The sequence below is a fragment of the Denitrobaculum tricleocarpae genome (genome assembly GCF_007004665.1).
GTDB classification, from domain to species: domain Bacteria; phylum Pseudomonadota; class Alphaproteobacteria; order Kiloniellales; family Kiloniellaceae; genus Denitrobaculum; species Denitrobaculum tricleocarpae.
Window position 1 is genome coordinate 284,694 of record NZ_ML660056.1, and the last position, 207,582, is coordinate 492,275.

Annotated in this window: 194 protein-coding genes and 6 tRNA genes (1 of these 200 cut by a window edge); 83 read left to right on the forward strand and 117 right to left on the reverse strand. The window is 58.4% G+C overall.

From position 1 onward, the window contains the following. The 10 genes from FKG95_RS16160 to FKG95_RS16205 all read left to right on the forward strand — a co-directional run. Positions 1 to 1,212: the 3' portion of a sensor histidine kinase NtrY-like gene (locus FKG95_RS16160; protein WP_246116803.1), read on the forward strand. 1,179 nt of this gene lie to the left of the window's left edge; only the last 1,212 of its 2,391 coding nucleotides appear in the window; its start codon lies off the left edge, out of view; it ends in the stop codon at positions 1,210 to 1,212. 146 nt (positions 1,213 to 1,358) lie between these two features. Then, entirely contained in the window at positions 1,359 to 2,747 is a 1,389-nt protein-coding gene (ntrX, locus tag FKG95_RS16165) for a nitrogen assimilation response regulator NtrX (RefSeq protein ID WP_142897420.1), read from the forward strand. Between the two features lie 89 nt (positions 2,748 to 2,836). Further along, a complete protein-coding gene (gene trkA / locus FKG95_RS16170; protein ID WP_142897421.1) occupies positions 2,837 to 4,213 on the forward strand; it encodes a Trk system potassium transporter TrkA in 1,377 nt (458 codons plus the stop codon). Positions 4,214 to 4,297: 84 nt separating this feature from the next. Continuing rightward, entirely contained in the window at positions 4,298 to 5,164 is an 867-nt protein-coding gene (gene dat / locus FKG95_RS16175; RefSeq protein WP_142897422.1) for a D-amino-acid transaminase, read from the forward strand. Beyond that, the gene (locus tag FKG95_RS16180) at positions 5,161 to 5,826 is read left to right on the forward strand and encodes an HAD family hydrolase (protein WP_142897423.1); all 666 of its coding nucleotides are present in this window, start codon (positions 5,161 to 5,163) and stop codon (positions 5,824 to 5,826) included. The genes dat and FKG95_RS16180 overlap by 4 nt, the downstream gene beginning before the upstream one ends. A 118-nt stretch (positions 5,827 to 5,944) precedes the next feature. After that, positions 5,945 to 6,199: an RNA chaperone Hfq gene (gene hfq, locus FKG95_RS16185; protein ID WP_142897424.1), complete on the forward strand. Its 255-nt coding sequence runs from the start codon at positions 5,945 to 5,947 to the stop codon at positions 6,197 to 6,199. 53 nt (positions 6,200 to 6,252) lie between these two features. Continuing rightward, a complete protein-coding gene (gene hflX, locus FKG95_RS16190; protein ID WP_142897425.1) occupies positions 6,253 to 7,593 on the forward strand; it encodes a GTPase HflX in 1,341 nt (446 codons plus the stop codon). Positions 7,594 to 7,803: 210 nt separating this feature from the next. Continuing rightward, positions 7,804 to 8,091 carry a co-chaperone GroES gene (gene groES, locus FKG95_RS16195; protein ID WP_142897426.1) on the forward strand — a complete coding sequence of 96 codons (288 nt, stop codon included), beginning with the start codon at positions 7,804 to 7,806 and terminating at the stop codon, positions 8,089 to 8,091. 14 nt (positions 8,092 to 8,105) lie between these two features. Beyond that, positions 8,106 to 9,761: a chaperonin GroEL gene (groL, locus tag FKG95_RS16200; RefSeq protein WP_142897427.1), complete on the forward strand. Its 1,656-nt coding sequence runs from the start codon at positions 8,106 to 8,108 to the stop codon at positions 9,759 to 9,761. Between the two features lie 191 nt (positions 9,762 to 9,952). After that, positions 9,953 to 10,756, forward strand: coding sequence for an inositol monophosphatase family protein (locus tag FKG95_RS16205; RefSeq protein ID WP_246116804.1), 804 nt, complete (start codon positions 9,953 to 9,955; stop codon positions 10,754 to 10,756). Between the two features lie 23 nt (positions 10,757 to 10,779). Here FKG95_RS16205 and FKG95_RS16210 read toward each other — a convergent pair whose 3' ends face one another. Then, complete coding sequence (locus FKG95_RS16210) at positions 10,780 to 13,065, reverse strand: hypothetical protein (RefSeq protein ID WP_142897428.1); 2,286 nt, start codon at positions 13,063 to 13,065, stop codon at positions 10,780 to 10,782. A 568-nt stretch (positions 13,066 to 13,633) separates the two neighbouring features. On the opposite strand from FKG95_RS16210, the gene FKG95_RS16215 reads away from it, so the two are divergent. Together FKG95_RS16215 and FKG95_RS16220 are read left to right on the forward strand one after the other, a co-directional pair. Beyond that, a complete protein-coding gene (locus FKG95_RS16215) occupies positions 13,634 to 14,698 on the forward strand; it encodes an ATP-binding protein (protein WP_142897429.1) in 1,065 nt (354 codons plus the stop codon). 3 nt (positions 14,699 to 14,701) lie between these two features. Beyond that, positions 14,702 to 16,021 (forward strand): DUF2201 family putative metallopeptidase, encoded by a 1,320-nt coding sequence (locus tag FKG95_RS16220; protein ID WP_142897430.1) that lies wholly within the window; start codon positions 14,702 to 14,704, stop codon positions 16,019 to 16,021. A gap of 76 nt (positions 16,022 to 16,097) precedes the next feature. On the opposite strand, the gene FKG95_RS16225 is transcribed toward FKG95_RS16220, so the two are convergent. From FKG95_RS16225 to FKG95_RS16240, 4 genes are all read right to left on the reverse strand, one after another. Beyond that, positions 16,098 to 16,790, reverse strand: a complete 693-nt coding sequence (locus FKG95_RS16225; protein ID WP_142897431.1) for an aspartate/glutamate racemase family protein — start codon at positions 16,788 to 16,790, stop codon at positions 16,098 to 16,100. A gap of 44 nt (positions 16,791 to 16,834) precedes the next feature. Then, positions 16,835 to 17,665 (reverse strand): nucleoside triphosphate pyrophosphohydrolase, encoded by an 831-nt coding sequence (gene mazG / locus FKG95_RS16230; protein WP_142897432.1) that lies wholly within the window; start codon positions 17,663 to 17,665, stop codon positions 16,835 to 16,837. 287 nt (positions 17,666 to 17,952) lie between these two features. Then, complete coding sequence (locus FKG95_RS16235; RefSeq protein ID WP_142897433.1) at positions 17,953 to 18,360, reverse strand: helix-turn-helix domain-containing protein; 408 nt, start codon at positions 18,358 to 18,360, stop codon at positions 17,953 to 17,955. A 262-nt stretch (positions 18,361 to 18,622) separates the two neighbouring features. Next, positions 18,623 to 18,934: a helix-turn-helix domain-containing protein gene (locus tag FKG95_RS16240; protein WP_142897434.1), complete on the reverse strand. Its 312-nt coding sequence runs from the start codon at positions 18,932 to 18,934 to the stop codon at positions 18,623 to 18,625. Positions 18,935 to 19,174: 240 nt separating this feature from the next. On the opposite strand from FKG95_RS16240, the gene FKG95_RS16245 reads away from it, so the two are divergent. Continuing rightward, positions 19,175 to 19,462 (forward strand): hypothetical protein, encoded by a 288-nt coding sequence (locus tag FKG95_RS16245; protein WP_142897435.1) that lies wholly within the window; start codon positions 19,175 to 19,177, stop codon positions 19,460 to 19,462. A 99-nt stretch (positions 19,463 to 19,561) separates the two neighbouring features. Next, on the forward strand, positions 19,562 to 19,765 hold the full coding sequence (locus tag FKG95_RS16250; RefSeq protein WP_142897436.1) for a hypothetical protein: 204 nt from the start codon (positions 19,562 to 19,564) through the stop codon (positions 19,763 to 19,765). Between the two features lie 140 nt (positions 19,766 to 19,905). Here FKG95_RS16250 and FKG95_RS16255 read toward each other — a convergent pair whose 3' ends face one another. Continuing rightward, on the reverse strand, positions 19,906 to 20,430 hold the full coding sequence (locus FKG95_RS16255) for a GNAT family N-acetyltransferase (protein WP_218940222.1): 525 nt from the start codon (positions 20,428 to 20,430) through the stop codon (positions 19,906 to 19,908). A gap of 510 nt (positions 20,431 to 20,940) precedes the next feature. Here FKG95_RS16255 and FKG95_RS16260 point away from each other — a divergent pair. Then, positions 20,941 to 21,294, forward strand: coding sequence for a DUF3088 domain-containing protein (locus FKG95_RS16260; protein ID WP_246116805.1), 354 nt, complete (start codon positions 20,941 to 20,943; stop codon positions 21,292 to 21,294). A gap of 244 nt (positions 21,295 to 21,538) precedes the next feature. On the opposite strand, the gene FKG95_RS16265 is transcribed toward FKG95_RS16260, so the two are convergent. Then, entirely contained in the window at positions 21,539 to 22,174 is a 636-nt protein-coding gene (locus tag FKG95_RS16265; RefSeq protein WP_179954123.1) for a PAS domain-containing protein, read from the reverse strand. A 742-nt stretch (positions 22,175 to 22,916) separates the two neighbouring features. Between FKG95_RS16265 and FKG95_RS16270 the strand changes: the two genes are divergently transcribed. Continuing rightward, complete coding sequence (locus tag FKG95_RS16270) at positions 22,917 to 24,836, forward strand: ABC transporter substrate-binding protein (RefSeq protein WP_142897439.1); 1,920 nt, start codon at positions 22,917 to 22,919, stop codon at positions 24,834 to 24,836. A 108-nt stretch (positions 24,837 to 24,944) separates the two neighbouring features. Here the strand turns inward: FKG95_RS16270 and FKG95_RS16275 are convergent, their stop codons facing one another. The 11 genes from FKG95_RS16275 to FKG95_RS16325 all read right to left on the reverse strand — a co-directional run bounded on the left by FKG95_RS16275 (position 24,945) and on the right by FKG95_RS16325 (position 35,383). Continuing rightward, positions 24,945 to 25,184, reverse strand: a complete 240-nt coding sequence (locus tag FKG95_RS16275) for a TM2 domain-containing protein (RefSeq protein ID WP_142897440.1) — start codon at positions 25,182 to 25,184, stop codon at positions 24,945 to 24,947. Positions 25,185 to 25,203: 19 nt separating this feature from the next. Beyond that, entirely contained in the window at positions 25,204 to 25,485 is a 282-nt protein-coding gene (locus tag FKG95_RS16280) for a TM2 domain-containing protein (RefSeq protein ID WP_142897441.1), read from the reverse strand. 162 nt (positions 25,486 to 25,647) lie between these two features. After that, a complete protein-coding gene (locus FKG95_RS16285) occupies positions 25,648 to 26,424 on the reverse strand; it encodes an MBL fold metallo-hydrolase (protein ID WP_142897442.1) in 777 nt (258 codons plus the stop codon). Further along, positions 26,421 to 27,230, reverse strand: a complete 810-nt coding sequence (locus tag FKG95_RS16290; protein ID WP_142897443.1) for a TatD family hydrolase — start codon at positions 27,228 to 27,230, stop codon at positions 26,421 to 26,423. The genes FKG95_RS16285 and FKG95_RS16290 overlap by 4 nt, the downstream gene beginning before the upstream one ends. A 19-nt stretch (positions 27,231 to 27,249) precedes the next feature. Next, on the reverse strand, positions 27,250 to 28,809 hold the full coding sequence (gene metG, locus FKG95_RS16295) for a methionine--tRNA ligase (RefSeq protein ID WP_142897444.1): 1,560 nt from the start codon (positions 28,807 to 28,809) through the stop codon (positions 27,250 to 27,252). A 114-nt stretch (positions 28,810 to 28,923) separates the two neighbouring features. Continuing rightward, complete coding sequence (locus tag FKG95_RS16300; RefSeq protein ID WP_142897445.1) at positions 28,924 to 30,018, reverse strand: DNA polymerase III subunit delta'; 1,095 nt, start codon at positions 30,016 to 30,018, stop codon at positions 28,924 to 28,926. Continuing rightward, on the reverse strand, positions 30,018 to 30,656 hold the full coding sequence (gene tmk / locus FKG95_RS16305; protein WP_142897446.1) for a dTMP kinase: 639 nt from the start codon (positions 30,654 to 30,656) through the stop codon (positions 30,018 to 30,020). Before tmk ends, FKG95_RS16300 begins: the two co-directional genes overlap by 1 nt. Positions 30,657 to 30,830: 174 nt before the next feature. Next, the gene (locus tag FKG95_RS16310; protein WP_246116806.1) at positions 30,831 to 32,081 is read right to left on the reverse strand and encodes a D-alanyl-D-alanine carboxypeptidase family protein; all 1,251 of its coding nucleotides are present in this window, start codon (positions 32,079 to 32,081) and stop codon (positions 30,831 to 30,833) included. A 142-nt stretch (positions 32,082 to 32,223) separates the two neighbouring features. Further along, entirely contained in the window at positions 32,224 to 33,225 is a 1,002-nt protein-coding gene (locus FKG95_RS16315; protein ID WP_142897447.1) for a septal ring lytic transglycosylase RlpA family protein, read from the reverse strand. A gap of 144 nt (positions 33,226 to 33,369) precedes the next feature. Beyond that, positions 33,370 to 34,599, reverse strand: a complete 1,230-nt coding sequence (locus FKG95_RS16320; RefSeq protein ID WP_179954124.1) for a lytic murein transglycosylase — start codon at positions 34,597 to 34,599, stop codon at positions 33,370 to 33,372. Positions 34,600 to 34,903: 304 nt separating this feature from the next. Continuing rightward, on the reverse strand, positions 34,904 to 35,383 hold the full coding sequence (locus tag FKG95_RS16325) for a hypothetical protein (protein WP_142897449.1): 480 nt from the start codon (positions 35,381 to 35,383) through the stop codon (positions 34,904 to 34,906). Between the two features lie 181 nt (positions 35,384 to 35,564). Between FKG95_RS16325 and FKG95_RS16330 the strand changes: the two genes are divergently transcribed. The 5 genes from FKG95_RS16330 (at position 35,565) to FKG95_RS29700 (ending at position 39,037) form a co-directional block, all read left to right on the forward strand. After that, a complete protein-coding gene (locus tag FKG95_RS16330) occupies positions 35,565 to 35,975 on the forward strand; it encodes a hypothetical protein (protein ID WP_142897450.1) in 411 nt (136 codons plus the stop codon). A gap of 198 nt (positions 35,976 to 36,173) precedes the next feature. Next, positions 36,174 to 36,662 (forward strand): FliM/FliN family flagellar motor switch protein, encoded by a 489-nt coding sequence (locus tag FKG95_RS16335; protein ID WP_218940224.1) that lies wholly within the window; start codon positions 36,174 to 36,176, stop codon positions 36,660 to 36,662. 270 nt (positions 36,663 to 36,932) lie between these two features. Continuing rightward, on the forward strand, positions 36,933 to 37,997 hold the full coding sequence (locus tag FKG95_RS16340; protein ID WP_142897451.1) for a type III polyketide synthase: 1,065 nt from the start codon (positions 36,933 to 36,935) through the stop codon (positions 37,995 to 37,997). Then, complete coding sequence (locus FKG95_RS16345; RefSeq protein ID WP_142897452.1) at positions 37,994 to 38,512, forward strand: isoprenylcysteine carboxyl methyltransferase family protein; 519 nt, start codon at positions 37,994 to 37,996, stop codon at positions 38,510 to 38,512. The genes FKG95_RS16340 and FKG95_RS16345 overlap by 4 nt, the downstream gene beginning before the upstream one ends. 372 nt (positions 38,513 to 38,884) lie before the next feature. Then, entirely contained in the window at positions 38,885 to 39,037 is a 153-nt protein-coding gene (locus tag FKG95_RS29700; protein ID WP_179954125.1) for a hypothetical protein, read from the forward strand. A gap of 250 nt (positions 39,038 to 39,287) precedes the next feature. Here the strand turns inward: FKG95_RS29700 and FKG95_RS16350 are convergent. Next, positions 39,288 to 39,377: transfer RNA gene (locus FKG95_RS16350), tRNA-Ser, on the reverse strand. 307 nt (positions 39,378 to 39,684) lie between these two features. Here FKG95_RS16350 and FKG95_RS16355 point away from each other — a divergent pair. Beyond that, positions 39,685 to 39,939: a hypothetical protein gene (locus FKG95_RS16355; RefSeq protein ID WP_142897453.1), complete on the forward strand. Its 255-nt coding sequence runs from the start codon at positions 39,685 to 39,687 to the stop codon at positions 39,937 to 39,939. A gap of 311 nt (positions 39,940 to 40,250) precedes the next feature. Next, complete coding sequence (locus tag FKG95_RS16360; protein WP_142897454.1) at positions 40,251 to 42,458, forward strand: tetratricopeptide repeat protein; 2,208 nt, start codon at positions 40,251 to 40,253, stop codon at positions 42,456 to 42,458. Positions 42,459 to 42,606: 148 nt separating this feature from the next. On the opposite strand, the gene FKG95_RS16365 is transcribed toward FKG95_RS16360, so the two are convergent. The 3 genes from FKG95_RS16365 to FKG95_RS16370 form a co-directional block, all read right to left on the reverse strand. After that, the gene (locus tag FKG95_RS16365; protein WP_142897455.1) at positions 42,607 to 43,506 is read right to left on the reverse strand and encodes a hypothetical protein; all 900 of its coding nucleotides are present in this window, start codon (positions 43,504 to 43,506) and stop codon (positions 42,607 to 42,609) included. Positions 43,507 to 44,384: 878 nt separating this feature from the next. Beyond that, positions 44,385 to 44,519 carry a hypothetical protein gene (locus tag FKG95_RS30350; protein WP_281281470.1) on the reverse strand — a complete coding sequence of 45 codons (135 nt, stop codon included), beginning with the start codon at positions 44,517 to 44,519 and terminating at the stop codon, positions 44,385 to 44,387. Between the two features lie 168 nt (positions 44,520 to 44,687). After that, the gene (locus FKG95_RS16370; protein ID WP_142897456.1) at positions 44,688 to 45,734 is read right to left on the reverse strand and encodes a hypothetical protein; all 1,047 of its coding nucleotides are present in this window, start codon (positions 45,732 to 45,734) and stop codon (positions 44,688 to 44,690) included. Positions 45,735 to 46,029: 295 nt separating this feature from the next. Between FKG95_RS16370 and FKG95_RS16375 the strand changes: the two genes are divergently transcribed. Then, positions 46,030 to 47,268 carry an MFS transporter gene (locus FKG95_RS16375; protein ID WP_142897457.1) on the forward strand — a complete coding sequence of 413 codons (1,239 nt, stop codon included), beginning with the start codon at positions 46,030 to 46,032 and terminating at the stop codon, positions 47,266 to 47,268. Between the two features lie 191 nt (positions 47,269 to 47,459). Next, positions 47,460 to 48,269 carry a sterol desaturase family protein gene (locus FKG95_RS16380; protein ID WP_218940225.1) on the forward strand — a complete coding sequence of 270 codons (810 nt, stop codon included), beginning with the start codon at positions 47,460 to 47,462 and terminating at the stop codon, positions 48,267 to 48,269. Positions 48,270 to 48,350: 81 nt separating this feature from the next. Here the strand turns inward: FKG95_RS16380 and FKG95_RS16385 are convergent, their stop codons facing one another. The 5 genes from FKG95_RS16385 to FKG95_RS16405 form a co-directional block, all read right to left on the reverse strand. Continuing rightward, the gene (locus FKG95_RS16385; RefSeq protein WP_142897459.1) at positions 48,351 to 48,938 is read right to left on the reverse strand and encodes a PAS domain-containing protein; all 588 of its coding nucleotides are present in this window, start codon (positions 48,936 to 48,938) and stop codon (positions 48,351 to 48,353) included. Positions 48,939 to 49,205: 267 nt separating this feature from the next. Continuing rightward, positions 49,206 to 50,681 (reverse strand): phosphotransferase family protein, encoded by a 1,476-nt coding sequence (locus FKG95_RS16390; RefSeq protein ID WP_142897460.1) that lies wholly within the window; start codon positions 50,679 to 50,681, stop codon positions 49,206 to 49,208. Then, positions 50,666 to 51,862, reverse strand: a complete 1,197-nt coding sequence (locus tag FKG95_RS16395) for an acyl-CoA dehydrogenase family protein (RefSeq protein ID WP_142897461.1) — start codon at positions 51,860 to 51,862, stop codon at positions 50,666 to 50,668. The genes FKG95_RS16390 and FKG95_RS16395 overlap by 16 nt, the downstream gene beginning before the upstream one ends. A gap of 68 nt (positions 51,863 to 51,930) precedes the next feature. Continuing rightward, positions 51,931 to 52,695, reverse strand: coding sequence for an SDR family NAD(P)-dependent oxidoreductase (locus FKG95_RS16400; protein WP_142897462.1), 765 nt, complete (start codon positions 52,693 to 52,695; stop codon positions 51,931 to 51,933). After that, the gene (locus FKG95_RS16405; protein WP_142897463.1) at positions 52,692 to 54,380 is read right to left on the reverse strand and encodes an acyl-CoA synthetase; all 1,689 of its coding nucleotides are present in this window, start codon (positions 54,378 to 54,380) and stop codon (positions 52,692 to 52,694) included. The genes FKG95_RS16400 and FKG95_RS16405 overlap by 4 nt, the downstream gene beginning before the upstream one ends. Positions 54,381 to 54,639: 259 nt before the next feature. Here FKG95_RS16405 and FKG95_RS16410 point away from each other — a divergent pair, with 259 nt between their 5' ends. Further along, positions 54,640 to 55,281, forward strand: a complete 642-nt coding sequence (locus tag FKG95_RS16410; protein ID WP_142897464.1) for a DsbA family oxidoreductase — start codon at positions 54,640 to 54,642, stop codon at positions 55,279 to 55,281. Positions 55,282 to 55,292: 11 nt separating this feature from the next. Here FKG95_RS16410 and FKG95_RS16415 read toward each other — a convergent pair whose 3' ends face one another. Further along, a complete protein-coding gene (locus FKG95_RS16415; RefSeq protein WP_142897465.1) occupies positions 55,293 to 56,180 on the reverse strand; it encodes a LysR family transcriptional regulator in 888 nt (295 codons plus the stop codon). A gap of 107 nt (positions 56,181 to 56,287) precedes the next feature. On the opposite strand from FKG95_RS16415, the gene FKG95_RS16420 reads away from it, so the two are divergent. Continuing rightward, positions 56,288 to 56,713, forward strand: a complete 426-nt coding sequence (locus tag FKG95_RS16420) for a tautomerase family protein (RefSeq protein ID WP_179954126.1) — start codon at positions 56,288 to 56,290, stop codon at positions 56,711 to 56,713. A gap of 24 nt (positions 56,714 to 56,737) precedes the next feature. On the opposite strand, the gene mfd is transcribed toward FKG95_RS16420, so the two are convergent. The 3 genes from mfd to FKG95_RS16435 all read right to left on the reverse strand — a co-directional run bounded on the left by mfd (position 56,738) and on the right by FKG95_RS16435 (position 61,695). Then, positions 56,738 to 60,256 carry a transcription-repair coupling factor gene (gene mfd / locus FKG95_RS16425; RefSeq protein ID WP_425456761.1) on the reverse strand — a complete coding sequence of 1,173 codons (3,519 nt, stop codon included), beginning with the start codon at positions 60,254 to 60,256 and terminating at the stop codon, positions 56,738 to 56,740. Then, a complete protein-coding gene (locus FKG95_RS16430; protein ID WP_142897467.1) occupies positions 60,253 to 60,525 on the reverse strand; it encodes an FAD assembly factor SdhE in 273 nt (90 codons plus the stop codon). The genes mfd and FKG95_RS16430 overlap by 4 nt, the downstream gene beginning before the upstream one ends. 114 nt (positions 60,526 to 60,639) lie before the next feature. Beyond that, on the reverse strand, positions 60,640 to 61,695 hold the full coding sequence (locus FKG95_RS16435; protein ID WP_142897468.1) for a response regulator: 1,056 nt from the start codon (positions 61,693 to 61,695) through the stop codon (positions 60,640 to 60,642). Positions 61,696 to 61,896: 201 nt separating this feature from the next. Here FKG95_RS16435 and recG point away from each other — a divergent pair, with 201 nt between their 5' ends. Beyond that, positions 61,897 to 63,990: an ATP-dependent DNA helicase RecG gene (recG, locus tag FKG95_RS16440; RefSeq protein ID WP_142897469.1), complete on the forward strand. Its 2,094-nt coding sequence runs from the start codon at positions 61,897 to 61,899 to the stop codon at positions 63,988 to 63,990. Here recG and FKG95_RS16445 read toward each other — a convergent pair. The 4 genes from FKG95_RS16445 to FKG95_RS16465 form a co-directional block, all read right to left on the reverse strand. Then, positions 63,987 to 64,409, reverse strand: a complete 423-nt coding sequence (locus tag FKG95_RS16445; RefSeq protein ID WP_142897470.1) for a RidA family protein — start codon at positions 64,407 to 64,409, stop codon at positions 63,987 to 63,989. The genes recG and FKG95_RS16445 overlap by 4 nt on opposite strands. A 147-nt stretch (positions 64,410 to 64,556) precedes the next feature. Further along, positions 64,557 to 66,032, reverse strand: coding sequence for a DUF502 domain-containing protein (locus FKG95_RS30200; RefSeq protein WP_246116807.1), 1,476 nt, complete (start codon positions 66,030 to 66,032; stop codon positions 64,557 to 64,559). 362 nt (positions 66,033 to 66,394) lie between these two features. Further along, positions 66,395 to 66,481 (reverse strand) — tRNA-Leu (locus FKG95_RS16460). A 77-nt stretch (positions 66,482 to 66,558) separates the two neighbouring features. Then, positions 66,559 to 66,645: transfer RNA gene (locus FKG95_RS16465), tRNA-Leu, on the reverse strand. A gap of 352 nt (positions 66,646 to 66,997) precedes the next feature. Here FKG95_RS16465 and FKG95_RS16470 point away from each other — a divergent pair. Then, positions 66,998 to 67,360: a TraR/DksA family transcriptional regulator gene (locus tag FKG95_RS16470; RefSeq protein WP_246116808.1), complete on the forward strand. Its 363-nt coding sequence runs from the start codon at positions 66,998 to 67,000 to the stop codon at positions 67,358 to 67,360. A gap of 116 nt (positions 67,361 to 67,476) precedes the next feature. Here FKG95_RS16470 and FKG95_RS16475 read toward each other — a convergent pair whose 3' ends face one another. Next, entirely contained in the window at positions 67,477 to 67,695 is a 219-nt protein-coding gene (locus tag FKG95_RS16475; RefSeq protein WP_142897471.1) for a DUF3126 family protein, read from the reverse strand. Between the two features lie 1,003 nt (positions 67,696 to 68,698). Here FKG95_RS16475 and FKG95_RS16480 point away from each other — a divergent pair. Beyond that, positions 68,699 to 69,745 (forward strand): Gfo/Idh/MocA family protein, encoded by a 1,047-nt coding sequence (locus FKG95_RS16480; protein WP_142897472.1) that lies wholly within the window; start codon positions 68,699 to 68,701, stop codon positions 69,743 to 69,745. 40 nt (positions 69,746 to 69,785) lie between these two features. Here FKG95_RS16480 and FKG95_RS16485 read toward each other — a convergent pair whose 3' ends face one another. Together FKG95_RS16485 and FKG95_RS16490 are read right to left on the reverse strand one after the other, a co-directional pair. Continuing rightward, positions 69,786 to 70,196 carry a VOC family protein gene (locus FKG95_RS16485; RefSeq protein WP_142897473.1) on the reverse strand — a complete coding sequence of 137 codons (411 nt, stop codon included), beginning with the start codon at positions 70,194 to 70,196 and terminating at the stop codon, positions 69,786 to 69,788. A 22-nt stretch (positions 70,197 to 70,218) separates the two neighbouring features. Beyond that, positions 70,219 to 70,992 (reverse strand): 5'-methylthioadenosine/adenosylhomocysteine nucleosidase, encoded by a 774-nt coding sequence (locus FKG95_RS16490; protein WP_142897474.1) that lies wholly within the window; start codon positions 70,990 to 70,992, stop codon positions 70,219 to 70,221. A 192-nt stretch (positions 70,993 to 71,184) separates the two neighbouring features. Between FKG95_RS16490 and FKG95_RS16495 the strand changes: the two genes are divergently transcribed. Then, complete coding sequence (locus tag FKG95_RS16495; RefSeq protein ID WP_142897475.1) at positions 71,185 to 72,030, forward strand: AAA family ATPase; 846 nt, start codon at positions 71,185 to 71,187, stop codon at positions 72,028 to 72,030. Positions 72,031 to 72,073: 43 nt separating this feature from the next. Then, positions 72,074 to 73,258 (forward strand): vWA domain-containing protein, encoded by a 1,185-nt coding sequence (locus FKG95_RS16500; RefSeq protein WP_142897476.1) that lies wholly within the window; start codon positions 72,074 to 72,076, stop codon positions 73,256 to 73,258. Positions 73,259 to 73,334: 76 nt separating this feature from the next. Here FKG95_RS16500 and FKG95_RS16505 read toward each other — a convergent pair whose 3' ends face one another. The 3 genes from FKG95_RS16505 to FKG95_RS16515 all read right to left on the reverse strand — a co-directional run bounded on the left by FKG95_RS16505 (position 73,335) and on the right by FKG95_RS16515 (position 76,428). After that, complete coding sequence (locus FKG95_RS16505; RefSeq protein WP_142897477.1) at positions 73,335 to 74,141, reverse strand: hypothetical protein; 807 nt, start codon at positions 74,139 to 74,141, stop codon at positions 73,335 to 73,337. 436 nt (positions 74,142 to 74,577) lie between these two features. Beyond that, complete coding sequence (locus FKG95_RS16510; protein WP_142897478.1) at positions 74,578 to 75,303, reverse strand: PEP-CTERM sorting domain-containing protein; 726 nt, start codon at positions 75,301 to 75,303, stop codon at positions 74,578 to 74,580. A gap of 117 nt (positions 75,304 to 75,420) precedes the next feature. Then, the gene (locus FKG95_RS16515) at positions 75,421 to 76,428 is read right to left on the reverse strand and encodes a hypothetical protein (protein WP_142897479.1); all 1,008 of its coding nucleotides are present in this window, start codon (positions 76,426 to 76,428) and stop codon (positions 75,421 to 75,423) included. 539 nt (positions 76,429 to 76,967) lie between these two features. On the opposite strand from FKG95_RS16515, the gene FKG95_RS16520 reads away from it, so the two are divergent. Then, entirely contained in the window at positions 76,968 to 78,725 is a 1,758-nt protein-coding gene (locus FKG95_RS16520; protein WP_179954127.1) for a helix-turn-helix domain-containing protein, read from the forward strand. Positions 78,726 to 78,744: 19 nt separating this feature from the next. On the opposite strand, the gene FKG95_RS16525 is transcribed toward FKG95_RS16520, so the two are convergent. The 5 genes from FKG95_RS16525 to FKG95_RS16545 form a co-directional block, all read right to left on the reverse strand. Further along, on the reverse strand, positions 78,745 to 79,251 hold the full coding sequence (locus tag FKG95_RS16525; RefSeq protein WP_179954128.1) for a GNAT family N-acetyltransferase: 507 nt from the start codon (positions 79,249 to 79,251) through the stop codon (positions 78,745 to 78,747). Beyond that, positions 79,244 to 79,861, reverse strand: coding sequence for a hypothetical protein (locus FKG95_RS16530; protein ID WP_142897482.1), 618 nt, complete (start codon positions 79,859 to 79,861; stop codon positions 79,244 to 79,246). Before FKG95_RS16530 ends, FKG95_RS16525 begins: the two co-directional genes overlap by 8 nt. Positions 79,862 to 79,935: 74 nt before the next feature. After that, positions 79,936 to 80,400, reverse strand: a complete 465-nt coding sequence (locus tag FKG95_RS16535) for a PilZ domain-containing protein (RefSeq protein WP_142897483.1) — start codon at positions 80,398 to 80,400, stop codon at positions 79,936 to 79,938. A 150-nt stretch (positions 80,401 to 80,550) separates the two neighbouring features. Continuing rightward, entirely contained in the window at positions 80,551 to 81,114 is a 564-nt protein-coding gene (locus FKG95_RS16540) for a hypothetical protein (RefSeq protein ID WP_142897484.1), read from the reverse strand. 60 nt (positions 81,115 to 81,174) lie between these two features. Next, complete coding sequence (locus FKG95_RS16545) at positions 81,175 to 81,759, reverse strand: DUF1499 domain-containing protein (RefSeq protein WP_142897485.1); 585 nt, start codon at positions 81,757 to 81,759, stop codon at positions 81,175 to 81,177. Between the two features lie 442 nt (positions 81,760 to 82,201). On the opposite strand from FKG95_RS16545, the gene FKG95_RS16550 reads away from it, so the two are divergent. Beyond that, a complete protein-coding gene (locus FKG95_RS16550; protein WP_142897486.1) occupies positions 82,202 to 82,969 on the forward strand; it encodes a retropepsin-like aspartic protease family protein in 768 nt (255 codons plus the stop codon). 57 nt (positions 82,970 to 83,026) lie between these two features. Here the strand turns inward: FKG95_RS16550 and FKG95_RS16555 are convergent, their stop codons facing one another. From FKG95_RS16555 to FKG95_RS16580, 6 genes are read right to left on the reverse strand one after another with little or no spacing between them, the layout of a single operon-like run. Further along, positions 83,027 to 83,836, reverse strand: a complete 810-nt coding sequence (locus FKG95_RS16555) for a phosphodiesterase (RefSeq protein ID WP_142897487.1) — start codon at positions 83,834 to 83,836, stop codon at positions 83,027 to 83,029. Further along, positions 83,833 to 84,867 carry an ABC transporter ATP-binding protein gene (locus FKG95_RS16560; RefSeq protein ID WP_142897488.1) on the reverse strand — a complete coding sequence of 345 codons (1,035 nt, stop codon included), beginning with the start codon at positions 84,865 to 84,867 and terminating at the stop codon, positions 83,833 to 83,835. Before FKG95_RS16560 ends, FKG95_RS16555 begins: the two co-directional genes overlap by 4 nt. Then, a complete protein-coding gene (locus tag FKG95_RS16565; RefSeq protein WP_142897489.1) occupies positions 84,864 to 85,655 on the reverse strand; it encodes an ABC transporter permease in 792 nt (263 codons plus the stop codon). Before FKG95_RS16565 ends, FKG95_RS16560 begins: the two co-directional genes overlap by 4 nt. Positions 85,656 to 85,661: 6 nt before the next feature. Beyond that, on the reverse strand, positions 85,662 to 86,465 hold the full coding sequence (locus FKG95_RS16570; RefSeq protein WP_142897490.1) for an ABC transporter permease: 804 nt from the start codon (positions 86,463 to 86,465) through the stop codon (positions 85,662 to 85,664). A 54-nt stretch (positions 86,466 to 86,519) separates the two neighbouring features. Next, complete coding sequence (locus FKG95_RS16575; RefSeq protein ID WP_142897491.1) at positions 86,520 to 87,536, reverse strand: ABC transporter substrate-binding protein; 1,017 nt, start codon at positions 87,534 to 87,536, stop codon at positions 86,520 to 86,522. Between the two features lie 4 nt (positions 87,537 to 87,540). Continuing rightward, positions 87,541 to 88,641: a LacI family DNA-binding transcriptional regulator gene (locus FKG95_RS16580; RefSeq protein ID WP_142897492.1), complete on the reverse strand. Its 1,101-nt coding sequence runs from the start codon at positions 88,639 to 88,641 to the stop codon at positions 87,541 to 87,543. Between the two features lie 164 nt (positions 88,642 to 88,805). Between FKG95_RS16580 and FKG95_RS16585 the strand changes: the two genes are divergently transcribed. The 8 genes from FKG95_RS16585 to FKG95_RS16620 all read left to right on the forward strand — a co-directional run bounded on the left by FKG95_RS16585 (position 88,806) and on the right by FKG95_RS16620 (position 95,212). After that, positions 88,806 to 89,105: a ribbon-helix-helix domain-containing protein gene (locus tag FKG95_RS16585; RefSeq protein WP_142897493.1), complete on the forward strand. Its 300-nt coding sequence runs from the start codon at positions 88,806 to 88,808 to the stop codon at positions 89,103 to 89,105. Between the two features lie 171 nt (positions 89,106 to 89,276). Further along, positions 89,277 to 89,672: a VOC family protein gene (locus FKG95_RS16590; RefSeq protein WP_142897494.1), complete on the forward strand. Its 396-nt coding sequence runs from the start codon at positions 89,277 to 89,279 to the stop codon at positions 89,670 to 89,672. A gap of 95 nt (positions 89,673 to 89,767) precedes the next feature. After that, positions 89,768 to 90,316, forward strand: a complete 549-nt coding sequence (locus tag FKG95_RS16595; RefSeq protein WP_142897495.1) for a twin-arginine translocation signal domain-containing protein — start codon at positions 89,768 to 89,770, stop codon at positions 90,314 to 90,316. 36 nt (positions 90,317 to 90,352) lie between these two features. Next, positions 90,353 to 91,924: a GMC family oxidoreductase gene (locus tag FKG95_RS16600; protein ID WP_142897496.1), complete on the forward strand. Its 1,572-nt coding sequence runs from the start codon at positions 90,353 to 90,355 to the stop codon at positions 91,922 to 91,924. A 553-nt stretch (positions 91,925 to 92,477) separates the two neighbouring features. Beyond that, a complete protein-coding gene (locus tag FKG95_RS16605) occupies positions 92,478 to 93,590 on the forward strand; it encodes an arylsulfotransferase family protein (RefSeq protein WP_179954130.1) in 1,113 nt (370 codons plus the stop codon). Beyond that, positions 93,578 to 93,802 carry a hypothetical protein gene (locus FKG95_RS16610; protein ID WP_142897498.1) on the forward strand — a complete coding sequence of 75 codons (225 nt, stop codon included), beginning with the start codon at positions 93,578 to 93,580 and terminating at the stop codon, positions 93,800 to 93,802. Before FKG95_RS16605 ends, FKG95_RS16610 begins: the two co-directional genes overlap by 13 nt. Then, positions 93,799 to 94,176: a hypothetical protein gene (locus FKG95_RS16615; protein WP_142897499.1), complete on the forward strand. Its 378-nt coding sequence runs from the start codon at positions 93,799 to 93,801 to the stop codon at positions 94,174 to 94,176. Before FKG95_RS16610 ends, FKG95_RS16615 begins: the two co-directional genes overlap by 4 nt. Beyond that, the gene (locus FKG95_RS16620; RefSeq protein ID WP_142897500.1) at positions 94,166 to 95,212 is read left to right on the forward strand and encodes a sulfotransferase; all 1,047 of its coding nucleotides are present in this window, start codon (positions 94,166 to 94,168) and stop codon (positions 95,210 to 95,212) included. Before FKG95_RS16615 ends, FKG95_RS16620 begins: the two co-directional genes overlap by 11 nt. A gap of 82 nt (positions 95,213 to 95,294) precedes the next feature. Here the strand turns inward: FKG95_RS16620 and FKG95_RS16625 are convergent. The 3 genes from FKG95_RS16625 to gyrA all read right to left on the reverse strand — a co-directional run bounded on the left by FKG95_RS16625 (position 95,295) and on the right by gyrA (position 99,229). Beyond that, positions 95,295 to 95,370, reverse strand: a tRNA-Lys gene (locus FKG95_RS16625). Between the two features lie 313 nt (positions 95,371 to 95,683). Beyond that, entirely contained in the window at positions 95,684 to 96,196 is a 513-nt protein-coding gene (gene coaD / locus FKG95_RS16630) for a pantetheine-phosphate adenylyltransferase (protein ID WP_142897501.1), read from the reverse strand. 168 nt (positions 96,197 to 96,364) lie between these two features. Further along, the gene (gene gyrA / locus FKG95_RS16635; RefSeq protein ID WP_281281473.1) at positions 96,365 to 99,229 is read right to left on the reverse strand and encodes a DNA gyrase subunit A; all 2,865 of its coding nucleotides are present in this window, start codon (positions 99,227 to 99,229) and stop codon (positions 96,365 to 96,367) included. A 582-nt stretch (positions 99,230 to 99,811) separates the two neighbouring features. On the opposite strand from gyrA, the gene FKG95_RS16640 reads away from it, so the two are divergent. Then, positions 99,812 to 100,924, forward strand: a complete 1,113-nt coding sequence (locus tag FKG95_RS16640; RefSeq protein ID WP_179954131.1) for an ABC transporter substrate-binding protein — start codon at positions 99,812 to 99,814, stop codon at positions 100,922 to 100,924. 3 nt (positions 100,925 to 100,927) lie between these two features. Beyond that, entirely contained in the window at positions 100,928 to 103,567 is a 2,640-nt protein-coding gene (locus tag FKG95_RS16645; protein WP_142897503.1) for a hybrid sensor histidine kinase/response regulator, read from the forward strand. 25 nt (positions 103,568 to 103,592) lie between these two features. Here FKG95_RS16645 and FKG95_RS16650 read toward each other — a convergent pair whose 3' ends face one another. Together FKG95_RS16650 and ssb are read right to left on the reverse strand one after the other, a co-directional pair. Next, positions 103,593 to 104,042 carry a GNAT family N-acetyltransferase gene (locus tag FKG95_RS16650; RefSeq protein WP_218940226.1) on the reverse strand — a complete coding sequence of 150 codons (450 nt, stop codon included), beginning with the start codon at positions 104,040 to 104,042 and terminating at the stop codon, positions 103,593 to 103,595. Between the two features lie 83 nt (positions 104,043 to 104,125). Beyond that, on the reverse strand, positions 104,126 to 104,656 hold the full coding sequence (gene ssb / locus FKG95_RS16655) for a single-stranded DNA-binding protein (protein WP_142897504.1): 531 nt from the start codon (positions 104,654 to 104,656) through the stop codon (positions 104,126 to 104,128). A 247-nt stretch (positions 104,657 to 104,903) separates the two neighbouring features. On the opposite strand from ssb, the gene uvrA reads away from it, so the two are divergent. The 4 genes from uvrA to trmFO all read left to right on the forward strand — a co-directional run bounded on the left by uvrA (position 104,904) and on the right by trmFO (position 110,855). Beyond that, a complete protein-coding gene (gene uvrA, locus FKG95_RS16660) occupies positions 104,904 to 107,774 on the forward strand; it encodes an excinuclease ABC subunit UvrA (protein WP_142897505.1) in 2,871 nt (956 codons plus the stop codon). Beyond that, entirely contained in the window at positions 107,771 to 108,274 is a 504-nt protein-coding gene (locus FKG95_RS16665) for a GNAT family N-acetyltransferase (RefSeq protein WP_142897506.1), read from the forward strand. Before uvrA ends, FKG95_RS16665 begins: the two co-directional genes overlap by 4 nt. A gap of 151 nt (positions 108,275 to 108,425) precedes the next feature. After that, positions 108,426 to 109,418, forward strand: coding sequence for a TAXI family TRAP transporter solute-binding subunit (locus FKG95_RS16670; RefSeq protein ID WP_142897507.1), 993 nt, complete (start codon positions 108,426 to 108,428; stop codon positions 109,416 to 109,418). A gap of 63 nt (positions 109,419 to 109,481) precedes the next feature. Continuing rightward, on the forward strand, positions 109,482 to 110,855 hold the full coding sequence (gene trmFO / locus FKG95_RS16675) for a methylenetetrahydrofolate--tRNA-(uracil(54)-C(5))-methyltransferase (FADH(2)-oxidizing) TrmFO (protein ID WP_142897508.1): 1,374 nt from the start codon (positions 109,482 to 109,484) through the stop codon (positions 110,853 to 110,855). 299 nt (positions 110,856 to 111,154) lie between these two features. Here the strand turns inward: trmFO and FKG95_RS16680 are convergent, their stop codons facing one another. Continuing rightward, a complete protein-coding gene (locus tag FKG95_RS16680; RefSeq protein ID WP_142897509.1) occupies positions 111,155 to 112,000 on the reverse strand; it encodes a phytoene/squalene synthase family protein in 846 nt (281 codons plus the stop codon). A 239-nt stretch (positions 112,001 to 112,239) separates the two neighbouring features. Between FKG95_RS16680 and FKG95_RS16685 the strand changes: the two genes are divergently transcribed. Together FKG95_RS16685 and FKG95_RS16690 are read left to right on the forward strand one after the other, a co-directional pair. Next, a complete protein-coding gene (locus tag FKG95_RS16685; protein ID WP_142897510.1) occupies positions 112,240 to 112,839 on the forward strand; it encodes a superoxide dismutase in 600 nt (199 codons plus the stop codon). 264 nt (positions 112,840 to 113,103) lie between these two features. Beyond that, positions 113,104 to 113,610: an OmpA family protein gene (locus FKG95_RS16690; RefSeq protein WP_142897511.1), complete on the forward strand. Its 507-nt coding sequence runs from the start codon at positions 113,104 to 113,106 to the stop codon at positions 113,608 to 113,610. A gap of 105 nt (positions 113,611 to 113,715) precedes the next feature. Here FKG95_RS16690 and FKG95_RS16695 read toward each other — a convergent pair whose 3' ends face one another. The 4 genes from FKG95_RS16695 to yajC are packed head-to-tail and all read right to left on the reverse strand — an operon-like array spanning position 113,716 to position 117,116. Continuing rightward, positions 113,716 to 114,090 (reverse strand): Mth938-like domain-containing protein, encoded by a 375-nt coding sequence (locus FKG95_RS16695; protein WP_142897512.1) that lies wholly within the window; start codon positions 114,088 to 114,090, stop codon positions 113,716 to 113,718. A gap of 44 nt (positions 114,091 to 114,134) precedes the next feature. After that, positions 114,135 to 115,085 carry a protein translocase subunit SecF gene (gene secF, locus FKG95_RS16700; protein ID WP_142897513.1) on the reverse strand — a complete coding sequence of 317 codons (951 nt, stop codon included), beginning with the start codon at positions 115,083 to 115,085 and terminating at the stop codon, positions 114,135 to 114,137. A gap of 10 nt (positions 115,086 to 115,095) precedes the next feature. Next, positions 115,096 to 116,673 carry a protein translocase subunit SecD gene (secD, locus tag FKG95_RS16705; protein ID WP_142897514.1) on the reverse strand — a complete coding sequence of 526 codons (1,578 nt, stop codon included), beginning with the start codon at positions 116,671 to 116,673 and terminating at the stop codon, positions 115,096 to 115,098. A gap of 26 nt (positions 116,674 to 116,699) precedes the next feature. After that, positions 116,700 to 117,116, reverse strand: coding sequence for a preprotein translocase subunit YajC (gene yajC / locus FKG95_RS16710; RefSeq protein ID WP_142897515.1), 417 nt, complete (start codon positions 117,114 to 117,116; stop codon positions 116,700 to 116,702). 341 nt (positions 117,117 to 117,457) lie between these two features. On the opposite strand from yajC, the gene FKG95_RS16715 reads away from it, so the two are divergent. Next, positions 117,458 to 118,345, forward strand: a complete 888-nt coding sequence (locus FKG95_RS16715; protein WP_142897516.1) for an ATP-binding protein — start codon at positions 117,458 to 117,460, stop codon at positions 118,343 to 118,345. 83 nt (positions 118,346 to 118,428) lie between these two features. Here FKG95_RS16715 and FKG95_RS16720 read toward each other — a convergent pair whose 3' ends face one another. The 15 genes from FKG95_RS16720 to FKG95_RS16795 all read right to left on the reverse strand — a co-directional run bounded on the left by FKG95_RS16720 (position 118,429) and on the right by FKG95_RS16795 (position 133,310). After that, positions 118,429 to 119,781 carry a LysM peptidoglycan-binding domain-containing M23 family metallopeptidase gene (locus FKG95_RS16720; RefSeq protein ID WP_142897517.1) on the reverse strand — a complete coding sequence of 451 codons (1,353 nt, stop codon included), beginning with the start codon at positions 119,779 to 119,781 and terminating at the stop codon, positions 118,429 to 118,431. Beyond that, the gene (locus tag FKG95_RS16725) at positions 119,778 to 120,455 is read right to left on the reverse strand and encodes a protein-L-isoaspartate(D-aspartate) O-methyltransferase (RefSeq protein ID WP_142897518.1); all 678 of its coding nucleotides are present in this window, start codon (positions 120,453 to 120,455) and stop codon (positions 119,778 to 119,780) included. The genes FKG95_RS16720 and FKG95_RS16725 overlap by 4 nt, the downstream gene beginning before the upstream one ends. Next, the gene (gene surE, locus FKG95_RS16730; protein WP_142897519.1) at positions 120,452 to 121,234 is read right to left on the reverse strand and encodes a 5'/3'-nucleotidase SurE; all 783 of its coding nucleotides are present in this window, start codon (positions 121,232 to 121,234) and stop codon (positions 120,452 to 120,454) included. Before surE ends, FKG95_RS16725 begins: the two co-directional genes overlap by 4 nt. Beyond that, entirely contained in the window at positions 121,227 to 122,504 is a 1,278-nt protein-coding gene (gene serS, locus FKG95_RS16735; RefSeq protein WP_142897520.1) for a serine--tRNA ligase, read from the reverse strand. The genes surE and serS overlap by 8 nt, the downstream gene beginning before the upstream one ends. A gap of 142 nt (positions 122,505 to 122,646) precedes the next feature. After that, positions 122,647 to 123,456, reverse strand: coding sequence for a twin-arginine translocase subunit TatC (tatC, locus tag FKG95_RS16740; RefSeq protein WP_342779246.1), 810 nt, complete (start codon positions 123,454 to 123,456; stop codon positions 122,647 to 122,649). A 2-nt stretch (positions 123,457 to 123,458) separates the two neighbouring features. Then, complete coding sequence (gene tatB / locus FKG95_RS16745) at positions 123,459 to 123,968, reverse strand: Sec-independent protein translocase protein TatB (protein ID WP_142897521.1); 510 nt, start codon at positions 123,966 to 123,968, stop codon at positions 123,459 to 123,461. A gap of 59 nt (positions 123,969 to 124,027) precedes the next feature. After that, positions 124,028 to 124,270: a twin-arginine translocase TatA/TatE family subunit gene (locus tag FKG95_RS16750; protein WP_142897522.1), complete on the reverse strand. Its 243-nt coding sequence runs from the start codon at positions 124,268 to 124,270 to the stop codon at positions 124,028 to 124,030. Positions 124,271 to 124,365: 95 nt separating this feature from the next. Further along, positions 124,366 to 125,484 carry an ABC transporter ATP-binding protein gene (locus FKG95_RS16755; protein ID WP_142897523.1) on the reverse strand — a complete coding sequence of 373 codons (1,119 nt, stop codon included), beginning with the start codon at positions 125,482 to 125,484 and terminating at the stop codon, positions 124,366 to 124,368. Positions 125,485 to 125,672: 188 nt separating this feature from the next. After that, positions 125,673 to 126,521 carry an SMC-Scp complex subunit ScpB gene (gene scpB / locus FKG95_RS30385; RefSeq protein ID WP_142897524.1) on the reverse strand — a complete coding sequence of 283 codons (849 nt, stop codon included), beginning with the start codon at positions 126,519 to 126,521 and terminating at the stop codon, positions 125,673 to 125,675. Next, positions 126,518 to 127,336 carry a segregation and condensation protein A gene (locus tag FKG95_RS16765; protein WP_246116809.1) on the reverse strand — a complete coding sequence of 273 codons (819 nt, stop codon included), beginning with the start codon at positions 127,334 to 127,336 and terminating at the stop codon, positions 126,518 to 126,520. The genes scpB and FKG95_RS16765 overlap by 4 nt, the downstream gene beginning before the upstream one ends. A 48-nt stretch (positions 127,337 to 127,384) precedes the next feature. Continuing rightward, positions 127,385 to 128,068, reverse strand: coding sequence for a site-2 protease family protein (locus FKG95_RS29705; RefSeq protein ID WP_342779248.1), 684 nt, complete (start codon positions 128,066 to 128,068; stop codon positions 127,385 to 127,387). Positions 128,069 to 128,142: 74 nt separating this feature from the next. Further along, positions 128,143 to 129,171, reverse strand: a complete 1,029-nt coding sequence (nagZ, locus tag FKG95_RS16780; RefSeq protein WP_142897527.1) for a beta-N-acetylhexosaminidase — start codon at positions 129,169 to 129,171, stop codon at positions 128,143 to 128,145. 5 nt (positions 129,172 to 129,176) lie between these two features. Further along, entirely contained in the window at positions 129,177 to 130,238 is a 1,062-nt protein-coding gene (locus FKG95_RS16785; RefSeq protein WP_142897528.1) for an SPOR domain-containing protein, read from the reverse strand. A gap of 86 nt (positions 130,239 to 130,324) precedes the next feature. Further along, positions 130,325 to 132,079, reverse strand: a complete 1,755-nt coding sequence (gene argS, locus FKG95_RS16790; protein WP_142897529.1) for an arginine--tRNA ligase — start codon at positions 132,077 to 132,079, stop codon at positions 130,325 to 130,327. A 37-nt stretch (positions 132,080 to 132,116) separates the two neighbouring features. Then, positions 132,117 to 133,310 (reverse strand): deoxyguanosinetriphosphate triphosphohydrolase, encoded by a 1,194-nt coding sequence (locus FKG95_RS16795; RefSeq protein WP_142897530.1) that lies wholly within the window; start codon positions 133,308 to 133,310, stop codon positions 132,117 to 132,119. Positions 133,311 to 133,523: 213 nt separating this feature from the next. Here FKG95_RS16795 and erpA point away from each other — a divergent pair, with 213 nt between their 5' ends. From erpA to FKG95_RS16810, 3 genes are all read left to right on the forward strand, one after another. After that, positions 133,524 to 133,880, forward strand: a complete 357-nt coding sequence (gene erpA / locus FKG95_RS16800) for an iron-sulfur cluster insertion protein ErpA (RefSeq protein WP_142897531.1) — start codon at positions 133,524 to 133,526, stop codon at positions 133,878 to 133,880. Positions 133,881 to 134,000: 120 nt separating this feature from the next. Next, entirely contained in the window at positions 134,001 to 134,774 is a 774-nt protein-coding gene (gene xth, locus FKG95_RS16805; protein WP_142897532.1) for an exodeoxyribonuclease III, read from the forward strand. 54 nt (positions 134,775 to 134,828) lie between these two features. After that, the gene (locus FKG95_RS16810) at positions 134,829 to 135,602 is read left to right on the forward strand and encodes a rhomboid family intramembrane serine protease (protein ID WP_179954132.1); all 774 of its coding nucleotides are present in this window, start codon (positions 134,829 to 134,831) and stop codon (positions 135,600 to 135,602) included. Here FKG95_RS16810 and FKG95_RS16815 read toward each other — a convergent pair. Next, positions 135,599 to 135,958, reverse strand: a complete 360-nt coding sequence (locus FKG95_RS16815) for a hypothetical protein (protein ID WP_142897534.1) — start codon at positions 135,956 to 135,958, stop codon at positions 135,599 to 135,601. The two genes, FKG95_RS16810 and FKG95_RS16815, sit on opposite strands and share 4 nt — an antisense overlap. Before the next feature lie 256 nt (positions 135,959 to 136,214). Between FKG95_RS16815 and FKG95_RS16820 the strand changes: the two genes are divergently transcribed. Further along, positions 136,215 to 137,000 (forward strand): protein phosphatase CheZ, encoded by a 786-nt coding sequence (locus FKG95_RS16820; protein ID WP_142897535.1) that lies wholly within the window; start codon positions 136,215 to 136,217, stop codon positions 136,998 to 137,000. Between the two features lie 104 nt (positions 137,001 to 137,104). On the opposite strand, the gene ilvD is transcribed toward FKG95_RS16820, so the two are convergent. The 9 genes from ilvD to FKG95_RS16865 form a co-directional block, all read right to left on the reverse strand. After that, complete coding sequence (ilvD, locus tag FKG95_RS16825; RefSeq protein WP_142897536.1) at positions 137,105 to 138,838, reverse strand: dihydroxy-acid dehydratase; 1,734 nt, start codon at positions 138,836 to 138,838, stop codon at positions 137,105 to 137,107. Positions 138,839 to 139,110: 272 nt separating this feature from the next. Beyond that, on the reverse strand, positions 139,111 to 139,560 hold the full coding sequence (locus FKG95_RS16830) for a hypothetical protein (protein WP_142897537.1): 450 nt from the start codon (positions 139,558 to 139,560) through the stop codon (positions 139,111 to 139,113). A gap of 23 nt (positions 139,561 to 139,583) precedes the next feature. Continuing rightward, on the reverse strand, positions 139,584 to 140,033 hold the full coding sequence (locus FKG95_RS16835; RefSeq protein ID WP_142897538.1) for a hypothetical protein: 450 nt from the start codon (positions 140,031 to 140,033) through the stop codon (positions 139,584 to 139,586). Positions 140,034 to 140,070: 37 nt separating this feature from the next. After that, entirely contained in the window at positions 140,071 to 140,517 is a 447-nt protein-coding gene (locus FKG95_RS16840; protein ID WP_142897539.1) for a hypothetical protein, read from the reverse strand. A gap of 168 nt (positions 140,518 to 140,685) precedes the next feature. Further along, complete coding sequence (locus tag FKG95_RS16845; RefSeq protein WP_142897540.1) at positions 140,686 to 141,477, reverse strand: dimethylarginine dimethylaminohydrolase family protein; 792 nt, start codon at positions 141,475 to 141,477, stop codon at positions 140,686 to 140,688. A gap of 36 nt (positions 141,478 to 141,513) precedes the next feature. Continuing rightward, positions 141,514 to 144,162 carry a valine--tRNA ligase gene (locus tag FKG95_RS16850; protein WP_142897541.1) on the reverse strand — a complete coding sequence of 883 codons (2,649 nt, stop codon included), beginning with the start codon at positions 144,160 to 144,162 and terminating at the stop codon, positions 141,514 to 141,516. 127 nt (positions 144,163 to 144,289) lie between these two features. Then, positions 144,290 to 144,979, reverse strand: a complete 690-nt coding sequence (locus FKG95_RS16855; protein WP_142897542.1) for a DUF2497 domain-containing protein — start codon at positions 144,977 to 144,979, stop codon at positions 144,290 to 144,292. A 106-nt stretch (positions 144,980 to 145,085) separates the two neighbouring features. Continuing rightward, positions 145,086 to 146,483 carry a TolC family outer membrane protein gene (locus tag FKG95_RS16860; RefSeq protein ID WP_246116812.1) on the reverse strand — a complete coding sequence of 466 codons (1,398 nt, stop codon included), beginning with the start codon at positions 146,481 to 146,483 and terminating at the stop codon, positions 145,086 to 145,088. Between the two features lie 85 nt (positions 146,484 to 146,568). After that, entirely contained in the window at positions 146,569 to 147,225 is a 657-nt protein-coding gene (locus tag FKG95_RS16865; RefSeq protein WP_142897543.1) for a protein-L-isoaspartate O-methyltransferase family protein, read from the reverse strand. Positions 147,226 to 147,487: 262 nt separating this feature from the next. Between FKG95_RS16865 and FKG95_RS16870 the strand changes: the two genes are divergently transcribed. The 3 genes from FKG95_RS16870 (at position 147,488) to FKG95_RS16880 (ending at position 148,243) form a co-directional block, all read left to right on the forward strand. Then, a tRNA-Cys gene (locus FKG95_RS16870) sits at positions 147,488 to 147,561 on the forward strand. A 247-nt stretch (positions 147,562 to 147,808) separates the two neighbouring features. Beyond that, positions 147,809 to 147,991, forward strand: coding sequence for a hypothetical protein (locus FKG95_RS16875; protein ID WP_142897544.1), 183 nt, complete (start codon positions 147,809 to 147,811; stop codon positions 147,989 to 147,991). A 176-nt stretch (positions 147,992 to 148,167) separates the two neighbouring features. Continuing rightward, positions 148,168 to 148,243: transfer RNA gene (locus FKG95_RS16880), tRNA-Asn, on the forward strand. 41 nt (positions 148,244 to 148,284) lie between these two features. Here the strand turns inward: FKG95_RS16880 and FKG95_RS16885 are convergent. From FKG95_RS16885 to FKG95_RS16910, 6 genes are all read right to left on the reverse strand, one after another. Continuing rightward, positions 148,285 to 150,261 (reverse strand): AAA family ATPase, encoded by a 1,977-nt coding sequence (locus tag FKG95_RS16885; protein ID WP_142897545.1) that lies wholly within the window; start codon positions 150,259 to 150,261, stop codon positions 148,285 to 148,287. Positions 150,262 to 150,317: 56 nt separating this feature from the next. Then, positions 150,318 to 151,421, reverse strand: a complete 1,104-nt coding sequence (locus FKG95_RS16890) for a TAXI family TRAP transporter solute-binding subunit (protein ID WP_142897546.1) — start codon at positions 151,419 to 151,421, stop codon at positions 150,318 to 150,320. Positions 151,422 to 151,474: 53 nt separating this feature from the next. Beyond that, positions 151,475 to 153,679, reverse strand: a complete 2,205-nt coding sequence (locus FKG95_RS16895) for an SEL1-like repeat protein (protein ID WP_179954133.1) — start codon at positions 153,677 to 153,679, stop codon at positions 151,475 to 151,477. 254 nt (positions 153,680 to 153,933) lie between these two features. Continuing rightward, positions 153,934 to 155,103 (reverse strand): mandelate racemase/muconate lactonizing enzyme family protein, encoded by a 1,170-nt coding sequence (locus tag FKG95_RS16900; protein ID WP_142897548.1) that lies wholly within the window; start codon positions 155,101 to 155,103, stop codon positions 153,934 to 153,936. An 82-nt stretch (positions 155,104 to 155,185) separates the two neighbouring features. After that, positions 155,186 to 156,214 (reverse strand): TRAP transporter substrate-binding protein, encoded by a 1,029-nt coding sequence (locus FKG95_RS16905; RefSeq protein ID WP_142897549.1) that lies wholly within the window; start codon positions 156,212 to 156,214, stop codon positions 155,186 to 155,188. Between the two features lie 249 nt (positions 156,215 to 156,463). Next, positions 156,464 to 157,210, reverse strand: a complete 747-nt coding sequence (locus tag FKG95_RS16910; protein ID WP_142897550.1) for a FadR/GntR family transcriptional regulator — start codon at positions 157,208 to 157,210, stop codon at positions 156,464 to 156,466. Between the two features lie 312 nt (positions 157,211 to 157,522). Between FKG95_RS16910 and FKG95_RS16915 the strand changes: the two genes are divergently transcribed. Further along, the gene (locus FKG95_RS16915; protein WP_142897551.1) at positions 157,523 to 158,782 is read left to right on the forward strand and encodes a GAF domain-containing sensor histidine kinase; all 1,260 of its coding nucleotides are present in this window, start codon (positions 157,523 to 157,525) and stop codon (positions 158,780 to 158,782) included. A 32-nt stretch (positions 158,783 to 158,814) separates the two neighbouring features. Here the strand turns inward: FKG95_RS16915 and FKG95_RS16920 are convergent, their stop codons facing one another. Next, complete coding sequence (locus tag FKG95_RS16920) at positions 158,815 to 161,799, reverse strand: serine/threonine protein kinase (protein WP_142897552.1); 2,985 nt, start codon at positions 161,797 to 161,799, stop codon at positions 158,815 to 158,817. Positions 161,800 to 161,838: 39 nt separating this feature from the next. Then, the gene (locus tag FKG95_RS16925) at positions 161,839 to 162,615 is read right to left on the reverse strand and encodes a PP2C family protein-serine/threonine phosphatase (protein ID WP_142897553.1); all 777 of its coding nucleotides are present in this window, start codon (positions 162,613 to 162,615) and stop codon (positions 161,839 to 161,841) included. A gap of 128 nt (positions 162,616 to 162,743) precedes the next feature. On the opposite strand from FKG95_RS16925, the gene FKG95_RS16930 reads away from it, so the two are divergent. Together FKG95_RS16930 and FKG95_RS30355 are read left to right on the forward strand one after the other, a co-directional pair. Further along, positions 162,744 to 163,091 carry a hypothetical protein gene (locus tag FKG95_RS16930; RefSeq protein WP_142897554.1) on the forward strand — a complete coding sequence of 116 codons (348 nt, stop codon included), beginning with the start codon at positions 162,744 to 162,746 and terminating at the stop codon, positions 163,089 to 163,091. 451 nt (positions 163,092 to 163,542) lie between these two features. Continuing rightward, positions 163,543 to 163,710, forward strand: coding sequence for a Flp family type IVb pilin (locus FKG95_RS30355; protein WP_142897555.1), 168 nt, complete (start codon positions 163,543 to 163,545; stop codon positions 163,708 to 163,710). Between the two features lie 333 nt (positions 163,711 to 164,043). Here the strand turns inward: FKG95_RS30355 and FKG95_RS16940 are convergent, their stop codons facing one another. From FKG95_RS16940 to FKG95_RS16970, 7 genes are all read right to left on the reverse strand, one after another. Further along, on the reverse strand, positions 164,044 to 166,164 hold the full coding sequence (locus FKG95_RS16940) for a dipeptide ABC transporter ATP-binding protein (protein ID WP_142897556.1): 2,121 nt from the start codon (positions 166,162 to 166,164) through the stop codon (positions 164,044 to 164,046). 10 nt (positions 166,165 to 166,174) lie between these two features. Further along, positions 166,175 to 167,062, reverse strand: coding sequence for an ABC transporter permease (locus FKG95_RS16945; RefSeq protein WP_142897557.1), 888 nt, complete (start codon positions 167,060 to 167,062; stop codon positions 166,175 to 166,177). Positions 167,063 to 167,071: 9 nt separating this feature from the next. Beyond that, entirely contained in the window at positions 167,072 to 168,004 is a 933-nt protein-coding gene (locus FKG95_RS16950) for an ABC transporter permease (RefSeq protein WP_142897558.1), read from the reverse strand. A gap of 105 nt (positions 168,005 to 168,109) precedes the next feature. Next, positions 168,110 to 169,825, reverse strand: a complete 1,716-nt coding sequence (locus tag FKG95_RS16955) for an ABC transporter substrate-binding protein (RefSeq protein WP_142897559.1) — start codon at positions 169,823 to 169,825, stop codon at positions 168,110 to 168,112. 395 nt (positions 169,826 to 170,220) lie between these two features. Further along, positions 170,221 to 171,444 (reverse strand): bifunctional alpha/beta hydrolase/OsmC family protein, encoded by a 1,224-nt coding sequence (locus FKG95_RS16960; protein ID WP_142897560.1) that lies wholly within the window; start codon positions 171,442 to 171,444, stop codon positions 170,221 to 170,223. Between the two features lie 114 nt (positions 171,445 to 171,558). After that, the gene (locus tag FKG95_RS16965) at positions 171,559 to 172,032 is read right to left on the reverse strand and encodes a GNAT family N-acetyltransferase (protein WP_142897561.1); all 474 of its coding nucleotides are present in this window, start codon (positions 172,030 to 172,032) and stop codon (positions 171,559 to 171,561) included. A gap of 17 nt (positions 172,033 to 172,049) precedes the next feature. After that, positions 172,050 to 172,751, reverse strand: a complete 702-nt coding sequence (locus FKG95_RS16970) for a phytanoyl-CoA dioxygenase family protein (RefSeq protein ID WP_179954134.1) — start codon at positions 172,749 to 172,751, stop codon at positions 172,050 to 172,052. A 153-nt stretch (positions 172,752 to 172,904) separates the two neighbouring features. Here FKG95_RS16970 and FKG95_RS16975 point away from each other — a divergent pair, with 153 nt between their 5' ends. The 5 genes from FKG95_RS16975 to FKG95_RS16995 all read left to right on the forward strand — a co-directional run bounded on the left by FKG95_RS16975 (position 172,905) and on the right by FKG95_RS16995 (position 177,374). Then, positions 172,905 to 173,525: an NUDIX domain-containing protein gene (locus FKG95_RS16975; protein WP_142897563.1), complete on the forward strand. Its 621-nt coding sequence runs from the start codon at positions 172,905 to 172,907 to the stop codon at positions 173,523 to 173,525. 112 nt (positions 173,526 to 173,637) lie between these two features. Beyond that, positions 173,638 to 174,645, forward strand: coding sequence for a cysteine synthase A (locus FKG95_RS16980; protein ID WP_142897564.1), 1,008 nt, complete (start codon positions 173,638 to 173,640; stop codon positions 174,643 to 174,645). A 79-nt stretch (positions 174,646 to 174,724) separates the two neighbouring features. Continuing rightward, complete coding sequence (locus tag FKG95_RS16985) at positions 174,725 to 175,432, forward strand: alanyl-tRNA editing protein (protein WP_142897565.1); 708 nt, start codon at positions 174,725 to 174,727, stop codon at positions 175,430 to 175,432. Positions 175,433 to 175,479: 47 nt separating this feature from the next. Beyond that, complete coding sequence (gene sseA / locus FKG95_RS16990) at positions 175,480 to 176,331, forward strand: 3-mercaptopyruvate sulfurtransferase (RefSeq protein WP_142897566.1); 852 nt, start codon at positions 175,480 to 175,482, stop codon at positions 176,329 to 176,331. 38 nt (positions 176,332 to 176,369) lie between these two features. Then, positions 176,370 to 177,374 carry a GNAT family acetyltransferase gene (locus FKG95_RS16995; RefSeq protein ID WP_142897567.1) on the forward strand — a complete coding sequence of 335 codons (1,005 nt, stop codon included), beginning with the start codon at positions 176,370 to 176,372 and terminating at the stop codon, positions 177,372 to 177,374. A gap of 74 nt (positions 177,375 to 177,448) precedes the next feature. On the opposite strand, the gene FKG95_RS17000 is transcribed toward FKG95_RS16995, so the two are convergent. Further along, complete coding sequence (locus FKG95_RS17000) at positions 177,449 to 177,988, reverse strand: cysteine hydrolase family protein (RefSeq protein ID WP_142897568.1); 540 nt, start codon at positions 177,986 to 177,988, stop codon at positions 177,449 to 177,451. Positions 177,989 to 178,072: 84 nt separating this feature from the next. On the opposite strand from FKG95_RS17000, the gene FKG95_RS17005 reads away from it, so the two are divergent. Beyond that, the gene (locus FKG95_RS17005) at positions 178,073 to 178,771 is read left to right on the forward strand and encodes a helix-turn-helix transcriptional regulator (RefSeq protein ID WP_179954135.1); all 699 of its coding nucleotides are present in this window, start codon (positions 178,073 to 178,075) and stop codon (positions 178,769 to 178,771) included. Positions 178,772 to 178,845: 74 nt separating this feature from the next. After that, entirely contained in the window at positions 178,846 to 179,295 is a 450-nt protein-coding gene (locus FKG95_RS17010) for a YqfO family protein (protein WP_218940228.1), read from the forward strand. 26 nt (positions 179,296 to 179,321) lie between these two features. On the opposite strand, the gene FKG95_RS17015 is transcribed toward FKG95_RS17010, so the two are convergent. The 5 genes from FKG95_RS17015 to FKG95_RS17035 all read right to left on the reverse strand — a co-directional run bounded on the left by FKG95_RS17015 (position 179,322) and on the right by FKG95_RS17035 (position 184,675). After that, positions 179,322 to 180,368 carry a transporter substrate-binding domain-containing protein gene (locus tag FKG95_RS17015; RefSeq protein WP_142897570.1) on the reverse strand — a complete coding sequence of 349 codons (1,047 nt, stop codon included), beginning with the start codon at positions 180,366 to 180,368 and terminating at the stop codon, positions 179,322 to 179,324. A 24-nt stretch (positions 180,369 to 180,392) separates the two neighbouring features. Continuing rightward, positions 180,393 to 181,172: an amino acid ABC transporter ATP-binding protein gene (locus FKG95_RS17020; RefSeq protein WP_142897571.1), complete on the reverse strand. Its 780-nt coding sequence runs from the start codon at positions 181,170 to 181,172 to the stop codon at positions 180,393 to 180,395. 10 nt (positions 181,173 to 181,182) lie between these two features. Beyond that, positions 181,183 to 182,325, reverse strand: a complete 1,143-nt coding sequence (locus FKG95_RS17025; protein ID WP_142897572.1) for an amino acid ABC transporter permease — start codon at positions 182,323 to 182,325, stop codon at positions 181,183 to 181,185. 12 nt (positions 182,326 to 182,337) lie between these two features. Then, complete coding sequence (locus FKG95_RS17030) at positions 182,338 to 183,519, reverse strand: amino acid ABC transporter permease (RefSeq protein ID WP_142897573.1); 1,182 nt, start codon at positions 183,517 to 183,519, stop codon at positions 182,338 to 182,340. Between the two features lie 139 nt (positions 183,520 to 183,658). After that, a complete protein-coding gene (locus tag FKG95_RS17035) occupies positions 183,659 to 184,675 on the reverse strand; it encodes an amino acid ABC transporter substrate-binding protein (protein WP_142897574.1) in 1,017 nt (338 codons plus the stop codon). A gap of 513 nt (positions 184,676 to 185,188) precedes the next feature. Here FKG95_RS17035 and metC point away from each other — a divergent pair. From metC to FKG95_RS17065, 6 genes are all read left to right on the forward strand, one after another. Beyond that, positions 185,189 to 186,385, forward strand: coding sequence for a cystathionine beta-lyase (gene metC / locus FKG95_RS17040; RefSeq protein WP_142897575.1), 1,197 nt, complete (start codon positions 185,189 to 185,191; stop codon positions 186,383 to 186,385). Between the two features lie 64 nt (positions 186,386 to 186,449). Further along, positions 186,450 to 186,857: a phosphoribosyl-AMP cyclohydrolase gene (gene hisI, locus FKG95_RS17045; protein WP_218940233.1), complete on the forward strand. Its 408-nt coding sequence runs from the start codon at positions 186,450 to 186,452 to the stop codon at positions 186,855 to 186,857. Further along, positions 186,858 to 187,727 (forward strand): molybdate ABC transporter substrate-binding protein, encoded by an 870-nt coding sequence (modA, locus tag FKG95_RS17050; protein WP_142897577.1) that lies wholly within the window; start codon positions 186,858 to 186,860, stop codon positions 187,725 to 187,727. It begins immediately after the preceding gene. Between the two features lie 24 nt (positions 187,728 to 187,751). After that, a complete protein-coding gene (gene modB / locus FKG95_RS17055; protein ID WP_142897578.1) occupies positions 187,752 to 188,444 on the forward strand; it encodes a molybdate ABC transporter permease subunit in 693 nt (230 codons plus the stop codon). 14 nt (positions 188,445 to 188,458) lie between these two features. Next, positions 188,459 to 189,580: a molybdenum ABC transporter ATP-binding protein gene (gene modC, locus FKG95_RS17060; protein ID WP_142897579.1), complete on the forward strand. Its 1,122-nt coding sequence runs from the start codon at positions 188,459 to 188,461 to the stop codon at positions 189,578 to 189,580. 200 nt (positions 189,581 to 189,780) lie between these two features. Beyond that, positions 189,781 to 190,566 carry a response regulator gene (locus FKG95_RS17065; RefSeq protein WP_179954136.1) on the forward strand — a complete coding sequence of 262 codons (786 nt, stop codon included), beginning with the start codon at positions 189,781 to 189,783 and terminating at the stop codon, positions 190,564 to 190,566. 142 nt (positions 190,567 to 190,708) lie between these two features. Here FKG95_RS17065 and FKG95_RS17070 read toward each other — a convergent pair whose 3' ends face one another. Then, positions 190,709 to 191,029, reverse strand: a complete 321-nt coding sequence (locus tag FKG95_RS17070; RefSeq protein ID WP_142897581.1) for a PilZ domain-containing protein — start codon at positions 191,027 to 191,029, stop codon at positions 190,709 to 190,711. Between the two features lie 220 nt (positions 191,030 to 191,249). On the opposite strand from FKG95_RS17070, the gene FKG95_RS17075 reads away from it, so the two are divergent. The 4 genes from FKG95_RS17075 (at position 191,250) to FKG95_RS17090 (ending at position 193,773) form a co-directional block, all read left to right on the forward strand. After that, complete coding sequence (locus FKG95_RS17075) at positions 191,250 to 191,570, forward strand: peptidylprolyl isomerase (RefSeq protein ID WP_142897582.1); 321 nt, start codon at positions 191,250 to 191,252, stop codon at positions 191,568 to 191,570. A 27-nt stretch (positions 191,571 to 191,597) separates the two neighbouring features. Then, the gene (locus FKG95_RS17080) at positions 191,598 to 191,846 is read left to right on the forward strand and encodes a ParB N-terminal domain-containing protein (RefSeq protein ID WP_142897583.1); all 249 of its coding nucleotides are present in this window, start codon (positions 191,598 to 191,600) and stop codon (positions 191,844 to 191,846) included. A gap of 152 nt (positions 191,847 to 191,998) precedes the next feature. After that, positions 191,999 to 193,300 carry an SAM-dependent methyltransferase gene (locus FKG95_RS17085; protein ID WP_142897584.1) on the forward strand — a complete coding sequence of 434 codons (1,302 nt, stop codon included), beginning with the start codon at positions 191,999 to 192,001 and terminating at the stop codon, positions 193,298 to 193,300. Between the two features lie 14 nt (positions 193,301 to 193,314). Continuing rightward, positions 193,315 to 193,773: an MOSC domain-containing protein gene (locus FKG95_RS17090; protein WP_142897585.1), complete on the forward strand. Its 459-nt coding sequence runs from the start codon at positions 193,315 to 193,317 to the stop codon at positions 193,771 to 193,773. Between the two features lie 3 nt (positions 193,774 to 193,776). On the opposite strand, the gene FKG95_RS17095 is transcribed toward FKG95_RS17090, so the two are convergent. The 6 genes from FKG95_RS17095 to FKG95_RS17120 form a co-directional block, all read right to left on the reverse strand. Then, the gene (locus FKG95_RS17095) at positions 193,777 to 195,066 is read right to left on the reverse strand and encodes an ArgE/DapE family deacylase (protein ID WP_142897586.1); all 1,290 of its coding nucleotides are present in this window, start codon (positions 195,064 to 195,066) and stop codon (positions 193,777 to 193,779) included. A gap of 102 nt (positions 195,067 to 195,168) precedes the next feature. After that, on the reverse strand, positions 195,169 to 196,005 hold the full coding sequence (locus FKG95_RS17100) for a phosphodiesterase (RefSeq protein ID WP_142897587.1): 837 nt from the start codon (positions 196,003 to 196,005) through the stop codon (positions 195,169 to 195,171). A 118-nt stretch (positions 196,006 to 196,123) separates the two neighbouring features. Next, entirely contained in the window at positions 196,124 to 197,383 is a 1,260-nt protein-coding gene (locus FKG95_RS17105; RefSeq protein ID WP_142897588.1) for an ABC transporter substrate-binding protein, read from the reverse strand. Positions 197,384 to 197,542: 159 nt separating this feature from the next. Continuing rightward, positions 197,543 to 198,436 carry a carbohydrate ABC transporter permease gene (locus tag FKG95_RS17110; RefSeq protein ID WP_142897589.1) on the reverse strand — a complete coding sequence of 298 codons (894 nt, stop codon included), beginning with the start codon at positions 198,434 to 198,436 and terminating at the stop codon, positions 197,543 to 197,545. Then, entirely contained in the window at positions 198,433 to 199,389 is a 957-nt protein-coding gene (locus tag FKG95_RS17115) for a carbohydrate ABC transporter permease (RefSeq protein WP_218940229.1), read from the reverse strand. Before FKG95_RS17115 ends, FKG95_RS17110 begins: the two co-directional genes overlap by 4 nt. A 14-nt stretch (positions 199,390 to 199,403) precedes the next feature. After that, on the reverse strand, positions 199,404 to 200,564 hold the full coding sequence (locus FKG95_RS17120) for an ABC transporter ATP-binding protein (protein WP_142897591.1): 1,161 nt from the start codon (positions 200,562 to 200,564) through the stop codon (positions 199,404 to 199,406). A gap of 146 nt (positions 200,565 to 200,710) precedes the next feature. On the opposite strand from FKG95_RS17120, the gene FKG95_RS17125 reads away from it, so the two are divergent. After that, positions 200,711 to 201,595, forward strand: a complete 885-nt coding sequence (locus FKG95_RS17125; RefSeq protein ID WP_142897592.1) for a LysR family transcriptional regulator — start codon at positions 200,711 to 200,713, stop codon at positions 201,593 to 201,595. A gap of 144 nt (positions 201,596 to 201,739) precedes the next feature. On the opposite strand, the gene FKG95_RS17130 is transcribed toward FKG95_RS17125, so the two are convergent. After that, positions 201,740 to 202,939, reverse strand: coding sequence for an alkaline phosphatase family protein (locus FKG95_RS17130; protein WP_142897593.1), 1,200 nt, complete (start codon positions 202,937 to 202,939; stop codon positions 201,740 to 201,742). A 56-nt stretch (positions 202,940 to 202,995) separates the two neighbouring features. Further along, on the reverse strand, positions 202,996 to 204,081 hold the full coding sequence (locus tag FKG95_RS17135) for an alpha/beta hydrolase (protein ID WP_142897594.1): 1,086 nt from the start codon (positions 204,079 to 204,081) through the stop codon (positions 202,996 to 202,998). 117 nt (positions 204,082 to 204,198) lie between these two features. Between FKG95_RS17135 and FKG95_RS17140 the strand changes: the two genes are divergently transcribed. From FKG95_RS17140 to FKG95_RS17155, 4 genes are all read left to right on the forward strand, one after another. Continuing rightward, a complete protein-coding gene (locus FKG95_RS17140) occupies positions 204,199 to 205,050 on the forward strand; it encodes a LysR family transcriptional regulator (RefSeq protein ID WP_142897595.1) in 852 nt (283 codons plus the stop codon). A 103-nt stretch (positions 205,051 to 205,153) separates the two neighbouring features. Beyond that, positions 205,154 to 205,975: a LysR family transcriptional regulator gene (locus FKG95_RS17145; RefSeq protein ID WP_142897596.1), complete on the forward strand. Its 822-nt coding sequence runs from the start codon at positions 205,154 to 205,156 to the stop codon at positions 205,973 to 205,975. A 96-nt stretch (positions 205,976 to 206,071) separates the two neighbouring features. Beyond that, positions 206,072 to 206,962, forward strand: a complete 891-nt coding sequence (locus FKG95_RS17150; protein WP_179954137.1) for an NmrA/HSCARG family protein — start codon at positions 206,072 to 206,074, stop codon at positions 206,960 to 206,962. Positions 206,963 to 207,033: 71 nt separating this feature from the next. After that, the gene (locus tag FKG95_RS17155; RefSeq protein WP_142897598.1) at positions 207,034 to 207,501 is read left to right on the forward strand and encodes an SgcJ/EcaC family oxidoreductase; all 468 of its coding nucleotides are present in this window, start codon (positions 207,034 to 207,036) and stop codon (positions 207,499 to 207,501) included. Positions 207,502 to 207,582 lie beyond the last annotated feature (81 nt).

The following is a 207,582-nucleotide window of genomic DNA, read 5'->3' on the forward strand; positions in this document are numbered from 1 at the left end:
GGGCGCGTGAGTGAAGGCGACCTGACGGCGCGCGTGCCCAATCAGGATAACCGCGACGAAATCGGGACTCTGGGCCGGGCCTTTAACCGCATGACCGGTGAGATCCAGCGGCAACAGGATGCGCTCCTGGACGCCAACACCCAGCTCGACGAGCGCAGCCGCTTTATCGAGGCGGTTCTGGGCGGCGTGTCCGCCGGCGTCCTGGGGTTGGACGGCAAGGGGGTGATTACCCTGGTCAATAAGGTCGCGAGCGAATTGCTCGAGCGCAACGCGGCATCGATCCGCGGCAGCGAGATCGGCGAGGTCCTCCCGGATGTGCAGGACCTGGTCGACGCCGCGCGCAAGCGGCCCCGACGGCGGAGCGAGCGCCAGATCACACTCAGCCAGTCCGGCGGCCGGATCTGTACCATGATGGTGCGCGTGGTCGCCGAACAAGACGAGGCAGGCGTGAACGGCTTCGTTGTGACCCTGGACGATATCAGCGAGCTGATGTCGGCGCAGCGCAAGGCGGCCTGGTCCGATGTCGCGCGGCGCATCGCTCATGAAATCAAGAACCCGCTGACACCGATTCAACTCTCGGCCGAGCGCCTGAAGCGCAAGTACCTGCGCGAGATCACGAGTGATCCGGATACCTTCGAAATCTGTACCGACACCATCGTGCGGCAGGTCGGCGATATCGGGCGCATGGTCGATGAGTTCTCTTCCTTTGCGCGCATGCCCGCGCCGGTCGTTGAGAATGTTGACATCAAACATCTGGCAGAGCAGGCCGTCTTCCTGCAAAAGACCGCCCATCCCGAGATCGACTACGAGATGGAGAGCGATGCGGAGGAAATGTCGACCGGATGCGACCGCCAGCAGATCAATCGGGTGCTGACCAATCTTCTGCTGAATGCCGAGGAAGCCATCGAAGGCCGGCAGGAGGAGGACGGGGACTTCAAGGGCCGGATCAAGGTCCGCTTGCGGGATCTGCCCGAGGGCCTGGTGATCGAAATCGAGGACAACGGAAAAGGCCTTCCAGAGGTCTCCAGGGACCGTTTGACGGAGCCCTATGTGACGACGCGCAAAAAAGGCACAGGTCTTGGGCTGGCGATTGTGAAGAAAATTATGGAAGATCACGGGGGCAGCTTCGGTCTGCAGGATGCGGCAGAACAGGGGGCAGTCGCCCGGCTGGTCTTCCCGCGGATCGATGAAGCCACGACGATTGTAGGATAAGATGGTGGAACGGGGCGCACCGCGGCGACTGTTCGCCGCCGGGATTTCTCATGAGAGTGCGATTTTTCTTGATTGATTCTGTCAGCGACGTAAATCGCCCTCTAATAGCCGGCAATGAGAGTCTGAACCTGAGGACGTAACGACGAATGGCGCGCGATATCTTGATTGTCGATGATGAAGCGGACATCCGCTTGCTGATCACCGGCATTCTTTCGGACGAAGGCTACGAAACCAGGGAGGCAAGCAACAGCGACGAGGCGCTGGAGGCTTTGCGGGCGCGTCGTCCCAATCTGGTGATCCTGGACATCTGGCTGGACAACAGCAAGTTGGACGGCCTGCAGCTGCTCGAAGTTATCAAGAGCGAGCATCCGGGCGTCCCCGTGGTCATGATATCGGGACATGGCACCATTGAGACCGCGGTGAAGGCGATCACGCGCGGTGCCTACGATTTCATCGAGAAGCCCTTCAAGTCAGATCGCCTGCTGCTGATCATCGAGCGGGCAATCGAGGCGGCCCAGCTGCGCAGCGAGAACGAAGAACTCAAACTGCGCGCAGGACCGCAGGCTGAACTGATCGGCGACTCCACGGCGATCAATCAGCTCCGGCACGCCGTCACGAAAGTGGCGCCGACCGGGAGCCGGGTGCTGATCACGGGTCCCGCGGGTGCGGGCAAGGAAGTGGTGGCCCGTCTGATCCACGACCTCTCCCGGCGCAACAGCTCGCCCTTTGTGGCCTTGAACTGTGCCGCCATGCATCCCGACCGGCTGGAAGCCGAGCTGTTCGGCAACGAAGCCGATGCCGAAACTTCCGCGGGTTTGAAGGTCGGCACTTTCGAGCAGGCCCACGGCGGCACCTTGCTGCTGGACGAGGTCGCCGACATGCCGCTGGAGACTCAGGGCAAGATCGTGCGTGTGTTGCAGGAACAGTCATTTGAGAGGGTCGGCGGCAACCGGACAGTTGAAGTTGATGTGCGTGTGGTGGCGGCGACCAACCGGGATCTGCCGCAGCTGATTTCCGAAGGCCTGTTCCGGGAGGACCTCTATTACCGGCTGAATGTTGTGCCCTTGGACGTGCCCGCCCTGCGTGACCGGCGCGAGGACATTCCGGGCCTGGTAACGCATTTCATGGAGCGTGCATCGAAGGCGACGGGCCTGCCCAGCCGGGAGGTCTCTAACGACGCGCTGGCCGCGCTTCAGGCCCACGAATGGCCGGGAAACGTGCGCCAGCTGCGCAACGTCATCGACTGGATTCTGATCATGGCGGTGGGCGACCCGCGCGAGGTTGTTCGGGCGGACATGCTGCCCGCCGATATCAGTAAGGTGACCCCCAACTCCTTTGCCGAAGACAGCGAATCCGAGATCATGGCGTTGCCCCTGCGCGACGCCCGGGAGATTTTCGAGCGCAAGTACCTGGAGGCCCAGGTCACGCGTTTCGGCGGAAATATATCGCGCACGGCATCTTTTGTTGGTATGGAACGCTCCGCATTGCATCGTAAGCTGCGGTCTCTGGGGATCACGTCCTCAGAACGTCAGTAGGCGGTGCCCGAACAGACGATGCGCTTATAACCGACGCGGGGGAAGACCGGGGACACAGCCGCAGTGCTCCCTGGTGGTAAGGCGGGTAGATGAAAGTTTTGATCTGTGGCGCGGGCCAGGTGGGCTTTAACATCGCGCGCTACCTCTCGGGCGAAAATGCCGACATCACGGTGATCGATCAGTCGCCGGAACTGATTCGCAAGATTTCCGACTCCCTGGACGTCAAGGGGCTCGTGGGCTTTGCGTCTCATCCGGATGTGCTCGAGCGCGCCGGTGCGCCGGATGCGGACATGGTGATCGCGGTGACCTATGCCGACGAAGTGAACATGGTCGCCTGCCAGATCTGCCACTCGATCTTCGAAGTGCCCACCAAGATTGCGCGGGTCCGGCATCAGAGTTATCTGGAGCCCATGTGGTCGCATCTCTTCAGCCGCGACAACATGCCGATCGACGTGATCATTTCACCGGAGATCGAAGTGGCCCGCGCCATCGAACGGCGGCTTCAAGTGCCGGGCGCTTTCGATGTGCATCCGCTCGCCGACGGCAAGGTCAGCATGATCGGCGTGCGCTGCACCGCCGAGACACCGATCCTGAACACGCCCTTGCGGCAGCTCACGGCGCTCTTCCCCGATCTGCATATCGTCATTGTCGGGATCTGGCGTGACGGCAAGGGTTTTGTGCCGACGCCCGACGACGATCTGCGCGACGGAGACGATGTCTATTTCGTGCTCGAGCACTCCCACCTGTTGCGCTCCATGGCAGCCTTCGGCCACGAAGAGAAGGAAGCCCGCCGGGTGGTCATCATCGGCGGCGGCAATATCGGCCTGAACCTGGCGACGGCGGTCGAAAAGAACCATCCTCAGGTCTCCATGAAGCTGATCGAGGTGGACAAGAGCCGCGCTGAGAAAGTGGCGCAGGAGTTGGAGCGCTGTGTGGTCATCCACGGCAGCGCACTCGACACGGAGATTCTGGAAGAAGCCAACATCATGGCCGCGGAGACCGTGGTCGCGGTCTCTAACGATGACGAGGTCAATATACTCGCATCCCTCTTGGCCAAGCGCCACGGCTGCCAGCGCGCGGTCACCCTGATCAACACCAACTCCTACTCGCCGCTGATCGGCAGTCTGGGCATCGACACGGTTGTCAGCCCGCGCGCCATTACGGTCTCGACCATCCTTCAGCATGTCCGCAGAGGCCGGATCCGTTCCGTCCACTCCATCTCCGAGGGGTTCGGCGAAATCATCGAGGCGGAGGCTCTGGAAACCTCAAGCCTGGTGGGTGTTCCGATCAGGGATGCGGATCTGCCCGATGGCGTGATCGTGGGTGCGATCGTGCGCGATGAGGAGGTTATCATTCCGCGCGGCGACACCATCGTGCGGGCCAATGATCTGGTGATCATTTTCGCCATCACCGAAGCCGTCAAAAAGATCGAAAAGCTTTTTGCGGTGAAGTTGGAATTTTTCTAAAACAAGATATGTCTCTGTTCGGGCGGCCACGTAGCTGGAGCGCTCCGAAAGAGCTTTGTTTTTTCGAGCAAGGGAAAGAAATCGATGCCGCGGCAAGCTTACGTCAATGGTCGTTACACCCCCCACAACGATGCCGCGGTGCATATCGAGGACCGGGGATATCAGTTCGCCGACGGAGTTTACGAGGTCGTGCCGGTCTACAACGGCATCCTGGTCGATGAGGAACCTCATCTTGACCGTCTGGAGCGTTCTCTGAGGGAGCTTCAGATCGAGATGCCCATGTCCCGGGCGGCCATGAAGCTGGTCTCCCGCGAACTGATGCGGCGGAACAACCTCTCGCGCGGTTTCGTCTATATGCAGATCACCCGTGGCGTTGCGCCGCGCGATCACAAGTTCCCAACCAAACCGACGGCGCCGGCGCTGGTCATGACCACCCGCCAGATGAAGCCGCACAGCGCCGAGGCTTTGGAGAAAGGTGTCAAGGTCATCACCCTGCGCGATATCCGCTGGGAGCGCTGCGACATCAAGTCCGTCTCCCTGCTCCCGAACGTGCTGGGCAAGCAGGCGGCGGCCGAGGCCGGCGCCTATGAAGCCTGGCAGATCGACGATGAGGACAACATCACCGAGGGCACTTCGGCCAACGCCTGGATCGTGACCGACAGCGATACGGTGGTCACCCGCCATGCCAACAACGGAATCCTTAACGGCATTACCAGGATGGCTCTGCTGGATCTGATCGAGAAAGAGGGCTTCACACTCGAAGAACGGCCCTTCAGCGTGGAAGAGGCGCGGGCGGCGCGCGAAGCCTTCGTGACCTCCAGTTCCTCCTTTGTGATGCCGGTGACGCAGATCGACGACAAGCCGGTCGGCAACGGACATCCGGGCCTTCTGACCATGAAGCTGCGCGAAACCTACATCGCCTATATGAACAGCCTGAAGGAAGCCGGGTGAAGTCCGGCGCGCTGCCTCGGCCACAGGCCATCCTCTTCGATTGGGACAACACCCTGGTCGATACCTGGATTGTGATCCATCACGCCTACAAGGCGACTTTCAGGGCCATGGGCCAGGAGCCCTGGACCCTCGCTGAAACCAGAGAGCGGGTGAGGGAATCTGCGCGCGACGCCTTTCCAAAGCTTTTCGGTGCCCGCGCGGAGGAGGCCATGAAGGTCTTTTACGCCGCCTACGAAGCCGACCACCTGGAGATGCTGACCCCTTTGCCGGGGGCGGAAGCGATGCTGCAGGCCTTGTCCGCGCGGCCGGAACTCTTTCTGGGGCTGGTCAGTAACAAAAAAGGCACGATCCTGCGCATGGAGGCCGAAAAGCTGGGCTGGGCGGCTTTGTTCGGCAGCATGGTGGGCGCAAATGACGCAGTGCAGGACAAACCGGCCAGGGCTGCCGTGGAGCTGGCCCTGGCGCCGAGCAAGCTGATTTCAGGCCCTGAGGTCTGGTTTGTCGGCGATACGGATATAGATATGGCCTGCGCCACCGCCACCGGTTGCACAGCTATTTTGCTCCGTCCTGATCCCCCGGGACGAACGGAGTTTGCAGGTTGCCAACCAAGTCACTATATAAACGGCTGTGACGCCCTGATTGAACTCATTCAGGCCTCATAACGCCTGGAATCCGGTGCTTTGAGTGGTTTCTTGGGCCTAAGCTGTTGCGACGGCGCGGTCCAGACCCCAAGATAACGGATACCGATAACGAGATAAGAAAAATAAGAAGGGGACTCTCATGCCGGCTGAAAAATCTCAGAATGTGCAGGACGTCTTTCTCAACCATATCCGCAAGAACAAGATCTCCGTGACTGTTTTCCTGGTCAACGGTGTCAAACTGCAGGGTGTGGTGACTTGGTTTGATAATTTCTCCGTACTTCTCCGCCGGGATGCGCATTCGCAGCTCGTCTATAAACATGCGATCTCCACGGTGATGCCCGCGCAGCCCATACAGCTGTTCGAGCCCGCCAAGGAAGAAACAGAAGAAGCCTGACCACCGAGTTGATCGCTGATCCAGTAACCGAACCGACACGGCATAAATCGTCTATGGGGAAAGAGAAGGACACACTCGATTTTCGGGTAACGCGTAACGAGCAGATCCGTGCGCTTGTCCTTCACCCCGAACTCCGGCGTGCAGACCTCCGACGTGCCGAGGCCTCGAACCGAAGCGCTGAGGCTACGCTGGAAGAGGCGATCGGATTGGCGCAGGCGATCGAGTTGCAGATCGTGCACGCCGAAGTCGTTGCGGTTCCACGGCCAAAGCCGGCCACGTTGCTGGGAGAGGGCGTGGTACAGCGTGTTCACGACCAGGTCGAAGCCGAGTCCGTCGATCTCGTTGTGGTCGATACGGCGCTCACGCCTGTTCAACAGCGCAACCTCGAGACCGCCTGGGGCTGCAAGGTCATCGACCGGACCGGACTGATTCTGGAGATCTTCGGAGCCCGTGCGCGGACCAATGAAGGTAAGCTGCAGGTCGATCTGGCCTCGCTCAGCTATCAGCGATCGCGGTTGGTGCGATCCTGGACCCACTTGGAACGTCAACGCGGTGGCGCCGGTTTCATGGGCGGCCCGGGTGAGCGGCAGCTGGAAATCGACCGGCGGCTGATCGACGAGAAGATCGTTCGTCTCAAGGGGGACCTCGAGAAGGTCAAGCGGACCCGCGAACTGCATCGCTCGGCCCGTAAGCGCGTGCCCTATCCCATCGTTGCCCTGGTCGGCTATACCAATGCCGGGAAGTCGACCCTCTTCAATCGGCTGACGGCCTCCGACGTGCGGGCGCAGGATCTGCTGTTTGCGACTCTGGATCCCACAATGCGCCGGGTTCAACTGCCTTCGGGCAAGGAAATCATCCTTTCCGACACGGTCGGATTTATCTCGGATCTGCCGACTGACCTTATTGCTGCCTTCCGTGCCACCCTGGAGGAGGTGACGGAAGCAGATGTGATCGTTCATGTCCGGGACATCGTTCATGCGGATACGCTGGCGCAACGAGACGACGTGCTGGCGATCCTGAAGGATCTGAACCTGGAAGAGACCCTGGAAAACAGTTCGCTCGAGGCCTGGAACAAGGCCGATCTGCTCGACTCCGAAGGGCGGACGCAACTTGAGCAGGCCGGCGGTAACGACGGCAACCGGGTGATCTGTTCGGCCGCCAGCGGCGAGGGCTGTGACGATCTGTTGGAAGCTATCGACCGCAAACTCGCCGAGCGGCGGAGCAATATCAGCACCCGCGTCGCCCTGAGCGACGGCGCAACCCTGGCCTGGCTCTATCGCCACGGCGATGTCCGCGAGCGCCATGACGAGGGCGAATTCGCGATCCTTGAGGTGGGGCTTGAGCCTGCCGACGCGGCCCGCTTCGAACGCCGTCAGGCCGGAAACGGCAACTGACGTCAGGGCCCGGAGAAAACAAAGTCCGGTACCTGCCTGCCGAGCCCTATTTTCCTAAAAAGTTCTTACCCACAGCGGTTGACAGCTGCAGCGCTCAGGGCTATATGCCCCGTGTTAGCACTCTCCTCAGGTGAGTGCTAACACGCTGGTCGCCACGAGGCGGCGGCTGAAACTCAACATAATTCATCGATGAAGATGGAGAGACGTTACATGAAATTCAAACCTCTGCACGACCGCGTCGTGGTCGAGCCGCTTGAGCAGGAAGAAAAGTCCAGCGGCGGCATCATCATTCCCGACACGGCAAAAGAGAAGCCGATGCAGGGTAAAGTTATCGCAGTCGGCTCCGGTAGCCGCGGTGATGACGGCAAGGTCGTAGCTCTTGATGTCAAGAAGAACGACAAGGTGCTCTACGGCAAATGGTCCGGCACCGAAGTAAAGATCGACGGCAAAACGCTTCTGATTATGCGTGAGTCCGACATCATGGGTATTCTTCAGTAAGGAGCTGAAAGCACATGGCTGCTAAAGACGTAAAATTTGCAAGCGAAGCGCGCAACAGAATGCTGCGTGGTGTCGACACCCTCGCTGACGCTGTAAAAGTAACGCTCGGCCCCAAAGGCCGTAACGTTATCCTCGACAAGTCCTTCGGCGCACCCCGCATCACCAAAGATGGTGTGACGGTTGCCAAGGAAATCGAACTGACCGACAAGTTCGAGAACATGGGCGCCCAGATGGTCCGTGAAGTTGCCAGCAAGACCAATGACCTTGCAGGCGACGGCACCACCACAGCGACAGTTCTGACTCAGGCGATTGTCCGCGAAGGCTGCAAGGCCGTTGCTGCCGGCATGAACCCGATGGACCTGAAGCGCGGCATCGACCTCGCTGTCGAGACCGTCATCGCGGACCTCAAGAAGAAGTCCAAGAAGATCTCCACGACCGCTGAAGTCGCGCAGGTCGGCACGATCTCCGCAAACGGCGAAGCCGAAATCGGTTCCATGATCGCTGAAGCCATGGAGCGGGTCGGCAAGGAAGGCGTCATTACCGTCGAGGAAGCCAAGTCCCTGGCGACCGAACTCGATGTCGTCGAAGGTATGCAGTTCGACCGCGGCTACCTGTCGCCGTACTTCATCACCAACGCCGACAAGATGATCTGCGAGATGGAGAACCCATACATCCTTCTGCACGAGTCCAAGCTCACCGGCCTCCAGCCGATGTTGCCGCTGCTCGAAGCCGTCGTTCAGTCCAGCCGTCCGCTGCTGATCATCGCGGAAGACGTTGAAGGCGAAGCTCTGGCGACCCTCGTGGTCAACAAGCTGCGTGGCGGCCTCAAGGTTGCTGCCGTCAAGGCCCCAGGCTTTGGCGATCGCCGTAAGGCCATGCTCGAGGACATCGCGATCCTCACGGGCGGTCAGGTCATCTCCGAAGACCTGGGCATCAAGCTCGAGAGCGTGACCCTCGACATGCTGGGCACTGCCAAGCGCGTCAACATCACCAAGGAAGAGTCCACGGTGATCGACGGTGCCGGCAAGAAGAAGGCCATCGAAGCCCGTTGCAGCCAGATCCGTGCACAGGCTGAAGAGACGTCTTCCGACTACGACCGCGAGAAGCTCCAGGAGCGTCTTGCCAAGCTCGCCGGCGGCGTTGCCGTTCTGCGCATCGGCGGTGCGACCGAAGTCGAGGTGAAAGAGCGTAAGGATCGTGTCGAAGACGCGATGAACGCAACCCGCGCTGCGGTTGAAGAAGGCATCGTTTCCGGTGGTGGTACGGCTCTGCTGACCGCGACCAAGGCGATTGCCAAGCTGGCCCCTGAAAACGACGATCAGAAGGTCGGCGTCGACATCGTTCGCCGCGCCCTTCAGGCTCCGATCCGTCAGATCGCCGAGAACGCCGGCGTCGAAGGTTCGATCATCGTGGGCAAGGTCACCGAAGCCAAAGCCGGCATCGGTTACGACGCGCAGACCAACCAGTTCGTCGACATGTACAAGGCCGGTATCATCGATCCGACCAAGGTCGTCCGGACCGCACTGCAGGATGCCGCTTCGATCGCTGGCCTGATGGTCACGACCGAAGCCATGGTCTCCGAAGTCCCTGAGCCGAAGGGCGCAGGCGGCGGCGCACCTGCTATGCCTGACATGGGCGGCATGGGCGGCATGGGTGGCATGGGCTTCTAAGAAGCCTGAGCTTCCTTTGCCCGGCGCTTCGGCGTCAGGCAACGCACAGAGATCGGGGACTGTCTTCGGACAGTCCCCTTTTTTGTGCTTTTGGTGCGATTTCCCTGTAGTCTCGCGCATGCACTGCGGCCGGTGTGGGATGACACTGGAACGCAACATACCAAGTCACTGAAAAAAGGACCGTTTCCATAATGATCGATGTCGACTCCATCACGCATATCATCGAGGAAACGGCTCTGCAGGAAGTTTTACCCCGCTTTCAGAAGCTCAAGGCGGGCGAGGTTAACGAAAAGGCGCAGGGCGAAGTGGTCACCATCGCCGATACCGAGACCGAGCGGGTCCTGACCGAGCGCTTCATGGCGGCCCTGCCGGGGTCTCATGTGGTGGGCGAGGAGGCGGTCTCGACGGATCCGGCGGTGATGGAACGGCTGGAAGGCGGAGACCCCGCCTGGATCATCGATCCGATCGACGGCACCAGCAACTACGCCTCCGGCAAGCCGGTTTTCGCGATCATGGTTGCGCTCGCGGTCGCCGGCGAGACCCGCAATGCCTGGATTTACGATCCGATCGGCGGGCGCTGCCTGACCGCCGAGCGCGGGGCAGGGGCCTGGATCGGAGCGGAACGCCTTTCGGTCAAGAAAAGCGCTCCGGCCGCCGAGATGTCAGGGACGCTCCATGCCAGCACCTATGCCCTGCCGGATACCGCCGCCAAGATCAAAGCCCGCCGGGACCGGGTTCAGGCCCTCCCGAGCCTGCGCTGCGCCGGCCACGAATATCTGCGGCTGGCCACCGGGCAGATGCACTTTTCGCTCTTTACCCGCCTGATGCCCTGGGATCACGCCGCCGGCTGTTTGATCCAGGAGGAGGCGGGCGGTGTTGCGCTCTGCTTTGACGGCACGCCCTACACCGCGCTTCGCCACCAGGAGAAAGGCCTGCTGATCGCACCTTCGAGAGAGGCTTGGCTGGATTTGCAGGCGACCTTGCTGGCGGTGTAGTTACGCCCTGACGCATATCGGCTTTACCGCAGGGCGTCTTTGCTCATTAGACTGACGTGTTGAGAGGCGTCCGGCTGAAACTTTCCCCCCCGATACCGGCCTTTCAGGCTTGTTTGCGTGCATGGCCCGAGCGAGAGCGGACTCGCCTCCGCTCTTAAATGAAATGCTTTGGCTGGGGGGCTGATAAGGTCATCGAGATCGAAACTGACGTAACTGCCTTCCCACGCAGACCCGAGGTCCAGGAAACGTTCTTGGAGCGAGCAGCATTGCAGCCAGTCTGGGACGCGTACCGTTTGGTCTTCCTCGTAGCGGCCACGTTTGCGATTCTGGATTTGTAAGTTGAGGTGGTCCTTTGGATTGAGCGATGCGTCCTGAATATCAAACGTCATCCTTTCCATCGTACTTTGCAGGAAGACGGCGGAGAAATCCTGGTCGGCATAGATACAGACGATTCTTGAGGCGCGATGCTGGAACTCTCCGCGCAAGTCCGAGGCCATGACCGATATGACATGTGCGGGAAAGAAGACTGCGGAACCGTTCTTTCGGCGTAAATACGGCGTTTTGCCCTGGAAGCCTGACAGAGGCCGCAGCAATTGACCCGTTAAGTTCAGAGGGCCGGCCGCAAAGTATTTGGTTTCGTTGTTTGTACTGGAGCCTGACGGTCGCTCCCAGGTCAGACCTGATAGCCACGCATCACCTTGAGTGGACGAAGAGTCGATGAATTCCCAGGGGCTCGGCGCTTTGGCGTCAACATCCGGTAAGAGTATTTCGTTCGGTTGCGCGGTCTCCAGGGAGATGGACCCGCTGAAGTTAATCACGAGGAGATTTTTGCGCCACCGTCCGTTTGACCATCCACCCAGGCATCTGACACCGCCCGTTGCGCCCTTGAATTGGTTTGTTTCAGGCCAGCAGGATAAACCGTCCGAAATCGCGAGGAGCAGGCGCCGCCAGAGTCCATAAGATGAAGGCCGGTTAAAGAAGAAAGGCACGAACATCGACGCGCTGGCTGTTTCCGCGCCACGTGCAACAGGAAGTGAGTAACAAACCTCCGCGTCCCGGTAAGTCAGTAACCACCAGGTCGGGCTTTCCAGAAAACGGGGCAAATGGGAGCGGGGAACGTCAGAAGCATCGCTCAGCGTCAGAGTTTGGCCTGTTTTACGATTGGCGAGCGTTGTGGAAGCCGGGTCGAAATACCAATCGCCGTAGCTCTGTCGTGCCGCGGACTCAATCTCAAGGGAGGCCAGGGTTTCAGGCTTGGCGGCATACACGGCTTCCTGCGGATAGCTCTGCAGGGTTTGCGCGCCAAGCAGCGATAGATTGGAGAAGATAGCCTCACGATCATGCCCTTCCGGGAAACTTCCAACCGAATACTCAAGGCGTAAATCAGGCAGAGTCCGGCCCGTCGCCGTGTCAGGTGTCAGGGTTGCGATCGCGCTAAAGCAGGCCAGTCGGATTCGGTTTTCAACCCATTCGGGCGGGGTTATCGTCTTTTGCTGATGAAAGTTCCGGGGATTATCCGCCTGTTTGATCTCGCCCGCCGCCGAACGATCCGACAAAAAGGCAAGTCCAAGACCGGCCTGACCCGCATACTTCGGACAAGAAATCTTGAGATTGAGTGCCTCGTTGCCGGGTAAGCGCTCGATTTGGATCGGATGCAAAAGACAGCTTTCATCGAGATACAGAAACGTCTGTGTCCGCTCACCTGGCCGCTGAGTTGAGTCGAGCACGGATGGTGCATAGGCCGCGTCTTGACTTTCATCGGCGGGTGCCGGGACAAGCATCCGCGTTTCAGACTCGTCCATAAAAACCGGAAATCGGCTGATCAGGCTATGGGCCCGAAAATAAGCCTCTTCACTGACGTGACCCTGGAGTGCGGCTTCTTCCCAGAGCTTCACAACGCCAAGGCATTCCGGATCTTCATGCACCGGCCTAACTTGCCAGGGGCTTGGCGGTGCAAGTTCCAGCGGGGGAAGGTAAGCGGCGAGAATTTGCGGTTCGATCAAGTCGAGACCGAAGAGCTGCAGGCACTTTTGGGTGCGAAGGATCTGGCTGTTCCACTGCCAGGGGTACCAACCACCACGGGCCGCAATTTCAAAGGCGGCAGGGCGTATCAAGGTTTGGCTAAAGGAGAAATACTCCAAAGCGTCAATGGCAAAGCAATCAATGCGCAGCCACAAACCATAGGAAATCGATGCAAGCTGCGAGCGGTCATAGTCCAGAACCCAAATTGCGCCGCCGGCGCCCGGGGGATATACACGCTCCACCAGGATCGGGTGGGCGCAGTCCGGGTCCCTGTAGATAAAGCGCATCCACTGCCGCGTGGCTGAGCCTGGCGTGTCACCCCCGGTGCTCAGATGCCCGTCAAACTCCAGGGCCTGGCCTGTAACCGGGTTTCTGATGACACGGGCGTCGCCATCGAGTTGGAGATAAGCCACAAAAATGTTCGAGATTTTACCGGCTTTCCAGTTGCTGAAGAATTCACCTCAGTTGCAAATATGATGCCTGGAAATTAACGGATGGTTGCAGTCCGTGGTACAAGGCCGAGGCGCTGCTGGGTTTTGGCGCTCGGGTCTTCGTAAAGCGTTCTGATAACGCATCACGGCCGTCAGTCTAACTGACTGTTAAACAAAGATTAAATATCCTAATCATTAAAGATTAATTAAAGATTTCATCTAAAGATCTATCTCGGGTAGCAGGAACGGGAAGCGAATTGCCTACTTTTATGCGTATGGCAGTTGAAGACTTCCGGACTGCTCATCCCTTGCGCAAAGCGCGCCCCCGTCCCAGCAAGGCCGGGTCTTCTCCATCGAGGCGGTTGGAGAGGATCGAAGGCCGGGGCGGAGGAATTCGTAATAAGAATGAGGGGAATACAGTGAGATGGAAGCTGCAAAATCGCTCACGCCGGGAGAACTCTCCCAGTTTCTGCGCAGGGTCGCGCCTGTGCGTCCGGTCTTCATCTGGGGACCGCCCGGAATCGGGAAATCGGCACTTGTAGAGGATTTTGCCCGCTCGGCCGGGATGGAGTGCCTCTTGCTGCGCGGAACTCAACTGGCGCAAGAAGACATTGTCGGTGTGCCAAGGGTCGAAGCCGGGGTTCTGCGCTTTTCACCTCCCGCAGCGATCGCCCGCAAGGAGCCCTACTGTCTCTATCTGGACGAGCTGAACGCGGCGTCGCAAGAGGTTCAGAGGGCGTTTCAGCGGCTGATCAACAGCCGCCGGATCGGCGAGTTCACTCTTCCGGAAGGTTCGGTCGTCATCGGGGCAGGGTATCGTGGCAAGAAGGCGGGCGAGGCCGCGCCTTTGGCCTCTGACCTCATCAACCGCATGGCCCACGTGCAATTGCAGGCCAACGCCAAGAGTTGGCTCGACTGGGCCGAGGGCGCCGGCATCCATCCTCTGGTAAAAGACTACATCCGCTTACGCTCCGATCATCTCTGGTCGAATCCGTCACTGGATGAAGAGCCTTTTTCCAGTCCCCGCGCCTGGCACATCCTCTCCGATGCGCTCAAGTCTTACGGCAACGAGGGCCTGAATGAAGCGGTCGTAGAAACCCTGGCATCGGGCCTTATCAAGCCACCTCATGCGCGTCAGTTCTCAGCCTTCAACAGGCAACAGCTGCGATCATGGGATTTGACTTCAATGTTCCGGGGCGAGACGGGTTGGCCCGACGCGCCGGAAGAGCGCGATATCCTCTTTTTCCTGGTCGAATCCTTCCGCGCGCGCTTGATCCGCGAATTGCCGCGTGACGGCATCGCTCTGGGACAGGAGACCAGGGCCTTCACGGAGTCCGCCAAGCGTCTCTTCCTGCAGCTCTCGGCCATCTCCCTGGAGTTGGCGCAGCTGGTGGTGGCGAGAGGAGAGGACGGGAGAGTTTTGCCGGATTGGTTTTTGCTCGAGTTGGCGCGGGATCTTCCTCGCCTTGTGACCGCGAAGGCGTCCTGACGCATGGAGCTCTCTGGAACTCTTGGCAAAAACCAGAATGCAATCCGTGACGGCTACGCCCTTGCCGCCCGGCACCCCTTGATCTCGCCGCTTCCGGAAGTCGCGATTTCCTCCCGAGGCCTCGCGTTTCACCTTCACGCAAAGAGCTGGTTCTCGATCTGCGCAGAGGTGTCTTCGCCAGAACACCGAGCGGCGCACCGCCGCGGCGAACGGGAACCCACGGTCACCGTCTGGCCCAATTTGCGTCGCCGGGCAAGTGCCGGGGAGTGGGCATACGTCTTCGCCCGCTTGCGTCTGCATATTGCTCTGAACCATCTGGATCCAAGTCAGACCGATCTCAGCTGGCACATGGCGGCCTGGTGCCGGGCTGAACAATTGCTTACGCATGCGGGGGTCGGGCAAAGACCGAAGGAAATAACCCGGGTTCCCGTCGACCTTCCCTGCGGCAGCGAGTCGGAGCTGGCTGCGCATCTGAACGAACAGCCTCTTCGGCCCGAGATCGCAGGCCTCAGTCTGGGCGTCGCCGGACAGAGGTTCTGGCATTTTGCGTCAAAATTCGAGATCTCCGGTGGGCTTCGCGCGCAACGCGCGTCCGCGCTGGCTCAAGGCATTCGTACCGCCGTTGCCCAGGCCGTCCGTGCTTCGGCCGGACTTTCCAACGCCTCCGAGTCCAGCTGTCCGTCGGTCACGGCGGTGACCCGTGCAAGGGACTGGATCGTCGCCGAATACCCTTTACTTGCGGCGCTGGCAGCCTCTTTCACCCTGATCGAAGACGAACTGATCTGCACGGAAATGTCGATCCCGGTCGCTGCCGTCTGCGACGAGGCACGAGAGGTTTACGTCAACCCCCGCGCCGGTTTGAGCGAAGCGGAAGCGCGTTTCGTTCTGGCCCACGAGTTCCTGCACGTTGGGCTGCGCCACAGTATCCGGCAGCAGGATCGCGATCCCTGGCTGTGGAACGTTGCCTGCGACTTCATCATCAACGCCTGGCTGCTCGAGATGAAGCTGGGAGAGCCGCCCGCCGGGATCGGTTTTCTCCATGATTCTGAGCTAAAAGACTGTTCCGCCGAAGAAATCTATGAACGGATTACTTCAAACCTGGGATTGCTGCAGAAGCTTGCAGACGCGCGCGCGATCGGCACGATGAACGGTGACGGCTGCGACATTCTCAAAGCCCCGCGGACTGGTGAGGGATCGTCCGGGGGCGGACTCGATCTTGATGGGTTCTATCGCCGGTCTCTGCAGGAGGGGATGAGCCGCCATCAGGATCTGGGGCAAGATCCCTTGCCGTTCACTTTTGTGAAGGACGCGCAGTCGTTATGAGAGCCGTTCCATCTTCGTGTGACGCCTGGATCCCGCGTGATAGGTCCAGATGATGAGCCCGGATGATCAGGTAGAATCACGTGAGTGCAAACTCGATCGCCGCGCGGGCGTGGAGTTCGGTGGTGTCGAAGGCCGGGATATCGAAATCCTCGGGCGAGACCAGCAGGCCAACTTCGGTGCAGCCGAAGATCACGCTGTCGGCGCCTGCTTGGCGCGCACGCTCGACGACCTCCAGGTAATCGGCCTTGGAGGCAGGTGAGACAATACCCCGGCAAAGCTCGTCGTAGATCACGTCGTGAACGAGCGTGCGGTCTTCGTCGCCGGGCACCTGTGCGGTAATGCCGTGTTTATCGGCCAGCCGTCCCTTGTAGAAGTCCTGCTCCATGGTATAGCGCGTGGCCAGCAGGAGAGGGTGCTCCACTTTCGCTGCTTTCAGAGCAGTGGCCGTGGTATCCGCAATGTGAATCAAGGGGATATCGACAGCGGCCTGTACCTCTTCCGCCATTTTGTGCATGGTGTTGGTGCAGATCAGCACGCAGTCAGCGCCGCCCTTCTCGATGCTCCGCGCGGCATCGGTCATGCGTGTGGTGGCCCGGCCCCAGTCGCCGGCGGCCTGCAGGGCTTCGATCTCACCGAAATCGAAGGACCACATGAGGATCTGGGCGGAATGCAACCCGCCAAGCGCCTCACGGGCCAGACGGTTGAGAAGCTGATAATAGATGACCGTGCTTTCCCAGCTCATGCCGCCGATCAGTCCGATGGTTTTCATAGGTGGATCCGGTTCAGGGAGAGTGAGGAGGTATCGACGAAGGCTCAGCTTCGCTCGGTTTGCTTGGCCTGCTGCCAGTGGCGTTCCATGACCTCGAGCGGCGCGTCAGCCGGCGCGACGCCCTCTTCGGCCAGTCGTTGCTCGACCCAGCGAAACCGGCGTTCGAACTTGGCATTGGTGCCGCGCAGAGCCGCTTCCGGGTCTATCTTCAGATGCCGGGCCAGATTGGCCAGGGCAAAGAGCGTGTCGCCGAACTCATCGGCCAGACGGGCCTGCCGGGTGGTTTTAGCATCAGGATCCGAGCTCTCCACGACACTTTCCATAACTTCGCGCAGTTCGCCGATTTCCTCCGTGATCTTATCGAGGACCTGCAGGGCTTCCGGCCAGTCGAACCCAACCCGGGCAGCGCGTTTTTGCAGTTTCATCGCCCGGGTCAGCCCGGGCAGCCCAACGGTCACACCCTCAAGCGCGCTGACCGGAGCGCCGTTGGCTTTCGCGCGGCGCTCTTCAGCTTTCTGCGTCTCCCAGGACGCCGTCTGCGTCGCGGCATCGCGTTCCTGCTCGTCGCCGAAAACATGGGGATGGCGGCGAATCATCTTGTAGCTGATGGCCGCGATCACATCGTCGAAATCGAACGACTTCTGCTCTTCGGCCATGCGGGCATGGAACACCACCTGCAGCAGCAGGTCTCCCAGCTCGTCTTTCAAAGCCTCCAGGTCGCCTTGCTCGATAGCTTCAGCAACTTCGTAAGCTTCTTCAATAGTGTAAGGGGCAATGGACGCAAAAGTCTGCTCGATGTCCCAGGGGCAACCGTCATCGCGGTCCCGCAGGCGGGCCATGATTTCGAGCAAGCCCTCTATCTTGTGGGAGTTCATGATCTCTCTGCTCAATTGGTTGCCGAGCATATCCCAATTCAGGACGAGAGCAAGAGCCTCGAGCTAAGGATAAATTTTATGGGAGCGCTGTCGAAAGAGCGCTGGCCCGCGGGATGTAAAGGCCTGTTTCAGAGGGCAGGGGCACGCAAACCACGAAGGACACTGTCTCGGTTTGCGATGCCTTACGTCTTCACCCCCGCATCCGGATCGGGTTGGGCCTTCCCGGATAAGTCAGAAATGCCGAGACACAATCCTCCCGGCACACTGATCGGACCAAACGGTCCGTTTTACACCGTCTCGGTCGTCCCCAGAGCGCGGATCAAACCTGAAATGCTGCGCCTGATGCTGTCCGACGGAATTGCATTGAACTGTCTTACCAAGCGAACCGATTCCATGGAATTGGTCTGTTCGTTTGCCGACTTTGCTTCCTGAGAAGCGTCTTGTTCGTAGCCGGCAAAGAAATAGGTAATGCTCGTATCAAGGACATCGGCAAGCTGGTAAAGCCGTCCGGCGCTGATGCGATTCGTGCCGTGCTCATATTTCTGCAACTGCTGGAATGAAATTCCAATCAGGCGCGCGACCTGTTGTTGTGTCAGTCCAACTTCGATGCGACGTGCGTGTATTCTGCGTGCGACGTGCGCATTTATCGATTTCTGTACGTCTGGCGACATATCTTCCACCTGTTTTTGTGCCAATAAAACGATCTTTTCTTTTTTTGTTTTGCGTCTTTGATGCCGTGATTCACTCTTACTTTGTCAGATGGCACGAACCTATTGGTTGTTATTTTTATTCAAAAGTCTCACACTCACACCGGATCGCAAATTAGGTAGTATACTTACGCATTATGGGATTCTCCGCAATGCGTATAGCTTCTTCAAAGTCTGAGATTTCCATTCTTTTTCCGACTATTGAGCCAAAAACTTAATTAGCATCAATATGGTTAATCTCGTCATGAACTTACTTAATAGTGTCGCCTGTTGAGGTGACACTCTTCTCAGATCTTGCAACCTTGACGGTCTCTTCCGCCATTATCTCTTCGTTGTAGCCTTCGAAGAAAAACGTCACGGGCACACCAACAACTTGTGCTGCTTCATAGAGGCTCAGGGCACCGATCGATTCTTCTCCACACTCGATTTGCTCAAGTTTTTTCACGGGCAGGCTGAGTGCTCCTGCGAGCTCCTCAGCGCTCATGTTGTTCTCTTCTCGTTGCTGCCGCAGACGCTGTCCAACGAAGGTGTCCACCGCTCGACTCGATCTTCGACTTTTCATGCCTGCCGTCCTCCTGATGAGAGAGCTTTTTCGTTTATTGTTCGAAACACTCGCTGCGCCTCTAACAACACGCCGGGCTTCTCATGGCCGGTATTTGTTTCTCAATTCACCTTCTGCGATGGCATCGGCGACGCTGGATTCATTTTTCCTCAAATGCCCTGCGAGCATCAATTTGGGGATTCTACTTATACGCGCGCATATGTTTTCCGGGGTGAGGAGGGCGCTCGCGTGGCGAGCGCTATGACCGGTGAGTGGATCGATAGACTGTCAAGGCGCGGCCAGATCACGTTTCGCCAGCCGGAAACCGGGAAAAATTGCTCAACTGGCCGCGCTCTTGTTCTGTTTTTTGCGGACCGCATTGATCTGGATCATGGAAGACAATTTTCTCTACCGCTTAGATCCCGCCGATGCTTCACCTTTGTTCTGGAGGCGGCCCTGCAGGCAAAAGTCCTGCAACTGCAAATCATTCTTGACAGAAACAGGGGAAGCGGCGTTAGCTGGGGTGAGCTTTTTGGGGCAACGCCTTAGAAGGCATTCCTGTGTGCCAGCTGCTTTACGTGCTGGCTGAGGTGGGTTTTATATAACGCCAGACGTTTTGTTTTAGCGAATTGAGGATAGGGCGAGACCATGTGCCTTTGTCGGGTTGCGACGACCAAAGCTTACGATGAACTCCGCAGACTGGGCGAAAAAGAGGGTGATGCCTACGATGCCGCGGTCCGTATCTACCGCCATCATCACCCGGAGCACCCGCGCATTCAGGCCTATCAGATTGTTGCTGACTGGCTTGAGCATCACGAAGCGGCGCATCACGAGCAGAGCGCTTCTGCCTGAGCTCTGGCTGCGAACGCTTCCTCGCGCAGGAGCCGTGCCGGTCGCGGCTGCGAGGCTGTGGCGTGACAGGCAAAGATCCAGAGAGAGTCCGGCGTAGGGCGGCTCGGGCAAAGGCCCGGGCAGGATGGTGTTTTTGTGGCTTACAGAGCCTTCCAGAGCACGACTTTATCATCCCCAGGCGCCCAGAAATCACGAATGCGAGCTTCTTCGGCATAACCGTTTTTGCGGTAAAAGCTGCGTGTTGCCGCAAACGCGTCGCTTCCTGAAGTATCGACGATCAGAAGCCGCTGTTTCCGGTCACGCAGGGCGGCCTCAAGCTCCCTCAGGATAAGGCTGCCGAGACCATCTCCCTGTTTTTCGGAGAGGACGGCGATCGCCAGCATGTTCCAGGTTCCCTCGGTCAGCTTCTCCGGCACAGCCATGCAAAAGCCGGCCACCACACCCTCCGTCACGCAACTCAGCCAGATGTCGTGGCCCGCTTCTGGCGCATATTCCGGATCCTGTGACAGGGAATCGCCCAACATCTCCGGCAGCATCTCACTGGGAAAGAGCCCTGTCGTGTCAAGCACGCGCTGAAGATCCGAAAGGTCCTCCGGGCGTGTCGGCCTGACTTTCACTGTTTCGATCGCGGCTGTTCCGATTGGTGGTGTCTGGCTGGTGTTCAAAGCTGAAACTTTCCTTTGATCTTACAACGGTTAGCCCGCGCATAGCGGGGAGGGCGCTGCTACCGGTTTCGTCCGCATGACCGAAGCCGCCGATCTTCCCACCGCGGCCCGTCCTTGAGTATTCCGTCCTCGAGCATCCCGTCCTCAAACATCCGGCTGCTCAGATCTTCAGCTCCGCAAATCTCCGTCGGCCCGTCGAACATGATCACACCGGTTCCCGATCTCCTGTAACACAGAACCGGGGGCTTGGAAGCTCTGTCCTTGGATACGGTCCTTAATCCGGCAGTTATGCCGCCAGTTTGTGGCTGCAGGGCGGTCCGGGGCGCAGATACACAAAAAACGCATAATGTACATTATGGAAAATATTTGTGGACAGGCTGGACAGTGGTTTCTCCAGGCACGCGGGCGCTTTACGTCTCCTCGGGTTTCAAGCCTTCCCGAACTGTGATATCGAGCCCTCTTGCGCCGGTCATTGCAAAAGCATGTCACTGCAAAGGAAGGATGCCCTCTATGGACACGCTCTTTCTTGTGAAACCCGGATTTCAGGATCCGGCCTTCCCAGGCAAGGACTTCTATTGCTGGCACTGTGCACTGATTGAAGGCGTTCTCACGTCCTTCCCGGAACGCGCGGCGAACCTGACCGTTAAGCGCGTCGCCTGGCCGAGGCCGAGAAGCGAAGTGATCGATCTGGTCGGCGAAGAGCATCAGTCGCTGCCTCTGCTGGTCCTGTCTGAAGGCTCGCAATCGCCCGACGGAACCGGCCGGTCCCCGGCAGCTTCGCACGCTCGCTCTTTTATTGCGGACAAAGACGCGATTCTCCAGGCGCTGACCGACCGGCATGGTTTTCCACATCCACACCCCTGAGGCTGAAAATCCCTGCAGGTCATCCTTTGCGCATGGGTGCATTGCGTGCGCCCTTTGTCCTGCGCCATTCGCGGTCCGCGATCGCGCCTCACGCTGAGCCGATTTCAATGGTTGATGAGGGAAACAAAACCATCATAACCTCGAATCAAGCGCGGCCCGAACGATAGTAAAGTTATTTTTGTCAGTATTTTAATGGAAGTTTTGGCTGTTTTAATGGAGCATTTCGGCACCTCGCTCCACTCAATCAGGCCCGTTTTCGATGCGAAACCGGCTGAGGCCTAAAAACATTATTTGAGGCCTCTTGCACATCGCAATCAGAAGTCTCGTACCAATTCGCCGCCTCGCCGGCGATCTGGCAGAGCTTGAGAACGTCGATTTGACCCGGTCCTGCTTGCCAGGCCGACTGCTCGACCTGGATGGATTTATCGCGAATCTGCCCGACCAGCATCATCCTTGGAATCTCCGCGGTGCCGATGAGAGGCAGGAAAAGGCGCTTGATCAGTCTGGGTCCCGTCTCCCTCGTGTATCCGTACCTAAATTCGCTGTAGAGGGCCGCCTCACCATTTGCGGCAAAGCGATAGAGTTCGACGATATGAGCACCGTAAGGGCCTTTGGGGACTGCATCCTGCAGGAAGCGGCCTGTCGGGTCCGAACCGAACGCGACGTCCGTTCCGACCAGGCGGAATTTGATGCGGCGGCCCTCGTCATGGCATTCCACCAGAAGCACATAAGGCAAGAGCTGAGGGATTTCCACGGGATCAAGGTCACTGCGCAGCGGCGGACCGTCGGACTTGCGCAGTCTTGCCCAATAGCGATAGAGCGCGGAGAGGACCGGATCGTTGATTGCATCCGGTCGGGCCGAACAGATCGTATCGTGCATTGGGAGGTCCATACCGTAAGTCTAGGGCCGAAATCTAAATAAACTTTTTCGGGTATGGTCAAAACCGAACTAAACCTATGAAGAGTGAGCCCTCTTGGCCAGATACGGTCTAGGTTGGGAACTCATATTTTTTGACGGTCTTGACGACAAAATTATGTTTTCTGGCAAGGAGTTAGGAATGAAGCGATGCTGTGGCATCGTGCTTAGCCAGAATTGGACTGACGACACGACGCTGCCCAGAACTTGGTTCCCAGAACGTGGTTCCCAGAACTCATAATCTTGCCGCCCCTCTGGGGTCGTATTTTGCCGGGTTTTAGGTGCGTTGACGCCTCTTACCGGGCCTTCAGGCCCGCTTTCGAGCCCTCGCCTGCCTAAAACCCGGCAAAATACGATCAAGACCATCAAAGAATAGGAGTCCTCAACCTAGGAACCGGAGTTACACGCCGAACCGGTTTCAGGCGCCCTACACCGGCTCAGATTACGGCATTCGAGATTGATTCTTGGCGTTGCCACATAATTATCAACTGCATGCCATGGAATGTGCGGCGAAACCCGTGTAGCCTCTCTCAAACAATAAAACGAACAGGGTTGGCTTAGTATGTTGTGTGTTAGGGTCTCTGGACCTCACTCCGACGGAGTGGAGGGCGAGATGGAATGCTTGCCGTGCGCGAAGGAGGCTGGTTTCCGAAAAACCTGGCGGAGCGGCGACCGTTCGTTTGGCGCCCTGCTTGCCGGAGTGGCAATGGCAGCTTTCTCCGCGCTCGATCCCCTGCCCGCGCGCGCAGCCGAGCCCATTATCGAAATCCTGGAACTGCCGGAGGCCAAAACCCTTCGCAGCCTTCAGGAAACACCCTACCTCAGCGAATCAGTGAGCGCCGGAAAGCTGCCGCCTGTGGCAGAACGACTGCCCGCGACGCCGCAGGTCGTGCCCCGGGGCAGCGCCCAGACCGTCGGCAAGCAAGGCGGCAGTATCCGAACCCTCATCACCCGCGAAAAAGACATCCGTCTGCTGGTCGTCTACGGCTATGCGCGTCTGGTTGCTTACAACGAGGAACTCGAGATCGTCCCGGATATCCTTGAAAAGGTTGAGATCGAGGACGGACGGATCTTCACCTTTTATCTAAGGAAAGGGCATAAATGGTCCGATGGCGCGCCCTTCACCACAGAGGATTTCCGGTATTACTGGGAAGATGTCGCCAACAACGACAAGCTGACACCCTCCGGTCCGACCACCGCGCTCACGGTCGACGGTGAATTTCCGAAGGTGGAGGTTATCGATGCACAAGTCATCCGCTACAGCTGGTCCAACCCCAATCCCTTTTTCCTCACTCAGTTGGCAGGAGCGCGGCCGCTTTTCATTTTTCAGCCCTCCCATTACCTGAAGCAGTTTCACAAGAAATACAGCGACCCTGCCCAACTGGCAAAACACGTCGATAAGTCCAATGCCCGCGATTGGGCGCAGATGCACAACCGTAAAGCCCGGCAGTACCGCTTCACCAACCCGAAGCTGCCGACCCTGCAGCCATGGGTGAATACGGTCAAACCGCCTTCGACCCGCTTTATCGCGAAACGGAACCCCTATTACCACCGCGTTGACGAGTTCGGGCAGCAGCTTCCTTATCTGGATGAAGTGATCTTGAGCGTGGTCAGCGGGTCGCTGGTGCCGGCGAAGGTCGGCGCGGGTGAATCGGACCTCCAGTCCCGCGGACTGAATTTCAGCGACTATACCTTCCTGAAGGAGAACGACGAGCGCAGCGGCTACGACGTGCGGCTATGGAAGACCGTCCGCGGCTCTCAACTCGCGCTTTATCCGAACCTCAACAGCAAGGACCCGGAGTGGCGCAAACTCTTCAGGGACGTGCGGTTCCGCAGGGCCCTTTCCATGGCGACCAACCGGCATGAGATCAATCAGGTCATCTATTACGGGCTCACCATCGAGGGCAACAATACGGTCCTGCCGGCCAGCCCGCTCTATCATCAGGAGTACCGGGACGCCTGGGCCATGTACGACCCCGAGGCCGCCAGTGCATTGCTGGACGAGATGGGCCTGACCAAGCGCAACGAGGAAGGTATCCGGCTGCTGCCCGATGGCCGGGAGATGGAGATCATTGTCGAAACGGCCGGGGAAAACACTGAAGAAGCAGACGTCTTGGAGCTGATCCACGACTCCTGGCGCGAGGTTGGTATCAAAGTCTTTACCAAGCCTTCTCAGCGTGAAGTCCTGCGCAAACGGATCTTTGCCGGTGAAACGCTTATGACCATGTGGTTCGGTTATGAAAACGGTGTGCCGACCGCGGACATGAGCCCCGACGAGTTCGTCCCGCTGCATCAGCAGAGCTATCAATGGCCGAAATGGGGTCAGTACCATGAGACCAGCGGCAAGTCCGGCGAGCCGGTCGATATGCCTCTGGCGCAGGAGCTTCTGGAGCTCCATATCGACTGGACCATGGCCCGCTCAAAGGACGAGCGCGAAAAGATCTGGCACCGGATCCTGCAAATCCATGCGGATCAAGTCTACACCATTGGAATCGTTGCCCAGGTCCCGCAACCCATCGCGGTCTCAAGCGAGCTGAAGAACGTTCCGGTCGATGGGATCTACAACTGGGAACCGGGCGCACAATTCGGGATCTATCGGCCGGACCGTTTCTGGCTGGATCAGTGAGACCTCGAAACCTGCAATCTGGTTTGACGGATAGTGATCCAGGCAGCGCCTAAGCAGCTGATCTCATTCTAAATCAGATGCTTAGGCGGCTTGTGTCGGTGTTCCGCTTTAACGCGCCAGCGGACGGCCGTACTTGTCGCCCATGGAGCCGATAATCAGCCGAACGAAGTCAATGATAGTCCAGATGCCCAGCCCGCCAAGGGTGATCAGCATGAGAATGCCGGTGCCGATTTTGCCGAGGTAAAAGCGGTGGACGCCCAGGGCGCCGAGAAAGAAGCAAAGCAGCACTGCAGGCACAAAACCTTTATCGCTGACCTCGCCACCCAAAGACTGTGATTCGACAGACATATTAATTCTCCTTCAGAGGTTATTTGAGTTTTACAAGCCGGCCATCTCCGTCGCGGGCTTGTTCTGTAATGAGCCGGTAGAAGACGACAATCGTGTGCAGCGCATCAGCCAGAAGCACCATGTAGGCGAAGCCCGGGCGCCCTTCCATCAAGAGAACGATGAAAAGCACAAACAGTCCCAGATCAACGAAACCATGCAGGTAATTGCGCAGGTAAAAATGATGTAGGCCGATCACGCCAAAGACGCCGCAGAGAATCACCGCGGTGCCGTAGTTTGCCGTTGATTTGTCGGACGCATCCATAGGTCGCCGTCTTCACCAGAGATATGAAACCGGACGCATCCGACCCTAAAACTGTGAAAAATTCGTGAAGTAATACACCCAGAGTTTAAATGCGCGCTATCGACGTCATCCTGGGCCTATGAAACAAAATATTTATTTTCAACAAATTAGATAACTTTTTTCTTAAACTTCGAGAGTTAAGCCATCGTATCCCGGTTCTACCCCCGCGGGGCAACGCGACTTGAGCTCGTCGTAGTCGATCTGGTGGTTCAGGTGAGTCAGAACGGCCCGTTCCGGCTGAACCCGCTCAATCCATTCAAGGCTTTGCGCGAAGTGTGAATGTGTCGGATGAGGTTCATAGCGCAGGCAGTCGACGACCCAGACTTTGACACCCTTCAGGGCTTCGAAAGCCGCTTCATCGAGGCCGGATGCATCGGTGGAATAGGCAATGTCGCCAAACCGCAGGCCCAGGCTTGTGGTTCCGCCGTGCTGCTGGGTAAAGGGCAGGACCGGAACCGGCCCGATCTCGAAGGGCCCCTCGATCAGCCGGTCGTTGAGCATGGGCCGGTAGGGGTTCTTGGGATTGCTGCTCGAGGTAAAGATGTAATCGAAACGCCGGGTCAGGGACTCGCGCGTCATGGCGTCCATATAGGCGTCGATCGGTCCCTGCTTCACATAGGTGAGATAGCGCAGCTCATCGACGCCATGTGTATGGTCCGCATGGTCGTGCGTGTAGACCACCGCATCCAGCGAGGTGATCTCGTTGTCGATCAGCTGAAGCCGTAGATCGGGCGAGGTGTCGACCAACACCCGAGTCCCCTGCTCTTCCACCAGAATGGAAACCCGGCGGCGGCGGTTCTTTGGATTACTGGGATCGCAAACGCCCCAGGAGCCACCCGGTTCGCCGCCCGCCAGCGGCACGCCGCCGGACCCGCCGCAGCCGAGCAGCGTGACCTTCATGCCGCGCCGCCAAAGCCGGGCTGATCGATCGCGCTGCCCGCCCGGGAAAACAAGTTCTTGAAGTTCGCCGTCGTGCTCTCGATCAGAAGATCCGTCGATACCTCTTTGATTTCAGAGAGTTTTTCCGCAGTGTGAACGACAAAGGCCGGCTCGTTGGTCTTGCCGCGTTTTGGTACCGGCGCGAGGTAAGGCGAGTCGGTCTCGACCAATAGCCGATCAAGCGGCACTTTGCTGACGGTCTCGCGCAGGGCTTCGGCACTCTTGAAGGTCACGACCCCCGCCAGGGAGATGTAAAAGCCCATCTCCAGGGCCGCTTCCGCAAGCTCGGGGCCGGCGGTAAAGCAATGAATAACAGCGGGATAGGCGCCGTTGCGGTATTCGTCCCGCAGGATTTCGACCGTGTCGTCGTCCGCGTCCCGCGCATGGACGATCAGCGGCAGGCCGGTTTCCCGCGCGGCCGCGATATGAGCGCGGAAGCTGACCTTCTGCTGTTCCCGCGGTGAGTGCTCGTAGTAGTAATCCAGGCCGGTCTCGCCGATCCCCACCACCTTTGGATGCTGTGCCAGCTCGATCAGGCGGTCCGGGGTCTCTTGCCCCTCCTCGCCCGCTTCGTGGGGATGAACTCCGACAGAGCAGAAGACCGTCGGGAAGCGCTCGGCAATCTCGAGGACCACCGGAAACTCGCTCATTTTGGTGCAGATGGTGACCATGGCGCCGACCCCGGCGCGCCCGGCCCGCGCGACGACTTCGCCGATATCTCCGTCGCGCTGCAGGTAGTCGAGGTGGCAGTGAGAGTCGATCAGCATATCATTGAAATCCCTGGCTTTATGCCGTCCCGGCCTCTTCTTCGACAAAGCGGGGAAAGATACCTTCCGGCTTGGGCACCGGCGAACCCGCCGCAAGCGGCGTCGCCAGGTTTTCGAAGCCACGGGCGTCCGGCGCAATCGAAAGCTGGTCCAGCATCTTGGCCATGGCATCAGGCATCACCGGCTGGGTCAGGATCGCCAGGCGGCGCACGGTCTCGGCGAGCACGTAGAGCACCGTCTTCATCCGCTCCGGATCGGTCTTCCTGAGCGTCCAGGGCGCCTGGTCGTCGACATAGCGGTTTGCGGCCCCGATGACATCCCAGGTGGCTTCCAGAGCCTTGTTAAAGGCCTGTACGCCATATTCCTGGCGCAAGCGGTCGGGCAGAGCCTCGGATTGAGAGAGCAGAGCCTCGTCCTCGGGCGTGAAGGCTCCGGGCGCCGGAACCGCGTTGTCGCAGTTCTTGGCGATCATGGAAAGCACCCGTTGTGACAGGTTGCCCAGATCATTGGTCAGGTCGCCGTTCATGCGTCCGACAATCGCCCGTCTGGAGAAATCGCCGTCGTTTCCGAAGGGCACTTCCCGCAGCAGGAAGTAGCGAACCGGGTCGAGGCCATAAGTCTCCACCAGCTGCAGCGGGTCGATCACGTTGCCCAGCGACTTCGAGATCTTCTGGCCTTCGTTGGTCCACCAGCCATGGGCAAAGACCCGTTTGGGCGTCGGCAGGTCCGCGGCCATCAGGAAGGCCGGCCAGTAGACCGCATGAAAGCGCAGGATGTCCTTGCCCACCATGTGCAGATCGGCGGGCCAGTAGGTCTTGTAGCTCTCGCTCTCCAGGTCCGGGTAGCCTGCGGCTGTCATGTAGTTGGTCAGGGCATCGAGCCAGACGTACATGATGTGCTCGGCGTCGTCGGGCACCGGCACGCCCCAGGAGAAGGTCGTCCGGCTGATCGAGAGATCCTTCAGGCCGCCTTTGACGAAGCTGATCACCTCATTGCGCCGGGTTTCCGGGGCGATAAAGTCAGGGTTGGCCTCGTAAAACGCCAGAAGCCGGTCCTGCCAGGCCGAAAGCCGGAAGAAATAGGAGGGCTCCTCCACCCACTCAACCTCGGCGCCGCTGGCGGTCGCGATGCGTTTGCCGTCGGGCTGCTTGGTGAGCTCGCTCTCGGTATAGAAAGCCTCGTCGCGGACCGCATACCAGCCGGAGTAGCCGCCCAGATAGATCTCGCCGTTCTCGAGCAGCTTCTTCCACAGCGCCTGACAGGCCTTTTTGTGGCGCTCTTCGGTCGTGCGGATGAAGTCGTCGTTGCTGAAGTTCAGCGTCCCGGAGAGATTACGGAAGTTCTGCGAGACCCGGTCGGTGAAGGCCTGCGGATCCACGCCTGCGGCCTGGGCGGACTTCTCCACCTTCTGGCCGTGTTCGTCGGTTCCGGTCAGAAATTTCACATCCCGGCCGTCCAGGCGCATGAAGCGGGCCAGAACATCGCATGCCAGGGTCGTATAGGCATGGCCGATGTGCGGCACGTCGTTCACGTAGTAGATCGGCGTCGTAATGTAATAAGGCGTTTTCTGCCCGGGCATTTCACTCTCCTGCGGACTGACCGGACGACCTGCTTCTCCGGTAACCGCGTCTGTAACGTCGTAAAGGGCCCTGCGGGTCCCGGCATCTGATCGCTGGAGACAGAGGAAACGGCTCTAAGCCGTGAGCGCCTCAATCTCGGAAAAGACACTGATCACAACATGCTTGCGGTCGAGGTTCGCGCGATCCGCCGCGTTGTACAGAGCCGAGGTCTTGTCCCACAGCGTGAGCCACTGCGCAAGAGGGCGGCGGTCCAGGAGCCGCGCCATGATCTCGCCTTCCCCCTCGACCACGGGCGCGGGCATCTGACCGCGCGCGCCCCCGTTGATCATGCGGGCCAGCCACCAGAGCAGCAGCTCCATGCCGGTGCGGAAGGTCTCTCCCCCGCTGTCCCGGGCAAGCTGGTCGCCGAAGGCCTGAAGCTTGACCACATCCAGGCGCGGCAGGTGAGAAATCAGGTCCATCAAGGCTTTATAGAGCTCCAGTCCCCCGATCGCATGAAGCTGCAGCGCGTTGCCGATCGAGCCTTCCGCCAGGCGGGCGAGCGCCTGAGCCTCCGCCGGATCCAGCTCCGGTCGATGCTGCTGCAACAGAGAGAGAACGCTATCTTCGGCCAGCGGAGCGAGCGGCAGATGGCAGCAGCGCGAGTGAATGGTCGGCAGCAGGCGCGCGGGCTGATGACTGATCAGCAGCAACAGGACGTCGTTGGGTGGTTCCTCAAGGATCTTCAGTAAGGCATTGGTTGCACTGACATTCATATCATCGATGGGATCGACGATCACCACGCGCCAGCCGCCTTCCGTCGAGGTCTTGCGCAGGAAGGAGACCACGTTGCGGGCATCTTCCACCGGTATTACCGAGCGCATCTTGCCTTTCGGGTCGACGCCGCGCTCGACGGTCATGAGATCGCCGTGTCCGCCCGAAGCCACCCGGCGGAAGACTTCGTTGGCGGCGTCCAGGCTGAGGCCGTCCGGCGCACCGCCGAAGAGTCCCGGCGCCGAACTGCCGCCGTTCAGCACGAAACGGGCAAAGCGGAACGCGAGGGTCGCCTTGCCGATCCCGCGCGGCCCATGGATCAGCCAGGCGTGGGGCAGCCGTTCGGACTCGTAGGCCGTCAGCAGACGTTGCTCCGCTGCGGGATGGCCGATCAGTTCGGCATTCTCACGCGGGGCAAGGGTTTCGATTTCGGGGGCGGAAGCAGCGCGGGCCATTATGTCAGATCCAGTTCTAGGCGGTTTCGGAGCAGATCCAAAATTCGGCTCTCGAGGGCTTCGATGCTGTCCCGGGCTGGCACGAGCGCGCAGCGCTCCGGGGCCCGTTTGGCAATGTCGAGAAAACCCTCGCGAAGCCGCTGGTGAAAGGCCAGATCCATGGACTCATAGCGGTCCTCGCCGCCTGCCCGGCTGCCGGCACGCCCCAGTCCTTCTTCGGGATCGATATCCATGATGACGGTCAGATCGGGAAAAATGTCATCAACAACAATGGCTTGAAGGCTTTCAATGATATCCCGGCCAAGCTCGTGCCCGTAACCCTGATAAGCCATGGTGGAGTCGATAAAGCGGTCGCAGAGCACCCAATGACCGGCGTCCAGGGCCGGGATCACCGTCTTTTCCAGGTGGTCCCGGCGGGCCGCAAAATGCAGCAGGGCTTCGGTCGTCGCCGACCAGCGTTCCGCCTCGCCATTGACCAGCAAAGCCCGGATTTGTTCCGCACCCGGACTGCCGCCCGGCTCGCGCGTGGTCGTGACCTGCAAGCCTGCCGCGGAGAGCTTTTCGGCGAGCCGCTTGATCTGCGTGGTCTTACCGGCGCCCTCGCCGCCCTCGAATGTAATGAACTTTCCGCGCACCATGACCGAACCTTGCCGCTTATCCGAGGGGTCGTTGTGGTTCAGAGTACCAGAGCAACCCCAAGCGGGCTGTTTTAACTCTCGGGGTGATCACTGGACAAGCGCGCAGGCACTGCAGGTTCAGCAGCCCCCTCGCCCATGAGCCCCCCCGGCTCATCAGCCTTCGTCTATCCGGCTTCAGGGAGCCCCGAAGATGAGGTGCTTTACCCCCGCCGTGATCTTTCCGAACCCGCCGAGTTGACCCACGGCGGCGCCGGTCACCAGAGGGATCTCGATGGTCTCCACATCCTTGGCTTCGACCCGCAGGGTTGCAAGCTGCGCCCCCTCCTCGATCGGCGCCGAGATCGGACCTTCGTAGGTCACCGTGACCCGCATGGAGTCCCGGGCCTGACGCGGCAGCGTGATAAGCACGTCTTCGGCGGTCACCAGTGGCACGGTGTTTTCTTCGCCCAGCCAGACGGAAGCCTCCTCGACGGTTTCGCCTGCCGAGAAGAGCTTGTAGTTGTCGAACTCGCGGAAGCCCCACTGCAGCAGCCGGGCCGATTCCTCACTGCGGGCTCGAACGCTGGGCAGGCCGTTGACCACCAGAATCAGGCGCCGGTCATCCTTGACCGCCGAGGACGTCAGGCCGTAGCCCGCCTCTTCGGTGTGTCCCGTCTTCAGGCCGTCGGCGCCGATATTCATGTAAAGCAAAGGGTTACGGTTGCTTTGTTTGATATCGGACCAGGTGAATTCGGTCTGCGAATAATAGTGATAGTACTCGGGAAACTCGGTGATCACGTAGTTGGCCAGGGTCGCAAGGTCCCTGGCGGTCATGCGGTGGTTCGGATCGGGCCAGCCGGTCGCATTGGCAAAGGTGCTGCCGGTCATGCCGATTTCGCGCGCTTTTTCGGTCATGACGTCCGCGAAGGCCTCCTCGGTTCCGGCCAGACCTTCAGCGAGAACGATGCAGGCATCGTTGCCCGATTGCACGATCACGCCCTGCAACAGGTTTTCGACGCTAATCTGGTCGCCGACCCGCACGAACATCTTGGAGCCGCCCTTTTTCCAGGCCTTTTCGCTGACCGGCAGCTTCTCTTCCAACGACAGGCGTCCGTCTTTCAGCCGCTCGAAGACGACCACGGCGGTCATGATCTTGCTCATGGAGGCCGGCGGCATGGATTCCTCGGCATTCTTTTCCAGCAGGACCGTGCCCGTGGCAACGTCAATCATATAGGCTTCGCGTGCCTGCGTTTCCAGCACCTGAGCGGCGGCGCCCCACGGGAGAGAGAGGCCGCTGACGAGCGCGAGACTGAGGGTAAAGCGTCGAAGATGTCTCTGTGGCATCCTGGGTTCGGGTCCTTTGAAGTCGTCCGGGGGCATTGCTGTAGCGGAATCGCCGATATCTGGTTTGCTCGTATCCGGGTTGCGGCTGTTTGGGCCGCTCATCAGATGCAGTTCTTGTGAGCGAACCTGCGGCAGAAATTTGGAGAAAATGAGGCCGCCCTTCATGAACACCGGCCTGTTACCGCATTTGTTCCTGGATCGTGTCCTGGGGCTCGGCCGCCATGGGAGTGGGCGCATCTCACGGTCATTCGACAATAACGCGCGCTTCGTTAAAGCCGTTTCCGTGCAGGGTCGCGAGCAGTCTGTCCGCCTCGGTCACCGAAACCAACGGACCGAGCCTGACCCGAAAATACTGCGCGTCGCCGATCTGGGCTGTGGCGATCTGGGCTTGACCCAGTGAAGCGAGCCTCGCGCGCAGCCGTTCTGCGTTCGCAACCCGAACGAAGGAGCCGGCCTGCACGAAGATGCTGCTGGCACTGACCGGTGCCTGGCTCACGACCCCATCCGGCGTCGGCGCGGTGATCGTCCTGCGCGCGGCGGGCACGGCCTTATCTGGTGTCGGGGCCGGGCGGGCCGCGACGACGGTGGTGCCGCCGGGAGCTGCCAGCGATTCTTCTGTCACGGTGACGGTCGGCGCTGCCTTGACCGGTGATGCGGTCGGTTCGGTCGCAACCTCCCCCGCGCGGCGCGAGGTCTGCGCGATTTGCGTTCCGCCGCGCTGGGCCAGGGCTGCGAGCTGGCGGCTTTCTTCTTCCAGGATCTCGACCTTGACCTTCGCCGTGCCCTGGATCCGGAAGCCCAGCAGTTCCGCTGAACGGCGCGAGAGATCAATGATCCGATTATTCGCGAAGGGGCCCCGGTCGTTCAGCCGCACCACGATGGAGCGTCCGTTCCCGAGATTTGTAACCCGGACCATGCTCGGCAGCGGCAGAGTCCGGTGGGCGGCGGTCAGGTCGTATTGATCGTAAATCTCACCATTGGCGGTTTTACGCCCATGGAAGCCAGGGCCATACCAGGAGGCGATCCCGGTCTCGACGTAGTCATAATCGACTTTCGGGTAATACCAGATCCCCCGAATCTCATAGGGCTTGCCGACCTTGTACGTCCCTTGCGATGTCGAGGGGGAGGTTCCCGGAATACTGACCTGCTTCGCCGTGTGTGAGGCAAGTTCCAGCTCCGCGCAGGACGAGACGATGAGGCCCGCTGCAGCGAGGGCGATCCAGGCCGAGACACGCCGTTTGATCATTATGATGAGCACCTGAAGGAGGTTAACTATAGAATCGGCAGTTTACTTGGTCTTTCGTGCAACAGCAATCGTCTGCTTTTCACCTTAAAACAGAGTAAAAAGAGTGGCCTGAGCGCACCTTTTTCGTCAGTTCGTATCCATCAGTCAGTTGGCGACCGCTGCGCGCAAGCGTTCCAGAAGGCTGATATCGGCATAGCCGTCGGCCGGAATGGTAGACCTGCGCTGGAAGGCTTTGATACCCGATCTCGTTTGCCGTCCCGCGACACCATCAGGCCTGCCGACGTCATACCCAAGCCTGTTCAGAAGTGTTTGAATTTCTTGGATTTCAGCGCGCAACAAGGGTTTGTCGTTGGCGGGGGCCTTGGCCAGGAGCCTGCCTTTGCCTTCGATCCTGTCCGCGAGGTGACCGACGGCGATGGCGTAGAAGATCGAATTGTTCCACTTCAAGGTTGCGCGGAAATTGCCGTAAACCAGGAAAGCCGGTCCTTTGTGCCCCGCCGGCAGAACCAGCGAGCCCTCGACATTCGCGACCGGGAGGTTGCGGCCGTCGGCCCGCCGTACGCCAAGCGCCTGCCAGTCCCCGACCGTTTTTTTGGTCTGGAACCCGATCAGTTCGAGATCGAAGCCGGGCGGCAGTTTGACCTCCCTGCCCCAGGTTTCGCTGTCGTTCCAACCCAGATTGCTCAGGAAGTTGGCCGCCGAAGAGAAGATGTCCGGCATGCTGTTCCAGAGATCCCGCCGGCCGTCGCCATCGGCATCGACCGCATGGCCGAGAAAGGTCGAGGGAATGAATTGAACCTGCCCCATGGCACCGGCCCAGGATCCGGTCATGCGGGAGGACGCGATATCGCCGTTGTCGATAATCTGAAGCGCGTTGATGAGCTGGGTGCGGAAGAAGTCGGCGCGGCGGGCGTCGTGGGCCAGGGTCGCCAGCGCCGGGATCACTTTAAAGCCGCCGGTGTTGGAGCCGAAGTTGCTCTCCAGCCCCCAGAAAGAAACCAGGAAACGCGCCTGCACGCCGTATTTCCTCTCGACTTCGGAAAGAAGCCTCGCATGCTGGACCATCAGTTCCTGGGCTTTTTTGACTCGGGCATCGTTGACCGAGCGGTTAAGGTACGTCCAGAAGGTCAGGGAGAACTCCGGCTGCCTGCGGTCCAGTTCAATGACCCGCTTGACGGGAGCGATGTCCTTGAAGGAGCTGTCGAGGATCTCCTGAGAGATCCCCTTTGCCCGGGCCTCCCGCTTGAAAGCCTCCACCCAGTTCAGAAAGTCCTGATCGACCGCTTCAGCTTGGGCCCCTGCGTTGCCTTGGTCCGGAGTTTGACTGTCCGTTTGGGCAATCGCGTGGGGAATGGCGAACGACAGACCCGCCAATAGCGAGAGACTTAAGACGGCCCACCTCAACTCTGACGGAATCTTGCCGCGGCAAAAGGCCGGAAATGCCGTATTTGCCTTTAGGAATCGGGAGCTTACGAATCGGAATGCCATCGGAGAACCTCTGATCAGGAGCGTCATGTTTCTTCTGCCACAGAGGGGAACGGCGCGCAATCGGACTGTCAGCCTACGAGCGGAACCTGGCAAGAAGCTGGTCTATTTGAGAGTGCAATGCGCGGCTTTAAGTCTGAAGCGGCCGGACCTGCGGGAAACGGGCAGCCCGCAGCCAGAAGTCAGCCGGAAGTCAGCCAGGCTCGATCCTGTCGCCGCGGTGGTAGACCCGGCAGCGTGTGGTCCCCTGGCTGCGGAAGACGTAGATGTTGTCCGGCACCGCAAAACCCTGCGGGTCGGAGAGAGTTTGGCGCGATGCTGTCGCCGCGCCGTAAATCTGACCCTTGAGGACCGCGACGTAACGGCGGTCGCGCTTTTGAACAAACTTGCCGTCGCGGCACAGCTTGCTCAGCTCTTTATCCAGGTTCCAATTCCCCTCGCCCAAGCTCTCGTCGCTGCGAAAGATAACGCCTGGCCGGATCGGCGGCAGTCTGGTTTTGCCGTGGGGGATCGCCGCGGGCTGGGTGGTCACACGCTTTGGCGGTGTCGCGTAATGCCGGGGGTGTGTCACCGAGATTTCCGCCGCTGCCGGCGAAAGCCAAAGCAGTGCAAGAATCGCAACGGCTATCTTGGATGGAAAGGCACTGTGCATCACATATACGTTTTGGTTCAAATCATTGTTTTTTGCAGGTTAGAGCTTTCTTTATAAGACCGGGTTAACGGAAATTTTGCCGCCCAAGAGAGAGAATTACGCCTCTTGCTGCACGCTTGGGCTGATGGTTTCACTTCGATGTAACGAATGACGCACCTCAACCCACCTCCAGGGACGCTCCGGGTGCCGGGGCGGAGAGCCCATGATGAATGAAACCGCATTGCATCCCGGCGAAGACGACACCGCACCAGATCTGGCCAGCGTTGAAGAGACTGCTGAGGCTGGAACGGCTGAATCGACACAGCGGCGCCGGGAGCTGAGAGATTTTGACGTGACGGGTGAAGTCACGATTTCCGAGCGGAGCTTTCCGCTCAAAGACTGGAGTTCCAGCGGCTTCGGCATCGATTCCTGTGATCTTGAGTTTGAGGATCATGCCAGGGTGCCCATCGATTTCAGCGTGACTCACTCTTCCGGCACGCTCTCCTTCTCCTGCAAAGCGGTGATTGTCAGATCCGATACGGTCGCCTGCGAGGTGGCCGGTGCCTTTGTCGAGATGGCGCGGGAAGACCGGGTTGCGGTTGCCGCGTATTTCGACGCTTTGGAAGAGGGCTAAAACCGCTTTTTCGCGCGAAAGCCGCCTTGACCGCCGTCTTGCGGCGCAATTTCCACCATGGTTAACAAATCTTTATCGATTGCAGTCCTTTAATGCCTCGAAGGACTTATACCGCACGCGCGGTCTTCGGGTTGAGCCACAGTGATGGACTGAAGCAATCCGGAGCAAATCAAGCGATGCCTGGAGCAGGAGTACGAGATGGCGGACGAGGACGAGGGCGAAATGGACATGGCAGCCGCGATGGCTGCGGATCCTGAGCTCGGCCCCCAGTCTGATGACGACGAAGGCGAGTTGGATATGGCCGCCGCGATGGCGGCGGACCCCGAGCTCGGCGCGCCTTCCGACGATGACGAGGGGGAGCTCGATATGGCCGCGGCCATGGCTGCGGACGAGTCGCTTGGTCCCCAGTCCGACGGTGCCGATGCCCCGGACCTTGGGCCCCTGATCGACGTTCCCGCCATCCATGGTGTTTCTCTTGAGGCTTCGGCGATCCTGGGCACGGCCCTGATGCCGGTCAGTCAGCTTCTCAAGATGGGCCGAGGCGCCGTAGTCGAGCTCGATAAATCGATCGGCGACATGATCGATATCAGCATCAACGACCAGATGGTGGCTCGCGGAGAAGTGATGATCAAAGAAGACCGCCTCTGCATCGAGATTACCGAGATGGTCAAACGAATCAGCAGCTAAAGCCAAGCTCTGACCGCTGCGGGCCGTTTAGGCCCGCCAATGCCCCTGTTCGCTTAAAATCCCTGCTTTATGGCGCAGCGAAGCCGTCTGAAGCGCGTCTGTCGCCGTGTGTCTCATTATTGCCCGGCATTTGATCCTGTCCGGCTGAGACCGGCTCATAGCTTCTGTTTCCGCCAATCTGCCCGCGCTCTTCACAACAGCGTGCCTTTGATCTCGCCGGTATCCGGCCACATCTTGGAATAAGACCCCAGGCTCAGGTGTTTTCGTTCCATGACATATCTCCCCAAGTTGCTCTCCCTCGCGACGGCGGTTCCGCCTTTCGTTTTGAAACAGACCGAAGTCGCGGCACAGGCCCGCGACCTCTTTGCCCATAGGGCCAGGGACATCGATCGCCTGATGCCGGTTTTTACCAACGCCGGGATCGAAACCCGCCGCTCCTGCGTGCCGCTCGAGTGGTATAGGGAAGCCGCGGACTGGAAAGACCGAAATGCGATCTATGTGGAGAGCGCTGTTGAGGTGCTGGCCGATGCGACCCTCAAGTGTCTGAATCAGGCGGATATGGCGGTTGAGGAGGTCGATGCTATCATAACGGTCTCGACCACCGGTATTGCGACCCCCAGCCTCGACGCCCGCCTGATGAACAAACTCGGCCTGCGCAGGGATATCATCAGGCTGCCGGTGTTCGGGCTTGGCTGCGCAGGCGGCGTCCTCGGTCTGTCGCGCGCTGCCTCCTTCGCCGCGGCCATGCCGGGTAAGAATGTGCTGCTTCTTGTGGTCGAACTCTGCGCCCTCACCTTCCGGCCCGGTGACCTCTCCAAGAGCAACGTGATTGCCGCGGCCCTTTTCGGCGATGGCGCTGCGGCGGCTCTTGTGAGCACGCGGGCCCCGGCCGCCTCGCCGCACAGCCAGCCCCTGCTCGCCGCTGCGGGCGAATACACCTGGCCGGACTCGCTGGATGTGATGGGCTGGCATATCGAAGACGACGGTTTCGGTGTGCTTTTCTCACGGGATATTCCAGCCATTATCGCGGAGCGCTTCGGTCCGGCGCTCGACGGGTTTCTGGCCAGCAACGCCCTCAGCCGGGCAGATCTCAGTGAATACGTCTGTCATCCCGGTGGAACCAAGGTGTTGGAGGCCCTGGAAAGCACCCTCACATTGCCGCAGGGAGCGATGCGCGATGCGCGGGATGTGCTCCGCGAGTACGGCAACATGTCCGCAGCGACCGTGCTGTTTGTTCTGGAGCGGGCCTTGCGCCGCTCCGCTGGCGAACGGCTGCTGATGTCATCGCTCGGGCCCGGCTTCACCGTGGCCTTTCAGGTTTTGGAACAGCCATGACGGTCTTTTGGAGTGTCCTGCTCGCAGTCGCCCTCGCCCGCCTGGCTGAACTGATCTATGCCCGGCGGAACACGCAGAGGCTTCTGGCGGAAGGCGCCCGGGAATATGGGGCCGGCCATTATCCTGTGATCGTGCTGCTCCACGCGGCCTGGCTGGCCAGCCTCGCCGTCTTTATTCCCGCGGATACGCCGGTCGTTCCCGGCCTGCTCGTCCTCTTCCTGCTCGTGCAGATCCTGCGGGTCTGGGTGCTTGCAAGCCTTGGCCGCTATTGGACCACCCGGATCATCACGCTCCCGGGCGTGGCCCTGGTGCGCAGAGGTCCTTACCGCTTCATCCGGCACCCCAATTATCTCGTCGTGGTTCTCGAGATCGCGCTGTTGCCACTCTGTTTCGGCGCCTGGGAGATCGCGGTTGTCTTCTCACTGCTCAACGCGGCAATGCTGTTTTGGCGCATCCGGGAGGAGAACCTGGCCTTGGCGGATCGGCGCGAGATTGTGCAGGAAAATCACGGATGAAATATAAGATCAGAAATCCTGCCTAAGCCTCTATTATTTCACGTGAAACAAATTCCGGATCAATATTTTGTGGTGCAAATCACTATTTTCGCGAAATATTGCGGTTAGCTGGTAAATAAAGTCTTTAGATCCTTGTTTTCTTAATTTTTTGATAAAATTTAGACTGTTCAAAACGCTTTTCACATCAGCCTTTTACTTCTATTGGAATCAAATAGTTAAAAAATATTTCTAAAGTAACGAAGCTTTAATAGACCTGAGGCTTCTGAAATTCATGATCCTATCGTAACGCTACCGGGATGCCGCACCAACCCGATCCGGGCTGGCGTAGCACACCTTGTCAGAGTGCGATCATCCGTAAACTTGGCGCCGCACGTGCGCGAGATGAAGGTCACCTCGCATCCCTGCGGTTCCACCAGAAGCAGCCATGGTGCCGTTGGAGGTGACGACCAGATCGCCGGGGCCGCAGCCATGACGCTGGCCCTTGCCTCTCTCGGTGCTTCGGGTGCGGTGTGGCAGATCCAGTGAACGTGGGTCTTGATTTCCTGGTTTGTGATCGGTGCGGGCTATCGGCCACGCTCTCGTCATCGCGGCGGATGGCATAGGGTGCATCGATTACTCAGACCCTTGAAAAGGCCATCCCGGATCACCCTGCCCGATTCCGGGATATCCCGCATCAAATCGGCCCTGGCACCTGCTTGATGCGGTGCTAACTATGGGACTGAGTCTGTGGACCCGACAATTCTGCCATTCGTTTCAATGAGATATGCCGGTTTAATGGCGGATGGGGTGGGATTCGAACCCACGAGACGCTCTCACGCCTGCCGGTTTTCAAGACCGGTGCCTTCAACCGCTCGGCCACCCATCCGCGAACGGCACCACTTTGGATACCGCCGTTTTGCTGCCGGAAAGACTGCCGTTTGACAGGCAATTGCGCTCCGGCCACCGCAACACGGGCAACCTTCTAACGCTTTTGCCCGGGCCACGTCCAGCGAAGATGCGAGAGAAATCCGGAACCCAGTCAGCGCTCCCGATGACTGGCGCTGCGTGACGCCCGGTGATCGCTCGCAGCCGCCATCATGGTTAAGACTTCGTCTAAGGCTTGTTTCACTCTATGCGAAGGAGTATCTCAGGCCTTGCTCCCGTTACGCCATAACACAGCTTGAGCCCTCCAGATGAGTGATACCCCCTCTCCTGCACTTCCCGAACTTTCAGAGCTGCAAGCTCACCTGGAGCAGGTCAGCCAGGAAATGATAGCCCTGATCCGAGCGTACGATCTCGATGCGACCTCGCCCTTCGACGTGATTCCGGTCGCGCGGGAAAAAATCACGAAACCTGAGGATTATGTGCGTTTCCTCGAACTTTCTCTTGAGGGACGTATTTACGGCGAGGCGGCGGCAGCGGTGATGGAAGCGCAGAAGGTCAGTTGATCCGGCGCGGTCATCACCGCGGTTTTCGCTCCTTTTTGACGAACACACTTACTGTGTATTTATCTTGGGGCTCAAAAAATCATATAATAATCAATATGTTGAATGACTCTCTACGGCTCCTGCGCAACCTGATGTCCGTCCTTTCGGATCAGTAAGGAACGGCTGCAGGCCTCTCGAATTCGCACGCGATTTTAGTAAAATTACCTTCCCGGGGATATAAGCCTAAAAAGCGAGACAGTAATCGCGCATTAATGAAGCAGGTTCATAATTGCCTTCGATTTTCATTAGCTTAGAGGCTGGTAGAGGCACTTATGATGGGCTCAGAATTCCCGATCAAGACCGCCGCGAAAACAATCCTGACGGGTACGGCTCTGCTGTTCCTCGGCGCCTGCGCGAGCGTGCCCGTCACGTCCGATCGCGAACAACAGGTTGGATCGGCGCAGATCTTGTCGATCTGTGAAAAACTCGCCAAGTCGAACGACACGCGCATTGCGATTGGACTCTGCGAGAAGGCCCATATCGACGACCCGGATAATCCGCTGCCCCTCCTGATCCTGGGTGACATGCTTCAGCAACAGGGTGCACTGGCTCAGGCCGGCCGTGCCTACGGCATGGCCATCGACCTGGATCCCGAAAATGTCGAGGCGCATTATGGACTGGGCAAGGTCTTCCTGGCCCGCAATCAGTATGAATTGGCCACCGAGCAATTCGAAGTCGCGCGCGAACTGAATGCCAGGGATCACCGGCTCTATAACGCGTTGGGTGTGGTTCTGGATAATCTTGGCGATCACGTCGCGGCGCAGGAACACTACCGGATTGGTCTCGAGTTGGCGCCCAACAACCGCGCTTTGATGAAGAACCTGACGCTTTCCCGCCGTCTCGATAATTCGGTCACCACGCCTGCGATTGGCCCGCAGTTCGAAGTGGTGCCGTCACCCGCTTCGACCCCCGGAAACACGCCGAATGGCGGTGGCGGCCCCGCGGTCGCGCCCCGCTCGACGCCGCAACAGCGCCAGGATCCGGGTGCCCCGGCCGGCCGGCTGGGCCACGAGCCCCTTGCCTATGCCCCGAATACGCCGCCTCAAAAAGATCCCTACCTGCCCGAAACGAAGTCTGTCGCTGCGCAGACGTCCACGCGCCAGTTCGCCGTGACCGCCCGTCATTCCCCGTCAGAAGCAGGCCTCACCGGCGCCGATGTCATCGGTCCGAATGAGTTTCCTGTCACGATCCAGGCCCGCCGGACGCCCCCGTCTGTCGCGCAAACCCGGTCTATTCCGCAGGTCGCCACCACAGCAGAAAGAGAACAGGAAAAACGCCTCCTGATCGCTCAGTCCGAAGCCATCGATCCGCTCCCGGCCGGCGAAGTGAGGCCCGCCGGCACAGGAAAGTCGCCGACCGCCGGTTCAGAGGCATCAGGTTCAGAGCCCACAGGCCTTAAGACCGAAAAGAGCTCTCTCGCATACTTCCCGATCGTGGCTCCTGCCCACAACCAGCCCGGGACGATCGCCCAGAATTCGTCGGCTCAAAATTCGTCGGCTCAGATTGACGTGCAGCCAGTCATTGAAGCTTCCCCCGAAAATTCACGCGAAGGCCTCGCCGTTCTTCACCCTGCCCTTAACTCCATTCGCGTGACCGCGGCGCCGCTGCCCGCGCCCAAAGCACCTGTAACAGATGCGGCCGTCGCTGCCGGCCCGAAGATTCTCGCCGCCGGCCTGAAAGCGGAGATCGTTGCTTCTGAGCCTCTGGCAGCCGCAACGGTGGCGCCGCAGCCCCTCCAAATGGCCGCCCTGCCTCAGGACCCGATCGGGGCTCAGAGCCTGCAACCCAAAGAGCGGATCCGGGCAATTCCCGCCAAGACCCTGGTGCCCACCAGCCTTGCCGAAGTCCTGACCGCCGAGACTTCCGCATCGGCCTTGACCCTGGATCTCGACCCGGCCGCTGATGCCGCCGTAAAATCGGCCGCCAAATCCGGCGCCGAGCTTGCCGCGAACCCTGCTGCAAACCCTGCCGTTGTAGTGGAGAGCCCTTCGGCGCCTAAGTCGAAACTGGCACTGGGTGCAAACCGCTTCGGCGTCGAGCGCCCGGAAAAGGCCGTCGCGGCCGCCCGCCCTTCCGATGCCGCTAAGGTAAAAAGCCTGCCTCGCGTGCCCCGTCATCGTTTCGGACGCGAGCATGAAGACGATCATGAGACGCGCCATGTGGAAGGCGAGTTTTGGGATCTTGTCGACGTAGTCAATCCGATGCAACACATTCCGGTCGTCGCTTCGATTTACCGGGACGTGACGGAAGACGAGATCAAACCCGCCGCCAAGATTGCCGGCGGAACTCTGTTCGGCGGTGTCCTGGGCTTCGCGTCTTCGATCTTCGACTCTGTGGTGGAAGAGGCCTCCGGACAGGATATGACCCAGACCGCCGTCTCCGCTCTCTCTCAAGATCAGGACGACGATGCGCGTCACGTTGCGGCCCTTCGCCGGGAAAAGGCCGAAACCGAGCGCCTGCTGCAGGAATCACGCCGTTGAGGTGAGGCACGAACACCCCAGAGTCACCGTGTGGATCTGCACCGGGACAAACAAAAACGACGCTTGATCACACCCGGTCAAGCGTCGTTTCTTTTGGGGTCAGTCTGCGCCAGACAGACGACGAACCCGCCTCAAGACCGGGCGCCAGTCAGACCACCGAGCTTTGCACCGGCATCAGCGGGATGTCGACGTTTTGGCTGATGAGGGAATTCGTCATCAGGATCGGGTGGTTGTTGTTGTCACGCCAGAGCGTGCGCAGGCACTTGTAGCGGCTGCGCCGGTATTCACCGTTCGGGCGCCGGATACGGGCGTCCACATGCTCATACTGCGGCATCCCGGATTCCCGGATGACGGCAAGCGCTTTGGCCACCCAGATACCATAGCCTGAGTCGAACTGATGCTCGACCGGTTGACCAATCCCCTCTTGTGGCCAGGACTTGCCGTAGACCGTGAAGTCGTCGCCGATGAAGGTGAACTTACCGCTGCCCTTGCCATCAGACGGCTCGATCAAAAGCGTTCGGGAAAGAAGGCCGAACTCTCTCAGCAAGGGGATTGTCTTTGCACTGAAGACGCCGGCGGACTCGCGCCAGGTCCGGAGCAGATTGCTGAGACGGCGGGCCTCTTCGCCCTTCTCACGGAACAAAATCTCCGGGTCTTTCGCCGCTGCGAAAAACTCCGACCTGCGCCGCAGTTGTTCCGCCGATTGTGCAATTTCCATGACCCTCAGGCTCGCCGAGGAGCCGTCGAGATGCTTCTCGAAGGTCCAGCCGTGGAAATCGTATTTAAGCACGACGGACTTGAGTTTGGGAATCAGCAGCAGCGCGCAGGCTGCGGTTACCGCCTCCTCGGCCATGTCCATGGCGCGGAAGGTGAGTTTAATCTCCTCCCGGGCCTCACTGAAATCAACGCCGATCCAGCCCTTCTCCCGCACCGCGTGATCAACGGCATCGGAAACGGCCCGTCCGCTCCCGCTTGACGAAAAGGCACTGTGGCCAATCACCGGGCAGCGTTTCCCATTATTGGTGATCAGAAAACTCTCGTTATGCATCGCCGACTTACCGACAGTTTGTCTAGGCGAAGTATAGAAAGTTTGATCAGCGCTTGCTAGTTCCTAATTATATCAACCAGAGCACTATAGTTGCCCTCTTATTGCAACAACCATAGCAAGAATTGAATTCTTAATTCATAATCCTGATCTAGTGGATAAAAGGATACCACCACAGAGCATTTAATTTTAGTGCAAGTCTTCGATATTTTCTTAGTTGTATAGTTTTGGCGGCATCTGTCTTTGGTTGTATTTTGTTTGCCTTAAGCCGCAGGTTTAATTCAAGTTTTCCAAGACTCATCGTTCCAAAAATACCGTATGACAGGCGTCTGTGAACTCTCTTCTCCTCAAGCGCTTTTTTTCTCAGAAGTTGCATGTTTCCGGTTTTAATTAAACTATGTAACCGCAGGATCGGATCGGAGAATGGGCCCCTTTCCGTCCTTTTCATAGGCAGGTCCAAAGGCCTCGGCACCTATCCGCCAGGTTGTGTCAAAAGCTGTCAATATACACTTTTGGAGACTTTGGCCTGATCAGGCTGCGAGAAGCAAAGATGGTCGATTGCGCCTTTGGAACACGCGTTAACAGCGGAAAAGCCGGAACACCCCGCGGGTCATATGCGGACGTGTTCCAGCCATTCGAGACGTTTCAATGGGGTTGATGGCAGCGACTTTGTTCTGCAAGTCCGTACCTTCAGCCTTCGATCGTCTCGAGGCCACCACCTCCTCGAGCAACCGCACCCCATCGACGGCCCGAAGGCGATCTATGACCCAACCCCCCTCGACGGAACGATGCAGTGTCTGGCGGTCCTGCGCGCGCCGCTCATATGCAGCTGTTCTGCTTACCCGAACACCGGGCCGGGTCTCGCGCCGTTCAGCTCGGACCTATCGGGCCATGACCTCGAATGCCGTGACCCAGCCATAGGTCAGAACAAATAGGAAGAAGCAGAAACTGCCAATCGCCGCGATACTGCTGAGAAGCATGTCGAGATTGTTCGGTTGTTTTTGGATATGAAGCATTGTCGTCCCCTTTCTGCATCCTGTTGAAAGCAAGATAGGGGAAGCCGAGTCACGAATCAAGAACAAAACATGAACATTTGATACACAAGGAACCAGGTCCGTGAAAATTGAGAGAATACGGGCACTTACCGGGCGCCCGACGGGTTGATCATGTAATCTGGGAGCCGGTCAGACGACGATATCAATCGGGTCCGGACGTGCGGCGGGAGGGGCCGCAGGTGTGTCCAAAAGCTGATTGACGCTGAGTTGCTGAGCCGGAGCAGCCTGTTCCGAAACCCGCAGCAGAATATCAAGCCGGAAGCTCTTCAGGGTCTCACTGCTGCTCTCGGTGTTCGCTGCCTGGTCCCCGGAAATCAGAACCAGGGGCTTTGGCTCCGCAGCGTCACCGGCCTCATCAGCCTTGGCCTGATCCGGATCGTTCCCGACATCGCTGAGACCGTCGTTGTCCGCCTGCGCGGCGATCAGAGCCTTATCCTTTTCGCCGGCTTCAAGCTGAAGCCCGTTGAAGAAGTTCCCGCCCAACAACTGATCGAGATCGATCTGACCGCCACTGTTGTTCAGAAGGGTGCCTGCACCTACGTCATTCACGAAATCACCGGTGCCGATTTCAATTGAGATAGAGACTCTGACGACGCTGGCCGTAAAAGCGCCCGATTCCGCGTCGTAGGAAACCTCAAGCTGTTCCGCAACCAGAGAGGCGCCATAGTAGAAGTCGCCGTCGCTCTGCTGCGCCCTGGTTTCCTGCGCGGTGATTTTGCTCATTTCGAGCTGAAAGGACTCGCTCTGCGTCGCGCCCGTCACTGCATCACGGGCCGCATTTGCCGCACTTGCCGCTTCACTGGCGCTTAAGCCAAGGGCGGTGAAAGCCTCCTCCAGCTGATTGCGCAATTCCTGGATGGCACCGGCAACCGCCTGTCCCAGGTTGCCCAACCCGTTGAGCGCGTTGTTCTGGTTTGCGCCGGCCGCGTTTTGTTCTTCGCCGAAAGCCTGCAGCCGCGCCCGCGGCGAGAGACGCAGTGTGGTCGCATCGCGGTCGAAACGGTTAAACGCGCCGCCGTCCGCATCGCTTTTTTCAAGAGCCGGAACCGCGCCCGCGGGATTTTTGACACCGCCGCTGGAATCGGCGGAAGCCGGAAGACCAAGAGCATTGGCATTGAGCCGATCCTTGGTTTGCTGCAAGAGATCGGAAGCCTGGTTCATCAAAGCGGACAGCATACCTTGCGTCTCCTCGTCTCGATACGGCCTGTCATCCTGCGATCGCAAGAGGCCGTCGGGATTTGTCTAAAACACCGTTAAGCTGCCTCATTATAAAGCCTGCCCCTTGCAGAAACGTTAATTCCCGCCGCTTACACTTACTCAGGAGTCGCGCGTTATAGCCTTGATTATCGGCGGGCCTGTGTCATGAAGCTCCAGCGTGGCGGTCGCCGCTTGCCGGCAGCGGTCTCATCCCTGTCTCGTCTCGATCGCACGTGCCTGCCCGCTCGTCCCTGCTTCCGGAACCCCTGCTTCTATGAGCTATCTCTCGTTCATACTCGCCAATCCGCGCTTTTTGGGCTTTGGGCTCTTCCTGACCTTTTCTTCGAGTTTCGGACAAACCTTTTTCATCTCCTTGTTCGGAAATGAATTGCGAAATGACTTTGGACTGAGCCACGGCGAATTCGGTGGTGTTTATTCGCTGGCGACCCTGAGCAGCGGAGTCTTCCTGATCTGGGCCGGGCGCGCGATCGACCGTCTGGATCTGCGGCTTTTCACCGGACTTGTGGTCTTGGGACTGGCGGGCGCCAGTTTTATCCTGGCAAATGCCACGTCGCTTCTGCTGCTCGGCCTGGCGATCTTCGGGTTGCGTCTCTTCGGTCAGGGGCTACTCGGCCACATTGCCATGGTCTGCATGGCCCGTTACTTCGAAAAAGCCCGGGGCAAGGCGGTCAGTCTTGCAACCCTGGGCTATCCGCTCGGTGAGGCCGCCCTGCCCTTCATGGCGGTCGCCGTGCTGGGGGCCTACGGTTGGCGGGTATCCTGGGAATTCTTCACGGCCGCCATCGTGATTCTGATCTTTCCGATCGCAATGCTGCTGCTGCGCTCCGCGCCCCATCGGAACGTGACCGAGCCCGACAATCCCGGATCCAGCAGTAAGCGAGCGGCACGCAAGTCTTCCGGCCGGGAGGCTTCTCTAGGTGAGGTGCTGCGCGACAGCCGTTTTTATCTCATTCTGCCTGCCATCCTGGCGCCCTCTTTCATCACGACCGGGATGTTCTTTCATCAGCGTCATCTGGCGGATGTCAAAGGCTGGAGCCTGGAGCTCCTGGCCTCCGCCTTCGTGATCTTCGCCATCAGCCAGAGCCTGACCGGTCTCTCGGCCGGACAGGCGATCGACCGTTTCGGCGCGCGCCGTCTGCTGCCGGTCTTTCTACTGCCCATGGGCACAGCCATGCTGCTCCTCTCTTTTTCGGATGCTTCGCTCAGCGCTCAGCTCTACATGCTGGCGACCGGAGCCACGGCGGGCGCGGGTGCCGCGCTCTTCGGGGCGCTATGGGCAGAGCTCTACGGCGTGCGGCATCTTGGCGCAATCCGTTCTTTCGTCACCTCGCTCATGGTCTTTTCAACCGCCCTTTCTCCGCCTTTTATGGGTTTGCTGTTCGACGCCGGTATCGCCTTTGAAAGCCTGACCCTGGGCTATTTTATATACTGCGTCCTGGTATCCGGCTTTTTGAGCTTGATCCTGCGCCGGAAAGCCTGGTCCGGCGTTTAGAACCTATCCCGCCATCCCCTCACGATTTCGCTACCGGCAAGAGAATGGAAAGCTTTTGCAATTACAAAGGCTTTGTTTACCATGTCGCGATTCTTGAGGGGGACTCCGGAAAACATATGATTCGTGTTGTTTTTTCTTACCTTTTGTGGCCGCTGCTGCTCGCCGTCTGCATTGGATTAACACAGTTTGGCATGCAGAACGGGCATGGAGTTCTGACCTTCAATTTCGTATATCTGGGGCTCGCGGTAACGCTGTTCCTGCTGGAGCGGGCCATGCCGCACGAAGCCAGCTGGCTGCGCAATGACGGGCAGATGCTGCCTGACCTTTCGCACACGCTGCTGAACAAGGGCCTGGTGCAGATCCTGGTCGTGACTGCGACGACCATGGGCGCTGCCGAGGCTCTGGCACCTGAGGGCGGCGGCATCTGGCCCACCGACTGGCCTCTCGCCCTACAGATCGCTCTGGGCCTCATCGTGGCTGAGTTCGGCCTCTACTGGGCGCACCGCCTGTCGCATGAAATTCCCTATCTCTGGCGCTTTCACGCGGTGCATCACAGTGTCAAGCGGCTCTGGTTCTTCAACACGGGCCGCTTCCACTTTGTCGACACCGCCATCAGCATCGTCCTGAGCCAGCCTCTGCTGTTCCTGGCCGGCGCGCCCAAGGAAGTCTTCATCTGGGTCAGCGGAATTACCGCCTTCATCGGCATTCTGACCCACTGCAATATTCAAATGCGCTTTGGTGTGCTGAACTACATCTTCAATACGCCGGGCCTGCACCGCTGGCATCATTCGATGGACCTGCGCGAGGGCAACAAGAATTACGGCGAGAATCTCATGCTGTGGGATCAGCTTTTCGGAACCTATTTCGACGCCGATCGGCGGCCGCCAGCGGTGATCGGCATCAAGGATCATATGCCCGAGAGCTTTGCCGGACAGCTGGTACAGCCCTTCAGTCCGCGCAAACCCGACCTGCCCGTTTCCGCGGAGAGCGAGAAGGCCTGAGCGGTCTTTGACGCGCTGATTTCTCCGCCGGCATCCACGATGTCGAATCGAACCGTCACTCCGCGAGACGCAAAATGCCTCTCAGGCCTGCCTGGTGGCCTGCTGGTGCATTGGTGGTTCTATCGTGAATAGAGCGATTGGTTCGATGTGGTTTGGTTCGGTCAGCCAGATCGGACGTGCGGTCGGCACCGTCTTGTCCCTCACCTGTCCGACCAGAAGCATCGGTGGCCCCTCACCCTGCCCATCGAGGGGCAGAAAAATACGATTGACCTTCTTTGGCCCTTCTTCCTCGGTGTAGCCATAGCAGAAGGCGCTGTATACGCCGTCCTCGCTGATCGCGCCGATCCGGTAAAGTTCGCTGAGGTGCTCCAAGTAGGGCGTTCTGGGACCGCGTTCGTGCAGGTAACGCCCGGTCAGATCCGAGCCCTGAACAAATGCGATGTCCGATCCGGTCAGGCGAAACTTGATCCGCTGTCCCGCATCGTAGCACTCGGCGAGAATGATATACGGCAGCAGGTGCGGTATATCGATCGGATCGATATCGCTGCGGGACACGCGCTTTCCCGCAACGCGCAAACCGGACCAATAGCCATAGAGCTCACGCAAAATCTGATCGTCGATCTGATCCGGCGAGCTTATCGGCAAGCTATGGTCTGGCAGGACACTCATCGGAACAGTCTACAATAGATGTCTTTAGATAGTCTTGACTAACTATTGCGCGAAAAAGTAGATGCTTTTCGAAAACTGTAATGAACTTGGTTCGACGACATCATCTTCTTTTATTACTTTGTTTCATCAGATGTTTATCCAAATTCTTCGCGCTTCAAAAGTCGCATGGACAGCGCGTTTCTGACCACGCGCAACGATCTCAGGTGGTAAGCCTGCAGATACGACCGCAAGATGTATTCTGACGGTCTTCCGCCTGCTGTATTCCTGTTACCTCTTTTCCATCTCGAGTGCGCGCGAGATTGCTTCAAGCAACTCCAACTGCGGTGCCGTTTCGTTATCCGTTAGCCCAAATGAAACCGGCAGGCCGTCGGAGTCGGTGTCTGTCTGCCAGGTCGACTCCGACCTCGGTTGCAAATCGCCAAGGACGCACTCCAGAGCGTCACGGATCATACGGCCGTTTTCTGACTGTTCGGGAGTAAGTGAGGGTATGATTTCATCCCGGAACAGCGTGACCGCGCTGGCGAGAAGACGCGCAGTCGCTTCAGTTTCCAGCGCTTTAACCAAGTCCTCCGGCGCGCGTGTTGATTGAGCCTGCGCAGCTTTGGGTGTGATATCTGCCACGGAGTCTCTCCTTTTTGACGGGACCTCCGGGGCAATCATCTCCAGGAGATGCCGCTCTATCTGGGCCGGCCGCAAGCGTCCCGTGAGGCCCAGGTCGAGACTGCTTTCCCCACCTTCGAAAAACCGCTGCCCCTGTTGGCAGGCGATGACGGCCCAGCGGACGTGGGCCAGAACCTCCCAGAATCGGACGCTTTCAGAATTGACCTGCCGCCCTGAGGCCTGCTCGTAGGCCCGGTAGAACGCCGAACGCGTGCCGACACCGCCGGCCTCCAGATCAGGCCGGTCAAAGCGCCAGCAGGCCGCGCAGAACCAGCCGATATCGCTCATGGGATCGCCCCACTGTGCGAACTCCCAATCGAGGATTGCCTGCAAGCGCCCCGAAGGTGCCGCTTCCGGATCGACCATATAATTGCCGGTGCGAAAGTCGCCGTGCAGGAGACAAGGCTCCTCGGGTGGCGCAGGCAGATGGTCCGCGCACCACTGTAAACCCCACTCCAGAGCTGTGCGGGTTTCGACGAGTTCAGCCAACTCCTGCCGCCAGTGACGCACGGCGTTCTCCGCGGGGCTCTCGCCAGACGGTTCCAGAAACGAAAGGTCAGCCGGTAAAGCCTTGATCGAGTGTATTTTTGCGAGCTGCTGGCCGAGCTGTTCCACAAGCGACGGATTGCCTCGCTCAGGCTGATTGAGTTCCATGACCTGATGGCCTAGAGCCGTGCCGGGAACGTCGCGGCAGAGAAAGAAATCCGCCCCAATGACCTCCGGCGTCGTGCAGAGCCACAGCGGTTCCGGGACCAGGACGCCGGCATTCCAGGCCGTCCGTAGAAGTGCGAATTCCTCGGCTTTCGGGCGGCTGTCCGGCAGGCAGGTTTTCGCCGAGGTCCGGAGCACGTAATGCTCGGTTTGCGCAGCGGTGTTGTCCTTTGAGCCAGTGCTCTCGCCAAGACTGACGACGATCCGCCAGTTTTCCTGAACGGCGCCGCCCTCCAGGCGTGTGCAGGACAGGAGGCGGACATCGTCGCGTCCGAGATTTTGCGCGATGAAGTCTCTCAGGCCGGAGGCCGGATCCGTACGTCGGCTGTCAGCTCTGACCTTTTGGGATGCTTCTTCTAATGCCAGGACCAAAAACCCGAGCCTTCTTTCATATAGTTGCGGGCCAGAACCATCTTATGGACTTCGGATGCGCCGTCCACCAGACGGGCCTGCCGGGCATAGCGGTACATCCATTCCAGCCGGGTATCCTTGGAATAGCCCCGGGCGCCGCAAAGCTGGATCGCCGTGTCGATGGCTTTATGCAGGGTTTCGGAGACCGCCACTTTGGCCATTGAGACCTCTTTGCGCGCAAAATCGCCCGAATCGAGTGTGGCAGCGGCCTTCATGGTCAGCAAGCGGCCGATTTCGATCTCCATGGCGACCTCGCCGAGCATCCATTGCACACCCTCATGCTCGGCCAGCGTGGCGCCGAAGCTCTTACGCTCGCGGACGTAGGGGGCGGCAATTTCCACGGCGCGTTTCGCCATGCCCAGCCAGCGCATGCAGTGGGTCAGACGCGCCGTGCCCAGGCGGATCTGGGTCAGCTTCAGGCCATCGCCGACCTCCATCAGCCGGTCTTCGTCGGGAATTTCCAGGTTCTCGAGGTGAACCTCGCAGTGTCCGCCGTGCTCCTCGGGACCCATGATCGGAATCCGGCGTCCGACCCGGAATCCGGGCTGGTCATGGGCGACCAGGAAAGCGGTCAGGCCCTTGCGCGGATCGTCCGAGGTTTTTGCCAGCAGGATAAAGTGCTTGGCTTCCCCGGCGCCGGTGATGAACCACTTATGCCCATTGACGATCCAGCGGTCGTTCCGGCGCTCTGCGCGGGTCAGCATGGCGGAAGGGTCCGATCCGGATCCGGGCGCGGGTTCGGTCATGGCGAAGGCTGAACGGACTTTCCCGTCGATGATCGGTTGCAGCCAGCGTTCTTTCTGAGCTTCGGTCGCGACCCGGTTCAAAACAAACATATTTCCGTCATCGGGTGCGGCGGAGTTGAACACCACGGGTCCGAAGATCGAGCGGGCCATCTCTTCGTAACAGGCAGCCATAGCGACCGTGTTCAGTCCGCCGCCGCCCCGCTCCTTGGGCATCTGCAGCGACCAGAGCCCTTCCGCCTTGGCTTTGCTCCGAACCCTCTCCAGGACATCCAGGCAGATATTTTCGTGCGCATCGTAGTTGGCGGGATCCTCCTCCAGCGGCAGGACCTCCGCGGCGACGAAGTGTCGGATGCGGTCACAGAGTGCGGCGGTTTCGGAACTGAGAGCAAAATCCATGGGTTAGGCCTTCGGGTTCATACGGTTTAGCATTTAAGGTCTTCAATTGGCTTCTCGAACTGGCGGTTCTATACGGCGGCGGACTGCCCGCCATCGATCGTGATGACACTGCCGGTCATGTAACGCGATGCGTCGGAGGCCATCAACAGGAGAGCGCCGTCGAGATCGCGCTCCTGACCGAAGCCGCGCTGCGGGATCTTTTTCTTCAGCTTCTCGCCCATCGGGCCGGTGAGAAAGTCCCGATTGATGTCGGTCTCGATGTAGCCCGGCGCCAGGGCATTGACCCGGATGTTGTAGCGGGCCAGCTCGATCGAGAGGGCGCGGGTCAGGTTCACGACCGCTGCCTTGGTGGCGCAGTAGCCCGCCAGCTGGCCGGTCGCCCGTTCTCCCAGCACCGACGCGACATTGATGATGGAGCCGCCATGACCCAGGCGCACCATATGCTGGGCAACCTGCTGCGCCATATGCCAGACGCCGTTCAGGTTGGTGTCGATCACCCGGTCCCACTCTTCGCGCTCCAGCTCCAGGGCCGGTTTCGAGATGGCGATGCCGGCGTTGTTGACCAGGATCGTGATCGGGCCCAACTCGGTCTCGGCCGTGTCGATACAGGCGCTGATGGAGTTCGGATCCGTAACGTCGAGCCGGATCGGGATTGCCCGGCCGTCCTCCGCGCTGATCTTGCGCGCCAGATCGCTGAGGGATTCGGTTCGCCGGGCCGCGATAGCGACCTTGGCCCCCGCGGTGGCAAGGGTTTGCGCGAAATGGCGGCCCAGGCCGCTGGAAGCGCCGGTGACCAGTGCGACCTGGCCTTCGAGATTGAAGAGAGAATTCATGCGTCTGCGTCCCCGGTCCGCTGTCTGAGGAGGAATTTTTGAATCTTACCGGTCGAGGTTTTCGGCAAGGGGCCGAAGATCACGGTTTTCGGCAGCTTGAAGCCTGCCATGTTTTCCCGGCAGAAGGCGATGATCTCGGCTTCGTCGGCAGCTTCGCCGTCTTTCAGGGTCACGAAGGCGCAGGGCGTTTCACCCCAGGTCGCATCGCTCTTGGCCACCACCGCGGCTTCCAGGACCTTTGGATGCCGGTAGAGCGTGTCCTCGATCTCCAGGCTGGAGATATTCTCGCCGCCCGAAATGATCACGTCCTTGGCCCGGTCCTTGATCTCGATGTAACCGTCTGGGTGCCGGACCGCCAGATCGCCGCTGTGGAACCAGCCGCCGGAGAGGGCCGCATCGCTGGCCTCGGGGTTTTTCAGGTAGCCCTTCATCACCGTATTGCCCCGCAGCATCAGCTCGCCCATCGCCTCTCCATCCCAGGCGCATTCTTCCATCGTCTCGGGGTCGGCGATCATGATGTCTTCCAGGGTCACCAGGCTCACACCCTGGCGGGCCATCTTGGCCGCCCGGCCCTGCAGGTCCAAGCCGTCCCAGGACTCCTGCCAGGCGCAAAGGGTGGCGGGACCATAGGTTTCCGTCAGGCCGTAGAGGTGAAGAACCCGGAAACCGTCCTTCTCCATGGCTTCGATCACAGCACTTGGCGGCGCGGCCCCGCCGGTTGCGATCTCAACCTCGTGATCGAAAGCGACTTTGACGTCCTCAGGCGCATTGGAAAGCATGTTGAGCACGATCGGCGCGCCACACATCTGAGTCACGCGATGTTCGCGGATCATCGGAAAAATCAGGGCCGGATCAACCTTGCGCAGGCAGACATGGGTGCCGCAGGCCGCGGTCACCGCCCAGGTAAAGGTCCAGCCGTTGCAGTGAAACATGGGCAGCGTCCAGAGGTAGACGCTTTTGTGCGAGAGACCGAAGGTCACCAGGTTCCCCATGGCGTTCAGGTAAGCGCCCCGGTGGTGATAAACGACGCCCTTGGGGTTACCGGTCGTGCCCGAAGTATAGAGCAGCGAAATCGCCTGCCATTCGTCTTGGGGCTGCCGGGCGCTAAACTCAGGATCGCCCTCTGCCAGCAGGGCCTCGTAGGTCACTTCGCCGATCAGCTCGCCGGACTCCGCCAGCGGATCGTCGATGTCGATGACCAGGATCTCGTCCTCTAAGTCCGCAAGAGCTTCCGAGATCACCGGCGAGAACTCCCGGTCGGTGATCAGGGCTTTCGCTTCCCCGTGTTTGAGCATGAACGCGATCGTCGCCGCGTCCAGGCGGACGTTCAGCGCATTGAGCACTGCGCCCGACATCGGAATACCATAGTGTGCTTCCAGCATGGCCGGCACGTTCGGTGCCATGATCGCGACCGTGTCGCCGGGACCGATACCCCGCTGTGACAAAGATGAGGCAAGTCGACAGGATCGCCGGTAAAAATCCCGGTAATTGACCCGTTGTTCGCCATGAATGACGGCAACCTTCTCGGGATAAACCTGCGCGGCGCGCTTCAGGAAGCTGATCGGGGATAATGGCTCATAGTTGGCCGGATTCGCCGTCAGGCCCTGTTCGAAAATGCAGCCCTGAGCAGTTTGCGTCTTGGCGCCTGCCCTCGTCTCTCCCAAAGATCCTGCCGAACCCGACATGACGCTTCCAACCCTGACATCGCTTGTTTTTATACAACCCGTGAAGATTCATGAGCTTCCGGGCCGCGATTAGAGGCCTATGCTTGAATGCTCGGGGTGGAAAGGTCAAGTTTATCCAAGCCATGCCGGCGTGAATGCGGGGTGGCCTGGAACCATCGAGAATGTGAATGGCCCTCCCGCGTCGCGAATGCGAAACTGCAGAATCCTCGGCGGTCGGCCGAATTCAACAGCCAATCTGTAAGCTCAAGGATCTAACACCATGGAACTGGACATCTTTTCGGACACGATCTGCCCCTGGTGTTTGATCGGCAAGCGCCGTCTGGAGCGCGCCTTGGCGGAGCGGCCGCAACCCGGCCTGAAGATCCGCTGGCGGGCCTTTCAGCTCAATCCCGATATGCCAACCGGCGGCATGGACCGGACGCTCTATCTGGAAACCAAGTTCGGCGGTCCGGAAAATGCGCGCAGCGTCTACGACCGTATCCGCGAGGCCGGCGCGAGTGAGAACATCGATTTCAATTTCGACGGCATCAGCCACACCCCGAACACGGTCGATTCGCACCGCCTGATCCGCTACGCCGAGCGCCATGACTGCCAGGACGCGGTAGTTGAGGCCCTGTTCCAGGCCTACTTCATCGACGGTCAAAACATCGGCGATCACGGGGTTCTGGCTTCCGTGGCTAGTGCCAGCGGCCTGGACGAGGAAACCGTCCGTGCCTATCTGGCCTCCGGCGAAGATGCCGAAGCCATCCGCGCCGAAGATGCCGAGGCGCGCGCGGTCGGGATCAACGGCGTCCCCTGCTTCATCTTCAACGGCCGCCACGCCCTGCCCGGAGCGCAATCGCCGGAGGTCTTCTATCAGCTCTTCGATTTGGCACGGGAAGAGGCGCAACCCGTGACCTGAACGGTGGCGGGTTAGAGTTCAGCCCTCAGAAAATCGATGAAGGCCCTGACCCGTGGGATCTTTTGCCTGCCGGGCGCGACCAGTGCCGTGATGGGTTGCGGGTCGGGGTCGTGATGACCTTCGAGCAAGGAGACAAGCCGGCCATCGGCAAGAGCGTCCGCACCCAGAAAGTCGCCCAGGCGGATGATCCCGGCGCCGGCGATCGCCATGCGCAACAGGCTTTCGGCGCTGTCCGACCTCACGCTGCCTGAAACCGCCAGATCGATCCTTCGGGCGTCCTGATACATCGGCCAGACCGCCTGTCGGGAAAAGCCCCTCAGGAGCAAGCAGTTATGCTGCGTGAGTTCTTGTGCCGTTTCGGGTTTCCCATGCTTTGCGAGGTAATCGGGACTGGCGGCGATAACTCGCCTTACAGTGCCGATCCTGACCGCAATGAGGTCGCTGTCGTTCAAGGGGCCGACCCGGATGGTGACATCGTTCTGCGCTGCGATCGGATCGATACGTTGGTCACTCACCGAGACGTCGAGCGCGATTTCGGGATATCGCTCCAGCAACCGAGGCAGCAGCGGCGAGAGCTTATGGTTGGCGAATGCTGTCCCGGAGTTTATCCGAAGCTCTCCGCGCGGCCGGCCAAGCGTGCTGGAAACCTCGGCCTCTGCCGCCTCTGCGAGTGCGAGCATATCCCGTGCATAGCCGAGAAAGGCCTCTCCTTCCGGGGTGAGGACCAGGCTGCGCGTTGAACGCTGCAAGAGCTTTACGCGGAGCCGGTCCTCAAGACGGGACACGACCCGGGACACCCCGGAGGCTGTGAATCCGGTTTCCTCCGCAACTGCGGCGAAGCTCCCAAGCTCCACCACCCGAAGGAAGGTTGCGATTTCAGGAGTGAGTGATTGCTTCATTCAAGACAATTCAGCAAGACAAAAACGTAAAATGACGATTTTTCATCAAAATAGTCTGGAATAGAAAGATGGTCTTGTCGTTAAAATTCGTCAAAAGGGAAACAGCTATGCCTCTCGTTCGATTTTCTGTCCCCGCTGCGCTCTCCGCTGCTAAAACCCGCGCTCTGGCGGATGCCGTGCACGACGGACTGGTGGCGACCTGCGCCGTGCCGGTGAAGGACCGCTTTCACCTGATTTCCGTCTTTCCCCCGGAACGGATGGACCTCGACCCGTCCTTCCCCGACGTCAAGCGCACGACAGAGGCGTCGGTCGTGGACATTCTCTTCCTGGAGGGCCGGACGAATGCGCAGCGCGCAGACCTCTTCCGGCATATCGCGGCGGGCGCAATGGCGGCGGGTTTTCAGGGTGACGACATCATGATCGCGCTGACGGAAAACGCGACGACCGATTGGTCGTTGGGCTATGGGCGCAGTTACGGCGACGCTCATGGCGCGTCAGATGAACTTTTACCTGCATCGACAGCAGAAAAGTAAAGCGTGATAAGAGGTTAAAGAGAGCTATGCGCGCGCGGCCTTCACCAGACTGGTCAGCATCATGCGCACGCCCTTAACCCGCGCCTTGGCGTCGGTCCAGGCGCGTTTGTAGACCAGCTTATGGTCCGGGCGCAGGTTGACGATCCCAGCCTGGGACTGGATATAGCCGATCAGCTTGGCCGGATTGGCGAACTGATCGTTGTGGAAGGCGACCACGGCGCCCTTGGGGCCGGCGTCGACCTTGATCACGCCGGCATCCCGGCAGAGCTGTTTGATGGCCATGATATCCAGCAGGTTCTCGACCTCTTCCGGCAAATCGCCGAAGCGGTCGATGAGTTCGGCGGCAAAACCCTCGATTTCCGTTCGGGTGACCAGCTCCGACAGGCGGCGGTAGAGGCCGAGACGCACGTTGAGGTCGGTGACGTAACGCTCTGGAATCAGGACCGAAGTGCCAACATTGATCTGCGGCGTCCAGCCTTTGGCTTCCTGCTCCTCGTCCGCCCGGCCCCCGCTTTTGGCCACCGCGACCGCCTCCTCGAGCATCTGCTGGTAAAGCTCGATCCCGACCTCGCGGATGTGGCCGGACTGTTCCTCGCCCAGCAAGTTTCCGGCACCGCGAATATCCATGTCGTGGCTGGCAAGGGTGAAGCCCGCCCCAAGGCTATCAAGGGTCTGCATGACATTCAGGCGCTTCTCCGCGGCTGTGCTCAGCAGGCGGCCTGGCGGCAGGGTGAGATAGGCGTAGCCACGGGTCTTGGAGCGCCCGATGCGACCGCGGATCTGATAAAGCTGGGCCAACCCGAACATGTCGGCCCGATGGACGATCATGGTGTTAGCGCTCGGTATATCCAGGCCGGATTCGATGATGTTGGTGGAAAGCAGCACATCGTACTGATGGTCGTAGAAGGCGGTCATGACTGCCTCCAGCTCGCTTGGAGCAAGCTGACCATGCGCCACCGCCACCTTCACTTCGGGCACCAGTTTCGCCAGGCGTTCCTTCAGCTCGGCGATGTCGGCCAGGCGGGGACAGACGTAGAAGGTCTGGCCGCCGCGGTAGTGCTCGCGCAGGATCGCCTCGCGCACAATGACCGGGTCATAGGGGAGAACGAAGGTGCGGACGGCCAGGCGGTCGACCGGCGGCGTCGCGATCAGGCTCATTTCCTTCACGCCAGACATGGCCAGCTGAAGGGTGCGCGGAATCGGGGTCGCGGTCAGGGTCAGGACGTGCACGTCCTCGCGGATCTGTTTCAGACGTTCCTTCTGCTTCACGCCGAAATGCTGCTCCTCGTCGACGATCAAGAGACCGAGGTCGCGGAAGCGTACGCTTTTGCCCAGAAGCGCATGGGTGCCGACCACGATCTCGACGGTGCCCTTCTCCAGGCCCGCCCGGGCGTCGCTGGCGTCCTTGGCGGTCACCAGCCGGGAAAGCTGTACCACGCGTACAGGCAGGCCGTTGAAGCGGTCTGCGAAGGTCTTGTAGTGCTGTCGGGCCAGGAGCGTTGTCGGCACCACGACGGCCACCTGTTTGCCGGCCATCACAGCGATAAAGGCCGCGCGCAGGGCGACTTCCGTCTTGCCGAAGCCCACATCACCGCACACGAGCCGGTCCATGGGTTTGCCCGATCCCAGATCATCCAGGATATCTTCGATCGCCCGCAACTGATCTTCGGTTTCAGGAAACGGGAAACGGGCGGCGAACTCGTCGTAGATGCCTTCCGGCGGCACCAGGGAGTCAGCAGTTCTAAGGGCACGAGCCGCGGCGATCTTGATCAGTTCGTCGGCGATCGCCTTTATGCGCTGTTTGACCCGGGCCTTACGGGATTGCCAGCCGCCGCCGCCGAGGCGGTCCAGCTCGACCGAGCTGTCTTCCGAACCGAAGCGCGACAGCACCTCGATGTTTTCCACAGGCACGAAGAGCTTGTCGCCACCGTGATAGATCACCTTCAGGCAATCATGCGGCGCACCGCCGACCTCAATGGTCTCTAGCCCTTCGTAGCGGCCGATCCCGTGATCGACGTGAACCACCAGATCCTGCGCCTGCAGGGTCGAAACCTCGGTCAGGAAGTTTTCAGACCGCCGCCGTTTCTTCTGCTGGCGCCCGATACGCTCGCCCAAAATGTCCTGCTCGGTGACCAGGGTGAATTCGGGCGTGGCGAAGCCGTGATCGATCTCCAGGGTAATCAGCGCAACTGATGCAGCGTCCAGAGCGAGAGCGCCGGACCAGGTCTCGGCAGGGGTCAGTCCGCCCTGCCCGTGCTCACGCAGCAGGTTCCCGAGGCGGTCGCGGGCGCCGTCGCTGAAGGCCGCCACGATCACCCGCCGGTTCTGCGACTGCTCCTGGACGATAAACTTACGGACGGCATCGAAGACATTGACGTCGTCCTGAGCCCGAGCTTCAGAAAAATTCTCTCCCGCCCTGGCCTCTGCATCGACGATACCGGGCAGGTCTTCAGGCAATGCAAAGGGCGTAAAGTGGCCGCCCCTGACCCGCGCCAGGTTCTTGTCCCACTCATCCGCGCTCAGATAGAGCTGCGTGGGCGGCAGCGGTTTATAGGGTGCGCCTCCGGCATCGCGGACCGATGCCATGGTTTTTCTGGCACCATAGAAATCGTCGATGGCTTCCCAGCGCGCATCCCGTGCTTCCGTCGCCTGATGATCCAGCAGGACGATGGGATCGGGCAGGTAATCGAGCAGGGTCTCGAGCTCGGCGTGAAAGAGCGGCAGCCAATGCTCCATGCCGGGGTGAATCCGGCCATCGGAAATGGATTCGTACAACGGATCGTCACGCGACACGGCACCGAAGCTCTCCCGGTAGCCGGAACGGAAGCGCTCCACCGCGTCGGGTGTCAGGGTGATTTCCCCCACCGGCTTCAGGCTGGCGCGCTCCAGGCGCCCGGTGGTCAACTGCGTGAGAGGGTCAAACCGGCGAATGCTCTCGATTTCGTCGCCGAAAAAGTCGAGGCGAACCGGCTGTTCGGCGCCTGGTGGGAAGATGTCGACGATCCCGCCGCGGATAGCGAACTCTCCGGCCTCGCCGACCGTCTCCGTCCGGATGTAGCCATTGGAGGCAAGAAATGACTGAAGATCGGCGGTCTCGATCCTGGTTCCCGCTGCGATCTCCTTGAGCCGGCCGGTGAAGGTCGCACGCGGCGGGACTCGCTGCATCAGGGCATTAACCGTGGTCGCGATGACACGTGCCGGCCCTGTCGCGCTCTCCGGGTTCTCGCCAGCGGTCACGATATCGGTCAGAACATCGACCCGCCGCGCCAGGATATCCCGGTGCGGACTGACCCGGTCGTACGGCAGGCAATCCCAGGCCGGAAAACTGCGGATTTCGGCGTCGGGCGCGAAAAAGCCGAGCACGGACTCCATTTTGGCCATACGGGTGTCGTCGCGTGCCACAAATATGATGGTTCCACCGGGATTGGACGCACAAAGCTGCGCAACGGTCAGGGCATCGACACCCTCCGGGGCATTCGCGATCTGATGACGGAGCGGAGGGTTTTGATCGGCGGAATCAAGAAGAGACTTTAAAAACTTCAAGGCTTTTCAGGTGTGTAACGAAAGTTCAGGAGAAGTTCGGTGACGTCGCTCAGCAGGTCTTCGGGCGGCTGCGACTCACCGGTGAACCACTGATAGAGCACAGGATCGGGTTGATCCAGGATAACTTCGTAGCGATCGAGTTGAGCGCTATCCATAGCGTCCAGATGCTGTTCGGCGAAGTTCCCGAGCAGCAGATCGGTTTCCTTGGTTCCCCGATGCCAGCTTCTGAATTTCAGTTGCTTACGGCGTTTGGTTAAGTCGTCACTCATGGCTTCACCGATCGTTACACGTGGGTTGGTCGCTGGACTTAGCGGGTGTGAGGTGAGAACTGTACGCTCGTCAGGCTGCATTCAAGCAGTGATTTGAGCACAGGCCTGATCCCGCTACTTGTAACGCTTCACCGCGGCCTCGATTTCCTGAAGCAACGCCGTACCGACGTCGCCGCCGTGTCCCACGATCTTATTCTTGAAAACCGTGCGGATGGTATCGATGTGCGCCCCGATCAGCTTGATCCGGTCCTGCGTCGGCGGCTGGCCTGTGGGCTTGGTGACCTTGTAGAGCGATTTGCCAACGTCCGTCACCAGTGGGTAGTCGAAGATGCCGCCCTGTCCGCGAAGCTCGTGCGCCACCTCGTTGATCTTGGCCAGATTCTGGTCCTGGTCGCCCTTACCGCTGATCAGGGCCTCCTGGGCCGTGCTGATGGCTGTTACGTAGCGTTCCATCCAGTCGCCGTAGTCGCCGACCAGTTTCTGAATCCGCCGCTCGGCGGCCTGAATCAACGCCGGGTCAAAAGCGACCGGTATGTTGCGGGCGTTGGGGCCAAGCTTGTCGCGCAGGCGGTCATCCAGATTGAAATGGATGGCGCGCACGTCGTCACGCAGGGTCCGCTCGGACGATGGCCCCCGGATAAATTGGATCTGTTCCTTCTTCGTAACCCGGCGATCCTCCGCGACCGGCATTTGGGCACGCCGCCGGTCCGGCCCAAAATAGCCTTCCGCCAGAACAAAATGGCGCGGCGAATTCACCAGCATCAGAAGGCGCTCGGCAATGGTTTTCGAAGCAAAGGGCTTGGCAAGGAATTCGGTGACACCGCCATCCCGCGCAGCTTCCACCACTTCGCGGTCGGCAGCGCCTGAAACCATGATAAAGGGCACGAAGCGGTCGGGAACATTCGGGCCGGTCCGGATCCAGCGCAGGAACAGCCGTCCATCTACCTGAGGCATCACGCAGTCGGAGATAATCAGATCGACGGTGCCGATGCCGGCACCGATCGGATCTTCAAGGCTCATCTTCAGGCGTTCGATGGCCGCCGCGCCGTCGATATCGGCAACGACTTTCCCGACGCCCAGCGTTTTCAGAACCGATGTCAGCAGCTCCCGAATAAAGCGATTGTCGTCGACAATCAGAACCGTCAAACGATCCCAACGAAGATCTTGCATAGCTCACCAAATGTCTCAAACCGCCCGAATGTCTTGGACGGCGATCCCGGTCGCGAATTGCCTTGGTGCAAATTGTCTCGTCATTATCAGGCTATTCGTGACCCGGCCGAATAATCCTATACGATAACGATTATATGATAGCTCCGATTCCGCGATAGGTGCAGTCTCAGAGTCTCGCACCCTTTTCAGGCTTGTAGACAGTTGCGACCCGAGATTCTATTTCCCCTCTTTGCTCCGATTACCAGTATTTCCGGCATCGGTCCACGTTTCGCTGCGCTTTTTGAGCGTCTGGTGGGCGCGCATGTCCTCGATCTTTGCTGGCATCTGCCCAATGGGTTGATTGACCGGCGCTATAGTCCGCGTATTGCGGAAGCGCAACCGGGCCGCATCGCCACAATCTCGGCGCGCGTTCTGCGGCATCATCCGGCACCGGCACGTGGCCGTCCCTACCGGGTTGTGGTCGGCGACGACTCCGGTGAGTTGCAGCTGGTGTTCTTCCATGCCCGTGCCGACTATCTGGAAAAAATACTGCCGGAGGGTGAGATCCGGGTGGTCAGCGGTAAGCTCGAGGTCTTCGGTGGCGGTTTGCAGATGTCACACCCGGATCATATCGTGCCGGAGAGTGAGCGCGCCGACATTCAGACCGTGCAACCGGTGTATCCCCTGACTGCCGGCTTGCCCCAAAAGGTCGTGGCGAAAGCGGTCACCAAGGCGGTTGAAACGGCCCTGGCCCATACGGCAGACTTTCCCGAGTGGCTGGATCCCGCCCTGCAACGCCAGCGCGGTTGGCCCGGCTGGTATGAGGCCCTTCGTGATGTCCATCGGCCTCAGGAAGCGCAGGATCTCGAAGCGACAACCCCGGTCCGCAGCCGACTGGCCTACGACGAACTCCTGGCCAATCAGCTGGCGCTGGCCCTGATCCGCCGCAACCAGACCCGGCACAAGGGGCGCCGGATCACGGGGGATTCAAGCCTGCGCGCGCGGGTCCTGGACGCCCTGCCCTTTGCCCTGACCAATTCCCAGCACCTGGTTTTAAGCGAGATCGACGGCGATATGGCGAGTGACTCGCGCATGCTCCGCCTGGTCCAGGGCGATGTGGGCAGCGGAAAGACCGTGGTCGCCCTGCTGGCCATGATGGCCGCGGTCGAATCCGGAGCCCAGGCGGCCATCATGGCGCCGACCGAGATCCTGGCCCGCCAGCATCATAAGACGATCGAACCCCTCGCCCGGGCCGCCGGGGTCGCGGTCGAGCTTCTGACCGGCCGGGATAAGGGCAAGGGCCGCGCCGCGGTGCTGGCGCGGATCGCCTCCGGAGAATCGGCCATTGTCATTGGCACCCATGCCTTGTTTCAACAGGATGTGGCCTTCAACGACCTAGCGCTAGCAGTCATCGACGAGCAACATCGTTTCGGTGTGCACCAGCGCCTCACCCTCGCTGAAAAAGGCCGGGGTGTCGACATGCTGGTGATGACCGCGACCCCGATACCGCGCACCCTGATGCTGACCGCCTATGGCGATATGGACGTTTCCAAAATCACCGAGAAGCCCGCCGGCCGGCAGCCGATCGACACCCGTACCCTCCCCACGGACCGTCTGCCCGAAGTGGTCGATGGAATCGGCCGGGCGCTCCGCAGCGGGACGCGGGTCTACTGGGTTTGCCCGCTGGTTGAGGAGTCTGAGCTCAGTGACCTTGCTGCTGCGGAGGACCGCTACAGGGAACTTCAGATGCACTTCGGCGAGCGTGTCGGCCTGGTGCACGGCAAGATGAAAGCCAAGGAGAAGGATGCCGCGATGGCGGCCTTCGTCGCGGGCGATACCTCGCTGCTGGTTGCCACCACCGTCATCGAGGTTGGTGTCGATGTGCCCGAAGCCTCAATCATGGTGATCGAGCACGCGGAACGTTTCGGATTGGCACAACTTCATCAACTTCGCGGCCGGATCGGCCGGGGCTCGCAGAAATCGAGCTGTCTGCTGCTGTATCAGGGTCCGCTAGGCGAGATCTCCAGGGCGCGATTGAACATCATGCGAGAGACCGATGATGGCTTTCGTATCGCCGAAGAAGATCTGCGTCTGCGCGGTGCCGGCGAGCTGCTGGGTACCCGTCAAAGCGGCTTCCCGGAATTCCGGCTGGCTGACCTGCAGGTACATGGCGATCTGCTCGCGGTCGCGCGGGACGACGCGCAACTGATCCTGAACAAGGACCCCGATCTCGACTCAGAACGCGGTCAGGCGCTCAGAGTTTTACTTTATCTTTTCGAGCGGGATGCCGCCGTGAAGTACCTGAGATCCGGTTAAACTGCCGGATCACGGTATCTCGCGTGCGGAATAACGGCGATTGGCACCAACTCAACCAACAACTCCGGACTCACCAGTCCGGGCGTTTGAATCAGAATACTGGCGGGCGCGTTTTCCGACGTGAAGCGTTCGGCACGAACTTTTTGGATGGCCGGAAGATCTGCCGGGTTCAGAAAGAAGATCGTTAGAGACACGATGTCTTCCAGGCGCCCGCCGACGGACGCAAGAATGCTCTCCACGTTATCGAAACACTGCCGGATTTGAGCCTCGCACTCACCCTTGCCGACGAGAAGGCCGTAGCCATCCCAGGCAACCTGGCCCGTTATGTACAGCGTGCGGCCTTCCGGCGCGACAATTCCATGATTGAAGGCCCGGCCATTTTGCGGCCAGCCCGAAGCAGGATTAAAGCGAACGGTCATCGACTGATCTCCATGGGCTATTGCGCAGCATCAAATGGCTGCTGAGCAGGGTTGAGGCTCCCGAGGTGGCAGGTTCGCAGGCAAAAAGCGGACAGCGCCTAAACTCGCTGGTTTGAGCAGTGAAGCGAGGGGGACTTGGCTTGCGCGTCAGCCCGCCTTGGCGACGGGCTCCACACCTTCAGGAGGCCTGCCAGGATCGTCGGGGTCTGAAGCTTTACCGCCACCGGCTTCGGGTCGCCGGTCCGGAGGCGTGACGATACCGCCCGACACGACCATCTTGATGCCTTCTTCGATCGTCATGCTGAGCTTTCGGGTTTCCTCTCGCGGCACGAAGAGCAAAAAGCCGGACGTCGGGTTCGGTGTGGTCGGCAGGAAAATGTTCACGGCATCTTTCGGGCCCGCCTCGGTGATCCGGTAGTTCGATCCGCCGGTCAAAAAGCCGATGGCCCAACTTTCCTTGCGGGGATACTGCACCAGTACGACATCGCGAAAAGCATTGGACTGCTGCTGGAAGACGGCTTCGAAAATCTGCTTGAGAGCGCCGTAGAGGCCTCTGATGACCGGCATACGGTCCAGCAGGTTCTCGCCGAAGCGCACAATGCTGCGTCCCACCAGCCCGGCGGTTAGAAAGCCGATCAGGGTAAGGGAGATGACCAATGCGAGGACGCCGAGGCCGGGAATACTGAAAGGCAGATAGGTTTCGGGGTTCCATCTGGCCGGAATCAGCGGCGTGACCCGATCGTCGATGAACGTCACGATCTCAAGGGCGAGCCAACAGGTGATGCCGATGGGAGCGGTGATCAGCACACCGGTGAAAAAACGGTTTCTGAGGCGGCCGATGAAACCGAGCTGATGTGAGCTGTGCGCCTCCGGTTCAGGCTCCTTTTTCTTGCCGGTGCCGTTTCCGTTGCTGCGCTCCAGGGCGCGACCGTCTGCGGTTCCATTCTCCGGCGGGATTACGATACCGCTTGAGATCACGAGCTTGATGCCCTCTTCCACCGTCAGATCAAGGTGGTGCACGTCCCGTTCCGGGATGAACAGCAGGAACCCGGTCGTTGGGTTGGGCGTTGCGGGTACGAAGACATTCACCACCGTCTCACTGGTCAGTTCCTGGACCTCGCCCTCGGTCCTGCCGGTTATGAAGCCGACAGCCCAGGTTCCCCGGTTGGGGTACTCGACCAGCACCACCTCCCGGAAGGCGGTCGATTTCTGCGAGAGCACGGTCTCGAAAACCTGCCTGGTCCAGCTGTAAACGCTGCGCACGATCGGGAGCTGCGAAATTGCGCCTTCGCTCACTCGTGTGATGAGGCGTCCGAGATAGCCTCTTGTCACCGCGCCGACAGCTGTAAGCACGATCAGAACGACCACCAGGCCCAAGCCGGGCAGCGCGAAGGGCAGATAGGTCTCGGGATTCCACTTAACCGGGATCAAGGGGCGTACGGTATTGTCGACGAAGGAAATGAATTTCCAGGCCAGCCAGAACGTGATGCTGACGGGTGCCGCGACCAGCAGACCTGCGAGAAAATAGTTGCGCAGGCGCCCGGCAAAGCTCAAGGCATGGACCGGTTTGTGCCTGCCTGGCTCATGTTTGCCGCCCGTTTTCCGATCGTTCTTGATCGTCATCCCTGTTTTATCCCTGTTGCCGCGTCAGTTCGTAAAACCATGGAAATGCATACTCAGACGAGAGCCCAATCCCGGGTTGCGTCACATATGGGCATCCGCCGTAATCTATGCCAGTGCGAAACCACGCGATGTTGTGACTGCAGTGCAGCGTTTTCACACCAATTAGCGCCCGAACAGACAGCCCAATCCCATACCCTATTGAAGTCAGCTCTTATGAGCCAGCGCCAGCTTGAAATGTCGCTGTGAATTCGGCGCCATCCAAATGGCGAACTGGAAAAACACGGTCGCAGACGTTGCCGCCATCCTGTCATTTTGGGTGATTTGGGAGCTATCCCAGGCTCCCGGGGTTCTTCCGGGTCAGGTGGTGCGGATGAGAGGACTTGAACCTCCACTCCCTTTCGGGAACATGCACCTGAAGCATGCGCGTCTACCAATTCCGCCACATCCGCATCAGTCGGTCAGGCTCTAAACTCAAACCCGATCCTGTCTCGTGACATCCATAGCGTCCGGCCCAATGGTCCGAACTTGGTGCGGCTGAGAGGACTTGAACCTCCACCCCGTTTCCAGGACAACGACCTCAACGTTGCGCGTCTACCGATTCCGCCACAGCCGCATGCATGGATCGGGCCGATGGCCCGGTGTCACGGAGCGGGAGTTATAACCTTCTAATCCGAAAGGGCAACGGAAATTTACATCGAATATGATTTATTCTTCGCCTGCCGCTTTTCACGTCGTTTAAACGGCCTCCGGATCCGCATTTTCGCGTCAATGCGGCCCTAGACATGCGCTCGGCAGGTTTTTTGCCTGTGAGTGAGGGGCGATTCGCTTGCAGAAAACGGGAATAAGAAAGGAGTATAGCGACCAAGAATTGCATTGCGCCGGTTGCGTGGTTGAGCACGGTTTTAGGAGAAATATATGTCTACACTATACGGACGGCTGATTTTGCTGCTATCCTGCGGGTTCCTGTGACCGATCGAACCGATATCGATATTCCTGCCATGACCAAGCGACTGCACGATCGACGTGCTGAGCTTCAGGGGCTGACAGCCAGCAGTGAAGATCAGCGACGGCCCGTTGAACTCGACCAGACACGTGTCGGTCGCTTGTCACGTATGGACGCTTTGCAGGTTCAAGCTATGTCACTCGAGACGGAACGCCGCCGTTCCATCGAACTCAATCGCATCGAAGCTGCCCTGGACCGCATTGCTGAGGGCGATTACGGTTATTGCCTGCTCTGCGGCGACGACATCGCGGTCAAGCGCCTCGAATTCGATCCGACCGCGACGACTTGTATTTCCTGTGCCCGTGAGACCGAGCACAAAAACTAACCGCAAAACCAGGGGAATTTCAGGTGGCCGGCACTGCGTCGTCCAGAACCGTGGCGATGTGAAGCGGCTCTGGACCTAAACGGACTCCGGAGGTGTCAGATAAGTTTGCGGGCAGGTCAGTTTGCGGGCGGAAGATCGATGTCGAGAATGGCCATATTGAAGGCATAAGAGGTTTCGCCTTCGTCTTCGTCCTTGTAGATAACACCGATAAACTCACCACCGATACTGACCTCAATCGAATCGCTCTTTTTGGTCTTCATGTCGAGCGTGATCCGGTCGGTGTTGAATTTTTCACGCAGATAGCTCTGGATGCGCAGGATTTCTGATGTCTCCACGATGGACTCCGTTCACCTAGAGTGCGCTCCCTCTTGCCGAACCCGGTCAAGAGCGCGAATCGCCCTCAAAAATTATGATGTAGAACCTGGGTCCTTTTTTCATTTCAACAATGAAAACGCTCAGGTCCTTTGATTTTACTGCCGCTTTCGCCTGAATGCAGCAACATACCGGGCAGCACTAAAGCGGAAACGAACAACAACACATTGGCTGTTTTGACGGTTTTTTAAATGAGGCAATGCCTCGTTCCGCAGAAACGACAGCCAACACCCTAAGGGGTAGCAGGCGGCGTCGGGACACTGCAATGATCATTTTTGCTTTTCAAACAGACGCCTAGTTTGGTCATCAAAACTCCGGCGATTGAAATAAATAAAAATTTATTCAAATTAGTCGAAAAATTAGTAAGTAAAAAAATAGTAAAGAAATAATAATTTCTTGACATTTTCGGAATTGAACAATATATACGCTCTATGATTATTCAGAGCTCCATAACGCCGGCAGCAGTGCGCGATGGCGATACTTCTGCGGCTCCGTCCCTCGTCGCAAACCAACCGAGGATTTCCCAGTCAACAGCGCCTGAGACGACACGGCCGGTTGAGGCCAGTGATCGTTCTGAGGTTGTTCGGAATGAAGATCCTGCGCCAGCTGAAGCTTCGGGTCGCGGCAGCTTAGTGGACGTATCGGTTTAAGCGGACAGTTCGGTACCTGAATTCACCTGCGCCTACGCAGACAACCCGGGTTTTAGCGTCGACGACCATTTAGTTGGTTGCCGGCGCTAGGACCTGTTGCGCATACCAGCTTATTTTCACAGCCGATCACGACACCACTCGGGCCTTCTCCGGTCGTCTAGGAGAGTTCCGAAACTTCTCCATACAGTACCCCAGCCCGCTCACCTGCGGTTCCGGCGAGCCGTTTTGGGATCACCCGGCCTGCGTCCGCAAGAAAGAGCTGCATTCAGCGTGACAAAGGCTGGATAGGGATCGAGCGCTTGAGTAAAGATGGGGCATGAGCACAGCAAGCAAACCCCCGCCTGCCCGGCTTGCAATTGCCGGCGTCGGCCTCGTCGGAAAACGCCACGCGGAAATCCTTGCGAACGAAGGCACGCTGGCGGCTATCGCCGACCCCTCGCCCTCTGCGGCTGCTGTAGCGGCGGAGCTGGGGGTTCCGATCTATCCGAACCTGAGAGACCTGCTATCGTCCGAAAGACCAGATGGTGTAGTTGCCGCTACCCCCAATCAGAGTCACGAGGCCGACGGCCTGGCATGTATTGCGGCTGATGTGCCGGTGCTGATCGAAAAACCGCTGGCCAGTGACGTCGCGGGCGCAGAACGGCTCGTTGCCGCAGCAAAGGCGTCCCAAGTCCCGCTTCTGGTCGGACACCACCGCAGATACAACCCGCTGATAACAAAAGCCAAAACCGAGATTCTCTCAGGACGTCTTGGAGATCTCGTCGCCGTCAACGCACTCTGCTGGCTCTACAAACCTGACGGTTATTTCGATGTAGCCTGGCGGCGGGAGCCCGGTGCCGGTCCGGTCTTCATTAACCTGATCCACGACGTCGAACTCTTACTGCACTTATGTGGGGACGTTGCCGCTGTTCAGTCCGCGGAGTCGAATGCTGTCCGGGCTAATAATGTCGAGGACACCGCAGTCGTCATCCTGCGCTTTAAAAGCGGTGTTCTGGGGACCATTACCGTGTCCGATACCGTGACGTCGCCCTGGAGTTGGGAGCTGACCGCCGCCGAAAACCCTTCCTACCCGGCGACAGGCGCTTTCTCCTACATGATCGGCGGCACACGCGGGTCGCTCTCCATTCCGGATCTGAGTCTTTGGGCGAACCCTGACGAACAGGGGTGGCACGCACCTCTTGATCGCAATCTGTTGGAGGCTGAAACCGCCGATCCCCTCATCCTCCAGCTTCGTCACTTCGCAGAGGTCGCGCGAGGGACGGCGCAGCCTCATGTCACCGGAGCGGACGGCTTAAGAGCGCTCAAGGTCATCGCAGCGATTAAAGAGGCCGCGAGGAGCGGCAGGGTCGTTGAGATAGACTAACGCTCTCTTTGAATCGGTACAGGCAATCCAGCAGAGGCAATCAGCGCGGATCGTAGGCGAACTCGACCCGGACACCCCCTGGATCCTTGATCATCGCGTGGATCTTTGGCCCCGCGCCGGAGGGTTCCGGGGCGAACTCGACCGTCACGCCGGGCCAGGCTGAGACGCTCTCGAACAAAGCGTTGAGAGCGGCCTCATCCGCGACCTTGAGCGCCAGATGGTGCAGTCCGACGTTCTGTCTGCGGTCAAAGGTTACGCAGCTGTCGGGGTCTTCCACCTGCCAGAGCGTCAGCACCGAAGTGCCGTCCGAGACAAAAGCAGAGGGATAATCCGGCTTGCCGCCGACCTTCTTCCAGCCCAGGCAGTTGACAAAGAAGCCTTCGGAAGCTTCGAGGTTCTGGACGGCAAGGCCAATATGGTCGACGCCGAGCGTCATTGGAGTGTCGGGCACGCACTATCTCCTGTGAGGTCGGTCATAAAACGCGGATCAGGCGCCGCAGCACAATGGCGGCACCGGCGGCGGTTTCGTGGAGGAATTTGATGAAGTCCATCCCGCTTTCCTCACCAGCCAGATCGCTGAGTGAGCGGACAACAATCCAGTCAATGCCAAAGCGTTCGGCAACCTGGGCGACCGCGGCGCCTTCCATCTCGACCGCCTGCCCGCCCAGCTCGTTGTGCAAACGGTTGCGGGTCGCGGTGCAGTTCACGAACTGATCTCCGGTCAGGATCGTGCCGAATTGAAGCTTTGGCGTCCGTGCCTCGCCACCGCCCGCCTCGGCTGAGAGCATTGGGAGTTCGAAGCCCTCCAATGCCGTCCCGATCCGGGAGGCCAGGCCTTCGTCCAGGTAATAACCGAAGCGTTCACTGGGCGCGAAGATCGGCAGGTGACCCGGGTGGTAGCTCTCGGTCACTCCATTGTTGATGATGCCGTAGTCATGCTGAATCAGGTGTTTGCCGACGATGACGTCGCCGACCCCTAATGCGGGGTCCAATCCCCCCGCGACCCCGGAGAAAAGCAGGCTTTTACAGGCAAATTCCTGAGCCAGGATTGTCGCGACCACAGCGGCATTGACCTTGCCCATGCCCGCCTCGACCAAAATACAGTGTTTTCCCTCCAGCTCCCCCTCGGCGAACGCGAAACCGCCATGGCTCGTGACCTTTTCCTGCTTGAAAGCGCTGCCGAACTGGGCGATTTCATCTGGGATCGCGCAGATAATACCGATGACGGGAGATGGATTTTCGGACACGGCCGACTCCTGATTGACGGCGGGCATGACCCTGCCCGGACAAGACCCTAATGCTATACGGTTTTGCGGCGCATCAGTTCAAGCTGTGATTCACGTCTTTTACAATGGGCGATCAAACTCTAATCTGCGGCGTGTTTGTGCGGCGCACCCAAAAGTGGGCGCCGGATATTGTCGTCTCCGAGGAGGAACAGCGTGCAGTTTCAAGGCACCGATGCTTACGTCGCGACTGAGGATTTGAAGGTGGGCGTGAATGCGGCCATCACACTCGAGAGGCCCTTGTTGGTCAAAGGGGAACCGGGAACGGGAAAGACCGTGCTCGCCGAACAGATCGCGCAGTCGTTGGGCCGGAACCTGATTGAATGGAATATCAAGTCGACCACCAAGGCACAGCACGGCCTCTACGAATACGATGCCGTCGCGCGGCTTCGTGACGGCCAATTGGGTGATGACCGGGTCAACGACATCGCGAACTACATCATCAAAGGCAAACTCTGGGAGGCTTTTGAGGCCGATGTGGCGCCGGTTCTTCTGATCGATGAGATCGACAAGGCAGATATCGAATTCCCAAACGATCTGCTGCAGGAACTGGACCGGATGGAGTTCTATGTCCATGAGACCCAGCAGTTGGTCAAGGCGCGCAACCGTCCGATCGTGCTGATTACCTCCAATAATGAGAAGGAACTGCCGGATGCCTTCCTGCGCCGCTGCTTCTTTCACTACATCCGCTTCCCGGACCGGGAGACCATGGAAAAGATTGTTCAGGTTCATTATCCCGATGTAAAACAGCAGCTTCTGCGGGATGCTTTGACCGTTTTCTACGAGGTCCGCGAGGTCACCGGCCTGCGCAAAAAACCCTCGACCTCCGAGCTCCTCGATTGGCTTAAGCTGCTGATGTCCGAGGATATGCCCGAGGATATCCTGCGGTCTCATGACCGTTCGAGCATGATCCCGCCGCTCTACGGTGCTTTGCTCAAGTCGGAACAGGATGTCCACCTCTTCGAGCGTCTCGCATTTCTGAACCGCCGGGAGCGGACCTGATCGCCAAAGAGAGACAGACCACCTCCATTAGGGCTGCGAAGCGATGTTCCTGAAACTCTTCTTTGAACTGCGCGATGCCGAAGTGCCGGTGACCCTGCGCGAATACCTCGATCTGCTGAATGGGGTGGTCTCCGGGGTCGCGGACTTCCGGGTCGATGACTTCTATTACCTGGCGCGCACGGTTCTGGTGAAGGATGAACGCTATCTGGACCGCTTCGACCAGGTCTTTGGTCATGTCTTCAAGGGCCTGGAGAAGGCCGAGGGCTCAGGGGATGAAGCGGAAATCCCCGAGGAATGGCTGCGCAAACTAACCGAACTGAACCTGACTGACGAGGAAAAGGCCAAGATCAAGGCCATGGGCGGCTGGGACGCCCTGATGGAAACCCTGAAAAAGCGGCTGGAAGAACAGAAAGGCCGGCATCAGGGCGGCAGCAAGTGGATCGGCACCGGCGGAACCTCGCCTTACGGCGCCTACGGCTATAATCCGGAGGGCGTGCGCATCGGCCAGGACGGCAACCGGAATTTCAGCGCGGTCAAGGTCTGGGACAAGCGCGAGTTCAAGGATTTGGATTCAAACGTCGAACTCGGCACCCGCAACATCAAGATGGCTCTGCGCCGCTTGCGCAGCTTCGCCCGCGAGGGAGCGGCCACAGAGCTCGATATTGACGACACCATTTCCTCCACGGCGCGCAACGGCGGCTGGCTGGACGTGAAGCTGGTGCCAGAACGGCACAACGCCGTGAAGCTGCTGCTGATGCTCGATGTGGGCGGCTCTATGGATCCGCACGTGAAGACCTGTGAAGAGCTCTTCTCGGCCGCGCGCAGCGAGTTCAAGCACCTGGAATACTATTACTTCCACAACTGCCCTTACGAAGCACTGTGGCGCGAGAACCGCCGCCGCTGGAACGACACCACCGACACCTGGGAAGTACTGCACACCTACCCATCCGACTATAAGCTTGTCTTTGTCGGCGACGCCTCCATGAGTCCCTACGAGATCACCTATCCGGGCGGCAGCGTGGAGCATATGAACAAGGAAGCCGGCGCCGTCTGGATCCAACGCCTTCTCCAGGCTTATCCCTCGGCAGTGTGGCTGAACCCCATGAAAGAAGCCTATTGGGGTTACACCACCTCGATCGGCATTATTCAGCAGCTTATGGAAGGCCGGATGTTCCCCATGACCCTTGAGGGCTTGGATGCCGCCATGCGGGAACTGACGAAGAAGTGAACACTTCTGGCGGGCTCAAAATGCACTTGTGAACTGGCATGACAGCGCTGTCACTGTACCTTACTACGATTCGGTATCAGACTCTCCTACTGAGCTGAAAGGTCACGATTCCGGAAGCCCCGTATTCGAGATAATAAGTAAACAAGCCCGCTTTTTGGCGTTCCGGGTATCGGGCCGCTCTGTAGTTCTCTGATGTGTAGAGTTTCCACTTTTGAATGTAGTCGATAACATCGTCAAGCTCAGGGTCGTCCTTGTTGCTGAAAAGACTCTCGAATTCAAACCTGCTCATGATAAAGCCACCGGCTTCAGTCGAGCCGATGAAGGGATTGTTGAGATAAAAAACGAAAACGAGAGGTTCTGTTTCCGACTCTTTGGGGTTCATTGGCGCATTTGTTTTATAGACCGTGACCCCCTCAACGCCGGCGCCGCTCGAGCTCATAACGTAAGTTGGCGCGTTGTATCCCGACAGGTCTTTGCTCTTCTCAATCCATTGTGCCAGCAACTTTGCAAGCGCAGACGTGAGGTCCTTAAACTCTATGTCTTTGGCACTTGCTGGTGAGTCCGGGGAGCGCTGCCATATCTGGAACGCTTCTGCGGGTGCGGGAATTGAAGCGGCATCATTCGGCAGCGGTCCGCGATACTTACCCGACGCAGGCTCCGCGCCGATATCCTTCTTCAAAGCGCTATGGCAATTGTTTGAAATGATAGCAGCTTGATTTATCGCGCTGGTTGAAAACCGGATGACCTTTTCAGCATCACTTCGGGCACGCGATGCAGCTTTGAATTGGAAGCCAGTCAGCGCTTGAACAACAATTGCCATAACCGGTTCCGGCGGAGATGGTGGCGCTATCTCATTGCTGGCGGCCTTCATTGGATCAGTCATTTCCCAGATGCCCCTTGAACGAGTTTTAGCCTCAAGACTTTGGAGCCAGACTCACAAAAAAAAACAGGGGAGGCGCCGGGTGATTGACTTCTGCATACGGCGATCTTTTTGAGTTGCTTGAGTAACCCGCATTTTACCGAGCATAACGCGGCAACCTTTACGCAAAGTGCTAAGGCAGAAAAACTGCTCTCAAATTCCTCCGTTCACTCAAAATGATAGGTCTTTCAGCGAGAAAACGAAGAGAAATTGAGTTTCTGTCCCGTTTGTGGGCAAGTTTGTCTAAAATATACAACACTGCTTCTATGTGTATTTACTCTATCCGCTAATGTCTGAAGAAACACTCGGTTCGGGTCGCATAGAAAAACCCGCTCACCGCTGTACGCGATCCCAATCCAAAATGTCCTGAACGGCAGTGTCAAATCGAAAAACTATGGCTTCAGATGCAGCGAAAATGGTCTCTCGCTGACATCCTTGAGGCCATTGAGTTTCGCCGGCGCAAACCCGCTGCCGAAAGGCCGATCAAACCGAGACCAAACAAACTGAGAGTTGCAGGCTCGGGAACGGCAACCGGATTGCTGTTGAGCGAGAAGAAGAGGTTCAGGTTCGAATTGCTGAAAACGCCGTTGTTGTTCCTGGAGAGACTGGATCCCCCCTGGTCCGCCAGCCAACCCCAGACCCGAAGATCATCGGAAACATCAGTGATCGATAGCCAGTAGCGTGTGTCCGCCTCAAGAAACAAGCCGGCGCCCAAGTCCGCCTCATAGTGGTAGACGAAGGAAAAATCACTATCCTGGGTTATCACGGGATCCAACGTGATTTGAAACAGCGGCGTGCTGGCCGGCCTCGATCCGCTGTGCGCATAAAAGCCGATTTCAAAGGTGGTACTGGGGAACACCTTGCCCATCCAGGTGAGCGAAGTCACCGTTGAGGCGGATGACAGGCGGAAGTCATCGAAAGCGGTTCTTTCGAAGTTGCTGTTAAAAGCCTTACCATCACTCGTGGCTGCATTCGTGTTTTTGGTTCCCGACGGGCCCTGTTCGTAAATGACGGTTGCCTTGGCATTTGAGATCGCAAGGGTCCCGACTAACATCAGGCCGGCCAGTACGGCCGAGAATAATTTCATTACACCGATTCCCCATGGAGAAGTATTGTGTCGGCTCAAGTTGCGGCCGCATGCTATCGGGAATAGGCACGACACCCGTCGTGAAAGCACTGGAAATTTGTGGAAATCTTTACGGGGGGTTAGTCCTTGCGAGACAGGATTTGTCAGAGCAAAACCTCACTCGACCTTCCGTTCCGTGACTGTTGCGACGTTGTTCCGTGGCCTGCCTTTGGTGCATCTGCCACCCAGAATCTTGTTTAAGCGCTTACTGTCTTGAATGCTCAACCGGTCAACAGAGTTCATGCGGGCTCCGCTCAGCGTATCCATCAGCGTCCGCTCCAGAGCTTGCGACGGCGCGATATCCAGGCCGGCCAAAATGAGGTCTTCGACGATAGAACCCTCAAGTGGACTTGAGAGAGGTGCCGCTTTAACCGCCGTCCCTTTTGCTCCTGCGGCCGGCAGACGTATCATCAAAACCCGGCTGATACTGGGATGAGGCATGTCCTCCTCCAATGACGCGCCAGCTTTGTGTCCGAACATAAAGTTCGCCGGCGTGTCCGGAGAATAGAGATTAAAGTAAAGGTCGCTGCGCTGATCACGCTCACTGACGTCGATCCCGATCAAGCGGTTGCGCCGGGTCACCGCGCCGAAATACCGAAGTGGGACCCTGTGAATGGACTCAATGTAGTGCGCGCGCATGGCTGAGTGCAGTTGCGCGCCGAGATCGAGCTGTAAGACGCCGCGGATCACCGGGTGACGGTCCTGGAAGGTCAGTGCGTGGCTGTAGCAGAGGTAAGTACCTTTCATGGTCTCCTGCCATCCCAGGCTGACTGTGCCTTCCTCGCCCGCATTCGGGTTTGCCCCCGGCTCGGCCCACTGCTGCAAGAAGCTGTCGACAGAGGCCCGATCGAGACGGTGGCCCGTCACGATCAAATCGGCAAACTGCTCAAGGCTGCAGGCCCCCAGAAATGCGGGCGACGCATCGAGCTCAAGCAACTGCGCCCAGGAAACATAGACCTGAGAAGCGCGCGGCGTACTTTTGCCCTGCATCCACTTGTAAAAGCTCTGCAGCTCAAAGCTGAGGCCCGTGCCATGCGCTCGAAGCTTCTGGTAAAGCTCCTTCGCTGTCCGGCAACGCAGAGCTATCCCAGTCAGCTTCAGCTTTTTGTCAAAGTCACGAACCATCTTTCCTCGATCTGCCTGGAGCAGTACCGGCAAGGCCGTCCGGCCTGCCCGTTTCTGAAGAAAGACAGTCGAGAGCTCAAATTTGAAGAGGAAACGGGTGTTTGTCCCTTATAGATGCGATTTTGTCCAAAACGTTATAACACCGGTTCGGTGTAAATCCCGGCACCATCACTCAAGCATCGAATCGCCTGCCAGAATCGGACTGCCCTCCCCCGCGCATTTCTCGATGAGTGGTCGCTTGCATCTGTGCGGGGATCGGGTAGAGAGGCGATACATCGCGTCAGACCTGAAGTCTTACCTTTCGCTTTCACGAATACTTTATACACAACCCCCATAAGAACTGGGTTCTTCAGAACACACTATGATATGTTTATTTTCTGGTAATCAGTGGCGGGGGCCTGATTCGTCCTTTTGTGAAGCAGAAGCAGTGATGCTTCCGCCAAATAACGGCATATCCCAAAAAGCCAACGGTGAGAGAAAAAAACATCCCCATGCTGGGCAGGGTAGAAGCGTTTCGGCAGCGGTTTTGGAATAAAGTGATGCCCGGGAAGGTCCTCTTCCTGGCAGCTTTTGTGTGTTTTTGTAGTGGGGTTTCCGGGGTTTGGGCGGATAACGGCCGTCCGGTCTGCCCTCCCGCAGAAGTTTCGGATTCGGCAGCAGGCGAACGGAACACACTGACCCAGAAGCTCCAGGACCGGCTGAAGCCCCTATCGGCGGACTTTTTTCTGGATCCATCGGGACGCGTTCGACCTGACGATGTAACAGACCAGACTTTTGTTCCGGGCCACTGCATCGCCATTTTCGAAGCCCCGCTTCCGGATCAGGCTCTGTGGCTTCGGTTTACGCTCACGAATGAAGAGGACGAGGCAAAAACCTGGTTTGTTGCGTTCTTGGAATTCATCTACGACAGAGTCGTCTTGTTCGAAGAAAACGCCGACGGACTTGTGGAAAGGGCGTTGAACGGCCGCAGTCTTCCTGTAGAGGAGCGCGTAAACACTGCGGTCAAAACGGGCCTGCCGATCACCATCGGTCCAGATGTTACGAAAACCTTCTATCTTCAGATTACAGGGACATTCGCGCCAAGAATAACACCGGTCATCATGACGCCGGAACTCTTCCAGGACTGGACGATCCTGACGCTTATCATGACAGCCGTGTTCCTGGGGTATGTCGGCGCCATTACGCTTTTCTGCGTCATTCTGTTTCGCCACGTCGAGGCACGCTTTTACCAATTCTACGCCATAAACATGGCCTGCTTTTTCATATTTTCCTTCATCTACGATGGATGGCTCAGCCGTTTCCTGGATGTGACTCTGCCAGTGACGAGCGTCATGCCGTTTGCAGAGTCCATCGCCGGACTGGGCGTTCTGGCCAATATTCAGTACTGCCGCGTGCTCTTGAAGATCGACAGAAGTAGACCTGGTGAGTGGCGCCTTTTGTGGCTTTTGTCGGGTCTGACGCTCGTGACGACATGTCTGTCGGCAATTGATCCCTGGAGGTTATCCACGCCCCTGCATCTGACTTATTTTGTCTGCCCTCTGGCTCTTCTCGCCGTAGCGCTCAAAAGGGTCCGTGAAGGCCTGCCGCAGGCGACAGCCGTATCCGGTGCGCTCCTGTCACTCACCCTTGGCCTTTCGGTAGCCGTCTATTTCTTTGCCTTTCCGCTTGAGATCACGCGGGCCGCTTTTGCTTATGAGCTTATTCTGCTGCGGCCTATCACCTGGGGTTACTATCTCGCGATCATGGGAGAGACCACGTTTATGATGCTGGCGATTTCGACCATGGTGAGGGCGACCCGAGAACAGGAGCAGGCGGCTTTGGCGGAGTCCGCGCTGCTGCGGCGTGACGTCACCGCGGCCGAGGCCAAACACGAGGAAATTCTGAAGGTCGCCAACACACAGATTGAGGCTCTCAAAGCCAGTTTGCGCGACAACCCGGAACGAAAAACGATGCCGTCCGCGGAGCAACGCATGGCGGACCAGGCGACCGAGTGTGTTCTTGATCATGTCTCCGAGGAGGGGTTTGGCGCCCGGGAACTGGCAGAAGCTCTGGGTATGAGCCAGAAAACTCTGGGCCGACGCCTCAAGGAGACCCACGGATTGACGACGGCCGCATTTGTCCGCTCGATCCGCTTGAAATTTGCCCGCGATCTCATTCTGCTGCGTCAACATCATACGATTACGGAAATCGCCTACGCGGCCGGTTTTTCCAGCGGAGGGCATTTCGCCAAGGTTTACCGCGAAGAGTTCGGCGAGACGCCGAGCGAAACCTTCAAGCTTCAACAGGAAGAGCAGTAGCAGTTCCTGCGGCTGGGAGTCAGGGCTGCCGGGCCGTCAGATCGAGTGACATGAGGTGGTATTTCCTGCGCGCTTGAAAGCGATGCCGTTCATAAAACCGCTGTGCACCGAAATTGTGGTTGTCGACTTCCAGGTGAAGGGCGGCGATGCCTGTACTCGCAAGCTGGGTGGTGACCTCGCGGATCACAAGACTGCCGATCCCCCTGCCCCGCACGGTCTCTTTTAAGAACAGCTCATCGATGAAAGCATCACGTCCGGCAAACTCGATCGAGTAACCAAAACAGATCGCGATGTAACCGATCCGTTCTTCCAGGTCATGGACGAACCAGACTTCACCGAGGGAGCGATCTGCGAGCAGTCGTGATAATGCGCTACGCCTGCGGTCTTCCGGCATATCGATCCGCTCGAAAGCATGGTACTCGGCCACCAGGCTGCTGAGCGCATCCAGATCATCAGGGCCGGCCCTGATCAGGTCGATGGCCTCTGGGACGACCCGTTCGGCTCCACCGAGCGGAACTTCAGGCACAGCCGGCTTCCAGTCTGGCCTGGTCAATGAAAGCCTCGAAGCTGGCGATACCCGGTGGCAGTTCGGGATCATGCTCGGGACGCCGCGTTTTCTCGGCCCTGTAGGCGGTTAAACTGCGGTCAAACGCCGAACAGGCCTCGCGCGTGCGGTTTGATAGGGCGTAGTTCACACCGATGTTGTACTCCAGGTGACTCACCAAGGCATAGTCTTCCAACTCCTGCTGTATAGCACGAGCGCGTTCGAAATAGGCACTGGACTTGTCCGCGGTTGTGACGTCCAGTTTTCTTTCTTCGGTGTTTTGTCTGCCGAGAATTGTACCGTCGCCGTAAATCCGAATCAGAAAAGCCGTTCGGCGATAGGCTTCTGCAACGCCCTCTTGATCCTTTTCTGCAGAAAAGAGTTCTGCCGCCTCGCTCATAAGCTGCCGCGCTTTTGCAATGCGGCCTGAAGACTGCATGTCTTCTGCCTGTGCGAGCTTTTTATTTGGATCCGAAGTCGCGACGACCCCCACACCCGAACAGGCGGAAAGCATCATCAGGAATGAAACACAAAGGGCAATCAGGCGCGATGTGTGAACGGCGGTGTAAGGCCGATGAAGTCTGCGGAACATCACGACAGTATTCTCAAAGCCCGAGGCGATTACAACCTCAAGGAGATACGCCGAGCAGTTATTTCTTAAAAAAGTTAAAGCGAGGTGACCCGGACTTCATTGTGAAGGATCATACTGATCAGGCGCAGCAGATAGGTACGCCGATTATCGTCTTCCATCATATGAATCCCGATATCACCACCCGTTTGCCAAGCCAGTTTGCCGCGCATGGTGCCGGCGGTCGGATGATCTATGGCAACTTCACTTCCGGGCGGCAGGTCATGGTCAAAGTGCAGGCGGAAACCGCCCAGAGAGACGTCAACAAGCTCAACATCTTCGAAATTATCGTGTCCGGAAACCTGAAGAGTAATACTGGCTGGGGATTCGAGCATGAATCGCTGCCAGGAACGCCGGTCATCAATGGAGCTGTCTTCGGCAGAGCTGTCGTGCGCAGAGCTGTCGTGCGCAGAACTGCCACGCGGGCCGGGTTTTTCGGATGCCAGATCTTTCGACGCGGCATTACTGAAACGCATGTCGGCTGCGGAATTGACCTGTGCCATGGATTTTCCCCAAAAAGCCTAAAAAGCTCCAGGAAGACCTTGGCAGAATGTGGTTAATCAATAGTTAACAAGTCTGATTGCACCGTAACAACTTGTAAACACGAGATTTTGTATCCGAACTTTGTCAGAATCGACGTCTCGTCCGCTTTTTCAATTTCCCGACTGCAGCCTGGTCAAAAGGGCTTCGAAGGTCGTTTGATCGCGCTTGAGGACAAATGGCAAAGTGTCACTGGACAGATCGAAACTGTCCTCCTGCCGGATTTCGGTGATGGTTTCCGCATAATTGGACAACAGATCACAGGTCAGGTTATCGCCGGTTGCGCCGGTGACGAAATCGCGGCTCGCGCGGCTGTAGCTGAAACAGATTTCATACTTTTCGCGCCACCGGCGGACTGTCCAGCTTCCAGACACAAGGCGCCGGTTTCCGGGAAACCACAAATACGTGCGCCCGTTTTCCGCCAGATATTCGACCTGCGTGCCCGGACCGGGCGTTTCGTTGCAGACCGGGTAATAGTACTGACCGGTCTGATGAAGAGTGCAATCCCTGTAGACGTCGACGAATGTCATCACCGTTCGTCCCGCCAGATGACTGCGCGCTTCTTCGACAGGCATCTTGTAGATGGCATAAATCGGCGGTCCGAAGACTTCACTTTGATAGCTGCAGGCGCCGAGAAGCAGGCCAAGTCCGACAAACGAAGATAATACTCTGATCATGTCAGTTCTCGAGTACATCAATCCTCAGGGTAGCATCGAAAATTCCAAGAAACGGGAGCTCTAGTCTGCATTGGCGACAGCGATCTCGATGGCTTCGATCCAAGCGGCAATCCGGTTTTGGTTCACGCCGAAGTCCTTACGTCCGTAAACCGCCCGACCATAGATCGCGAGGGTCGAGCTTCCTTCGCCGGTTTCAATAATGCGGAGCGTGACCAGATCAGGAAACTTCAGATGACGGGTGGTTGCAATGTAATCCCATTGCATCGCCGGTTCGGCGGCCAGGCCCGCGGACTCGGAAGGCTGAAGTATTGCGGGCCGCTCGCGATCGTCCGGGCGCACACCTTCCGTAGCTTCAACGATCCGGCGGACAATGGGAGCGAGTTGAGCTGCGGGAATTTCATAGCGCGGACTCTCTCTATCAAAGGCCCGTTTTTCACAAAACCCTTCCGGACAGAGAAGAAAACTGTTTGGCTTATCGCGCGGCTCAAGTGCCGCGAAATCTATACGCTCCAGGGGTGGAGCTCCGAATAACACAGCCCAGGTATTTTCACGGCCGATAATGGCCATCACAATTGCCAAAGCGAGAACCGAGGCCGCCAAGATGCCGAGCAGCCACTTGAGGCCGGTTACGAGAATGTTGATCATCTGTCCTTGTTCGCCGTCGGGTCTATTCAGCGTCGTCGTATTCTGCCGAATGCGGTTGTTTTGATGGTTTACAGCAGGCTGGCACCGCTCACGCAAGCCCGAAGCCGTGGACTCCCTGGTCGCGCTTGTAACAAGAATGAGGCGGGACGCTTTATTCCTTTGATTTTACTTAAAAATATTCGCACTTTGTTAAAAAAATTTGTTTGCTTACAAATTATGGTTAAGGCCTTTGAAGCTGTTTGCATAAGACTCTGGGATGTGTCGAGGCCTCATTGGATTCCATCATGGGTTTATCGAGTCTTGCGGACTTGACGGAAGGGACGTCTGTCCAAATCTGTTGTAGGGTGAGGCCTGCTGACATGCCGGATCCGGTGCCGGACAGTCTAATTGTCAGTTTGAAACTCGCGTATAAACGATGTAACAGCGGCAAGTCAGAGACGTTATGAGCGCACCTCAACCCAATCGCCATGAGGATCAGGAACCGCCGCGGCGTGGTCTGTCCGGGCTTGCGATCATCCTTATTGTCGTGCTTGGCGGCGCGCTGGCGCTTTACTATCTGACCCAGAGCTTCCCCGGGGCCCTTTCAAACCAGGATGAGCAGATCTCCCTGGTTTATCTCTCGGCACTGGGCCTCGCGATCCTGGTTTCCGCATTCAGCGTCCGGCGCCTTGGGAAATCCGATCTGGCCCGCTATCTGCGTTATGCAGTGCTTTGGGGCGTTATCTTTATCGTCCTGGCCGGCGGTTATAGTTATCGCTACGAACTCCAATCCTTTGGACAGCGGATCATGAGCGGCCTCGTGCCGGGCTATGGCAGTGAGACCGGCCCCAATGAAGTCACTTACAGCCGAGCCCGTGACGGTCACTTTTACGTTGATGCGGAGTCCCGCCGGGTCCCCATTCGCTTCCTTGTCGATACAGGTGCTTCGCTCGTTGTGCTGAGCCCGGGCGATGCGCAGAGACTCGGGTTCGATTTGACCAAAGTGAGATTCGACCAGATTTTCGAGACAGCCAATGGAACTGTCAGAGGTGCCAGCGCTGTATTGAACGAACTTTGGATCGGCGACCGGAGGCTCCGGAACGTGCGGGTCTCGATCAACGAAGCCCCGATGTCCAACTCTTTGCTGGGCATGAGCTTTCTTCGACAGCTCGAGAGTTACGAGGTCCGCGGCGATCTCCTCTATCTCCGCTGGGCGCCAAACCCCGGCTAATGAACTCGTCGAAGAAAATGCTGTTGCCGTTCAGTTTCAGCCCCTTGTCAGCTCCATTTATTGATGTCCGGTGAAGGGGTACGGCCCCTCATACCGTCCGACAGGAATCATGTGGGAGACGAAGCCGTCACGCCATTCGTGCAGCATGAAACCACCGGGCTCTATGGTCAGACTGTTCGCTGCATCAGGGATCTGGTTCAAAGTTACGGCATGGGAGGTTCCGGGAGCGATCTGGCACATCACGCCACCGAGCATCGCCGTCACGCTGCGATGCAGATGACCGCAGATCACCCTGACTTCATCTTCGTGTGCGTTGAGGATCTCTCTCAAGGGGCCGCTCTCCCGCAGGTTTTGTCTGTCCATCGCGTCTACTCCGGCCTTGACCGGCGGATGATGGAGCCCGACGAGAGCGGGTTTTTTCCCGAGCTCTGAAAGCGCGGCCTGCAAAAACCGCAGGGTTTTCGCGCTGAGATCGCCGTAGGGGCGCCCCTCGACCTGGCTGTCCAGTCCAATAAGGGCGAAGTCCTCGAAATCGCTGATCCAGTTCATCGGACCGCTCTCGGAAATCCAGCTGCGGTCAGGAAAACAGCGGCGTATGTTGTCTGCGCAGTCGTGGTTGCCGGGGATGACCCGGTAGGGAGTTTTCAGCGCGGACATGATTCTCAAAAAATGCCGGTACTCCGCCTCCCCGCCGGCGTCGGTTAGATCCCCGGTGACAATGGTCATGTCCACGGGACCAATGACGGGGAGCATCCGATTAATGGTTTCGATCGTTGCGGCCAGTGCGGCTGCGGTATCGACTTTTCCATAGGCGAGAGAGCCTTCGGGAATGATGTGCGTGTCGGTAAACTGGATGATCTTGGTCATGGATGGGCTGTATCTTCCGTTAATAGCATCAAGGCTTCGGGTGCAATTCTCAGCTTGACGCGCTCGCCAGGCTTCGGTGCGCTCGCGCCGGGGTGGAGTGAAAACAGAAGTGTGCCGGTCACACCACTCAAACCGATTCGATAGTGGGTTCCCAGAAAAGTCACGCTTTCGACCCGGCCGGAGAGTTGACCGTCATCGGCAATACAAACGTCCTCCGCACGCACATAGACCGCTCGGCCTGTACCATCATCAGGCAACGAAAGCTGGCCGCCCTCGAGGCTTAGCGTCCTCCCCTGCTCGACCTTGCCCAGACGCATGGCGTTACCCACAAATCTGGCCACGAACGGTGAACCCGCATTCCGGTAGAGGTTTTCCGGGCTCCCGATCTGCTCGATCCGGCCATCCGACATCACCGCGACCCGGTCCGCTATAGCCATCGCCTCGTTCTGGTCATGCGTTACAAAAATGGCGGTTATCCCAAATCTGCGGAGAAGATCGGACAGCTCGTCGCGCAGACTGTCACGAAGCGCGGCGTCCAGGGCAGACAACGGTTCATCCAGCAAAAGCAGTCGTGGCCGGGGGGCAAAGGCCCGGGCCAGGGCCACCCGCTGCCGCTGGCCGCCGGACAAGGCGGTTACGGCGCGATTGGCCAGAGGAGTGAGACGGCAGAGCGTCAGCACTTCCTCCACTCTTTGGTCAATCTCCGCTCTGGGCCGCTTCTGCATTTTCAGCCCGTAGGCAATGTTGGTGCGAACCGACATATTGGGAAAGAGCGCGTAGGACTGGAACACCATACCAACGTTGCGTTTTTCGACAGGCAGACGGGTGACATTGTCGCTGCCGAACCAGACCTCGGTCCCTTCATCAGGTTTTTCCAGGCCCGCGATGATCCGCAACAGAGTTGTCTTGCCGCAGCCGGACGGCCCTAACAGAGAGACGATCTCGCCGGTTTCGATGACGAGATCGCTGGGCAGCAGCGCCCTTGTTCCGTCGGGGTAGGTTTTCGACGCGTTCTTCAAACTGAGTGTCATGCCGAAATCCTCTGCGCACGATTGGAGGCCCATTGCATAGCCGTCAGCAGCGGCACGATCATGACGAAGAATATGAGCGTGTAGGCCGAGGCAATTTCCAACCGCATCGAGGCGTAGCTGTCTGCCAGCCCGACCGGTAAGGTTTTCAGATAGGGCGTATGAAGCATCCAGGTGAGATTGAATTCACCGATCGAGAGCGTGACCACCGTCAAAGCGCCGGCCAGAATGCCGGGCATGGCGTTGGGCACGACAACATCGCAAAACCGCCGCAGAGATCCCGCTCCAAGAGTCGCAGCCCCCTCCTCCAGGGTTTTGAGATCGATCGCGGCCAGCACGGCGAGCACCGAACGCACCATGAAGGGCAGCGTGTAAAGGACGTGACCCACGAGAATAAAACTCCAGGACGTCCGGAAGCCCTGCATGGTGCCGTAGAGTTGCAGCAGCGCAAGTGCGAGCGCGAGCCCGGGAACAGCCAAAGGCAGGGAGATGAATTCCTCCAGAATTCGTGAGATCCAGCCCGGATTCTTTGCCAGCGCGTAGGCCGCCGGCACACCGATGATGATGGTGCAGACCAGACAGGAGAGCGCTAGCCAGATCGAGAGAAAGACGCTGTCGGCATAAAGCTCCCAGACCTTCCAGAGCCACTTCAAGGTCAGTCCGGAAGACACCCCTTTAAAGTAATTGACCGTCAGGCCCGCAAGAACCGACTGGATGGCCGGTACAAGCAAAAAGGCACAAGCCAAAAGAGTAATCGCAAGCTGAAGGACCTTGATGATGGAAAACCGCATGCGCTTCTAACCTCCCGCCGCGACAGTGGTGCCGGAAAGGCTGCGCGCGATCAGCAGAAGCGCCCAGGTCACAAGGCCTAAGACAATCGACAACGCGGAAGCCATCGCGATATTGGCTGAGAGTGTGAACTCCGTGTAAATCACCATCGGCAGGACGTCGATATTGGTCGCGAGGGTAAAGGCAGTGCCGAAAGCACCCATGGCGGTGGCGAAGGCAATGGCGCCCGCCGCGACCAGCGAAGGCCCCAGACCGGGCAGAATGACATCACGGACCACCGTGAAGGGGCTTGCACCCAGTGATCGGGCGGCTTCCTCCAGTTCACGGTCGAGCTTTTCCGTAGCGGCCATCACCGTCAGCAATACGCGCGGGATGGAAAAGTAAAGGTATCCCAGAAAGAGGCCGAAGGTTGAGTAGGCGAAAACCACGTGCCCCGGGGTCAATTGGTTGACCAGACCCTGCCGGCCACCCAGAAGAATAATCAGGAAACCCACGACCACCCCCGGAAACGCCAGAGGAAGCGTCAGAATAGATAAAAGAACGCCGCGGCCGGCAAACCGGTTTCGCGCCAGGAAGAGGCCCGCTGTCGTCGAGATGACAAGCGCGGTGGCCGTAACGGCGAGAGATACCAGAACCGTCTGCATCAGGGCGCTGAGATAGCGGGGTTTCTGGATGATTTCCAGATAGACGGCCCAGCCCGACGCGCCTTCGACCGAAGCCAGAAACAGGCGCATGAGCGGCAGCGCCAGAAATGCCAGGGAAAAGATGAGCAGCGGCAAAAGGCAGATGAGTAGGAAACGTTGATTTGTCATATCTAAATGAAGAGAGGGGCGGACCGACCCGCCCCTCCTGTCCAATTCGCCGCTTTATTTGACTTCCGAGAGATAACGCTCGCCGAAACCGGCCTGCGCCTTTTCCATTGCCGCGTAGTCGACAGCCGCCGCGCGAGCGTAATCGCTTGCCGGCAGGAACTTGGCGGCAACCTCGGCCGGGAGCTCGACCGGGCGGGACGGCTGCAGATAGGCGTTGGTCCAGATTGCCTGCCCTGCGTCGGACAGAATGAAATCCAGGACGCGCTTACCCAACTCCGGGTTCGGACCGTTCTTCACCAGGCTCATTACGTAGGGAACGCGGACGGAACCTTCGCATGGCAACACGAACTCGAAATTGCCATCCTCTTCATATTTGCCACGATAAGCATTGAAGTCGTAGTCGAACAGGATCGGGATTTCACCGGAAACGACGCGCGCGTAGGACGTCTGCTTGGGCACGATAGGATCGTTTTTCGCGAGATCCTTAAAGTATGCGATCGCCGGGTCGAAGTTGTTCAAATCGCCACCGAAGGCCATGTTGGCCGCGACAGCGCCCGCATATCCGACAAACGCGGACGACGGATCGAGATAACCAACCATCCCCTGGTATTCGGGTTTCTTCAAATCTGCAAAGCACTGTGGAACGGCGGCACCGCCCAGGGCATCAACATTCACAAAGAACCCCAATGTCCCGTAATGAATGGCGAACCACTTGCCTTCAGGATCTTTCAAGCCGTCGGGAATGTCGTCAAAACCAGCGGGCTTGTACGGTTCGACAACACCTTCATTACCGGCCTTGATACCTGTCGTCACGCCATAGTAAGCGACGTCGGCCACAGGGCTTTTCCGCTCTGCCAGAAGCTGGCTGAGAGTCTGCCCGGAATTCTTGTTGTCGTGCGGCATCTGGACATCGATGTTTTCATCGATTGCCTTAAGCATCGAAGCCCAATCCGCCCATTGCGGCGGGCAGTTATAGCAAACCGCGTCTGCAGCGCTCGCGGGAGTGGTCACAAGGCTTGCAGGTGCAGCCAGAGCGGTTGCCAAGAGAACGGCGGGTAGAATATGTTTCACAAGGTCAATCCTTTGTCTTGTCATCACATGATTTGCGGAGAGTTGGCGAAGACGACGGAGAGGCGGGCACCTTTCCGTCGTCGTTTTTTTCCGCCTTACGAGGGGGAGCCAGGCTGCCGCCCTCACGGAAATTGAATGAGAGACTTTTATTCTGCGGATCCGGTGGCGGGTTGCCGGTGAGCACGGCAAGAACCGTTTCGGCGGCACCTCGCCCCATCAGCTTCGGCCTGGTGACGATCGTTGCCAGGCTTGGCTCCATCATGGTGCCGATTTCCAAGCCGTCGAACCCGACGATAGAGAGATCGGCGGGCACTTTGCGTCCGAGTTGGCGGGCGGCGCGGATCGCCGCGATCGCGAGAAAATCGTTTGATGCAAATATGGCGCTCAGTTTCGAGTGTGCGGTCAACATGTCCGCCAGAAGCGCCGAGAGATTATCGCCGTCTTCATCGATCTCGAGCAGCACCGGAGGCGCCATGCCGAAATCGCGGCACCCGCTGACGAATCCTTCGAAGCGCTGCCGCGAACGGTCCGAGCTGCCGAACCTCAAGGCCAGGAAGCCGGTATCCCTATGCCCGGCAGCGGCAAATTCCTTCGCAACACAACGGGCGGCCTCGAAGTTATTCACGAAGCAAGCTGCCAGGTCTTTTGTCGGTTGATTGAACATCAGACAGCAGGGTAAGCCGCGCTGCCCGGCAAAGCGCAGGCCTTCACTCTTGCCTGCATCACAGACCGTCAGAACCAGTCCGTCGACCTGTTTGGCAAGAAGGGTGCGGATAGCCGCGGTTTCGCTGTCGGGGTCATAGTTCGAACAGGTCAAAAGCAGCTGATAACCTGCCTGCTGGAGTTTTTCCTGCAGGCCCTGCACCGCATCCGCAAAGACCGGGTTTGCCAGCGATGGCACCACGCAGCCAATAGTGCGCGTTGTGCTGCTTTGCAGGGCACGGCCTATGTCGCTGAATTCGAAACCCAGTTCTTTCGCCGCGTCCCAGACCCTCCGTCGTGCCGCTGGACTGGCCGAACCACTGTCGTTCAGGACACGGCTGACCGTCGCGACCCCGCAGTTCGCGCGAAGAGCAACATCCTTTATGGTAACGGTCCGGCTCACCTGTTAGCTCCGTTGGAAACGTTTCCAGTAAACCATAACGCAACTCGATGTAGCTTTGATGACAGCTTCGCCGCCGCAGTGGATTTCCCTGTTTCTCAAAAACTGCGCCATCTGCCGCAAAGCCGGACTATACTGCGGGCAAGGAAAAGAGGTGGGAGGACGTCATGTGTCACATTTTTGCCGGACAGGATCCTGAAAGCTACGCCTGCCAGACTCGCTCGATGCGGCTGAACGGGCAGAGTACGAGTATTCGACTGGAAGAAACCTTTTGGGTGCTCCTGGAAGAGATCGCCGCGTCCCAAGACATGACCGTACCGAAGTTTGTCTCGACGCTTCATGATGAAGTCCTGGAGATTCACGGCGAAGTCAGGAATTTTACATCGCTGCTGCGCTGCGCCTGCACCGTTTATCTGGACAAGGTGAAAGCCGAGAGCACCGGCAGCGTCGATAGCGCTGCCGCGTAGTATCCGGATAACACCCGACAAGCCTCCTGCCCGGTTAGACTTCCTGTAACAGAGCGGCGCGGATCCTATTTCTGATCCCCACGCACAGAAGTCAGAAGTGCTTGGCGACTCAGATAACTCCGCGCCCTGACACTGCCCGCGCCATGCCCGGGTGAAACAGGGAAGCATGTGATGGCGAAAGCAATTCACACAATGATTCGTGTCCTCGATGAGGCGCGCTCAGTCGACTTTTATCAGAAGGCCTTTGGACTGACGGTTGCTGATCGTTACGAGTTCGATGGCTTTACGCTCGTCTACCTGCGCAACGAGTCGGCGGATTTCGAGCTCGAACTGACCATCAATCACAGTCAAAGCGAAGCTTATCAGCACGGTGATGGCTACGGCCATATCGCCTTTGCGGTCGAGGACCTGGAGGCGGAACACAAGCGTTTCGCTGCGTCCGGTCTTGCCCCAAAAGACGTAGTTGAGTTCAAGCGGGATGGCGCGCTGATGGCGAAATTCTTCTTCGTTCAGGATCCGGACGGTTACAAAATCGAGGTCCTTCAACAGCATGGCCGCTATCGCTAGCGGCTCTCAGATTCCCTGATAAAGGCCACTTCATGGGCCTGGCAAAATAATAGAAAAATCAAAGAATACCGACATTTCCTTGGGAGGAAAAATAAATGAAAACAATGGGTAAAAGGCAAAAACTATCACGCCGCGGGTTTCTCGCGGCGTCCAGCGGCGCGGCTGTGGGTGTCGCGCTGGTCACCTCGGCCGGCATGGTCTCTTCACGATCAGGCGCCTGGGCCATGGAGGTCACAGCGCTGAAACCCGAGACCATGGCGACCTTGATCCAATTCGCCCGCGATATTTATCCCCATGACCAGATCGCCGACCGCTATTACGCAAAGGCTGTCAAAGGTCACGAGGAACAAGCCGCAAAGGACGAAGCGCACAAAGCAATCATCGAAGAGGGTATTGCGGAGCTCGACAGGCTCGCAGCGGAGGCCGGTTCAACTGACGGCTACCGCGGCCTCGGCTGGGAAGCCGACCGGACAGCGATCCTGCACAGCATCTCCACCACGCCCTTTTTCCAGACGATCCGGGGGAACCTGGTGGTCAGTCTCTACAATCAAAAGGAGATCTGGCCGCTCTTCGGGTTCGAGGGCGAGTCCGCCGATAAGGGTGGGTACATCACCCGTGGCTTCGACGATATCGACTGGATTTAAGGCGCAGCGCGCCATGACGGAGGTGGAAAAAAGACGATGACTGCGCCTTATGAACTAAACGATGACTCTGTTGTTGTGGTAATCGGCTCGGGGGCCGGCGGTGGAACCCTTGGCAATGAACTGGCCCAGAAGGGTGTCGATGTCGTGTTGCTCGAAGCCGGCAGCCGACACGAGTACGACGCCTTTACCAACGATGAATGGGCGAGCTTCGGACAGTTGGCCTGGCTCGACAACCGAACGACCTCGGGCTCCTGGCTCGTGGCCCGGGATTTTCCCAATCTGCCCGCCTGGATCGTGAAGGCGGTTGGCGGTTCGACGACCCACTGGGCCGGCGCTTCGCTGCGGTTTCAAGAGCATGAATTCAAGGTCCGCACGACCTACGGCGAGATTGCAGGGGCCAATCTGCTCGACTGGCCGATTACACTTCAGGAGATGGAGCCTTATTACGCCAAGGCCGAAGACAAGATGGGCGTGACCCGCACCAACGGAATCCCCGGGTTGCCGGGAAACAACAACTTCAAGGTCATGAAGGCCGGCGCGGACAAACTCGGGTACAAGGACTGCCATACCGGCCGCATGGCGATCAACTCGCAGAACCGGGACGGCCGCAACCATTGCCAGCAATCAGGCTTTTGCTTCCAGGGCTGTAAGTTCGGAGCCAAGTGGTCGACGCTTTACACCGAAATTCCCGACGGCGAAGCGACGGGTAAGCTCGAGGTCCGCGCCAACGCCCATGTGCTCCAGATTGAGCACGATGACAGCGGCAAGGTCACCGGTGTCGTCTATGCGGATGCTGAAGGTAATCAGCAGCGCCAGAAGGCCCGTGCCGTCTGTGTTGCCGGGAACTCCATCGAGAGCCCCCGCCTGCTGCTCAACTCCGCCTCGTCCAAATACCCGGATGGCCTGGCCAATTCCTCGGGACAGGTCGGCAAAAACTATATGCGGCATATGACCGGATCGGTCTACGCCCTGTTCGACCGGCCCGTGAACATGTACCGCGGCACCACTATGGCCGGGATAATCCAGGACGAGTCCCGTCACGAACCCTCGCGTGGATTTGCCGGTGGTTATGAAATGGAAACGCTCTCCCTCGGCTTGCCGTTCATGGCGGCCTTCCTTCAGCCTGGCGCCTGGGGCCGTTCCTTTACGACGGCGCTCGATGCCTACGATCACATGGCGGGGATGTGGCTGGTCGGCGAGGACATGCCGCAGGAGAGCAACGCGGTTTCCTTGCATGGCGAGATCAAGGACCAGCATGGCCTGCCGGTGCCGAACGTGCACTTCGACGATCACCCGAACGATATCGCGATGCGCGAGCACGCCTATCGGCAGGGGGCGGCTGTCTATGATGCAGTCGGTGCGACCCGGACCTTCCCGACACCGCCCTACCCCTCGACCCACAATCTCGGGACCAACCGCATGAGCGCGAAAGCCTCTGAGGGGGTCGTGAATGCCCACGGCCAAACCCACGACATCCGAAACCTCTTCATCTCGGATGGCAGTCAATTCACAACCGGCGGCGCGGAGAACCCGACCTTGACGATTGTCGCGCTGGCCATACGACAGGCGGACTTCATCTCTGATCAAATGTCCAAAGGCGTTCTGTAAACGCCACACAAAGGATCGCTTGAAGATCGAGAACAGCAGGGCCGGTTCCCAATTGGGACCGGCCCGCTTCGTTTACCCGTCCGTTCGAGTTCCCTGTTAAAAGACGCTGTTTGGCAGGTTTGCAGAATTCATTTTAAAACCCTTAGCGCGATAAACCGACAGATAAAAGTGTCGACGTTCAATGAGAAGAGCGGTTCCCCCGGACACAAATCGGTCACAGAATTCAGCTATATCTTGGTTGAAAATGATTCCCACTGATATCATCATCGGGAAAGAGTTCGATCATGGGGATTTGATTGTTTCTTAAGAATTGAAACATCGGCGCACATAGGCTTCATCGTGGAAGACAGTAATGAACGTTGTGCAGCGCGTCGGTGCCTTTTATTTATTTGCAGTATTATTTGTTGGTTGGGGTGTGGCTATCGGAAAGTACGAAGTCTTTCCTTACAGTGTACTTAAAGATGTCCAGGATTTCTTGGTTGGCGACCCTACTGAAGACACTGACGTATTCAGCAAGCTTAAAAATGACTTTGATATCGCCCCTGAGCGTCAATTGCACAGGATCGTACCCACTCCTGGCCGCAACTACGCGGAATTGCCCCTCGAAGGCTTGAGAGAGCGGCGCGATTTGCCGCGGGTTTTTATCAAAGAAGGTCAGGATCCCGGTTACCGGGTGCTTTTCGGTGCCTTTGACTTCGAGGATAACTTCTGGGGCGCCATCCTGCTGGATGAGAAGGGTGAGATCCGGCATCGCTGGAAACTCAGCACGGAAGACCAGCCGGCGAACGTCGCGCCTGACGTCCTCAAGAATCTCTACGGCGTCTCGATCCTGCCCGATGGCTCGGTGATCTTCACCATGCAGGAAAGAGGCGGCGCGATCGTCAAAGTCGACGCCTGCAGCCGGCCGCTCTGGGCGCTGGAGGGCCAATATCACCACACGATCTCTCTGACCGATCAGAACACTTTCTGGACCTTTGGCGGCGACCAAAAGGCTTTTGACCATTTGCTGCACGAGGTCGACGTCGAGAGCGGTGAAATTCTAAAGACGATCGATATGAAGGACGTCCGGCTGAAGAACGCCGATACGCACATCTTCGATCTTCAGGTCGAAAAAGGCGTTCCCGACGCGGTGCACGGGAATGACATCGAAGCTCTGACGGTGGAGCGAGCCGCCGCCTTCCCCGGGTTTAAAGCGGGCGATTTACTGCTCTCGTTCCGGACCACCAACCTGGTTTTCGTGTTGGATCCGCAAAGCCTTGAGGTCAAGTGGTGGAGGGTCGGTCCCTGGGACCGGCAGCATGATCCGGACTGGAACGCGGACGGCAGAATCTCGGTCTTCAGCAATAACGAACGGGGTGTGGGCAAACACTCTAAGATCGTCGCCATAGACCCCAAAACCTACGCCACGGAAATTTTGCTCGACGGCGCGGACTACAATTTCCGCTCGACCTTCAATGGGATGCACCAGATCACGGACCATGGCTCGCTGCTCATAAGCAGTGGCCTGCAGGGCCGGCTCTTTGAAGTGGACCGGAACGGCGAGGTCATTTTCGATTTTATCAACAGCTATTCCTGGGAGCACGACAGGGCCCTGCGCGTCGCGGAAGCCCGCTACCTGGAAAGTGACTTTTTCAGCCTAGGAGGACTACCGAAATGCGAAAACTAGTTGCCTTTCTGATTTGCGGCATCGTCCTGGTGAGCGCAGGCTCTGCGCAGGCCTATGTCGGCCCCGGTCTCGGGTTGGGTGCAATCGGCGCGGTCCTCGGGGTCGTCCTGTCGGTAATTTTGGCCCTTTTCGCGATCTTCTGGTACCCGCTGAAGCGCATGTTCAAAAAGAAAGCCCCGCCGCCGCCCGGTAAAACAGAGAAAGAAGCGTGAACTACCTTCTGGTCATTCTCGCCAGCTTCATCGCGGTTGAGCTTTTTCTGCGGCTGCCGGTGATTGACCAGGTGCATCAGCTCTTCGGGACCACACACAAGGCCGGCCATGTTATCACTGCACGCGCCGTTTCCGACCACTGGAAGGAACGGGTGATGTTGCGCTATGCCCGGGAAATCATGCTCAGCAGCGTAAAACTGGTGCTGTTTTTGACCGGGGTTCTGATGCTTGCGGTCTTACCTGCATTTCTGGTTCAGCTCTTTATCGATCCAAGCCTCTCCATTGAGGCGCTTTTCTCGAGCTGGACCGCCGTCGGTGTGTCGCTTGTGGCTGCGACGCTCTACTACATAGCGAGGGCGCGCTTTGCCCGATAGCGATTACGGAACAACGTCGAGACTGCTTCATCGTCTCGCGTTGGCCGCACCTTTCGTGGCACAGGCGTCCCACGATCTCGAAAGCATGCTGAACCGGCAGGCTGCGGCTTCAGAAAGTGGAGAGCACGTTTTTGTCGCCGGGCTCGCCAGGGCCGGCACGACGGTGTTGATGCGCAGCCTCTATCAGTCGGGTCAGTTCCGCTCCCTCACCTACCGGGATATGCCGTTTGTCCTGATGCCCAAAACCTGGTCCGGCATATCGTCCCTGTTTCGCAGACATAAAGCGGAGGAAGAACGCGCCCACGGCGACCGGGTCATGGTGAATTTCGACAGCCCCGAAGCCTTTGAAGAAGTCTTCTGGCGCAGCTTCTGCGGTCCTGACTATATTCACGGGGACGCGCTGAGGCCCCATCAGCCCGACGACGATACGATAGAAGAGTTTCGCCGTTTCGTGCGCAATGTTCTAACGACGGGCCAAAGTCGCGAGCAGACACGCTATCTTTCTAAAAATAACAATAACTTGCTGCGGCTCTCTGCGATTGCGGACGCTTTCCCGCAAGCCGCAATCTTCATTCCCTTCCGTGAACCTATTCAGCACGCGATGTCTCTCCAGAAACAGCACGCACTCTTTCTGGAGACCCATGCCGGCGACAGCTTTGCTCTCGAGTACATGAACTGGCTCGGTCATCACGAATTCGGCGGCAACCACCGTCCCTTCCGCTTTGGTGACAGCGGCCTGGCGCTGGAAGACTATGAACCGGACCGTCTGGAGTATTGGCTGGGCTGTTGGGCGGACTGCTACGCCTATGTCCTGAATAATCTGCCGAGGACCGCGCGCCTCATCTCCTATGAAGGCCTCTGTGGAGAAGATGACCGCGAAAGACTGCGCCTGCACGAACATGCCGGCACCCTGGCGGACAGCGGTACAGCCGCGTTTGAGTTCACGCAGGCGAGACCTTATTCCGCGCCCGACGTGGCAACAAAGGTCAGAGCACGTGCTTATGAGGTCTATGCAGCTCTTCAGGCGGCCGGCTAGACCGAGATCGCATCACACGGTCCACGCGCTCAGAGATCCGCGTTGCATCTCACAAAGAGTCATTCAGATTTTTTGAGATAAATGGTGAGCCCGACAGGATTCGAACCTGTGACCCGCTGATTAAAAGTCAGCTGCTCTACCAACTGAGCTACGGGCCCACACTGCTCAACGAGCGTGAGCGGGCGCACCATAGGGCCGTGATGGGATTCGGTCAACCTCGAGATTCGCGGAATATTACCAGGAACCGAGATTTTTCTGTCCAGGCGCCAATGGGGTTCACCGAAAGGTAAATAACCTAAGGATTCCCGTCGCTTATTACGGGAAAAGAGAGCCCGGACGCGATTCTCGTAGGTTCAAGCGCCGGCGAAGGGTGATCCAGTGAGCTGGAACCTTCGAATGAGTTCGCAACGCGCCGCGATCCACCCTATTTCCGATGCGAAGACCAGGACTTTGGACGCGCGGATTCCAACGCTATTTCATAGGGTTGTGGTGAAAGCGCTCTTTAAGGCGCGCCGCGGTCAAAGGGCTGACGAAGGTCGAAATATCGCCCCCCAGCTTGCCGATTTCCTTTACGAAGCGCGAAGAGATGAATTGCTGGCGTTCGGACGCCATGAGGAATGCGGTCTCGATTTCCCGGTCCAAGCGGGTGTTCATCGCCGCCATCTGGAATTCGTACTCGAAGTCGGAAACGGCGCGCAGTCCGCGGATGATCACAGCCGCCTCGGTCTCTTTGGCAAAGTGAACCAGCAGGTTGTCGAAGGCCTTGACCTCGATGTCCAGACCTTGACGGCGCAAGTCGACGATATCGTCCAGCACCATTTCCACGCGCTCGTCGGTTGAGAACATGGGGCCTTTTCCGGCATTGCGCGCAACCGCAACGATCAACTTGTCAACCAGCTTTGCACCACGGGTAATGATGTCCAGATGACCGTTTGTAATCGGGTCAAATGTCCCGGGGTAAAGTCCAATCCGCTTCCCGCTCATGCCTCTCCATCCCCAGAGTGCTTGGATCACGTCGGCTGGGAGGATGAGACCTCCCTGAGCCAACAGAGCAACAGATTCACCGAAGCCCGTGAACCGCCGGCAGCAGAATCACGGGCTCCCATGATTTAAAGGTCCCTGTTCGAGGGGCTTACGTCGTCCGCCGCCGCCTCAAACCTCGGGATCGTCAGAAGGATCATCCTCGACTTGCCCTTCAGGATCAACGGAATCCTCCACAGATCCGGATTCCCTGGCTGCCGCTGCGTTTCCGTCTGTCTGAGGAACGCCCTCAACGTCTTCGCCGGCAAGAGCCTCATCGTCGCCTTCGGCCCCGGTTCCATCGTCGGATAGGCGCGTAACAGAGACGACTTTCTCTTCCTCCGCCACATCGAGAACCTTAACGCCCCGGGTTGAACGGCCCGCGATGCGGATACCGTCGACCGGGCAGCGGATCAGTTTTCCGCCGTCGGTCACCATCACGAGCTGATCTTCCGCTTCGACCGGGAAAACAGCAGCGACGCCGGTGGACTTCCCACCTGATCGGGTCAGATCCAGGTTCGCAATGCCCTGCCCGCCCCGTTTGGTGATCCGGTACTCGTAGGCCGAGGAGCGCTTGCCGACCCCGTCTTCGGCGATCGAAAGGATAAAGTCTTCGGATTCTGCCATCTCGGCAATCCGTTCCGCCGAGAGATTGATTTCGGTGTTTCCGTTTTCGTCACCGTTTCCGCCGTTTTCTGCCCGCCGTTGAGCGGCGGCATAGCGGAGATAGCTGTCGCGCTCTTCGGTCGAGAACTCGGTGTGCCGGAGAATCGACATCGAAATGATCGAATCCCCCTTTGCGAGCTGGATACCGCGAACGCCAACCGATGTCCGGCCGGAGAAGACCCGCACGTCGCTGACCGGGAAGCGGATGCATTTCCCGCGCGCCGTCGCCAGCAGAACATGATCGCTTTCGATACAGGTCTGAACATTGACCAGGCGGGCGCCCTCGTCCTCGAAACGCATGGCGATCTTGCCGTTCGACATCACACGGGTGAAATCGGAGAGCTTGTTGCGCCGCACCCCGCCCGTCGAGGTGGAGAACATGGCGTACATATCGCCCCAGGCCGTCTCGTCTTCCGGCAAGGGCATCATCGTGGTGATGGTCTCGCCTTCCTGCAGAGGCAGCAGGTTGATCAAGGCCTTACCGCGCGAGGTCGGCGAACCGAACGGCAGGCGGTAAACTTTCATTTTGTAGACCATGCCGCGCGAGGAGAAGAAGAGCACCGGCGTATGGGTGTTGCAGACAAAAACCTGGCTGACGAAATCCTCGTCCCGCGTCGCCATGCCCGCGCGGCCCTTGCCGCCCCGGCGCTGCGCACGGTAGGTGCTGAGCGGCACACGCTTGATGTAGCCGCCGTGGCTGACGGTGACGACCATGTCCTCGCGTTGGATCAGGTCTTCGTCATCATGATCGAAGCCACCCTCGGCGATCAAAGTCCGGCGCGGCGTGGCGAAGCGTTCCCGCATATCCCGCAGCTCATCACGCAAGATATCGAGCAGACGCTCGCGGGATTCCAGGATCTCGAGATAGTTTTTGATCTCCGCGGCGATCTCTTCCAGTTCCGCCGCGATTTTCTCGCGCTCCAGACCGGTCAGGCGCTGCAGGCGCAGTTCGAGGATGGCGCGGGCCTGAATCTCGGACAGCTGGTAGGTGCCCGCTTCAGAGACCATTCGGCCCGGCTCATCTATCAGCCTGATAAGAGGTTCAACGTCGGCGGCCGGCCACTCGCGGGCCATCAACTGCTCGCGGGCCACGACGGGATCCGGCGCCGCGCGAATCAGCTTGATGATTTCATCGATGTTGGCAACCGCGATCGCCAGACCTGCCAAGACGTGGGCCCGATCGCGCGCCTTGCCCAGCTCGAAAATCGTCCGGCGGGTGATGACTTCCTCGCGGAAGGCGACGAAGGCCGCGATGATCGACTTCAGGTCCAGCAGCTCAGGCCGTCCGCCGTTGAGCGCAAGCATGTTTGCGCCAAAGGAGGTTTGCAGCGAGCTGTGGCGGTAGAGCTGATTCAATACGACTTCGGCTTCGAAATCCCGTTTGATCTCGATGACGACCCGGACGCCGTGCCGGTCGCTCTCATCCCGCAGATCGGCGATGCCCTCGACCACTTTGTCGCGCACCAATTCGGCAATCCGCTCCAGCATGCGGGATTTGTTGATCTGATAGGGGATCTCGGAAACGATAATTGCCTGGCGGTCTTTCCGGATCTCCTCGATCTCGGTCGCCGCACGCATGGGGATTGAACCGCGCCCGGTGTGATAGGCGTCCCGAATTCCCTTGCGTCCGAGGATAATACCACCGGTCGGAAAATCCGGGCCCGGGACAATCTCGATCAACTGGTCAATCGAGATCTCAGGATCATCCACGTAGGCCAGACAGGCATCGACGACTTCACCCAGATTGTGCGGGGGAATGTTTGTCGCCATACCGACTGCGATGCCGCCCGCGCCGTTGACCAGCAGGTTCGGATAGCGCGCCGGCAGAACCGAGGGTTCGCGCGTGGTTTCGTCGTAGTTGTCTTGAAAATCAACTGTATCGCGGTCGATATCCTCAAGCAGGGCTTCGCTGGAAACCCGCATCAGGCGCGCTTCTGTGTAACGCATGGCCGCAGCCGGATCACCATCCATGGACCCGAAGTTGCCCTGACCGTCAATCAGCATCAGACGCATGGAGAAATCCTGCGCCATGCGGACCATCGCATCATAGATCGCCGAATCACCGTGCGGGTGATACTGACCCATGACATCACCGACCACACGGGCCGATTTACGGTAGGTGCGGTTCCAGTCGTACCCCGCTTCCTTCATGGCGTAGAGAATGCGCCGATGGACGGGTTTCAAGCCATCGCGCACATCGGGAAGCGCACGCGAAACAATAACGCTCATCGCGTAGTCGAGATAAGAGCGTCTCATCTCTTCTTCGATGGTGACGGGGGTGATGTCGAAGCTGGAAGGAGAGCCTGCAGGCGGATTTGTACTGGAACTCAAAAAACTGTCCTGTCGAACTGCTGAGAAGGGTATTTCATGAGGCCGACGCTGGATCTTCCGAGTCGCTGGAGACGCCGCGTCAGCACCGACAATTTGTAGCAAAGTTCCCCGGAGTGAACAACTAAATGCAGAGCCGGACCGGCATCAGAAATTCCACGTTAATTATTTGATTTTAATAAGAAAAAAAATGTCAATTTGAACCCTCGTCTACAAAAGACTCTCCGACGTCCGGATCAGGGGCCATCGGGGCCTCTTTTCTGCATCTCCGCAGCAAACAAATAGGGCAGTTAACAGACCCGACAGGATTGAAATAACAGCACTTTTTGCGGGAAAATTAATTCCTTCGAAAGGCGCATAACGAGAGGTCGACGCGATCTGCGATGTCGTCGAGATGTTCCTCAATCCCTTTGTTTCCATGCAACAGGGCACAGATCGGACTGATTAATCTTAAAAGTTCTTAAAGGCCTCATGGCGTAGATTTGGGTTTGAATGACTCATGACTTTCCAGATTCCAATATGCACAAATCATCGCTTTCTGTTTTATTTGCACTTCTGGCCTTGTGCGTCCATCCCCTGAAGGGATTGGCGAATGACGCAATCATTGTCGGATTGAATGCCGACATGTCGTCCGGATCGGCTTTGTCCGGCGAAGCGATCCGGCGTGGCGCTCAGATTGCCATCGACGAGGTTAACGCGCGCGGCGGTGTCCTGGACCGTCCCCTGGAACTCCAGGTGCGCGATCACCGTGGCAACCCCGCGCGCGGCAAGGACAATATCGAGGACTTGAGCAAAGTCGACGACCTCGTCGCGGTGATCGGAGGCATTCACACGCCGGTCGCGCTGGCTGAACTCGACCTTATCCACGAGCACAAAGTCGTGTACCTCGGCGCCTGGGCGGCGGGAACGCCGGTGGTTGATAATGGACGCGACCCGAACTACGTTTTTCGTGTATCAGTCCGCGACCAGTACGCCGGCGAATTTCTGCTCAATGCCGCGCTTGAACGAGACCACAGCGCGCCTTGTCTGCTGCTTGAGGAAACCGGCTGGGGCCGTTCGAGCGAGAAGGCATTTCAGAATGCCGCGAAGAAACTCTCCGCATCCATTGTCGACGTTCAATGGTTCAACTGGGGAATCGCCGACCTCTCCGAGCATCTTCGTCTGTTCAAGGAACGTGGCTGTGATGCGGTGATGCTGGTGGCGAACCCCCGCGAAGGCGGTGTGGCGGTGAGGTCGATGTTGTCCCTGGAAAAGGAGCAGCGCTTGCCAATCATCTCCCACTGGGGAATCACAGGTGGCGACTTTCAGGCCCAAGTCGGCGAGGATTTCTCCGAGATTGATCTCCTGTTTCTTCAGACTTTCTCGTTTGTGAAACCGGTGCATCCCGAGCGCGCGGCTCCCGTGATCGATGCCTACATATCGCGTTACGACGACGCCTCGAGTGCAGAGGCCTTTCCAGCGCCTGTCGGGACGGCACACGCCTATGATCTCATTCACCTGTTGGCCATGGCTCTGGAACGAGCAGGCACAACCGACCGCGCCAAAATCCGAGACAGCCTCGAGAATTTGCCTGACTATCGCGGATTGATCCGGGATTACACCCCCGCTTTCACACCCGAACGGCATGATGCTCTGGACGCGCGGGATTTCTCACTCGCCCGTTTCTCCCCGTCCGGCGCAATCATGCCCGTTGAGTAGCTTATGAGCGAGGTGTTTGCGAGCAGGCGCGAAAAAAGGCCGTCTCAGGGCGTCCTAAGCTACATCGCGCTGCGTGTGACTCTGCCGATGACAATACTGCTGGTGATCGCGGCGATCTTCACGATTCGCGAGATCGACGACACCAATACGACCTACATCGAGGAACAGCTTGCAGTCCAATCTCTGAACACGTCGGAAGTTCTCTCGATCAGACTGGAAAACCTGGTCGATGCTGTCAGCGCGCTTGCCGCCAATGACGTGATCTTGAACGGACTTGTCGACGAAACGAACAGGCATACCTATCTGCCTGCTTTTTTTGCATCCTTGCGGTTGCCCGGCAGTCAGAAGAACAACATCACGCTGACAGACTATAAAGGCAGGCCAATTGCTTCGACCGGCCAGCTCGCAAGCTTTGAGGACAGGGACTGGGTTGAGCGCGTTATGTCCGGTGTTCCTCTGCTCACGGTCAGTCCGACGCAGTTGGTGGTCGCAGTGCCGGTGTTTAAAAACGGGATGCCGGAAGGCATGCTCGTCACGGTCTACTCGGCCGAGGGCGTGCGCGAGACACTCGAGTTTCCATCTCTGTCGCGCCTCTACGCCATTATCGATACCCATCTTGATCAGATTGTCTACTCTTCGACAGAGGACTTCGGCAGGCAGGGCGACGACGACCCTGGAGCAACGCTTTCGGGTTGGATTCAAAGCCGAAACACGGTGAACAGTCACGGACACTCCTGGAGCTTTGCCAACAACCTGCTCGTGGTAACCGGAGAAATTAAGGAAGAAGCCTTTGCGGCATCCGATCGGGTCAGCACTTTGGTCGTTCTGTCCTTCGGCGCCGCCGTCCTTGCCCTTCTGATCGCAACCGGCATCGTGACTTCACTTGTACGACGCCCTCTGGTGGGATTGATCGAAACCGTCGAAAGCATCAGTTCGGGCGCGGCTTTGGATCAGCGCGCCCGCGATGAGGGGGTAAGGGAATTCCGGCAGCTCAGCCACGCTTTTAACGGCATGCTCGAGCGCATCGACGAAACCACAGCTTCACAAGAACAAGCTGAGCAGGCCAACAAGGCCAAGTCTGAGTTTCTAGCGACGATGAGTCATGAAATCCGCACACCGATGAACGGCGTGATCGGCATGACGGGATTGCTGCTCGAAACTGATATGGGACAGGAACAACGAAAGTTCGCGCAAACCATCCGCGATTCAGGTGAAGCGCTGATGGCGATCATCGACGATATTCTCGACTTTTCGAAACTTGAAGCGGGAAAAGTTGAGCTCGAACTGGTTGATTTCGCACCGATTGCACTTGTTGAATCGGTAACCGACCTGGTCGCTCAGCGCGCCATTGCGAACGGCAATGAAATCCAATCCTACATTGATCCGGCTGTGCCGAACGCCGTGCGGGCGGATATTGCACGGCTCCGCCAGATCCTCCTGAATCTTGCAGGAAACGCCACCAAATTCACGAAACGGGGATCGATCTCAGTCTCCTGTTCCCTCGACGAAACATCCACTGCCGAACGGACCGTTCTAAAATTCTCAGTCGCCGATACCGGTATCGGTATTCCCAAGGAAGCTCAGTCGAAGCTCTTCGAAAAATTCAGCCAGGCAGATGCTTCAACGACACGGCGATTCGGAGGAACCGGGCTGGGGCTGGCAATCTGCCGGCAGCTCGTGCAGTTGATGGGGGGAAAGATCTCTCTCGAGAGTGAGCCCGGCCAGGGCAGCACCTTCAGCTTTACGATGCCTGTGAAGTCCGCAGAGGGTGAAATTAATGACCTGACCCCGATCTCTCCGAAGGAACTGCTGCGAGGCAAAAAAGCTCTGATCGTGGACGACTCCGAGATGAATGTCCTGATCATGGAAAAACAACTGCAATCCTGGGGTATGGTCACGGTTTCGACCTTACACCCGGGTCAGGCCATAGCGTTGTTGCAGGAAGAGCGGCAAAAAGGAGCCGCCGTAGAGATCGCGTTCCTGGACTACATGATGCCGGACACCGATGGCGAGGAATTGATTGGCAGAATTCGTGAGATACCGGAGTTTGCTGACCTCAAAGCAGTTCTGGCAACTTCGGGCATGGAAAATCGCTCACTGGACCAACTGCGTGAAATGGGGTTTGACGCGCGTCTCGTCAAACCCATCAAACAGTCTGATCTCTTCGACTGTATCAGTTTAATGCTGCTGGGCGGAAAGACACCGGAGCGGGATCTGAAGCTTCCCAAAAGCGCCGAACTGGTCAATTCAAAGTCTGGAAACATCCTGGTTGCAGAGGACAACAAGGTCAATCAGATCGTAGCGATCAAGCTTCTGGAATCGCTTGGACACAAGGCAGACGTCGCGGAAAATGGGCTGGAAGCTTTGACCGCCGTTCAAGCAAAATCATACGATTTAGTGCTGATGGATATGCAAATGCCTGAAATGGACGGCCTTGAGGCCACCAGGGCCATTCGTGCGTTATCCGGCGCAGTCTCGGGCATTCCCATCGTCGCCTTGACCGCCAATGCGATTCAGGGGGACCAGGAGGCCTGTATCGAAGCGGGTATGGACGACTACGTCCGCAAGCCCGTCGAGAAAAAGGCCTTATTCGATGTGCTCGAGCGCCACCTCCCCGGAGCCAAGGCAGCGGTGGCGTCTTGATCCCCGACGCGAGACAGGGGGCGCTTCAAGGCGCCACCATATCAATGTGAAGAATACCGGCGTCATCGTAAGGTTCGCCCGGAACTCTGACGAAACCGAGCGAGCTGTAAAACGCCTCCTGATCGATCTGCGCCGAGAGCGTAACCGGCGTTTCCGCATACATCCGGCGTACCTCACTCAGCGCGGCCTCCATCATCACGCGGCCGAGACCCTGCCCTCTTGCATTCTTGCGCAGCACCACCCGGGAGATCGCGACGTTGCCGTCGCCGCGATGCTCCGGCCCTAGAAAGCGGAGATAGCCGATAAGAACGTTGTTTTTATAGAGCAGCAAATGCCGGGCGACCCTATCCAGGCCGTCGATATCGGAAAAGAGCGACTCTTGTTCGACGACGAAAACTTCGCTGCGCAGCTGCAGCATGTCATAGAGGCCCTCGCGGTCGAGATCCGCAAAGTTAGCCCAAGTAAGGTCCGGCACGGACAAAGCTCCGATTTCAAATGGTCATGCAAGGGGACGCGCGCCTTGCGCATCTCGCCTCGCCTGCGAAACGCGGTTCGATCCTAGAACGGGATTTCGTCGTCGAGATCACCGCCCGAAGGCCCCGATCCGCCGCCGCCGAAGCCGCCCCCACCCTGGGAACCGCTGCCACCTTGTGAGCCACCGCTGCTGAAGCCGCCGCCGTAGTTTCCGCCGCCCTGACCTCCGCCGTAGTCGCCACCGACGCCCTGGCCGCCTTCGCTCCGGCCGTCGAGCATGGTCAGTTCGCCGCGATAACGCTGCAGGACCACTTCGGTGCTGTATTTCTCGACGCCCTGCTGATCGGTCCACTTGCGCGTCTGAAGAGCACCTTCGATGTAAATCTTGGACCCCTTGCGCAGAAACTTTTCCACCACATCGACGAGCCGGTCGTTAAAGATCACGACTCGGTGCCACTCCGTCCGTTCACGGCGTTCGCCCGAATTCCGGTCGCGCCAGGTTTCGGAGGTGGCGAGCGACAGATTGGCGATTTTGGTGCCGTCTTGCGTGCTGCGAATCTCCGGATCGCGACCGAGATTACCAACGAGAATGACTTTGTTTACGCTTCCGGCCATGCCGTTCTTCCCTGTATCTTCAAAAACTGAATGTGCGGACTCGACTGCTGCCGAGACTCCGCGCGACTTTAGCGATAAGGTTCCTTCACTGCACCGCTTTTGTTACGCATTTGGTTACGTCTGCGCTTTTCGTTTCCAAGACTAACAAATTCGTTGCCGCTTCACCATATTCATGTTTTGTTCCCCTACATAATAGTCGGGATCAGTCCAACTGTTATGCGATCCATTAAGGCCGATTGAAAACCTCATGACCAGACAATCCGACCCCGTTATCTCGGTGCGCGGCGCACGCGAACATAATCTGAAGAATGTCAGTATTGATCTGCCGCGCGATCAACTCGTGGTGATCACGGGTTTGAGCGGTTCCGGAAAATCGTCGCTCGCTTTCGATACAATCTATGCCGAAGGGCAGCGGCGCTACGTGGAGTCGCTTTCGGCCTACGCCCGGCAGTTCCTCGAGATGATGCAAAAACCGGATGTCGATTCCATCGACGGCCTGTCGCCCGCCATTTCGATCGAACAGAAAACCACCTCGAAGAATCCGCGCTCGACAGTCGGCACGGTGACCGAGATCTATGACTATCTGCGTTTGCTCTTTGCACGGGTCGGGATTCCCTACTCCCCCGCAACAGGCCTGCCGATCGAAAGCCAGACCGTCAGCCAGATGGTGGACCGGGTAATGGAGATGCCGGAAGGCAGCCGCCTCTATCTGCTGGCGCCGATCGTGCGTGGCCGGAAGGGAGAATACCGCAAGGAACTGGCCGAGCTGCAGAAGCGGGGTTTCCAAAGGGTCAAAATCGACGGCGAACTGCACGAGATTGCCGAAGCCCCTGCCCTGGACAAAAAGCGCAAGCACGATATCGAGGTCGTGGTTGACCGACTTGTCGTCCGCGAGGACATCGAATCGCGACTGGCGGACAGCTTTGAAACCGCCCTGGAACTGGCGGATGGCATTGCCTACACGGAAAATGCCGACGGGGGAGAGCGCACGGTCTTTTCAGCGCGCTTTGCCTGCCCCGTTTCAGGTTTTACGATCGATGAGATTGAACCAAGGCTCTTTTCTTTCAACAATCCCTTCGGAGCCTGCTCCGCCTGCGATGGGCTCGGTATCGAGATGTTCTTCGATCCGGATCTCAGTGTGCCGGACCAGGGAAAGTCGCTGGCAGAGGGCGCTGTAGCCCCCTGGTCCTCGACAACGGCGCAGTACTACAAGCAGACCCTCGATTCCATTGCGCGTCACTATGGTGTTTCGACCCGCACGGCCTGGCGGGAGCTGCCGGAGAAAGTCCGCGATACGATCCTGAACGGTTCCGGAAAAGAACCGATCACCATGCGTTATGATGATGGTCTGCGGACCTATGAAACCTCAAAAGCCTTCGAGGGCGTTTTGCCGAATATGGCCCGGCGCTGGCGCGAGACCGACAGCGACTGGGTGCGTGAGGAGCTCTCGAAGTATCAGGCCACCCAGGCCTGTGACGCCTGTCACGGTCATCGCCTGAAGCCCGAAACTCTGGCCGTAAAAATTGCCGGTTTGCACATCGGTGAAGCTTCTCAGTTCTCCGTGGCGGACGCAGCCCAGTGGTTTGACGGCCTCCATGAAAAGTTGAGTGCGAAACAGCAGGAGATCGCCGCGCGGATCCTGAAGGAAATCAACGAGCGGCTGCGCTTTCTCGTCGATGTGGGCCTGGAGTACCTCACCCTCAGTCGGGGCTCCGCCACTCTGTCCGGCGGGGAAAGTCAGCGGATCCGGCTGGCCTCTCAGATCGGGTCCGGCCTGACCGGTGTTCTCTACGTTCTGGACGAACCCTCCATCGGTTTGCATCAGCGCGATAACGCTCGTTTGCTGGAGACCCTCAAACGCCTGCGGGATCTGGGCAACACCGTCATTGTCGTCGAGCACGACGAAGATGCGATCCGCACGGCGGACTATCTGGTGGATATGGGACCAAAGGCCGGGACTCACGGCGGCGAAGTCGTGGCCCAGGGTAAGCCGGAAGAAGTTATGGCGGCCAAAGGCAGCCTCACAGCTGATTATTTGACCGGCCGGCGTATGATCGAGGTGCCTCAGACCCGGCGCAAAGGCCGGAAACGCCAGGTCTTGAGCGTAAAATCGGCCAGTGCCAATAACCTGCAGGACGTCAGTGTCAGCATCCCGCTGGGCACCTTCTCGTGCGTTACCGGTGTCTCAGGCAGCGGTAAGTCAACCCTGATCATTGAAACTCTGTTCAAAGCGGTGGCGCGGCGTCTTCACAATACCAAGGATACGCCCAGCAAACATGAATCCATTGAGGGACTGCAATTCCTCGACAAGGTGATCGATATCGACCAATCGCCGATCGGACGTACCCCGCGCTCGAACCCCGCCACCTACACCGGCTGTTTCACGCCGATCCGGGAATGGTTCGCGGGCCTTCCCGAGGCTAACGCGCGTGGCTACAAACCCGGCCGTTTCTCCTTCAACGTCAAGGGCGGACGCTGCGAGGCCTGTCAGGGCGACGGCATGATCAAGATCGAGATGCACTTCCTGCCCGACGTCTACGTCCAATGCGACGTTTGTAAGGGCAAGCGCTACAATCGCGAAACCCTTGAGATCGTCTTTAAGGGCAAGTCCATTTCCGATGTTCTGGATATGACCGTCGACGAGGGTGTGGAGTTCTTTAAGGCGGTTCCGGCGATCCGCAACAAGCTGGAAACTCTCGCTCGGGTCGGTCTCGGCTATATCCATGTGGGCCAGGCCGCGACCACGCTCTCCGGCGGCGAGGCACAGCGCGTCAAGCTTGCGAAGGAGCTCTCCCGGAAGGCAACCGGTCGCACACTTTACATTCTGGACGAACCCACCACGGGCCTGCACTTCGAAGACGTCCGCAAGCTGCTGGAAGTCCTTCAGGCTCTTGTCGAACAAGGCAACACCGTACTCGTCATCGAGCACAATCTCGAGGTCATCAAGGTCGCAGACTGGATCGTCGATCTGGGCCCCGAAGGCGGCGACAAGGGCGGGCGCATCGTGGCCAGCGGCACGCCCGAGGAGGTCGCCGAGGTCGCGGAGAGCTTCACCGGGCAATACCTGGCGCCCTACCTGAACGGCACCGCCACGCAAACCCGCCAGAAAAGCGCATGACGGCCGTCGGTTTTTCATTCCGCCTCGCAGGCGGGGACGACTTTGAAGCCGTTGGCGAGCTTTTCTATCTCTGCGACCTCCACTATTGGGGTGATGATGCGCCATCGGCCGAGGCAATGCGCGCGCACGTGCGCGACCGCGTGCTCGTGCCGAACGCCACCACCGAGATCCTTCTGATCGAGCGGGATGGTAAAGCCCTTGGTTTCGCCAGCTTCAGCGTGCTCTATCCCGCGCCGGATCTTGGCGCTGCGCTCTATCTGAAGGACCTGTTCACCCGCGCGGAAACACGGGGTCAGGGGGCGGGTGAAGCCCTGATGCGTGCCCTGGCGGGGATTGCGGTCGATCGCGGCTGCTGCCGCTTCGACTGGACCGCAGAAGACCATAACCCCCGTGCCATGACCTTTTATGAGAACCTGGGCGCGCGGCGGGTGACTGAAAAAGTCTATTACCGCTTCGATGGCGATCGTCTAAAAGACTTCGCGAGAAATTCAGGTAAGTAACACCACACTGCCTTTCCCAAACCTGCGGATGTCAGATGGATTGCGGTCTGGTTTCATCCCTTCGACGGCTTAAAATTCTAGATTGAAATTATTCTGCTGCTAAGCTCCCAACCTGCTTGAGATTTTCAGACTATCTTAAAGGGCTCCTTGGATGCGGCGTTCGTTACTCTTTTTCATCTTTATCTCGGGTGTGCTGAGCGCCTGTGCACAGACACAGCAGCAACCTTCCAAACAGACGGATCCTGAAACCGGGCCCTTTCTGATCGGAACCGGTAACAAAGCGGGCCTGTACCATTTCCTCGGACAGGAAATCTGCCGAAGTTACGGGCAGGCCGTTGCTGTTGTCTCTTCACCCTGTGACACGCTGGTCCAGGGCAATGCAGAGGCAAAACTGAGATTACTGGAGAATCGCATCCTCGATTTGGCGATTGTGCATTCCGCCTGGGCGCAATCCGCCGCCAATGGCATTGGCTCCTTCACGAACACGGGGCCAATGAACGATCTTCGCGCGGTGATCTCCTTCTACCCGCAGCCTTTAAGCATTGTCGTAAAACGGAATTCGGGTGTGGAAGAGCTTGGCCAACTTGCGACTGCCCGGCTCGTCACTTCGTCGATCAGTTACAATGATGCGACCTTCAAAATTCTGCGCAACCTGAAGGGCTGGACGGACAGCAGCTTTGCGTCGCTAGAGAAAGTAAAGTCCACACGCACAGCCCTGGATAGCTTCTGCAATGGCGAAGCGAATGCGATGCTGGCAACCTACGAACATCCGAGCGGGATCATTCGGAAGGCCACGGCAGAATGCGGCGGCAGGCTTTTACCCGTTGAATTCCCGGAGAAAGCAGACGAGATCACGGGAAACCCAGCCCTTGCCGAGGCATCGGTCCCCGCGAAGATGTACGTGGGCCAGGCCGCGAGTATCTCGACGTTCGGTCATCGCACCGTGCTCGTCGCGCGCAGCGATACACCGGACAGTGTCATTGAAGCTGTGGTAACCTCTGTTTTGGACGACCTCGCGAACCTCAAAGGCAAGCATCCGGCGTTCCTTGAACTTAACGCCCGTGAGATGGCGAGCGAAGGTCTGGCCATTCCACTGCACCCGGCGGCCGAGGCCATCTACCGCGAACGCAGACTCTTGCCGTAGGAACGCGAAAAAAGCCTGCTTTTCGCTCTGTCCGCCGCCCTTTGCTTGGAGTATCTTCCGGCTATGACAGGTAAAGACATAAAACCCATCCACGTGGTGGGCGGCGGAATGGCCGGCAGCGAAGCTGCCTGGCAGATTGCCGAAGCGGGCGTGCCGGTGGTTTTGCACGAAATGCGCCCGGTGGTGAAGACCGACGCCCACTCGACCGAGGGCCTTGCGGAACTCGTCTGCTCCAACTCCTTCCGCTCCGACGACGCCATGAACAATGCCGTCGGTCTGTTGCATGAGGAGATGCGGCGGTTGGGCTCACTCATCATGTCCGCAGGTGACGCCCATAAGCTGCCCGCGGGCGGGGCCTTAGCGGTCGACCGTGACGCCTTCTCGCAGGAAGTGACCCGTCGGTTGGAGGCGCATCCACTGGTCAAGATCGAGCGTGAGGAAATCGGGGGTATACCACCCGAGGACTGGGACTCGGTGATCCTGGCGACCGGGCCCCTCACCTCGCCGGATCTGGCCGGCGCGATCGGTAAACTGACCGGCGAGGAATACCTGGCCTTCTTCGACGCGATCGCGCCGATTGTCTACAAAGACTCGATTGATTTCGACAAGGCCTGGTTTCAGTCCCGCTATGACAAAGTGGGTCCCGAAGGTGACGGCGCCGACTACATCAACTGCGCTCTCACGCAGGAGGGCTACGAGACCTTCATCACCGATTTGATCGAGGGTGAAAAGACCGACTTCAAGGAATGGGAATCTTCGACCCCCTATTTCGAGGGCTGCCTGCCGATCGAGGTAATGGCTGAACGCGGCCGCGAGACCCTGCGCTTCGGTCCCATGAAACCGGTCGGACTGCAGGATCCGCGCAGTGACAGCCGTCCCCATGCTGTTGTACAGCTGCGGCAAGACAATGCGCTTGGGACCCTCTACAACATTGTCGGCTTCCAAACCAAACTGAAGTACGCCGAGCAGGTCCGGGTTTTCCGATCGATACCGGGGCTCGAGAACGCTGAGTTCGCGCGGCTGGGCGGCCTGCACCGGAACACCTTTATCAATTCGCCGCGTCTTTTGGACGGCAGCATGCGTTTGAAACCCTCCCCGCGGATTCGCTTTGCCGGTCAGATCACCGGCGTTGAAGGCTACGTTGAAAGCGCCGCGACGGGCCTGCTTGCCGGGCGTTTTGCGGCTGCGGAACGACGCGGGGACGAAATGGTTCCTCCCCCGCCGACCACCGCACATGGCGCTCTGCTCTCGCACATTACCGGCGGTGCCGATGCTAAGACCTTCCAACCGATGAACGTCAACTTCGGGCTTTTTCCGCCACTGGAGAAGGTAGAAGGCAAGAAGATCAAGAAGAAGGAGCGCAAGCCGGCCATGGCGCAGCGTGCCCTCGATGATCTGGCGGACTGGTGCGCCAGAAGCACGTCAAGGGCTGCCTGATCACGGTGCCGGTACAGCCGGATTCGCCATCATGCCGCACTCCTGCATTGCATTCGTGCGGTTTCTCGGGTTCTCGCCGGCGCTTTTTCCCTGTAGTTCAGTACTTGCGAGTGCGCTCTAGAAGGTCTTTTTTTAGAGTAGGTTTACATCCCCCAGCACTCGTAGGCGGGCGGCCGTCGGGCGGCGTTTAGCCGCCCGCCTTTTTTAAAGATCTCTCTTCAAAGCTTTCAAATTTCTGCGGTTGAAAAAGTGGGCATTCTACAGCTGGGCTGTCTTCGTTCCGGGAACGCTTGCGCGGTCTAAAAGCGGCAAAGCAGATAAGCGATGAAGACCTTTAGGGCCAGGCCATGGTTGGGTCCCTGCGCATTTGGATCAAATGGGTCCCATCCGCAACGCGCAAGGTTGGTAAGATGCTGTTGAGCGACTGTGGCCGGTAGAAGAGCCGCAAGCGTTGCGCGACTGAAATGCTTTCTGGCTTCGCGCGCGGCCTTCAAGTGACCCTTCGCCTGCTTCGCGATTTCCTTCGTGATCTTAACAATAGCATCGTTGCGGCGGAGTTCGAAAAGATCGCTTCGCTGCAGGCCATATTGGTCCATCAATGCGCGGGGCAGGAAAATGCGCTTTTGCGCCGCGTGAAAGGGAATTGCCCTTAAAAGACCGATCATGGCCCAAGCCGTGCCGACCTGTTCCGCAGCCTGTAGTGCGATTTCCTCGCGCACGCCCAGGATCATAGCCGCTAGCCTGCTCACTGTGCCGGAAGTCCCCCCCGCATAGGTCTCGAAGGCCTCGAAATTATCCAAGGGGGTATCCTCGAGATCCAGCTCCCGGCAATCGATGATTCGATCGAAGAGCTCCCGCGGAAGGGCGTACTCATGCACTGCGGTGGCCAGAGGCTCGACAACCGCATGTTTACGCAGTGTTCCGGCGTAGATGCCGTCAAGAGCTTCCCGCCACCATTGCAGCCGTATCCGGCCCAGCATCGCTTCGCTCACCACCTCTGCGGTTTTGGCGATCTCCAGATTAAAGGCGTAGAGCGCAAAAAGCGCCTCCCGGTGTGTCGAGGGCGCGAAAAGTGAGGTGAGAAAACGTTCGCGGTCGTGCGTCCGTACCTCTTGGCCACAATAGGAAAGCGAAGCCGCCGTCATCGAAAATTTCGCTGTGCTGAGAACATCGGGCGACTATAGGCAAAGCTGCTTCAGGCGCAATGGACAAGCTGTGCTCGGACAACGCCTAGGGAACCAAACACCAAGTTTTAGAATTATTACCATTAACAATTGACGGACACGGCACGGGCGCTATCTTCCTATCAAGTTTCCTTAACGATAGACGAGTGGGTCTATCTTCAGCAAATCAGCTAACGAGCAGATACAAGGAGTGCATAAGCATGGCTTTCGAGCTTCCTCCCCTTCCCTATGCCGACAACGCTTTGGAGCCGCATTACTCCGCGAATACCTTCAGCTTCCATCACGCCAAGCACCACAATGCCTACGTGGTCAATCTGAACAACCTGATCGGTGACTCGGATTTGGCCGGTAAGTCGCTGGAAGACATCATCATGGCGACCGCGAACGACGACAGCAAAGCCGGCGTGTTCAACAATGCGGCCCAGGTCTGGAACCACACCTTCTTCTGGAATTCCATGTCGCCGAACGGCGGTGGCCGGCCGGGCGGAGCGCTCGCTGCAAAGATCGATGAGGATTTCGGCAGCTTCGATGCCTTCGCGGAAAAATTCAAGGCTTCGGCAACAGGCCGTTTCGGAAGCGGCTGGACCTTCCTGGTCCTGGACGGCGGCACCCTGAAGATTGTCAACACCCTGAACGCCGGCACGCCCATGACCGACGGCCAGACGGCACTGCTGACCATCGACGTCTGGGAGCACGCGTATTACCTCGACTATCAGAATCGCCGCCCGGACTACATCCAGACCTTCCTGGACAAGCTGGCGAACTGGGATTTTGCGTCGGCCAACTTCGAAGCGGCCTAAGAGATTCGCGTCTCTGTTCCTTTGACCTGTTGAGGCTGCGGTAAAGGCTGAAAGTCCCGCGGAACGCGATGGATCGGACGGTTGAATGAAAAAGGGGGCATTGCCCCCTTTTTTTGTCTTATGCCTTGAAAGGATTGTATCTTTTTTCGATTTTTTCGCTTCGAAATACTGGACGTCTGCGCGTTTTGATCGTACAGGTGCTAAATATGTGTCTTTATTGAGCAATCGGCGGCCTGAAATCGACAGCAACGTGAGGACGTCCCCGTGACCATTTTCAGAACGATCTTTTTTTGCGCTTCCATGTTTGGCCTGGCGGGCTGTGCCACTGAGCAGGCCTCGAACGAAGTGATCGAGGACCAGTTAAGCGGTCCCGAATTCAGGACGGTCGAGACCGAGCAGGGTGTCGTGGTGATGCTGGTCAATCCACTTCTCTTTGAATTTGACAGCGACGAATTGACCGACGACTCCCGGGGTCCCATTGCCTACATCGCGCGCGTTCTCAACACGCCGGGCGTCGTCTCGCGCCAGGTTCACGTCAATGGTTACTCCGACAGTGTCGGCAGCGAAGAATACAACCTGGCCCTTTCGGAACGCAGAGCCGAAGCGGTGGCCAAGGAACTGGTCTACAATCAGGTCGCGGCGGAACGCGTGCTCTACAACAGCTTCGGCGAAGCCAATCCCGTCGCCCCGAATGTAACGGACGACGGCACTGACAACCCTGAAGGCCGTACACTCAACCGGCGTGTCGAGATCGTCATCCTGAACCCTTGAAGCGGCCAAGTCGGGATTCTCCCCGCATGACCGTATTTCCAGCATAGGTTTGTTAGGCGTGACGTCTGCCTCTTTGGAGCGTCAGTGCATTACAAGACGACCGGTTTATTCGACCGCGATCAGGGCGGCCGCAACCGCCCTGCCTTCGGCGAGAAGGACATTGTAGGTGCGGCAGGCGGCGCCGGTATCCATCGGCTCGATCCCGATCCCCCTGTCCCGCAGTGCGTTGCGAAGATCCGGTGGCGGCATGAGAAGTTTAGGCCCGCATCCAAGAAGCAACACCTGAACACTCCCTGCTTCGATCACCGGAGCTAGCGATTCTAGACTGAGTCCGGCAAAGTTCGTGACCGGCCAGGGCTGGCTGCGCTCGGGGAAGACCAGGACGGACCCTTGGAACTGCGCGCCACTGACCTTGAACTGCAGGTCGCCATAGCTCTCAACGACCTGCCGGTCTTTGGGCACCGCGAAGGAAATCTCCATCTATCCCTCCCAGTCTAAAGCGACCTGGACCATAGCGCCCCGGATCAGGAAGCCGCCGGTGCTGCGTCGCCGGTCTCATCCTTGTCGTTGCTGCTGGTTACACCAGCCCGGATATTCATGAAAGAGAGCATCGGCACTGCCAGAGCAACCGAGGAGTAGGTGCCGATAATGACGCCCCAGATCAGTCCAAGGCTGAACCCGCGAATCACCTCACCACCAAAGATAAAGAGCGAGAAGAGGGCCAGAAGCGTGGTGAAAGAGGTCAGGACCGTCCGCGAGAGGGTCCGATTGATCGCCATGTTCAGGACTTCAACGATCGGAAGTTTCTTATACTTCCGCAGCTCATCGCGCACGCGGTCGAAAATGACCACCGTATCGTTGATCGAATAGCCGGCAATGGTCAGGACCGCCGCCAAGGTGGAGAGGTTGAACTCTACTTGCGTTAGCGAGAAGAAGCCTACGGTCGCGATCACGTCATGGACCAGTGCGGTGAGCGCCGCGGCCGAAAAGTGCCATTCAAAGCGGAACCAGATGTAGAGCCCGATCGCGGCCATGGCGAGAACCGTCGCCAGAAAACCGGCTTGTTTCAGTTCGCCGCCGACTTTTGGCCCGACAAATTCAGTCCGCCTGTACTCCTCCACCGTGTCGTTCAGGGCTTCCTTAACGATCTGAATTGCGGCTTCCTGAGCGCCTTCCCCCCCGTCCTGCCGCTGTATGTTGATCAGAACGTCGGTCGGTGCTCCGAATTCCTGAAGCGTCACTTCCCCGACGTCCAGCGCGGAGAGGCGGCTTCGAAGATCGCCGAGGTCGGCCGGTCCGTTGGTCCGTACCTCGAGCAGGATACCGCCCCTGAAATCGACGCCGAAGTTCAGGCCGAGGGTTGCGAAGGACACAATCGAGCCCAGCATCAGAAACGCCGAGAACGCGAGGAACAGCTTGCGTTTCGAGAGAAAGTTCAGCTTGGGGGCAACGGGAAAAGCTTTGATGATTGCCATGATACGCCTCCTATATGCCGAGCGCTTGCGGCTTGCGGCGGCGCAGCCAGGTCACAACGAGTAAACGGGTGAGCATGATCGCGGTGAACATCGAGGTCACCAATCCGATAGACAAAGTCACGGCAAAGCCCTTCACGGGGCCTGAGCCGAACTGGAGCAGCAGCATCGCTGCAATCAGGGTCGTGAGGTTCGAATCGATAATGGTGGTCAAGGCGCGGCGGTAACCGGCATCGATGGCCGAGATGGGGCTGCGCCCGTTACCGACCTCCTCGCGTATCCGCTCGAAGATCAGCACGTTGGCGTCAACCGCCATGCCGATCGTCAGTACGATCCCGGCAATGCCGGGAAGGGTCAGGGTCGCCCCGAGGACCGAGAGCGCCGCGAGCATCAAGACCAGGTTCATCACGAGCGCGACATTGGCCATCAGTCCGAACAGGCCGTAAATCACCGCCATGAAGATAATGACCAGAATCAGCCCCAGGACACTGGCAAATTCACCGGCGAGAATCTGATCCGCGCCGAGGCCCGGCCCGACCGTGCGTTCCTCCAGGAACTCAAGTGACGCGGGCAAGGCACCAGCCCGCAGCAAAAGCGCCAGGTTCTGGGTTTGCTCGAGGGTGAAGCTGCCGGAAATAATACCGCGGCCATCCAGGATCGGCGATTGGATGACCGGTGCAGACACGACCTTGTCATCGAGAACAATTGCAAAGGGCCGTCCGACGTTATTCTGTGTGGCATTGCCGAAGCGTTGCGCCCCAACGGAATCGAAGGCGAAACTGACCACCGGCTGCCCGTCCTGGAACGTCGCTTGGGCGTCGGTCAGGTTCTCACCGCCGACAATCACGCGTTTCTTGATCACATAACTGCGGGTGCCGCCCGACGCATCCGACTCGTCGGCTGGAAGGATCTCTGATCCGGGAGGCGCGACGGAGGCAAGAGGGTTAGCGTTTTCGTCAACGAACCGGAAACTCAGTTTAGCAGTCTGCTGCAACTTCGTTTTTTGCTCTTCGGTGTTCTGAACGCCCGGCAGCTGAATCAGAATCCGGTCTTCGCCCTGGCTTTGGATCGAGAGTTCGACCGTGCCCGTGGGGTCCAGGCGCCGTCGGATGACCTCGATCGACTGCTCCAGAACCCTCTGGCGCCGCTCGACCTTGACCGCATCCGGGTCTTCAATGGTGAACTTGCCGTTGCTTTGCGTGATGAGCGATTGCGGCGTCAGATCGAAAAGAATCTCCCGCGTCCGGGCGATATTTTCGTCCGTCGGTTCCGTGAGAGTAAACACCACGGATTCTCCGGCAACCCCAAGCTCCCTGTAGCCGATGGCGTCGGGCCGGGCGCGCCGGAGATCGGGGCGAATCGCATCAACCAGGTTTTCGCGCTGTTCGATAAAGACGGAATCGATGTCGACCTCGAGAAGCAGATAGGAGCCGCCCTGCAGATCCAGCCCAAGATTAACCTGATCTTTCGGCACCCAGGACGGGACCTCGTCCAGACTCTCGGGTTCAAAGAGGTTCGGAGACGCGAATATAATACCGCCGATCAGCACCAAGAGAGTGAGAATGACCTGCCAGCGAGGAATGTGGACCATTGCGCGGAAAACCCGAAGTTGTTCGTTTAGCTTTTGGAGTCGGCCGATTCGCTGTCATTGGCAGCTTCGGTTTCTTTGGTTTTGGAGCCCTTTTTGCCACCCTTGGCCTTACTTGCGGAAGACTGGTCCGAAACCGGCTCGGATTTGGAACGGACATCCTGGATCATCGAGCGAATGACACGCACCTTCACTTCCGGCGCAATCGTCACTTCGACCTCGGCTTCGTCGACCACTTTGGAGACGGTGCCGACCAGGCCACCGGCGGTCACGACCCTGTCGCCACGGCGCACGGCATCGATCATCGCTTTGTGTTGTTTGACTTTTTTCTGCTGAGGCCGAATCAGAAGAAAGTAAAAGACCACAAAAATCAGAATCAGCGGCAGAAGGCTGGTCAGTATATCGCCACCACCAGCGGCCTGCGCGAAAACCGGCTCTACGTACATCAAGAAAACTCCCCTACTCGCCGGCTCCACCTGCGAAGCCGCAACGCTCTCGTTTCAACCGTTTGTCGGAGGCGCCGAAAGGTCTACCCCCCTGAAAAATAGCAGCCGGACTATAGCCGTACCTTGACGAATTGCAACGCCCGTCAAGCCTGGGGCCGTCCCGCTCCATGCGCTTTGTATCAATTGACCTGGGCGGGGCCCATAGCTAGGGTCTCGACCGGTCGGGAACTGACGTTCCCATGCAGGTGACACAGCCCTGTTTCCGCGGCATTGGAGCGGTTTTTTCTTACTACCCGCCAGCCGGGGTTCTCTCCATATTGGTTTTTTTTAGCGGCATTACCATGAGCGATAGCAAAATCGACGACTTGATCCCCCTTCTAACGCGGGTTGCCACAGCCCTTGAACGCCTTGCCCCGCCTGAGCAGCCGTCTGACTCCCTGGCGGCTGAAGACGCTTTCGTCTGGCACGCAGAGCGTGAGAGGCTCGAAGCCATCGCCAAGGTCAGCCGGGTTGAATTCGAGCTTCTTCAGGGCATCGACCGCCAGAGCGACATCCTGCTCAACAACACGCGGCGGTTTGCCCAGGGCTTTCCCGCCAATAATGCCCTCCTCTGGGGCGCGCGCGGCATGGGCAAGAGTTCCCTGGTTAAGGCGGTCCACGCAACTGTGAACCGCGAAATCAGTGAGAAATCGGAGCCCAAGGCGGCACCTCTGGCGCTGGTGGAGATCCACCGGGAGGACATTCCCTCCCTGCCCCGCCTGCTCCAGCGTCTGCGGACATCCGCACGCCCCTGTATCCTTTTTTGCGACGATCTCAGCTTCGATGGCGAGGATTCGACCTACAAGTCCCTGAAAGGTGTGCTGGAGGGCGGGATCGAGGGGCGCCCGGAGAATGTCATCTTCTATGCAACATCGAACCGCCGGCACCTCATGGCGCGGGATATGATCGAGAACGAACGTTCAACGGCGATCCACACTTCAGAGGCAGTTGAGGAAAAAGTGAGCCTTTCAGACCGCTTCGGCCTGTGGCTCGGATTCCATAACTGCGATCAGGACACCTATTTCGCCATGGTCGAAGGCTATGCCGCCCGTCACGGCCTCGAACTCCCGGTGGAGCAGCTGCGCGCCGAAGCCAGGGAATGGTCGATTACCCGCGGCAGCCGCTCGGGCCGCGTCGCCTGGCAATACATTCAAGACCTCGCCGGCCGCCTCGGAAAGCGCCTCGCCTAGAGTCGGTTCACACGCAAGACGACCGCCTTCGGCGGTTCCATCACAACCCGATCTGATCACGTTTCTGAACGGACAATGCCGGATCAATCCGAGAGCGAAGCCTGCTGCGGACCCAACAGCTTGCGGGGGTCGACGGCGCGCGTGCCTTGCCGGATCTCGAAGTGAAGCTGGGGTTTTGAGACATTGCCACTGCGTCCGACCTTGGCGATCGCTTGCCCGCGTTTGACGGTTTCGCCCCGTGCAACCAGGACTTCGCTCAAATGCGCATAGGCGGTCACCCACCCATCCGCGTGCTTGACCAGCAGAAGGCGGCCAAAACCACGCAGTTCGTTGCCTGAGTAAGCCACGACACCGTTCTCAGCCGCCCGCACGATCGTGCCTGCGGCAGCCTCGATGTTGATACCGTCATTGTGCACGCCGCTGCCTTTGCTGCCGAAAGAAGACAGGATTTTGCCGGAGAGCGGCCAGCGGAACTTGCTGCTCGAACGTGGCGGCGGTTTTGGAACGCCCGCAGCAGGGCGGCGTGACGGTTTTGGCGGTTGGACACGGGCCATCTGCGGCTTCGCAGCGGCTTCAGGCGTCGGCTGAGCGCTTGGGCGCGGCTTTGCGGCCGGTACCGGCACGGTCCTTGACGTGACGGTTGCCGTTGAAGCCTGTGCCTGAGTTGTCTGGGTTTCAGTTGTCTGTGGCTGAGCAGTCTGCGCGCCGGCCTGGACTGTGGGCCCTGCAGGTGCGGGCTGGGGCGTGGCTGCGGCAAAGGCATTCCTTGTCCCGGGCAGATCCAGGACCTGGCCGACCGAGATCCGGAACGGCGGCGGGATCCTATTAAGCTGAACAAGGCTGTGAATATCGATGCGATACCGCCTCGATATCGCATAAACCGTCTCCCCCCGGGTCACAATATGCCGTGAGGGCGTCGGTAAAACCAGAGTCTGGCCGGGCGTGAGTCTATAGGGTGGCCCGAGGCGGTTGGTCTCTAAAAGCGTCCGGATCGGGACATTGTGCTTCCGGGCGATCGAAAAGACGTTTTCGCCCGGCTGCACGATGTAAATGCCGGACTGAGCCGGGGCTGCTTGAGGTGACGCGGTCTGTCGGCTCTGTGCAGCCTGCCTCGGCGCGGGCGGGACAGGCGCCGGCCTATTAGCCGGTGTCGGGACAGCCGCCGGGCGCGGATTGCGCCTGGGCAAAGGCAGCGCCGCCTCTGTCGCCGGCCGGCGAGGTGCCGCAGTGGCTTGAGGCGGCACTGGACTGGGCGCACGCACCAGAAATTCCCCGGGAACTGGCGGTTTGCGGAGAGGAATGGGCGCCGGCTCGGGCGGTGTCGGGAGTTGCGAAATCGCGGTGCCACCCGTACAGGCGGCCAGCAGAAAGGCGGCCAGAAAGGCCGCGGCGCCACCCGCCCATCTGCGGGGTTGGACCCAGGGCTGGCGCATCATGTTCCGGACTGGGCGGCCTTCTGCGGTTCCGCAGCCGCTTCCGGTAGTTGGCCTTCGATCAGCGGGACGAATTTAACATCTCCCAGACTTTCCTCGAACACGCCGTCTTCTGTTCGCTTCAAACGTACCAATTCTTGCGTCCGGCTGGAACGGGAGATCGGCAGGATCAGCAGCCCATCCATCGCCAGCTGGTCCACGAGGGCGCCTGGGATCGAATCAGCGGCTGCCGTGACGATAATCCGCTCAAAGGGCGCCTGTGCCGGCCATCCTCGAGAACCGTCCCCGATATGTGTGGTGATATTATGGAGCCGCAAGGCTGAAAACCGGCTCTCGGCGTTGCGCATCAGTTCCCGGTACCGTTCGATGGTATAGAGGCGCCTGCAGAGCCGCGAGAGAATCGCTGCCTGGTAGCCCGAACCGGTGCCGATCTCCAGGACCTTCATCCGCCGCGTGACCTGAAGGGCCTGGGTCATCAGGGCAACGACCTGCGGCTGGCTGAGAGTCTGGCCGTTGCCGATCGGAAGCGTGCGGTTGTCATAGGATTGATGCTGGAACGGCGGCGGCACGAAATCCTCGCGCGGAATCCGCTCAATCGCGGACAAGACATGGGTGTCCGCGATGCCGCCCCGGCGTAACTCCATAATCAGGCGGATTTTGCGGGCGGCTATGGTCACGCAAAAAGATCCGACAGCGGTTGCATGGATTTCTCGTGGGTGAGATCGAGATGCAATGGCGTGATCGAGATGGCGCCTTCCTCAATCGCGGTCAAATCAGCGTTCTCTCCCGAACTGGAATGGCTCAAAAACTGTCCAACCCAGACGTACGGCCGCCCGCTGGGATCGACCCCGTCCACCAGATCCGTCCCGAGATCACGCCGTCCCTGGCGGCAGACCCGGATGCCCGCGACCTCGTCCGGGGTAACGCTTGGGAAATTGACGTTGATCAGCAGTTCCGATGTCCACGCCATCGTTGCCAGCCGGCGCACGATATCGGCGGCAAAACGCTTGGGCACATCCCAGGAAATCCGCTCGTCCTTGCTGCGGACCTGGCTGAAGGCAATCGCGCGCGTCCCCAAGAGAGCCGCTTCCATAGCGGCGGCAACCGTGCCCGAATAAGTCACGTCTTCGCCCAGATTGGCACCGTGATTGATCCCGGAAAGCACGAGATCCGCGGGCCGGTCTTCCATAAGCCGCTTCATAGCCACCAGCACGCAATCGGTCGGCGTGCCATCGATGGAGTAACGCTTGTCCCCCAGCTTACGGCTTCTGAGAGGCCGCCGGAGAGTCAGGGAATGACTGGTTGCCGACTGTTCACTCTCCGGTGCCGCAACCCATACGTCGTCTGAAAGTTCCCGCGCGATGCTCTCCAGAGCAGCCAGACCCGGCGCATGAATGCCGTCGTCGTTGGTAACGAGGATTCTTGCTCCCGTCAGATCAAGGCTTCCGTTAGTCATTCGCGCGCAAGACCTCCATGCCGCCGGTGTAGGGGCGCAGGGCATCGGGGACGACAATCGACCCGTCTTCCTGCTGATAATTCTCGATGACCGCAATCAGGCAGCGCCCCACCGCTACGCCGGAACCATTCAGCGTATGGACAAAGGACGTGCCCTTCTCGCCCGCAGTCTTGAAGCGCGCTTTCATGCGGCGCGCCTGAAAATCACCGCAGGTCGAACAGCTGGAAATCTCACGGTAGGCCTTCTGTCCGGGCAACCATACCTCAATATCATGGGTCCGGCGGGCACCGAAACCTGTGTCACCGGTCGCCAGAACCATGACGCGATACGGCAGACCAAGACGCTTGAGTATTTCTTCGGCGCAGCCGGTCATGCGCTCCAGCTCCGCATCGGACTCATCCGGATGCACGACCGAAACCAACTCGGTCTTTTCAAACTGATGCTGCCGCAGCATGCCACGGGTGTCCTTACCGGCGGCCCCGGCCTCCGAGCGGAAGCAGGGCGTCAGAGCCGTGACCCGGATCGGCAGTTCCTCGGCGTCGAGGATACTGTCAGCAACCAGATTGGTCAGGGGCACCTCCGCCGTCGGGATCAGCCAAAGACCGTCTTCCGTGCGAAAGGAGTCTTCGCCGAATTTCGGCAGCTGTCCGGTCCCGTACAACACGTGATCGCGCACCAGAAGCGGCGGAATGACCTCCGTATAGCCATGCTCGCGGGTGTGAAGATCCATCATAAACTGGCCCAGGGCCCGGTGCAGGCGCGCGACCGCTCCGCGCATGACAACGAAGCGCGATCCGGAGAGCTTGGCGGCGGCCTCAAAGTCCATGAAACCAAGGGCTTCTCCGACTTCGAAGTGCTGCTTCGGCTCGAAATCGAAGTTCCGGAGTTCGCCGACCGTCCGCAGGCAAACATTCGCCGATTCGTCCGCGCCGTCCGGAATGTCGTCCCGGGGCAGATTGGGCAGTCCCGAGAGAATGGCCTCGAGTTCGTCTCCGCTCGCCTTTTCGGCCTCTTCCAGCGAAGCCATCCGCGCTTTGATGTCCGCGACCTCGGCAATCAGAGACTCCGCGGACTCGCCGCTCTTTTTTGCCTGACCGATGGATTTGGAGGCTTCATTGCGCCGGGTTTGCAGTTCCTGCAGTTGCGTCTGTGTTTCGCGGCGCGTGCCGTCCAGATCGATGATGCGTTGCGCCATCGGGTCTAAGCCCCTCCTGGCCATACCGGCATCAAAAGCGTCCGGATTCTCACGGATCCATCTCAGGTCGAACATTGGCTCTCTGATCGTTTGTTAAGGGTTATAAACCATACCGATGCCTGACTTATAAGGCGTCGAATGAGTCACGTCCATGCCCTTGCAGAGAGATTGCAGAGGCATCTTGGAAGGGAATTTCCGATTGTGCCGCGTGCGACTTTTACGCGGAGCCGTCGCTGTCTTCGGAGGCTTCCTGCTCGGCCCGCTTCTTCTCGACCAGGCGCGCGAGGAGAATGGAGACCTCGTAGAGCAGGATGATCGGAATGGCGAGCAGAAGCTGGCTGATGGGATCCGGCGGCGTGAAGATCGCCGCAACGATGAAGACACCCACAATGGCATATTTACGCTTCGCCGCCATACCGGCGGAGGTCGCGATGCCGACCCGGGCCATGAGGGTCATCAGGACCGGAAGCTCGAAGCAGATCCCGAAGGCGAATATCAGCTTCATGATCAGTGAGAGGTACTGATCAACCTTGGTTTCCAGCTCAATCGCAAGAGTGCCTTCTGTCGCCGTCTTTTCGAAACTTATGAAAAACTCAGACGCGACGGGAAAGATCACGTAGTAAACCAGCGCGCCACCGATGAAGAAGAGGATCGGCGTGGCGATCAGGAACGGTGCGATCGCGGTTTTCTCGTTTTCGTAGAGCCCCGGCGCGATAAAGAGCCAAATCTGGGTCAGGAAAACCGGTACGCAGAGGAAAGCGCCGGCAAAGAACGCCACTTTAACGTAGGTAAAGAAGACTTCGGTCAGGTCGGTAAAAATCAAACGCCGAACCTGCCCGGAACTCTCTTGGGCTTTGAGTACATCCGCGAGCGGCTGGGTCAAAAACTCAAAGATGTTTTCGGCAAAGGCGAAGCACAGCAGAAACGCGACCAACAGCAGCACGACGCAAATCAACAAGCGCTTGCGCAGCTCGATCAGGTGATCGAGAAGCGGCATTTTGCTCGCGTCTATCGAGTTCTCAGCCACGGTCACGCACTCTGTTTCGAGGGATCGGTCTCTGCCCCACCGGCACTGCCACTGCTGCCGGATCCCGCGCCATCAGCCGGGGCTGTCCCAGCCGGCACGGCAGGCGGCGGTGTCACGGAGTGAGCCGGCGCGACCTGTGCGGGCTGCTTCACAATTGCCGCCTGGGGCGCATCGTCCTGCCCAGCCGTTTCAACGTCATCAACGGCGTCCGATTTTGCAGTCTTTTCAAGATCTTTGATCTCTTCCTTCACGCTGCCTGTCGGGTCAATCGTATCAGAAAGCATCTTGTTGGGACTGAAGTCACGGGTGGCGTTCAAGGCTTTGCGCGCATCGTCCAAATCGGCCTCGCGGACAATATCGTCCAGTCCGGACTGGAACTCACGGGCAAGGCCACGCGCCTTGCCGAACCAATGCGCAACCTGTCGCATGGTCCTTGGAAGTTCCTTGGGGCCAATCACGAGGAGGGCAATAACAGCCACAACCCCCATTTCGGCCCAGCCGATATCTAACATAGCGATCTGCCGCGGATTACTGTCGAAGTGTCATTGGGGCCAAATCGGCTTTCGCCGTATTAACCGTTCGCCGCTTTGTCTTTTTCCGCGACGGTTGAAGCGGCTTCAGTCGACTCACCTTCAATCGCTTTTTCAGCGGTTGTATCGTCGTCTTTTTTGCCTTCTTCCTTAAGGCCTTTCTTGAAGGCCTTAATGCCGGAGCCCGCGTCACCCATCAACTTACTCAGCTTTCCGCCGCCGCCGAAGAGGACGAGAACAACGACAAGCACAATAAGCCAGTGCCAGATACTAAACGCACCCATTCGGAGCTCTCCTCAGAGGTATAAAACCAATATTGTTTCGTGGGCGGACTATCGCAAAAACATCAGCCTGCCGCAACGCTTCTTGCGCATACCCACTAATTGGTGATGTTCCTCGGAAAAACAAACGCTTGGCTGCGATCAAGGTAAACATCAAGCGCTTCACCCTCCGCCGGCAGGTATCGGCCCGGGATGCGCGCGTGCCAGTGAAGCGGATGTCCCCGGTACTGAACCTCCTGCGGCTCAGTCCTGTCCTCGCCTGCCGCTTCTCTGCCGTCATCAAGCTTCAGATGCACCAGACTGCTCCGGCCGAGCATGCGTGCGGCGAGAACCGTGGCCGTATTGTCCGCAGGTTCGCTGCTGCTTCCCGGTGTTTTCAAACGCAGAGCCTCGGGGCGCACCAGAACGCTGACCGGCGTGCCCTCGGGCATGTCGGTAGTCGGAATTGACCCGAAGGGGGTAGCGACCTGCCCGCCATGGCTGACGCCTTCCAACTCATTGGCTTCACCGAAGAAAGTCGTCACGAAAGCGTTGCGGGGCGCGAAATAGAGGTCGCTCGGGCGCCCCTCCTGCTCAATCCGGCCCTCACGCATCAGGGCAATTCGGTCCGCCATAAACATGGCCTCTTCAGGATCGTGGGTCACCATCAGTGTTGCAGTACCGGCGTCCTTGAGCACGTGCAGGGTCTCATCCCGGACCTGATGCCGCAGCCGGGCGTCCAAACCCGAGAAAGGTTCGTCCAGCAGCATGATCTTGGGCTGGGGAGCCAGTGCCCTGGCCAGAGCCACCCTTTGCTGCTGGCCACCCGAGAGCATATGGGGGAAGGCTTTCAGGTAACTCTCCATACCGACCTGGGTCAGGGATGCTCTTACACGCTCCGCGCGCTGATCCGCTGGCAGAGCCGAGATACCGAAAGCAACATTGTCGGCGATCGAGAGGTGTGGAAAGAGAGCAAAGTCCTGAAATACAAGACCGATACTCCGCTCTTCGGGAGCCAGATTCCGGTGTGGTTCGCCCACCGTCTTACCGTCAATCAGAATACGCCCCTGTTGAACCGCTTCCAACCCGGCAGCTATACGCAAAGCAGTGGTCTTGCCACAGCCGGAAGGGCCGAGAAGGCACAAAAGCTCGCCGGGTTTCACGGACAGCTCTATATCGTCGACTGCTCGAACCTCGCCAAAAAAATGGCTGACATGCTCGAACTTGAGCGCGTCCATAAACTCTCTTTCGTCGAAATAGGGTCACAGACCCAACCGCCGGAATCTGCAGCGGAGTCCCAAAAAGACCGGAAGCCTGTACTTCTCCGCCGAAGACGTCGAGCAGAGGTAATGCCACTGCGAATAAAAATCAATCTCTCAAAATGCCGCGCACTCTCGTTTCGACATGGGGTGACCGCTCACTGCGGTCACTCCGCAGGCTTGGGGTCCTGCAGGCCCCTGGCGTCCATAACCGCATCATGAATGTCTTCCAGGATGACTTCGACCCTATCGCTGTCGTTCGCAGGCGTCTTACCGGCGGTAACGCTTTTGACGGTTTCTGACGTGTCGGCGGGTTCGGTAGCTTCGGAGAGTTCGGGGGTTTCGACCTCCGATAAAGGCTCGCCGAAGTCTTCCGGCAGTAATTCGGCTGTTTCCTCCTCGTCATCCTCGTCTTCATCGGCGGTATCAACGCCTTCATCGCCGGTTCCAAGGAGAACTCCGCGACCGCCGAGCGCCGTGATCGCGGGCCGGCTGTCCAACAGTCCGGCAGCTTTCAGTTCCTCGATTCCCGGAAGAGAATCGACGGAATCCAGGCCAAAGTGATCCAGGAACGCATCCGTCGTGCCCCAGGTCACCGGCCGTCCCGGCGTCTTACGCCGCCCCTTCAGCTTGATCCAGCCCGCTTCGAGGAGGGTATCCAACGTGCCTTTCGAAAGCGCGACGCCCCGGATTTCCTCGATTTCTCCGCGGGTTACCGGCTGATGATAAGCCACGATCGAAAGCGTCTCGACCGCGGCGCGGGTCAGCTTTTTCACCGCCGTCGTCTCGATCTTCATGTAGGGCGCGAGATCCTGGGCCGTACGAAAAGCCCAGGCGTCCGAGATCTGCAAGAGGTTAACACCACGGTTTTCGTAGAGCGCTTGAAGCTCGAGTATCAAGCCATTGATATCGGCGCCCTCCGGCAAATGCCGCTTTACGTCTTTCGCGGTGAGAGGCTTGGCCGAGCCGAAGAAGATCGCCTCCAAAAGCCGCAATTGATCAAATCGTTCGTTCATGACCGGTCCCGGATATCTTCATCGACGCCACGGAAGTAGATCTCTCCAAACATTCCGTCTTGCCGGATCTGCAGTTTGCCCTCACGGCAGAGCTCAAGCGAGGCAACAAAAGTGGTCGCAACAGCCGAGCGCCGTACCAGGGGATCCCGTAAATCGGCGGGCAGGAAGGAGCTTAGCGTTTTCCAATTCGGCGTGGCGCCCAGCAGGGTTGTGAGGCGCTGTAGAGCATCATCGACCGTGTAGAGCTCGGTCGCCTGAATATGCAGACTGGAAACCTCGTTGCGCACCCGGTTCTTCGCATAGGCGCGCAAAAGCTCAAGCAAGGACACATCGAACGTGGTCGTCGTTTCCGTGCGAAGCTGTTGAGGTTCGCCACGAACAAAAATGCCCTGCCCCAGACGCGGACGCTCCGTGAGCAGCTTTCCCGCTTTCTGCATGGCTTCAAGGCGTTGGAGCTGGAACTTGAGAGCGGCAGCCATCTCAGCGCCGCTGGGTTCATCGTCTCCGGCGGGTTCGGGCAGCATCAGGCGCGATTTGAGGTAGGCCAGCCAGGCAGCCATGACCAGATAGTCCGCGGCCAGTTCCAAACGGACCTTGCGGGCCTCGCGCACGAACTCCAGATACTGGTCGGCAAGCGCCAGGATCGAGATCCCGGTCAGATCGACCTTCTGGTCCCGGGCGAGCTGCAGCAGGACGTCGATCGGGCCCTCATAGCCGTCCAGATCGAGAATCAGCCCGTCGCCCCGCTTCGGAAGCAAACCGGAATCCTCTTCGAAGGCGTCTTGGCCGTCTGTTATGTCCTCAGTCTCGGACACCCCTGCCCCTCTACATATCGCGCACGTACGCGCCTGCCCCCACAATATCTACAATAAGCCCGCCAGTGAGTAAAAAAATCTAACGAGCACTTCAATCGGCGGCCAGATGATCCAACCGATGACATTGACATATTGGCCGTACTGGCCTGCCAAAGTTGGGAGAAGGATCAGACCAATCAAAATAAAGAAGCCAAAGCGCTCGACGGAGGCCAAGCGCACAGCAAGCGGATATGGCAGCAAGCCTACAGCGACTCTTCCACCGTCAAGCGGCGGCAAAGGCAGCATATTGAAAACGGCCAGTATAACATTGATAAAAATTGCATTTCTCAAATTTTCCGCGAGCCAAACCGCCGATAAATCGGGGAATAAAGGCAGCAGATGATAGAGTAACGCTGCAAGAGTCGCCAAGATGATGTTCGCCGCCGGTCCCGCCGCTGCGACAAGCACCATGTCCCGCCTCGGGTTATGGAGCCGGCCGAATTTCACAGGAACGGGTTTGGCCCAACCGAAAAGGAACCCCGCCCCGCTGAGCAGCAACATGGCCGGCAGGATCACTGTCCCGAAGGGGTCTACGTGCCGTATTGGGTTAAAATTAACCCGCCCTAAGCGGTAGGCAGTATCGTCGCCGAGCTTCCAGGCCGCATAACCGTGCGCCGCTTCGTGGAAAGTGATCGCCAGCAGAACGGGCAGAGCCCACACCGAGATGTCGTGCAAAAGTGACGAAATGTCCAAACTCTATTCCTCATTGCGCCCTGTGCAGATACTTCGTACCGCCTTGCGACAATCCCCATCAGTTCAGAGAAGCTCTATTCGCCGCCGAGTATCTCGTTTAAGCGCGCACGGGCCTCTTTGAAAGCGAAATCCTCGGCATTGCCGAGGCGCTTGTCGGCCGCCATCGCCCGGTTCCGTGCTTCTTCGCTCATGATCCGCGAATTTGCAGCAACGGCCTGCATCTCATCGGCTTTGCCGTTGCAATGCAGCGCAATATCGCAACCCGCTGTCATAGCCGCCGCGGTCCGTTCGCCCAGATCACCGGAAAGGGCTTCCATGGAGAGGTCGTCTGTCAGCAGCAGCCCCTGGAAGCCGATATAGTCACGTATGACCTCTTCCACCACTTTCGGCGAGGCGGTCGCGGGGCGGTCCGGATCCACGGCGGTATAGACCACATGTCCCGTCATTGCCCAGGGGGCATCCGCGCGCAAGCGGAACGGCTCGAAATCCGTCTCTTTCAGCTCGTCCAGCGAAGCCGAGACGACCGGCAGCGACAAGTGGCTGTCGACCATGGCCCTGCCATGGCCGGGCATGTGTTTGATCACGGGCATGACATTGGCCGAAAGGCAGGCGTCAATGCAGATCTTTCCCAGTTTTGCGGCCACCTCGGGCTCGGAACCAAAGGCACGATCTCCGATCACATCGTGCGCGCCGGGGAATGCGAGATCGAGCGACGGGATACAGTTGACGTTCAGACCGACGTCTCTGAGTTCCGCGGAAAGCAAAAGCGAATTCAGGCGCACGGCCTCTTCCGCAAGAGCCGGGTCTTCCTCCATGAGGCCGCCCAGACGCCCTGGTGCCGGCGCCGCCCGCCAATGCGGCGGCTTCAGCCGGGTCACGCGGCCCCCCTCCTGATCCACCAGGATGGGTGCATCCTCGCGGCCGATCGCCTCCCGCAGGTCGTAGGTCAGATGGCGCAGTTGTTCAGGTGTTTCGCAATTTCGCTTGAAGAGGATGAAGCCAAAGGGATTGGCGTCGGCAAAAAAGTCGCGTTCCCAGTCACTTAGAACCGGCCCCTCACAACCAAAGATGACGGCGGATGTGTCCGCAGAGAGCGTTTTCATCGCGGTTAACGACGCTTAACCAAGCAGTCCTGTTTGGCTGCTTTCAACTGTGCACAGAGATCCTGCGCTGTCGCCTTGGTCGGAAAAGGTCCGGTCTGCAGGCGATAGCGGGTTCCGATCCCGTCAATTTCAGCCCTTTCCACAATGGCTTTCATCTGCGCAAGTAAGCCTTTGTTTGCATTCTGAATTCTCTGCCATTCTGTAAGGGCAAGGTCTTCCGAACGCAACGATGCCAGCTGCAGGACATAACCACTGTCCCTCGGAACCTCGGCGAGCTGTGTCGCGGCGGGTTTCGGGGCGGCGGGCTCGGGCCGTGCCGCAGGCTTCGGCGCTTCAGCCGCAACAGGCGCCACAGGCGTGGGCTTGACGGCCGGCGCGTCCGGAATTGTCGGAGCAGCAGAGGGTGTCTCCGCGGCTTTTTCCGCCTCCGTCTTGGGTTTATCGACCGATGCGTTTCCGACTGTGCTGGCCGCTGATGTGCCTGCTGTCCCGCTACCGGCGCCGGAGGTCACAGCGGTTTCTGCCTGTTCGGCAAGCGTCTTCGCATCATCGTTTAACAGCGACGGGGAGCCTGCATCGGCCTCTTCGGTGACAACGACAGGTCGGTCTTCGTTATTTGCGAGGGCATTGTCAGTGTTCGTTGCACTGTTGCTGGAAGCCAGGGGCAGAGGTGCTTCGGGCGGCGGGAGCAGGCGTTCGACCTGCGGCTTCTCCGGATCGGGGTTGAGAATGAGCTTGTCCTGGTGCTCAACCTGCATTCCGCCGGGATTCTCGGGCTTCGTCTTAACCGGCTCAGGGTCGGCCTGGATGAGTTCCACGGTCTGCTCACGATCCGGCGATGTCCCCGGATCCAGAAAGGCAAACCAGACCACGCCGCCAAAGGCCGCGAGGATAACAAGCGCGATACCAACGGGCATGAGGTGGGAACGGCGCCTTTGGTCCCGCTCGTCGTCACCCGTATCTTGAACAAAATCGTCCATTTCTATTCCTTGGTCATAGCCAGGGTCATAGCCGGAATTCCGGCCCGAATCCAAACCTTCGCCTGCGACGAGCGGTCTTGCAGTCATCGACGGCTCTGCCCTGGAGCCAGCCTTCAAACCGTCCAGAGCGCGTTCGAACCTGCGAAAAGCATCCGAGCCGCGATCGACCGGCACTAGTGCATCTCCTCAGCCGGTTCGACGCCGAACACTTCAAGACCGGAGGCGATCACCACCGCGACGGAGCGCACCAACGCCAGCCTTGCCTGCGTCAGTTCCGGTTCGCCCGGGCGGATGAAACGCAGGTGGGCATTATCGTTGCCGCTGTGCCAAAGCCCGTGAAAGGCAGCCGCAAGGTCATAGAGGTAAAAGGCTACCCTGTGAGGCTCATGCGCCTCCGCTGCGCTCTCCACCAGCCTGGGCCATTCGGCGAGCAGCTTCATAACAGCAAGCTCCCCCGAGTCGGTCAACAGCTTGAGATCACTGGAGGCCAAGGATACATCATCTAGTGCCAAACCGGAAAAGACTTGTGCGGCTTCACGGGCCACGGAACGCGAGCGGGCGTGAGCGTAATTCACATAGAAAACCGGATTGTCCCGGCTCTTCTCGAGAACGTTTTCCAGATCAAAGTCCAGCGTCGCATCGTTCTTTCGGGTCAGCATGATGAAGCGCACGACGTCCTTGCCGACTTCGTCGATAACCTCTTGAAGAGTAACGAAGTTACCGGAACGCTTGGACATTTTGACCATCTCGCCGCCGCGCATCAGCTTGACGAGCTGGCAAATCTTGACGTCCAGCACGCCCTCACCGCCGGTCAGGGCAGAAACCGCTGCCTGCATCCGCTTCACATAGCCGCCGTGATCCGCGCCCCAGACGTTGATCATGGTGCGTCCGCCGCGGTTAAACTTATCAAGGTGATAGGCGATGTCGTTTGCGAAATAGGTCAGGCTGCCGTCCGATTTCAGCAGCGGCCGATCAACATCGTCGCCGAAATCCGTCGCCTTGAAGAGGGTCAGCGGCACGGGCTCCCAGTCATCGGGTTTTTTACCTTTGGGCGGCTCCAGCACGCCGACATAGACGAGGTCCCGGTCCTGAAGGGTCTTGATCGCGGCTTCGACCCCGCCGTTTTCGACCAGACTGCGCTCAGAGGAGAAAACGTCATGCCTCACACCAAGAGCCGCGAGATTCTGCCGCACCAGATCCATCAGGGCGTCAATCGCGAAACGCCTCACTTCCGGCAGCCACGTCTCCTCCGAAGTCCCAAGCCACTTCCCGCCGTCGCGCGCCGCGAGCGCCTTGCCGACGTCCTTGAGATATTCGCCCGGATAGAGTCCTTCGGGAATCTCACCGATGTCCTCGCCGAGCGCCTCCCGGTAGCGCAGATACGCGGAACGGGCCAGCACATCGACCTGGGCACCGGCGTCGTTGATGTAGTACTCGCGGATAACCTTATAGCCCGCCTTGGCAATCAGAGACGCCAGGGCATCGCCGACCACAGCGCCGCGCGCGTGCCCCACGGTAAGCGGGCCCGTGGGATTGGCGGATACGAATTCCACATTGACCGTTTGACCGGCGCCAATCGTCGAATCACCGTAGCGCGTCCCTGATTTCAGGATATCGCGCAGGCAGCCGCGCCAGACATCGCTGTCCAGCGCGACGTTGATGAAGCCCGGACCGGCGATTTCGACCTTTTCCACCGACGGCAGATCGCGCAGGCGCGCAGCCAGGTTTTCCGCCAGATCCCGTGGCTTCTGCCCGGCCCGCTTGGCGAGCACCATCGCGGCATTGGTGGCGATATCACCGTGGGAGCGCTCGCGGGGCGGCTCGGCTGAGACACGAGTGTAGTCAAGACCGTCGGCCAATTGTCCAGCTTGCGCCATATCCCCAAGCGCGGCGACAATAGAGTCTCTGAAGGATTTGAAAACGTTCATTTTATTGATTTTCTTGTTATTCGGTATGTTGAATGGGTCAGATTTCCTGACCCATCAGTCGGGCGTGTTGCTGCATTGCAAAGCGGTCGGTCATTCCTGCGATGTAATCCGCAATCAGGCGCGCCCTGCCCTTTTCGTCGAGACTTCCCGTCCCGTCACGCCACTCGTCCGGCAAGGCGGCCGGATGAGCCTGAAAATGCTGAAAGAGGTCTTCGACAACCCCTTTGACCTCGTTGGTCATCCGCATGACACGGTCGTGACGGTACATCCGCGAAAAGAGAAAAGAACGCAAAACGCGCTCGTTCTCTCTCATCTCCCTGGAAAAGGCAACGACAGGATGGTCCAGCGCCCGGATATCCGCCGCATTTCTCGGTTGGGCCGCATCCAGTCTGTGCTTGGTTTCTTCGAGCAGATCGTTGACCATACGGTCGATCAGGCGCCGGACGGATTCGTGAATCAAGCTGGTTTCATCGATTCCGGGATAGGTTTTGGACACGTCGGAGAACGTAGGTCCGACCAGCGGGATTTCCTGAAGGTCTTCCACTGTGAAGAGGCCGGCGCGCAATCCGTCGTCGATGTCATGGTTGTTGTAGGCAATATCATCAGCCAGGGCCGCGACCTGTGCTTCCGGTCCCGCAAAGGTTCCGACTTCCAGATCGAAGTCTTTGCAAAAGGCAGTGATAAACCGCCCTGCACCGCCCTTCATAATCTCTTTCTCACCCGCATTGGGGCCTTCCAGGGGACCATTGTGCTTCACAATGCCCTCCAGGGTCTCCCAGGTCAGGTTCAGGCCTCGGAAGTGGGCGTAGCGGTGCTCAAGATCTGTAACGATACGAAAGGTCTGTTCGTTATGGTCGAAACCGCCGTAAGGCGCCATCATCTCGCCCAGGATATCTTCGCCGGCATGGCCGAAAGGCGTATGTCCCAGGTCATGCGCCAGCGCGATCGCTTCCGCGAGATCTTCGTTCAGGCGCAAGGCCCGGCTGATACTCCTGGCAATCTGGGCAACCTCGATGGAATGAGTGAGGCGCGTACGGAAATGATCGCCTTCGTGATAGACGAACACCTGGGTTTTGTACTGCAAACGCCGGAATGCGCCGGAGTGGATCACCCTGTCGCGGTCCCGCTGGTAACAGGAACGGGTCGGGCTTTCCGGTTCGGCCGCACGGCGCCCGCGCGATTCGCCGGGATCGCAGGCGTAAGGCGCCAGATTTGCTGAGGACTCCAACATTCGCGGACACTAACGTTTCCAACAGCGCAGACGCAACGGCAGAACCGCAAGAAGGACCGGTTTTCACAACTTTGTCTGACTTTAGAGACAATAGCTGAGAATCCAGGTGATGAATTGACAGTGCCTAACTTTTTCCTAAATAAGGAAGTCTAGATTTTGCTGTCACAAGCCATAAGAGCTATAGTGGCTGGAGATTAACTCGGAGGAATGGGAATGAGCGACGTCCTCGATGTCGTCAAGCAACCTGAAGTGACGCTTTCGGCGTCGGCGGCCAAGCGAATCGCCTGGCTGATCGAGCAGGAAGATCAATCGAACCTGATGATGCGGGTTTCTGTGTCCGGCGGCGGTTGCTCGGGCTTTCAATACGGGTTCTCGTTCGACGACAGCTTCAATGGGGACGACAGGCGCTTTGAGCGCGACGGCGTGTCCGTTGTCATCGACGAGACATCCCTCGAGCTTCTCGGGGGTGCTGAGATTGATTTCGTCGAGGATCTGATTGGCGCGTCTTTCCAGATCGTAAATCCGAATGCGACCTCTTCCTGTGGGTGCGGCTCCTCTTTTTCCATATAATCCCAGAGTGTTGCCGACTTTGCCTGGGGTCTATTTGGGGCGTTTTTGCACGCCGGAGACGTCTTGATTCGTTCACAATAAAGGTCGCTGACAGGCGGCCTTCCTTTTTTGCGGGGGTACATGGTCAAAATAGCGACCTGGAACGTCAATTCGGTCAATAAACGGCTGCCAAACCTTCTGGAGTGGCTCGAGACAGCCAAACCGGACGTGGCACTGCTTCAAGAGCTCAAGTGTGTCGAAGACAAGTTTCCACGCCTGGAAATCGAGGCCGCCGGCTATCAGGTCGCCCTGACCTCGCAAAAAAGCTATAACGGCGTCGCAATGCTGTCCCGCCAAGCCATCGAAGACGTTCGGATCGGCCTGCCCGGTGATGACGGCGACGAACAGGCGCGTTACGTCGAGGGCAGCACTTTCGGACTGAGGATCGCTGCGCTCTATTTGCCCAACGGCAATCCCGTCTCGAGCGAGAAGTTCCCGTACAAGCTCCGCTGGATGGAGCGTTTGCGCAAACATGCCGAGGATCTGCTTCGCAGCGAAGAGCCCGTCATTCTCGGCGGCGACTACAATGTCATTCCAAGCGACGACGACGCCTATGACGCCATCAAGTTTCAGGACGACGCCTTGAGCCGTCCCGAGTCCCGCCGCGCGTTCAGGGCAATCCTCAACCTCGGTTACACGGAAGCCTGGGCAAGCCTGCACAGCGAACGCCATGTCTACAGCTACTGGGATTACTACGGTCAGGCCTTCGATCACGACAATGGCCTGCGGATTGACCACCTGTTGCTCTCGCCGCAGGCCGCCGATCGCCTGCAAAAATGTGAAGTCGACCGGGAGCCGCGCGGAAAAGAAAACCCCTCGGATCACACGCCGGTTTGGTGCGAGCTTTCCGAATGAATGCGACGCTCAGCTGCGGATCCCGCGTCTCATGCCACAGACCGAAGGGCCCTGATGCCGTTTATTCTGCCCCTTGATGACGACAATCCCCGGATCAGGCTCCCGCACCCCTGGGTAAACTGGACGCTGATCGGGCTCTGCTTTGCGGTTTTCCTAGTTCAGGTCGTGAGTCCGCCCACTGTCGAGTTCAATCTCATCAAAACCTTCGGCGCTATTCCCAGGCTTGTCGTCGGGGGCCCTTTCGAGAGCTTCACGTCGATTGGCATGCCGGCCATCGCGAGCATCGTCACCTACGCCTTTCTGCATGGTGATATCATTCATTTGCTGCTGAACATGCTGGTTTTGTGGGTCTATGGCGACAATGTCGAAGACTCTATGGGGCACACCAACTACCTGATCTTCTATGCGATTTGCGGGATTTTGGCCGTGTTCAGCCAGATCCTGATCAATCCCTCGTCCACAAGTCCGATTATCGGCGCCAGCGGCGCGATCGCCGGCGTGATGGGCGCTTACTTCGTGCTCTACCCCAAGGCGCGCCTGCTGGTTCCCATTTTCATTTTCCCGGTCTATCTGCCCGCGTATCTCGTGCTTTCCTTTTGGATGCTGTTTCAGATTTTAGCGGCCTTTCAGGCGGATTCAGCCGTAGCAGGCGTCGCCTGGTGGGCGCACATCGGCGGGTTCGTGGCCGGCGCTGTCCTAATCAAATTCTTCCGCCACAAGGTGCACTTCGATGTCGCCCCCCACGAGTTGCCAAAGGGCATCGAAATCAACAGTTTCTCGCGTGACAGGAACCCCAAACGGGCGCGCAGCCGGCAGGATGAGAGCTAACTTCGCAGCAGATCCCGGTGCCGATCAATCTCACGGATAAAGCTGTCGAGTTTCTCGGCGAAATGGCCTTTCTGCATCTCCAGCACCGCGATCCTGGTATCGTGGTCCAACCAGTCTCGCGGCCGCGTTTTTCCGACCGGAATTTCCCAAATGGCAGAGCTTTTCCTGGGGCCATCGTGTTGTGGGTCGACGAGGAAGCTGACAACGAGTGTGTAGCCGTAGGCCCGAGTGGTTGAGCTTATCGTCCAGTGTTCGTCGGCCCACCAATCCGGCTCGCCGTCAATCTGAACCACTTCCCAACCGCTTTGCGAGAGTGCGCCACGTATCTGATCCCGGAAACTCTTCTTAGTAACCACAGAACCTAAGTAACCTCTCAAATTTCAACAAACAGCGCAGTGACTTACGCGAAACCACATCAGTTCCGAAACACTGATTGGATTTTACACAAATCGGGGTTGAATAATCTGGCGCTGTTATTTGTAAATTATAGCTAAAGGCCGACAGGTTCGGACAGCGGCAGGCGCTCATAATCATAAATCTTTAAGGACTGCTGGCTTATACATCGGGGTGCGCCGATGCGCAGCTTGGATTATTGAGTGAGTGGTGGGGGTCATGTCGCAAAGCGTACCTGTCAAAGAGTTTTCCGCGGAGCGTGAGCTTCGTTTGCGTCAGCACAGTCGCCTGCTAAACGGCAAAGATGGTGCGGACGGCCAGGCCTTGGCCAGTGTTATGGCAGCCAGCGACGGCTCCGGCGTCACCAACGCGGAGATCCTGGAAGCTATCAAGGAGCTTGGCGAGAAGCTCGTCGTCGGCGCCGGTGTCGCGCCAGAAGACGGCTTGAGCCCGGACGATGAGAAGACGGCACTTGAAGAAGCCCGTGACGTGCGCATCGAGATCGCACAGATGGTGCGCTCGATCGGCCGCGCCAAGGCTGAAATCGCCTCGATCAAGCATCCTCTCGCCAGTGAAGGCGACGACAAGGTCAACCGAGCATCAAGCGAGCTGGATGCGATTGTCCTGGACACTGAGACCGCAACCAACAAGATTTTGGCCGGTAACGAGAATATCGAGTCGGCAATCAACAAGCTGAATACAACGCATCACGACGATCCCGACGTTCAGGCGATGGCCGAGGACGTCGCGTTTAACGTGATCGAAATCCTGGAAGCCTGTAACTTCCAGGACATCACAGGTCAGCGAATTACCAAAGTCGTCAACACCCTGCGGTACATCGAAGACCGCATTCTTGCAATGATCTCGATCTGGGGCGTGGAAGCCTTCAGCGACCTCCCGGTTGAGGTTGAGGACGAGCGCGAGGGAGACGACGCTTTGATGAACGGCCCGGCCATCGCGAACGAAGGTATCTCCCAGGACGACATCGACGCACTGTTCGATTAACGCCTGAGTTCAGATCTTTCAGAAAAAAGCGGAGGCTTCAGGCCTCCGCTTTTCTTTTGCTCCCACCTGCCTTAGACCAGCGCCGGGTTGAACAGGTCCAATTACTAAATATCGGCAAATACGTGCGTTTCGGCTTTCCCGCCCGGATGGGTCACCGCCCCTGCATAAGCCGGCCCCACCGTCTGGGCATAGCGCCAGATTGCGCCGGACTGGAAATCATGCTTCCGGGGTTTCCAGTCTTTCCGCCGGCTCTCAAGCTCCTCGTCAGTGAGCTCGACGCTGATGCTGCCCTCTTCGGCATCGATGGTGATCATATCTCCGTCCTTCAGAAGACCGATCGGACCCGCCACCGCGGCTTCGGGACCGACGTGGCCAATGCAGAAGCCACGGGTTGCGCCCGAGAAACGGCCGTCGGTGATCAGAGCCACTTTGTCACCCATTCCCTGGCCGTAAAGAGCGGCCGTCGTGGCCAGCATCTCACGCATACCGGGTCCACCTTTCGGGCCTTCGTTCCGAATCACCAGGACCTCGCCTTCCTTGTAGCTGCGCTTCTCGACAGCGGCAAAGGCGTCTTCTTCGCACTCGAACACCCGCGCCGGACCGGTGAACTTGAGTTGGGTCATGCCGGCGATCTTCACGATGGCGCCCTCCGGCGCAAGATTGCCCTTCAGGCCGACCACACCGCCGGTCGGCGAGAGCGGACTGGACGTTGGGCGGATAATATCCTGATCGCTCGGAAAGGTGACCTGTTCCATCTGCTCAGCAATGGTCTCGCCGGTCACGGTGATGCAGTCACCATGCAGGTATCCACCGTCGAACAACGCCTTCATCAGGACCTGGACGCCGCCGATCTCGTACATGTCCTTGGCGACGTAACGTCCGCCCGGCTTTAGGTCCGCGATGTAAGGGGTTTCCCGGAAGATCTTGGTGACGTCTTCCAGGTCGAAATCGACACCGATCTCGTTGGCGATCGCGGGCAAATGCAGCCCTGCATTCGTCGAACCGCCGGACGCCGCAACGATGCGCGCGGCATTTTCCAGAGATTTGCGGGTTACGACATCGCGCGGGCGGATACCCAATGCGATGCACTTCATCACGGCTTCACCCGAAGCTTCGGCGTAGGCATCGCGGGATTCGTATGGCGCGGGCGCACCGGCGGAGTAAGGAATTGCGAGCCCCATGGCTTCGGAGACGCAGGCCATGGTGTTTGCCGTGAACTGACCGCCACAGGAGCCCGCCGAAGGACAGGCCACACACTCGATCTTGTGGAGCTCTTCGTCGGAGATCTTGCCTGCCGAATGAGCACCGACCGCTTCGAAAACATCCTGGACGGTGATGTCCTTGCCTTTATGGCGGCCCGGGAGGATAGAGCCGCCGTACATGAAGATCGAGGGGACGTTCAGTCGGACCATCGCCATCATCATGCCCGGCAGAGACTTATCGCAACCTGCCAGCCCCACGAGCGCATCATAACAGTGTCCGCGCATCGTCAATTCGACGGAGTCCGCAATCAGGTCCCGGCTGACCAGCGAGGCTTTCATTCCCGAGTGGCCCATGGCGATGCCATCCGTCACGGTGATGGTCGTGAACTCACGCGGGGTTCCCGCAGCTGACTTCACACCCTTTTTGACGGCCTGGGCCTGACGTGCGAGAGAAATATTGCAGGGAGCCGCCTCGTTCCAACAGGTCGCCACGCCGACAAAAGGCCGCGCAATTTCTTCGTCTGTCATCCCCATCGCATAGTAGTAGGAACGATGTGGCGCGGAAGCCGGTCCAACCGAAACGTGCCGGCTGGGCAGTTTCGACTTGTCGAAGTCGGGGTTGCTCTTGAGTGGCATGACACTCCCTCTGCTGAATTTTGTTGTTGTCCACCTCGGAGCTGCCCTTTTTCCGGACTTAAGCTCCTGAATACCGCGCGCAGAATAACGATGCGTCCGGGTCTGCACCAACATTATTAATGCACGACACCCGGGCGTGAACTGCATGGAAAAGAGGATGCTATTGCGTTGGAAAGACTGTTCAGATGCCAGGATTGAGCGGCAGGCAGAGTGGTCCGGTGGGCAGAGGTGCCAAGAACAATCCAATACCGGAAGTCAGCAAAGGGGCTGAATTATTGAGCATTGATAATTTCTGCAACAGCGTCCAGCAATGCTTTGCCGCAGGTTTGAGTAGATGATTTTGTGTATTGGCCCATTCTCCGTTCAGACCCCCTTGCCTCGGACTTCGGCAAGGCCAATGCGCGGGCTGTAAGTTCGGCGTGGCTCTCTCCATCTATGTAAGCCAAGATAAATGTCATGTCAGACGCTCTAAGCCACTTCTCCGCTTCGCTAATCTGGCAATCGCAGAAGGCTTTGTGCACTGCGTCCGGGTAAATTCTGCTACGTGTGCGCATGACTTGTGTAACGCAGTGGCGATAGTACCTTTCCTGCATATCTCCAGACCAGAATGGCTCGGAGGCTATGGCAGAGTGATTGGTGCTCGGTTTAAAACCGAAAGCGAAAAGCAATACGGCCACAGCAAGCAGATTTACAGCAATCGGGCGGGCAACAGCGCCTTTCATTCGACCTTCCATTCTATTGGGTCTCATAAACCTTGCCCCTGAATGTCTTCCTTTGTTAAGCCCGCATTGAGTGCCACCTTCGCGCATGTTGGTAGAAGGGACTCCCGGAATTGGTTTATTCGTCCCAGAAACTCTTGTTGTTCCGGTTTTGATAGATCTCTTGTGAACTCCTCCACTTCAGTCCATCCCTTCCGGCCATCGACGGCAGCAAAGTGAACCGTCATATCCGATGGTTGAAGCCATCTCTTCATTTCGGACACCTGGCAATTACAAACAACCTCCTGGATCGCGGGTGCTTGCCCCTCGGATTCCTTGATGCAGGAAGCATGAATGCGGCTAACCAGATGATCCGACCATACCGCTTCGGGCGTTGCTGCAGGTTCGTCGAAGCCCCAGTTGAACACGACCCCAGCAGTAACGACACCGACCGCAACCAGGGCATATCCAATCTTGCTTCTACTTGCTCTTCCCATAGCCTGCTCCCTTTGGCATCGGTCGAATGAGCCAGGTCTACTGTACGGCGCGCTCGGCGAGCGCCGCGTCAAGGCCGGCTTTAAAGCAGCTTTTCAGAGTGGATTCCCGATAGAGTTCAGTGCGCTCAAGAAAGGCGCGCTGCTCGGATCGGGACAGGATTTTGGATTGGGAGACCATCTCGCGCAGGCCGGTTTTTCCTTTGGCGGCTGCGAGGAAAACCGCCATATCCGATGGCTTGAGCCATCGCTTCATTTCAGCCACCTGACAGTTGCAAACCGCCTGGTGAACGACCGGAGACCGGGTCTTACTCTTCCTGATTTCTCTTATGCAGGAGGCATGAAATCCACTGACCACCTTTTCCGGCCACTTGGGGTCCGAGGTGGCCACAGATTGCCGCGTATTGAGGTTCAGAAGAATGATCGCCGCCGCAGCAGCAATGGCCAGCAGGCTGATCGCCGTTTTGCGCTTATAAAGCCCCTGCATTTGTTACGCCTTTCGATTGTGCGCGTATAGGTCGAAAGACTATTTAAGACACAGTAATGGTTAAGAATTCTTGAGCATAAACGCGCATGATTTTCCCCAAACGGAGTCTGTCTGACGCTTAGGTCATACGACTGCGAGTGGTTTGGAATGCCAGAGTGGCGGCTGAGATCAGCTCAGCCAGCGAAGGGACATGCAGGAAAGACCAGCATCGATCTTGGCAATTTCGGAGGTTTTGAGCGTTGCCAAATGGTAGCCGGCGCCCTCGAGCAAGGCGAGTGTTCCCGGAAAACCTTCAGCAAGGAAGATGGTATCATTGATGCGCAGAGCGTTTGCGGCCCCCTCCTCGCCCTCGGGAACAATTAGGGTTTCGAAACCCGAGAATACACCAGACTCTGCCAGTCGTTGGGTCGAGAGAATAGTCGTGTCGTCCATGAGGGAACAATCCGACTTGAAGTGAAGGACAGACGAAGGCGTGTGGACGATTTCGCCCTTCCGGCCCAGCTTAGCCAGCGAGGATATGAGCGCTTCGGCCCCTTCACGGTCGGTGCGGGCAGAAAGGCCGATCATCACACGATCGGATGTCGTCAGAACGTCGCCACCGTCCACATATCCGGCCCCCAGTTCAAGAACACGGTCAAAGCGGTCACGTAGAACAGGAGCAATGGCCGCAGTCTCGCCCTCCCGGCTGCCGACGCCCGGACGCAGCAAAATTGCCCCCTCATGAAACACCAGGGCCGGATCCTCGACAAAAACCGAGTCCGGGAAGGCTTCCAACGGCTCCAGAACCTGTACTTCGACACCTGCATGGCGGAGGGCAGCCACGTAGGCATCGTGCTCAGCGGAGACGGCCTCGAAATCCGGATCCTCCTGGCCGCCCGCACGCAAGCCCTTCACAACCGACGTTCCGGGTTTTCGGGCAATTGCAGAGTCAAAGTCGAATGCACGCAGCGGTCTCGACATCGGTTTCCCTTTCAGACGCGTGGACCCGGGATGACGTCAAGCGCTCCCAAGACGCTCCAGGGCTGCCGTCAGTTTCTCGCGGGATTGCAGGGATTCTTCCTTGCGCGCACGCTGTTCGGCCACCACTTCTGCCGGCGCCCGGGACACAAAGCTCTCATTGGCCAGCTTTTTGTCCACCTTGGCGATGTCACCCTCGATCTTTTCGATCTCACGGTTCAAGCGCGCCCGCTCTTCGTCCAGATCGATCAGATCCGCCAACGGCAAGGCAAGCGTGGCTTCGTCCACGACGATCTGCACGCATCCTTTTGGCGCAGCCTCATCGCGCGTCTCAAACTGCTCCAGACGTGCGAGACCCTTGATAATCTCCGCCTGCTCCGCCACCCGCTTGCGGCTCGTCTCGCCGGCATCGCAGACCAAGACATTCGCCTTAGACGAAGGCGGGACGTTCATCTCGGCCCGAATCGCACGGATCTCCGAGATGACCTTGATGACCCAGTCGATATCGGCCGTCACTTCGGCATCAATCATGTCCGCACCCAGATCCGGCCAGGCAGCGGCAATCAGCGGGTCGCCGGCATCGCCACTCAGCGTTTCCCAGAGTTCTTCGCTGATGAAAGGCATGATGGGATGAAGCAGATGCAGAAGCTGTGAGAGGGTCCAGGCCACAGCCGCACGAGTTTCGGCTGCCGCCGTTTCGTCCTCGCCGCCAATCACCGGTTTCGTGAATTCCAGATACCAGTCACAGAACTCGTGCCAGGCGAAGTGGTAGAGCACATTGGCTGCATCATTGAAGCGATAGGCCTCGAAGGCCTTATCCAGATCCAGTCGCGCCTGCGCCACCTTGCCGACGATCCAACGGTTGATCTGCAGCTTGCATGCCCGTGGATCGAACGCAGGATCCAGTTCCGCCCCATTCATCAGGCTGAAACGGGCCGCATTCCAGAGTTTGGTGGCGAAGTTGCGGTAGCCCTCGACCCGCGACTCGGACATTTTAATATCGCGACCGGGCGCGGCCATGGCCGCCAGGGTGAAACGCAGGGAATCGCAGCTGTACTTCTCGATCAGATCAAGCGGGTCGATAACATTGCCCTTGGATTTTGACATCTTCTGCCCGTGCTCGTCGCGCACGAGAGCATGGATGTAGACCGTATGGAAGGGCACATCCTCCATGAAATGAAGGCCCATCATCATCATACGCGCGACCCAGAAGAAAATGATGTCAAAGCCGGTGACCAGCACATCGCCCGGATAATAGCGGGCAAGTTCCGGTGTCTCCTCCGGCCAGCCCAAGGTGGAGAAAGGCCAGAGCGCTGATGAGAACCAGGTATCCAGGACATCTTCGTCACGGGCGAGTTCGACCGTCTTGCCGTAATGAGCCTCGGCGGCGGCCTGCGCGGCTTCTTCCGTCTCCTCGACGAAGGTTGTGCCGTCGGGACCGTACCAGGCCGGGATCTGATGTCCCCACCAGATCTGGCGCGAAATACACCAGGGCTGGATGTTGCGCATCCACTCGAAATAGGTGTTTTCCCACTGCTGCGGGACGAACTTGGTCCGCCCCTCCTCCACCGCTTTGATGGCCGGCTTGGCGAGGGTCTCGGCGTCCACGTACCATTGATCGGTCAGCCAGGGCTCGATAGGGACGCCGCCGCGATCACCGTGCGGCACCGTATGCGGGTGGTCATCGACCTTCTCCAGCAGCCCGGCAGCCTCCATATCGGCGACCACAAGCTTGCGGGCGTCGAAACGGTCCATGCCCCGGTATTTCTCAGGGACCTCGTCGTTTAGCTTCGCGTCCCGATCGAAGATATTGATCATTTCGAGACTGTGTCGGCGGCCTACTTCGAAGTCATTGAAGTCGTGCGCCGGAGTCATTTTGACTGCGCCGCTGCCGGTTTCCGGATCGGCATAATCATCTGCGACGATCGGGATGCGTCGGCCGACCAGAGGCAGGATCACGTGCTTGCCAACGAGATCCCGGTAACGCTCGTCTTCGGGATGAACCGCGACGCCGCTATCGCCGAGCATGGTTTCCGGCCGCGTGGTTGCCACCACGACATACTGGTCGCTGTTCTCAATGGGATAGCGGAAATGCCAGAGATGTCCGTTGGTCTCGGTCTGGATGACTTCGAGGTCCGAAATCGCCGTATGCAGCTTGGGGTCCCAATTGACCAGGCGCTTGTCTTTGTAGATCAGTCCCTGTTTATGGAGCGCAACAAAGACCTTGCGCACCGCATGGGAGAGCCCTTCGTCCATGGTGAAGCGCTCACGCTCCCAGTCGGCGGAGGCTCCAAGCCGCCGCAGCTGCCGCACGATGGTTCCACCGGATTCCGCCTTCCAGTCCCAAACCCGGTTCAGGAACTTCTCCCGCCCAAGGTCATGACGGTTCATGCCCTGTTCAGCCAGCTGACGCTCAACGACCATCTGCGTGGCGATGCCCGCATGGTCGGAGCCCGGCTGCCAGAGAGCATCCTGGCCGGTCATGCGCTGATATCGGATAAGAATGTCCTGCAGCGTAAAGGTTAACGCATGGCCCATGTGCAGGCTGCCGGTTACGTTGGGCGGCGGCATCATGATGGTGTAGGGGGCGGCGTTGGACTCTACGTCTGACTTGAAGGCGTCAGACTCCACCCACTTGGCGTAATGCTTCGCCTCGACCTCTTTGGGCCGATACGTCTTCTCCAGCATCGCTGGGTCATCCTTTTCATACCCGGGCGGCCAAGCTCCATCAGAAGCCCCGGCCAGCGGATCGGGCTGTATTTTGAGAATTTTGCCGGAAAGAACCAGCTATCAGATGAAGTGTTTACCGGTGGAATTACTGATTCTCAACCCGGCGGACCATTTTTTTGATCTCTTCACGAACAATCCGTTCGACCATGCTGGCCAAATTCGCGTCCAGCCAGAGCTTGAGCTCCGGCCGCAAAGCTTCACGGACCAGGTCTTCGATCGTACGGCCATCACCGACCATAAGGGCACGCTGAGTCAGCGCAGCCTTTGCGATTTCCGAGAGTGCTGTGCTTGCCGCAACCTGAGTAGGTTCTGAAATCAGGCTCTCATCATCGGCAACCGGCGGCAAGTCCTCATCAGGCTCGAGAGCGACGTCCAGCGTCTCCGGCTCTGCCTCAGCCGCGACCTCTTCGGGCTCAGGTTCGGGCTCGGGTTCCGGCTCGACTTCCGCTTCTCCGAAGTCATCATCAAGAATTGGCTTGGGCTCAGGGATTTCTTCTTCGGCCTCCGCCGCCTGTTCTTCTGGTTCAGCGCCTATTTCAGAGCCGTCCGGATTGACCTTCTCGGTCAACTCCAATTCCTCTTCCTCATCGTCGGCAGAATCTTCTCCGGCATCTGTATCGGCATCTTCCTGGGCATCTTCCTCTGGGGTTTCCGCCTCTGCGGCCTCCGCCTTTTCACCCTCACCTTCTTCGGGATCGTCTTCAGAAATGATCCGCCTGATGGAAGCGAGAATTTCCTCCATTGACGGTTCGTCTTGGTTCTGTTGATCACTCATCGATCAGGCATCCTGGTAAAAAAACAGAGTTAACATAACTGCAATAGCAAGCCGTTTGCCCCCACGGAATAACACAAGGTGGTTAACAACGGTTAAAGTGCTGAATTTATTCTGTGCCAGGGGCGGTAATACCGAACCACTTGTTCCGAACGGCGCGATAATCGGCTTCGACGTCATAAACCTCGACCGGCAATGCAATCTCGCCAGCGCTGAGCTGTCCGATCGCGGAGAGGACCTGATATCCGGCAACAACCTCATCGCGCTGCGCACCCACCAGGCTCACCTGCGCATTCAGAAGTTCCTGCTCGGCATCCAGGATATCCAGAATGGTCCGCGCGCCGACCTCATTTTCCTGACGCACGCCTTCCAGAGCGATTTCAGCCGATGCAACCGCTGACTCGAAGGACCTGATCTGGGCCCGCGCCGTCTGGAGGTCTTCCCAGGCGGAAACTGCAATCTGTTCCGCCCGGCGGCGCTGCTCCTCGATCTCGACACGGCGTTGGCTGGAAATCTGCTTTGCGGCACGCACCCGGCTGTAGACGCTGCCCTGCTGGTAAATCGGGATTGAGACCTGGGCGATAATGGAGGCGGAATCGGTCTCTGTATCAGAGTTGCTGACCTCGTCTTGGTGCGAGAGCGAGCCGACCAGGTTGACCTCCGGATAGAGTTCGCCTTTGACCTGACGCACATTCTTTTCCGCCGCACGCTCGGTAAAGACGGCGGAAGTTACATCCGGGTTATTCTCGGTCGCCAGTGTAACAACCTCATCCTGAGTGGCCGGCAGATTGACCGGTACGGGCGGTGTCACCAGGGTGCCCGGAAATGACCCGATGACTTCCTGATACACCGCGCGACTGGTTGCAAGACTGCCTTCGGCGGCGATCCGATCCGAAACCGCAGTGGCCAGACGGGTTTCGGCCTGCGCCACATCGGTTCGGGTCACCTCACCGACTTCAAAGCGGTCGCCGGTTGCCTCCAACTGCTGACCGATGACGTCTTCATTGCTGATATTCAGCTGCAAAACGGCCTGATCCCGCCAGACGTCGGTGTAGCTTGTCGCCGCATTCAGCAGGACAGACTGCTCCGTGGAGCGGACAATCTCCCGCTGCGCCCTGACCTCGTTCTCGGCGCGTTCGGTCCCAGCAATGGTCCTGCCGCCCCTGTAAAGCGGTTGAGTTACATCTACGTTCGCCGTGAAGGGTGTGAGTGAGTCCTCGCTGTCAGTGGTATCGGATTCAAACTCCGACCGGCGCTTACCAACCGATGTTCCGGCCGTGACGTTGGGCCGCCAGTTGGAGAGCTCCTGCGGGACGTTTTCGTTAACCGAGCGCAACTGCGCGCGGGCGGCGCGAAGCGTCGGGTTCGTGTCATAGGCTTGCGATAGAGCCTCGGGCAGGGTTTGCGCGACCGCGCCCGACGGAGTCCAGAGCATAACGGATGCGAGCGTTGCAAACACACCCAGTCGGCGGACCGTCTCGGACGATTTAGATTCTGCCGATTTCATTTTCACCTAGCCGCTCCCAAATGCCGTTTAAAAATCTCTGCGGGCCCAAAACCCACCAGAGGATGTGTGGTCCTTGTCACCAAGGTCAAAATACAAATTCGTCTTTTCGTTCGAACCCGCTGAGGATCGGTGTTGAGGCATCGAAAAGCGGTCTGGCGGATACATTGGCGCCAACGCGCTGCATAAGCGTGGCCCGCCCCACACCACCCTCGTCTTGTATCACGGCAGCCAACCGTCCGCCTTCTGCCAGCTGTTCGATGACGGATGCGGGAACTGCCGTAACCGCACCACTGAAGAGGATAACATCATAAGGCGCCTGTTTGGCATAGCCTGCCGTCATCGCGCCCGTGACGACGACCGCATTGTCAATCCCCATATCGTTCAGGGTCTCATTGGCAGTCTCGACCAGCGCCTCGTCACTATCGAGTCCGACCACCGTTGCCGCAATCTGCGCAAGGATCGCCGTGCCGTAGCCTCTTGCGGCGCCGACCTCCAGGACAATGTCCTCGCTTGTCGGAGCCGCGGCTTGGATCAGCCGCGCCAAAACCATGGGCTCCATGACATAACGCCCATCGCCTATGGCGAGGTCTTCATCAACATAGGCAATGCCGCGGAGCGTCTCGGGCAGGAAGACTTCTCGGGGGATGGTCTCAAAGCTCTCGATCACCTTCAGGTCGGTCACCTTGTTGGTCCGAAGCTGGCTATCCACCATCGTTGCGCGGGCCGCATTGAAATCGGTCATTTCTGTCTCGTCATCTGCTTGCAGTACAGGCACGAAGCCGCGAATCTTCCATACGCGAGGTCTCTGCGTCGTTATATGACGGGCATCGGACGATGACAATCGCTCAGACAGCCCCGAGCAATGCCAATACACCCGAATTCACCCGACCCACTGCGGCCCCGTTAATCGCACTTGACCGCTTGACCCCGATAATCCCTCTCTTTATACCTCGCGTCTCAGTCGTTTTACCTGTTGTTCTATTGCCACAGGTACAGACTGCTGAGGCCCGGTAGCAGAGTGGTTATGCAGAGGATTGCAAATCCTTGTACGTCGGTTCGATTCCGGCCCGGGCCTCCAGATTTCTCCCCGACCTGTCCGGCTCCCTTCCTTGATAGGGACTTTAAGGTGAAAGCATCCCGGAGTCGGGCCTCACCTCAGGTAGTGAAAAGAACCCTTCCAATCCGTTTCCAAGGGAACATGACCCCTGTCCGTTCCTGCTCAGCTATGCCAAACCTGCATTTTCATATAGTCTTGCGCTCGGAAACGCTCGGTAACACCGCTTACCGGAAACGGATCTTGTCTGAAACAACACCGGAACACTGGGATGTTGAGAGAGAGCATTGCGGTCTGTTTGCCCGAGCGCCTGCATCCCATCAGCCGGGTCTATCTGGAAAACTGGCTGTCCGGCGATCTCTCGACAGCTGAATTCCTGAGGTGGTTTCACATGCCCAACTCCGATTACATCGCGGTTGCGAACTGTATCCTGACCGTGGCGGCTGGCGCCTGATAAACAGGTTTCAATGCCTGCCGCGCAACGCAAGAGTCCCGAATGAATCGGGACCGTCATAAAAAATGAAAAAAAGCCCCCAAACCATTTGCAGCCCTGCGAGGTGTTTGATATAACCCCGCCGCTCCCACTTGGGAGCAACACCGGCCTTCCGGCCCCTTGCCGGAGTCCTTTGTTCCGCGGTAGCTCAGTTGGTAGAGCAGGTGGCTGTTAACCACCTTGTCGCAGGTTCGAGTCCTGCCCGCGGAGCCAATTCTCTGGCTTTTTGTCCTCATTCCCCAGTTGACTTGATCTTAGTTCACCGCGCGGTCGGTCGCAGTGGTATCCAGAACCAGGATGCAATCCTGACCTGTACTCTTTATCTTGGCGCAGGCTACGGACATGGTTTCACGGTCCGCACCGACTTCGGTCATAACGCGGAAGTAACCCGTGCCAGCGATCTCCGCTTTATGAACCCTCAAGTCGAAACCCTTCAGCAGATCCTGGAAAGCCGCTTCGAACTGCTGATGAAGTTGAGACGCCTCCTCGGCCGAGCGCAGGGCCGCCAATTGAATGAGAAAGCGGTCTTCGAGAGGCTCGCTCTGACTTGCCGGTCGCGCCGAGTCTACTGACTTCAAGAGACTCTCCGGTTCTGGCAGCAGTTCGTTCCCGGAATCCGCCCTCTCGACGGCACCGGGATCCGTTGCAGTTGGTGCCACAGCGGTCGTCAGCTCACCGGGCTGCAATTGATTGGGAATGACTGTCTCCGGACTCGATTTGCCAGCCGCGACATCCGAGGCCGGTTGAAAGAGAGCCTCTTCAGCAAGCGATTTGTCGTCAGAGGCTGTGAGCGCTGCCGCAATGACCTCCGGCAGCTGTTCGATGCTCTCCTTCTCCACGACGTTCCGGGCAAGCGTTAGAGTCTCATCCTGCGGAGCCAACGTCTCCGGCACTTGAAACAGAAGACCTGCCGGCAAGGCAACCGCGACCAGGACGATAGAGGCCGCCAGACCATATCGGGCCAGTGGCGCGGGTCGTCTGCGAGGAATGACAGTATCGCGCGGCGGTGAAAGACCGACGGCGTCATCCTCTAAATGGTCTTCAGTTTCCTCCGTTGAATGCGGCAGAGTCTCGAACAGCTCCTCTTCGGAACTCTCTCGCTGGCTACCCTTCTCTTCAACCTCGGGATCGGAGGGCGCATCCTCTATATAAATTCCTTCTTCAGTTAAGGCGTCGGAAAGCCCGGCGATGGAAGCCCCGTTCTCGCCAGCTGCCATTGCTTCTCCCGGCTCGAGATCTGCCTTTGACTCCGGCTCAGGGTCACTTAATGAATCGGATAATGGTTCGATGGCGCTTTCATTGACAGAGGACTCACCGTGGAGAATTCGGGCGTCAGGCGTTTCCGTCACTTCACTGGCTGAAGCGATCTCGCTCTCTTCCGGAGTCCTGGCATCCGGCACCCCGGCAAGGACCGTCAACAGACCCTCGTCCATCATATCCCGGGCAACGGCAGCCACCGCCTCGTGATCGATACGCTGCAGCTGCTCCAGGAAGCCATGCAACAACAGACGGTCACAGATGACGTTGATGCGCCTCGGAACGCCGTCACTCAAGAGATGGATTGCTTCGAGAGCAGGGTCGGAAAATTCAGGCTTACCGCTCCAGTTTGCAAAGCTGAGACGATGATAGATATAGCTGCGCGTATCGTCGGCATGCAGCGCACCGAGATGACAGGATGTGACCACTCTCTGCCTGAGTTGTTCCATCCGCTCATCGGCCAGAGTCTCCCTGAACTCCGGCTGCCCGACCAGAAAGATCTGCAACAGCGATTCGCCAGGCAGGCTGAAGTTAGAGAGCATCCTGAGTTCCTCAAGCGAGGACTCCGGCAGATTTTGAACCTCATCGACGAAGAGGATCGGACGGCGGCTCAGCGCCCGCTCTTCCTCGAGAAAGGTACGGATCCCCATGAGCAAAGAGGCTTTGTTTTCGGCTTCCGGTTCAATGCCGAAGGTTGCCGCGATAAGGGGCAGCAGATCCTCGTGCTGGACGAGCGACGTTACGATGGTCCCGGTGACGTAGCGTGATTCTTCCAGCTCGGAGAGAATGCGATTGACCAGCGTGGTCTTTCCGGCGCCAACCTCGCCTGTGATGACGACAAAGCCCTCGTTCCGGTTCAACGCATATCGCAAATGCGCCAACGCCTTTTTGTGCGGTTCGGCCACATAGAAGAACCGGTGGTCGGGGTTCAGGCGGAACGGGCTCCCCTTCAGGTCGTAGTATTCAGTGTACATATTGGCTCGCCGATAACGCGCCTCTCAGCCCTGGCGCAGAAAAACCTGGTCTCGCGCTATTGGCTTTGACTTGCCTGCCAAAGCTGGAAAAGTTTGAAGAGTTCTTCCTTGCTGGCGTCATCTGACAGCTTCTCGGACAGAGAAGACTCCTGACTGGCCAGGAAAGCTTCGAACGCGGTCTTGGAGCTGTCGGTCTCGTCTCCGGCCACGATGTTTTTCGCCAGCCAATCTTCCGCAGGCTGATAACGATTCCAGCCGGGCACGACAGCCGTCAGGCTGACCTCCCGCCATTTGCGATGGCGCGGCGCCTGCTGAAATTCGGCAAACTTCGAAAAGAAGGCATCGATAAAGTTGATCGTCTTCTGCCTCCGCGGATGGTCTTGAGGCCAGTTGTAGACCGCCATCACGGCGCCCACCGCCAGGGTCTTGACCGCCTCGCCTTCCGCGATGAGCTGCGGATAGTCATCGTGGGAAAAACGGGATGGCAGATAGGTCTCGAGAATTTTTTCCGTTAGCGGGATCGGGAGCAACTGCAGCCCGTTGCCGGCCTCAAAGCTGTTGAAGAGCTGCGCCGGTTTGCCCGCGACATACACCAGTCCCGCAATCTCGCCGGACTTGACCTTCTCCAGGGCCAGCCCCTGGTCGAAGCTGACAGGCTCAGGTGCGACCCCGAGACGGTCGAAGACGATGGAAGCGGTCATGAAGGTGCCGCTGCCCCGTACCCCGAAATTGACCTTCTTTCCCGCCAGGTCTTCGACACTTTTAATGTCTTTCGAGACCAGAAGGTGAAATTCTTCATTGTAGAGCTTGGTGATGTAATGAACCCGGTTGTCGATCGTCGGATGCCGGTTCGATTCCTTGACGAAGGCGAAAACGTCGGATTGCACAATGCCGATATCGATGCCGCGCAGATAAAGAATGTCGTCGATGTTCTGGACCGAGCCTTTGCCCATGATCGGAAGGACACGCAGATCCTCGTTGTTGTCCAGCACCGAGGCGAGATCCGTTGCGATCCGGATGTAGGTTCCATTGATCCCGCCCGAGATGATGCTGACGGTCCCCTTGTTGATCTGCTCCCGCAGATCGTCAGCTGCATGCGCGGATCCCGCTGCCAGCAGAACAAGGCCTCCGATTATCGTTCGAAATAGTCTTCTCAACATTTTCTCTCCCCCTGACACTCTTTATTCCTCATGCATATTCGAAAATCCCGCGCTTACCGCTGCTCCCAAATCTGCAATGCCTTGAGCCGCTCGATCGCATCTGGATCGCCGGCCTCAATCGCGATTTCGTACCACTCTCTCGCTTTTTCAGGCTGTCCCGGCGCGCCGACCACATTCAGGCTCCGCAGATACAACGGGTCGTAAGTCTTACCGATCTCAGTGGCCGCTCGCTTGTTACCGCTATCCATGGAGAGTTCGTAAAACAGCCGGGCGGAGGCGATGTCACCAAGTGCCAGGAACTCGCGGCCCCGCTTCAGGTTTGGATCATCGACGTTCGCGTCTGATGATACCGCGGCGGTTTGCACGGCCTGCACCACCGGAGCTTCTTTTGCAGAGACCTCTGTAACGATCTCATTGGCGGCTGGCCGCTCCGCGGTTTCCGTTTCCGCCGACTGCGCCTTCTCAGCCGATTGAAGAGCAGCCGTCAGCACGGATATTCGCTCTTCGGCTTCGGTGATCCGATCCGTCAGGACAGCATTGTCATTGCGGGAGGAGACTGCCGATTGTCTGGAGGCTTGAAGCACTTGCCGCGCGCGCCCAAGTTCGCTCGCGTGTTCGGTTTTCAGAGACTCCATGAGAGCTTCTGTCTCTGCCAGTTTGCTGTCCGCGGCCGTCAGCTGTTCATCCATTCGGGCAAGCTCTTCACGAAGACCTGTCAGTTCGCCCGCCTTGCTCGCGGCGTCCTGCTCCCAGAGTTTTGCCGCTGCGCTCACACGCGCCGCCTCTTGTGCCACGGCTGCATTTTCATCTTCCAGTTCCGCCATCAGGGTTTTCGCCGTGTCTTCAGCACCTCTCAGGCTTTCTTCCAGTGCAGCGTTGCTGGCTTCCAGGCGCGCAACCACCTCTTGTGCCACCGCCAGTTCGCTGCTCAGTTTTTCTCTATCGGCTTCTGCGCCTGCCTTTAAGGCCGTCAGACTTTCCTTTACGGCGGTGAGCTCATTTTTAAGTTCAGCAACCTCGACATCCCCCGACCGGCGCGCCTTGACTTCCGTCGCCGCCGCGGCCTCCGTCGCCTCCAGCTGCCCGGTGAGTTTCTCAATGTCCGTTTGCGCAGCCGCCAGGGCCTGCGCCGTGGTGGCCGTCCCTTCCTGATTTTCCGTGACCTTGGCTGTCAGTGCGGCAATTTCCTTGCGCGCCAGTTCGAGTTCTTCAAGGCTGCCTGTCGCCTCAGCTTCCAGGTTTTTTACCGCGGTCTTAAGCGCCTGGACCTCACCGTTTGCCAATGAGAGCGCGTCTGCACTGCGTGCGGCGTCCTGCGATGCGGCCTGCGCAGCCGCCTCCAGTCGGGCTGTGTTCTGTGCCGCCGCCGCGGCTTCCTGGGTCAAGACGGTCAGGTTAGCCTCGGCCTTGTCGGTTTGGGCTTCGAGGCGTGCAACTGTCTTGTCGTATTCCAGTTTCAGCTTTGCATTCGCTTCCTCGGCTTCATTCAGTTTTTCACCCAGGGCCGCGTTCTCTATTTCGGCCCTGGCCAGTTCTTGTGCCGTCAGCTTTACTTCCTCTGCCGACACACTGGGCGGTGCTGCGGGCTCAGACGCCGGCAGGAGAAGCGGCTCTACCCCGGCCGCCACGAGTGCCCGAACCTGAGCAGCCGCATCCTTGTGACCGCTGTCAGCGGCGCGGAGATACCAGGCCAGGGCCAGTCCCTGACTCTGCTTCAGGAGCAGTCCTTCATTTCGCAGTTGTCCAAGGACAAACTGAGCGGATGCATACCCAGCATTGGCCGACTTGCGCAGCCATTCTTCTGCAAGGCCCGCGTCCTCCTCGGCACCCTCGCCGCGGAAATGGGCGAGCCCCAAATTGTATTGGCCTGCCGGATGGCCCTGCTCAGCCGCTGCGCGCCAGTACTCTGCGGCCCGAACCGGGTCGGCCGTGCCCGCACTGCCTGCGGCTGTCAATTCGCCCAGCCGGTTTTGCGCATCGGCGAGGCCTTGCTTTGCCGCGCTCTCGTACCACTCAACGGCGCGCCCGATATTCTTTTCATCTGAAGCACTATCGAGATCGTAGAGCCGCGCCAGACGGTATTGGGCCCGGACATCACCGCGCGCAGCCAGGATCTTCCAGGTCGCCAGCGCTTTGACCCTATCCCCCGCGTAGAGAGAATCGAGTGCGGTTTCATAAGTTTGGCTCAAGGCGGAATGCGGGAGCAGAAGAGCGGGTCCGAGCAGCCACACCAGCAATCTGAACTCGACGAGTTTCACAGCCCCAGGTCCCCCAAACCATTTGAACACTCACAAATTTAATATAGCACCTCTGGAAAGGAAATATACAAGTCTGTAGGTGCAGATTGGTCTGAAGGGTGAGTTAATCGAGAGCAGGCCTCACCCGTTTGGGGTACAAATCAGCTTCGCGCAGAGAAACAGCCTGAAGAAATCCGATCTCCAGCGTCTTTCCAGCGCGTGGCCGATATCGTAACGAACGCCGAAAATCTGAGGGAGGTTCGGATCGGACAGCTTTAGAGTGTGATCGCGTAGCGTTCTATAAATGAACGATCCGGCTCGACACCCAGTCCGGGGCCCTCTGGCACTGAGGCGAAACCGCCGGTCCTGACGACCTGTCCCTGAATATCCAGCGGCTCTGCCAGCAGCTCGTCGCGAAAACGGTTGTCTGTGGTGTCAAATTCCAACAAGGGTTCACGCGGAAAGAGCCCGCCGGGAAGCGGCGGCATCGCCGCCAGCAGATGAAGATTGGCAGCGACCGCGACAGCTGAACCCCAGACATGATTGACGACCGGCGTGAAATGCGTGTGGGCAAGCGCAACCACTTTAAGATACTCGGAGATCCCGCCCAGCGCGCAAACCTCCGGCTGAGCGATATCCAGACACCTGCCCTCCAGCAGATGACGCCAGCCCCAGCGTGTGAATTCCGCCTCGCCTCCCGAGATATTGACCTTTAGCCTTGTTCTCAGCTCCCGGTAACCATCCAGGTCTTCCGGCGCCACGGGCTCTTCAAACCAGTAAGCGTCCAATTCAGAAAGTGCCTCACCGACAAACAGCGCGTCGTTCGTTGTGTAGCAGTGATTGGCATCGGCCATAAACGGGAAGTCATCACCCACGCCGCGCCGAACAGCCTCGGCCAGACGGACATCGCTCTTCGCGCCAAGACCGAGTTTCATTTTCGTTGCAGCGAAACCGGCAGCCTTGATCGCGGCTGCTTCCTCTTCGAAACGGGACAGGTGGGACGCGAGATCTTCCCGCTTTAGCATCATCCCATAACCGTAGACCGGCACCCGGTCGCGCTGTTGTCCGCCGATCAGCTTACAGAGGGGCAAACCGGTAATCTTGCCCGTCAGATCCCAGAGTGCGATATCGACGCCCGACAGGGCCTGAAGCGGCATCCCCTTCTGCGCGTGATCACGCAGCAGATTGTAGACCTTGTGCCAAATCACTTCCCGGTCGACCGGATCATGGCCGATGATCATCGGCTGAATGACGCGCTCGACAATTGTTTTGTTGGCCAGCGCCACGTTGCCCGGGCCGAAACACTCGCCCCATCCGCTCAGGCCTTCGTCTGTTCGGACTTCCACCAGATGCGCCGAACGTTTCGCATAATACTGCTGAGAATACCCGAGCTCCTCCGGCAGATCGTACTGCAGGACGTGGCTAACGACTTCGGTGATCTTCATGAGAGCCTTCTCAGGCAAAAAGACACTGCAGGCGGCCAGAAAATTTGACCAGGAGTCTTAGCCGCCTGCAGCTATTTCAGGCCTACTTTACGAGGCCGAGCTGGCGCAGATACGCCATGTGGCTCTCAACCAGAGCCTTTGCTTCCGGAGTGGTTGCAAAGTCACCCCAGGCAGCCTGGGCGGCGTCACGGAAAGCCTGACGGTCTTCAGGCGACCAGTCGTAGACGTTTACGCCCTGCTCCTTGAGCTGGGCGGCAGCTTCGGCATTCTTTTTCTCAAACGTCAGCGCCGTTTTCAGGGCCAATGCCTGCATCGCGGTCGACATGATCCGCTGATGGTTCTCCGGCATGCCATCCCAAACGCTCTTGTTGCACGCCAGGTGGTCTGACGGCATGGAGTGGAAGCCGGGATAGTTGGTGTGCTTCACCAGGTCGTACAGACCAAGACCGACGTTGTTCGCGATACCGGACGCATCGGCACCGTCAATAATACCGGTCTCGAGCGCCGTGAAGATCTCCGTGAAGTCCATCACGATCGGACTTGCGCCAAGATTTTCAAAAATTTTGGTTTCCATGCCGGGCGGTGAGCGGAATTTCCAGTCCTTGAAGTCCGCCGCATTGCGGATCGGCTTCGAGGATGCGAGCGATTCCTGCCCCGGGACCCACCAGCCGATCAGCTGCATATCATAGTTGTTGTAGAGCTTCTGTGCGGCTTCCAGACCGCCGCCGTAATAGAGCCAGGAGAGCTGCTGATAAGGCGTGTCATAGCCGCCCATAATATCGCCGACGAACTGAAACGCCGGGTTCTTACCGGTTTGATAAGCGCCGCCGGTCATATCACAGTCGAGGATCCCGGACGCTGCCGCGTCGAAGGTCTCCACCGACTTCACGACGGACGAGGAATAGAACATCTCGACCTTGATTTCGCCACCGGACATGGTCTGAATATCGTCGATGTATTCCGCTGCAAGTTTGCCGGACACCGTCTCCGGGCCGAAATGGGTCTGAATGCGCAGGTTCGTCTCCGCAGCCGTCGCAGCAGTGCCTGCCAGACTTGCAAGGGCAACCGCCGCAATGCAGCCCGTCAGGGTCTTGGTTTTCTTCTCGTACATAGATTCCTCCCTATTGACTTTCTATCTCAGGCATCCTGCTCCCGTGGCTCCGGCGGCAAATGCCCATGCAGTTTAACAGCACGGCGCTGTCAGGAAACGGCGTTGTGCCGCCGCCCTATCTTTTTGTTTTTATTGAACCACCTCCCCTTTCAGGCTGCCTCTTCGGGCAGCTCTTTGTTCGTGCCTTCAGTACCAGAAGGATCACACTTATAGCCCCTGCCTCGCGCTATCTCATGACCGTGAACAGCGTCATCGAGACGCCCCCATTTCCAACTCTCGTTCAAGCCGCTCATTGGCGTCGGAAAGAAGCTGCTCCATAACCGCTTCCGCCAGCGGCCCGTCTCCGGTTGCAATCGCCTCATAGACCCGTCGGTGAAACGGGATCGAGGCCTCGTTTTCTCTTGGGTCTTTGTTTGTCAAACGGATGCTGCTGAGCAGGGCCGAGTAGATCATGCCCTCCATCGCAATCAGAAACTCATTCTGGGCCGCCCGAAGGATTGCGCCATGGAAGGAGGCATCAGCTAAAACGAAGTCCTCAACCGAACCTCTTTCCTCTTCCATGCGTTTGACTGCGGTCTCGATCCCGCTTTTCTCGGCGTCCGAGGCGCGTTCGGCCGCCCAGCGCGCGGCTTTCGGTTCGAACATTCGGCGCGCTTCCATCAGCTGGCGCAAAAAGCCTCGGTCAGGTGCGGCCGACTGATACCAGTCCAGCACGTCGTCATCCAAGAGCCCCCAGCTGCCGCGCGGACGAACCCGTGTACCAACGCCGCGACGAACTTCCAACAGACCTTTGCCAACGAGTATCTTGACCGCATCGCGAACGACCGATCGGCTCACGTGGTAGCGCATCGCCAATGCGCCTTCGTCCTCGACCAACCGGCCCGGTTCGTAGCCGCCGCCAAGAATTCGCCGGCCCAAATCCCTTGCCATGTCGGTCGCGAGGCTCGGCGCCGGTCCCGGCGCCTGCTTCAGGTCATAAAAGCCAATACCACCCATGCCCTGACTCTAAACATATGATGTTTATCGAATCAACGCCTTTGCGCCTATGCAGGTTCTACCACCATCTCCGGCCTTTGTTTGCTACACTCATGCAATAATTCTTTGCGGCAGACAAAGCCTCCCTAACACGTAAATAAATAAGCACGGACAAAGGAAATACTATTCACTGGTGTGCATTTCTTAAACACATGAAAATATGACCGTTTTCCCTAAAATAACTGCAACTTTAAATTTATATTTAACAAATTTTAAATTATTTAAAGATTAAGAGTCTCTTACCCGACACTACCTTCATAAGGTTTGCGCCTGATGTTTCCTGTGCCCTTCAATGATACGCAGAGGCTCGAAGCACTCGAATCCTATGACGTATTGGATACCGGCCCCAATGAAGCCTTGGATTGCCTCACCCGCGTCGCAAGTGCGCATTTCAAGTGTCCGGTCGCCCTGGTATCGCTTGTCGACGAGACCCGGCAGTGGTTTAAGTCCGGACACGGCCTTGAGGCTGTTGAGACCGATCGCGAATCGGCCTTTTGCGGCCACACAATACAGACCAATGAGCCTCTGGTTATCCTGGACGCCACCCGCGACGCCAGGTTCTCCGACAACACCCTGGTTTGCGGATCACCGGAAATCCGGTTTTATGCCGGCGCGCCACTTATCACACCGCTCGGCTTTCGATTGGGAACCTTCTGCGTCATTGATGTGGAAGCCCGCGAAGACTTCAGCAGCGCCGACACAGCCACCCTGAAAGACTTTGCGAAGACTGCGATGGAGATGCTCGAACTCCAGCGCAGAGTAAAGTCGCACGAGGCACAGCCGCCCGAAAACGATTGCGCGGAAAAGGCACGCGTCGATCTCTTTTCAACCGTAGCCCACGAGATCAGGTCCCCGGTCGCTGCGCTCTGCAGTTCCGCAAAGATACTGGAGAGTCAGATCTTCGGGCCCCCAGGCGACGAACGATATCTAGAATTTTTCTGCATGATGTCGGAGACGGCGGAGCAGGTCGTGAACCTGGCCGACCGCATGTTGAACTTCGCCCGCCTGCGCACCGGCGATGTGGAGATGAAAGAAGAGCTTGTGGGCGTGCGGGATCTTCTGGGAAAAGCAAAACGCCTGGCCGTTATGGAAAGCGGTGCGGACGGAGCCTGCGTGCGGATCGCTGACATGGAGCACGAAATTTTCGTCCGGGCCGATAAGGTTTATCTGGCACAAATGCTCCAGAATCTTATCCTGAACGCATTGAAGTATAACGATGGCAACCCCGAAATTCTTCTCAACGCCGGGCTTTCCGATGCAGGCGTTTTGACAATTGACGTCATTGATTCGGGCATTGGCATGAACGAAGAGGGTATTCGCCTCGCCCTTCAGCCTTATGCCCAAATTCAACAGACCGGGCGGAAATTTGTAGGCGGGGTCGGTATCGGTCTGCCACTGGTCAAGCGCCTGATAGAAATGCACGGCGGCCGACTTGCAATCGAGAGCAAAGAGAACATCGGGACCAAAGCATCCCTGCTTTTGCCTGCTTACCGCGTTGAGAGTATCAGAGACCTAGCTGTCCCATTGCTATAGAGACAAAGGTATCACACGGGATTTACGACGCCTCACCTCAAGCGGCTATGCGAGATAATCTCCGGTTCGCCGTTGTTCCAGAGAATCCCGAAGCGGAAGGGCCGAAAGATTTCAAAGCGTTTGTCCTTAACCGCAAAGGTGACATCCGCATAGCGGCCATCTCCCACCGAAGGAGGAAGCGGATTACCAACCTCCAACGAAAAAATCTTTGTGGCGCGTGGCTCGGCTGCGGCTCCCCGAACGTGGATCCGGTTTTCGCGGTTATAGTCCGTAATGATCTCGCGCAGGACATATTCCTTATCTTCAAAAAAAGCCTGCATGTCCTCACGCGAGATCGAGGGGGCGGGAAAAGCAGTTAAAGCCGCCTGTTGCTGCGCGGCGGCAGTCTGTGAATTAGCGGCTTGAGCTTGGGCTCTTGCCGCTTCTTCGGCTCGTGCCTTCTCCGCCAGTTCTCTCTCGGCGCGTTCTCTCGCCTCTCTCAGTCTTTGCGCCTCGGCTTCAGCCGCCGCCCGTGCGGTCCTCTCGGCTTCCTGGGCGGCAAGCCGATCCAGGGCCGCCTGCGCGCGGTCGGCATAGTCACCCTCGGGATAGCTGACGAGAAAGCCGCGAAATGAGGCCGGATCGTCACTGCCCTCGATCTGTGACCAGGCTCTTTGTTCCGCTTCCGCCTCAAGCGCCCGTTGTGTGTCCAACTCAGCCTGCTTGCGCCGGAGGACGTTGCGCTCCTGTTCGGCCTCGGCTGCGCGGTGACTATCAGGATAGCGATTCAGAAAAGTGGAGATGGCTGCCACTTTATCGCCGGGCGGCACAGCTTCGCCAAAAGTTTCATCGACAAGGATCCGAAGTTCATTCCAGGCGACGATCTCTTCTCTATCGATCTCGCGCAGGAGGGTGCCGTATACGAAAGCCTCGGTGTCACCGCGCTCGATTTTGAGCCAGGTATCATTCCCCACCTGAACGCGCGCCGATACCTGAACCTCGTTCCCGGTCTTCAAGCTGCCCAGCACGGTGCCTTCAAGCGAGGGTTTGCTCCGCATGTTCGCGTTTCTGCGGGCAACGAACCGGCCATCCATCTCGGTCACGACCGGCTTGAGCAGTTCATCCATTCGGGTTTGTGCTTCATCGGAATACTCGCCGGAGGGAAAGTCCCGGATGTAGTCGCTGTAGGCCGCCAGGGTGTCGGTCCTGCTGGCCTCCGTCCAAGCTTGCGTATCCCTCAAGCGCGCCGCGGCCTCTGCCTCCGCGGTTTGCTCTTCCTGAAGGGCCGCGATGCGTTGCCGCGCAGCGGCCGCATTATCGCCCTCCGCAAAAGCCGCGAGATAATCTTGATAAGCTTCAATGCTGTCGTCGGATTGGGCAGCCTCCCAGCCGGCTCGTTCCTGCGCTTGCGCCGCTGCCTGGTCTGTTGCTCGTTGCGCTTCGGCCTTGGCCGCCGCTTCCGCCTCGGCACGGGCTCTTTCCTGCTCTCGCTCGAGCTCTGCGGCCCTGGCGTCTGCTTCGGCATTGGCTTGCGCGATACGCTGCTGTTCCTGCTCAAGCTCTGCCAAGCGACGCCTTGCGTCTTCGACAAAGCCGCCCTGAGGCTGAGCAGCCAGATAAGTATTGTAAGCCGCCGCCGAGTCACCCGATTGCGCGTCCGCCCACGCCGCTTCATCGGCTTGCGTTTTAGCCTGGAGGGCCTGCTGCGCCAGCTTATCGGCTTCTGCCGTCGCCTGGCGCGCCTCTTCAGTCGCTATTTCCTGCCTGATTCTTGCGAGCAGAGCTTCTGCCTGCAGGCGGAACGTGCCGTCAGGGTGGTTTTGTATGTAATCCGCAATGATTTCGACATCGCCCGAATCCCGTGCTTCATGCCACATCTCTTTTTCCGGATCTCCAAAGAGCCTGGTCGGATCAATGAGCGTGGCGCCAACCGCACCGGCAATGACAAGCGCGATGGAAGCTCCGATAAACGCCATCCGGCGGTTCGAAGACGGCTCTGCCGAACCGCTCTCGGAAATCCTCTCTCTCTCGGCGAGAAGGGGTGCTGACGGCGCTTCCGCAGCTTGCGGCTCCGCCGGCTCTGCGCCCGGTTCAAAGGCCCGTAAAACTGTTGTGTCGCCACCACTGTCCAGGGTATCGGCAGCGGCTTCATCGGACGTATCGAAGTGAGCGAGCCACTCATCCACGGATTGCGGACGGTCAGCAGCCCGAATAGCAAGCGCTTTATCAACCGCTGCCAGGAACGCGGGTGTGTAGCCAGGCAAATCCTGCTCTGAGAGAGGAGTCAGTTTGTCATCGTCCAAGCGCTCGGCGGAATCCGGAGGCAGCTTTCCGGTGATACAGCGGTAGAGCGTAACGCCAAGTGCGTAAATATCCGTCCAGGGTCCGTCGTTGCCACGCGCAGCGTACTGCTCAAACGCGGCATAGGGTGGTGTGATCGCCGCTACGATCGATCGGGTTTGAGCATCCAAAGTTTGCCGCGCCGCGCCGAAATCCAGCAACACAGGGCTGCCATCGTCCCGAATAAGAATATTCGCCGGCTTTATGTCACGGTGCCAGACGCCGGCGGCGTGAACCCGTTTGAGCCCGCTGAGCAAGCTGAACAACGCGGTCTCAAGGCGCTTTTGCGGCAGCGTTGCCTGTCCCTTTAAAAGTTCTGAGAGAGGACGGGCTTCTTCAAAGTCCATCACCATGTAGGTGGTTCCGTTGGCCTCGAAAAAGCGGCGCACGGCAACGATATTGGGATGCCGGTTTGGTTGGGCCAGATTCCATAGGATCCGCGCTTCTTCCTGAAACTTTTTCAGGCCCCAGGCATAGGCTTCTTCCGAGTCCGACGAGGTGGGGGCGACGGTCGTCCCCGCGGTCCGCGTGGCCAGATGTCTCGGCAAATACTCCTTGATGGCGACCTGATCGCCCAGATAGCGCCCCTCGCCCCGGTAGACGATGCCAAATCCACCCTCGCCCAGCACCTCGATCAGACGATATTCGTCAACGGTGGCGCCTGGAGATAAGGCGTTGTGATGGTACGTGTCGCTCATATCACCTGCCGCAGTGAATAGGGCCTCATTAGGGTCGCCTCAACCAACCTCGAAAAGCGGTCTGGCTGCACAGACCGTTACGTTGTCGCTCTCGCCCCTTGCGCGCGTGACCGCCAGATCCGCCAAAGCGCCAAACGCCTCTTCCAAATCAGGTGCCTGCAATGCTGCACCCATTTCCGCCTCGGACACATTGACCCAAAACCCGTCCGTGCAAAGAACATACCTGTCTTCAGACGTCACAGCCGTCTGAGAAACTTGATATTCTTGCCCTGTATCCGGGCCGAGACTTTTGTATAGCCGTCCTTGTTCTGGCCCCGTTCGAGCTTCTTCTTCGTTCAATTCACCCGATTGAAGCATCAGCCGGGCTACCGAGTGATCCTTCGACTTGTAGATGGTATCGCCTTGGCGAAACACATACAATCGGCTATCGCCAAGATGGCTCCAACAGGCCTCGCTTTGGCCAAGGACCAAAGCAACACAGGTCGTTCTGGCCTCATGAGCGAAGCGGCGCGAAACCTCCGCGACTTGCTCCTGTGCCTCGTCAATACAACGCCGCAAAGTAGCCTCGTCGGTGCCGGGTTGGCCTCTCCAGCTCTCCAGCATCGCGGAGACAGCCGCCGCAGCCGCTTCTTCGCCTCCCTGATGCCCACCCAAACCATCGGCGGCAACGAGAATACAGCACGAAGCGTCCGACGCCACGCGATAGCCGGCCCTATCCTGCTGTGTTTCCCGATCTCCTAGACGCTGCAGGATCGCGGTTTCCCAAAGACTGTGTTTTTGAACTCTCAAGAGCCGCGCAACCATCTTTTTGTTCAAGATCTCTACAACGGCCGAAACTGGCCCGACGGAGCCAGATGTAATCCGTTAACTCTTTAAACACCTGATCAACCTAGTGTTTCAAGTCTGACATTGCTATTTTCCACGAGGAAACAAGAGGAAATCAAATGGCACAGGCGGTAGCGGGCAAGCAAAAAGACCCCGGGCGAAGCGAATCGGGTTCCTATGACAGCACCTTGAACCCTATCGAGCCGACAGCTCCGGAGGTGCCTGTAGATCCTCCGTCACCACTGGATATCGCCGATGTTACAAACACCCCGAAGCCACGCGTCTCCGGCAAGCCTGCTGTGCGGCACTGGCAAGAAAACCTCGGGGCTTCGCTTACCGAAGAAAGGAGTGAGGAAGAGGAACCAGATCGCTGGCAACCTGGACGGTCGGTGTTCTTCTTCGCCCTGATCTCACTTGTTTTATGGTCCGTGGTTTTTGCCGGAGCCTTCAGTTTGTCCTGGAAGTAGCCTTTCTGCGGAGCCCTAGGTTGAGGGCTCCTGTTCCTTGATGGTCTTGATCGTGTTTTGGCAGGCGTTATGCAGGAAAGGTCTCGAAAGCGTGCCTGAAGGCCCGGTGAGAGGCCTCGACGCCCGCAAAGCCGGTCAAAATACGACCCCAGAGGGGCGGCAAGATCATGAGTTCTGGGAACCACGTTCTGGACAGCGTCATGTCATCGGTCCGATTCTGACTAAGCACGATGCTTCAGCATCGCTCCACTCTTAACTCCTTGCCAGAAAACATAATTTTGTCGTCAAACCCGTCAAGGAATAGGAGTTCCCAACCTGGGCCTGTCTATTGAAAACAAGAATTTGGCCGATGTTCAAGTAAATGAAGATTTGAACCAATATAAATATAAATAAATAGCGCCTTCTTACAATTATTAATTTTTAGTTACGAATTTGGCACTAGAGTGCGTGTATGGTTTATCGGTTTCTCAAAGACGAGTCAGGCGTAACCGCAATCGAGTACAGTCTTATTGCGGCAATGGTTTCCGTTGTTGCTATGGCCGCATTTCAGGCATTTGGACTTGAAATGCGCGCAATGTATGACGAAGTCGCCCAAGTGGTCTCCGATACAATACCATAGTGTGACATCATACTAACCAAGCACAGGCCGAACGAACGCCCTAAACGCCGGCTTAAATTAGTCTCCGATAAGTCACCAAATAAAACACCCGCAGCATCGAGCTCACGTCCAAAATAGCTGTTAACCAGCCGTTTACTACGTTGCTTCACGTAAAACTAAACATGTGCCGCTTACTCTGCGACAGCTAGGTAGGCGCTATCAAGCGCCCAGGTAGGGCGCGCCCTTTCACGGGCGTGTTTCATTCAAATCCGCCGCCCTGAAAACTCTCAGCCACAGTAATCCAACACTGCATTTCGGGTTTTCCAGTCCTGAAATGTCTGGAGCCGCGCGGCTTTACTCTGCTGCGGATTGCCCGTTCCCGACCTGGACGATAACCGGATCAACCTCTCGGAGCTCTTCCAGAGGGATATGACAGGCAATAACATGTCCCGGTGACGCCTCGACATCCGGCGGTACTTCCGCTTCACAGATCGAACCGATCTTCCTGGGACAGCGCGTATTAAAGGCGCAGCCACTCGGCGGGTTCGTCACGCTGGGAAGATTGCCCTCCAGAATAATACGCTTCTTCTTGATCGCTGTATCCGCGATCGGGACAGCCGAGAGCAATGCCTCTGTGTAGGGATGATACGGCGGCGCGAAGACCTCATCCGTTGTGCCCTTCTCGACGATATGCCCCAGATACATCACCACGACCCGGTCAGCCAGATACCGCACCAGGCTGAGATCGTGACTGATGAAGATCAGAGTTGTGCGATATTCGCGCTGAATATCCATGAGAAGACCGGTAACAGCGGCCTGAACCGATACGTCGAGAGCTGACACCGGCTCGTCGGCGACGACCAAAGAAGGGTTGCCGGCAAAGGCACGCGCGATTCCGACACGTTGTTTCTGGCCGCCGGATAACTGACGCGGCCGCCGCCAGACGAATTCCCGAGGCAACTTGACCAGATCGAGCAGCTCCAGCACGCGGTTTTGAACTTTGTCCGGGTCCGTCTCTACGCCGAATTTACGAATAACGCGGGCCAGTTGAGCGCCCACTGAGTGGCTCGGATTGAGTGTGTCGAAAGGATTCTGAAACACCATCTGCATGGAGCCCACTTGCTTCGGTGAACGCCCTTGCACGGGCTCGTTGGCGATGTCCTGGCCGTTGAACTCCACTGCGCCGTCCGTCGCGGTCTCAAGCCCCATCAGGACCTTCGCGAAAGTCGACTTACCGCAGCCTGATTCACCGACAACTGCGACTGTCTGCGACGCATGTGCGTCCAGACTGATGTGCTCGTTCGCCTTGACGTACCGCACCCGGTCACCGGAAATCATCGCGGCAATCGAGCTGTCCCGGATCTCGTAGTACTTCTTCATACCCTTGACGGCCAGCACCTTCTCGCCGGCCTCCAGAGCCGTTCCGTCGAGCCCTTCGGGTTTATAATTCGCCCAATCGATCTCCTGCCAACGCACACACCGCACGACGTGGCCCTCTTCACCCTCGACTTCCGTCATAGCGACAGTCGCCCGCCCGGCGGCGACGTCACAGCGTCCGGCCTCGAAGAAATCGCAGCGCGGCCCGAAGTAACATCCCGGTGGCCGGTCATGGGGCAGCGGCAACTGCCCGCGGATCGGAACCAGCGGATGCTCTTTCTTATTGGTTCCGGGCAGCGGAATCGCGTTGAAGAGCCCCTTGGTGTAGGGGTGCCGCATCTGATCGAAGACCTCGGTCACGGTGCCCGATTCAACCACCACACCGGAATACATGACGTTCACCCGCCGGCAGGTCGCCAGAATCAGGCCCAGATTATGCGAAATATAGACCATCGAGGTATTAAATTTCTTCGCAATCTCCGCGATCAGCTCCACGATGCCCGCTTCCACGGTGACATCCAGCGCTGTTGTCGGCTCATCGAGCAACAGCAGCGACGGATTGGACAGCAGGGCCATGGCGATCACCACACGCTGTTGCTGCCCGCCGGAGATCTGATGCGGATAGCAGCTCATGACCCGGTCTGGATCCGGCAGCTTCACGTCCGACAATACCTGCCGGGCACGGGCGTAAGCCTCCTCTTCCGTCACATCCTCATGACAAAGCGGAACCTCCATCAGCTGTTTGCCGAGTGTCATGCTGGGATTGAGCGACGCCATGGGCTCCTGATAGACCATAGCGATGTCACTGCCGCGCAGTTGCCGCAGCTCCTCCTCGCTGCAGGTCGCCAGATCGCGTCCCTTGTAGAACACCTGGCCGCCGACAATGGCGCCGTTGCCGCCCAGATAGCGCATAATCGCCATGGCAACGGTCGATTTGCCGCAACCGGATTCTCCGACCAGGCCGACGGAATCGCCCTGGTGGAGGGTCAGATTGAAATCTATGACCGCGGGAATCTCACCCGCGCGTGTGAAGTAGGAAATCGATAGATTTCTGCATTCCAGAATTGGGCCGTCATAGTCCTGGTCAACACCGGTCATCAGGTCCTCCTCAGTCTCGCAGCGATACTTCACGCAGGCCATCGGCCAGCAGGTTGAACCCGAGAACCAGCGAAGAAATCGCAAGACACGGGAACACCGTCATATGCGGGAAAGACATCGACATGACCCGGAATTCGTTGATCATGCCACCCCAATCCGGGTCGGGTGGCGGCAGGCCGAGCCCAAGAAATCCAAGTACGCCGATCGTGATAATCACGTAACCGACGCGCAGGCAGGCATCCACGATCAGCGGGCCACGGGCATTGGGCAGGATCTCGATCAGCATGATCCGCCAGCCCGGCTCACCCCGTGTCTCCGCCGCGAAGACATACTCCCGGTTCCTGAGATCAAGTACCAGGCCGCGCACAATACGCATAATACCCGGCGCGGAAGCAAAGGTGACCGCCAGCAGGATATTGATCGCCGATGAACCCACGGTCGCGATGATGATCACGTAGAGCACCAGGATCGGGAAGGAGAGGATCACGTTGGAGAGGAACGAGAGAACGTCGTCCACCCAACCACGCTTGTAGCCCGCCGCAAGGCCCATGGGAATTCCGACCGCGTAGGCGCAGAGTGTTGCCAGTGGCGCCAGCATCAGCACCTTGCGGGACCCGTGGATAATCCGTGAAAGAATGTCCCTGCCCTGCAGATCGGTTCCCAGCCAGAACATACCGCTGCCATCGAGCGTCGGCGTGAGTGGCGTTGCCAGGGGAATGTAATTCTGGTTCGGTGGGAAGGGAGCAATTACGTCCGCAAGAAGCGCCACCAGCACCCAAAAGACAATAATCGTCAGTCCGATCACCCCGACCACGCTCTCACGGATGAGGGCGATGCCTTTCAGGCTGCGCAGCACCGCCGATTCCCGGCGCGGAACGTCTTGTGTATCGACAGCCATTCCCGCCTCCTAACTGAACCGAATGCGCGGATTGAGATAGGTGTATCCCAGATCCGCAATGGTTTGTGTCGCAACGGCAACGAACACCGCGACCATGGCGCAGGCCTCGATCATGAAGATGTCCTGATTGAGCGATGCCTCCAAAAGCAACGCCCCGAAGCCTTTATAGGCAAAGAAGAACTCGACCACGATGACGCCGGAGAGCAGCCAGTTGATTTGCAGCATGATGACCGTGAAGGGTGCGATCAACGCGTTGCGCAGAGCATGCTTCATGATCACCACCCGATAAGGCAGCCCCTTTAGCACGGCTGTGCGGATATAGTGCGTCATCATGACTTCGGCCATCGACGCCCGGGTCATCCGGGTGACATATCCGAAGTCGTAGAGCGCCAGAACCATTACCGGCAGGATCAACTGGGTGATGTCGAACCCGTCGATCATGCCGCTGGTACCGGGCAGCCAGCCAAGCCAGAAAACAAAGATCGCGCCCAGGAGCGGCGCGGAAGCAAACTCAGGGATCGAGGTGGTGATGATCGATCCGACGGAGATGGTGCGGTCCAGTTTCGAACCTTCCCGCATTCCCGCCAGAACCCCCAGCAGCAGGGAAATCGGGACAACCACGGCAAGGGTTGCGGCAGCGAGAATGCCCGTGTTGGCCAGTCTCGGCCAAAGGATCTCGCCCACGGGCACTTTGAAGCGTACCGATTCGCCAAAATCACCGGTTACAAAATTCAGCAGCCAACTCAGGTAGCGTTGATAAACAGGCTCAAAATATCCATTTGCCTCAAGCCAGAGATTGCGCTGTTCCTCGCTTGAATAGGGCCCCAAAACCTTGATGGCGACGTTGCCCGGCTGCAACTCCAGAAGAAGGAAAAGAAGGATCGAGACGACAAGCATGGTCAGTGCCATCGTGCCGATACGCCGAATCACAAAAATAAGCATTTAAAGGTCCCCCGCGCCACCTACGACCTTTGAAAAGCAATTGCTTGTCTTTTGGGCGGGGAGTACGCCTCCCCGCCCGCAAAACGCAAATGCCGTGTGACGTCTTTACGCGTCGATCCAGACTTTGTTGAACTGGTGATAGCGCGTCGGGTGCCCCGAAAAGCCCTTCACCTTATCCACGGACGCAGTGAAGACCGATCGGAAGTAGGGTTGGACCATGACGGCATCGTCCTGAAGAATTTTCTGGACCTTCACCATCGCCTTGCGTCGCTCGTTGACGTCCAAAATTGCGCCTGCCTCATCGAGCGCCGCATCGAATTCCGGATTGGCATATCCTGATTCGTTCCAAGGAACACCGGTCCGGTAAGCCAGGTTCAGGACCATCACACCAAGCGGACGATGGGTCCAGGCGGTAATGCTGAAGGGCGCCTTCGTCCAGACTTCCCAGTACTGGGCCGCCGGCATAACGTTCACATTCAGCGTGATATTTGCAGGCGCCAGCATCTCCTTCATTGCCTGCACAATGGCCTGTTCCCATGGGCCGTCGGTATTGCCGACGTTACAGGTAATTTCCAGACCGTCTGCATAGCCGGCTTCGGCAAGCAGCTTCTTGGCGCGGTCGTAATCTACCGTCAGCGGCGGCAATTCAGCGTACTCAGGATGAATCTTGGCAACGTGATGGTTTTCACCGACAGCACCCAGGTTCCGATAGGAGAGCTCCAGAAGTTTGGCGTTGTCGCAGCAGGCAACAATCGCCTGACGGACCCGAATATCGTCAAACGGTTTCTCTGTAACCTGCATCCGGACCACACCGGTTTGTGCCGTGTCCGATTGATGGATCGTCACGCCTGGAATGCGCTTCACGACATCCAAGGCAGTGGCGTCGAGCTGGTAGACAGCGTCGACCTGTTTCGAAGCCAGGGCCCCCATCACCGCATTCGCATCGATACCGGTATCGATGTAGCGGATTTCATCCAGATAGACCTCGCCGCCCCAATAGGGCTCCGCACGTTTACGCAAAACGGCCTGCTGCCCGATCGCAAATTCCGCCAGTTCGAAAGCGCCGGTTCCGACCGGATTTTTCGAGAGATCGCCGCCTTCTTCGGTGAAACGGCGGTGAACGATTGCCGTCGGATAGTTATAGAGGTTCTCAGGAATCGAGAGTTCCGGCTGGTTCAGGTTCAACCGAACCGTATGATCGTCGACTTTTTCGACCGCACCCGGCGTCATCCTTTGCTCGGTGACGGCATTCCCGTCATCATCTTTCTTTCCCGTATCGACTGTGTCGGTCATGGACTTGAAAAGGCCGATATTCGACGAGCCAGTGTTGGGATCGAGCCAACGTGTGAAATTAAAGACGACATCATCGGCATTGAAGTCATCGCCGTTGGACCATTTAACGCCCTGACGCAGTTTGAAAGTCCAGGTCTTCAGATCGTCCGAGGCTTCCCAGCTTTCCGCCAGGTACGGCCGCGTAATGTTGTCGGCACCGGTGATCGTCAGATATTCGACAATGTGCCGCGCGACGTTCGATTTTTCTGTCCAGTCGAAAGTCGCCGGATCGGTCATCTCCTGTACGACCATCGCCAATTTGAAAGACCCGCCTTTTTTTGGCGTTCCTTCGGCTTTTGCGATCGGGACAAGATCCTCACCGGTGATTGTTCCCAGCATGCCATAGGCCGCCGTGGCCGATACGCCGAGCAATGTGGCCGTCCGCAGGAATTCTCGCCGGCCCACCGCGCCCTGGCGTAGCTGCTCACATAACTCCGGAACATAAGGGTGTAGCCTTTTTCCGTTCTCTTTCAGTGCTTCTTCAGTCATTTGTGTCTCCCAGGTCGTATTGTTTGCGTTGCGCGCGTTTCTCTAAATCTCAACGCCGTCTCGAAAATTCCGTATCCCGATCAGTATTTTGGCACCTTCAAGGTAATATCGCAAATGCGACCAATTCTTGCGTTTTCCGACTCATGGCATGCCGCAGCTGTCCCGACAGTGCGCACGTCCTCGCGCCGTCAAAGATGACCGTGATCGCTTGGCAGATATCGATCGCGTTTGATTTTTTTGAGGCACGATGTTGATCAATGGTGCCGCTTTTCCCCTGTCCAGCTTTGTTTTTTCTTTTTATTAAGCTTCAAGGTTATCCCCTGAGGTGCAACGCAAGTTGCTATATCCCGACAGAAAGTTAGCTTTGTACGACGCAACCCTAGAGGGTTTCGGGATCAAACCAGGCTGGTTCGCACAATCACTTCGCTCTCGAGCGTACGGTGAACCGGGCATTTATCTGCGATTTCAAGAAGCCGGCTACGCTGTTCATCGCTCAGATCTCCGCTTACGCGTACCTGGCGTTCAACAAGGTCCAGACGGCCGGACTTTGTCTCACAGTCGGCGCAGTCTTCAGCGTGAATCTTATTATGGGAGAGAGTGACCTCGACTTGATCCAACGGCCAGCCTTTTCGATCGGCGTAAAGTCTTATGGTCATAGAGGTGCAGGCGCCCAGCCCGCTCAGAAGCAGATCGTAAGGCGTCGCGCCGCTTTCATCGCCGCCATAGCTTTTCGGCTCATCGGCACGCAGGGGATAGAATTCGGTCGCAATCGCTTGTGTGAACTTCCCTTCCCCGGTTTCTCGCACCACAACCGTGCCCGACTGAGCCTTTAGATCCACCCCAACGGCTTCCGCCTCTCCCAGGTAACGTGTCGCCCAGGCCGATAGTACTGTCGCGATGTAGGCCGCATCGGATTTCTTGGAAACCAGGTGATCGGCTGTATCCAAGCTGACGAAGCTTCTGGGGTGTTTCGCAGCCGAAAAAATCGCGGCCGCGTTTTCAATACCGACGGTTTGATCGATCGGCGAGTGAAAGACGATCAGAGCCTTTTTCAAACTCGACACTGACTCCGTCAGGTTCCGTTCGGATATGTCGTCAAGGAACTGTTTCTTGATGCGGAATGGACGTCCCGCCAGCAGGACTTCTGCTTCGCCCCGCGCTTCGATGTCCGGTTTGGCATCCTGAAAGAGATGCGCGACATGGGAAGGCTCGGAGGGGGCACCGATCGTCGCCACGGCGAGAGCTTCGGGGACAGACCTTGCGGCCGCCAGAACCGCAGCGCCACCCAGGCTGTGACCGATCAGTATCTTCGGTGCTTCGCGGGTCTCACGCAGAAAGTCGGCGGCCTTTACAAGATCGGCAACATTGGAAGAAAAGTTGGTGTTGGCGAACTCACCTTCGCTTGCCCCAAGCCCTGTAAAATCGAAGCGCAAAACCGCAATACCCTCCGCCGCCAGGCCCGCGGCAATCCGCGAGGCCGCGTAGATGTCTTTGGTGCAGGTGAAGCAATGCGCAAAAAGCGCATAGGCACGCGGTTTACCGATCGGTGAGTCGAGCCGCGCCGCCAGGAGTTCGCCCCCGGCTCCGGGGAACGTGAGTTTTTCGTATCCGGCAGCCATAAGGTCTCTCCAATGTTTTTATGATCGGCGAAGTCTAATCCAAGTGTGCAAAGCATCGAAAGTCAAACCGCTGCGACAGCACGCAAATTGATGTGAGGTGCTCACAATGAAAGATCAAAGCGGCAACTTCATGCCCTCATGGCTCGCCCTGAACCCCAAAGCTTCGTAGAAGCGAAGCGCATCCGGCCGGGCTTTATCCGTGGTCAGCTGTACAAGACCGCAGTTCCGTTCCTTGCACTTCTCTATCGCCCAGCGGAACATCACCCCGCCAAGCCCCTCGCCGCGAAACGAAGAAGCGATCCGGACGCTCTCGATCTGTCCGCGCCACATACCCGTGCGGGACAGTCCGGGAATGAAGGTCAGCTGCAAGCAGCCAAGCAACGCCCCGTCCCGCTCGACAACGACCAGCAGCTGGTTCGGGTCACGATCGATGGCCTCGAAAGCCTTGATGTAACTCGCATCCAACGGCGGTTCCGGCTTTTCCCGCGTAGCCCCAAGGCTATCATCGGCCAGGAGCTCCACGATAGCGGCCAGGTCTTCCTTCTTCGCGCGGCGAAAGCTGACGTCTTGCACATCACTCACCGTCATGAGATCTCCAATTCTTCTCAGAGTTCCGCGTCCAAGTCAGGATTACTTCGCTCCGACAAAGCCCACTCCAGGGGCGCGGGAAGAGACCGGACGGAGTAGTCGATCCTGAGCGTTCTCCGGCTGCTGCTCTGCTGTGACGGACTGGAACGATGCAGGGTGAGCGCCTTGACGAAAAGAACATCCCCCCGTTTTGCCACTGAGTCCTCAACTTCCGCCTGCTCGGCAACCTCCAGCACGTCTTTGGCTGCAATCCGACCGGATCTATGGGTGCCCAACCCCACCTGCAGGCAGCCGTTTGATCCGTCACTGTCATCCAGGTGGATACGCGCAAAGAACATCTCTTCGAGAAGTGCCACCGGAGGCTCGACGTGCCAGATGCCGGCTTTGCGGGTCCAGGCGTTGTATCCCTCCAGTTCGTGCCGTTCCTTGACCGCGATGACACGATCTTGATGCCAGGGCACACTCCAGTTCATCTCGCTGGTCTTATTGAAAGCGAGGATACGCACGGGGAAGGCGCCTGGAACGAGGTCACGTGCGACGCGCGTGAGCCGGCTTTCGACACCTGCGGCAGCAATAAGATCGGCGTTCCACTCCAAACGTCCGCCCGGCACAGCTCCGATCTCACAGGCGCGATCCAAAGCGGAGAGATCCGCACCCTCTATTGCTCCACGCACCCAGACGCGCCCCAGATCTTCCAGGATCGAGGTTTCCAGCTTCATCGTTGATAAGTTCCAGTCATCTGCAAACATGTGTCGTCACAAGGAGCTATAGACCCGCAGAAGACGTCGCGGCAATCGACACGGCTTTCCTTTCCATCAGATCCAAGTGATGATTGATCCGAAGATACAGCCATACACGAGAATGCCTTCTCCATGAATCATGATGCTCACGCGGATCCAACCAGGCAAACCGAACTGGTCAGCAAGTCGACCCTGTTTAAACGCTACTTCCAGGTCGACGAATACGTCGTCCGCCACAGTCTCTTCGCCGGTGGCGTCTCTGAACCGGTCACGCGCGAGGTTTTCGAGCGTGGCCACGCGGCAGCGGTCATTCCCTACGACCCGGAAGCCGACGCGATCGTCTTTATCGAGCAGTTCCGGACCGGTGCTTTCGCGGCCGGTCTCCATCCCTGGCTGATCGAGGTTGTCGCCGGTATCATAGATGATGGAGAGAGCCCGGCAGAGGTCGCCCGGCGGGAAGCCATGGAAGAAGCCAATTGCAAGATTGGAGAACTGGTCCCCATCGGCAAGTTTCTGGTAAGTCCGGGCGGGTCCTCCGAAACGCTCTCGCTGTTCTGTGGACGGGTCCAAAGCGCAACAATCGGCGGAATTCATGGCCTTAGCGAGGAAAGCGAGGATATCCGCGCCTTCGTGCTGAGCTTTGAGGACGCGCTCACCCAGATGCGTGAAGGTAAAATCACGAACCTCTTCACCTTTGCTGCCTTACAGTGGTTGGTCTTGAATCGCGAGGAATTGCGCGCTAAATGGCAATGACCGGCTCACGCGACAGTGACCCGCTTCTCCTTGAAAGCGATCAAGTCCTGCCGCTAGTGTCCTGGCTCGCTTAATTTCAGTCCTCAAATTTGTCCGAAGTGAAGAAGAATTCATGAACGTCCGAAACGGTTTTATCGATACTATTGGCAATACTCCGCTGATCCGCCTGAAACGCGCCTCAGAAGAGACCGGCTGCGAAATCCTCGGTAAGGCCGAGTTCCTGAACCCGGGAGGTTCCGTGAAAGACCGGGCGGCCTGGGCGATCATCAAGGACGCCGAAGAAAAGGGTCAAATCCGTCCCGGCGGCGTCATCGTCGAGGGTACGGCAGGAAACACCGGAATTGGTTTGTCTCTGGTCGCCCGGGCGCGCGGATACCGTACCGTTATCGTCATTCCCGAAACGCAGTCCGAGGAAAAGAAGGACATGCTGCGGCTCTGCGGCGCGGATCTGCGGCAGGTGCCCGCCGTGCCCTACAAGAATCCGGACAACTACGTCCACTTCTCAAGGCGCCTGGCCGAAAAAATGGCGAAATCCGAGCCCAATGGTGCAATTTGGGCCAATCAATTCGATAACACCGCGAACCGGCAGGGTCATTACGAGACAACCGGTCCTGAAATCTGGGATCAGACTGACGGCAAGATTGATGGCTTTGTTTGCGCTGTGGGTTCCGGAGGCACTCTGGCCGGCGTCGGCATGGCGCTGAAAGAGCGCAACAAGGATGTCAGGATAGCTCTCTCCGACCCGATGGGCTCTGCGATCTACAGCCATGTCAAACACGGCGAGCTGAAGTCCGAAGGCAGTTCAATCACGGAAGGCATTGGCCAGGGTCGAATAACGGCGAACTTAGAGGGTGCACCGATCGACGAGGCTTTTCAGATCAGCGATCAGGAAGCAATGCCCATCGTCTTCGATCTCTTCGAAAACGAAGGCTTCTGCCTGGGTGGTTCCAGCGGGATCAACATCGCCGGCGCAATCCGTCTCGCGAAGCAACTGGGGCCTGGTCACACCATCGCAACGATCCTCTGTGATTACGGCACCCGCTATCAGAGCAAGATGTTCAATCCTGCCTTTCTGAGAGAAAAAGATCTGCCGGTTCCCGCCTGGTTGGACGCAATGTAAGCTGACCTGGAAAGCGGTTGACTGCCTGCAGACCGGCAGGCAGGTGTTCCAAAATGAATAAACAGACTGGGGGACGAGGATGGAACTTCTCTTTCGTGACGATGCCTATCTGAAAGACTGCGAGGCGACGGTGGTTTCCATCGGCGAGGAAGGCCTCCGTCTCGACCGTACCGTCTTCTATCCCATGGGAGGCGGCCAACCCGGAGATACCGGTGCCTTGACCATGGAAAGCGGCGAAAAGATCCGCGTTCTGGACACTCGAAAAGGTGAAAATCACGAAGACGTCGTCCACGTCCTCGATCCGGAGGCGACGCCGCCCGCGGTCGGCAGCAGGGTCACGGCGGAAATTGACTGGGATCGCCGCTACCGCCTGATGCGGATGCATTCCTGTCTTCATCTTCTCTGTGCCGCGGTCACGGGCGATGTCACCGGCGGGCAAATCGGCGAAGAGAAAAGCCGCCTCGACTTTAACCTCCCCGACACCCAGCTCGACAAAGAGGCCCTCACGGCGGAACTAAACCGCCTGATCAGTGAGAATCACCCGGTCGCCGAGCGATGGATCTCCGACGAGGAGCTCTCGGCAAACCCGGATCTCGTGCGCACCATGTCGGTTAAGCCGCCAAGCGGTTCCGGCAAAGTGCGCCTGCTCGATATCGCGGGTGTCGATCTTCAGCCCTGCGGGGGCACGCACGTCCGCGAGACCGGCGAGATCGGACGGGTGCGGATCGGTAAGATCGAAAACAAAGGGCGCCAGAACCGCCGGATCAATATTCACTTCGACGGCTAAAGATGCCATGATTCGCAAAACATTCATTCCGGATTAAAGGCTCTTCCATGCCCGATTCAGACATCAGCTCACTCGTCAGCACAAATTGGCTGGCTGAACACATCGATGCGCCGGACGTCAGGGTCGTCGACGCCAGTTACTATTTGCCGCATGAAGGGCTGGACCCGAGAGCCGAGTATGAAGACCAGCATATCCCCGGCGCGGTCTTCTTCGACATTGACGAGATCGCCGACACCTCGAGCAGCCTGCCACATATGCTGCCACCGCCCGAGAAGTTCGCCAGCCGCGTCCGCCGTCTCGGGCTGGGCGACGGCAATCGGATCGTTGTCTACGATCAGCGCGGTATCATGTCGGCGCCCCGGGTCTGGTGGACCTTCAAGATCTTCGGACATGACGATGTTGCCGTGTTGGACGGCGGCCTGCCGAAATGGCGGCACGAAGGCCGTCCCCTGTCCGACGCGCCGCCAACACCCGCCGAACGCCATTTCACACCACGCTTCAACACCTTCCTGATCCGCGAGAAAGATCAGCTCATGAGCAATCTGAAGAGCCAGCGCGAGCAGGTTCTCGATGCCCGCTCGCAGGGCCGCTTCGCCGGAACGGCTCCGGAACCCCGAGAAGGACTGCGTTCAGGACACATCCCGCAGAGTCTCAACCTGCCTTTTACTGATCTGATCGAGCCGACAAGCCAGACTTTCAAGCCGCGCGACGAGCTTCGCAATCTCTTTTCGAGAGCAGGGCTGGACCCCAAACGCCCGGTCGTCACGACCTGTGGTTCCGGCATCACAGCCGCGGTTCTTGCGCTCGCCCTGGAGCTCACCGGACATCGGGATTATTCCGTATATGACGGTTCCTGGTCGGAGTGGGGCCTGGCCGGTGAGACGCCGGTAGATACCTGATTTTGCAAGCAAGAAACACTGATCTTTAAGGTGAAGCCGTGGGCGGGAAAACCGATCTGACACTCCGCAACTATACAACGGCCGACCGGGACCAGGTGGTGGCGTTATGGGACCGTTGCGGCCTTTTGGTCTGGTACAACGATCCCGATAAGGATATCGCGCGCTGGATCGAGAACCCCTCCTCGGAGATTTTGCTCGGGGTCCTTGGCGACGAGATCGTGGCCACGATCTGCGTCGGCAACGACGGTCATCGCGGCAGATTGAACTACCTGGCCAGCGCACCGGAGCACCGGGGCAAGGGTTTTGCCTCGGCCATGGTCTCTGCAGCAGAGGATTGGTTGCGCGACCGCAATGTTCCGAAAGTCGAGCTTCTGATCCGAGAGAACAATCTCGGCGTCAAAAACTTCTACCGCCGGGTCGGGTATCACCAGAACAACTGTCATATCATGCAGCGCTGGCTTATCGACGGCATGCCGACGCCGGCCAACGATGCCCCGCGAACCGATGGCAAGCTCGAGAACACCATCACCTACCTTGAGATGACCGAACGTCCGCTCCAGCAGATCCCGAAGTTGACCGGTGACCGCACGGTCGCTCTCCTGGGCTGCAAACAGCCGCCCCTCTCCTTCTACCGCTTTCTCTACAACAGCGTCGGCGAACCCTGGTTCTGGTGGGAACGGCGGACGATGGATGACGAGAGCCTGCAAAAAATCATCCATGACCCCATGGTCGAAATCTACGTGCTCTATGTGGAAGGGGCACCGGCGGGTTACGCCGAGCTCGATCGCCGGATCGACAAGGAAGTCGAACTGGCCTATTTCGGCCTGCTGCCGGAGTTCATCGGACAAGGCCTCGGCCCCTACCTGCTGGCCTCGGCGATCGACATAGCATGGAGCTACAGTCCGGAACGGGTGCATCTGCACACCAACACCCTGGATCATCCCAAAGCCCTGCCGGTCTATCAGCGCTGCGGCTTCGTGCCTTACAAGCAGGAAAACATCATCATCGACGACCCCAGGCTGACCGGCGCTTTTCCGGCGTAACCCCATTCTTTGTCGCCGAAATCGCCGTTCACGAGACACCTCCTGACATAATGTTGTCAGTAATATTGTGCTATTCAGATAAATTCGACGTCTGCGCTGTCACAGATTTGCGCCGGACCGGCGGGCGAGATGAAGTCGGCCCAGGTCGCGTTGTGATGAGCGATAATGTCCTTCGCAGAAAGATGCGGACGTTCGGCGGTGGTATGCGCATCCGCAGCAACGGTCGTATGATATCCGCGCCCCAGGGCAGTGCGAACGGTGGTATCGACACAAAACTCCGTCGCGCAGCCGCAAATCACAAGGCGCCCGATGCGATCAGCGCGGAGGACCTTGTCGAGATCCGTCGAGAGAAAGGAATCGCAGGAGGTCTTTCGAACAGTGAGGTCTCCCTCTCGGGCGTCGAGTTCAGGCAGTAAGTGCCATCCGGATTCGTCCGGGTGATGAGGATCACCTTCAGGACCGTCATGCTGAACAAAGATCACTCTGCCATTCTCGGCACGGCATTTTGCAGCAAGAGCGTTGATACGCGCGACCACGGCCTCGGAGTTGTAACGAAGCGTTCTGGGTGAAAAGGACCCAAGCTGCATATCGATGATAATCAAGGCGTTTGACATGAAAACAATCCAGAAAGTGGGGCTGCCGCGCCTCCTTTGGCGATCGGCGGTTTTACATGGAACCGCCGTCAGGAGAGTAGAAACTTGAGACGCGCTGACCGTTTGTTCGACATTATCCAGATTTTGCGCTCCGCAAGCGGTCCTGTGACTGCGGACCAGATTGCGGAACGGCTCGAAGTGACCGTGCGCACCATATATCGCGATATCGTGACGCTGCAAGCCAGCCGGGTTCCCATCGAAGGTGCCGCCGGTATCGGCTATGTCCTGCGCTCGGGTTTCGATATGCCGCCGCTGATGTTCTCCTCGGATGAGACCGAAGCCTTGCTGGTCGGCATGAGCCTTTTGCGGCGCACGAGTGATCAGGGCCTTCATCGCGCGGCCCAATCTATCCTCGCGAAGGTCGAAGCAGTCCTGCCGAGCGACCGCGTTGGCTCTCTCGACAAGCGGCCCTTTTTCGTTTGCGATTATGGCGCGGAGCCTTCTCCGCTGACCGATCTGGCGGAGATCCGAAAGACCATACGGGAAAGCAAAAAACTCGAAATCGATTACCAGGACGCCAACGGCCAGGTGACGACACGTATCATCTGGCCAATCGCAGTTGCCTACTATGTCGAAGTGGAACTGGTCTGTGCCTGGTGCGAGCTGCGCGAGGATTTTCGGCACTTTCGGGTCGACCGCATTGACCGGCTCGAATTCCTCAAGGAAAGCTTTGCTGACAGTGGCCGGCATCTGATCGATGAATGGATGGCCGCGACCAATGGCCGGCAGCCTTCTCTCTCGTGACAGAATGTTGTCAGGAGCCTTCTGTTCCAATGTGCGGATAGTCATCCACCTCAGCAGCACGTTGGAACAAATTCATGGAACAGGTGAAAATTTTAAAAGACGGTTTTGAAACACACTCCATGTTGATGGAACCGCATTGGCTCGTAACTTTTCAGGCGCCGGTCGAGGATATCGACCGCATCTTCGAGGAAATCACAATCCACACGCCCCTCCAGCATGGCAAGACAGACAAGAACGGCTTCCGAACATCCAGCGGCCAGGAGTATTACCGGCCGAGGGAAGGCACGCCGACAGGCGCCGAGGAGGAGATCCGCAAACGGCCCGGCGTCGACGAAATGTCCTTCTTCATTCCGCAGGACAATCAGGTACTAGAGCGCGTGATTGAGGCGATCTATGCGGTCCACAGCTACTATGAGCCGGTCGTGTTTGTCCGCGAGGTGTTGCGCAGCCGCTGCAAAGGTCTCGACGATTCCAGGAACCCGCATCGCTGGTGGAACAAAAGCGGCGACTGGAAAACGGCTTGACGTGTATTTGACGCCCATGCCGGCGCTTACTGGAACGGCGGCGCCCGCATCAGGCCGCCGTCGATCCACAGCGCATTGGGTCCCCGTTCCAACTCGGTCGGACGTCCGGGCCCGAAGTGGCGATCGTAGACTTCACCATAGTTGCCGACCGCCTCGACGATCCGATAGGCCCACAAAACATCAAGGCCCAGTTGCGTCCCGAAGTCACCCTCAAACCCGAGCAGACGCCGGATCGCAGGATCTTCGGTTGAAGAGGCCATAGATGCCAGGCTTTCCGAAGAGACCTGCTTCTCTTCCGCGACGAGCATCGCAAAAACACCCCAGCGGACCACATTCTGCCAGGCCCGGTCCCCGCTCAGGGTCACGGGCCCCATCAGGCGTTTGGAGAGCAGGTCCGGAAGGATCTCATAGAGTGCCGCGCCGTTCTCTTCCCGGCTTCTGACGCCGGCCAATGCAAGGCGTCCGGCCATCAGCGCGGTACAGGAACCCTCACGGAGCTGAAGGACGCCCTCTTCTATCGAGCCGGTCTCTCGGACATTCAAAGTCATCCGGTTCTGAGACGCGAAGGCTTCGATGCGGCCCTTCGCCTCATCGTCACCGCTAAAACATACGCTTCCACCATCAAGTTCCAAAGCGTTGGAAAAGGCGTCCGCACGCCTGACCATCAGACCAAGACTGTTCACGAAGGCACTGCCCGCGAAGCTGACGTCACGCCGCCCGAAGAGTGCGTCTTCGTGCAGGGCCAAGACATCGATCCGACCGTCGTTTAAAGCCTTTAAGCCGGTCTCAGGGCCAACTTCAACAAAGGAAACCTGATCCGGCGTGCCGAACAGAGCAGCCGACCAGGATCGGCACAGATCGATTTCAAACCCGCGCCAGTTCCCGCTGTCATCCTTGACGGCCAGGCCCTCTTGTCCCGCCTGGACCCCACACCTGAGCAGACCGTCGCTCTTGATTTGATCGAGGATCTCGCCGGCCGCGGCCGGCAGGGAAAACCCGAGCAGAACAAGCGTAAAAAAAATCGCCGAGCGGGATAGGATTTTGAGCATAAGACAAAAAAAGGGCGCAATCATCCGATCGCGCCCCTTTGTTTCCGTTTAGTGAGCCAGGATCTGGCTGAGGAACTGCTGCGTCCGCTCCGACTGCGGATTGTTGAAGAATTCCTCCGGCTCGTTTTGCTCGATGATTTCTCCACCGTCCATAAAGATGACCCGGTCGGCAACCTTGCGGGCGAAGCCCATTTCATGGGTCACGCAGATCATCGTCATACCGGTTTCGGCCAGATTGACCATGACCTCGAGCACTTCGGCGATCATTTCAGGATCGAGTGCGGAAGTTGGCTCATCGAACAGCATGATGCGCGGGCTCATACAGAGCGAGCGCGCAATGGCCACACGCTGCTGCTGACCACCGGAAAGCTGGCCGGGGTACTTAGCCGCCTGCTCCGGGATCCGCACCTTGTTGAGGAACTCCATCGCGATCTCTTCGGCTTCTGCCTTGGGCACCTTCCGGACCCAGATCGGAGCCAGTGTGCAGTTCTCCAGAACGGTCAGATGCGGGAACAGGTTGAAGTGCTGGAAGCACATCCCAACCTCCCGCCGGATCGCATCGATGTTCTTCAGGTTTCCCGTCAGTTCGATATCATCAACGATGATCTGCCCCTGCTGGTGCTCTTCCAAGCGGTTGATACAGCGGATCATCGTCGACTTACCGGACCCGGAAGGACCGCAAACAACGATACGTTCGCCACGGCGCACCGTCAGGTTGATGTCCTTCAGGACATGAAACTGACCGTACCATTTATGCATACCAATAATCTGAATGGCAACTTCATCGGAAACTCCGGGAGTCGACACGCGCTGAACAGCGTCAGACATAAATTCTCTCCTATCGCTTGTGACCGGTATGCAGCTTGGCTTCGAGCCATATGCTGTACCGGGACATGCCGAAACAGAACACCCAATAGATCACCGCCACGAAGGCGTAGGACTCGTGACTAAGCCCGATCCAGTTGGCATCGGTAATAACCGTTTTCGCAATTCCGAGCAGATCGAACAAACCGATGATCAGAACCAACGATGTGTCTTTGAAAAGACCGATGAAGGTGTTCACGATCCCGGGAATAACAATCCGCAAAGCCTGTGGAAGAATGATCAGGTACATCATTTTCCAGAAGCTCAGACCCATGGCCGCGGCGGCTTCGTATTGCCCCTTCGGGATCGCCTGCAGACCGCCTCTGATCACCTCCGCCATGTAAGCCGCCGAGAAGAGCGAGACGCCGATCAAACACCGCAACAGCTTATCGAAGTTCACACCTTCCGGCAGGAACAACGGCACCATCACGGATGACATGAACAGGATCGTGATCAGGGGCACGCCACGGACAAACTCAATGAAGGTGACGCACATGGCGCGCACCACGGGCATATTCGAGCGTCTGCCCAAGGCCAGGGCTACCCCGATCGGCAAGGAGGCCACAATTCCCGTCACACCGATCACCAGTGTAAGAAGGAGGCCACCCCACTGCGGCGTTTCCACGGTGGTCAGCCATGCATCCGGTCCGGATCCAGTGCCGCTGAGCAGATAAAAGCCGGTAATCGGCAGGAGCAGGGTGTTGACCAGCAAGATCTTGCGAAACGGGATCTTGTCAAAAAGCACCGGAAGCAGGGCAAGAGCCAGAACCAGACCTGCGACATAAACGCGCCAAAGCTCGTCCGATGGATACAGGCCGAAAAGGTACTGCTTAAGCCGGACATCGATCAGCGCCCAACAGGCCCCCGCTGACGTGCAGTCCGTTCGGGAAGCTCCCGTGAAGTCCGCCTCGAAGTAGACCCAGTCCAGAATGGGCGGGATCGACACAACGAGGAAGTATACCGCGAGAAGCGTCAAAATGGTGTTGGGGATGCTGGAGAAGAGGTTGCTTCGCAGCCAGCCGACGACCCCGACCGTTCCCGGAGGTGGCGGAAGGTCCGGATGTTCCCCTGGAGGATAGTGTTGCCCGGGGGCATTGCTTTGCGTGATATCACTCATCCTGCTGCCCCTTCATCGCTCAACCAGCGCAATGCGCTTGTTGTAATAGTTCATCAGCATGGAAATAAGCAGGCTGATACTCAGATAAACCAGCATGGTCATCATGATGATCTCGATCGCCTGACCGGTTTGGTTCAGGGACGTGCCGCCAAAGGTAGAGACAAGATCGGGATACCCGATCGCGATGGCGAGCGACGAGTTCTTGGTGAGATTGAGATACTGACTGGTCAAAGGCGGCACGATGACCCGCAGCGCTTGCGGCAAGACAATCATGCGCATCGTCCAGTTCGGCTTGAGACCAAGCGAAAAGGCGGCTTCTGTTTGACCGTGACTGACCGCCTGAATACCCGCACGCACGATTTCGGCGATGAAGCCTGCGGTATAGACGGACAGCGAAAACCACAGGGCGACGAACTCTGGCCGCAAGACCATTCCGCCCTTGAAGTTGAATCCGCCTTTTTCGGGATAGTCGAAAGTCAGAGGAAAGCCAGTGACCACTGCGGCAAGTGCCGGGAGCCCGATAATCAGCGCAACCGATGTCGAAAAAACCGGGAAGGTTTGTCCCGTCTGCTCCTGGCGTTTTCGCGCCACCCTCGCGATGATGGGAACGGCAATGACCGCTACAAAAAACGCGATGACGATGAGCCCGATCCCGTCACCGGGGATTGGCCTCGGCAGGTAGAAACCCCGATTACTCAAGAACATGGTTTCGAATACTGGGATTGCGTCTCTCACTCTGGGCAATCCGAGCAATACACCGTACCAGAACAGGATTTGCAGCAACAACGGCACGTTACGCACAACTTCGACGTACCAGTAGACCAGTTTGCTGACCAGCCAGTTTTTCGAAAGCCGCAAGACACCCAGGATCACCCCGAGGATCGTCGCGGCGATGATTCCCGTGACCGCGACCGAAAGAGTGTTCAGAAGGCCGACGACGAAGACACGTCCGTGCGTATCCGTAGCGGTATAAGGAATAAGCGACATGGCAACGTCGTAGCCTGCCGGTGAATCCAGGAAACCAAAGCCGGTCGAGATACCCAAGGCCTCGAGGTTACGCGCTGTATTGGTTCCGATGTATATGAAGAAAACTGCGACCAAGAAGAACGCCAAAGCCTGAAAAATAATTGCTCTGGTGCGTTGATCGCTCAGAAGTGAGCCCCGGTTAGGGCCATCTATGCTCTGTGTAGCCATGCCGTCCCCTGCTGGCTGACCGAACACCAAGGTCCCCTGTACCGAACCTTGATATCAGTAACTGAAACGACCTGAAGCACGCCAGGCAATGGGCCTGGCGTGCTTTTTCAGATCACTTTAAGCAGTTTTTCTGCCTTTATTAGCGCATCGGCGGGGCATAAAGGATGCCGCCGTCGGTCCAAAGAGCGTTCAGGCCGCGCTCGAGGGCCAGGGGAGTCGTCGTACCGAGGTTACGCTCGAACGACTCGCCGTAGTTGCCGACCTGCATGATGATGTTTTTCGCCCAGTCAGCCGGCAGGCCAAGCTGTGCGCCCATATCACCTTCGCCGCCCAGAAGCCGGAGAATTTCCGGGTTCTTGGAGGTCGAAGCCATCTCTTCGGCATTTGCCGAGGTCACACCCAGTTCTTCAGCAACGATCATGGCGCCGAGAGTCCAGCGGGCAATGTCGCCCCACTGGTTGTCACCGTGGCGCACGAGCGGACCGAGCGGCTCCTTGGAGATAATCTCCGGAAGGATAATGTGCTCGCTGGGGTCAGCCATGGTCGAACGCTGAGCAGCCAGACCGGAAGCATCCGTCGTATAGACGTCGCAACGCTCTTCCTCATAAACGCCACGGCCTTCAGCGGAAGTCTCGATGACAACCGACTCATAGCTCATGCCGTTGGTGCGGAAGTAGTCAGCCAGGTTCAACTCGGTGGTCGTACCTGTCTGGATGCAGACCGAAGCGCCATCAAGTTCTTTGGCACTGGTTACACCGAGGCTCTTACGGACCATGAAGCCCTGACCATCGTAGTAGTTAACGCCGATAAACTCGAAACCGAGATTGACGTCACGGGAGAAGGTCCAGGTCGTGTTCCGCGCCAGGACGTCGATTTCACCGGACTGAAGTGCGGTGAAACGCTCTTTGGAGGTCGTTGGCGTGTACTTTACCTGAGCGGCATCACCGAAGATGGCTGCAGCCATCGCACGGCAGAAGTCCACGTCAAAACCGGCCCACTCGCCCTGATCGTTTGGAGCCCCGAAACCGGCAAGGCCGGTGGTCACGCCGCATTGAACGAAGCCCTTGGCTTTTACATCATCGAGTGTTCCCGCAGATGCACCAGTGGTCAACGCTGTTACCGCCGCGGCGGCGAAGAGAAACTTTCCAAGCTTCATTGGTAGGATCTTCCCTGCTGTTCAATTCAAAAATCTTGTTGTTTTTGGCGTGAGAACGCTGCAATCGCCCGTTGCTATTGCCTCTTGACCTTCTATGGATCCTCGACGACGGGTCGCCTACAGCAACTCTTCACAGGCAAACCATGTCCCATCATGGCGTGAAACGCAACAGGCCTAAACCACAGATAAGTAAATTGTTACCCGACAATGACATTAAACCTTTGCTTTAAAACATCTATTTGAAAATCGCCACGTCCGATTGGTTGTGGTAGTTCGGCTAAAAACCATGAAGACGCGAGTTTCTTGAGGTTTGGAAGATCTCCCCGCAGCCTCCTTGCAGGTTGAGCTTTGATCCGGCTCCAACCAGAAGTTGCCCGCTCCCTTGCGGCAGCAAACCAAGGACTGGCATGACCGCCGCTGGCCTGTCATAACCATAGAGTCGCCGGATTCAGACAGGGTCCGTGGACCGAATGATGAACAGAACAGAACAGCCCAGTACACGGACTTCAGAGCATGTCTCCCTCACACCGCAAGCCAAACACTCTCCTTACCCATTTGGGCAGAGAACCGAAGAAGCAGCACGGTGCGGTCAACCCGCCCGTCTATCACGCTTCCACTATCCTGTTTGAGGACGTCGAAAGTCTCCGCGCGGCAAAAGAAATACGCATGCGGCCGGATGCCGTGACCTATGGCCGGATGGGGACCCCCACAACAATGGCTCTGCAGGATTCGGTCGCAGCCCTTGAGGGCGGGTATGCCGGCATCGCCGTTTCCTCGGGACTTGCCGCCGTCACGGCCAGTATCATGTCCTTTGTCCAGGCCGGAGATCACGTTCTCATGACTGACTCGGTTTACGGTCCGGCGCGTGCTTTCTGCGACTCCACACTCGCAAAGTTCGGTGTCGAAACAACTTACTACGATCCCTTGATCGGAAGTGATATCGCCTCGCTCATCAGGGAAAATACCAAGATCGTCTTTACGGAATCACCCGGGTCGCAAACCTTCGAGGTGCAGGACATTCCCGCCATTGCCGAAGCCGCCCATGCCGCCGGCGCCGCCGTTTTGATGGATAACACCTGGGGCACACCGCTCTACTGCAAATCATTCGAACTGGGCGTCGACGTCTCCATCCATGCCGGAACCAAGTACATCGTCGGCCATTCCGACGCGATGCTGGGCATCATCGTCACCAGCCAGGCCTTTTACGAGAAGGTACGGCGCGGCGTCATGTCGCTCGGACACAGCGCGGCACCGGACGATGTCTTTCTGGGCTTGCGTGGTTTCAGAACGCTCTCGGTCAGGCTCGAGCAGCACCACAAGAACGGCGTCGCATTAGCGACCTGGCTTCAGCAGCGCCCCGAGGTCGCAAGAGTAATGCACCCTGCTCTGCCCGATGACCCCGGCCACGAACTCTGGAAACGCGATTTCTCGGGCGCCTGCGGTCTCTTCGGGCTTGTCTTGCATCCGGTCGCGCAGTCCGCTGTCGATCAAATGCTGAACCATCTCGAGCTCTACGGCATGGGCTATAGCTGGGGTGGTTTCGAGAGCCTGATTGTTCCAACCGATCCACGCTCGATCAGGACCGCCACCGACTGGAACGCGCAGGGCCCCTCCTTGCGGATTCACGCCGGCCTGGAAGACATCGACGATCTGATCGCCGATCTCGAGGCGGGTTTTGAGCGCCTCAATCGCGCCGTGGCCGCCGAGTAAGACTAGCCCCCGAGTAAGACTTGGCTGCCATCACCCACGAAAGAAACCGGACAGAGCTTTTATGATGAGCGAAGCTATTTCACTTCCCGACACACTGGCGCAGGAAGTTGCCTTCGATGACAAAGGATTGATCGCAGCGATCGCGCAACAGCACGACACCGGTGAAGTCCTGATGATGGCCTGGATGAACCGCCAGTCTCTGGCGGAGACCATCGCGACCGGACAAGTCTGCTATTGGTCCCGCTCCCGTCAAAGCCTGTGGCGAAAGGGCGAGAGTTCGGGACAGGTGCAAAAGCTTGTTGAATTGGCTTTGGACTGCGACGGTGACTGCCTGCTTTTGAAGGTGGATCAAACCGGCGTCGCCTGCCACACAGGCCGGCGGAACTGCTTTTATCGCGTCCTTACCGACGATCACCGCCTGGAGGACAGATTGCCGGTTCTGAAAGATCCAGAAGATCTGTACGGGAAATAGATGATGCAGGCCCCGGTCTTCGGCATCTATCACAGGCATAGGCTCTGCGTGAGGTTCTCGTTCCGCGGTTTATCTTTGCCGCGGATCGCCCTGGCCATCTTTTTGGCAGCGTTCGCTTCCCCGAATGAGGGTCGCGCCGACAGTTCGGTCGAGTCAGTCACTCTTTTCGCTGCGGCAAGCACGACAAACGCTCTCGCTGAAATCGTCGAACTTTACAAGGACCAGAGCGACACCAGGGTCCGCACGGTTTTTGCCGCCTCCTCCACTCTCTCCAAACAAATCGTCAACGGAGCGCCTGCAGATCTCTTTCTTTCGGCGAACGAACGCTGGATGGAACATCTCATCGACAAAGCCGCCGTCGATCCGAAGAGTAAACGCGCCTTGTTTGGCAACCGGCTGGTCCTGGTCGTCGGCCCGAACAATGAAGCCGAGAGCGGAGGCCAACACCAGAAATTGTCGCCCTCTTTGCCACTTGGAGAAATTCTCGGAACGAGCCGCCTGGCGATCGGCGACCCGGCGCACGTCCCGGCCGGTATCTACGCAAAGGCGGCGATGCAAAGCCTCGATCTCTGGGATGACTACAGCGACAAGCTGGCCTTTTCGGGGAATGTCCGCACCGCCCTCGCTTTGGTCGAACGTGGCGAAGCGGCTGCCGGGATCGTGTATGAGACCGATGCCTTGATCCTGCCGAAGCTCGGAATCGTCGGCACTTTCCCGCCCGGCAGCCATCCGCCGATCATCTATCCGCTTGCCATCGTGACCGACAGGCACTCGAAGGCAGTCGAGGATTTCTATGGATTTCTGGCTGGTCCCGAAGCGGCAAAAATCTTCGCCCGGCATGGCTTCAGCCCATCGGGAGCACTTCAGTGACAGATAACGAAAGCCGCTGATCTGATGGTCTCTCTCACCCCCATGGAATTGGAAGCCTTGCAGTTGAGCCTTCGGGTGGCGTTTTTCGCCGTCACGGTCAGCTTGCCCCTGGGCATTGCGGTGGCCTGGATCCTGGCGCGCTATAGCTTTCCGGGAAAACCCATTCTGGACGGCATCATTCATCTTCCGTTGGTTTTGCCCCCTGTCGTGGTCGGATACCTCTTGCTGATCCTCCTGGGACGGGAAGGCTTCCTGGGGCAATGGCTGTATCGTCTTTTCGATATCACCCTGGCCTTCACCTGGCAGGGCGCTGCAGTGGCCGCTGCAGTGATGGCATTTCCACTGATGGTCAGGTCGATCAGACTGGCACTTGAACTCGTCGACCGGAACCTAGAAGCCGCGGCCTTTACACTGGGTGCGGGCTATTGGAACGTTTTTTTCACCGTGACGCTTCCGCTGATCGCGCCCGGCATCCTAGCCGGCAGCCTGTTGGCCTTCGCCCGCAGTCTGGGCGAGTTCGGTGCAACCATTACCTTCGCCGCAAATATCCCGGGCATCACACAGACCATTCCTCTTGCTCTCTACAGCGTTATCCAAACACCCGAGGGTGAATTGGCCGCCCTTCGCCTCGCCATCCTCTCCGTCGCCCTCTCCTTCGCGGCCCTCGCAATCTCCGAAATCCTGGCGCGCCGGCTGCGCACCCGGATGGTCGGCTAAAGGGTCCCGCGCCGATGCTCAAAGTCGACGTTGAGAAAAGCCTCAAAGCCTTTCATCTGAATACAAGATTTGAATGCGAATCCTCTGGCGTGATCGCCTTGTTCGGCCGCTCGGGTTCCGGCAAAACCTCGATCGTCAATATGCTCGCAGGTCTTCTCACCCCGGAACGCGGCGAGGTGGTCGTCAAAGACCGGGTTCTCTTTGATTCTTCAAAAGGAATCAATGTACCGCCACAGGAACGCCGGCTTGGTTATGTCTTTCAGGAAGACCGGCTTTTTCCCCACCTGACGGTGCGCAGGAACCTGCTCTACGGCTGGAAGCGCGCGCCGAAAACGGAGCGCAGAATCCAACTGGAACAGGTGGTGGAGATGCTCGGGATCGAGGCGTTGCTCGAACGGCACCCCGGCAAGCTCTCAGGTGGCGAGAAGCAGCGGGTTGCCCTGGGTCGCGCCCTGCTTGCAAATCCCAGCCTTCTCTTGATGGATGAGCCCCTTGCGGCGCTGGATCAGGCGCGTAAGGAGGACGTGTTGCCCTTTATCGAGCGCCTGCGCGACGAATTCGATGTGCCGATCATCTATGTCAGCCACAGCATGGAAGAAATCGTCCGACTCGCGGATACAATGGTGCTGATCTCCGATGGCCGGGTCGAGGCGGTTGGCGCGGTGGACGATGTGATGGGCCGTCTTGATCTGCGGCCCTTAACCGGACGCTACGAAGCCGGCGCTGTCCTGAGTGCCAGAGTGTCTTCGCACGATAACGAATTTGCCCTGACGGAACTGGAATTCGGCGGCGGCACCCTGCGGATCCCGCTGCTGGATGTTCCGACCGGAACCCTGCTGCGGCTGCGGATCAGAGCCCGCGATGTCTCCCTGGCTCTAACACCCCCTGCTGACATCAGTATACAAAACGTTTTCAAGGCCACGATCGTCGCCATAGGTAGCGAAACAGGTCCTCAGATCGATCTGCGGCTGGAGGCAGGCGGCGCGGCGGTGTGGGCCCGGATCACCAAGCGGGCTCTGATGAGTCTGAAGCTGGAGCCCGGCCGCGAAATCTATGCAATGGTCAAAGCTATCGCCGTCGACCGCCATAGCCTGGGCAGGGTCACCGGTCCTGACAGATTCCTCTCCGGCGAATAACCACTCTTCAATTCTTCAACTTTTGCTTTGAACCGGCGACAACCCGCTCAGGTTGCCCTGCTCTTTGTCATGTATCTACTGAACACAACAATCTGTAATTACATGACTCTAGAGTTCAATTACACGCACCCGCTGTGGTTTTCTTAGGAAGCCTTTAACACCTAGCGCTTATCCTGCGAAAAATTTCGAGGGTGATGATTATGAGCACGAACGCGGCACACTTGATGTCCGAGGAACAGGTCGACGAACTCGCAGAGAGCGAAGTTCTCGATGAAGCCCGGGACGTCGTGTCCAATCTGGAAATCCGTCTGCAGCAGGTCAGAACGGGCAGTCTTGCGAGAGATGAAGCCGCTAAGCTCCTGTCGCAGGATGCTGCCAACCTCCGTTTGAAAGCCCGGACCGTGGCCGTGAACGGCCTTGCGCCGATTACCCACCGCCTCGACGAATATCTCTCCTCGGTGAAATCGATCGAGGACAGTCACATTCCGGACCTTCAGACCTTTGGTGACCGGATCAGTGCGCTTCTCGACGGTGATTACGTCACTTCTGAGGAAACCGCCGAGGTTGTCCGCAATCTGCCGCATATGATGACATTTGAAGTCAGCGATGTGTCGATCACGGATACCGAGGTCACATTAGTGCTGCCTCAGCGCTCGGCTGCGCACGTTGTCGGGCGCGAACTGGCCGCTTGCGGATACCGGGTCTCGACCGTTCTGGATCCGCTCGAAGCCATTGGCCTGATCGTCGAAACCCGTCCTGATCTCGTGATTACCACAGTGGTCATGCCGCGTTTGAGTGGTGTGGATCTCGCCTGCGCGTTGGCGGCCATGCCCTCCACGAAGAGCATTCCCGTCGCGGTTTTGACCAGCCTGGAACCTAATCACCCGGATCTTGCCACACTGCCGATGAATTCCGGCCTGATCCGTCGCGGTCCGAGTTTCGGTGATGATCTGGCTGACGTCCTGCAACGCTTCAACATCACCTGATGTTTTAAGAAGCCGGCACAGGCCTCACGACAAAAGCGGCACAACGCGAGTTGGCCGCTTTTTCTTTGTTCAAGTCTCAAACGAGAAGAGCAAAAATATCCTATAAATTAGATAGTTAAACGAGACGACGAAACTATCGCTTTTAGTGAAACCGCCGGCGGTTGGGATTGGCAAGGTTCATGGCCAGACCTTCGTTCTTGAAGTCGACCTCGTCAAACTTCACGCCAATGCCGTTCCAGGCGTGCCGCACCACTGTTCCGGTGAAATCACCCAGCACATCGATTTTCATTTCGACCGGGTCGCCAATCTGTGGGCGGACGGACGTTTCCAGGAACACACCACCGCCCGAAACGTCCACGGCAGAGCAGGGATTCCAATCGGATCCCAACCTCAGGGTAGCACCGTTGGTCGACCGGTAGCGCCGGTACCTGCGGCGTTGGTCCTGCCGTCCGGTCGATGCCATGTGGTCCACTCCTTCTCGCTTTCTATTCTCTCGTTCTCAGGAATCGACAGTAAACATCACATTTTTCTAAAGTCTTGCGAAGTTCGGTTAACGCAATCCTTTACCATAAGAAATTGGTTGCGGGACAAACTATTTTCAATCTGTTAAAGCTTTGCAAGAAGCCTTTTGGCAGCTATCGAAAGGTGTTCAAAAATTTCACTTTCTTTACAAGAGGTTCCTCATGTCTGGCCAAGTCGCTGCTTCGCACATCCTACTCATGTATGCAGGATCGGAACGCTCCAGCGCAACCCGTTCCAAAGACGAAGCCCTGAGCGAAATCGAGAGCCTCAAGGCCCGACTCGACGAAGGCGCCAACTTTGGCGAACTCGCGAGCGCGCATTCCGACTGCCCTTCCGGCCAGAGCGGTGGCGACCTCGGTTCTTTCGGCCGGGGCATGATGGTACCGGAATTTGAGACGGCGGCCTTTGGTCTCGACGTCGGAGGCACCAGCGGTGTTGTCGAGACCCCCTTCGGCTACCACCTCATCCATCGAACGGCTTAAAGCCGGTTTGACGGCGGCGGTTCCAGGATGAAAACACACCAGATAGCCATCGAAGACATCTACGTCCCTGCGAAGTTCAAAAAAGAGATCGACGAGGCGAAGATCGCCGAGCGGGCCGAGAGCCTGCTCGAGGACGGTGAACAAAGCCCGATCCAGGTACGACGTGACGACAAAAAGGGCTACGTGCTGGTAAAAGGTCTGAACCGGCTTGAGGCTTGCCGCGCCCTCGGCGAGACTGAGATCGAGTGCCTTATCGTGGCGGCGCGGCAGCACTGATCCTGGGTCTGTCGCCTTGCCGCTGAAGCACGCCGGTTCCGGGAACCTTTTCAAGTAGCGTTGCGGCGATCCCGGAGCTTGGCTAGCATCGCGCGCAAACACTGGAGTCGCTGCCCTCCAGCGTCTTCAATCATCACTCTGCAGGAGTTTCTATGCCGTCCAGCCAGGGACAAAACCGTCTCGATGCGGCCCGCCGGGCGCTTACCCATATTCACGAGCAACTGGAACTGGAATTCAGCATCGAGCTCTGGGACGGTTCCAGCATTCCACCCGGGAAAACCGGCGAGACCGACCTCCGCCTCGTAATTACCGATGAAATGGCTCTGCCACGGCTTTTGCGTCGTCCGAAAGCCAAGACCCTGATCGACCTCTACATTGCCGGCGACATCGAGATCCGGGGTGGTACTCTCTTCGAACTCGCCACGCGGCGCCCGAAGTTCAAATCAAGAGTTCTGCGCCAACGGCTGAACAAGGGCCTCATCTTGAAAGCCGCCCTGCCCTTGCTCCTTGCCCGCAAAAAGTCGGACGGCTCAGGCGATGGCCTGGGTGACGGCTCCACCGCCGGCAAGGGCAGCGACAAAGCGGACATCGCCTATCATTACGACGTCTCCAACGACTTCTACCGTCTCTTCCTCGATCAGGAGATGGTCTACACCTGCGGCTACTTTACGGATTGGTCCAACGACATCGACACCGCCCAGCGCGACAAGCTGGACATGATCTGCAAAAAGCTGCGGCTGAAGCCCGGCGAACGGCTGCTGGATATCGGCTGCGGCTGGGGCGCTCTCATCTGCCACGCTGCCGAGCATTACGGGGTGACGGCCCTGGGCGTGACCCTCTCGGATGAGCAGCTTGAGCTGGCGCGCGAACGGATCGCCGAACGTGGCCTGTTCGACAAGGTTTCCGTCGAATTGCGCGACTTTCGGGACCTGGAAGGCACCTTCGACAAAATCTCCTCCATCGGTATGTTCGAACATGTGGGCATTGCCAATCACGAAAGCTACTTCAATACCGTCAACCGCCTGTTGGAGCCCCGGGGCATCTACCTGCATCACTCCATCGCCCGACGCGGCAAATCCACCGATGCCAAGTTCAACCGCAAGCGCCCTGAATACACCTCGATGCTCAAATACATCTTCCCGGGCGCCGAGGTTGATCACATCGGCATGTCGGTCCGCAATCTTGAGGCCTATGGCTTCGAGGTGCACGACGTGGAAGCCTGGCGCGAACACTACGCCCGCACCACACGCCTCTGGGCCGAGCGGCTGATCGCCAACAAGGAGGCCGCCATCGCCGAAGCTGGCGCCGAGCGTTACCGCCTCTGGGTGCTCTATCTCTCCGGAGTCTCCATGGCCTTCGAGCGCGGCACCCTGAATATCTTCCAGACGGTCGCCTCCAAACGCACCCGCGGCCTCTCCGGTCTTCCTCCGACACGCGCGGACCTCTACAGCTGATGGGGAAAGTGCCCATGACGGGAAAGCTGCCCACGGTAGGAAAGCTTCTGGGCATCGCCCGGAAATCGAAAAGCCACGCGCCCATGGAAGAAATCCAGACGGCGGACCTTACCCCCGAGACCGGTCTCGAAGGCGATTACCGCGGCAAACTCCGCCGCCGCCAGGTCTCGGTTCTGTCCCGCGAGGCCTGGGAAGAAACCTGCAAGGAGCATGGTAAGGACCTGCCTTGGACAACCCGACGCGCGAACATTCTGATCGAAGGCCTTGATCTCAAAGATACAAAGGGCGCGCGCCTGAGGATCGGCGACGCCATCCTCGAAGTCCACTGCGAGACCGATCCCTGCAGCCGCATGGACGACGCCAGTCCGGGCCTGCGCCAAGCCCTGGAGCCGGACTGGCGCGGCGGTGTCTGCTGCCGGGTAATCAAGCCCGGAAAAATTTCTGTCGGCGATAGCGCAGAAATCGAGTCTTGAAACTCAATCAGATCCCGTCTTCTCCAACCCGCACCAATCCGCGATGAAGAGCGCAATGGTGCCGGTCACCCGCTTGATCGAACTCAGGCTGACCCGCTCGTCGAAACCGTGAATGCCCTCCGAGTAGGGTCCGTAAACCAGACAGGGGCAGTCGTCGTAGAGCATGAAGACACGCCCGTCGAGATAGGCCGGGGTGACCATGCTCTCGAGCTGCTTCCCGTGAGAGGACATGTGGGCGGTCTCCAGCAGGCGCTCGGCATCGCTGCCCTCCTCCAGCACATAGCCCTCGGCAAAGAAACCGTTCCACTCCACCTCGGGCGGATTGTTGGCGAGGAAGGAATTTTTCTGGGCCGCCGCGCGAAGGCAGGCTTCGATTTCCGCCGCACGCTCCGCCGGGTTCCAACCGGGATAGATCGAGATCCGGCAGTCGATGGAGCACCAGGCCGGGACCGATGAGGCCCAGTCGCCGCCCGCGATCTTGCCGACATTCAGGTTGATGGGATGATCGGTCTCTTCGAAGTGCTTCTGATGGACCCGCTCTTCGTTCCAACTCACCTCCAGCTCATGTAGGGCCGCGATCAGCGGGAAGGTCGCCTCGATGGCGTTTGCGCCGGACCCGGCTTCCAGCACATGCACGGGAATGCCGCGCACATGAACCCGAAACCAGAGAACGCCGACATTGGCGCGCACCAGCTTGCCGTCCATGGGCTCGGGAATAATGGCCGCATCGGCGCGATAGCCGCGTACCAGGCAGGAGAGCGCGCCGTTGCCAGTGCATTCTTCCTCGGTCACGGATTGGACATGAACCCGGGCGGCAGGCTGCAGCCCAAGAGACTTCAGGGCATCCAGGGCAAAGACGTTCGCCGCAATCCCCGCTTTCATATCGCCCGCGCCCCGGCCGTAGAGCCAGTCGCCCTCCAGGTGCGGCTCGTAAGGCGGATGGCTCCACATCTCGAGGGGCCCCGTGGGCACCACATCCATATGTCCGTTGAGGATCAGCGAGCGCCCCTGCTCTTCGCGCGGTCTATGGGTGCCCACCACGTTGATGGCGTTGCTGTAGTCAACCTTGACCGGCGAAAATCCAGGGTGATGTTCGATCTCCCCGACCTCGATGGCCCAGCGGTCCATGGCAAGGTCGCGGCTTTTCAACGCCTCGAAGATGAAATCCTGTGCGGTGTGTTCCTGCCCCCGCACCGAGGGAAAGCGCACCAGATCGCGCGTGAAGGCCAGCTGCGCATCGAAACCGGCGTCGACCGCCGCCAGGATGTCGTCCTCAAGTCCTTTGTCGTGCAATTGCCTCTCCCTTAGACACAGAGCTTCGCCGTTCGCCCGACGCAACTACTCCACATGTGCCAAAGGAGGGCAACCGCTTTTCAGTGACAGGTAAGACTCGATTTAGGGGTGCGCGTACCTCACCGCCCAGTCCTCGACCGGACTTTCGCGCAGGCTGAACTTCCGGCTTTTGTCCAGGAAGTCGTGGGTATGGATCACTACGCTGTCGTCGCCGATCAGCACCACGGCGTAGGCCGGCGGCTCGAAGCTGCCGGCAATGGCGGACTCCGCCTCCAGGTCGAACCAGCACTGATGGTTCATGGCGCGCAGGCTGGAGACGGACATCCCTTTCCAGTTCCCCGAGAGAGGCCGGTGAATGTGCCCGAAGAAGAGATGACGGATGCGTCCGGCATAGGGTTCGACGGTCGCCGCAAAGGCTTCCGGCTCCTGCAGCGAAATCCGGTCGAGTGGCGCGAGGCCGATGGGAAAAGGCGGATGGTGCATGAAGAGTAACACCGGCGCGTCCTGCTCTTCTGCCGTCGCGAGCTGCGCCTTCAACCAGGCGCGGCGGGTATCGCAATACCAACCGGCGTGTGTGCCCTCGAGGTTGGTATCGAGAAAGATCAAGTGACCCTGGGCCGTCTTGCGTACCGACTGCACGAAGCCGTTTTCGTCCCGGGCCTGATCGGGGAAGTGCTCGGAAAAGACCGCCCGGTCATCATGGTTGCCGAGCAGGAGCTGCAGAGGCGGCTTGAGCGGCGACAGGACCTCAGCCAGGCTCTCGAAGGCCTCCGGCTCGCCCCAATGCGTCAGATCGCCGGTAATGCAAACCAGATCCGCATCCCGGTGATGTTTATTGATATCTGCCACGGCGGCCTCGAGCACAATCCGTGGATCGCCGCCGTAGAGTGTCTCGCCTCTGGGAACGAAGTGCGTATCGGTGAGATGAATCAGCTTCATGGTTACATGTCCTGCGGGATGTTCCTACGTCCTGCCCGCTGACTCTCTCGCGGGCGGGAAAACCGGCCGATGGAGGTGACATCCACCGGCCGGTCGCACTTGCTTTTCGAAAAGTCCCTTAGGAACCTTCGGCCGGCAGCAGGCTCTGAACCTCTTCCACCAGTTCTTCCTGAAGGGCCTTCATATCGTCGCTCTCACCCACAACAATGCTCTCGATGCCGTCGTAGATGACCTGGGTGACCGCCAGGCCGTTATCACCCGGATAGGCCTGCCAGTCGCGCAGCAGCGGCAGCTGATCGACCGCGGTCTGCTTGTTTGGGTTTTCTTTGTAGAAGTTCGCCAGGATGATTTCGTTAGCGGCTTTATTAGGCGGCATGTAGCCGGTCGTGCGGGCCACATCGGCAGCGCCCTCGCCCGAGGTGATGAACTTCAGCCAGGCCCAGGAGGCTTCCAGAACAGCGGGATCGTCGGACTGAGACACCAGCATGGCGGCGTTACCGCCGGCCGGCAGGCCTTTGGGCGTGCCCGCGATGCCCGGGAAAGGACCGGTTTTGAGGGTGAAATCGCCCTGGGAACGCTCGACGGCACCGACAGCGGAGGTCGACCAGAACATCATGGCCACCTGACCGGCGGAGAAGGAGGAGAGCGCCTCTTTCCATTCCAGGTTTTTCATTTCGCACTCGCGGAACAGGGTCTTCATGGTCTCCAGCGCCGTCAGGCCCGCATCGCCCGCAACGTTGAACTTGCCGCCCTCGATTGTGGCTTCGTCCTGACTCCACATCAGGGCCTGCAGGAACCAGTTGCCGGTGATGTTCCAGCCCCAGAAGATCGGGTTTTCGACGCCGTTGGCCTTCAGGGCCTTACAGGTCTCGACCACTTCGCTCCAGGTGCTGGGGAATTCGGTGATCCCGGCCTTCGCCATCAGATCCATGTTGTAGTAACCGACCGGCAGCGACACCGAGAACGGCAAACCATGAACCTCGTTGTTGAAGGTCGAGAGCGTCAGCATGGCGTCGTGATAGCCATCCTTGGCGAAATCGGCTTCCTTGTTGATGTAGGGCTCCAACGAGCGGGCGATGCCCTTCTCGACCAGGATCGCCTGACGGTTCAGGCCCTGCATGGTGACGTCCGGCAAGTTGCCCGAGACGGCTTCGCGCAGGATGGTGTTGGTGCCATCCTCATAGTTTTCGTAGGTCGCGCGGATCGAAACCTCGATGTTGGGATACTGCGCATTGAACTTCGGCATGATCTTTTCGTAGGTCACATCGAAGAGGTGCGAGTAAGGATAGGCGAATTCGATCTTCACCTTTTCCTCCGCCTGCGCGGTTGCTACAAGGGATACCGCTACGAGCGCGGCGGTGGCGAGTGTGCGTTTCATTGTCTCTCTCTTTCGCTGTGCGGGACCCGGTTGGTTTGGCGACGGACCGGGTCCCTTCGTTTTTCCGGCTGTTGCCGGAACTCCCCTGAGTGCGATCGTTCATGATTGAGCCAATCAAGACCGTGAATCGCCCTCACAGTTAAAAATTCTCTCGTTTGGCTATTTCATACCCGAGAGCGTGATCCCCTCGATAAAGCGCCGCTGCGCGAGCATGAACGCCACGATCAGAGGCGTGACGATGATGGTGGCCGTCGCCATCATGGGTCCATAAAAGCTGCCGTCCGCATCGCCCTTGAACTCCCGAAGGCCCAGGGGCGGCGTGAAGAGATCCCGGTTTCCCGTGACCACGATGCGCGGCCAGAAGTAATCGTTCCAGTGCGCCACGACGGAAAAGATCGCAAAGGCCAGCAGCGCGGGCACGGCGGTCGGCAGCATGACCTTCCAGACGATGGAAAGCTCGCTCATGCCGTCCATGCGCGCGGCGTCGATCAGATCGTCCGGCACGGTCATGAAAAACTGGCGCATCAGAAAGATGCCGAAGACCGAGATGGTCCAGGGAATGATCAGCGCCGCATAGCTGTTGGTCAGGCCCACCTTGGCCAGCATGATGTAGAGCGGCAGGGCGATGGCGTGCACCGGGATCAGCAGGCAGAAGAGCACCATGCCGAAGACGAACTCCCGGCCCTTGAAACGCAGCTTGGCGAGAGCATAGGCGCATGGCAGCGCGACAATGACCTGTATCAGGAAGATCGACAGCGTGACCACGACACCATTGAAGAGGTAGCGCAGCAGCGGCGCTTCCGAGAAGGCCTTGCTGTAATTGAAGACGACCGGAAGGAATGTGCAGTCTTCGCGGCTGCCGCCGACCACGACGCAGCGCTCATCCACCATCGGCTCCTGCGCGCCGAAGAAGCCGCCTTCATTTCGGTCGATCTCGCCCGGGCTTTTAAAGGAGTAGCTGAGCATGACGTAGAAGGGCAGGATTACGATGATGGCGCTCAGGATGAGCACCAGATGCTTCCAGCCTTCGCCGATGTAATGCGCCGGGATCATGCGTAGTGCACCTTTCGCTCAACCAGATAGCGCTGCACCAGCGTGATGAAGAGCACGAAGACCAGGAAGACGATGGTGATCGAAGCCCCCATCCCCATAAGGTTCTGCTTAATCGCCTTCTCGTAGATCGCGTACATCATGACGTAGGTGGTCTTGGAAGGCCCCCCTAGGGTCAGGGCTTCAACCGTGTCGAAAACCTGAAAGGAACGGATGGAGGAGATGGTCACGACGAAGACCGTGGTCGGCCCCAACATGGGCCAGGTCACCAGCCGGAAACGCTCCCAGGCGCTGCGCGCGCCGTCCATCTCAGCGGCCTGCAGCAACTCGCGCGGGATGCCGGTCAGGCCTGCGAGGTAGAGCACCATGTTGAAGCCGAAGCCCTGCCAGATCCCGATGAAGCAGATGGTCCAGATCGCGTAGTCCCGGTCGCGCAGCCAGAGCGGAAAGTCGTTGCTCGCGCAGGCATGGCCATACCAGGTCTCCGCCCCGTTCACGAAGGGCAGCCAGCCCCAGTCCAACACCGACTGAACGAAGGTGCCGCAGCCGGCGGCAAGCGTGTCGTTGACCATGCCGATGGTGGGATGCAGCGCAAATTCCCAGACGATGGCCATGGCGAGCAGCGCGGCCATTACCGGCAGGAAGAAAATGGTCTTATAGAGATCCCGTCCGAATTTGAGCGAGTTGATCAGCAGGGCCGCGCCCAACCCGAGCGCCACGGAAATCGGCACCACGGTCAGCACGTAGATCGCCGTGGAGCGCAGCATCTTGGTATAGGTCGAGTGGCTCGCGATTTTCTCGTAGTTCTTGGTGCCGACCCAGCGCGCGTTGTCGTTCCCAAGGCTGTAGTCCGTAAAGGACAGCCCGCCCGCGATCACGATCGGCGCGATCAGGATGACAAGCATCAGGATCACGGCGGGACCGACGAACCAGAGCGGCGCAGTCCGGCCAGTCATGGCGCGGCTGCTCATCACGCGACCTCACGGGCAAGCTGGGTCGTTTCCTCGAAGCGCAGGCGCTCACCGTCACGGCCGAAGACCATCGCCGCACCCCGGAGCTGTCCGACCCGCACGCGGTCGCCGGTCGAGAGATGGGCGGCAACTTCGGGATTGGAGCGCACCGTCAGGGTTTCGCGCCCATCGTTGACGCTCATATGCAGGAAAATGTCCGAGCCCAGGTTCTCGAAACTGCGGACATCCGCCGTCACGATTTCCTCGCCTTCCACGACCCCGGCAATGGTCAGGTGCTCGGGCCGGAGGCCAACGGCAATCTCCTGCGGCGCCGCCGCAACGCGCCGCTCCAGGCTGCGCCCGAAGAGCGTGACGCGACCGGAAGAGTCCAGATCGCCGCGCAGCAGGTTGATCTTTGGGCTACCCACGAATTCCGCAACGCGCCGGTTCGCCGGATCGGCATAAATCCGTGACGGCGTGTCGAGCTGCAGGATCTCACCGCCCATCATCACCGCCATGCGGGTCGACATGGTCAGGGCTTCCGCCTGGTCGTGCGTCACGTAGATGAAGGTGGACGCTAACCGACGGTGCAGATCGCTCAGCTCGGTACGCATATGAACCCGCAGGGCCGCGTCCAGGTTCGACAGTGGCTCGTCCATCAGGAAGGCGACGGGACGGCGCACCATCGCCCGCCCCAGGGCCGCGCGTTGCCGCTGCCCACCCGAGAGCTGGCCGGGCTTACGTGCCAACAGTGGCTCGATCTTCAGAACTTCAGCGGTCTCCGCGACCGCCTGCGACATGGTCTTCAGCTTCCCTGCAGCGCCGGGCAGGAAACGGCCGAGCATCGGCAAACGCTGCGCGACGCTCAAATCGCGCAGACGCAAGGGCGTCATCATGTTCTCTTTGACGGTCAGATGCGGATAGAGCGCATAGGACTGGAAGACCATGGCCAGGTCCCGGTCGCTGGCCCGGACCCCGTCGACCAGGCGCTCGCCGATACGGACCGAGCCGCTGTTCTGTGCTTCGAGCCCGGCGATGATCCGCAACAGGGTCGACTTGCCGCAGCCTGACGGGCCGACCAGCGTCAGGAACTCTCCGTCCCTGATTTCCAGGTCGATGCCCTTGAGTACCCGTTCCTGTGAAAAAGACTTTTCAATGCGCGAAAGGACAATATTTGCCACGTCCTCGCTCCCCCAAAACCATCTCGATAGACTCGGGTTTAGCAAAAGAAATTTACGTGCGTATGACGTGATATTAGCCGCACTAATGTAACACTTAGCCGCTATGGCTAGAGGGACCGGCCCGTCTTCACTCAGGACCTGAAGCAATGAGACCAAGCCCCTATCAGATCACCGCCTTCACCCATGCGGCGCGGGAGAAATCTTTTTCCAATGCTGCAGCTGTTTTAGGGGTGACGCAGTCCTCGATTACCCAGCATGTGGCGAAACTGGAGCGCCTGATGGGCACGCAGTTGCTGATACGGCGGCGCGAAGGCCTGGAACTGACCAGGGCCGGACAGGATCTTTTCGCGGTCTCCGACCGCCTGCGTACCCTGGAGCAACTGATCGCCGAGAAGATCGACGACTACAGCGAGCTCTCCGCCGGCAACCTGCGCATCATCGCCAACGCCCCCCGCCCGGCTCTGCCCTCCATCGCCCGCTACAGTGCGCTCTATCCCCAGGTTCAGATCGAGTTCTCGCTGGCAAGCTGGACCATGGCAATGCGCAAGCTGCGCGAACGGGAGGTTGAAATCGCGGTCATCGTCTCGCCGGAACGCAGCGACGATCTCTTCATCCGCGACATCGGCATCTCCCGCTACAAGGCCTTCGTGCGCAAAGACCACCCCATCGCAAAGCGCAAAAAAATAGACTTGAGGGATCTCGCCGACGAAATCCTCATCCTGCCTGAAGACGGTTCCCTGACTCAAAAGCTGATCAGTGCCAAGGCCAAGAAACTCGGCATCACCTTCTCTCGCCTGATCAAGACCACCAGCTTTCCGGTGGTCAAGGAAGCCATCCTCCACGGCGTCGGCATAGGGCTCATGCTGGAAGACGGCCAGTTTCCGTCGAACCACCTGGCCGCCGTCGAGGTCGAGGAAATGAACGAGGCTCACAGCCTCTGCATCGTGACCCCTGCCGATAAGCGCGACCTGCGGCTGGTGAAAAGCTTCTTTAATGTGGTTGTGGACGGATCTTATGGGGAGGCGGGTTAAATCTCCGTTCCAGGGCAGCTTCGTGTCTCCAGCAACCCGTCGGCTTCGACGCTGGGAACGACGTCGGACAAAAAGTGAAAGTCTCATGCGCTAGGTCCGTTAACCCGGATCCGGGCTACGCGTGTACCAGATATATGAGACCCTCTAATGGTTTTTGTCAGTTGCGAAAGGGAAAACGCACCGGTCAAGGGCCTCTCTCAGAGCGTCGTTGACCCACGCATTCGCCGCAATCATGTCATCGAGCGAGCCCGCCTCCGACCACTCCATGACTCGCGAGGGGCCATAGAATTGGTGGTCCGATAGAAGCTCGTGTTTCAGATGCATGAGGAGAACGTTCATGGCCAGGTCCTCGGCCGCCGCCAGAACTGCGCGCGCCCAAAGCCGGGCATGCTCACGAATCTGGACATTGATCCTTGAGATCGGGCGGGGGTGCGTGAGTGACATGCCGTTCGTGATGAGGCTCGTCAGAACGCGGCCGCTTCCGCCGTCCGAATTAGGGGCACGAACACCCATCAAAGCTGCAATCGTCGGTGCAACATCAATGGTTTCGGCATAGTCGATCTCTGTCGCGGTTCGGATCCCCGGGCCATCGAAGACGATGGGAGTCCGTGCGCTTTCCGGGTCGAGATCCAGGTGCCATCCATGGGGCGACTGTCCGTCACCCATCAACACAAAGAGTGTGCTGTCCAGTTCACCGCGACTGGACAGGAACTCACGCAGCCGCTCGATCTGACGATCCGCGTTTCGAAGCGCCACACCATAGGGAGAATTCGGCGCGAAGACATCCTGTGACCAAGGGTCATTGGACAGGTTCTGGGCAGATTGCAGCCGGCCGGCGTTGCCGGTTTCCTGCAACATGATACGTGCAAAGAGAACATCACCCTCGTGCTCAAATGTCTTGATGTAAAAGTCGACCAGTGCTGTGTCGGTCACGTTACCGCGCGTCAGCGTGTAGTCGAAGCCATCGTTCAGGGAGCGGTATGACCTGCTGCCGGCGGCATGCAGGGTAATCCCGTCGTTGACGAAGCTATGTTGCAGATAGACTGGCCGTTCACTGAGAAAGGCGGTGCCGGCCAAAGCCATAACATTCGGAAAGGATGTGGTGTGCCAGTCGCCGTAGGCTCCGATTGTCGGATGGGCGGGAAACGGCATCACCCCTTCCCTCGCGCTTGCGCCCCGCGTCCGCATCGCGGCAAGCGTTCGAAGCTCAAACCGGTCTATGGCATCAGGATGAAGACCGTCGATATAGAGCATGATCACACGCTCCGGCTTCGTTTGAGCGCTTGCCTGCCCTGCAACGAAGATCATCAGCAAAAACGCGAAAATTGATCGTAACATCGTCATGGATAGGCTCCTGTTTTGCGAACACGGCGAGAGTTGCTATCACCCGGCAAGCAGAATTATCTTTTAGCGCCGTCACTGCCTGAAGGGTCATCGAGATGGCCATCATCAAGGTAATCCGTCACGATCCTGAAAAATCTGTCGCGTCCTTCACCCGGCTCGAGGTGCACGTAATGCGAGGCGCCCGGCAACCTCTTTAGAGTGACATCGCCTGCGTTCGACAGGTCACGCGCCATGGTCTCGACATCTGCCGGACGCGACCAAAAGTCGTTTTCCGAACGCAGGATGAGGACGTTCGCGCGGATCACTCCGGCGTCATAAAGCGGTCCTTCATGCACCGCCTTCAGCGTGTCTGCGATCGGGCCGGAGGGATGGCGAAAAGCGGCGGGCTCCCGTTCCGCCGCGGTCGCATCCCCCTCCATCGCGAGCTCGACGTAGCGGTTCACAAAGGCTTCGCTGATCCCTTCAGCTTCAGTCCAGCGACCGACGAGACTCTGGGTATCGGAGAGACGATAAGCCCCGAATTTTTCGTAGTTGAATGTGGCAGGCGCACCAGGTACTGCGAAGTTCTCCGTCAAACGCCATTCACCCCCGCCGCCATAGACGGAATTGTAAAACACCAGATTGTCGATGGAACCCGGATGCGCGGCTTCGGTTGCCGCGAGCCAGTGCGACCCTGTAGCCCATCCCATTGCGCCGATGGGTTCGTTCGCGTGGCGGGCGGAGATTTCGTCCAACACGGCCTTGACGTCCTCAACCGCAACCGCCGTTGGCACAGCCGGAGGAGACGCAAAGCGGTCGACGGTCATCGACGCCGGGAAGTCCGAGCGACCATAACCGCGTAGATCCGCGATGTAGACGGTATGACCGACTTCAGCCAGATCCTCCGCCAGCGACACTTCACCGACATCCACATCAAACGAGGCGACGCCGCCAACCCTTGCGCCATGAAGGAGCAGCACCGGACCGCGTCGGTTCTGTGCGCGCACATCTTCGACCTGCCTCACAAAAAGTTCGATTCCTGGTGCAGACGCCAAATTAAAGTCGGTCCGTGTGGCCTCCGCGGCGACCGGACAAACGAACCCGCCCACGACAAGCGCGGCAATGGATGATTGGGTTTTGATTTTGGATTTCGATCTTGGCATGTGGCTTTTCTCCGAGCGGCTTGCAGTTGCTACGGAGATGGACAGCAAATCGATCTGAAGATAATACTATATTCGTCATTATCGATCTTTTTTAAGTATCGCAATGAGTTTGCAGCTATGGCGCGTTCCGCACTCGATCATAGGGTCCTCCGTCAGTTTCTCGCGGTCGCCGAAGCCGGCTCGGTTCGCGGAGGTGCCGCAAAGCTGAACATTTCCCAACCACCCCTGACACAGGCAATCAAACGCCTGGAAAATGATTTGGGTCTCACTCTTTTTGAACGCCTGCCCAAAGGCATGACGTTGACCACCGCAGGCCGGGTTCTGGCGGAGGAAGCCATGGACCTGCTCGCACGGCTTGATCGTGCAGAAGGACGTGTGCGGCGCACGCTCGAAGCCAATCCTCTCATAAGGATTGGCTTCGTCAGTGCAGCCCTGAATGGAGCGTTGCAAGAGTTGCTGTCGTCGATTGAGGGGCGGCCGGTCGACCTGGCGGAGATGACGACCCCCGAACAGCAGAGCGCACTTATCGAAGGCCGGATTGACGTCGGGTTGCTGCATCCACCGATCGACGTGAAGGACCTGCCGCAGCGCTCACTGGGGCGCGATCCCTTTTTGGCGGCTCTGCCGGACCGTCATGCCCTGGCGGATCGCACGGAACTCGCCTTCGCCGAGATCGCCACCGAACCCTTCGTTCTGTTCCCGCGCGAACAGGGACCGTCGCTCATGGGGGCAATCGAACGCCTTGCTTTCGAACACAACGCCACCTTGCGCGTGGCCGCGAGTGCACCGCGCGTTCATTCGCAACTCGCGATCGTTGCAGGAGGTATCGGCGTTGGACTTGTCACGGTAAGCATGGCGAAGGCTCTGCAATTTCACGGCGTCCGCTTCGTAGAAATCACCGATACGAAAGATCGTCTTTTTACCGAACTCGTGATCGTCGGTGACGCAGACTTGATCGCCTTGGATTAACCAGGCATCCAGCACCCAGGTTTGATTTCGAAGGTCATTTCTCTATTGTCGCGATTATGTTTACCAGATTGGAAAATGCGTATCTTATGCGCATTTACGCGACATGCAGAACTGGGATGAGATCCGCACTGCGGCTCACGTTGCTCGGCTTGGCACGATCAGCGCAGCGGCGCAGGCACTTGGTGTTCACCGGGCTACGGTGACCCGCCATATCGATTCACTGGAAGCCGCGCTCGGAGCCAAGCTCTTTCAACGTCATGCGCGGGGTTTTTCACCGACGGAACTGGGTGAGGAGTTGTTACGTGTGGCTGATGCCACCGACGCTCAGTTCGGCGAGCTGATGCGGTTGGCGCGCGGCAGTCTCGATGATCTGACGGGCGCGATCACGGTCACATCCGTCGATGTTCTGGTCCCAGTCGTCCTTCCCATCGTAACCGCGTTTCAGAACAGCTATCCTCGCATAAACGTGCATCTGGTCAGCAGCGACCGTGTCTTGAAATTGGAATATGGCGAGGCCGACATCGCGTTTCGGGTCGGTCCTAAGCCGGATCACCCAGACAATGTCGTACTGCCTGTTCAGAAACTGCCAGTCGGCCTCTACGGTCCGCGAAACGGTAAGCGCCGCTTCGTCGGTCCCGGCGGACATGCGCCGAAGACGCCCTATTTCGATTGGCTGACCGAGAACGTCGCAACAGAGGACATCATGCTGACCAGCGACAGTGTGGCCGTACTCTGGGCTGCAGTTCGCGCAGGCACCGCCGCCGGCTTTTTACCCAGGTCCATGGCCGACCGCACGAGTCTTTGCGAACTGGCGTCTCCGCTGGATGGCTGGCACGAGCAAGTCTGGGCCGTCACACATGTCGACCTGCACCGCTCCGCCAAAGTGCAGGCTTTCATTCAGACGATGAAACGCATCGCTGCCTGATGCTGCAGAAATACGCATCAGATGCGCAAACCAGCATCTTCTTCGCGAAATTGCTGCTGCCTATCTTCGTTGCAACCAACGCAAGGAGACGAAGAGATGGCAAACTCAAAAATCTACGACCGCCCGATCGCCGTGGCGGGCGCAACAGGCAAACAGGGCGGCGCGGTAGCAAACCGTCTGCTGGAGCGTGGCCATAGAGTCCGCGCTTTGACACGCAGCCCCGGCAAAGCGACGGCGCGGGCACTCGCCAAAAAAGGCGCCGAAGTCGTCCAGGCTGACCTGGAAGATCCGATCTCACTCAACGCCGCCCTCAGCGGAGCCGCTGCCCTCTTCTCCGTACAGGATTTCCTCGAAGCCGGCGTCGAGGCCGAGCTGCGCCAGGGCATCAACCTCACGGAAGCCGCGGCAAGCTCGGATATCGGGCACATCGTCTACACAGGCGCTTCGACGGTGGATCGCAACACGGGCGTGCCGCATCTTGAGAGCAAATGGCGGGTGGAAACGCAGGTGCGTGCGCTCGATAAACCCTGGACGGTTTTCCGTCCCGCTGCCTTCATGGACAATTGGGAGTGGGATCGCGAGGCAATCCTCGAGACCGGCGTGGTACGCTATCCGGTCAGGCCCGATACTCACTATCGTCAGATCGCCGTGGCGGACATCGCCGCAATGGTCGTCAACGCGTTCGAACACCCGGGTATCTGGAGCGGTCGGATCATGCCGCTGGCCGGCGACGTGTCGACCATGCACGACATCACCGCAACGCTGTCGCGGGTGACGGGCCACCCACTGCGTTTCGAACAGGTGAGTTGGGACCAATGCATCGCCGAGCAGGGCGAGGAACTGATGTTAATGTATCGCTATTTTGACAGCTTCGGGATGGACGGCGCGCCGGCCTATCTAAAACGCTGGCATCCGGACGCAATGGATTTAGAGACCTACCTGCACCGCAATGGTTGGAGCGCCGGGGGTGCCAGCGCCGCGGACTGAATGATAACGACCCCACATCGCCATCGTCACCAACCCGTTTCGAATGTAGCCTGTTATTGATGGAGACCCACATGTACGAAACCGGCGAAGCCGTCGCGCGCGCGTTTTTCGACCGATGGAACGAGGGCGATGCCGACGGCATCGCGGCGCTCTTCGTTGAGGACGCGGACTTCGTGAACGTGGTCGGCCTCTGGTGGCACGACCGCCGGGCGATCCGCAAGGCGCACGACTATGGCTTCCGCCATATTTTCGAGAATGCACGTGTCGAGATCACAGAGCTTTCCGTGCGCGAGCTGACACCCGACATTCACATCGTCCACACAGTTTCGATCCTCGACGGTCAGACGGGTGTCGGCGGGACGGAAGCAGTCCAGCGGACGGCTGTGATCTCCATGGTGACACACCGCCGTTCGTCGGCGTTTCAGATCGTCTGCTGCCATAATACGGACCGTGTTGTGGGCGCCGATACTCATGTTGTCGACACCAGGGGCTTTAGGGTCTGTACTCAATTGGTGCTTTTCGTGACATTGGAACTGTGATTCAAGCTTTCTGATGATAGGAGGTTTGGATGGGCAGAAAGTTATTTTATCTAAGCGACGAAGAGTGGTCCCGGATCGAGC

Coding starts and splice junctions, on each gene's coding strand:
- FKG95_RS16285 (WP_142897442.1), bottom strand. CDS start 26,424: ATGAAGGTCACGCTGCTCGGCTGCGGCGGGTCCGGCGGCGTGCCGCTG.
- FKG95_RS30355 (WP_142897555.1), top strand. CDS start 163,543: ATGGTTTATCGGTTTCTCAAAGACGAGTCAGGCGTAACCGCAATCGAG.
- FKG95_RS16410 (WP_142897464.1), top strand. CDS start 54,640: ATGGAACTGGACATCTTTTCGGACACGATCTGCCCCTGGTGTTTGATC.
- FKG95_RS16505 (WP_142897477.1), bottom strand. CDS start 74,141: ATGACTGATCCAATGAAGGCCGCCAGCAATGAGATAGCGCCACCATCT.
- FKG95_RS16845 (WP_142897540.1), bottom strand. CDS start 141,477: ATGTCGAGACCGCTGCGTGCATTCGACTTTGACTCTGCAATTGCCCGA.
- FKG95_RS17020 (WP_142897571.1), bottom strand. CDS start 181,172: ATGTCTGACGCTGTTCAGCGCGTGTCGACTCCCGGAGTTTCCGATGAA.
- uvrA (WP_142897505.1), top strand. CDS start 104,904: ATGACCAGACAATCCGACCCCGTTATCTCGGTGCGCGGCGCACGCGAA.
- metC (WP_142897575.1), top strand. CDS start 185,189: ATGTCTCCCTCACACCGCAAGCCAAACACTCTCCTTACCCATTTGGGC.
- coaD (WP_142897501.1), bottom strand. CDS start 96,196: ATGAGCGGGAAGCGGATTGGACTTTACCCCGGGACATTTGACCCGATT.
- hisI (WP_218940233.1), top strand. CDS start 186,450: ATGAGCGAAGCTATTTCACTTCCCGACACACTGGCGCAGGAAGTTGCC.
- FKG95_RS16920 (WP_142897552.1), bottom strand. CDS start 161,799: ATGAGCGACACGTACCATCACAACGCCTTATCTCCAGGCGCCACCGTT.
- secF (WP_142897513.1), bottom strand. CDS start 115,085: ATGGCAATCATCAAAGCTTTTCCCGTTGCCCCCAAGCTGAACTTTCTC.
- FKG95_RS17070 (WP_142897581.1), bottom strand. CDS start 191,029: ATGGCATCGACCGGACGGCAGGACCAACGCCGCAGGTACCGGCGCTAC.
- FKG95_RS16595 (WP_142897495.1), top strand. CDS start 89,768: ATGAAAACAATGGGTAAAAGGCAAAAACTATCACGCCGCGGGTTTCTC.
- FKG95_RS16610 (WP_142897498.1), top strand. CDS start 93,578: ATGCGAAAACTAGTTGCCTTTCTGATTTGCGGCATCGTCCTGGTGAGC.
- FKG95_RS17065 (WP_179954136.1), top strand. CDS start 189,781: ATGAGCACGAACGCGGCACACTTGATGTCCGAGGAACAGGTCGACGAA.
- FKG95_RS16480 (WP_142897472.1), top strand. CDS start 68,699: ATGAGCACAGCAAGCAAACCCCCGCCTGCCCGGCTTGCAATTGCCGGC.
- FKG95_RS16240 (WP_142897434.1), bottom strand. CDS start 18,934: ATGAAAAGTCGAAGATCGAGTCGAGCGGTGGACACCTTCGTTGGACAG.
- FKG95_RS17155 (WP_142897598.1), top strand. CDS start 207,034: ATGTACGAAACCGGCGAAGCCGTCGCGCGCGCGTTTTTCGACCGATGG.
- FKG95_RS16950 (WP_142897558.1), bottom strand. CDS start 168,004: ATGCTTATTTTTGTGATTCGGCGTATCGGCACGATGGCACTGACCATG.
- ntrX (WP_142897420.1), top strand. CDS start 1,359: ATGGCGCGCGATATCTTGATTGTCGATGATGAAGCGGACATCCGCTTG.
- modC (WP_142897579.1), top strand. CDS start 188,459: ATGCTCAAAGTCGACGTTGAGAAAAGCCTCAAAGCCTTTCATCTGAAT.
- FKG95_RS16535 (WP_142897483.1), bottom strand. CDS start 80,400: ATGGCACAGGTCAATTCCGCAGCCGACATGCGTTTCAGTAATGCCGCG.
- FKG95_RS16520 (WP_179954127.1), top strand. CDS start 76,968: ATGCCCGGGAAGGTCCTCTTCCTGGCAGCTTTTGTGTGTTTTTGTAGT.
- FKG95_RS16865 (WP_142897543.1), bottom strand. CDS start 147,225: ATGACCGATTTCAATGCGGCCCGCGCAACGATGGTGGATAGCCAGCTT.
- FKG95_RS16415 (WP_142897465.1), bottom strand. CDS start 56,180: ATGAAGCAATCACTCACTCCTGAAATCGCAACCTTCCTTCGGGTGGTG.
- FKG95_RS16405 (WP_142897463.1), bottom strand. CDS start 54,380: ATGTCGGGTTCGGCAGGATCTTTGGGAGAGACGAGGGCAGGCGCCAAG.
- FKG95_RS16885 (WP_142897545.1), bottom strand. CDS start 150,261: ATGTACACTGAATACTACGACCTGAAGGGGAGCCCGTTCCGCCTGAAC.
- FKG95_RS16945 (WP_142897557.1), bottom strand. CDS start 167,062: ATGGCTGTCGATACACAAGACGTTCCGCGCCGGGAATCGGCGGTGCTG.
- FKG95_RS16910 (WP_142897550.1), bottom strand. CDS start 157,210: ATGGGTGGTATTGGCTTTTATGACCTGAAGCAGGCGCCGGGACCGGCG.
- surE (WP_142897519.1), bottom strand. CDS start 121,234: ATGACTAACGGAAGCCTTGATCTGACGGGAGCAAGAATCCTCGTTACC.
- FKG95_RS17000 (WP_142897568.1), bottom strand. CDS start 177,988: ATGTCAAACGCCTTGATTATCATCGATATGCAGCTTGGGTCCTTTTCA.
- FKG95_RS16855 (WP_142897542.1), bottom strand. CDS start 144,979: ATGAGTGATCAACAGAACCAAGACGAACCGTCAATGGAGGAAATTCTC.
- FKG95_RS16960 (WP_142897560.1), bottom strand. CDS start 171,444: ATGGCTGCCGGATACGAAAAACTCACGTTCCCCGGAGCCGGGGGCGAA.
- FKG95_RS16560 (WP_142897488.1), bottom strand. CDS start 84,867: ATGACACTCAGTTTGAAGAACGCGTCGAAAACCTACCCCGACGGAACA.
- FKG95_RS16830 (WP_142897537.1), bottom strand. CDS start 139,560: ATGAAAGGCGCTGTTGCCCGCCCGATTGCTGTAAATCTGCTTGCTGTG.
- FKG95_RS16715 (WP_142897516.1), top strand. CDS start 117,458: ATGAGCGATAGCAAAATCGACGACTTGATCCCCCTTCTAACGCGGGTT.
- FKG95_RS16215 (WP_142897429.1), top strand. CDS start 13,634: ATGGAAGCTGCAAAATCGCTCACGCCGGGAGAACTCTCCCAGTTTCTG.
- FKG95_RS16785 (WP_142897528.1), bottom strand. CDS start 130,238: ATGACTGCAAGACCGCTCGTCGCAGGCGAAGGTTTGGATTCGGGCCGG.
- FKG95_RS17015 (WP_142897570.1), bottom strand. CDS start 180,368: ATGATTGCGCCCTTTTTTTGTCTTATGCTCAAAATCCTATCCCGCTCG.
- FKG95_RS16365 (WP_142897455.1), bottom strand. CDS start 43,506: ATGCATAACGAGAGTTTTCTGATCACCAATAATGGGAAACGCTGCCCG.
- mazG (WP_142897432.1), bottom strand. CDS start 17,665: ATGAACTCCCACAAGATAGAGGGCTTGCTCGAAATCATGGCCCGCCTG.
- FKG95_RS16205 (WP_246116804.1), top strand. CDS start 9,953: ATGATCGATGTCGACTCCATCACGCATATCATCGAGGAAACGGCTCTG.
- FKG95_RS16445 (WP_142897470.1), bottom strand. CDS start 64,409: ATGACCGTTCGCTTTAATCCTGCTTCGGGCTGGCCGCAAAATGGCCGG.
- FKG95_RS17140 (WP_142897595.1), top strand. CDS start 204,199: ATGGCGCGTTCCGCACTCGATCATAGGGTCCTCCGTCAGTTTCTCGCG.
- FKG95_RS17025 (WP_142897572.1), bottom strand. CDS start 182,325: ATGAGTGATATCACGCAAAGCAATGCCCCCGGGCAACACTATCCTCCA.
- FKG95_RS16550 (WP_142897486.1), top strand. CDS start 82,202: ATGAGCGCACCTCAACCCAATCGCCATGAGGATCAGGAACCGCCGCGG.
- FKG95_RS17145 (WP_142897596.1), top strand. CDS start 205,154: ATGCAGAACTGGGATGAGATCCGCACTGCGGCTCACGTTGCTCGGCTT.
- FKG95_RS16340 (WP_142897451.1), top strand. CDS start 36,933: ATGACATATCTCCCCAAGTTGCTCTCCCTCGCGACGGCGGTTCCGCCT.
- yajC (WP_142897515.1), bottom strand. CDS start 117,116: ATGTACGTAGAGCCGGTTTTCGCGCAGGCCGCTGGTGGTGGCGATATA.
- FKG95_RS16720 (WP_142897517.1), bottom strand. CDS start 119,781: ATGATGCGCCAGCCCTGGGTCCAACCCCGCAGATGGGCGGGTGGCGCC.
- FKG95_RS16435 (WP_142897468.1), bottom strand. CDS start 61,695: ATGCAAGATCTTCGTTGGGATCGTTTGACGGTTCTGATTGTCGACGAC.
- FKG95_RS16590 (WP_142897494.1), top strand. CDS start 89,277: ATGGCGAAAGCAATTCACACAATGATTCGTGTCCTCGATGAGGCGCGC.
- tmk (WP_142897446.1), bottom strand. CDS start 30,656: ATGGTGCGCGGAAAGTTCATTACATTCGAGGGCGGCGAGGGCGCCGGT.
- FKG95_RS16220 (WP_142897430.1), top strand. CDS start 14,702: ATGGAGCTCTCTGGAACTCTTGGCAAAAACCAGAATGCAATCCGTGAC.
- FKG95_RS16555 (WP_142897487.1), bottom strand. CDS start 83,836: ATGACCAAGATCATCCAGTTTACCGACACGCACATCATTCCCGAAGGC.
- FKG95_RS17100 (WP_142897587.1), bottom strand. CDS start 196,005: ATGAAGCTGATTCATCTCACCGATACGCACTTCGTTCCCAGAGGCGAG.
- FKG95_RS16345 (WP_142897452.1), top strand. CDS start 37,994: ATGACGGTCTTTTGGAGTGTCCTGCTCGCAGTCGCCCTCGCCCGCCTG.
- FKG95_RS16890 (WP_142897546.1), bottom strand. CDS start 151,421: ATGTTGAGAAGACTATTTCGAACGATAATCGGAGGCCTTGTTCTGCTG.
- FKG95_RS16665 (WP_142897506.1), top strand. CDS start 107,771: ATGACGGCCGTCGGTTTTTCATTCCGCCTCGCAGGCGGGGACGACTTT.
- FKG95_RS16265 (WP_179954123.1), bottom strand. CDS start 22,174: ATGCACGATACGATCTGTTCGGCCCGACCGGATGCAATCAACGATCCG.
- FKG95_RS16810 (WP_179954132.1), top strand. CDS start 134,829: ATGCCGTTTATTCTGCCCCTTGATGACGACAATCCCCGGATCAGGCTC.
- trkA (WP_142897421.1), top strand. CDS start 2,837: ATGAAAGTTTTGATCTGTGGCGCGGGCCAGGTGGGCTTTAACATCGCG.
- FKG95_RS17105 (WP_142897588.1), bottom strand. CDS start 197,383: ATGAAACGCACACTCGCCACCGCCGCGCTCGTAGCGGTATCCCTTGTA.
- FKG95_RS17035 (WP_142897574.1), bottom strand. CDS start 184,675: ATGAAGCTTGGAAAGTTTCTCTTCGCCGCCGCGGCGGTAACAGCGTTG.
- FKG95_RS16915 (WP_142897551.1), top strand. CDS start 157,523: ATGTTTCCTGTGCCCTTCAATGATACGCAGAGGCTCGAAGCACTCGAA.
- FKG95_RS17085 (WP_142897584.1), top strand. CDS start 191,999: ATGCCGTCCAGCCAGGGACAAAACCGTCTCGATGCGGCCCGCCGGGCG.
- FKG95_RS17075 (WP_142897582.1), top strand. CDS start 191,250: ATGTCTGGCCAAGTCGCTGCTTCGCACATCCTACTCATGTATGCAGGA.
- nagZ (WP_142897527.1), bottom strand. CDS start 129,171: ATGAAAACGCTCTCTGCGGACACATCCGCCGTCATCTTTGGTTGTGAG.
- dat (WP_142897422.1), top strand. CDS start 4,298: ATGCCGCGGCAAGCTTACGTCAATGGTCGTTACACCCCCCACAACGAT.
- FKG95_RS16975 (WP_142897563.1), top strand. CDS start 172,905: ATGAATCATGATGCTCACGCGGATCCAACCAGGCAAACCGAACTGGTC.
- FKG95_RS16430 (WP_142897467.1), bottom strand. CDS start 60,525: ATGAGTGACGACTTAACCAAACGCCGTAAGCAACTGAAATTCAGAAGC.
- FKG95_RS16750 (WP_142897522.1), bottom strand. CDS start 124,270: ATGGGTGCGTTTAGTATCTGGCACTGGCTTATTGTGCTTGTCGTTGTT.
- ilvD (WP_142897536.1), bottom strand. CDS start 138,838: ATGCCACTCAAGAGCAACCCCGACTTCGACAAGTCGAAACTGCCCAGC.
- FKG95_RS16500 (WP_142897476.1), top strand. CDS start 72,074: ATGTTCCTGAAACTCTTCTTTGAACTGCGCGATGCCGAAGTGCCGGTG.
- serS (WP_142897520.1), bottom strand. CDS start 122,504: ATGTTCGACCTGAGATGGATCCGTGAGAATCCGGACGCTTTTGATGCC.
- FKG95_RS16835 (WP_142897538.1), bottom strand. CDS start 140,033: ATGGGAAGAGCAAGTAGAAGCAAGATTGGATATGCCCTGGTTGCGGTC.
- FKG95_RS17115 (WP_218940229.1), bottom strand. CDS start 199,389: ATGACTGGCCGGACTGCGCCGCTCTGGTTCGTCGGTCCCGCCGTGATC.
- FKG95_RS17010 (WP_218940228.1), top strand. CDS start 178,846: ATGGAACAGGTGAAAATTTTAAAAGACGGTTTTGAAACACACTCCATG.
- FKG95_RS16400 (WP_142897462.1), bottom strand. CDS start 52,695: ATGAATTCTCTCTTCAATCTCGAAGGCCAGGTCGCACTGGTCACCGGC.
- FKG95_RS16360 (WP_142897454.1), top strand. CDS start 40,251: ATGATGGGCTCAGAATTCCCGATCAAGACCGCCGCGAAAACAATCCTG.
- modA (WP_142897577.1), top strand. CDS start 186,858: ATGATGCAGGCCCCGGTCTTCGGCATCTATCACAGGCATAGGCTCTGC.
- FKG95_RS16210 (WP_142897428.1), bottom strand. CDS start 13,065: ATGCGCTTTATCTACAGGGACCCGGACTGCGCCCACCCGATCCTGGTG.
- FKG95_RS16685 (WP_142897510.1), top strand. CDS start 112,240: ATGGCTTTCGAGCTTCCTCCCCTTCCCTATGCCGACAACGCTTTGGAG.
- FKG95_RS16290 (WP_142897443.1), bottom strand. CDS start 27,230: ATGCTGATCGACTCTCACTGCCACCTCGACTACCTGCAGCGCGACGGA.
- groES (WP_142897426.1), top strand. CDS start 7,804: ATGAAATTCAAACCTCTGCACGACCGCGTCGTGGTCGAGCCGCTTGAG.
- xth (WP_142897532.1), top strand. CDS start 134,001: ATGGTCAAAATAGCGACCTGGAACGTCAATTCGGTCAATAAACGGCTG.
- modB (WP_142897578.1), top strand. CDS start 187,752: ATGGTCTCTCTCACCCCCATGGAATTGGAAGCCTTGCAGTTGAGCCTT.
- FKG95_RS16680 (WP_142897509.1), bottom strand. CDS start 112,000: ATGACGGCGGCTTCGCTTTCCTATTGTGGCCAAGAGGTACGGACGCAC.
- FKG95_RS17150 (WP_179954137.1), top strand. CDS start 206,072: ATGGCAAACTCAAAAATCTACGACCGCCCGATCGCCGTGGCGGGCGCA.
- FKG95_RS16335 (WP_218940224.1), top strand. CDS start 36,174: ATGGCGGACGAGGACGAGGGCGAAATGGACATGGCAGCCGCGATGGCT.
- FKG95_RS16570 (WP_142897490.1), bottom strand. CDS start 86,465: ATGACAAATCAACGTTTCCTACTCATCTGCCTTTTGCCGCTGCTCATC.
- FKG95_RS16900 (WP_142897548.1), bottom strand. CDS start 155,103: ATGAAGATCACCGAAGTCGTTAGCCACGTCCTGCAGTACGATCTGCCG.
- FKG95_RS16860 (WP_246116812.1), bottom strand. CDS start 146,483: ATGAAATCGGCAGAATCTAAATCGTCCGAGACGGTCCGCCGACTGGGT.
- argS (WP_142897529.1), bottom strand. CDS start 132,079: ATGAACGTTTTCAAATCCTTCAGAGACTCTATTGTCGCCGCGCTTGGG.
- secD (WP_142897514.1), bottom strand. CDS start 116,673: ATGGTCCACATTCCTCGCTGGCAGGTCATTCTCACTCTCTTGGTGCTG.
- FKG95_RS17125 (WP_142897592.1), top strand. CDS start 200,711: ATGAGACCAAGCCCCTATCAGATCACCGCCTTCACCCATGCGGCGCGG.
- FKG95_RS16820 (WP_142897535.1), top strand. CDS start 136,215: ATGTCGCAAAGCGTACCTGTCAAAGAGTTTTCCGCGGAGCGTGAGCTT.
- FKG95_RS16755 (WP_142897523.1), bottom strand. CDS start 125,484: ATGGACGCGCTCAAGTTCGAGCATGTCAGCCATTTTTTTGGCGAGGTT.
- FKG95_RS16840 (WP_142897539.1), bottom strand. CDS start 140,517: ATGCAGGGGCTTTATAAGCGCAAAACGGCGATCAGCCTGCTGGCCATT.
- scpB (WP_142897524.1), bottom strand. CDS start 126,521: ATGAACGAACGATTTGATCAATTGCGGCTTTTGGAGGCGATCTTCTTC.
- ssb (WP_142897504.1), bottom strand. CDS start 104,656: ATGGCCGGAAGCGTAAACAAAGTCATTCTCGTTGGTAATCTCGGTCGC.
- FKG95_RS16310 (WP_246116806.1), bottom strand. CDS start 32,081: ATGAGCGGCCCAAACAGCCGCAACCCGGATACGAGCAAACCAGATATC.
- FKG95_RS16875 (WP_142897544.1), top strand. CDS start 147,809: ATGTTGAGAGAGAGCATTGCGGTCTGTTTGCCCGAGCGCCTGCATCCC.
- FKG95_RS16905 (WP_142897549.1), bottom strand. CDS start 156,214: ATGTACGAGAAGAAAACCAAGACCCTGACGGGCTGCATTGCGGCGGTT.
- FKG95_RS30350 (WP_281281470.1), bottom strand. CDS start 44,519: ATGCTTCATATCCAAAAACAACCGAACAATCTCGACATGCTTCTCAGC.
- FKG95_RS16955 (WP_142897559.1), bottom strand. CDS start 169,825: ATGACTGAAGAAGCACTGAAAGAGAACGGAAAAAGGCTACACCCTTAT.
- FKG95_RS16250 (WP_142897436.1), top strand. CDS start 19,562: ATGTGCCTTTGTCGGGTTGCGACGACCAAAGCTTACGATGAACTCCGC.
- FKG95_RS16545 (WP_142897485.1), bottom strand. CDS start 81,759: ATGATCAACATTCTCGTAACCGGCCTCAAGTGGCTGCTCGGCATCTTG.
- FKG95_RS16795 (WP_142897530.1), bottom strand. CDS start 133,310: ATGTTGGAGTCCTCAGCAAATCTGGCGCCTTACGCCTGCGATCCCGGC.
- FKG95_RS16275 (WP_142897440.1), bottom strand. CDS start 25,184: ATGTCTGTCGAATCACAGTCTTTGGGTGGCGAGGTCAGCGATAAAGGT.
- FKG95_RS16670 (WP_142897507.1), top strand. CDS start 108,426: ATGCGGCGTTCGTTACTCTTTTTCATCTTTATCTCGGGTGTGCTGAGC.
- FKG95_RS16395 (WP_142897461.1), bottom strand. CDS start 51,862: ATGGATTTTGCTCTCAGTTCCGAAACCGCCGCACTCTGTGACCGCATC.
- FKG95_RS16940 (WP_142897556.1), bottom strand. CDS start 166,164: ATGACCGGTGTTGACCAGGACTATGACGGCCCAATTCTGGAATGCAGA.
- FKG95_RS16380 (WP_218940225.1), top strand. CDS start 47,460: ATGCAGAACGGGCATGGAGTTCTGACCTTCAATTTCGTATATCTGGGG.
- FKG95_RS16695 (WP_142897512.1), bottom strand. CDS start 114,090: ATGGAGATTTCCTTCGCGGTGCCCAAAGACCGGCAGGTCGTTGAGAGC.
- FKG95_RS16330 (WP_142897450.1), top strand. CDS start 35,565: ATGATGAATGAAACCGCATTGCATCCCGGCGAAGACGACACCGCACCA.
- hflX (WP_142897425.1), top strand. CDS start 6,253: ATGGGGAAAGAGAAGGACACACTCGATTTTCGGGTAACGCGTAACGAG.
- FKG95_RS30200 (WP_246116807.1), bottom strand. CDS start 66,032: ATGACGATCAAGAACGATCGGAAAACGGGCGGCAAACATGAGCCAGGC.
- hfq (WP_142897424.1), top strand. CDS start 5,945: ATGCCGGCTGAAAAATCTCAGAATGTGCAGGACGTCTTTCTCAACCAT.
- sseA (WP_142897566.1), top strand. CDS start 175,480: ATGCCCGATTCAGACATCAGCTCACTCGTCAGCACAAATTGGCTGGCT.
- FKG95_RS16965 (WP_142897561.1), bottom strand. CDS start 172,032: ATGACGGTGAGTGATGTGCAAGACGTCAGCTTTCGCCGCGCGAAGAAG.
- trmFO (WP_142897508.1), top strand. CDS start 109,482: ATGACAGGTAAAGACATAAAACCCATCCACGTGGTGGGCGGCGGAATG.
- groL (WP_142897427.1), top strand. CDS start 8,106: ATGGCTGCTAAAGACGTAAAATTTGCAAGCGAAGCGCGCAACAGAATG.
- FKG95_RS16980 (WP_142897564.1), top strand. CDS start 173,638: ATGAACGTCCGAAACGGTTTTATCGATACTATTGGCAATACTCCGCTG.
- FKG95_RS16585 (WP_142897493.1), top strand. CDS start 88,806: ATGTGTCACATTTTTGCCGGACAGGATCCTGAAAGCTACGCCTGCCAG.
- FKG95_RS16225 (WP_142897431.1), bottom strand. CDS start 16,790: ATGAAAACCATCGGACTGATCGGCGGCATGAGCTGGGAAAGCACGGTC.
- tatB (WP_142897521.1), bottom strand. CDS start 123,968: ATGTTAGATATCGGCTGGGCCGAAATGGGGGTTGTGGCTGTTATTGCC.
- FKG95_RS16600 (WP_142897496.1), top strand. CDS start 90,353: ATGACTGCGCCTTATGAACTAAACGATGACTCTGTTGTTGTGGTAATC.
- FKG95_RS16515 (WP_142897479.1), bottom strand. CDS start 76,428: ATGGTTCGTGACTTTGACAAAAAGCTGAAGCTGACTGGGATAGCTCTG.
- FKG95_RS16530 (WP_142897482.1), bottom strand. CDS start 79,861: ATGTTCCGCAGACTTCATCGGCCTTACACCGCCGTTCACACATCGCGC.
- FKG95_RS16985 (WP_142897565.1), top strand. CDS start 174,725: ATGGAACTTCTCTTTCGTGACGATGCCTATCTGAAAGACTGCGAGGCG.
- FKG95_RS16245 (WP_142897435.1), top strand. CDS start 19,175: ATGACCGGTGAGTGGATCGATAGACTGTCAAGGCGCGGCCAGATCACG.
- FKG95_RS17135 (WP_142897594.1), bottom strand. CDS start 204,081: ATGCCAAGATCGAAATCCAAAATCAAAACCCAATCATCCATTGCCGCG.
- FKG95_RS17090 (WP_142897585.1), top strand. CDS start 193,315: ATGACGGGAAAGCTGCCCACGGTAGGAAAGCTTCTGGGCATCGCCCGG.
- FKG95_RS17110 (WP_142897589.1), bottom strand. CDS start 198,436: ATGATCCCGGCGCATTACATCGGCGAAGGCTGGAAGCATCTGGTGCTC.
- FKG95_RS16260 (WP_246116805.1), top strand. CDS start 20,941: ATGGACACGCTCTTTCTTGTGAAACCCGGATTTCAGGATCCGGCCTTC.
- FKG95_RS16375 (WP_142897457.1), top strand. CDS start 46,030: ATGAGCTATCTCTCGTTCATACTCGCCAATCCGCGCTTTTTGGGCTTT.
- FKG95_RS16270 (WP_142897439.1), top strand. CDS start 22,917: ATGGCAGCTTTCTCCGCGCTCGATCCCCTGCCCGCGCGCGCAGCCGAG.
- FKG95_RS16385 (WP_142897459.1), bottom strand. CDS start 48,938: ATGAGTGTCCTGCCAGACCATAGCTTGCCGATAAGCTCGCCGGATCAG.
- FKG95_RS16420 (WP_179954126.1), top strand. CDS start 56,288: ATGCCTCTCGTTCGATTTTCTGTCCCCGCTGCGCTCTCCGCTGCTAAA.
- FKG95_RS16355 (WP_142897453.1), top strand. CDS start 39,685: ATGAGTGATACCCCCTCTCCTGCACTTCCCGAACTTTCAGAGCTGCAA.
- FKG95_RS16300 (WP_142897445.1), bottom strand. CDS start 30,018: ATGGCCCGCGCTGCTTCCGCCCCCGAAATCGAAACCCTTGCCCCGCGT.
- FKG95_RS16280 (WP_142897441.1), bottom strand. CDS start 25,485: ATGGATGCGTCCGACAAATCAACGGCAAACTACGGCACCGCGGTGATT.
- FKG95_RS17080 (WP_142897583.1), top strand. CDS start 191,598: ATGAAAACACACCAGATAGCCATCGAAGACATCTACGTCCCTGCGAAG.
- erpA (WP_142897531.1), top strand. CDS start 133,524: ATGAGCGACGTCCTCGATGTCGTCAAGCAACCTGAAGTGACGCTTTCG.
- FKG95_RS16645 (WP_142897503.1), top strand. CDS start 100,928: ATGAGCGAGGTGTTTGCGAGCAGGCGCGAAAAAAGGCCGTCTCAGGGC.
- FKG95_RS16850 (WP_142897541.1), bottom strand. CDS start 144,162: ATGCTGGAGAAGACGTATCGGCCCAAAGAGGTCGAGGCGAAGCATTAC.
- FKG95_RS17130 (WP_142897593.1), bottom strand. CDS start 202,939: ATGACGATGTTACGATCAATTTTCGCGTTTTTGCTGATGATCTTCGTT.
- FKG95_RS16540 (WP_142897484.1), bottom strand. CDS start 81,114: ATGATCAGAGTATTATCTTCGTTTGTCGGACTTGGCCTGCTTCTCGGC.
- FKG95_RS16315 (WP_142897447.1), bottom strand. CDS start 33,225: ATGATCAAACGGCGTGTCTCGGCCTGGATCGCCCTCGCTGCAGCGGGC.
- FKG95_RS17030 (WP_142897573.1), bottom strand. CDS start 183,519: ATGGCTACACAGAGCATAGATGGCCCTAACCGGGGCTCACTTCTGAGC.
- metG (WP_142897444.1), bottom strand. CDS start 28,809: ATGCCCGGGCAGAAAACGCCTTATTACATTACGACGCCGATCTACTAC.
- FKG95_RS16970 (WP_179954134.1), bottom strand. CDS start 172,751: ATGAAGCTGGAAACCTCGATCCTGGAAGATCTGGGGCGCGTCTGGGTG.
- FKG95_RS16930 (WP_142897554.1), top strand. CDS start 162,744: ATGGCACAGGCGGTAGCGGGCAAGCAAAAAGACCCCGGGCGAAGCGAA.
- FKG95_RS16370 (WP_142897456.1), bottom strand. CDS start 45,734: ATGCTGTCCGCTTTGATGAACCAGGCTTCCGATCTCTTGCAGCAAACC.
- FKG95_RS16565 (WP_142897489.1), bottom strand. CDS start 85,655: ATGCGGTTTTCCATCATCAAGGTCCTTCAGCTTGCGATTACTCTTTTG.